Below are 230686 nucleotides of genomic sequence, written 5' to 3' on the forward strand. Positions count from 1 at the left end.
TACTTGCTTTAACTCTAAAGCTTCTACTTTTTGTTTACCGACAGCTAGCATATTTTCGCTAAAGTCTAAACCGTAAACCTTTCCATTTTCTCCTACAGCTCCCGCTAGCGCAATTGTCCAATCTGCCGTCCCGCAGCACACATCGAGTGCTTTACTCCCAGGTTTTACATCCATAATTCGCATTGTCTCTTTGCGCCATGCCTTATGCCTTTGAAAACTAATTACAGAATTCATCACATCGTATTTATCAGAAATTTTTTCAAATACGTCATGTACTCTTTCTTCTTTTGATTGTTGCATGCTCGTACCTTCTTCCAATGTAAAATTGCTTATGTTCTTGATTTATCTCTTAACGTAGAAATTATCTCACTAATTTCTGTATGATTTTCTAAAAAATTATTTTCCTGCTTTCTCATTTCCATAAGCCATTCATTAATAACTGTTTCTACATTTTTATCATCATCCAATGAGATTTCTTGAACTGCTTGAAAAACAGGTGAATTTTGTTCATCAGCATACAATTGACACTCTTTTTGAAGACGATTTTTTCCTAACGCATAAGTTATATATGGTTTCCAATTGGATAAATGAAAATGATCACATGTTTTTTGCAAAAGTGCAGATTCAATCATTACTACACTTTCCATTATGTCTTCAATCGTCACATGTGCTTTTTGATATAACATAATTTTATGTTCATTAATCTCCTTAATTCCTTCAGCAAGTGCACGAATTAAGACAATATCACAATTCATTGACAATAAGTAATAGTATAGACCACTATAATAATCACCCGCAAGAACTGTCAATTGACGACGCTTATGGAAACCACTCGTCTCTTCATTTGCTTTATTTGATACTTTTTCATGTGTATCAAGAGCAATTTGTACAAGCATAATCGTTACTACATAATGATCAATTTGTTCTTTATGTAAATTTGCGCTCTTTAATGCGCCATATAACAGCGCTATTTTTTCTTCATCAATAAATGGTTCTTCAATATAGTTTATAAAATAAGGATGGCGTAATTTCTCCATCAAATTCTCTTTAATATCCGCATACCCTCCGTAGATGTCACACACAAAAAATCACCCTTGTTTTCTAATTCATAAAACTTATTATAACACATACATTCTATTTTCTATAATCAAAACTTGGCTACTTCTGCCAAACTGCCACCGAATTAAGTAACAGCTTTCATTCATACGAGTTATCTTCTTCTCTAACAACTACAAACATTCATTTTCAGAAAAGGAGGATGTAACACGTAACCTTTATATTCTTGCTCTTTCATACTAAAACTATATCATTTATTTACATAAAAAAAAAAGAAAAGCAGTTTCCCGCTTTTCTTTACTTCGTCTTAATAAACGATAAAATTTCATTGCGTGCTGCTGCATCTTTTTCTAACACACCACGTACTGCTGTTGTCACTGTTTTCGCACCAGGTTTTTTCACACCACGCATTGTCATGCACATATGCTCTGCTTCTACGATTACCATCACACCATGCGGCTCTAATACTTCCATAATAGAATTCGCTACTGTTGATGTAATACGTTCCTGTAATTGTGGACGACGTGCAATTGTGTCTACAGTACGAGCTAATTTACTTAGCCCCGTTACTTTTCCACCTTGCGGAATATATGCAACGTGAGCAACTCCATAGAACGGAACAAGATGATGCTCACACATCGAATAAAATGGTATATCTTTTACTAGTACAAGCTCTTCGTGATCTTCTCCGAACACTTTATGTAAATGCTCTTTTGGATCCTCATGCATGCCCGAGAATACTTCTGCGTACATTTTCGCAACACGTTTCGGTGTATCAAGTACTCCTTCACGATTTGGGTCATCTCCGATTGCCTCTAAAATAAGACGTACTGCATGTTCAATTTGCTCTAAATTAACTTTTGCCATCCGCTAGCCCTCCCGAAAAACCTAAAAGTGATACGAACACATTCTAGCATATTTATGTTTTTAAAAGCAAAAAGAAGAGTTTCCAAAAAGGAAACTCTTCTTCCCTGTTAATATGTAAGGATTATTTAACCGCATCTTTTAACGCTTTACCAGGTTTGAATGCAGGTACTTTACTTGCAGCGATTTCAATCTCCTCACCTGTTTGTGGGTTACGACCTTTACGAGCCGCACGCTCACGAACTTCGAAGTTACCGAATCCGATTAGTTGTACTTTATCACCTTGTTTTAAAGCTTCTAAGATAGAATCAAAAACAGCGTCCACTGCTTTTGTTGCGTCCTTTTTAGAAAGGGAACTTGCTTCTGCAACAGCATTGATTAAATCTGTCTTGTTCATGCCATTCACCTCCTCCCAAAGATAAGACTGTATAATGATCATAAAATGAGTCTTACTTTCATTTGTAGGCAATTTTTGCAAATTCTATACTACAAAGATGTAGATAAATCATTATCAACGCCTATATTATACGATTCTCCTTTATAATTCAATATTTTTAAGGAAATTGTTACTCTTAAAATGTGAAAATCTGATGAAACTTGACAAATTACAACAAAGTATTAGATAATGACTGTTTATTTTTCTATTACATAATCAAAAAGAAAGAAAATCCCTCTACAATTAGAGGGATTTTCTTTCTTATAAAATAATCGCAATTAATCCACCAGATCCTTCATTAATAATTCTTTCTAGCGTTTCTTTCAACTTATATCGAGCGTTTTCTGGCATTAGAGATAACTTCGCTTGAATTCCTTCTCTAACAATGGAGCTGAGAGAGCGCCCAAATATATCAGAATTCCAGATTGATAGCGGATCATCTTCAAAGTCCTGCATCAAATAACGAACTAGTTCTTCACTTTGCTTTTCAGTACCAATAATCGGTTCAAATGTTGATTCTACATCCACTTTAATCATATGAATAGACGGGGCAACAGCCTTTAATTTAACACCGAATCTTGAACCGTGACGAATAATTTCCGGTTCATCTAAACTCATATCAGCTAACGCAGGCGCCGCTACTCCATATCCTGTTTGTTTTACCATACGTAAAGCATCTGCCACTTGATCATATTCTGTTTTCGCATGAGATAAATCGAGCATAAGTTTCAATAAATGATCTTTCCCCCGAATCTCCACTCCTACTACTTCTTTTAAAATTTGATCATATAATTCATCTGGTGCATATAAATCAATCTCCGCTACCCCTTGCCCCATATCAATGCCAGCTAAACTTGCTCGATCAATAAATTCATATTGACTAAACTGCCAAACGACACGATCCACATCACGAAGACGTTTTATATCCTTCACAGTCTCTTGAACTGCTTCTTGATAACTTTGGCGTAACCAATGTCCTTCATTTAGCACCATTACCCAGCTTGGAAGGTTTACATTCACTTCTAAAACCGGGAACTCAAATAGTGCTTCTCGAAGTACATTATACACATCTGTTTCTCTTAAACTCTCAACACTCATTGCAATTACTGGGATATCATATTCTTCAGATAAACTTTGACGTAACTGCTCTGTATCTGGATGATATGGCTGCACAGTGTTGATAATCATAATGAAAGGCTTTCCTACTTCTTTTAACTCGTTTACAACGCGTTCTTCTGCCTCTATATAATCTCTCCTTGGAATTTCACCAATCGTTCCATCTGTTGTAATAACTACACCAATTGTTGAGTGCTCTTGAATTACTTTACGCGTTCCAATTTCTGCAGCTTCATGGAATGGAATAGGCTCTTCATACCAAGGAGTATTAATCATGCGCGGGCCGTTCTCATCCTCATAGCCTTTTGCTCCTGGAACTGTATATCCAACACAATCTACTAATCGAATATTCACTTCAAGACCTTCATCTACTTCGATAGAAACCGCTTGGTTTGGAACAAACTTCGGTTCCGTCGTCATAATTGTACGACCAGCAGCACTTTGAGGCAGTTCATCCTGCGCTCTTTGACGGTCTGACTCATTTTCAATATTTGGAATAACAACAAGTTCCATAAATTTTTTAATAAACGTTGATTTCCCTGTTCGAACAGCTCCTACAACTCCAAAATAAATATCACCGCCTGTGCGTTCCGCAATATCTTTAAAAATGTCTACCTTTTCCAAGTGATTCCCTCCCTCGAAATTTTTGGGAATAATTCCACATTTATAGTCAACTAATACCTTCTCTAACGTTGCCTATAATATCTGATATAATATAATGGTATTCTAGAAATCCGGACAATATATCATATAATTTTGTCCAATTTCATATGACTATTTAAAAAATACCTTTTGTTTGCATCGCAAGTTGTATAACATAAAAAACCTTTCTTCTAGAACTTATTCGCTAAAAGAAAGGTTCATGACTTATGATTTAAAAAAAATTGGTTCTCCGTCCTTTACTGTATACGGTAAAGAATATGCAGGAACAAATGGGGAATCTTTCGATAGTATATTCCGAATATCTTCCCCTTCCTTAAATTGCCCTTCATTTTTTTTCAACGCTTCATATAAGTCAATTCTATAATCAACAAACACTTCACCTTTTTCATTGATTACAAGAGGAAGTCCCTTTCCAGAATATGGACTTGTCACTTGTGGTACATCTTTATATCCTAGTTTTTTGAAATCCAATTCATAAACACCATCTGTAATTACTTTTTTAAAAGGTGGATATTGATGTTCATCACGATACATCTTAAGCTTTAATGTCACTTCTTGAATTTGTTCCGCCATCCTAACATCAATTAACTTTACTGTTGGATTTGTTTCAACATCTATTAATACATATTGATATACGCCACCACTTTCATATGCATTCCCTGGTGCCTCTTGTATGTATCGAGGAGCAATTTTTTGAAAGTCAATTGGATACTTCTGATAAATCGGTGTACTCATATCACGTGTCTTAATTGGTAATAAGCCATCAGTTTGCTCCCTATATGTAGTAATGGCTTTTTGTACAACTTGTAACTGATCTTCATAAGGAATAGCATTTTGTTTCATATTTTCTCTTGGATACATACACCCTGTTAAAATGCTTATGCAACAAAATATTAAAATAATATAGATTTTTTTCACTGACAATCACCTTTTCATGCTAGTATGGACTGTTCCTTTTGTAACATTTATCAACTACACATCCTCTATTGCTCAATAGGACCACTAAATACAACAAGAAAAATAACAATTCCAGATACAATCATGAGGGTGTACGCTACTAACGCTGTAATCCCTTTCAAAAATTTATTCTTCATTTTATGCCTACTTAATAAAATAAAACTTACCGCAAGAAACATAAATCCAATTGAACCTAAAGCAAACCACATTTTTATAAGCCCTTCCGACATATATACACCCCTTTACTTTTTAACTATTTTTATACTATTTTAACAAATTAAAATCTTTAAACAAATAGAAATCCGCATTTTACCGTGAATTAACAAAATTTATATAAAATAATAAAACCGAAGCACGTTATTTCGCGCTTCGGTTGACCAAATATGCCCTTAACAGCTCTATTCCCATTCTTTCATGACTATCATATGCATTCTCTAAACTCTTTGTTTCTCATATTTTACTTTTTAAACATTTTACTTAACGAGCTAAAATCCGCTGGCATATTATTGTTAATGATTGCTTTTACAATTTGATCCTCTTGCTCTTTTGGCACTTCACGTCCTGCCATTAGAGCAACTTGATGAATCAATTGGCGAAGCACTTTCTCATCACGTAAGTTCGCATTTTGAACAGACGACGCTAATTTAAAAATATCTTCTTTGTTCACTTTCGCTTCTTTTTCAATGTTACTAAAAATGTTGTTATCCATTCTTTTCACCCTCTCCTCAAGTTACTCTTCATCCTATGCAAAAATGAAAAATTGGTGAAAAGACCCATAAAAAATAAAAAAGCGGTAGAAGTACGAAATGTACTTCTACCGCTTTTTTTATAACAAATCAGGTATCGCTTCAACTTCATGTTTTCGAACACGTCCCATCAATGAGCCTACTGCATATTTTACATTATTCTCATTGAACAACACGTCATATAAAGCCGCTGTAATCGGCATTTCAACTTCCATTTTCTCTGCCAACTCATGGGCAGCTTTCGTTGTTCGTACACCTTCAACAACCATACCCATGCTTTCTAACACTTCTTCTAAAGAGTGTCCTTTTCCAAGCATATTTCCTGCACGCCAATTTCGGCTATGCACACTTGTACAAGTTACAATTAAGTCACCCATACCAGTTAAGCCAGCAAATGTAAGTGGATTTCCGCCCATCTTTCTTCCTAAACGAGCAATTTCCGTTAAACCACGTGTCATTAATGCCGCTTTCGCATTATCACCTAATCCAAGTCCGTCAGTTATTCCGGCAGCTAGTGCAATAATATTTTTTAAAGCACCACCAAGTTCAACTCCAACGATATCTGGATTTGTATATACACGGAAATAGCTATTCATAAACAAATCCTGTACTCCCTCAGCCGCTTCCATACGTTTAGCTGCGGACGTGACAGTTGTCGCTTGACGTAAACCTACCTCTTCAGCATGGCTCGGTCCAGACAGTACAACAACATCTTTGATCAAGTTCTCTGGAATTTCTTCCTCAATCATTTCCGAAATACGTTTTGACGTGCCTGGTTCGATTCCTTTACTTGCATGAATCCAAGTAATTGGTTCTGTAACAATTTCTTTCATCTCTTGCAATACGTCTCGGTACGCTTTCGTCGGTACTACTAGCAGTACTGTGTTTACATTTACTAATGCTTCTTCTAAAGAAGAGTAGGCTACGATTGTGCTTGGCAATGTAATCCCTGGAAGATATCTACTGTTCTCATGCTTCGTATTAATTTCATCCATGAGTTCAGAACGGTTTCCCCAAATACGTACATCATGCCCATTGTCAGCTAATACCATCGCTAACGCTGTTCCCCAGCTACCTGCTCCAATTACTGTGATTTTTGTCATAAAATCACATCCTCTCCATTAGTCTCTTGCTCTAGCGATAATGTGAATCGGCGTTCCTACAAAACCGAACGCTTCACGTAAACGATTCTTTAAGAAGCGCTCATATGAAAAGTGCATTAATTCTGTATCGTTTACAAACACAACAAATGTTGGTGGTTTTACCGCAACCTGTGTCGCATAGAAGATTTTCAGACGGCTACCATTATGAGTCGGCGTTGGATTCATCGCTACCGCATCCATAATTACATCATTTAATACATTCGTTTGTACACGGATACTATGGCTTTCATTTACTTCATTAATAACCGGTAATAATGTTTGTGTACGTTTTTTCGTTTTCGCAGATAAGAATACAATCGGCGCATAATCTAAAAATTGGAAATGAGCACGAATGTTTTCTTCAAATGCTTTCATTGTTTTCTCATCTTTCTTAACTGCATCCCATTTGTTTACGACGATAATAACAGCTCGTCCTGAATCATGAGCATATCCAGCGATTTTTTTATCTTGCTCAATAATTCCTTCTTCTCCGTCTAAAACGACTAAGACAACGTCAGAACGTTCAATCGCTCTAAGTGCACGAAGTACACTATACTTTTCTGTACTTTCGTATACTTTTCCTTTTTTACGCATACCAGCTGTATCGATGATTACATAATCTTGACCATCTTTACTATATGGTGTATCGACAGCATCACGTGTCGTTCCCGCTACATTACTTACAATTACACGTTCTTGACCAAGAAGTGCATTTACAAGTGATGATTTCCCTACGTTTGGACGTCCAATTAAAGAGAAACGGATTGTTTCATCGTCATACGCTTCTTCTTCAATCTTTGGAAAATGATTCGCAGCCTCATCTAACAAATCACCTAGTCCTAAACCGTGCGTACCTGAAATTGGGAATGGCTCGCCAAATCCTAATGCATAAAAATCATAAATATCACTACGCATTTCTGGATTATCAACCTTATTTACCGCAAGTACAACAGGTTTGTTCGAACGATATAAAATTTTAGCAACTTCTTCATCAGCTGCAGTTACACCATCGCGACCATTTGTCATGAAAATGATAACATCCGCTTCATCAATCGCTACTTCCGCTTGTTGACGAATTTGTGTCAAGAACGGCTCGTCTCCAATATCAATTCCACCTGTATCAATAATGTTAAATTCATGATTTAACCATTCTCCCGCACTATAAATACGGTCTCGTGTTACACCCGGGATATCTTCTACAATTGAAACTCTTTCTCCAACAATTCTATTAAAAATAGTAGATTTCCCTACGTTCGGGCGGCCTACTATCGCTATTACTGGTTTCGGCATATACTTTCATCCTTTCAACTTGCTTCTGTTTATTATGTAAAAAACCCTTCTTTGTGCAAGAAGGGATTTGCATTCCAGAATATTTCTCAACGTATCAAAACACCTCACATTATACCACACGTTGCTAATGTTTCACAATAATATATACATTCTCTTGTAAGCGATGCGCAATACCATCTAAAATGGCTTCTAAATTATTTGCAACAAATTCTAGTTCCTCTGTCGACTCACAAACAAATAAAGGGGCACCACCTGCAAATTTTTCCGGCGTTGTTGTAATAACTGCGAGAATAACACTTTCTAACATCATCTCTTATCTCCCCTTCCCTTCGGAGCTTCCGATGACATATGAACAGCACTCTCTAATGTTGGGACATTTCCAATTACCCCTATCGCTTTCTCTGCATCTTGATCTTGCGGAAGAACAAAAATCCCGACTCTCCCATCCTCTAAATCACGCTTCGCTAACGGCACAAGTGCCGGTGTACCAGAATCTTTATATACCCCTAAAGCAACAGAAACATCATGTAAAATAGCTTGACGTTGTCCTAAATTTGCGATTGTAACCATCGCATCGATCGATTTCGGCTTTAAAATAAAGCCCATTCCATATTTCATAATTTCTTCTTGCCTTGCTGGCAATCCAATATTCATAATATAAATATTATCAATATAAAGTCCCGCCCCTTCAAAATGGAGTGGAACATGCTCAATCTCTACAAGATCATGGAGCCTTTTACCAGACATTAATATTTTCGAGATAAAAAATGCTATTATACCAGTTATTATCCCGGCAATCCACGAATGGAATCCTATATACGCAAACGTTGTCACAAACGACGTTAACATCGCCAAATAGTTACGACTTTCAAATACTAATGCAATTCCTTCAATGTATGTATTGCCACGCGGTACGAGCTCATATCCATCTAATTGTTGAAGTGTATTTCTTTCCATGTTGCGCACATCACGAAATTGCGTCGCTGCTAATGTAAGAAATGTAATTGCAGAAAAATCTTTTTTCAAAATAGACGGGATAGCAATCGCTCCTAAAGCCGCTGCAATTAAACCCATCGCAATATGAATAATTTTTCCGTGAAGCCTCGTCGGATATTGCCTCGTATCTGTGCGAAGCATTAACACCCTAGTTACTGTCCCTGCAATTACGCCACATAAAATGGCTGGTGTATATTCAGTCATGTATTACCCTCGTCTTTCTTTTACGTGTTTTCCGCTTAAACTGTTCCATGTATACTGATGCTTTCGCAATCCAAAATAAAATTGCCATAAATAATGTAGAAACGGCGACGATATCAAAAAATGCTAAACTACCGTAATCATAGGGAAAATTTAGTTTCCGAAAAATAAGTGTCACTAGCAATTCCCCTTGTAACATCCCTATATATAAGGAGCATAATCGTAATATGCGATCCCCATGTAATAAAATCGATGCATACACAAGAGCACTACTTAACAAAAACAACCTATCAACCACGATCCAAATCGGATCATATACTTCTAACAAATGAAAACTTGTATATAACATTGCAATAATAAGTGCCGAAAGTAAGGTATATAATTTTTTCCAAATAGAATATTGCGTGATTCCTACAAAAGAAATAAAACAAAGTAAAAGAGCATTTACTGATACCGTGAAAGAAGCAATCGTCATATTTAATGGAGAACAAATAATAAACAGCAATATAACAGCACTTAACTTCCAGCGAATAGATTCCTTTTTCATAAAAAACGTCACGACAATCCAGCCTATCCAAGCCACAAAATAAAAAGAACTCCCATCCATCGTTACACCTCCTATGTTTTCCATTATGGGAACTTTTTATAAAACTTAATCCCTCTCTTCTTTTTGCATAGTTTTTCTTATAACAGCAACACTTAGAATAAGGAGGTGTTACATACAATGGGTAAAGATCGCCAAGAACGAAAACTAAGAGAATCACGCCGCGTTGAATCTGATCGCGACCAATCACTACAATATCCTGGTGCAACAAGCCTTGACACACCGGAGCAAGCTCGAAAGCAAAATCAGCATTAAATTTAGTGAAACTTTAATCAGTGGGTTTTTGTACGCCCCCACTAATTATTAGCCTTCACCAATCGGGCTTTTACGGGCAGTTCGACTCCCACCCAACTTCCTCGCATTCGCCGAATTTTGAGGTGGGGCCTACTGCCCTCAAATAGGCAATACAAAAAGACGGTTTCGATATTGTACGAAACCGTCTTTTTACACAATTATTTTATTAATTTCTATTCATAATATAATTCTTTCGTTTTCGCATTATAAACTCGATTACTTAACGAGGCACCAATCGTAACTATACCTGTTGGTTTTTTAGAATATATAATAACATAATACGTATGAAGAGAAGGATCTTTACTCTTCACTTCTACACGTACATAATCCGTCTCCCCTATTTCATTTATCTTTCGCTCAGCCTCTTTTTTCGCACCTACAATATTTTCTTTTTCTTCCTTGATTTTCCTACTCGCAATGGTATTTCCTTGATCAGAAAGTAATACTACTTCGGCATCACTTAAACTCACTTCATTTGGTATATTGAAATAATAACTTACATACGAATCTTCCGATGGGTTATTTTTGTCTCCTCCTAATTCCCTTGGAAAATTAGTGCTTCCATTCCACTTCCCGCATTCACCATTGGATTCCTATACAATTTATTCCCGACTGCGATTGCAATATTCGCCGTTTTAATTGTCGATTGTTCTGTTGTTGAACTAGAACCCCCCTTCTCTTACATTTGAAGTTAATGAAATTTCAACTTTTTGATTATATCCAGAAATCGCTGTATTTTCTCTTATATTCCGTGCATGGATCTTAACATCTTCACTATTATATGTAATACGTCCTATTGTATTTTTACTATTTGAAGATACATTATCTCCTTTTTTATTAACATCCTCCTCTCCTAAATTATAGAGAGCAATACTTTCTTAATTTTTTCATGTTTCTCCCCACAAACATGAAAAAATTAAGCACCCTCCAATAATTCAGCACCACATTTTCTACATTTCTTCATTTGTATAACCCCTTTTTTCAATTGCAGCTTCTCTAAACAATATTTATTTATATATATTTTAATCACAATATAATTCCCCTCTTTTTTCTATTTATAGAATTATATGGAATAACATCTCCCTACTTCATAAAAAAAAAACAACCGAACGGTTGATTTTTTTATCTCCTGCTATAATGCGCAGTATCAATACCACGCTGCATTAACCAATGATACGTTTCACCTTTTACAACAAGAGGTACAGATTGTAACTCTTCTATCGTCTTCGCACCAAGAGCCGTCATGATAAATTTCAAATCCGTATGCAATAGATCGATTTCATCAATTAACTTCTCGACACCATCTTGCATTAAAATACGTAAAAAGTATCCAGCAAACGCCGTCGTATTCGCCCCTAATGCGATTGCTTTTGCGACATCAAGCGCTGTTTGTATGCCTCCAGATGCAATAAGAGAGAGGTTATTATTTGTAGAGGATGCTTCAATGATCGAGGTAGCTGTTTGTATGCCCCAGTTATTAAAATAAGAAAGCATTCGCTGTCTTCTTTCGTTTTCAACAGCAGCAAAGTTCGTACCACCTTGTCCGCCGATATCAACCGCTGTAACACCTATATTTGCTAACTGTTGCACCGTTTCCTTACTCATCCCAAAACCTACTTCTTTGACAATGACAGGAACTTTACTCTTTAAAACAATTTGCTCAATTCGCTGAAGTACCCCCGTAAAATCACGGTCTCCTTCAGGCATCGTTAACTCTTGTATAACATTTAAATGAATTTGCAGTGCGTTTGCTTCAATCATATCAACGGCACGCTCTGCCTGTTCAACAGTTGCCTCACTACCCAAATTAGCAAAGAAAATACCATTTGGGTTTACCTTTCTGATGATCTTATAAGAGGCCGCCTCACTTTCATCTTTTAACGCTGCCATTTGCGAACCTACAGCCATAGCAAGTTTGTGATGTTTCGCTACATATGCTAATTGCTCATTAATATGTAACGTTTGCTCTCCACCACCACCAGTCATCGCATTGATAAAAATCGGCGAACTTAGTGAAAGTTCGCCGATTTTTGTTTCACATGTTACACTATCAACAGTTGAGTTTGGCAAGCTTTGATGCACAAACTCAATGTCATGAAAGCCATGTGTACGAGACTGTCCAGTAGAAAGAGCGTATTCAATATGATCTAATTTACGTTTTGCCCTTACCACTTGTACCCCTCTTTATTTCTTTAATTTTTTCAGTTGTTCACCGATAATATCACTTAATTGGAACGTTGCAGAATCAGAATTCGGCTCGTATTGGCTATAATCTTCTACTACATTATTTTCTTCAAGCGCTTCTTTTATGCTTAAAGAAATACGTTTTTCTGCCACGTGCACTTCAAGTACTTTAACCGTTACTTCCTGTCCCATTTCCAGTACTTCACTTGGATTTTTCACATGACGATTTGCAATTTGAGATACATGCACAAGTCCTTCAACGCCAGGTAAAATTTCAACGAAAGCACCGAATGTAACAAGACGTTTTACTACTCCCTCGCGAATATCTCCAGCTTTTATTTCACTAGCAACATTTTCCCAAGGTCCTGGCTGAGCCGCCTTAATTGATAAAGAAATACGCTGTGTATCTGCATCAACAGATAACACTTTCACCTTTACCTTTTGACCTTGCTCTAATACTTCAGAAGGTTGTTCCACACGTTCGTGTGAAATTTGTGAAATGTGAACTAAACCGTCCACACCGCCTACATTTACGAATGCACCAAAATCAGTTAATCGTTGTACTGTTCCCTCTACGATATCTCCTTCTTTCAACGAAGAAATCGCTTCTTTTTTCTTAGAATCTAGTTCTTGTTCTACTACCGCTTTATGCGAAAGGATAACACGATTTTTTTCACGGTCTAATTCAACAATTTTCACCGCTAACGCTTTCCCTTTATATTCAGTAAAATCTTCTACATAATGCACTTCTACAAGTGAAGCTGGAATAAAGCCACGAACACCAAGATCCACAACTAAACCACCATTCACGATATCCTTTACAGTAACATCAAATACATGACCTGAAGTAAATTTCTCTTGTAATTCTACCCAAGCTTTTTCTGCATCAACAGCTCTCTTAGATAATACAAGATCATCATCTTCTAATTTAATAATTTTCAATTCAAGAGTTTGATCTAATTCTACAACATCGCTTGCTTTTTCAATATGAACGTTAGCTAATTCACTAATTGGAATCACACCATCTGTTTTGTATCCAATATTTACAAGAACTTGTTTCTCTTCAACTTTCGTTACAGAACCTGTAACAACGTCACCAACTTGTAATTCTTTTGAATTCATAACTTCTTCATTCATTTTTTCTACCATGGAAATACCTCCCTACAGAATTGACAAAGCATTTTTATGTATATACGAAATGAAAACTAATGTTTTCATTTGCATGTTATAAGAATTTATCATCACATACTCATTTTCAATACATTTTACAAGAAAATCTATTAAACCTATATAAATAGTATACAGCAAAATCGTCTTGAATAAAGTATGTTTTGAAATATAATAGCGAATATATTCTGACAGTTTTATTCCTCTCTAACTAACTTCTTATAAATCGACTCATTTGTCAAGACAAGCGACTCATAATTCACTTATCCTTTACAATTCTAAACAAACAAAAAAGAAAGAGGATTATCCTCTTTCTTTATTTTGCAAACACCCCTGAAACAATCCCCATAATTTTTTGGACAACTTCTTCAATTGATAAAGAAGTTGTATCTAATTCCAATGCATCATCGGCTTTTTTTAGAGGAGAAACTTCACGCTCTGAATCTAATTTATCACGCTGAGCAATTTCTTCTTTTAACTGCTCTAAATTAGAATCGAAACCTTTATTCATATTTTCTAAATGTCTTCTTTCCGCTCTTTCTTCTACAGAAGCAAGCATAAAGATTTTCACTTCAGCATCTGGTAGTACATGTGTACCAATGTCACGGCCATCCATTACTACACCGCCTTTTTTAGCTAATTCTTGTTGGCGACGTACCATTTCTTCACGAACAAGACGATGTTTTGCCACTATAGATACTCGATTCGTCACATCAGGCGTACGAATAACCTCAGAAACATCTTGTCCATTTAAAAATACAAGTTGCGTATTTTCTCCTTGCTGAAATTCAATATTCACATTTTTTACAACTTCCATTAACTTTTCTTCATTTTCAATATCCACTTTTTGTTCAAGGGCTGCATATGTAATAGTACGGTACATTGCACCTGTATCAATGTAAACATATGAAAGTTTTTTTGCAACAACTTTTGCAACTGTACTCTTTCCAGCAGCCGCTGGACCATCTATAGCAATCGAAATTCGTTTATCCATTGTAACACCTCATTTTTTACTTATAATACAAAACGAAAAGCAGGTATTCGCCCCCTGCTTCTTCTCGTTTGCTTCACGTCATTAAATCCTCAATTATTGTAGCATAATCCATCATAGAAGAAAATGAAAACTACTTATTCACCTTTAAAATTTCCGCCTTATTTTTCGTGACGACACCTTCGTAATAAACAATTTTTGATAAATATTTCACTGAAGATTTATGTATAAAGAGTAGCTGTACAACAGAAAGACAAATAAATTGAATTAGCAATATACGAATAAATATTTTCTCCACTTTTTTCAAAACACTCGCTCCTTTCCACTCTATACTCACGCATCTAATTTCATAAATTTATATAAACAAAACTCCACCTAATAGCCACTTCGCAAAACGCACATGAAGTAATTAAGTTTATTGTCATTTTCTAAGCGTACTTTTATACATTTTCATTGTCGAATTTACTCAAAACATGTTATGTTCTAAATGTATTTTTTAACTCGAAAGGGGTATAAGCATTGAAAAGAATCCTAGTTTTACACACAGGTGGAACAATTGCAATGGAGGAAGATAAAGAAACTGGGGTCGTACAACCAGGCGAAAAAAATCCTCTTTTAAAATTTATTCCTGATTTAGAAGGCGATGTTGATTTAATTGTTGAAGATGTGTTCCATCTTCCATCTCCTCATATGACTCCTAGCGAAATGCTACAATTACAAGTCATCATTGACGAAAGAGCAAAACAAGACGATATTCATGGCGTAGTCATTACGCATGGTACGGATACATTAGAAGAGACAGCTTATTTTCTTGATTTAACAGTGCAAGCAACTATTCCAATCGTTGTGACAGGGGCAATGCGTTCTAGTAACGAATTAGGTGCTGATGGTCTATACAACTTCTTATCCGCTGTAAAAGTTGCTAGTAGTAATGAAGCTGCTGAAAAGGGCGTTCTAGTTGTATTAAATGATGAAATACATTGCGCTACAAATGTAACAAAAACACATACAAGTAATGTTGCGACATTCCAAAGCCCGCAATACGGACCAATCGGTATGGTAACGAAACGTGGTGTTGTTTTCCATCATGCTTTAGTGTATCACGAAACATATACAATACGACAAATCTCTAAAAACGTTGTCGTTCTAAAAGCATACGCAGGTATGGATGATACATTATTATCAGCAATCGAATCACTACCAGTAGACGGAATTGTTATTGAAGCGCTCGGACAAGGTAATTTACCTCCAAGAACACTTCTTAGTCTAGGACGATTAATAGACAAAGGAATTCCGGTTGTATTAGTTTCTCGTTGCTTCAACGGTATCGTTCAAGACGTATACTCTTATGAAGGTGGCGGAAAACAATTAAAAGATATGGGCATTGTTTTCACATATGGCTTAAACGCTCAAAAAGCACGAATTAAATTACTAGTCGCACTAGAGAATACAAATTCTCACGAAACAATCCAAAACATGTTTATGCACGAATAAAAAGAAGCTGTCGAGGTTTTCGACAGCTTCTTTTTATTGTCTTGATACAATGGTTTGCGCAATCGCATCTCCATGGAATCTTCCGTTTTCGATAAATATTTCATTTGCATTATTTCCCGCAGCAATTACACCTGCAATAAAAATATTTTCAGCGTTAGTTTCCATACTGTCTTCTGTATAAATCGGGCGCCCTGTTTCTTCATCAATCCGAACTCCCATTTTTGTTAAGAAGCTGTGATCCGGATGGTAACCAGTCATAGCAAATACAAAATCGTTTTGAATTGTATGCGCCTTACCCTCTACTGTATATGTTAACGTATGTTCCGCAATTTCTTTTACATGCGCATGAAAATGCATTTGAATTGTTCCATTTCGTACTAATGCCTCAAATTCCGGCAAAATCCATGGCTTAATACTCGGTGAGTATTCCCCACCACGGTATAACACCGTTACACGTGCACCCGATTTAACAAGTTCTAATGCCGCATCTACACTTGAATTTTTACCACCTATTACAACGACATCTCGATCAAAATAAGGATGCCCTTCTTTGAAATAATGCGCTACTTTTTCTAGCTGCTCACCAGGTACATTCATATAATTCGGATTATCATAATATCCAGTCGCTACAACAATGTACTTCGCTACATATATTTTTTTACTTCCGTCACGCTTCGTCGTTTCAACTTTAAAAACATCACCATCTTTTTGGACTTGTTCCACGCGTTCAAATGCATTTACACGCACCGACTTACGTTTTACTACTTCACGATAATATGCAAGTGCTTGATTACGAACTGGTTTACGGTTCTCTGTAATGAAAGCAACTTCACCAATTTCTAATTTTTCACTAGAAGAGAAAAATGTTTGATGGGTTGGATAATTATAAATTGCATTTACAATGTTTCCTTTTTCAATTACTAATGGATTTATCCCTACCTTTTGTAGCGAAATTGCCGCTGCTAATCCACATGGGCCGCCTCCAATAATAATAGCTGTTTCTTTTTGCATACTCGATTCACTCCTAGTCTTCTGCCTCTACTCTATTTATATAAACAAGAAAAAACCTACTTACAGCAGTAGGCACCTATCTTTATTGTATTCATTTTTCTTATATTTGTCATCTAAACGAAACATACATCCGATAGACATCTGCTAAAAACTGCTGAAATTTTATTCCTTGTTGCCCTAATACATTTTCAGGATCAATTTTCCGAGTAGGATCAAGTGTTTTATGTGACACAATATCTTTTTTCGGATTCAAACCGAAATTTTGACATAAATAAGCGTGATACCATGTAAAACGGTTATACGCTTCCCAAAAGTTAACCTCTCCCCCATAACAAAGTTCAACTCCAATAGCAACCTTATTCGCATCATAACCATACAAATCATTATCAGTCGGTGTATTATACCTAACATGATATGCCACTTCATTTATCAGAATAATTTCTAATATTGTTTTGTCATCTATAAATGTATGCGCTGAAGCTTTCGGTTGTATTTCATTAAAGTAATCCCGATTCCCTATCGCATTGCTACCAGGATTCCCGGTATCATGACTAACAATAAATCTTACCTTTGAAAGAGGAATTCCTGGTCGTGAACTTCCGTATCCAATTTAGTTGCGCTCTATAGGGAACATCGTCATCGCTATCAACTCCGCTCTAAAAAATTACCTTTCTTCCTTATATATGTATTCGGTGACAATGTCCATATAGCATATTTCTTACGCGAAGAGAAAATCGAAAATATTTGATGTGAACACCATAAATAATAAAATACTTACAGCTACTCCATAAAAACCGTAAAACCAAACACAATCTTCTTTCGTATCTAAACCGAAAAACTTATTTACTGATTGTAATAATGTACCACGCTTACTATGTTTATTTCGTAAAACTTCCACTCGTTCTACAACATCTGCTGGCATCATAAATCTTTGGTCTACTGTCATTTTCATCATTTATCTCTCCTTAAAATCATTTCCGTTTTGTTTATCTAAGGAAAGTATAGCACGTTTGTTCGTATGGAACAAGTGTTCTTTTTATTTTTATTCTATTTTTCACCAATCTACGTAATAATTCCAAATACTACAGCGATAATCGCCCCTACAACAACCACTCCAAAAACAAAATGTAATAGACCCTCTCCAATAATCCGAATGACACTAGTTCTCTGAGCATTTTTAGTTCTTCCTAGCTCCCTACTCTTTCTTCTAATTAACCTACTTGATCCATTATTTCATTGTTCCTATTCAATACCTTTAACTAGTAACTTCAACAAAAAACGCGATTCCCTCGAAAGGAAATCACGTTTTCTCAAAACATTATATATTATACCCAACCTCTGAAGCGACTAGCCTCAGCCATTTTACGAACACCAACCATATACGCAGCTAAGCGCATGTTAACTTTACGAACTTGTGATGTTTCATAAATTGAATCGAATGATCTTACCATTACTTTTTCTAAACGTTGTTCTACTTCTTCCTCAGTCCAGTAGTAACCTTGGTTATTTTGTACCCACTCAAAGTAAGATACTGTAACGCCACCAGCACTTGCTAATACGTCTGGAACAAGTAAAATACCACGATCTGTTAAGATTTTTGTTGCTTCTAATGTAGTTGGACCATTTGCAGCTTCAACTACAATTTTCGCTTTAATCTTATCAGCATTTTCTTCTGTAATTTGGTTCTCAATTGCAGCTGGCACTAAAATGTCGCAATCAAGTTCTAACAGTTCTTTGTTTGAAATTGTATTATTAAATAGTTTTGTTACGGTACCGAAGCTATCGCGACGATCTAACAAGTAGTCAATATCTAATCCGTTCGGATCATGTAGTGCACCGTAAGCATCTGAAATTGCAATTACTTTCGCGCCTGCATCATGCATAAATTTAGCTAAGAAACTACCCGCATTACCGAATCCTTGAACAACAACGCGTGCACCTTTAATATCAATGTCACGTTTTTTCGCAGCTTCACGAATACAAATTGTTACACCTTTCGCTGTCGCTGTTTCACGTCCGTGTGATCCACCTAATACAAGTGGTTTACCTGTAATAAATCCTGGTGAATTAAATTCATCAATTCGGCTATACTCATCCATCATCCATGCCATAATTTGTGAGTTTGTAAATACGTCTGGAGCTGGAATATCTTTTGTCGGACCAACGATTTGGCTAATTGCTCGTACATAACCACGGCTTAATCTTTCTAACTCACGGAATGACATTTCACGTGGGTCACAGATAATTCCACCTTTACCTCCACCATATGGTAAATCAACAATACCACATTTTAAACTCATCCAGATTGAAAGTGCTTTCACTTCATTTTCTGTTACATTTGGATGGAAGCGAATTCCACCTTTCGTTGGACCAACAGCATCATTATGTTGTGCACGATATCCTGTAAATATTTTAACAGTCCCGTCATCCATACGAACTGGAATCTTCACCGTCATCATACGAACTGGTTCTTTCAATAATTCATATACTTCGTTTGGATAACCCAATTTTTCTAATGCTTCATTAATAACAATTTGTGTTGAATTCAACAATTCAAAATGTTGTTCCCTTTGTTGTTGTGTTTTCGTTTGAGTTCCCTTTTCGGCTACCATAGTAAGTAAACCCCCTGTAATTTCACTTGTTTAGTAAACCTTCATTGCCTAGTATACACCGTTAAATTTGGAATGCAATAGAAAACGCTAACAAATATATACAAACTATTTTATATTGCAAGCGTTTTCACTATTATTATAGTCCTTTTATTGCTTTTAGAAAAGTAAAATACTTAAATATTTAAATATTTTTTAATTTCATCAAAATATAGTGCGATAAAATAAATATTTAACCAAGAAAAATTAATTAAGTATTTGCAAATAGATCAGCTATTCTTCTTGTCCCCTCAGTTTTCAAAACTTTAGATTTCCCTATCCTTTTCAGGATAAAAATAAAACCTCAAGCTACTTTACATTAGCTGAGGTTTTGTTTTTTCACAAAGTAATTGTATATTTGTTCAACTGCTTGAGAATCCATTAACTCCTTACCATATTCCATGATGCGGTAAATGGTTGCTGTAGATGAATTTCCGTATTCCGCTAAAATAGCTATAAAATCCGCTTTCAGTAATTGAAATTGATCTTCTTCTTCTATCCAAAGATAAAAACGCCCATCCCACGTATACAACTTCCCGCTAGTTACACCAAGGTTATATAAGCGATTTGACAAATTGATTACATCATCCAATGTAGCAAACTCGTAAAGTATATGCTCACTTTCATCAAGAGTCACTTGCATTTCAATAAACTCGTCACGGAACTCATCTTCTGTGTCCATTTCGTGATTTTCTTTTGTTACAATTACAACCATCCCTTGCGCTTGTAGAGAAAATACTTCAACAGCAATCGGACCATCCGCTTCAAATCCTAATTCTTTATTCGCTTCTTGCATCATATCACGGAATAGCTGCTGTACTTTCGGTGCGTTTCTCCACAAATCTTCTTTCGTTAATCCTCGTTCAGATAAATCATCAAATGTTAGGAAAATTTTTATCTTATTGTAATTTAAACGTTCCAGCCTCATCTCATACCCTCCCTACGTAACCATTGAATCTAATTTTTATTATATGAAATAGAAAATAGATGGTTCTTTCCGAACAACTATTCTGACAATTTTAACCATCCATCCCATTCTTCTTTTGTATTGCCAATTAGGACATTTTGAAGATTTAATTGACCTTCAACACCTTTTCTCCCTATAAAACCAACAGAAAGGTTTTTATTTTTTCCCTGCAACAAATCAATGAATCTCACTGCCTTCTCAAGTTCTCGTTCATCATCAAAAGATATAAACAAATATTTAGGTCGTAATTGTTCAATGGCTAGTATAATACCTTCTTCATCTAAACTTGTCCCAATATACATCGCTTGATATCCTTTTAAACGTAAATACGTCGCGAAAATAAATCCTTTTAATATATTATTTTCTAAAACGAAAACTTTGTGTGCGGAAGGATGCAGTGACGCATTATGATAAACCATACCTAGACGTGTTTGCAAGAATGATACTACATATTTGAATTGTGACATTGTAATCTCATTATTATTTTTTAAAACTAACAATTTGTTTGTCACTTGAAGGATGATGCTTGTAATGACTTTTTCTGCTGAATATATACTAAAAGCTTCGTTTAATAATGCAGAAGTTGTAATTTCATCAAATTTTAACAAAGCTTGTAGTATATCGTCCACTAAAACAACTTCTTTATCGTAAAGATTTTCTTTTTGAACGTTATTCTGCAACCGATTCCCTTCTAATAACTGAACTGCTTGTCCAATCATCATACCCTCAGAAACTTTGTCCATTAACCATTTCAAAATTTTGATATGCTCTTCTGTATATAGACGATGCCCCGCATGATTCCGCTTTGGAGCAATAATATGATAGCGTCTTTCCCATGCACGAAGTGTACTCGGCTGAATTCCGAGTATATTTGAAACAGCTTTTATATTATATTTTCCATTTAAAGTTGGCATTATTTCCCCCTGCATAGCGTAATGATATGTGTTTGGGAAGGTGCCCGAAAACGAAGAGGGAACAAAGTTGTTCCATACCCATTACTAACAAAGAGAGTCGTATTTGAATGCTTATATACGCCCCCCTTTAAATGCTTTTTAGACGGGAACAATCGAATCTGTCCTCCATGTGTATGCCCACTTAGCACGAGCGAAATTCGTTCTTTCCCAGACATTTTTTTTATTATATCAGGGTTGTGACTAATTAAAATGCGCAAACCCTCTTCTTTGCAATCTGCCAACGCTAAATCTAAACGATCCCGTTCTAATCCAACGTCATCTACACCGAGTAAGCAAATCTTCTCTCCTGATTCAGATTCAAATACAACTCGTGTATTATCTAAAACCTTCACGTTATTTTCTAACAATAAAGCATCTAATTCGTGATATTCAATTTCATAATCATTATTTCCCCACACAAAATATACAGGAGCTATTTCTCTTAGTTTTTGAATATTTAAAGAGATTTGCGATAAAGGTACGCCCTTTTCCGCTAAATCGCCGCCAATAATTACGAAATCTACTTTTCCTTTTACTTGTTCAATTAGCGAGTTAGAAATGATCCTTCTATGAATATCCGAAATAAAAAAAACATTAACTTCTTGAAAACTTTCCGGAAATTCTTCGAATACTAGAGTATGTTCCAACACCGTATTACGCATCGCTTCTTTATACATTCCAAGAAGACATACAAAACCAACGCATATGAGAGTACCTAATAATATAATCCATGACATATATTTTTTACTCCCCCTCCTCGTAAAGTATAGTCCATAATTTTTATATCCAGCTATGAATCACTTATTTTACTAGCTCTCTTGTTTCGTGGACTTATCTTTAATAGGAATTTTTAATTCTTGCCCTACTTTCACTTCATCTTCTTGTAAATTATTATATTTTTTAATCACTTCAATCCCAGTTTCATCTGAAAAATATTGCTTCGCTATACTTTTTAACGTTTCTCCCTCTTTCACAGTATGAGTTGCTACTTTCTCAGACTGCTTCTGAGATTCAGTCTTAGCTGAATCAAAGAAAATCACTTCAAACGCACTTTTTCCAGCATTATTACTATCACTTTTCACCTGTATATATTTATCTGTATACCATAGAATACCAATAGGTAACAATATGAATAGAAATGTTAACACTCGGACGAAAATGTGATTCATTTTAAATTTTGGTTTTTTTTCTTTATTTCTACGAATTTCACTACGCGGCGGTAAACCTTCATCTTCTTCCACTCGCTCGACTTCTAATTCCTCTTCAAAATCAGGAATTCGTTTTCTCATGTTGTTCACCACCACCTTCCATTTATTTTCTTAATTGAAGCCCCATTATAAAATCAACAAGAAAGTGTGCAAAGATTGTTATAAACAAATTTCCTGTCCACTCAAATACATAACCAAAAACAAAACTAATAAAGCAGACAAAACAAAACAAAAAAGGCTTCGTTATATATCGAATATGTAACACAGCAAAAATTAAACTCGCTATTACAATTCCAAAATGAGTCTGCATTACACCTCTAAATAAAAATTCTTCAGCAAAACCAATAATAAACGTAATGACGAGTAAATGCATGACAGAAATCCCTTGAAACATTCTATCGTTAATACCGCCGTCATCAAACCAAGACTCTGGAAACACTCTCATTGCAATATAATCTAATAACACAATACCAATCGCTAACAAACCACCTATTACGAGTATGGAAACAGGTTCCCATTTCCACAAACTATAAACTTCTTTCTTATCTTGAAATAATATATATGCTAGTAAACAACCGATACCAATAATAATTAATTGTGTTATGTAGAGATTCAGTCTTATTTCCCTCGGACTCATATCTTCAACATTATGCCTTTGAATGTTCATCATTCCTCCATCTTTTCTAGGCCGAAAAGCTTTTGTAACTCTGTTTCCCAATTATAGTCGAAAATTGATTGTTGCGCTCGTCTTTTTTTATAATCTGTTTTTGTAATACCACAGTAATCACAACAGTTTTTTAACTCTTGGTCTTTTCTATAACCAAATTGTTGTAATAAATATTCACGTCTACACCCTTGAACTTGTATCCATGACTTCATATTTTCTAGCTGACTATATTTATTACGCAGTCTCACTTCCACTTCCGCTATTAATCTGTACATTATTTCATCTGACAAGCTCTCTAGCATAAGATTTCGCTGTTGTATGATTCCAAGATGTTCAAGATGATAGCGGATGAAACGCCAATATTGTTCACTAAATCCTGCTGCATTATAACAAATTCCTTCTACATCTTCTATTGGTAATGCTTTCATTTGAAACATTCTTTCTTGTAGTAACGAAAATAAAAATTGTATTTTCGACTTACTTGGCAATTCATCTTCAATGATTGAAATTGGCAAATCATGATCCATTGGGCTACATAATAAAATGGCTATACTCGGTTCGCCATCTCTTCCAGCTCTTCCGATTTCTTGTAAATAGGAAGCTACATTGGTCGGATAATGAAAATGAATAATATATCTCGTATTCGACTTATTTACTCCCATCCCAAAAGCACTCGTACATATTACAAGCTGCAATTGATCATTCATAAACTGTTGTTGAATTAACATACGCTCTTCGTGTTCCATACCACCATGATAAAAAGCTACACCTGTAACCCCTTTTCCTCTTAAATACTCAGTTAAACGCTCTGTCCATGCCCTACTTGAACAATAAACAATACCCGGTCCTTGTAAGTACATTACATGCTCAAAAAGCGCCTCTTTTTTTTCTTCTATCGTCTCCACAAATTGTACTTCCATCGCAATATTTGGACGATCAATTGAGTATACATGCTCAGCGACATTTTTTAGACTTAAACTCTCCGCTATATCTCGTAGTACATCCTTTGTCGCGGTCGCCGTTAATGCTAGTACCGCTGGAGATCCGATACTCTCAATTACTTGATCTAACTTTTTATAATCCGGCCGAAAATCATAGCCCCATTGTGAAATACAATGAGCCTCATCTACAACAAACAATGAAATATGAATTCCCTTCAATTCTCTTATTAACAATTCCGACTGCAACATCTCTGGTGATACAAAAACAAATTTATAAAAAGCTAGCTTTTTCATAGCCTCTCTTTTTTCACTTAACGTCCGAAAACTATTAAATGCAATAACTCGATTTTTCACAACATGCTTTAATTGCATAACTTGGTCTTCCATTAAAGATAATAATGGTGATACGACAAGCACCGTTCCCTCTTGCATAAGTCCCGGAAGTTGATAGCACATGGACTTCCCCCTTCCAGTCGGAAGCATTGCTATAACATCTTTTCCTTCCAATAGGTCCGTAATAACTTCCTTTTGTCCCGGACGAAATTCAGAATATCCAAACCACTTATATAAATATTCCTCAAGCTTCATTTATACCCTCCATCCGTGCCAATACAAGACGGACTTCAAAATAAGAGATTCCCTCCCCAACCGCTTGCTTCAACACACGCAATTTACGTGTTTGTAATGCTTCAATTACTTTTGTTACTTTTTCTATTTTGTCTTTTCCCATAAACATCTCAATAGAAAATTCTTTTTCTCGTAAAGCAATTTCTACAAAATGATCTTCTATTGTTGCAACCTTCAAATTCCTAATTGTTGCTATTTCTTCTAAAGAACGCCCTTGTCTCCAAAGATTGTATGTTCTTTTCGTCGACAAGCTAAACAAATCAGCTCTCTCATTTGGATAAGATATAATTTCAGCTAATAATGGAAACTCATCTTCTTTATTGCGAACTTCTTGAATAAAGAAGTGAATTGTACCCCAAAATAAAAAATGCACTCGAAATACATCTTGTTTCGTAATTTCCGCTAATTGTTGTACAGTACAACCAATACGTTCATAGCCAGTTAAACGATATGTTACAATTGTCGCCTCTACTGGATTACTTTTTTCTAAAAGACCATGTATTTCCTTCCACAATCTTTTAGCCAATTCACTCCTCACATATGGTATTCCAGTGAGAAAACGTTTCACCCACATCATTATTTCTGTATCTTGTTGAATTGGAATAAATTTCGTATTCGCCTGTTGTAAATTCGAAATAGTTTGGACAATTAATGATAATCTCTTCCAAAACGTTGCACCTAATTCACCATAGTGTAAACCATGTAAATACGTCGGAAAAGCAAATACATCTTCCCATTTGTTTAATTGTATTTTACCAGTAGTCGTTAACACGTATGTATTTTCATGTATAGCTTGAACCAACTCCGCTTGTAACAACTTTGAAACTTCTCGATCATAATCAGCTCTATCTAATGATTTATATATCCCAAACAAAAAAGAAATTCGGAACATATTACCATCTTGTAATGTTTGTGAAGATCGCTTTCCTTTTAATAAATAATAAATAGAAGAAACGGTTCTTTCACCATTCAATTGTTTTAAACAATATAATAAAGTATATTGTAGCTGCATTACCGCTTCCACCCTTCAATATAACTTAATTTCTTTTTCAGTATGATTACACGTTTACCGTTACTAATTAAACTTATCATATTCGCGCTCTATACTTGTATATATTCTATTGTATCAAACGTAGTAACATTTAAGTATTTTGAAAATCTTATGAAATAATTCAAAAATAAGTTGACACTCTAATTGATAAGGATTATCATTATAATTTTATGTTGAAAAGTTTTAAAAACCGTTTTACAATAAGGTTATAATTTTTATGGCGAACTTTTCACATACATATTATCAGGAGGGAAAAAAGATGGCAAAATATACAATCGTTGATAAAGATACTTGTATTGCATGCGGTGCTTGCGGAGCTGCTGCACCAGACATTTATGACTATGATGATGAAGGTATTGCATTTGTAACATTAGATGATAACCAAGGTATCGTTGAAATTCCAGATGTATTAGTTGAAGATATGATGGATGCATTCGAAGGTTGTCCAACTGACTCAATTAAAGTTGCTGACGAATCATTTGATGGCGACGCTTTAAAATTCGAATAGTCTTTTATTAGCTTCAAAAAATCCCCCTCCTAAATATGAGGGGGATTTTTTGAAGCTCTTTCATTTCCCTTAACAAAAAACCATCAGCAGTACTACTGCCGATGGTTTAATATTTTCAAGCGTTTTTCATCTTTGCAAATACCCATACTTTCAGGCGTGAAAATAACGCTACAAATACAATCGTCACAACAATTCCTTTAATTATATTAAACGGTAATATAGCCGTTATAATAGTTTGCCGCATAACATCACTAGACATAGCTGGTGAATTTAAAAACCAAGTGTACGCTGGTAAAATAATGAAGTAGTTTAACACACTCATAATAACCGTCATAGTAATTGTTCCTAACATTAATCCTGTAGTTAAACTTTTTACTGAACGATATTTTCGGAATAAGAATGCTGCCGGACCTATAAATAAACATCCCGCTATAAAGTTCGCTATTTCTCCAACTGGCACTCCCGTTAAACTCCCTTGAATTCCATAGTATAAAACATTTTTAATAGCTTCTACAATTACTCCTGCAATCGGACCAAAAATAATCGCTGCAATTAAAGCTGGTACATCACTAAAATCAATTTTTAAAAATGGCGGAAGCCCTGGGAATGGGAAGTCCAACATCATCAGTAAATATGCAATACTACTTAGCATCGCCACACTCACCATCTGCACTACACTGTTTTTCTGTTTCATCTTTCTCTCTCCTTTTCCATCGATCTTCTCATGGAAAGTGGAAAGGTTCTGCTATGCCTATTTTTTCATAGAACGAAAAAACCCCTTGTGATTTACACAAAGGGAGAATTTTAAGGCACATCAAACAGACGCTCAAATACTTATCTTTTTTGAACGCTTGAACCTCCATCTTCTCCCATCCAGACTATACTGTCGGCTTTGGAATCACACCAAATCCTGCCTTAACGGCTCGCGGGCTTAGAACGACATCATTAACTGTTCATCACCGCCGGTCGGGATTTTCACCCTGCCCCGAAGATAGACCGATATTCTATTTTCTCCTTCATTATACAACAACATGATCATATTGTGAACTAAAAAAGCGTAACTTATTATAAATAAGTTATTTACTTTAAGTATATATAATGAACTGAAAAATATTTTACAATACAACCCATATTTTTTATAATTCGGTATTTCTCTTATGAATCCCCTAGTCATATATAGTTAAAAGTGATAAGATGTTGAATTGTTAAGATAAGAACATTTTCTGAGTTATGGAGGAAATGTCATGAAGAAAGAGAAAAGACACTCTATTCGAGAAGCAATGAAAAAAAACTTAAGAAAAGAATACTTTTACTTAAAAAAGGAATTACTTTTCTACTGTCCAATTGATTTAGGCACATTCTCAAGTGAGACATACTACGCTACTTTTGATCAAGATGGCATAAGTATTTATCAGTATGATAAAAAAACAGAAAGTAAATTAAAATTGTGTGAGCGTCATCCATGGAAAAGTTGGAATAAAGTGAAAGTTGATCACTATTTGACAACTTCTCAATTTATTTTCCAAGGTGAGCGAAATTGGATTTTATCCCTTTTCCAAAAAGGAAAAGAAGCTCAAAAAATAATTGAGGAACATACATCTTTACAAACAGAAGTTGTTTCCCGTTCTTTTTTCAAAAAACTTCCTGGTTTCCGTTCTAATACACCATTGAATAAATACATCGGCAGCATTTGTTACACTGCACTTATTGCATTTTTATTAAAATGGATGATCCCATTTCAAGCACCACAAATCGCCCTGTATTCTATTTCAATTGGCTTTATGCTTCTTGGCTTACTTTGTCTTACAATCGGTTTAATCGAACCAACTATTGTACTGTTTCGGACAAAAGAAAAAACAAGAACAAAAGTCTTTTACTTATATAGCTACTTAGCTATTTCTGGATTTATATGTGTCTTTATTTTTTGGTAAAAAAAGAGCTAGTTTGACTAGCTCTTTTTTTAATCAACGTATAATTGTTGATTCGGATAGATTCGCTCTTGTTGCAATCCATTTCTCACTTTAATTTCATCAACTGTCATACTAAATTTCCGAGCAATGCTGACTAAAGTATCACCTTTTTGTACGACATATAATGATGATGACACGACTTGATTTTTTTGTTCATTTAAAACAAGCAACGGATTCATCGCATTCCTTTTCTCCATCGTCCATCTTCCTTGATGCACTTCTAAATGTAAATGCGCGCCTCGCGATTCTCCTGTATTACCGACCTCTCCAATTAGCTCTCCTTTTGAAATATTATCCCCTTGAACTACATATCTCTTATTTAAATGCGCATAAACAGCCTCGTATTCTCCATGTTTAATAAACACAACATTCCCATAACTACTTGAAAAATAAGACCTCGTCACCTTACCATTTTGAATAGCCGCAACAGGTGTTCCTATAGGCGCAGCTATATCAATACCATAGTGCTTCCCATGCCTTGTCCCAAAATAATCACTTATCCGCCCCTCAACAGGCCATATCCACTGATTTTCTTCAGCGTAAACATGTAATTGAGATAAAAATAATATACTCAATAGCATCACGCTACATTTTAACGCTTTCATATACATCCTCCGTTTTCTAATAACCATCATACCTTCTCTATTGTGGTATATTACAGAAAAAAGTATACAAAAAAGAAAGTGAATTACTCCACTTCCTTTTCTTCTTTATCACGAAAAACAATTGCACTGCGGTTATATTCCACATCTTTCACTTGTAAACGAGCATTTATTACTCTAGCAATCGCAAAGAAATAGTCAGATAACCTATTTACATACTTAAGGACAATTTCATTTATTTCTCCTTCTTTTTGCAATGACACGATGCAGCGTTCCGCCCTTCTTATAACTGTACGTGCAATATGAATAGTAGCCGACGCCTCGCTACCACCTGGTAAAATAAAACGCTCTAACGTCGGTGCTTCTTCTATATACGAATCAATCCTTCTTTCTAAATACTCGACCATTTCTACCGTTACTTTATAAGGAATTTTTTGCTCAACTACCGCTAAATCTCCTCCACAATCAAATAGTTCATGTTGAATATTTTCAAGTTCATTATAAATGTCACGAAAGCGTTCTTCTTGCAACTTAGTCATCGCATATCCGGTATGAGAATTCGCCTCATCAATTGTGCCATAGGCTTCTACACGTATATGATCTTTATCCACTCGACCACCTATTACACTTGTTTTCCCTTGATCTCCTGTTTTTGTATATAGTTTCATTTCATTACGACACCCCTCTTATTATTTTCCGTTCTAATCAATATAGAAAAAGCTCTACTATTCTTTATTTAATTGAACTTACAAAAAAATAAAAAACAGTAGAACTTTTATTAATCATCATCCTTAAAGAACATATATATCTAAATTAAACGATTCGGTAAATATACAGAGAATGTAGTTCCTTCTCCAACAACACTCGATACAGAAATTTTACCATCATGGCCTTGGACAATATTTTTAGCAATCGCAAGCCCTAATCCAGTTCCAACCTTTTTCCCGCGCGTTCTCGCTTTATCAGCTTTATAGAATCGATCGAACAAGAATGGAATATCTTCTTCTGGAATACCAGCACCTGAATCTTGCACTTCGAAAGTAAGGCCATTATTTTTCGTATCAATTACAAGTGCAACATGCCCACCTGCATTCGTATGACGGATTGCATTATCAATTAAATTCGTCAACACTTGTTCCATACGGTCTGCATCAAACGGGTATTGTTCAATTGGACTTTGGAAATCAACTGTTAATTGGACTTCTTTATCCTTTGCAATCCCTTGGAATTTACGGCCAATTTTTTCGACAAATGGATGAATATCTACTTCACCTATATGTAACTCTACATGACCACTTTCCATACGAGCTAAATCTAATAACTCATTTACAAGTTTACCTAAACGAACAGATTCATCATAAATAATTTGGACAAACTCATTAATTTCTTCTTTCGTTTGCACAATATCATCTAAAATTGCTTCACTATACCCTTGAAGCATTACCATCGGTGTACGAAGTTCATGTGAAACATTCGCAATAAAGTCTTGACGCATCTTCTCCAGACGACGTTCTTCCGTCATATCTCGCAGTACTGCTACAGCTCCACGAATTTTCGTTTGGTTGTAAAGTGGTGTCATAAGAACTACGTAGTTACCTTTTTGCAAATTAATTTCAACAACTTGCTGTTGTTCGCTTTCTACAACAAGATGGAATAATTCAACAAGTTCAGAAGGCAATTTTTTACTCAATTCTAATTCTTTTTCTTCTTGCCAAACTTGTAAGAAATGTTCTGCCGGTGGGTTGATAACAACGACTTCACCTTCTTGATTTAACGTAATAACACCATCAGCCATACTACTCAAAATGCTAGTTAACTGCTCTTTTTCTTGTTGCAATGCATTCATATTAAACTTCAACTGCTTCCCCATTTGATTTAAAGCAGTTGCAAGCTCACCAATTTCATCCTGAGACACCATAGGAGCTTTCGTATCAAATTTCCCGCGCGCCACCTCAAAAGCAACCTCACGCATTTTACGGAGCGGTGCTGTAATTCGAGTAGATAAGAAAAATGCAAAGAAAGTTGTTAAAATAATCGCAATCCCGGCTGATAAGAAAATAAAATCAGTTGTTCTCTCCATACCTTGTATTGGAACTTGTAAAGATTCATATACAAACACAGCACTTTGATTTTTGGACTGCACTGGTTTCCCGACGATCATAATATCATTTTCAGTGTTTTTATTCTTCCTGCTATTAGAAGCTTTTCTAATGTTATTCTTAATTTCCTTTTTATCTGTAAAAACCGCTGCTAATTCTTTATCATTTTTCAAATCATCTATTGTAAGAGTAACTAATCCTTCTTGTTTCGGCGAAGAAGAAATTTCCTTACCATCTTCTACAATAATAATCCTTGAAAGTGGATCAGAAAATTTGTAAGCGATATTTTCAATCGTTTTTACATCGGCACCTTCTTCAATTAACTCTGTGACACTTGTTGCAACTTTCTGAAGCCTAGCTTCACTCATATCAACATAATATGTTCTAAAAAACTGCGAAAGTAAAATAGCAACAAATCCAAGAACAAACGAAACGAGAAGTAATATGGTCATCCATAACTTCCCTACTACACTTCTCCAAAGCATCAGTCGTTCACAACCTCAAACTTGTAACCTACGCCCCAAACCGTAACAATCATTTTCGCTGCATCTGGTGATTTTTTACTTAACTTTTCACGCAAACGCTTTACATGCGTATCAACTGTACGTAAATCTCCGAAGAACTCATATTGCCATACTTCTTTTAGCAATTGCTCACGATCAAACACTTTATCTGGAGCTTTCGCTAAGAATAATAGCAATTCATATTCTTTCGGTGTTAAGTTTACTTCATTACCATCCGCTGTAACGCGATGTGCATCATTATCAATTGTTAAATGTGGGAACACAGTAACATCTTTCGTCGTTGTATCTTGTGTAAAGAATGTTGTTGGTACAGCACGTCGTAATACCGCTTTCACACGAAGTACTACTTCACGCGGGCTAAACGGCTTTACAATATAATCATCTGTTCCAACTTCAAATCCTTGTACCCTATTTACTTCCTCACCTTTTGCTGTCAGCATAATAATTGGCGTTGCTTTCTTCTCGCGAATCCCTTTACACACTTCGATACCATCTTTACCAGGCATCATGATATCTAATAGTATTAGATCATAATCATTTTGTAATGCCATTTCTAAAGCTGTATCACCATTATCTGCTTCTTCAATTGTGTATTGTTCTCTTTCTAAATACATTTTCAATAAACGACGAATACGATCCTCATCGTCTACAATTAAAATTCTTGATTCATTTTCCATTTCTACCCGTCACGTATTTTAACGCAACGGTTTACACCTACCCTTCTACAATATGATGCTGCACCTATTCTCGTTTAACAAAGCATATCTTTAAACGTTCCACTTTCCATATTATACTTCACAAGAATAATAAATTTTGTTCATTTTTTTTCCAAAACTATGTATTTTTTTTGAACAGTGTATTTGGTCCTCGACATCATTTTACAAAATCAACCGCTACTTTGTCATGTTTTTCTCAAAAAAGAAGAAAAGTTGACAAAAATAAAATAGGAAAGTGACATACACTCTCCTATTTTATTTCTCTATGCATATGAATGTAAACCCGCGATAATTAAGTTTACTACAATAAAGTTAAACATAATGATTGCAAAACCAATTACTGCAAGCCAAGCGGATTTCTCTCCATGCCACCCTTTAGATAAACGTAAATGTAATACCGCAGCATAAAAGAGCCAAGTAATAAGCGCCCAAACTTCTTTTGGATCCCAACCCCAAAAGCGCGTCCACGCTATTTGAGCCCAGATCATTGCAAAGATTAACGCCCCTAATGTAAATACAGGGAATCCAATTGCAATAGATCTATACCCAATTTCATCTAATAAATCACTATTCGTATTCTTTACTAACGGCTGAAGTGCTGCTGATACTCGTTTGCGTAAAACAAGTCTTAATACAATATAAAGTAGTGTTCCGACTATTACTGACCAAATAACAGTATTTAATTTTTTCGCATTTACAAACGCTGGAACCTCCACTGTCGGCTCTAACTTATTTTCTGTCATTAACTTCCCTTCATGTGGTCCCACTAAAGCTGGAAGGTTATACTTCATCTCAACTTGTTGTTCATTTTTATCAATCCATTGAAACTTCGCTTCGTATTTCATACTAGAGAATACCGTTGTTACTGCAATAAATCCAACAGTACAAACAAGTGTGAAAACTACCGTTTCTAACCAAAATGTACGTTTACTTCTCGTTGATTGATCTACATTTTTCAATAAATACATAACGCCCGTAATAAAACTAATTGCTAAGATTGCTTGTCCTGCTGCTGCAGTCGTCACGTGAATATGTAACCAATTACTTTTTAAAGATGGAATAAGCGGGGATATCTCCCTCGGGAACATACTTGCATAGGCAATTAATAAAAGCGCAACCGGTAATGCAAATAGTCCGATTATACTTACGCGGTACATAAAATACATCACAATAAATGCCCCGACAAGCATCATACCGAAAAATGTACCAAATTCAAAAAAGTTACTAACTGGCGCATGCCCTGATGCAATCCACCTTGTAACAAAATATACTGTTTGTGCAATAAACCCTAATATTGTTATAGTTATACCTACATTTGCCCACCTATGACCTTTTTCTTTGATTGCTCCGCCAAAAAATAGAGTTGCAATTAAATATAAGATGAAAGCGGCAAACAGAAAATTACTACTTATTTGCACCATATCGTTTCCCCACCTTAACTAATTTTTTTATCGGTTATTTTATCATGTGGTTGCGGAATCGCTGTTCCTTCTAAAACTCTTTCAATATCTTTCTTTAAACCGAACCAATTTTTATTTGTATGACCTGCAACCCACCACTCATCATTGACGCGTTGTATCCAAATACGGCGATGGTTCCAATACATACCTTGAATCACACCAACCATAAATATAAATCCACCAATACCAAGAATCCAAAGCGTTAAATCTTTTCTTACAGTAAGTGCTGTTGCATTTTGCATTTCCACACCTGCAAATGACATTTTATATTTATTGTTTCCATCCGGTTCTATATTTTGCCGAATACCAACAAAGCTCACTTCACCATCTGGTGTTTCCGGGGTAAACATTTTAAAGACGAATGCAGGATTGTTTGGTAATTTTGTCTTCGTATTCGGCTTTCCATTCTCATCAAAATAAAAATCAGGAAAATAGCTTAATAGTTCTAGAGAATACCCGTTTCCTAGATCATATTTTTCTGTAGGATTCGCTAAATTCACTTTAATCGGTCCCCACTTTTGATTATTTGCTTTATTTTGCAAATGGAAGGACATACTTTTAAATTCACTTTCTTTATAATCCACTTGATAAACAGCAAATTGATCAAATTTCAGTGGCTCATTCACCCGAATTTCAGCTTTTTTTACCTTTTCTAATTTTGGTTTTTGACCTGCTATAGTTTCTCCTACCGCTTTATATAATACGGCATTCGTTTGGAAGTTTTTCGCAATCATTTTATCACCAATACGATCAATCGCATCATCAAAAACTTCTTTGTCCTTACTCTTATCATAAACTTCCTTTATAAACTTTTCGTTTTTCAAATAGTATTGACCATCAGTTCCTGGTATTTCTTTCGTTTCACCATCGCGTAACCAAAGTGCTTCGTCTACATACATACTCGGTAAAAAACGTAGCATTGCACCAAATAGAAAAATAATAAGACCGATATGATTTACATATGGACCCCAGCGAGAAAAACGTCCCTTTTCCGCTAAAACGTTCCCGTCTTCCACTTTCACATTATAATTTCTTTTCTTTAAATTAATTTGAACTCGTTCTAAGTCGCCCTCTTGCGGCGAACCAGTCCCGTACACTCTCTGTCTCTTTAAAAAGCTTGGGTGTCTTTTCACCCCTTGTTTTTTTAATGCTTTATAAAGAGGAATTACACGGTCTAAGCTACATATAACGAGTGAAATGCCAATGGAAGCAATTAAAATCATGTACCACCATGATCCATATAAATTATTAAACCCTAATTGATAGTATAATTGCCCTAAAAATCCGTACTCTTTCTCATAATATTCAGCCGGTGCGATTCCTGGAGTTATGTACATTTCTTGCGGAAAAATAGTTCCTATTGCCGATGCAGCTAAAGTTATTACGATTAACCATACCCCTACTTTTACAGAAGAGAAAAAACTCCAAATTTTATCGATTATCGTTTTCGTATGTGTGAGAGATCTCCGGGCACTCCCCTCATATCTCATATCCAATAAATTCACATTTTCATTACTTTCAAATGGTTTCCCACAAGCTTCACAAAAAACGGTTCCTATCGGATTAACATGTCCACATTCACACTTAATTTCTTTCAACACTCTCACCACCCCAGTATCTATATGTACTATTGTATATTCTACCTTCAAGTTACCGCAATACTCAGAATTCTTAAAACGAAGGTGCTATACACCAAGCACCTCTTATGTAAAGGCTTTCTTTATTATGGAGTAATTTTCTTCAAATAGGCTTCCAGTTGTTCCTTCGTTTGCTCACCTATAATTTGCTCAACAACCTTGCCTTCTTTATCAATTAAAAAGGTTGTTGGTAATGGTCCCACTCCATATGTACCTATGATCTTTTGCCCTTTATCAATCGCAACCGGGAATTTCAAACCATATTGGTTCACAAAATTTTTCACTGCGATATCCGTTTCATCTGCATCTAACGCGATAATTTCAACGCCTTTTTCTTTATACTTTGGGTATAACTCATTCATGTACGGCATTTCTTTTTCACAAGGCTTACACCAAGTTCCCCAGAAATTTAAAAATACACCTTTTCCCTTTAAATCTTTCAGTTCAATTTTCTTTCCTTCTAAATCAGTCACGACAAAGTTAGGTGCTTCTTTCCCAATTTGCATTTTCTCTTTATCAGCAAAAAATCCTTGATACAGTGTAAATCCTACAGCACCGCTTAAAATGAGCAGAATGATAACACGAAATAATAGGCGATTTTTTTTCATATTCCCTCTCCTCTCTTCGATGAATATATGTATTCTTTTTTACAAATGTTTTATTGAATAAATCACCAGCGGAGCATTCCACTGGTGAAAGTTTCAATCTATAGCTTATCGTGGTTTTGTAGTCGCCAATGCACGTAATTGCTTCACCTCATGCGGTGTCAATTCTCTTGCATCACCAGGTCGCAAACTACCTACTTCTAAAAAGGCATAACGTTCACGTTTTAATTTCATTACTTTACAATCTAACGCTTCAAACATACGACGTACTTGACGGTTACGTCCTTCATGAATCGTTAATTGTACAATCGCCATCTCTTTACGCTTGTCCCAAGAAATAATTTTCACTTGTGCTGGTGCTGTTTTCCCGTCTTCCAGCGCAACACCTCGTTCTAACATGCGAATTTTCTCACCTGTTAATGGCCCTTTAACTTTCGCAACATACGTTTTTTCAACTTTATATCTCGGATGCATTAATACATTTGCAAAGTCCCCATCGTTTGTCATCAATAATACGCCAGACGTATCATAATCTAAGCGTCCGATTGGGAATAAACGTTGTCTAATTTCAGGGAAAAAGTCTGTTACAACATTTCTTCCTTTATCATCTGATACACTTGAAATTACACCAGTTGGTTTATATAGTAAAAAATAAACAGGTTCTTCTTTTTCAAGAGGGATGTTATTTACTTCTACTTTATCTTGAGGAGTTACTTTTGTTCCTAACTCCTTCACTATTTTTCCGTTAACTTTCACTTTTCCTTGCTGAATTAATTCCTCAGCCTTCCTTCTCGATGCAATACCTGCTTGCGCAATCACTTTTTGTAATCGTTCCATTTCTTTTTTTCACCTCAAATTTATCTTACCTTCATTAGAAAGACTTGGCAACCGCCTAAGCTTTACGCCATTTGCTTCGCCTAGCCTTAACAACATGGCGATGATAATAAACGTATAAAGGCCAATACACGTTTTCACCCTTTATTATTGTTTACACTTTTTCATATTGCTCACAATAAAAGTTCATCATTTTGTCAAAAATACCGCATAAAAAAACCACTATTAAGCTACACCTTAATAGTGGTCGTATACGTATTATAAGCGAAATAGCGTAAAAAATGAATACCATTAATGAAACAATAAAGAAACAAACACAATTGAGCAAATAATCCCGATTAAATCTGCAAACAATCCTACTTTTAGTGCATCTCCCATTTTTCTAATACCAACAGCCCCAAAGTATACCGTTAAAATATAAAAAGTCGTATCTGTGCTACCTTGCATCGTAGAAGCTAATCTCCCAATAAACGAGTCTGGTCCATATGTAGCGATTAAATCGGTCGTTATACTTAAACCTGCAGAGCCCGAAATCGGACGTATAAGTGCCAGTGGAACGATTTCTGCTGGTACATGAATAAAATCTAACATCGGCTTCATTACCGATATCATCGCATCTAGAGCACCTGATGCCCGGAAAATAGAAATAGATACAAGCATTCCAACCATAAACGGCAAAATTGAAACTGCAATTTGAATCCCTTCTTTTCCCCCCTCAACGAACGATTCATATGTTGGAACTTTTTTTATCGTACCATATAAAAGGATAAAACCGATTACACAAGGGATTACCCATAATGAAATTGTATTTACAATGCTCATTTTTTCCGCCCCTTTCTACTCCTTCTCCGGTAAAAATAGCGGTCAATCCAAATTGCCCCGATCATCGATAGCACTTGTGCAATGAATGTTACACCAACGATTTCTGTAGGGTTTGCTGATTCATAAGTCATTCGAATTGAAATTACAGTGGTCGGAATCAATGTAATTGCTGATGTATTTAAGGCTAGGAACGTCACCATAGAACGACTTGCAGAATCCTTCCCACCGTTTAACTCTTTGAGTTGCTCCATTGCTTTAATGCCCAGAGGTGTTGCTGCATTTCCTAATCCAAAAAAGTTTGCCATCATATTTGATAAAATAAATCCCATTGACGGATGATCCTTCGGTATTTCTGGAAACAATCTTTTGACTATCGGCATAAAAAGTGAAACTAACTTTTTTAACAATCCCGCTTCTTCTGCAATTTTCATTAAACCGAGCCAAAATACTAAAACACTAATAAGTCCAATACATATCGTAACCGCATCTTTTGACCCTTCAAAAACAGCTTTATTCACCTCTTCCATCGTTCCATTTATCATGGCATATACAATCCCTATAACTGCCATCGCTACCCAAACGAGATTAACCATCTGTACCAACACCTATCATGTAAGAAAAGATTTCTTTTACATTATTCCAATACATTCCCGTCGTAGCTACTAACTTCCGCTTACTGTAAAACAAATTACGTTCTCCAACTTTCTCATTGCCAACAAAAATTTCCGTTTTCCCAATTTTCACTCCATCCGAAGGTTTTACACTTTTATCAAGTTCAACTTTTAATAACACATTCTTCCTTTCCCCTTCAGTTAAAGGTACGGAAAAACTATTTTTCGTGTAAACATGATTGGCATACTTCTTTTCATTTATTTCAGCAAGTGCTCCTTGCCCTAAAACTTTTGTTTGCTTATAGCGTTCAAAGCCTTTATCAAACAAGTTCATATGATCGTTCCAATCGCTAGAAGCACTCAAAGTTACCACAATTAAATCCATCCCATCTTTTGAAGCTGTCGTGACAAGCGTCCGCCCCGCTTTTTTTGTAAAACCTGTTTTCCCCCCTGTTGCAAATTCATAATAAGATGTCACGAGTTTATGTTTATTTTTCCACGGATAATCCCAAGAATCTGATTTATATGTTTTTGTTCCAAAGATTTTCTTAAAAGTCTCGTTCCCCATGGCATATTTCGTTAATAATGCCATATCATACGCTGACGAATAATGCGATCCATCCCCATCCAAGCCATGTGGGTTTGAGAAGTGAGTATCTTTCATTCCGATTTCTTTCGCCTTTTCATTCATTAAATATACGAACCCGTCTATACTCCCTCCAACATTTTCAGCAATTACTTGCGCTGCATCATTACCAGATCTGAGCATTAATCCGTAAACTAAATCTTCTAACTTTACTTTTTGTCCAGGTTTTAAATAAATGGCCGACCCTTCTACCCGTACCGCTTCATTACTAACCGATACCAATTCTTTCATTTTTCCTGATTCAGCAGCTAACAATGCTGTCATGATTTTTGTTATACTAGCAATTTTTTGTGGCTCATGCTCTAATTTTCCATACAGTACACGGCCAGAATGCTGTTCCATTAATACTGCGTTACGAGCACTGACACTACTGTTCATCTCTGCATATGTAGGAATCGGCATAACGCTTGCGTACATTATAATTAGCGTAATGATTATACAAATTCGTCTCATATTTCCCCCCACGTCCTTTTGGCACTTTTTGTACAAGTGTATGCTTGGCCTTTTAAAATATGAACGAAATCTCCCTTCCAATTCCAATAAAAAAGACGCATGAGATATGCGTCTAATACGGTGTCCATTCAATTTGTTTTGCACTTTCAAATCTCTTTTCTACATCGGACCAATTTACAACATTCCACCAGTTTTTAATATATTCATCTTTTCGATTTTGATATTGTAAATAATACGCATGTTCCCAAACATCAAGTACAAGGAGTGGTATCGTATCCCATTGTGTAAATAATTGATGAAGCGTGCTCTGTAAAATTTCTAACCTTCCTGAGCGGGGTACCCATACAAGAATTGCCCACCCTGAACCTTCCACTTTAGAAGCTGCTTCTGTAAAATGTTTTTGAAAACGTAAAAAGCTTCCAAAGTCTTGCTCAATCTGTTGTGAAAGAGCACCTCTTGGGCTTCCACCACCATCTTTTTTCATATTGCCCCAAAATATTGTGTGTAAATAATGACCTGATCCATGAAAAGCAGCTTCTCTTTCCCAATGCTTTATTAAATCAAATTTATTTGTTTTTCTCGCTTCTTCCATCATCTTCTCCGCTTTATTTAAACCTTCCACATAACTACGATGATGTTTGTCATGGTGTAACATCATAATTTCTCGTGAAATATACGGTTCCAACGCATTATACGGATAAGGTAATGGCGGGAGTGTATGCCCACCAATCGGAACAGCCCGTTCGCTATCCCCTCTTTCATATAATTCATATTCCTCTTCTTCCTGCATAAACACTTCCTGTAAATGGTGCTGAATATGTTCTACATCATCACTTATTTCATACATAAATTCGGCATCTGTATCGTATTCATGCTCTTTCATACGTTCTAATAACGTTTGAATTTTATAAGCAAGCATATGGACATCATACACTTCCATTGCGCGGCTATCTAATACGTGAAGAACACTTTCACACCAGCTTTCTACTTCATGAAAGTAATCTGTGAATACACCTTGCTGACTCATGTCACACCTCCTTGATGCTATCCACTTTAACTATATTCAATTAAAACCCCTTATATAACTGGACAAAAAGAAAAGAAGCTAAGTGACTTTAGCTCCTTTTCCTTCACCTTAATTAGTATTTGTGTAACATCTTCGTTTGGTAATCTGTCTCATAATATTCTAGTTCTTCACGCATCGCCTGAAACTTGCCTTCTAAGTCCTTCATCACTTGTTCTATGGATGCAGGGGGTGTTTGCTGAAAAACAATAGAATTTTTCCCTGTATAAGCAGAACGACTATTTTCATACCAATGATCATTCTTTGGTGAAAAAAACTCTGCAATTACTTGATGATAAATCTTATACAAAACTTTTTCAGCTGCGGTCTTTCGAAATGGCTGGCTATTCAACAAAACAAAACATGCATCAAGCCCTTCTTCACAAAAAACAAGAAGTCTTCTTATTGATGCTAATAATCCTTTATAATATCGTTCGTTTCCCGCTGGTGTCTCCTCCACTAAAGAAGGTAACGTATGATAGTTCACATAATTAGTTATCAAGGAAATTACATCTTCTAAAAATATAGAAACTTGTTCTGTTTGATTTTCAACCATCGAATTAGACATTTCTTCTCTCTCCTTTGCCATTTTACGCTATTTCTACTCTTTTATTTTTATGTAATTCAGCCAATATTTCTTGTACTTTCCCCACTGTTTCCTCGTCAAAATATCTTTGAAAGTCTGTTACCTCATTGAGATACAAACGCTTTTGTACACGAAGCTCTTTATTTTTCACTAAACAAGCGATGGCTACAATATCTCGTAAATATACGTCTTGTTCTTCTACTTTATAAACCGGATTTCCTTCAAACGGAGTAATTTCTTGTAAAACTTCTTCAAAATATCGAACATATAAGACAGAAAAGGTTTTTTCTTGATCATTTAGTATATATGTCACTTCAGATCTATTAAAAAAATCTTCTGATGTATTAGGTTTTGCTTTCTCTAATTCATATCCTGCATAACCTATTATAATCATCTACTTTCCCTCTTTTCCTTCTTTTGCTTTATCCCGCTATTCGAGCAGTAAGACTCCTACCTCAAAATTCGGCTACTACGAGGAAGTTAGGTGGGAGTCCAACTGCCCGTAAAAGCCCGATTGTTGTGGGCTAATAATCAGTAGGGGATGAACAAAACCACCACTGATTAAAGTTTCACTTTATTCTAACTCAATTTTCTGATAAACGGAATATTCTTTTAAATATAACCTATATAAAAAATAGCTTTCATATACAGGAAATTACCTTTTTATTTTTCTTGAAGTTTGTCATAATAATATTATTGTCTCAGTTTTCTTACACAAGGAGAGTTGTATTTATGTCGTTTTCATGGAAACGTTTCTTACAGATTGGGAAAATCGTCTTCCCATTTGTTGTCTTAACAATTGTATTCTTTCAGGCTAAAAAAGAATTAGCAGGTATTTCTTTTTTAGAAGCGATCCAAACAATTAAAAACATTCCAACTGGAGGAGTCTTTTTAGCAATTACACTCGGTGCATTTGCCGTATCAACAATGTTCTTTTATGACTTTGTTATGCTTCGTTACCTAAAAGCAGATATACCTGTACAAAAGATTTTCCGCATCTCATGGATTGCTAACACTTTAAATGGTTTTATCGGTTTTGGCGGTCTTGTTGGAGCTGGTGTACGTACAATGCTATATCGTCCGCATATAAAAGAGAATGGGAAACTTATTAAAAGCATTGCATGGATGACAACTGCATTTATTAACGGATTAGCTATTCTTTCATTCCTCGGTCTCATCGGAATATTAGATACAAGGTTTATTCTGCACGAAAAACCGTGGTTATGGCCTGTTCTTATCTTCTTTGCTCTTTTCGTTCCCATATATATTGGGTTTTCTAAAATTAAAAATAGAAAAACAAAACAGACAGAAGGACAAGAGGATGAAGAAGAAGAGAAAAATCCAACTGTTTTATATTCATTAGTTTCATTAGTCGAGTGGGTATCTGCTGGCATCGTTATGTATGTCATATTAATATTGTTTGGAATTGATATCGACTTTCAAAAGTTTTTAGGTGTTTATGTAATTGCGGCTTTAGCCGGTGTCGTAAGTCTTGTGCCTGGTGGCCTTGGATCGTTCGATCTTGTCTTCTTAACTGGACTAGGACAATATGGCATTGATACAGGCGTATTACTACCTGCTATGTTGTTGTATCGCCTTGTCTATTACATATTACCATTCTGCCTTGGTCTCATTTTTGCAGCCTTTGAAATGACAGGAGCAGCCATTAAAAAGATTGAAGATAAACCATTTATTGCACCTGCTTTAGAAACAACTGGTGTGATTTGGACTTTACAACGTGATTTTTTAGGGAAATTAGGTTCATGGGCATCCGCCGCTTTAACAGCATTTGCTGGCTTAATGGTTATTTTATCAACTATTCTACCAACAAGCATAAATCGAGCTCACGCCTTACATATTTTAGCTCCAAAGCATCTTATTCAATTTTCTTTTAGCTTGTCATTAACATTTGGTATTCTCCTCCTTATTCTTTCGCGAGGAATATATTTTGGAACAAAGCGTTCTTATTATATGACGATTGTTTCTTTAATTGGAGCAGCAATCTTTAATACCCTAAAAGGAATTGATATTGAAGAAACCTTTATTTTATTAATCGTACTTGCTGTATTATATATGCTTCGCAAAAGATTTGTACGCGAGAAAATGGAAGTCTCTCTTTCTGATATCGTAAAAGTTTTTCTATTCTTATTGCTAACGTTATATTTATATAAAAACCTAGGTATTTTATTTGCAGGTGCAAAAGAAGCGTTCAAACCTGATTTTGTCGTTCGGAATATTACACAAGTTCAACGAAGCGCATTAGCAGCTGCATTCTTCGTTCCCACCTTTTTACTTATAGGCTCACTAATTGCCAATCGTTACCGTAGTGAATTTCCCGGGCAACCGGCTAATGATAAAAGGTTACAAAACTTTTTAGATGAACATGGTGGAAATGTACTTAGTCATTTAGGTTTTTTAGGAGATAAGCAGTTCTTCTTTAGTAGTGACGGGAAAGCACTTCTTCTCTTTTCAATCACTGGAAAACGTCTTGTTGTACTAGGCGATCCAATTGGTGATTCATCCTCCTACCGTACTGTGTTGCAAGAGTTTTTAGCTGAAGCAGATCGATTTGGATATATTTGCGTATTCTATCAAATCGAAAGTAAATGGATGAGTTTGTATCACGATTTCGGTTATAACTTCTTTAAACTTGGTGAAGAAGCTGTCGTTGATTTAAATACGTTTACTATAACCGGAAAAAAACGTGCGGGTATGCGAGCTACTTTCAACCGTTTTGAACGAGAAGGTTATACATTCGCTATTCATCAGCCACCATTCTCAGACGAATTATACGAAGAATTAAAGAAAGTGTCTGATGCTTGGCTCGACGGAAAAAAAGAGAAAGGTTTTTCACTTGGGTACTTCGATCGTGAGTATATTAGTCGTGCTCCTATTGCCACATTATCTGACGCAGAAGGAAAAATTGTTGCCTTTACAACCTTTATGCCAGTATATCAAAGCGGAATATTATCTGTTGATTTAATGCGTTATTATCCAGATGCTCCTAGTGGTATTATGGATGCAATCTTCATCCACTTATTCCACTGGGCAAAAGAAAATGAATACCATTCCTTTAATATCGGTATGGCACCACTCTCAAATGTTGGTTTATCAACGCAATCATTCTGGTCTGAACGAGTTGCCGCAGCAATCTTTAATAATGTCCGTTATACGTATAGTTTCAGTGGATTACGACATTTTAAAGAAAAATATAAGCCAGCATGGAGCGGAAAATATTTAGCATTTCGAAAGAATCATTCTTTACCAATTACTATGCTCTCTGTAACAAAATTAATAGGAAAACGAAAAAACAGCTAAATACTTAGCTGTTTTTTCGTTTTTGAACTTGTACAGTAAACTCCTTTTCATACTTCTTACCATTTATATAGAAATTCCCCCACATTTTATATGTTCCTTCTTCTGGAAATGTAATACGATATTGTAATTGCTCATCCGTATCAACAGGAATGGCATATAAAAAATGTTCCCTCGTTTCATCAACGATATATAGAGAGTCGACTTCTCCTCTTCCTGAATTTAATTTCAGCTTTTCTCCTTTTTTTGCTTGAAACTGAAATGTTAATGTTACTGCCTCATTCGGATGCAATGCACCAAATAAGAGAGAAACTTGATATTCTCCTATTTTTTTTGTAAGTACAGTATCGATTGGAAGTTTCTTTTTACTGTTGTCCTTACTCTTATCCTTTTTTCCTTCTCCAAGATCTTGCTTAGAAAATGATTCCATAGACTTATTTTCGTCTTCATACAAAAATATTGTGTACCCTTCACCTTTCGCTACTTCTGAAGATAGCTTATATGATCCATTCCCAGCAAAGGTAGGCTTCATTTGTTGTATATTTTTCAACTGTTCATCCACAATAACTGCTCGAATTTGATCATTCACACCACGAACTTCATTATTTTTTTTATTTAGCAATTGAAACGAAATGTCGACTTTTTCATTTCCCTTTTTATTTTCCACATCCCATTTTACTTCCTGAACATCTCCTGTCGTTTCTACTGTTTCTTGATATTTTTTTATGTAAAATCCTCCTGCCACAATAAGTACTAATGCGATAAGCCCAATGACAAGATTTTTCAAAACATCACCTACCATTTTTAAAGTCTCTTTCCATACAAAACTTCTTATTATATATTCTAGATTATGATTTATGAAATCCTTCTATTTTGTACATATTACAAATAATAAAAAGATTTTAATTGACAGGATTCGTAGTGTATAATGCAAATGATATTGATTTCTATCAATACATAATAAGGAGGACTTTTCATGAGTGTACATATTGAAGCAAAACAAGGCGAAATTGCTGAATCTATTCTATTACCTGGTGATCCATTACGTGCAAAATATATCGCTGAAACATTTTTAGAGGACGTTACTTGCTATAACAACGTGCGTGGCATGTTAGGTTTCACTGGAACTTATAAAGGAAAGCGTGTATCTGTTCAAGGTACAGGTATGGGTGTTCCTTCTATTTCTATTTATGTAAACGAATTAATCCAAAGCTACGGAGTAAAAAATTTAATCCGCGTTGGAACTTGTGGTGCAATTCAAAAAGATGTGAAAGTACGTGACGTTATTATCGCAATGACAGCTTGTACAGATTCTAATATGAACCGCTTAACATTCCCAGGATTTGATTTTGCACCAGCTGCAAACTTCGATCTTTTAAAAAAAGCTTATGATGCTGGAACAGAAAAAGGCTTACACGTTCGTGTTGGTAACGTTTTAACAGCAGACGTATTTTACCGTGAAAGCATGGAGATGGTTAAAAAGTTGGGAGAATACGGTGTATTAGCAGTAGAGATGGAAACGACTGCTCTTTACACATTAGCAGCTAAATATGGTGTAAATGCATTATCTGTATTAACAGTAAGCGACCATATCTTCACTGGTGAAGAAACAACATCTGAAGAGCGTCAAACTACATTTAACGAAATGATTGAAATCGCTTTAGATGCAGCAATCCAGCAATAGTATATTAAAGAACTTGTCATACGTCTGGCGAGTTCTTTTTTATGTTAGGAAAACTTCGACAGTCACTATACCTCCTACTTTATGTGACTTTCTATAAAAAACTACTTTAGAAAGAGACAGATTTCCCCCTCTACTTTTTTGTAACGTTTGTTATAATTAAGAAATCATTTATATTACAGTATTTTCATACGAGGTGAAACAGTGAAAAACAGAAGCATCGTCTTTAAACTATTTTTATTAACATCAACATTATTTACAATCATATTTCTCCTTTTTTTCCTTGGACAATCTCTATTTTTAGAGAAGTTTTATATCAATAAAAAAGTAAAAACGGTTCAAACCGCTTTTGAAAAGTTCGTAGATAATTACGAAAAAAGCGACCAAAGCTTTGAAGAAACTAGAAAATTAAAACAAGAATTTCATGATAAAACAAATGCTGAAATGCAATTTTTAGATTCTAATGGAATTATTAAAAGTGAAAACAATTACTACATTGATGTGGCTAACCCTGACAACAATCAAACCTATTCCATCCCACTTAATAATCTTTTAACACCAGAAGAATATAATAAATTCGAAAACTTAGGTTTAAAAAAAGATGGAATAATTCACGTAGAGGGATTCATACAAGGTAATATAATAACACCAATAGAACTGACAATTAATTACAATCGATGGCGAAATGAAAATCTCAATTCGGATTTTCAATCAATTAGTGGTAATCCATCTAAAAATAGACTTACAAATCGATATAAAACTATGTCTCAGATCAGTTTTACTGGTGTGATATCTAAATTGCATCTCCCTTCCAAAGCTGAGGTTCGTCTTGCAAATGATATTGAAACATTACAAGCTGTTGATTATTTTGCAAACACTATCAGACAAGGTACCTCTAATTCAAATCAACTAAACACGTATATATTAGATAGTGGAGAAAATATAAAAAATAGTATCTTTGTAAAACCTATTATGGAAAACGGTAAAATTAAAGAATACGCTTTTGCAATCGCCTCTTTACAACCTGTTAATGAAGCAATGCTTGTTTTAAAAGATTATTACGTCTATGCCTTAATTATTGTGTTTCTCGTTATTATTTTGTTATCCTTTTACTACTCAAAAATCATTGTTAAACCATTAATTAAGATAAATCGTGTCACAAAAAAAATGGCTAATTTTGATTTTAGCGAGAAATTACCTGTTGCAGCAGACGACGAAATTGGTGGATTATCAAGTAGTATTAATACACTTTCTGTAAACTTAAAAGACCGAATTGATCGATTAAATGTTGCAAATACAAAATTACAACAAGATATTGAACGCGAACGCCAATTGGAAAAAACGAGAAAAGAATTCATTTCTGGTGTGTCTCATGAATTAAAAACACCACTCAGTGTTATTCGTAGCTTCGCTGAAGGTATTAAAGATGGCGTAAGTAAAGATACGACATATTACACAGATGTTATTTTGGAAGAAACAGAAAATATGAATAGGCTTATTGTAGAAATGTTAGAATTAGCAAAACTAGAATCAGGTACGTACAAACTAGACATGTCGACGTTCTCGATCGGCGAATTAATTCAACAAGTCTATGCAAAATTATCATTTAGCATGGAGGAAAAACATTTGCAAGTGGACGTCCATGCCGACGCTTCTCTATTTGTTAAAGCGAATCGTAGTCGTATTGAGCAGGTAGTTGTGAACTTACTTAGTAATGCAATTCGATATACTCCAGATGGAGAAAAAATACACGTCTCTGTTGTAGAAACGGAAGATAAAGTGAAAATTGAAATCGAAAACACAGGTAATCCTATTCCAGAAGAAAGCCTTGAAAAGATTTGGGATCGCTTCTACCGTTTAGACGCTTCTCGTAGCCGTCATACTGGAGGTACCGGCCTTGGGTTATCTATTGTGAAAAACATTTTAGATCTCCATCACGCCGAATACGGTGTGTATAATACTACTAATAGCGTTTTATTTTATTTTAATTTACAAAAAGTAAAAGAAGTCAAATAATTTGTCTTAATTTCACTAGGAGTTCACATGAAATTCACACTCTCCCTTTATAGTAAGAAACAAGTTAATCCTTTCCTTTACACACATAAAAGAGGAGAGTGCGTGAAATGAAACAAGCAGGACAACCTATTCAAAACGAAAAACAATTAGAAACTATCAAAAATATACTTTTACAATCTTCGAAACGTGATGGCTTATTATTCGTATTAGCTGTAAATTCTGGCTTAAAAGTAAGTGAAATCTTACAATTAAAAGTCAGTGATGTAATCGATGAAAATGAAAATGTTCGCCATTCCATTTTATTTTACAATGAAAAAGTAAAAAAACATAAATGGTTTGCTGTAAATGAAGACTTACAGCACGCAATCGAAGACTACATGAAAGAACGTAAAACTTGGAAACGCAATGAACCATTATTAAAGTCTCAAAAAGGAACAAAGTCTATTACGAGACAACATGCATGGTACATTTTAAACAAAGCTGCAAAAGAAGTTGGATTAGAAGGGATTAGCTCACATACACTTCGAAAAACTTGGGGCTATTGTGCATACAAATCAGGTGTTGATATTGCATTTTTACAACACTTCTTTGATCACAGTACTCCATCAAAAACTTTAAAGTATATCGGTATTGCTTAATAACTCTTATACATAAAAAAGGTTACCATTTATAGATTTGGTAACCTTTTTTATGTTTCATACTCTCTTTTCTTGTCTCTCCTATACTGTAGTGGTACTCTAATAGTAAGGGGGAGAAATTATGAACACATTAACAATTGAATTACCGAAAGAAACGGCTGAAAAACTTGATTTATTAAAGAAAGCTTATCAAAAGAAAACAGGTGCTACAATTTCTGAAAGCACTCTTGTTCAAACACTTATCTCAAAGGAATTTATCCAAGCGATAACTCCTTTTGATTTACAACAATTCGTCAATGGAAAAGAACAGCATTAATCGCTGTTCTTTTTTATTTTCAAAAAATAAATATTAAAAGTTTTTTATTTATTTTTCGAAAAACTATTGACTATGATAATGATAACCATTATCATTTATTACGAAGCCAACAATTGATGAATCAACCAAACGCTCAGTAACATTGTTACCCCTCTTTTTCATATAGAAAAGCACTGTACATTCCCCCTGTTTGTACAGTGCTTTTCTTGTTTGAATTTATTCAAATAAATTTAATTGCTCTGGTTTTGGCTCACCATATGTAATACTTACCATTTCCATCAACTGTTTCGCATTGTCTGCCGCATCCCCACCCGAATTATTGTTAAACAATACGTATATGTCCTTAGCCTTTTTTTTCAATTGTTCTAATCGTTCTACCCATTCTTCCAACTCATTATTATTGTAGCGATACAAACAACGAACTGCTCTCCAATTTTCTCCTTTGTCAAGCCAACCATGAACATTCCGGCCATGAAAACGTATTAATGCCATATCTGAGTTCGTTGCTTCTAATATGAGTGGCACTGATCCTATTCCCGCCTGTGGTTCGTCACAAATTGTATGAATCCATTTTTCCCGTTCTAAAAACTGTAACGTCTTATCTCTCATTTCCGGATAAAACCATGTTTGATTTCGAAACTCTATTGCACACGGGAAGCCTTCCATTTTTTCTTTCGTATATCGAAGTAAATCTACATTTTTCTTTTTACAATCAAACCATGGCGGATATTGGAATAAAATCATTTTTAATTTATTTGCATCTTTTAACGGCAAAATCGATTGTTTATAAACATCAAACATCTCTTCAAACGTAGAAAAAGGAATTTCACCTTTCATATGTCCTGTCATCCCTTGATAAGCTTTTACTATAAAAGAAAAATCTTTTGGCGTTTCCATCGCCCATTTTGTATAATTTCGTGCAGGTTGTATCGCATAAAATGAGCTATCCACTTCCACGATTGGAAAATTCCCACTATAAGTTCGCAATTTATTTCTATTTTCATAGGGATTAATATATAAAGAATCGTGATCTCCCCATCCCGTCACTCCAATGTAAAGCAAACAAATTCCTCCCTTCCCAACTTCATCTTAAGCTCATTCTATTTACTTCACCAAAACCCTATCCGACCAATTTCATAAAGTAGCTCTTTCTTTAAGAGTATCCGTATAAAAATATGATATACTAGATGGAAGAATTTTTAAATTGAGGAGTTATTTATTTATGCTTCAAGACGACACTATTTTATCTCATGAAAATCGAATAAAAGAATTAGAAAATAAAGTACGGTTTTATGAAGAGCTTGTGAATCAATTACCACATCATTTCACATATAAAAATCCACATATTGGTTTACAAATAAAAAAAACGAGAACGTCTCATTCTATTCAGCACATACAAAAAGAAGATAAAGAGCCTAAATTTCATCTTACTTGCGATTCATTGTTCTTATTTGAACAACTCGAAAAACATTTTGTTCATATTTTCGATGCTTTTTCGCATCACGTCACTTTTATTGATAGTAAAGGTAACATTACATTATGTAACCAAGCTGCAGCAGATGATTTTGGTGTAGTACGAAATTCTATAATTGGAAAACCAATTCAACAATTATTAAACTTACCTGAGGAAAAAATTAAAGCTATTGAAACGTTAAAAACGGGAACTGAAATATATAATGAAGAAGTTTTAGACAAAAATTATGGTATCGTAAATAACCGCATTATTCGCGATTATAATGGAGATATTTTCAGAGTCATTAGTGTATTCCATTATTTAAATACAGAACGGGATGCCGAAAAGTTTTCCTTAGCTGGACGAATTGCAGCTGGGATTGCACATGAAGTACGAAATCCCCTTACAACGGTACGTGGATACTTGCAATTTTTACAAGAGAGCGTTTCTCCATCCAATAAAGAGTTGTTTAAAAGTCTACTCATCCCTGAATTAGATCGTGCAAATAGCATTATTACAAAATTTTTAGCTATTTCAAAAACGCGTGAATTTACTAGAGAGCCTTTTCCCATCAATACATTTTTACGCGAGTATATTCAACAACTACTCGCTAGTGAAGTTTTTTTACACAACATTTCTATTGATTACAATTTTTCTACCGAATTAGATGATGTACTCGTCAATATTGATCGTCATGAACTCGTACAAGTTTTTTTAAACTTATTTCAAAATGCTGTCGATGCTCAAGGTGAAAAGCCTCTTTCTATTCAAATCACTAGTTATCGCTTAGATAATTTTGTTCGTATTACTTTCAAAGATAACGGAACCGGTATTCCTCCAGCTATTCAAGAATATATATTTGATCCATTCTTCTCTACAAAGGATTCAGGAACCGGACTCGGATTATCAGTAACGAAGAAAATTATTCAAAACCATAATGGCACATTAAAAGTTTCTAGTGATCAAAGTGGTACAACTTTTACTATATCCATTCCATTATTGCCAAAAAGAGATAATTGAAGTTTCGATAAAGTGAACCTTTAATCAATGGGAGGGTTCATCCCCCATTGATTATTAGCCCTCACCAATCGGAGTCTTACTGCCTACAGTAAATACTATTTCTATTCCTAACACAGGGGAAACAACAGCTATACTTTCTGTCTTCCGAATTTACTAACTTTTAGCTTTTAACCTTGTTTTTGAAAAACCAAGCATAGTTGATTTATAGTAATCTGTATTATTTTGATTGTAAGTTAAATCTCTCTTTTAATAAAAAGGAGCACTTATTTTGGAGGATAAGTGCTCTTTCTTTACGTTTCTTTACCTCAAATTTACTCTAGCTTAATCCTCATTTTGTATGATAAATAATGAAGACAAAGATATGAAAGAGGGATGAAAATGAGAGTTATATCACTGACACGTTTTTGGATTGCTCTTATGATATGCATAATTTTATGCATAGGATTTTTTTCAACTCTAAAATATTCAGCTATATCAAAAGCAGATAGCAAAACAGTTCCATACGAACTTCTGTATACAAAACAAAACAACGTTCCTTATTCCTCTTCCACACAGAATGAAAAAAAGGTTATAAAAGGAATGCTTATTACAGAGGCTTCTAGTTATGAACACCTACTTCAAATTGCCGAAACGATTAAAGATCAATATAAAAATAAAGACGTTGATGAAATAACACTTTCTATCCATAATAAAAATACTGGAAGTTACGAAGAAGAATTACCATATGAACCCATTAGTAAAGGAATAATAACTGTCACGTATGATTCTCAATCCTTCGGCAGTACCAATGTTGCGCTCAACAAATAAAGTGGAATTTTAATCAGTAGGGATTTTCCCCATCCCCTACTGATGATTAACCAACCGGGCTTTTACCACAAAAAAGAGGCGAATCTCGTTATTCGCCTCTTTCTTTTACCAAAATGATGGAATCCACTCTTTCACTTTATCAATCCACTCTTGTTTCTGTTCTTTTCTTTGTTGTTCCTCTTCTTTTCTTCGCTTTTCTTCCTCAATCGTTTTTAATTGTTTTGTATAGTCCGCCTCAGATATTAACGATAACTGAAATGCTTTTTGAGCAGGGTTTCCGTTCGCTTTTTTCATAATATCCCGGAACATTGTCGTTGTAATTTGGCTGCCCCCTGGCACATAATGCTCACTATCAGTTTTATCATACCCTACCCAAATCGCGCCTACTAAATCCGGTGTATATCCAACAAACCATGAATCCTTTGCACCAGCACTTGGTCCATTTACAAGCTGAGTAGTTCCTGTTTTTCCGGCTGTATCAATATTATTAACTTTCGCTTTTTCACCTGTTCCTTTTTCGACAACACCTTTTAATAAGTATGTCATCTTTTGAGCAACTTTCTCGCTCGTCACACGTGTTTCTTTCTTATACCATTTCCCAATTGTTTCACCTTCAGCATTTTGTATCTCTCTAATCGCATGGGCTTCTATTTGGACACCATCGTTTGCAAATGTACTATACGCTTGAGCCATGACAAATGGAGAAGTCCCCATATGCATACCTCCTAAAGCGATCGGATACGTACGGTCTTCAGGCTCTAATGGAATACCAAAGCGCTCTAAAGATTTTAATCCTTTATCTAATCCGATTTGCTCTAACAGCCAAACAGCTGAAACGTTATACGATTTTGCTACCGCTTCATACATGGTCACATTACCGTGAAAAGTATGATCACTATTTTGTGGTTTATATTCTTTAATATTAAACGGTTCATCTTTTAATACATCGTATACTTCATATCCTTCCTCTAAGGCTGGTACATACACAGCAAGAGGCTTTAATGTTGATCCTGGTTGCCTTTTTAATTGCGTCGCATGATTAAACTGTAAAAATTGATAAGGACCTCTGCCCCCAACTAAAGCTGGAACACCGCCTGTTTTTGGATTCATAAGGACGACTCCAGTTTGCATAAGCTGGTCTGATCCACTATCTTTAAAATAGTTATCATTATCCACAACATCTTCTACAGCTTGTTGTTTTTTCGGGTCAAGCTCTGTATAAATACGATAACCACCTGCTAAAATTTCATTTTGTGTCAATTCGTACTTGTCCATCGCTTCTCTAACAATATAGTCTACATATTGAGAATATTTCCCCTTATATTTATCATCTACACCACGCTTTAATACTAGACCTGCTTCTTTCTCCTTACTATACTGTTCTTCAGAAATATATCCTTGCTCTTTCATTAAACTTAATACGACATTACGTCTTTCAATTGATTTATTAAAGTTTTTATAAGGTGAATACGCAGACGGCGCTTTAATTAATCCCGCAATCGTTGCAGCTTCTGATATTGTTAAGTCTTTTACCTCTTTATCAAAATAAGATTTAGCTGCTCTTTTTATACCCCAAGCACCTTCGCCAAAATAAATTTGATTCATGTACATTTCAATAATTTCATCTTTCGTATAAGTACGTTCAATTTTTTTAGTTAAAAAATATTCTTTAATTTTACGTGAGAATGTACGGTCTTGCGTTAAAAATACATTTTTCGCAAGTTGTTGCGTAATTGTACTTCCCCCCGCTACAACCTCACCCGCTGTAATATTTTTGAAAACCGCACTAATAATTCCACTATAATAAATGCCATGATGACTAAAAAATTCCTTATCCTCTACTGCAACAATTGCCTGAACCATGATGTCAGGAATATCTTTCCTTTTAACTCCTTCTGTTTTAGAAGAAGCTAATTTGGTTGCAACTTCATTATTGGCATCGTAAATTAAAGTCGGTTGTGGAACAGCTTGTTTTAATTCAGATATGTCTTGAATGGAAATTATTATATTCACAGCAACAAATAGAGTAACGAGTAAACTCCCCAATACAATTAATGAATTGCGCAGTTTCTTCCTCTTGTTGAACCATTCAAGCATTTTTTTAAAGTGAGTGTTCTTCAATTTCATTCGTTCACTTCCTTCATTTGTTTACACTCTTCTTTTTAAAAGGAAGAATATACCTCCTTTTAAATTTATTATAATAACGTAGTCGTTCCTATAGTGTAAAGCTTTTCTTTAACATTCATACTTTTTGCAAGAAAAGGACATTCTACAAGTAAGATATTCATTATTAAGTATTAATATTATTAATACAACAATGTGAGTTATGTTAAGTTTTTGTAAACTTTTCGATAAAATGTTTTAAAAAACGACAGTTTTTTGTTAGAATTGACTAGCCAATATATTTTACATATATTACTTTTGTGGGGGTAACAATAATGGTCTTTAAATCAAAAAAAGATAAATTTTCTGAAATGCTAATGAATGTTTCCGAAAATTTAAAAGAAGGCGCGCAGTTTTTCGTGGAGTATAAAATTAAAAATGCTAGCGATTTAAAAGAATTTTCTATGCGCATGAAAGAGTATGAGTCAAAAGGTGACTCATTTATTCACGAAATCATTATGGAGCTAAACAAAGCGTTTATTACTCCTATTGAACGTGAGGACATCCTACAGCTTGCAATGAGTATGGATGATGTATTAGACGGATTAGATCACAGTGCTGGTCTATTCGAAATGTATTCTATTACAGAAGCTGATGAATACATGATTAAATTCGTTGAAGCAATTAATCAATGTGCGATTGAGATTGCAAACTCTGTTGAACTTCTGTCTAACAAAAAATTAGTCGACATTCGTACAAATGCGATTAAAATTAAGGATTACGAGTCACAATGTGATGATATTCGCCGTCATGCGATTAAGCACTTATTCTCTCGTGAAAAAGATCCGATCAAGATTATTCAATTTAAAGAGATTTACGAAGAGCTTGAAGAAGTGGCTGATAGCTGTCAAAGCGTTGCAAACGTATTAGAAACAATTATTATGAAGAACGCGTAAGGAGTTTGATCATGGATACACTCTTGATACTGACCGTTTTAGTAGTCATTTGCGCTTTAGCTTTTGACTTTATCAATGGATTTCACGATACAGCAAACGCTATTGCAACGGCTGTTTCAACGAAAGCTCTAAAGCCTAGACATGCAATTATTATGGCAGCTATTATGAACTTTTTAGGTGCAATGACATTTACAGGTGTAGCAAAAACTATTACAAAAGATATCGTTGACCCATTTGCCTTGCCAAATGGTTCCCTTGTAATTTTAGCTGCTTTGCTTGCAGCAATAGCTTGGAATTTGATTACTTGGTACTACGGTATTCCAAGTAGTTCTTCGCATGCAATCATTGGAGCAATCGCTGGTGCTGCAATTGCTGCTGCTGGTTTTAGCTCATTAAACTTTAAAGGGTTCATAAAAATTCTTGAAGCTTTAATCATTTCACCGATTATCGCTTTTGTTATTGGTTATATCGTATACAGTATTTTTAAAGTGGTCTTTAAAAACTTTAACTTAACGAAAACGAACAAAAACTTCCGTATATTCCAGATCTTCACTGCAGCATTACAAGCCTATACACACGGTACGAATGATGCACAAAAAGCAATGGGAATCATTACGATGGCTCTTATGGCCAATAACTATCATACTTCTAGCGACATCCCGTTCTGGGTACAATTATGTTGTGCAATTGCAATGGGGCTCGGTACTTCTGTCGGTGGATGGAAAATTATTAAAACTGTCGGTGGACAAATTATGAAAATTCGTCCTGTAAATGGTGTAGCTGCTGATTTATCATCATCACTTGTTATTTTCGGTGCAACATTCATTCACTTACCGGTTAGTACTACGCACGTTATCTCTTCTTCTATTTTAGGGGTTGGTGCTTCTCATCGTGTGAAAGGTGTAAAATGGGGAACTGCAAAACGCATGTTAATTACTTGGGTGATTACACTTCCTATTTCAGCTTCTTTAGCTGCGTTATTTTACTACTTATTACACTTAATCTTTTAATCAAAAGTCGTCTTCCTTATTTTTCTAGGAAGGCGACTTTTTTGTGAACAATCCTATTTCTTATTAAAAAGCGTGTATAATGATTGTTGGATAAGTTATATAGAGGAGTTGGCAATTTTGGAATACATCATGTTACTTTTCATCGGATTAATCGCGGGGACAGTCGGGAGCCTAGTCGGACTTGGGGGCGGAATTATTATCGTTCCGTTATTAATTGGATTGCACAGTTTATCACCACAACTCGCAGTGGGAACTTCTATGGTAACAGTCGTTTTTACAGGGCTGTCTTCTACCCTTACTTATATGAAACATAAACGGGTAGATTATAAAAGTGGACTTATTTTATTTATCGGGAGTGGCCCTGGTGGTATTATCGGATCATGGGCGAACAAATTTTTAAACCAAGATACATTTTCTTTATACTTTGGGATTTTCCTTATATTCGTCTCCATTCTTCTTATGCTACGAGACAGATTGAAACCTCTTTCCCTATCAAATATGACTGTAATTAAGCGATCTTTTACAGATAACGAAGGAAATACTGTACACTATCAATTCCCACCATTTCTCGCTATCTTTATTGCCTTTATAGTTGGATTTATATCAGGTTTATTCGGAATCGGTGGTGGCGCCTTACTTGTTCCAGCGATGATGCTCCTTTTCGCTTTCCCAGCACACATTGCTGTAGCAACTTCAATGTTTATCGTATTTCTATCAGCAATTGTAAGTTCTTTAACTCACATCTCTCTTGGAAATGTCAGCTGGATTTATGCATTAATTCTTATTCCTGGCGCATGGATTGGCGGAAAAATCGGGGCTTATATTAATACAAAATTGAGCGGTAATGCAGTAATTATTTTATTGCGTATCACATTAATGATTCTTGGCACTAGATTAATCATTACTTCACTCTTATAACGCGTTCTTTCTAGAATGCGTTTTTTCTTATACACATGAATATAAAAATGTTCCTAGGAGAACAAATAAAAATAAACAAACACATAATAGCATAAAGTTTGAAATATGTACTTTCTTCAAGTTGACCACTCCTATAACTGTGACTGTTACCTTTATGATAGCGAAAAAATAGCTTTCTTACAGTTACAAAGTGCTAACAATGCAAAATCATTTATTACAAATTTTATCCTTATATTTCATTTCTTTGTATATTCTATCGATTCAATAAAAAAAGATGTCATATTGACACCTTTTTAGTGAAGAAGTGACCATCCCATAAAGTCTTCATGTACTTGGCACGCCCTCTTATCGTTTCGATCATATAATTCAGCATAACTATCTGTTTCTTCATCATAAGCCATCGTATAAATAATTTGGCCGTCTATTTCAACGGATAAAACGACTCCACCTTTCATCTCTTCTACATGAATGATAGCATTCGCCGGAATTTTCATATCCGTCATCTTCATCGCATCTAACAATATACTAAACCCCCTACAGCGTATTCATTGCTAGTACTATTACACACTAAATAGTATACTACTGTAATAGCATACATTTCGTCAATGAAATTGCTGTTTAAAAAGCATATTGTCTTTATACATATACGCTAAAATAGAAGATATAGAAATGTTTAAATGGGGGGCTAACATTGATTTTACACAAAGGAGATGTACTATTCCGTCAAGACGAGGACGGTCCTTTATATTTTATAAAAACAGGTTTATTAAAAGTGGTAAGGTTACAAGAAGACGGAACACCATTTTTGTTCAACATTATCGTTCCGGGTGAAACGATACCTCACCATTCTTTAATTTCACCGAAGGAATATCACGGTACAGCTATCGCTTTAATAAAAACAGAAGTTGAACCTATTATTAGTGGTGAATGGTACGATAAACTTCAGGCGAATCCTGAATCCTATGCTGACATCGCTATGCAATTGCAATCAAAATTAAGAATGATGCAACAACGTATTGATCAATTGACAACCGTCTCTCCGAAAGAACGTCTTCATCGTTTACAAGAGTGGTTCACACTATATTTAGGTGACATTCCTATATATGAAATATTAACGCAAACTGAAATTGGTCAACTAATAGGAATACGCCGTGAAACAGTAAATCGATTATTAAGAGAACAAACAAAAAACGAGGCAAAGTAACGCCTCGTTTTTTGTTTGTTCAAATTTCACCTATTGTAAGCTTGCTGCTGGACCGAAAAATTCATAATGAATGTTCTCTGGTTTAACGCCTAACTCGATTAATACAGCATTAATATGTTTCATGAATGGCACTGGACCACAGAAATAAAATTCTGCTTCTGTTGTTGGAATAATAGTTTGTAACCATTCACCTTCAATGAAGCCTTCTTTATCAAAGTTCTTCATTTCCAAATCTTTTTCAGTTGGTGCAGAATAGCAAGTATATGCTTTAACTTGTTCGTATTCATTGTCTACTGCCTTAACGTGTTCTTTCATTGCATGTGTGTTACTATTTATCGCTGCATGAACAAAACATACTTTACGTTTTGAATCTTGTTCAATTAACGTATTTAACATACTCATCATCGGTGTAATACCTACTCCACCACTAATTAGTACAACAGGTAAAGTTGAATCCATATTTAATACGAAATCTCCCGCTGGTGCACTTACTGGTAAAATATCCCCTTCTCCTACATGATCATGTAAGTAATTAGATACTTTACCGTCTGGTGTATCTACACCTTTTTCTTTCTTTACACTAATACGATAATATTCTTTTCCAGGAGCGTCAGACAAGCTATATTGACGATTATGTGTATATGTTTCACCTTTAATATTTATTTGAATCGTTACATATTGTCCTGGGATGAATGAAGAAACTTTCCCTCCATCTTCAGGTTTTAAATAAAATGACGTAATAACATCGCTTTCCTTCACTTTGTTAACAATCACAAAGTTGCGGAAATCTTTCCATCCACCTTCTTTATGTGCAGCTTCTTCATACATCCCAGCTTCAATGCTAATGAATGCGTCAGCGATGACACCATATGCTTCTCCCCATGCATTTAAAACTTCGTCTGGCGCGCCTGCAACCTCTTTAATCGCTTGTAGTAAGCATGTACCTACAATCGGATAATGCTCCGCTTTAATGCCTAAACTTCTATGTTTATGACCGATTTGTTTTACAACTGGAATAATAGCTTCTAAATTATCAATGTACATCGCAGCTGCATAAACAGCATTTGCCAACGCTTGTTGTTGTCTTCCCTTTTTCTGATTTGTATGGTTGAAAATATTTAATAACTCCGGATGTTCCGAGAATAAAATTTGATAAAATCTCGTTGTAATTTCAACGCCTTTTTCTTGTAATAATGGTACTGTTGACTTTACGATTTCAATTGTTTTTGCACTTAACATTGTATCCCACTCCTCTATTTCCTTAACTGTTTTTAGTTTAACTGAATTGTATAATACATATTGTGATTTTAATCACTATTAACATGGTGTTTTTGTGAAAAATATATGAACAATGCACATTCCTTTATAAATTCTTCCTATCATTTCGACACTATTTTCTACACACTTCTCCTTGGCAAGTGCTCTTGTAAAACAACATACCCTTCATAAGCTGTATAACCAAGTATAGCCATTAATCCGATATAACAAGCAAATACTGTCCATTTCGTTTTCGTATCGACTTTATAATAATTTTCTTGTTGTCTCTTTTCTATTTCCCATTCATTTAATTTTCTTTCCGACACTTCAAATGCTTCTCTTATACGAATTGTATACTCATCTTTTTCATCTTCATATGGGACATAATCAAGTGGCTCAAACTTTGGTAAAAGGTACTCTAACACTTCGATTTTTTGAAATTCTCCCGTTTTTAATTCTTTCTCTCTTTGTCTTAATACATTCATCTCATGGTGAATCATATAAATCGTTCGATGTACCGCACCAGTTTCCTTTAGTTCCTCTTCAAGCCTAGCAACATATTCCTTCATTCCATCTATTTTATATCCTAATTCCTTAATCGGCTCATCTCTCTTTATTACTCTATATAGTTCCATACAGCCGATAATAAAAATAAATCCCCCCAAAATACTTTTGAAGTAAATAGAATAGCCGAGTAGTAAAACAAGCCCTGCTCCCCAAATTTTCGTACTTACAACTGAAATAATTCGTCCGCCATCTAATGGGGAAACTGGAATTAAGTTAAAGAAATTAATCATACTTCCAAGTAAAATAATTAGCGCCCAAAACGGCTCTTTCGTTACCATATAAAGTGGAATGGCCGGTAAAAATGAAAGCAATCCGAAAAGAGGTCCCATATATGCAATATAAGCTTCATCTTTTGCATTTTTCGGCATCTCTTTCATCCCAATAAGAGCTCCCATAAATGGAATGAAGATCGCTGGTGATGTAGGGATTCCTTTTCTTCTCGCTGCCCATAAATGCCCCATCTCATGAACAAACAACAAATAAACGAGCGCTACTCCAAACTTCCAACCATATATAACTGCGTATGCACCAAGTGATAAGAACATACTAAATACGGTTGAAAATTTTGCTAGCTTAAAAATCGCAAATATCCATTTTAACTTTGATAGTAAAAATAACCCTATTGCGACGATAATTCCCCATAATCCTTTTTTATTATTTTTCATATTCCTCTCCTTTACATCACCTTAATGAGTCATACACTCTCATCAAAGTCTATCCTTTTCTCTATTATGACATATTTTTCTCTTTTCTTAGAAATAATGTTTATATCATCCATTTTTAGCCGAAAATATAAGTGAAAGGAGGTAGAAACAAATGAAATTACAATCTCTCATAATAGGTGCCCTTTCTTTCTTAGCTTCAACTCTTATTTTTTATACAGTTAGCTACTTATTATTATTAGATTGGTTGCCAAATCACTTATTTATAGCTCTTATTATTCTTTCCGCTCTTATGATTTCTTTTCTTATTACCCGAAAATCAATGAATGAGCCATCTGCAAAAGCAAAATAATAGAGGGGGCCTTTGCCCCCTCTATTATCATTTCCTAGGAAAGTCCATATTGCTTGTATTATTTACAAACTAATAAAACTTCTAATTTACTCCGCATAAACAGACAGTAAGACTCCCACTGATTACAGTTTCACCTTATCTTTGTAAATTCATTTTTTCACCATAATCTTTTACAATTTGGATGATATTTTGAAACACCCCTAGTTTTTCTTTTTTACTATTTAATATTTGTAAATCATAATTATCATAATATGTTTCTAATGATTTTAATTGTGATAATGAAGCTTCTTTTATTGGAACAGTAATATTCACTTCATACTGCTTATATCCTTCTTTTACTTTTTCAGCTGAAATGATTTTACTCTCTTTTGCTCCAACTAATTTTCGAACTTTTTCCGGGAAGATTAATTGCAAATAATATTCTTGTTCCTTCTCCAGCTTATTGTATAGTGATTGCGAAATTGTATACCGGACCTTATAATTCATTTTCTGCTCATCTGCTTTAATATGGAATGCGGTAATCTGCATATCTTTTTTGGTCACTTCCGTTAAATTATCTATCTTCGTATCATCTTCTTTTTGATCTGAAACATTTGGGAATAAAGATAAAAGCTGTTGCGTTTCTTTTTCGGTAAGCATGTACATATCTTTCTTATATTGAATCCATCCCCGGCGATCTTCTCCTCTTAACCATGCATAATATGTTTCTATTTTCCCATTTCTACTAATTTGTATTTCATATTCCGGTTCGCCAAAGCTACCTGTTATTTCTTGTTTTTCTGCTTTGGTTATAATGTCTACCACTAACTCCGCATCCATTTTCTTTAATTTTTTTTCTTCTTTACCTTTTTGTATAACAATTACCTGTAATGGTTCTTTCACTTCATTCACGGTCTCCTCTACTTGTTTTGTTTCTTTCTTTTGCTCGGCTTGACCACACGATGCGAGTAAAATCACACATAAAACCATTAAATAATTCCCTTTCAAATCGATCCCTCTTTTCTAATAAGAAACCCTTATAACCTTCATATAAGAAACAAAAACGTGACATGATATAAAATGAGCTATACTATACACTGAAGGGAGGATTTTACAATGTCCATTAATTTTCATGATGCAAATAATAAGTACACATATGCAAATCGTAACGCACATATTTCATGGCGGGAAGCGATAAACAATATTGTAGATGTACAAAACAAACGAATAATTGATATAGGGTGTGGCGGTGGTATTTATACAAAAGAACTTGCACTTATGGGGGCTACAAACGTAATTGGACTTGATTTTTCAAAAGAAATATTACAAGCCGCAAAGGAGAATTGTAGCAGCTTCCCAAACATTTCATTTATTCACGGTGATGCACATAATATCCCGTTCCCTGATGAAACATTCGATATTGTCATTTCACGTGCAGTGATCCATCATTTACAGGACATTCCTACATTTTTAAGCGCAGCTTCTCGCATATTAAAAAAAGACGGTATGCTTATTCTACAAGATCGAACCATTGAAGATTGCATAATTCCAGGAAGCCCTGAACACATTCGTGGATATTTTTTCTCCGTCTTCCCAAAACTCATTGATACAGAAGCGAAAAGAAGACCAAAAACCACTACTATTCAGCACTTATTACAAAAGCATTCTCTTCAAGCGTTCCCCATTCAAACACAATGGGAAGTACGAAAAATTCACGATTCAGTAGAAGCATTACTACAAGATTTATCCCCTCGAACAGGTCGATCCATACTGCACGAATTAACGGATAATGAACTTTCTCAACTTCTACATCATATTCAAACAGCATTACAAAACCGCTCTCCTATTATCGAAAGAGATCGTTGGACAATTTGGAGTGCTTTGAAATTGTAAGGAAGGAAGCCTCACAAAAATAATGTGAGGCTTCCTTCTTTCATAATCTAATTTTGCAACACTCTTGATATCCTCCACTTCTGGCCTGTGCACTTCCACACTTCGGACATACTAAATATCTAGACTGATTTGTCAACAAACTACCTTTTTGAAAGAGTAAAACTTCTGCTTGTTTAAACGAACGCGAATAATATAACCATATAAAACCACATATAGCAATAATGCCAAATAATACTCCCATCGCAAACATTTCAGTCACCTCTTTTGGTTTGTTCTTTCCAGCAAGTGGATTGTTGTATTATTCTCTGCAAATTCAAATGATTCCTTCTTTACTCCTATAAATATCGATTTTCTCCATAAACTTTACAATTCTCTATAATGTTTTACACCATTTTTACAAATAACATTAAACCTTATATTATCCGCTATATTTCTACATGAAAATATATTTCCCAAAAAATATGTTGACTTTCTAAAAAAAACATGTGAAAATACTGTCAGAATACTTGAATAAAAATTCATTGACGAGAACGAGTACGTTATAGGGCTGTTCCCCAGAGAGTTGGCATTTTGCTGAAAGCCAATGCTCAGTTCGTAACCGAAAATCATCTCCGAGAAGTAGAACCGAATGCTGAAGTAAGTTCTTACCGGCCGTCCCCCGTTACAAGGAACACGTATCATGTTGTACGTTGCAAAGCCGTATACATATAGATATATTTCTACATGTATAAATTAGGGTGGTATCGCGGGTAAATATAACTCGTCCCTTTCTTCAGGGACGAGTTTTTTGTGTTCTTACAATGAATTTACAAAAAGGAGGAAAAACAATGAACACTGTATCAAAAAAACATATTTTTTTCACAGGTCTTATGCTATTTTCTTTATTTTTTGGGGCAGGAAATTTAATTTTCCCTCCTATGCTTGGACAAAATGCTGGTGAAAACTTTTGGCCAGCAATGATTGGCTTTTTACTAACAGGGGTCGGTTTGCCGTTACTAACTGTTATCGCTATTTCTTTAACAGGAAATGGAATGCAACAACTTGCAAGTCATGTTCACCCATTATTCGGAATTTTCTTTACTGTAGTTGTATACATTGCAATCGGTCCATCTATGGGAATTCCACGTGTCGCTAACGTCGCTTATGAAATGGGAGTTAGTTCTTTCTTACCAGAAACTATTCGCTCTAGCAGCCTAGCACTATTTTTATACACGGTCATCTTCTTTGCTATCGTATTTTGGCTTAGTTTAAATCCTTCTAAGCTCGTCGATCGTATCGGAAATATATTAACACCTATTTTACTATTCTCTATTTTCTTATTATTTGTCAAAAGTGTATTTTCACCACTTGGGCAATCAGGACCAGCAATGCAAGAGTATCAAACTTCTCCAATTTTCAAAGGTTTTATGGAAGGATACTTAACGATGGATACCATTTCAGCACTTGCATTTGGAATTATCGTTGTAAATGCTATTCGCTCAAAAGGTGTGAATGACCGTAAGTCAATTGCCATTGCAACAGCAAAAGCGGGACTTATTGCCGCTACTGGTCTCGTACTTGTATACGGTGCACTTGGCTGGCTCGGTGCTACAAGCATCTCTCTCGGATACGCAAAAAATGGTGGACAGCTACTTACTGTTATCGTACAGCAATTATTCGGTCCATACGGTCTGATCCTACTATCTCTTATCGTTTCACTCGCTTGCTTAACAACATGTGTTGGACTTGTATCTGCATGCAGTCAATATTTCTCAACATTATTAACAAAATTTTCATACAAAACATTAGCAAGTATCATTTGCGCGTTAGGATTATTAGTTGCCAACTTAGGCTTAACAAAAATTATCGCAATCTCCGTTCCTATTTTACTTGTTGTATATCCAATTGCAATTGTACTCGTGTTACTATCGTTACTTCATAAATATTTCGGTGGATATCGATTTGTTTATGTAGGTGCTTTAATTGGAGCCGCAGTTGTGAGCGTATTTGATGGATTAAAACAAGGGAATATTCCTGTTTCATTTATCACATCTTATTTCGAGTTTATTCCATTATATAATGAAGGTATCGGCTGGTTAATACCAGCATTAGTTGGGGCTATTATCGGTCTTGCTATCGCAAAGCTAAGTGGTGCAAAAGCAGTACCATTAACGGATCATTCATCTGAATCGAAAGCATCATAAAAAAACTCCCGTTTTGGGAGTTTTTTACATTTGATAAGAAATATGATTAAAGCTACTTACTTTGCAAGCTTTCGTATAGTAATCAATATTCGTATCCACTGTTTCTACTTTTACAACATCATAGCAATCTTCTTGCTTTACTAGGAATAAATAATATTCTTCCGTCGCCTCGATAATTGCAATACGATCTGTTTCAATATCATATTGTTCACAAAGTGCTTGCAACGCATTCACATAGTTACCTAATTTTTTCGTTTTATCCATTCCAAATATCGTTTGAACTAACATACACTCTCTCCCCTTTGTATGTACTGTTAACACCTTAATGATAACGCTTACATAATTAACCGTCAACAAAAAGCTTTGACCATATATAGTCAAAGCCTCCTTCTTATTTCGTCAATTGATGTCTAAATGCATAAATAACCGCCTGTGTACGGTCACTTACATTTAGCTTATTTAATATATTACTCACATGTGTCTTTACTGTTTTGAGGGCAATAAACAACTCATCTGCAATCTCTTGATTACTTTTCCCCTCTGCAATTAATAACAAAATTTCAAACTCTCTTTCTGTTAACTCTTCATGCAAAGGTTGTTCTTTCTTTTGACGCATACGAGACATCATTTTGCCAGTAACTTTCGGCTCTAATACCGTTTCCCCATCATAAGTAGCTCGTACAGCGTCTGCAATATCACTCGCTCTTGATGTTTTTAATAAATAACTTGTCGCTCCCGCCTCAATAACAGGGTACAACTTTTCATCATCTAAAAAACTCGTTACAACTACAATTTTCGCTTCTGGCCATTCTTGAATAATTGCACGCGTTGCTTCAACCCCGTCCATCTCATCCATGACAAGGTCCATTAAAATAATATCCGGTCTTAATTGCAAAGCTAACTCTGAACCTTTTCTTCCATTTTCAGCTTCTCCAACTACTTCAATATCTGGCTGCGTTGATAAATATGCCGATACACCCATTCGAACCATTTCATGATCATCAACTAGTAATACTTTTATCATGATTCTCCCCCTCTCTCAATCATAATCGGTACTTTCACTTCTATTTGCGTACCTTTATTTGGAAAACTAAGAACCTTTAATGTACCACCAATTTCATGAACTCGTTCTTGCATTGATCTTAAACCGTATGAACCTGCCTTATTAACCCCAACTTTAAAACCAACACCATCATCAATAATTTTCAAAATCGCATATTGATCAATTTTGCGTAGGCGTACTTCGGTTTTCTTTGCCTTTGCATGCCGTAAAGTATTAGACAGAGCCTCTTGTACAATACGGAATAAATGATCTTCTACACCTTTTTTTAATTGAATCGGTTCAATTAACCATTCAATTTTCATATGCTGCTTTCTAGACAGTTCTGTTAATAATTCTTCTATACCCTCTGTTAGTTTCTTACCTTCTAACTGCACTGGGCGTAAATGAAGGAGCAATGCTCTCATTTCTGATTGTGCATTTACAACCATATTCTCAACAAGTTGCAACTGCTTTTTCGTCGTGTCTGGAATTTCAGCTACTTGTTCATTAATAGCTGACATCATCATCGACATTGCAAAAAGCTGCTGACTTACAGAATCATGTAGCTCCCTCGCCAATCGATGCCTTTCTTGGGAAATCGCTTCTTGTCTCATCTCTTCATTCCAATGAGCTCGTTCATTCGTTACTTTTTGAAATAGCCCAGCTTGCTCCTCTAATCGACGAGCAAGACCGATTACTTTTCGTTCCACTTCATGAAATTCATCATCCGCAGTAAACGAAACATCACTCGGAAAATTCCCTCGCTCTACTTCAAATAGAAAAGTATTTAATCCTTGTATACGCTGCTCTATATAATAACCGATTGCATAGCCTATAATTCCTCCGATAAGAAGACTAGTACTCATAATAAACAAGCCAATTGGAACAGAAGCAATGGATTCTTTCCATAGTAAATCATAAACTTGTTGCTCGCTTTTCCATACATATACAATTGTACAGATGAGTGCGATACTCACAGAGGACAACATAGAATAACGAATATACATCCACGAAATATTCTTTTGTTTTTTCATTATACTTTCCTCACTTCCGTATCGCCTACGACAAGCGAAGAAATAATTTTGATACGGCGAGGAGCTTCTTTATACTGTTCCGTTCTAAACGTAACAGTACGGTTAAATCCTGTTTCCTCGTGCCCTGGCAGGAGCACTCGCCCAACAATAACAGAATGATTTAAAGACAATTCAATGTCATACGGAACATATAAACGAATGTTACCAATGACTCCCCGAATAACAATTACCGTTTCTCCCTCTGGAACCATCGCGGTTGTTAAATCAATCTCGACATCACAAGCACCATATTGGACGTTAATATCCTCAAGTTCATAAATATGATCCATCATTCGTACATTACCTACGAACATATTTTTTATATACGATTCTGTACGATATATTTGTTTTTCTTCATCTATATATCCCTTTTCTTTAATTTCAACTTTCATTGCTTTTTGCCGATGTCCTTGTTGAATCAGTTGATAACCAATTAAAGCTAAACAAGCAAATACAACAAGTACGAATGCTGCTGATGAAAATAAGAAGAATAGAAATACAATGCCACCAACAAATAAAAATACATTTCCTCTTACATAACGGTTCTTCTTTCGATAATGTCTCCCAAACATAATCATAATAAATGCAAAAATTAGACCACCTGGTTCAAAATGTCCAAGTATCATATCAAGAAAAAGACCAAATCCAAATATGATGAGGAGCATCCCCATTAATTGTGTTTTTGAAAAATGCTTCTTCATTTCAGCTCCCCCCCTCTTTGTCACATATACATAGAAGAAAAGGCATTGCTTTCCAACACCTTTTCTTCTATCACTATATCATAAGCCTGTTTTATTATATACTACAATTATTTTGTTACTTCTTTCGTTAACGATACTTCACTTTTTTCTTTCATTTCACGCTCAAGTTTTGCAATTTTCATATCAAATGTGTCGCGCTCATGCTCTTCATTTATACGAATCTCTAAGTCACGAATGTGATCTTCAATTTCTTCGAATCGTAAGAACGGATTATTTTCATCCATTTTATGCATAGCAGTATTCATACGACGGTTTGCATGTGCCATATTTTCACGTGCCATGAGTTCCATACGCTTTGCATTCATTTCTTTTAATTTATTTTTCATTTCTGAAAGACGACGCTCTAGCTCATCAATTTGTTCTACAACTCCTGCATACATTTCCTCTAAGCGAGTTACTTGCCCTTCATAATACGCTACTTCCTCTAATGCACGTTCATGTAATTGTAATTCTCCTGCTTCTTGTGCGATGATAGCTTGCTTTGATCTTTTATTAACGAAATAACGTGCTTGCTCAAGCTCACGAGCAAAGTTAGATTTTAATGTTTTATGACGCTGAATTAACTTCTCAATTTTCGTTATTTCACGCTCACTATCGCGTAAATATTGGTTTAACATAGCAATTGGATTTTTTCTTTCTTTCTCATCTAGCACATTATGAAAATCAGCTAAAATTGCATCGCGTACACGTCCGAATAAAGATTGTTTCATTATAATCTTCCTCTCTTCTACTTTATAATTTGATTTATTTTGTATTAGTTTTTCATTAACTTGTTCCACTCATCTTCAAAGTTGCTATATGGTTTAGAACTTTCTGGAGCAGAATCAACAACTACATTTTTTTCTTTTTTCCACTCACGGTATCCATAGTATAAAACTACTAATGCTACGATACCGATTAATGCTGGGGAATGAGAAAGGGCGATGGACAAGCCGATTAAACCAACAATACCCCAAGCTAACTTTCCAAAAAATGATTGTGCTCGCACAAATGATTTATAGCTCCAGTACACAACTCCTGCTCCGATTGCGAATCCTACAATACCAGCAAGACTACCAAGAGCAATTAAAGCCAAAATGCCGGCCGCGATAAACGCTAGAAATTGTTTCATCTTGTGCTTGCCTCCCTTCGATTTGATACTCTTATCTTAACTATTTTTTCATTTTTCCATAACGAGCTTAAGAACTGTTTTCGACTCAGACTTAAGACCGAGTTGAATTCAGCCTTTTGTAAAATAGATATTCCTCTCAACAACATAAGACAAGTTGATAAACACTTTTATCCCGTTAATGCCCGATTGATGAGGACTAATAATCAGTAGGTATAGGTGCTGAATCCCCACCACCAATTAAAACTTCACTTTATTACACATAAAAAGCCGTTCAGAGAATGCTCTCTGAACGGCTTCAGTTGCTACTAATAAAATTCATAGTTGATTACGCTGTTTTATGATACTCTTTTTTCTCCGCATCCTTCGAAAAACGCGGGAAACCAATTAAAATCGAAATGATGCCACATACTCCAACTAATATTGGATAAAATGCATAAGGTAACAATTCAATTGGAGATAATGCAGCAAATCCTGCCGCTGTTAACATTTGAGCACCGTACGGAATTAATCCTTGTACACAGCAGGAGAAAAGATCTAATACACTCGCTGATTTACGTGGATCAATTTCATATTGATCCGCAATATTCTTCGCAAGCGGACCTGTAAAAATGATAGAGATTGTATTATTTGCTGTACACATATTCGTCATACTCACTAAACCAGCAATTCCAAACTCTGCTCCTTTTTTCGAACGAATATTACGCGTTAAAAGATTCATTAAATATTGAATACCACCATTATGCTGGATAAGTTCAACCATACCACCGATTAAAATTGCAAGTAATACTAATTCCATCATACTGCCCATTCCAGTCGTTACACTTTTAAAGAAACTCTCTAACGTATAACTTCCATCTATGAGACCGATAACACCAGATAGTACAGTTCCGCCTGTTAACACGATAAGTACATTCCAACCAAGTAATGCTGTAACAAGTACACCTGCATATGGTAAAATCTTCACCCAATCAAATGTATGAGCTTTAATTTCTGTATCACTTCCTAAAGTAATCATTACTAATAGTACAATTGTAATGATTGCAGCTGGCAATACAATTAAAAAGTTCGTTTTAAACTTATCTTTCATTTCTGTTCCTTGCGACCTTACAGCTGCAATTGTTGTATCAGAAATAAATGATAAATTATCACCAAACATCGCACCACCAACAACAGTCGCCATCGTTAGTGCAATTGAGATATCAGTTTGCCCACTAATACCTACAGCAATTGGCGCTAATGCAGCAATAGTTCCCATTGAAGTTCCCATCGCTAATGAAATAAATGCCCCTATAACAAAAATTCCAGCAACGATAAACCCTTGTGGTAAAATAGATAACGCTAAGTTAACTGTAGAATCAACTCCGCCCATTCCTTTTGCTGTTTCAGAAAACGCCCCTGCAAGTACAAAGATTAATACCATAATCATAATATCCGGATTTCCTGCACCTTTTGCAAATCGTTCCACTTTCACATTAAAGCTTTCTTTACGATTCATCGCTAAAGCAATTCCTACAGCAATTGAAATCGCTACAAGTATCGGCAATTTATAGAAATCACCTGTAATAATTCCAGAACCAATAAATAGCGCCAAAAATATTCCAAGTGGTAATAATGCTAAACCATTTCCTCTCGTTTCTTTCAAAGTATCATCTCTCCCTAGTTTTCAACCTTTTCTAATGAACAACAAAAGACCTCTTCCAACGAGAAGAGGTCTTATACATCTATAAGAAACGCTCTTCTCATCTTTCAAGCACATGCTTGCTGGATTTGGCACAGCACTCTAAAATCGAGTCCGCTGCCGAGGCATCGTAGGGCCAGTCCCTCCGCCTCTCTTTATAAGAAGGTTTCATATTTATTTTTTAATAATAATTTCTTTCCTAACTTTACTCGCTTACAAAACAAAAGTCAATTATTTTTTGTATAGATTTTTTTGGTAATTATACAAAAACGTGAATACATCAATCATTTTAACTTTTCGATCTCTTTATCTATTATTGAAATCCAATAAAATTCTCCCTTTTTTATCGCTGCTACAATCCATTTTGTTATATGCCAAGCTAATTCATATTCTTCCTTAGTAATATCACCCATACTATAGGCATCCTCTAACTCGTCTTCATCCAATACATAAATCTCACCGTTCGGTAACAATACTACATCTAAATATAAATCATCAAAATAAGGTAAACCACGCTCGTCTATTTTATATTCTTTCGTCACGTCGATATAATATTGCACTATTTTTTTTTGATCGTCTAACATAGCTGTAATTGCAAAGTTTTTCCCGTTTATAAAATACTGCATCCATGTATACTCATCACCTGCAATGCAAAGTTCTTTACCTTTGTATTCTTTATAACTAGGCTCTCTCACCTTTTTTATATTCAGTACTCCTAACATGCCTTCTTCAACTTGTTTTACTGTGTATGTCTTCTCTACTAATCGCTTCCACGTAGAACCATCACCGTACTTACGTTTCATAACTTTCTCTCCTCTTCTACATACAGAAAAGCTCTCACATATTATGTGAGAGCTTTATAAATCATAATTAAGCCGCTTGACCCTTTTCAGAAATCTCTTTTAAATAAGCTTGTCCTTTTTCAGCGTCATATTGACCTTCCCACTTAGACATAACTACAGCTGCTAAAGAGTTACCTACAACGTTAACTGCTGTACGAGCCATATCTAGAATACGGTCAATACCTGCAATAAATGCTAAACCTTCAGCTGGAATACCTACTGTACCAAGTGTCGCTAATAATACAACGAATGATACGCCTGGTACACCCGCAATACCTTTTGATGTAACCATTAGTACAAGTAATAATGTAATTTGTTGTGTAATGGATAAATCAATACCGTACATTTGCGCTAAGAAAATTGCCGCAATTGCTTGATATAAAGTTGATCCATCTAAGTTAAATGAATAACCTGTCGGAATAACGAAAGATGTAATTGCTTTCGGACAACCGAATTTCTCCATTTTCTCCATAAGTTTCGGTAAAACCGTTTCTGAGCTCGCAGTAGAATACGCTAAAATAAGCTCATCTTTTAAGATTTTGAAGAATTGGAAAATATTAATTCCAAATAGTTTTGCCGTAAGTCCTAATACAACTACGACGAAGAAAATCATGGATCCATAAACGACGATTACTAATTTCCCTAATGGAATTAATGAAGCTAAACCAAACGTTGAAACTGTAACACCAATTAATGCGAATACACCAAATGGTGCAAATTTCATAACTTGGTTCGTTACGTAAAACATCGCATCTGCTACACCTTGGAAAAATTGAAGAACCGGTCTTCCTCTTTCACCAACCGCCGCAACTCCTAAACCAAATAGTACAGAGAAGAAAATAATGGCAAGCATATCGCCATCAACCAATGATTTCATAATATTCGTCGGAACGATATTTACAAATGTATCTGCAAACGAATGACTTTGCACTTGAGCTGTTGTTTCTGCATATTTAGAAATATCAGTCTTCGTTAATTGATCCATATTCACGCCTTTTCCTGGTTGGAAGATATTCGCTACCAGTAGGCCAACAACAATCGCAATCGTTGTAATAATTTCGAAGTAAATAATTGTCTTTCCGCCTAATCGACCTAGCTTTTTCACATCACCAACGCCTGCAACCCCAACAATGATGCTCGCTACGACAATCGGTACAACAATCATTTTAATTAATCTGATGAAAATATCACCAATTGGTTTTAAGTATCCTACAACTGTGCTATCGCCATAAAAAATTGCCCCAACCGCGATACCAAGCGCAAGTCCTATTAAAATTTGCCATGCAAGTCCTATCCTTTTCATACTTGCTGCAACCCCCTCTTTGATGCATTAACTCTACCCTTCTCTCGTTCTATGAAACTAAGAAATTAAGAGTATTACATATTATTCGACAATTCACTACATTTTGTCCCTGTTAAAAATCATAAATCAAAAATTAAAATCTGACAACAAAATAACTTTGCACGAACACAAATAATTTTCTTGACAAAAACAAACCCCATGTCAGAAAACCTAACATGAGAACGATTCCTCACCATTGATTTATAGGTTTTTAAAGTAATGTTTCACCATCGAAAACTCCATCATTTCCCATGTTTTTTTTTAGAACAAAATAGAAAACGGTACATTTTTGTATGCATTCAAAATTTTAACTTTATGACAAACACTACGAAAAGATACTAAATTCCGACAAAGCTTAGCAATTTTATAAAGTTTTCTTTACATTATGATTACAACGATAGACACCCTTCTTCTTCTTATGATATATACATTCATAGGGAAAGGAGCAAGACAACAATGAAAAAGAGATTTGCAGCATTTAGTGTTTTAGCAGCTGGAACGATTTTCGTTTCCCCGTTACTTTCACCCGTATACGCTGAAACGAATGAAAATAAATTATCTAATATTCAATCTGAATTAGAAGGCAAACAAAATGACTTACAAAATAAATCAGCTGAGAAAGAACAAATAGAAAAAGAAATCCAGGAATTACAAAAGAAAATCGACGAATTAACTACTTCTATTAATAAAAACGAAGCTGAATTAAACGATACAAAAAAAGAAATTAGCAAAACACAGCAAGTTATTATTGAAAAAAAGAAACATATAGAGCAATTACAAACGAACATAGATACACGTCAGGAAGTTATTAAACAACGACTACAATCTATGCAAGAAAAACCTCGCACCAATATCATTACAGAAGTATTAACAAGTTCTGCAAATATTGCTGATTTAGTTGATAATCTGTACTCCGTAAGTTTAATTTTAAACAACGATACAGATATTGTGAAAAAACAAACAACTGATCAAAATACTGTGACGACAGAAAAAGAGGCTGTTGAGAAAAAAGAGCAACAACTGAAAGAAGCTGAACAAAAATTAGAGCATAAGCAACAAGAGTTACAAAATAACCAACAACAGCAACAAACTCTTATTAGCGATCTACATACAAAAGTAGCGAAAGTAGATTCAGAGATTGAAGGATTAGAAGAATCCAAAGGTATTTTAGAAAATCAGCGTCAAGCTGTTCAAAAAGCAATTGAAGAAGAAAAACGCGCAGAAGAAGCTCGTAAAGCTGAAGAGGCACGTAAGGCTGAAGAAGCTCAGAAACAAGCTACTACATCTGCTCAAGCTGCCCCAACACCACACGATACAAATATCGGTGGATTTATTAAACCAGCGGCCGGATCGAAAACCTCTGGATTTGGCGCACGTTCTTTAGATAACCATAAAGGAATTGACATCGCCGCTTCGGGAACGGTTCCAATTATTGCCGCTGCAGATGGCGTCGTTATCCGTTCAGAATTATCATCTAGTTACGGAAACGTTGTGTACTTATCTCACCGTATAAACGGAAAAACATATACGACAGTATATGCACATATGAGTAGCCGTTCCGTATCGAATGGACAAACTGTAAAACAAGGCGATCAACTTGGATTTATGGGGAATACCGGTCAATCATACGGACAGCATTTACACTTCGAACTTCACCTTGGAGAATGGAATGTCGGTAAAACAAACGCAGTTGATCCATCTCCTTATATTGGATTATAAAAAACTCGGTGCATACCGAGTTTTTTTACTACCACTTCACACTTTATAGGCATTTCACATAGACTACAACTAAATGCCTATATTTTGCGGGGGGATAAATATGAATACACAATTACAAGAAGAAATAGAAGAAGCTAGAGAAACATACATCGGCCGACTATTTACATTCGGCGGCTCAGTATTATTTTTAATCGGATCCTTCATTGCAGTTGTTGCCGCTTATAAAGCATATAATCGTTTATTAAATACACCTACAACATAATAAAAAGACGGAGAAATCTCCGTCTTTTTATTATGCAAACATTTTAAATACGCCTATCGCATTTAAAAATACGATAATTATAGTTACTGGAATTATATAACGTAATAAGAAAAACCAAATATTAAACAATGTTTTCCCTTTCGTTTCCGTAACTTCTAATTCTTTCATTAATAACTCTTTACTCATTTTATTTGGTACGAATAGCGAAATGGCTAGTACCCCTAATGGCAGCAACACATTACTTACCGAAAAATCGACGAAATCAAAGAATGTCTTCCCAAATATTTTCACATCACTCATAACTCCAAACGATAATGCCGATGGAATTCCAACTGCAAAAATAAGAATACCAATTAATAGCGATGCTGACGGACGCTTCTTCTCATTATCTTTCGCAACAGATGCTACTACAATTTCAAGCATTGAAATCGCAGATGTTAAAGTCGCAAAGAAGAATAACACTAAAAACATAATAAAGAAAAATTGTCCAAATGGTATTTTTGCAAATACAGCAGGAAGGACGATAAATAGCAGCCCTGGTCCCTCGGTCGGCTTAACTCCTAATGCGAAAATCGCTGGGAAAATCGCTAATCCTGCAAGTACTGTAATAAAAACAGTTAAACTTACAATAGATGTTGCTGACTTAGCTAAGTGCTCTTCTTTCTTTAAATACGAGCTATACGTTACCATTACAGAGGCACCTACCGTTAGTGAGAAGAAAGATTGTCCCATCGCATATAAAATCGTATCTGCTGTAAGCTTTGAAAAATCTGGTTTTAAGAAGAACTCTACCCCAGCAAAAGCACCATCAAGTGTTAACGCACGAATAATGATAGCAATAAATAAAATAAATAATAGCGGCATCATGTATTTACTTGCTTTTTCTATGCCCTTCTCTACACCTTTACTAACAACAAAAATAGTGCAAAGCATAAAGATGAATTGTGCTCCAATAGCACTTACTGGATTTGAAATTGTTTCACCAAACAATTGCCCATAATCGACCACTCCGTTCCAGAAGCTACCTGTGACACTATAGTATAAATAAAGTAAAATCCATCCACCTACAACACTATAGAAAGATAGTACGCTAAAACAAGTAACAACTCCCATACGACCAATCCAAGGATACAACTTACTATTTGGTACTAATAGTTTATAAGCTGTAACCGCCTCTTTTTGAGTACTACGCCCAATAACAAACTCAGCTAAAAGAAGAGGCATACCAATAAATAAAGTTAGTAATAAGAATACAAGGAAGAATGCGCCTCCCCCACCATTACCTGCAACATATGGAAACTTCCATATCGCACCAAGACCTACTGCGGCTCCGGCTGCTGCGAGTACAAAGCCAATTTTCGACGTCCATTGCTGTGTTTCTTTCATCATAATTTCTCCTTTTCTGAATATTTAAACTTTTATTAATTATACACTTTCATTTCATACTCGCACACCTCCTTTAGAAAATAAAAAAGTCCCCTACACGCAAATATGCATGTAGAGGACGATATATGTAATGTAAATACCGTGGTACCACCTCAATTGGATTGATAAATCCCACTTGTTCAAGTACAGGAAAATTCCGATACTCTATCCTTTTAACGGCGGAACCCGGGTTGCCTACTGCAATGTTCAGCATACCTCTCGCAAGCCCATTCTGTATATTTTATCGTACCGGGCTCACACCTTACCCCAGCTCTCTGAACGCATCAAATATACGTACTCTTCTTGCTCATCGATTTCATCTATTGAAGTTACTTGTGATTATAAATTATATTCTTATAGTTGTAAAGTACAATTTACTCATTATCCTATATGAACTTTTCTCTCTAATTCTTGTAAAAACAATTCTCTTTTTTGTTCATTTTGAACATATACCGCCTTTAATACTTCTTGTAATAATATATTTCTCTGTCGCTTCTCTACTTGTAATTCTTTCACTCTTATTCTTACTTCATATAAAAAATCAAGATACGTTTCATACGTCTCATCATATTTATTTGCGATATCGTCACGAATTTTTTTCGCAAGTTTCGGGCTTGCTCCGCCTGTAGAAACAGCTACATTAAGTAGCCCACGATGAAACGCTGCTGGAAAATGAACATTTCCACTTTCCGGATTTGTAATAACATTTACCAATTGATTCACTGCAGCATCTTTAGCAACTTGTTCATTTAGTACCGAATCGCTAGTCGCCGCGACTACTAAAAAAGCATCTTTAATATCACTTTTTTCATATTCCCTTTGATACCAACGAATTTGCTTTTCTTCTACAAATTTTACTAAATTCGTATCTAATTCTGTACTTACCACAACGATATCCGCACCTTGTTTTAGTAAAGGAATAATTTTAAATCCTGCTACTTTTCCCCCGCCAATGACAACAACACGTTTCTTATCAACTCGCACTGTAAGTGGATACATATTGATCTCCCTTCAATATTTCCTCTGTTTTCTGAATTAACATATCTCGAAACGCTACATTCTTCCCTAAATATGGACTTGTTTTTATCTCTTCCGACTCATATTGACGCACTTCTTTCTCAATATGTTTCATGAGCAAGCCTGTAAATAATAAGTAAGGTAACACAACAATGTTCCGTTCTTTTTGTTCTACAATTTCTTTCAACTTCTCATCAAACTTTGGCTCCGCGGCTGCTAAATAACAAACTTCCACCTTTATAATGTTCTTTTCTTTTTGAAATAAAGAAGAAATCCACTTTATATCTTGTAAAGTTTGAGGATCACTACTTCCTCGTGCAACAAGCAAAAGTGTTACTTCTTCTTTAATACCCATTCCGTTATATACCGCCTTTACAAGCACTTCTGATACACCAAATGGATTACCATAAACTATTTTGATATTCGGATATTGCTCGTTTAACTTTCGTAATTCAAGCGGAATATCTTCCTTCACATGTCCTGCCGCTAATAAAAAAACAGGGATCGCGACAATCTCTGTAGCACCACGCTTCACACATGTACGAAATCCTTCATCAATAGATGGACTCGCTAGCTCTAAAAAACAAACTTCTTGAATATTTGCCTCTACACGGCTCATACATGACGTAATGAATTGAATCGCCTCTTCTTTTGCCGCTTTCAAACGGCTTCCGTGACATATATATAAGACAGCTTTCATATTACAACACTCCGCTTACTTGATATGCATTTTCCATTTGCTTCTCAAACCAATGTATCTTTTCTCTAAAACGGACAACTTCTCCAATAACAATCATACTTGGATTTTGAATTTGTTCTTTTTTAGCAACTTCTACTATCGTTCCTAACGTCCCTGTAACCGTACGTTGCATAGATGTCGTCCCCCACTCAATAATAGCAGCAGGTGTACTCTTTTCTTTTCCGTACTTTATAAGTTGTTCACATATGTAGGGTAAATTACTAACCCCCATATAGACAGCTAATGTATCTACACCTTTCGCTAAGTTCTCCCATTTCATTTCTTCCTCAGCACCTTCTTTTCTATGCCCCGTCACAACGGCAAAACTTGCACTTGCATCGCGATGCGTCACTGGAATTCCAGCATAAGCAGGAGCAGCTATGCCTGCTGAAATGCCAGGAATAATTTCAAATGAGATACCTTGCTTTGCCAATGCTTCAGCTTCTTCTCCACCTCTTCCAAATACAAATGGATCCCCGCCCTTTAGTCTCGTTACAACTTTTCCTTTTTTCGCATATTTAACAAGAAATGTGTTAATCGTTTCTTGCTTCATCGTGTGATAATTTGGGAGTTTCCCGCAATAAATTAAATCCGCTTCAGGCTTTGCATAAGAAAGCAATTCTTTATTTACAAGACGGTCGTACAATATAACATCAGCCTTCTCGATGCATCTCAACCCTTTAACAGTAATTAAATCCGGATCACCAGGACCCGCTCCGACGATATAAACCTTCCCCATCATCTCTCCTCATTTCTATTATTAAAGTGAAACTTCCATCCTTATATACGAATGGAAGTTACTACTATTTCGTATTACAATGTTCCCTACCCATGAATAACAAACGCCGCTCCTTTTTGAATCTTCTTTTTTTCATATAAGGAGATTTCTTTCACTTCTGGTAGCGGTAAAAAATACTTTTCCAGCTCTATTTCCGCAAGCTTAAACGCTTGCTCTTCACTTTGAGCAACAACGACTATTGGAACAACACTATTCACTAATACAGCTTCAAATCGATATAAATCCATATTGTCCCTCCTAAGACGCTATTACTTCCTCTAATACGCGATTTAGTACAATTTGTAATTCTTCCACTCCAACACGTCCTACGAAATCATAAAACGTTTCGGCTAGTAATTTATTCTTTTGGAAATAACGTAAAAAGGACACGAGAACATCCGGTAAATCTTCACCATCTATTTTCCCTTTTAATTTTTCGTTATATGCTCCGCCATCCAATAGCGTTCCGCCCACATATATTTCGAATGCCTCAACGATTCCCTTTTCCTTTGTTTTCAGTTTTACTCCTTGCAAACCAATATCAGCAATTTGACGTTGACCACAGGAGTTCGGGCATCCTACCATATGAATTCGAACTGGAACATCAAGTGCAATTTGTGTATCTAAGTATTCTGCGATTTTGCGTAATCTTTCTTTCGTTTCTACTAATGCCAGATTACAATACTCAATACCAGTGCATGAAACCGCATGACCGATAAACGATTTCGGGTTTGCAGAAATTGCTTCAAACAACGGTTCACTTAATAATCCTTCAACATTTTCTGGCGGAACATTCGGAATAATGAAGTTTTGTGAGTTACAAGTACGAATTTGTCCATTTCCATATTGCTTTGCAATTCTTGCAATCTCAAACATCTCTTCTGCATGTAAACGCCCTACCGGCACATTAAAACCGACATATTTTAATCCTTCTTGTTTTTGATCTTGTACGCCATAAAAATATCCGGCATTCCATCCTTTGAGCGCACTTTCTCCTTTACTTTGCAGGGGTCCTGTGTATTCTACTAGTTTCTCTTTAAATTTCTCAGCTCCCCAGTCAGCAACAAGAAATTTCAAACGTGCTAAGTGGCGTTTTTCACGATATCCAAAATCACGGAATATAGTAGCAATTGCAATCGATACTGCCTTCACTTCTTCTGGTAAAACGAATACATCTAATTCTTCCGCTAAGTAAGGGCGCGCAGATAATCCTCCGCCTACTTTTATATGAAAACCAACTTTTTTCTCACCATCTATTTCTTTCGTAGCAGGTGTAAATGCCACACAGTTAATTTCAGCATTTGCTGAATTATAAATGTTAGAACTAATAGACATTTTAAATTTACGAGGTAGATTAGAAAACTCTTCATTATGTTGGAAGTATTCATATATCTCTTTAACAATCAACGTTGTATCAAATAGTTCGTTCGCATCAATTCCAGCAAGTGGATTCCCTGTAATATTACGCGTAATATCACCGCACGCCCCCGCTGAAGATAACCCTACTCTCGCTAATCTTTTAAAAATATCCGGAATTTGCTGAATTTCTAGCCAATGAAACTGAATCGCCTGTCTCGTCGTAATATCTAACACATCACGTCCATAGTCTTCAGCGATTGAAGCAAGTGCTTCTGCCTGTGCATTTGTAATAATCCCAGAAGGAATATTAACACGCATCATAAAATAGCCAGCTTCTTTCGGTCGTTGCAAATACAATCCGGCCCATTTAAAGGAGTCCCACTCTTCTTTCGGAATTGATTCAAATCCATTTTCCGCATAGTAAGGAATATCATTAAAGATTTCCAAACCATCTTTTTTCAATTTGTTTTTCTCAGTCTGATTTATTTTTTCATTATTAGCCCATACTTTTTCATAACTCATTTTAAATCCCCCTATATAAAGCTACGCTCTTGTAAGTACTTCACAACTTGTTCTGCACATTCTTCAATAGAATACTTGTGCGTTTCTACAATTAATTCTGCTTGTTCCGGTTCCTCATACGGTGAATCAATACCAGTAAACTGTTTAATATCACCTTGTCTCGCTTTTTTATAAAGCCCTTTCGGATCACGCTTCTCACATTCTTCAATCGGACACTTGACAAAGACTTCAATAAACTCATCTGCCGCTAATAGATCTCTAACTTGTTTTCGATCTACTCGAAATGGTGAAATGAAAGCTGTAAGGACAACAGTACTTTGATCTACAAATAGCTTCGCCACTTCACCAATGCGTCTTATATTTTCCATACGATCACTTTCAGAAAATCCTAAATCCTTATTTAAACCGTGGCGAATGTTATCCCCATCTAACACATAATTTCCAATATTCTTTTCAAATAGTTTACGAGCAACCGCATTGGCTACTGTAGATTTACCCGAAGCTGATAAACCAGTAAACCAAACTACAAAACTGTGATGCCCATTCTTCACTCTTCTCTCATCTTTTGAAACCGAAGCTGTATGCCAAGTAATATTCGTATCCATCTCGTTCTCTCCCTATTCTGTTACTACTTCTTTTTTCAAACCTTTAATTAGCACTTCCACTACTTCTTTACGACTAAATGTACTTGGCGGAATCTCACCATTTCTTAACATCTCTCTTACTTTCGTACCTGATAAAATAACGTGGTCTTCTTTTCCGTGCGGACATGTTTTCGTTGAAGCCATCGCTTCACATTTGATGCAATAAAAACTATGTTCAAAAAATAACGGCGTAATCCCTAACTCTTCTACTGTAAAATTCTTAAAGATGTCCTGCGCTTCATACGTTCCGTAATAATCTCCTACTCCTGCATGATCACGCCCGACAATAAAGTGAGTACAGCCAAAATTCTTTCGTACTAATGCATGAAATATTGCTTCACGTGGACCTGCATATCGCATCGCTGCAGGAAATACCCCTAAAAAAACGCGATCTTTTGGATAGTAATTCTGTAGTAATACTTCATAACTTTCCATCCTCACATCAGCAGGAATATCATCTGATTTCGTTTCACCAACGAGCGGGTTTAAAAAGAGACCATCGACAATTTCAAGTGCAGATTTTTGAATATATTCATGCGCACGATGTACAGGATTGCGTGTTTGGAACCCAACTACCGTTTTCCATCCACGCTTTTTAAATTCCGCTCTTGTTTCGATTGGATCTAAATGATAAGAAGCAAACTGATCATTTTCAGAGCGTTGTATTAAAATAATAGCGCCTCCAACGTAAACGTTCGGCCGATCATATAATTTTTTCACCCCTGGATGAGCCTCATCCGTCGTTTTATATACGAGTAACGCCTCTTTTTCTTTATCAGGTACAAAAATATCTTCTATTTGAATAACACCATATACAGTTCCACCTTTAACAAGCTTTACTTCTTCTCCAACTTTCAATCTTTCTGCTTCTTCTTCCGTTACTGGTAATGCAATCGGTATACTCCAAACACTACCGTTTACTAAACGAAGCGTTTCTACAACTGAGTCATAATCTCTCTTCCCTAAAAATCCTGTAAGAGGGCTATATCCTCCTGTCGCCAAAAGTTCTAAATCACTAAGTGCAATTTTGTCTAGCTCGATTTCTTTTACAATGTTTGATATGTCATATGTTTCATCAATACGATTTACTAATTCATTTGTTGTACTCATCTTTTTATATCCCCTCTTAGCTTTATTTCAAAATCTATCTTATTGAAAATGAAGTCCGCATTCTGTCTTCATTTTCCCTACCCATCTTCCATCTCTTGAGTCGCCACCATCTCCTACAGGCAATGTACATTTCTCACACCCAATACTCGGATAGCCAACATCATGCAGCGGGTTATACGGCAAACTATGTTTGTATACATATCGCCAAACTTCTTTCCAAGTCCAATGAATGAGCGGACAAACTTTAATAGATTGAAAACGACGATCTTGATTTATAAACTGTGTATACTTACGCGTTTCTGATTGTTCCCTTCTTAAGCCTGATATCCACGCTTTTTCGGCTGCTAATGATTTTTCTAACGGTAAAATTTTTCTAATATTACAACAAAGATTCGGATTACTTTTCCATAATTTTTCTCCATGAAGCTTCGCCTGTTCTTCAAGTGTAAACTCCGGCTGTTTTTCTATAATATTTAATGAAGGAAATCTCTCGCGTACCTTTTTAATTAATTCGTACGTTTCTTGAAAATGAACATTTGTATCTAAAAATACAACTTTAGCAGATGGATTTACTTGGTTTATAAGATGCAATAAAACCATTCCCTCCACCCCAAAGCTACATGCATATACAATTTCATCTTTATACTCTCTATAAGCCCAGCTTAATACCGATAACGCACCCTTCGTTTCATCTCCTTCAGAAAATGAAACACTATTTTCTTCCCACGTTTCGTACGTCAACATGTTTTTTCCCCCTGTAACAGCAAAAAGACGGTTTTAATCTAATAAAATAGATTAAAACCGCCTCTAGTTTTTCTAGTCAGCGCTTTTTACTTTAATCGGACCTTTTCACTTTTCTCCAATTGAATCACTTTTCCATCTTGCACAACAATTGTGATTGAACCATATTTCATATCCGCAAGCATCGTTTGAATTTTTTCGGACACTTCATCAAAATGTTCCCGTACTCCCACGCAAACAGCCCCCTTTTTATTCATAAAAAAAAATCTTTCCCATTTCGAAAAGACTGTTCGGTAATATATTTTACCTTATCTTTCAAAATGGATTCCATTTTGCTGGATTTAGCACCTTGCTTCTATACGCAGGTTGCCGAGCTTCGTAGGGCCAGTTCCCTCCGCTTCTCTTGATAAGCTTTGTATTTGTATTTTATCACAATTCTGATTTTTTTCAATCCTAGTTTTCCGATATATTTTAATTATTTTTATTTTTTTAAAAAGGAATTGCCCACCCTGAACAACTCCTTTTTCACATTTAAACAAGCTCTTTGATACGTATGCGATCGTTCCCAATAATATTTTCATATGTTTCACGTTCTACAACAATTTGTGACGTCCCGCCTTTTGCAAAGACTACAGCTGGTCTACGAATACGATTATAATTATTAGCCATCGAGTAGCCATACGCACCCGTACAAGAAATTGCTAGTAAATCAGAAGAGACAACTTTCGGGAGATTAATATCCCAAATAAGCATATCTCCACTTTCACAGCATTTCCCGGCAATCGAAACGAGTTCCTCATTTTCATCATTCCCTCGATTCGCCAACATCGCCTCATAACGAGCTCCATATAGAGCCGGTCTTAAATTATCCGTCATCCCACCATCGACTGAAACATATTTCCGAATATCAGGAATCTCTTTCACCGCTCCGACTGTATAAATTGTTGTTCCGGCATCACCTACGATACTACGGCCTGGTTCAATCCATATTTCCGGAAGCGGATATTCACATAATGTAAACTGCTCTCTTACCGTACTTGTTACAGCGTGCACATACGTTTCAAGTGTTAACGGTGTATCAGACTCCGTATAACGTATACCGAAACCTCCGCCCACATTCAATACTTTCACTACATAGTTTGTTCGCTCTCTCACTTCTTCTAAAAATTGACGTAGTACTTCAATTGCTCGAACAAAACCAGCCGTTTCAAATATTTGTGATCCAATGTGCGAGTGAATTCCTAATACATTATAATTTGATTTTTGCAAGGCAAGCTCAATTGCCTGCATCGCTTGACCATTTGAAACACCAAATCCAAATTTCGAATCATCTTGCCCTGTTGTTATATATTCGTGTGTATGCGCCTCTACTCCAGGCGTTACACGGATTAATATGTTCACAAATTTCCCATGTTGAATTGCTAAGTCATGTAAGATTTCTAATTCTAAGAAATTATCTACTACAAAACAACCGATATTTGCCTGAAGAGCCATAATAATTTCTTCTTCTGTTTTATTATTTCCATGAAAATGAATACGAGATGCCGGAAAACCCGCTTGGAGCGCAGTATATAATTCCCCTCCAGAAACAACATCTAAAGACATATTCTCTTCACGAGCTACTCGGCACATCTCCATGCACAAGAACGCCTTGCTTGCATATGCTACTTGATAAGAGAAACCACTTCCTTTAAAAGCACGATGAAACGCACGACATTTCTCTCTAATAAACTCTTCATCGTATACATAAAGTGGTGTTCCGTATTGTTTTGCTAGCTGCGTCGTATCGCACCCTCCAATTTCTAAGTGTCCTTGCCCATTGATTCGGCTTGTGCCGTGTAAATACATTTGAATTCCTCCCTTATTTCCTCTAAAACTCATAACCCCAATCTTCTATTCATTGCAGCACGCTTTTAGATAGACAAAAAACGCGCGGAACAATGTTCACACGCGTTTCTTATTAGGAAAAATATATATTGAAAAAATAAACGAGTTGTTATCTTCTCAAATAAGAAACCGCATCAACATCTCCAAATAGCTCTCCATAAAATAAATCTTATGACAGTACTACATTTATTCAATGCAGTCCCAATATATGAATAACGTGGTCATTCTTATATTTCGGCAATAGTCCCTTTCAACCTATGATCACAGATTCCACTAAATCTCCCATAGTTTACTCTTTCCTATCGCGGCCTCTACCTTTGAGAGTAGATGAGGTAAGTCTATTTAATTTTCAAACATCTAATGTTGCTATTAACAATACCAAAGGAACATTTTATTTGTCAAACAATTTTTCAAATTGTTTTTTTACAGTTTAATTTGGTGTCATTTGGTAAACGTTTTACTACAACCTTTGTTACTTCCCATTCGCCTTCCTCATTATTAAACGTAATTGTTACTTTTTCAAATGGCGGAGCAATTTTCCCACCAACTCGTTCATATTTCGTTACTTCGATAACTGCTTGAAATAAATATGTACCACTATACATTTTTTTTAAGCTAATAATTCTCGGACACTCATATGGTTTCAAGCCCCCATACTGTTTTTCAATCGCTCTATTTATTTTTGGAAATAAAACAGAATAAAGCGCATCTTCCATGAGCGGCGCATCATATTGTGCTACTGATACATTCGGTGAAGCAAAAAACATAAAACTACTGCATACTATAACGTATAATAAATTTCGCATTATAACCTCCGCATCATTACGCAATACTTTCTATGTTTAGCAAATGATAATAATCATACATAGAAATTCCATTTTATTGTCTCCCACTTCCCTTTTTCTACTCAATTGTTGCAAAAAAAGCCCACAATCCTCTTTTATTTTCGTATAATGATACTCATAGTATAATAATCATAATAATAAAGGACTGTTCGTATATATAAAGTGAGGATAACTTCAATTAACTTCACAAGAACTGTCATGCTTTCAGGAGAGGAGTATATTATGCTACAACATCTGTTTCCAAAATTACGATTTGCACTCGTTGCAGTCGTTTTATTATGGATTAAAACATATATTGTGTACAAGCTAGCATTTGATATTAAAATTGATAACTTCTTTGAAGAATTTATGCTTTTTATTAATCCACTAGCTTCATTACTTTTATTTTTCGGTTTAGCTTTACTTGCATCTAAGTACCGAAATCGAATTATTATTGGTATTAGTTTTATACTGTCATTTATTTTATTTGGAAATGCAATGTTTTACGGGTTCTATAACGATTTTGTTACATTCCCTGTTTTATTCCAAACAAATAATATGGCTGACTTAGGAACGAGCATTAAAGAGCTCTTTACGTACAAAACATTACTTTTATTTGCAGATGCAATTATTTTAATGTTTATTTCACGTAAATTCCCATCATTTTGTGATACAACGCCACTTTCTCGTTCTGAAAAGCGAACTTTCTTTAGTGGTGTAACAGCGCTATTAGCACTGCAAATTGTTGTTTCAGTTATTTATAAACCACAAATGTTCTCACGCTCATTTGATCGTCAAACTGTCGTGAAAAATTTAGGTTTATACACATATCATCTATTTGATATTACACTTCAATCCAAATCTTCGGCTGAACGTGTATTTGCAAGCGGAGATGGATTTTCAGAAATTAAAAACTATGTAGACGCAAAGGATAAGCAAGTTGATAAAAACTTATTCGGAGCTGCAAAAGGTAAAAATGTAATTTTAATTTCAATGGAATCTACACAAAGTTTTGTTATTAATAAAAAAATAAATGGGAAAGAGATTACTCCATTTTTAAATCAGTTTATAAAAGATAGTTTTTACTTCGATAACTTCTATCATCAAACGGGACAAGGTAAAACTTCTGATGCTGAATTTATCGTGGAAAACTCCCTTTATCCATTAGACCGTGGTTCTGTATTCTTTACTCATGCTAACAATGAATATACCGCGACACCAGAGCAATTAAAAAAATACGGTTATTATTCTGCGGTTTTCCATTCAAACGATAAAACATTTTGGAATCGTGATGTAATGTATCCTGCACTTGGATATGATCGTTATTTTAATTTAAATGATTACGTAGGCACTGAACAAATGTCTGTCGGTTGGGGATTAAAAGATAAAGAGTTCTTTGAACAATCTATTCCAAAGTTAAAATCTTTACCGCAACCGTTCTATACAAAATTTATTACTTTAACAAATCATTTTCCATTTATTCTAAGTCCAGAAGATAAATATGTTGATGAGTTTAATTCGGAAAGCGGTGTTCTAAACCGCTATTTCCCAACGGTCCGCTACACGGATGAAGCTCTTAAATTATTCATTAATCAATTGAAAGAAGAAGGGTTATACGATAATTCCGTTATTGTCATTTATGGTGATCATTATGGTATTTCTGAAAACCATAATGCAGCTATGGCTCAGTTCCTTGGGAAAGATGCTATTACACCGTTTGATTCTATGCAATTACAACGCGTCCCTCTCATCATTCATGTACCTGGTCAAGAAGGAAAAGTCATTTCTAAAGTATCAGGACAAATTGATATTAAACCAACGCTTCTTCATTTACTTGGTATTAAAACAAATCAATCAATTGAATTTGGAACTGACTTATTTATAAAAGAAAAGGATCCACTTATGGTAATGCGCGATGGTAGCTTTGTAACAGAAGATTATGTTTATACAAAAAATATGTGCTACAAAAGAAGCTCAGGTGAAGAGGCTGACATAGCACTATGCCAGCCATATATCGAAAAAGCCAAAACAGAATTAAAATTCTCCGACAAACTGATTTATGGAGATTTATTACGATTTGATCCTAACAATCGATATAAAACTGGAACGATGACAACGAAATTCGAATAAGGTGAGAAGCAACTTTATGAAAAGTTGCTTCTTTTTTTCTTACGCTTCAAATCTTTCACAAATTGGGAATTTCTTTCGTACGGGGAAGAAATTTATGGTATGATAAAATAAGTAAACTTTCATACACTAATTAAGAATTTATAACAGAAAGCAAGGGATCAGATTTTGTATAGAGCAGCTATTCCAAACTTATTTACGCTCGGAAATTTATATAGCGGATTTTTATCAATCGGCTATGCATCTTTAGGATATTATAAATCAGCTGCTATTTTAGTACTTATCGGGATGATGTTAGATAGTCTTGATGGTCGTGTTGCTCGTTTATTACGCGTTGATTCACAAATGGGAAAAGAGCTTGATTCACTCGCGGATGTTGTAACATTTGGTGCAGCACCTGCTGTTTTAATGTATTACACGTCTTTTTCCAACTACGGAATCATTGGACTATACATAGCGGGATTATTCCCTCTGTTCGGAGCATATCGCTTAGCACGATTTAATGTAACACCATCTTCTACTTCTATGAAATATTTCACTGGAGTTCCGATTACTGCAGCAGGAGGGCTTGTCGCCTTCTTAACATTATTTTCACATACCATTCCAAAAATCGTTCTTATTACAGTATTTGTAACGTTCGCATTTTTAATGGTGAGCCGCATTCGTATCCCAAGTTTAAAAGATGTACCAATTCCACGATATAGCATAATTATTACACTATTTTTAGTCGGAATCATTATCACAATGTACCAAACAGGTTTTGGTAATTTTTCTGTTTTCTTATTCATTGCCATTCCACTATATATTTTGTATATGCTATCTCAATTTATTAGACAAAGACCATCTAAAAAAGCAAATAAAGAAAAATAAGAAAAACCTTCCGAATTCGGAAGGTTTCTTTTTATTTTTCAACTAAAACTTTTTGATTTACAGGTGTTACAGGTTCTTCACCTTTTAATACAGCTAAAATATTTCTAACTGCCATTTCAGCCATCGCATCACGCGTTTCAAATGTTGCATTTCCTACATGAGGTGTGAGTACAACATTCTTCAATCCTTTTAGCTCTTCTGTAATCTTCGGTTCAAATTCAAACACATCAAGAGCTGCACCCTCAATTTCATTCGTTTTTAATGCATACGCAAGTGCAGATTCATTCATAATTGGACCACGTGCAGCATTTACGATATACGCTGTTTTCTTCATCATTTTAAATTGCTCTTCATCAATCATATGATGCAGCTTTGGATCATACGCACAGTTAATTGTAATAAAATCTGCTGTTTGTAATAACTCTTCTAACGTTACATATGTCGCTTCCAGTTCATTCTCAGCTTCAGGCTTACGATTTGGCCCCGTATATAAAACATTCATTCCAAATGCTTTCGCACGTTTTGCTACCGCTTTCCCAATTTCTCCAAGACCAATAATTCCAATTGTTTTACCATATACTTCTCGGCCTAAGAAAAATAGTGGTGCCCAGCCATTAAATCCAGTTGTACGACATAACGTATCTCCTTCAGGAATTCGTCTTGCTGCAGCTAACAGAATTGCAAACGTTAATTCCGCTGTTGCCTCTGTAGATATTTTCGGTGTATTTGTAACAGCAATACCCTTTTCTCCAGCATATGTGTAATCAATATTATCGTAACCCGCGCCATAGTTCGCAATAATTTTCAAATTTGGTGCTGCATCAATAACCTCTTTCGTTACCTTCGTAGAAAGTAAGCTTAAAAGTGCATCTTTATCTTTTACACGTTCTGCTAACTCTTCTACACTAATTAATTCTTCTTTATTATACATTTCTACATCATGATTTTTTAATAACCCTAATCCGATTTCTGGAATATTTCCTGCTACTAATATTTTCGCCACTACTAACACCTCTTCTATACAAAATGTGATATCTCTTATATTTCATTGTAAGAAATCCGTATATAAAAACCAAGGAATTTGATTATAGTTTTGAAAATCGACACTTTTTCCCATAAGAAAAGAGGAGATCCATCTCTCCTCTCTTCTTACGCTTTTTCTTGCGATTCTTTCCCAAGCTTCGCATCGATTGTTCCTTCTGCAACTGTATCGCTAATTTGTTCCTCAATAACAGAGTTAGCTGTATTATTCATTTCAGAAGTATAAGCTTGTTCTGCCACTTGAGCATTTTGTTTATTTTGTTGTTTCGCCATTTTTCACCCTCCTTTTCATTCTTTCTTATTTTGAACCAAAAGGGTGGTTTTCATCAAAAAATCATGGTTCATTTCGAAATTGTTACTTCTTCTTCAAGCAATCTCATCGTTCTTACTCGTTTCGTAAATGTAGCTATGTGAGAAATATCATGATTGCGTAATGTCTTTATATTCTCTTCCACATACTTTCCTAAATCATTCGGATAATGGGCATCTGAGGATAGAGTAATTGGAACTCCATGCTTAGCTAATACTTGTAAATAAAGCGGACTTGGACACATTTCACGCACAGGATAGCGATAGTACAATCCCGCATTTATTTCTGTTGCTGTATTTGTTTCCACTAACGCACGAGCAATGTCCTTATAATAAGAAAGCTGTTCATTCTCATCCAATCGATAATTAAATACTTTTATGTTATCGAGGTGAGCTATAATATCAAAAAGCTCGGAACGAACGGCACTTTCAACTGTAGCGAAAAACGTATGATATAAAGTATGTAACTCATGCGTATCAAAATACTCTTTCGTATCTGGATTATCAAATCCCCATCCATCTATAAAATGGACCGAGCCGATTACATAATCCCAATCTGCTAATGCTAGTAAGCCTTTTAACTCTTGTTCACCACCGATAAAATAATCTGCTTCAATTCCAAGTTTGAGCGTTATCCCTCGTTCTCTCCATCGCTCTTTTGCCTCTTCAATCGCCTTTGTAAAATCATAAATAGACGTTACTCTTACTTGATCTAACCATTCTTTTTGTAAACGACCAAGCTTAGAATCACTAATATCTACATACTTTTCATAATATCCTTTCGCTTCATGAAAACGGTATAAGTGATCGACAATCCCAATTTCTTTTATACCTTTTCGCAAAGCTTCTTCTAAATATAAGTCAATCCATTTCGTTGTAAATGGACCTTCCTTCACACGTCTTTGCAGGCGTTCTTGTGTTTTCACAAGCCAGCCTATTGAATGCTTTTCTTCTTTAAGCGGTTCATAATATTGTAGTGCTTCATTTATTTTAGCAAGCCAACCTATTGAATACGGCCCTTCTTCTAAATGAAGGTGATAGTCCACTTTCATCCATATTCCCCCTTATAATGTATCTATTTCTCTTCGGTCCCCTACTCTTGAAAGCTTTCCATTTCTTTCTGTCACTTCTTGCATGACATCTTCTAATGAAATATTTTTTTCAGCTAATAGAACAAAACAGTGATAAAACACATCAACCATTTCTTTTATTAGTTCTTCTTTATCATTATTTTTAGAAGCAATGATTACTTCGGCACATTCCTCACCAATTTTCTTTAAAATTTTATCTTCTCCTTTCGAAAATAAATAATTAGTATATGATTCAGGAAGTGGATTTTTCTTTCGTTCTTCAATTGTTTCAAATAATAACTTAAAGATATCTTCCATATGTATCCCCCTATATAATTTTGTAGTGAAAACACGTTTTCTCTCCTGTATGACAAGCTGGTCCTACTTGCTTTACAACAACAACAATTGAATCTTGATCACAATCTAAATAAAGGGATTGAACATATTGGACATTTCCCGATGTTCCTCCTTTATTCCATAACGATTGTCTCGAACGGGAATAAAACCATGTTCTTTTCGTTTCTAGCGTCTTTTCATACGCTTCTTCATTCATATAAGCTAGCATTAAAACTTCGTTCGTATCTTCCTCGATAACAACTACCGGTATTAAACCTTTTGAAAAGTTAGGTTTCATAACCGCACCTCAACGTTTGCTTCTCTTAATTTTTTCTTTACATCCTGTACAGTCGCTTCACCATAATGGAAGATTGATGCCGCTAATGCTGCATCAACTGTTGTTTTTTGAAATACTTCTAAAATGTGAGCCGCATGACCACATCCCCCTGATGCGATTACTGGGACGGAAACGCTGTTTGAAATTGCTTCTGTTAATCGAAGGTCATATCCATTTTTCGTTCCATCTGCATCCATACTCGTCAGCAAAATTTCTCCTGCTCCGAGCTTAACGACACGCTTCGCCCATTCTATTGCATCCATTCCCGTATCAATTCTTCCGCCATTTACGTATACATTCCATTTATCTTCCGCTACTTTTCTAGCATCGATTGCTACGACAATACATTGCGATCCAAAATGTTCTGCACCTGCCTGGATTAACTTTGGATTTCGCACTGCAGCTGAGTTAATTGAAACTTTATCCGCTCCAGCTCTTAGGAGATTATACATATCTTGAACATTTGCAATCCCCCCGCCAACTGTAAGAGGAATAAATACTTTTGAAGCAGTTTTTTCTACAACATCTATAATCGTTTTTCGCCCTTCATGCGTCGCAGTAATATCTAAAAATACGATTTCATCTGCCCCCGCATCATTATATAAAGCTGCTATTTCAACAGGATCACCGACGTCTTGTAATCCTATAAAATTCACTCCCTTTACTACTCGACCTTCTTTTACATCTAGACATGGAATAATTCGTTTCGCTAACATAACTTTGTAACCTCTAACACTTCTTCTAAATCAATCGTTTTCTCGTAAAGTGCCTTCCCAATGATGACGCCATATATATTCATATCATTTAATCTTTTCACATCTTGAATAGATGCTACACCTCCAGATGCAATTACACGAATGCCCACACTTTTTTGCAGTAACTCTAATTGTTCAAAATTTGGTCCTGCAAGTGTCCCGTCTTTCGATATGTCTGTAAACACAATCGTTTGAACACCTAAGCTTGCCATTTGCTTCGCTAAATCAATGTAAGAAATTTCAGACAAATCTAACCAACCCCTCGTTGCTACGAAACCATTTTTCGCATCAATTCCAACAATAATTTTCTCTTTATATAGACGAACCGCTTCTTCTAAAAATGATTGATCATACAGTGCAGCAGTCCCTAAAATCACTTTTTCTACACCTACCGATAATAGCTTCTCCACCACCGCAAGTGACCGAACTCCCCCCCCAACTTGCACCGGAATACGCACTGCCCTGCATATTTTTTCAATAACAGGCAAATTTACTGTTTCCCCAGCAATTGCTCCATCTAAATCAACGATGTGCAATATTTTCGCTCCAAGTTTTTCAAATACAATCGCTTGCGCAACCGGATCTTCATTCATCACCGTTTCTTTACTAAATTCTCCTTGATACAGCCTGACGCATCGTCCTTCTTTTAAATCGATAGCTGGGAAGATTTCCATGCTTCTACCACTCCTTTAAAGTTTTTCAACATTTGCATCCCAATTTCACCACTTTTTTCAGGATGAAACTGTGCACCGAATATATTTCCTTTTGCTACAAAACCAGGTACTTTCACTCCATACTCACTTGCGCCATACACAATCTCATTTGGACAATCTGCATAATAAGAGTGAACATAATATACGAAAGAACCGTCCTCTACTCCATTCCAAAGCGATATTTCTCCTTCTTTTTTTAATTCATTCCACCCCATATGTGGAATTTTATAAGGAACTTTTAACTTTCGGATGACACCTGGCAATAAATTTAATCCGTTACAGTTTTGTAGTTCCTCACTTTTTTCAAATAAAAGCTGCATTCCTAAACAAATGCCCAGAAGCGGTTTCCCTGAATTTCCAACTTCTTTTAGCACACATACTAAATCTTTTTTTTCTAAAACGTCCATCGCTTTCGGAAATGCACCTACTCCTGGTAAAATAACTCCATCACTTCTCAATATTTCTTCTATATCATCCGTTACGATATACTCTGCTCCAATATATTTTAATGCCTGTTCCACACTACGAATATTTCCCATTCCATAATCTATAATTGCAATCAATTACAACATTCCTTTCGTTGAATTTACGCCAGTAATCTTGTCATTTTTATCGACTGCCTCTCTAAGCGCTCGACCGAATGCTTTAAATAAAGCTTCAATTTTGTGATGTGTATTGCTTCCATATAGTATGCGAGCATGTAATGTAATATTTGCAGCATGAGCAACTGCTCTAAAAAATTCTTCCGTTAGTTCTGTGTCAAAATCTCCAAGCTTCGGATTTGTTAATTCACCTTGAAACACAATATATGAGCGCCCGCTTATGTCAATTGCGACAAATCCTAAAGACTCATCCATTGGCACATATGCCGATCCGTACCTGTTAATTCCCTCTTTATTTTGCAATGCTTCTTTCAAGCAAGTTCCGAGTACAATTCCAACATCTTCAATCGTATGATGAGCATCAACGAATACATCACCTTCAGCTTCAACTTGCAAACCAAATCTTCCGTGCCTTGCAAATAAAGTTAGCATATGATCAAAAAATCCAACTCCCGTTTGCACAGAAACATTCGTACTTTCATCAAGTTGCAAACTTAATTTAATTTTCGTTTCCGTCGTCTCACGTACTTGACTAGATTGGCGCATTATTCTTCCTCCTTAAACCTAATTTGAATCGCTCTCGCGTGTGCATGTAAGCCTTCTTTATTTGCGAGTTCTACAATATGATGTTGTACACTTTTTAACGCTTCTTCCGTATAAGAAATAAAGCTTGATTTTTTCACAAAATCATCGACAGATAACGGAGAGAAGAACCTTGCCGTTCCACTTGTCGGTAATACGTGATTCGGTCCTGCCAAATAATCCCCGAGCGGTTCAGGTGCATATGGGCCAAGAAAAATTGATCCTGCATGCTTTACATAAGCTAGAGCATTCATTGGCTCTTTTATATGTAACTCTAAATGTTCTGGAGCAATTTCATTTGATAATTGAAACGCCTCTTCTAAAGAAGGAACAATAAAAATTGCTCCATTTCTTTTTATTGATTCACGAGCGATTTCACTTCTTGGCAACGTCTCTAACTGTCTTTCTATTTCTCTTTCTACTTCTTTAGCAAGCTGTATATTCGTTGTAATACAAATAGCTGTCGCCCTTTCGTCATGTTCTGCTTGTGATAATAAATCCGCAGCAATATAATTGGCATTTCCTGTTTCATCTGCTATAACTACAATTTCTGACGGTCCAGCAATCATATCTATATTTACTATCCCGTATACTTCTCGCTTCGCTAGAGCGACATACAAATTCCCTGGCCCAACTATTTTATCTACTTTAGGAATCGATTCCGTTCCGTATGCTAGAGCAGCAATTGCTTGAGCACCACCGGCCATATAAATTTCATCTACACCTGCAAGGCTTGCAGCAGCTAATATATGCGGATCAATTCCTCCTTGTCTCGGCGGTGTTACCATTACAATTTTTTTCACACCCGCGAGTTTTGCTGGCAATACATTCATTAATACTGATGAAGGATACGAAGCTGTTCCACCTGGCACATACACACCTACATTTTCTAACGGCCGAATGAGCTGCCCTCTAATTACCCCTTCACTTTCACAATCGAACATAGATTGTCTTTTTTGCTTTTCGTGATACGAGACAATGTTTTTCTTCGCTTCTTTTAACGCTTCTAAAAAAGAATGTTCTACAAACTTACTTGCTTGTTTTATTTCTTGCTCACTTACACGAAAATCTTTTATCTCTACACCATCAAACTTTTTTGTATAGAACGATACACCCTCATCTTTACTCTCCCTTACGTTTTGAACAATTTCTCTTACACTTCTTTGAACAGTTTCTTCTATTATATTAGCGCTTTCTCGTAGCAATTTTATTTTCGATAACGCCTCTCGGAAATCTTCATACACTATCTCCATTTCAAGTCCCCCTATTTCCCTGACAAAATTTCTTGCTCCATCTTATTTATAATGCTGAATATTTCGTCTTTTTTAGTTTTCAACGCAGCCTTATTCACAATCATCCGAGCTGATATAGAGCACATTTCTTCAAATACAATTAATCCGTTTTCTTGTAATGTTTTTCCTGTTTCAACTATATCAACAATCGCATCTGCCAATCCCAGAAGCGGAGCAATCTCTACGGATCCTTCTATTTTAATAATTTCTACATCCTCCCCTTTATCATGAAAATAAGTGGAAGTAATGTGCGGATATTTCGTAGCAATTCGTTTCTTTCGGTAACTCTTCGGATTATACGTAGGAATAGAAGCGACACAAAATTTACAGACACCTACTCCTAAATCCACCATCTCATATATATCTTTCTCACATTCCATTAAAATATCTTTTCCAACGACTCCAATATCAGCTACGCCATGTTCCACATAAGTAGCAACATCTACCGCTTTCACTAAAATAAATGAAATATTTGTGTTTTTACTTTTAAACACCAGTTTCCTTCCTTTATCTTTGAGCTCTGAACAATCAATTCCAATTTTCTCAAACAGTGGAATAACATGCTTTTCTAATCTACCTTTCGTTAACGCAATTTGAATGTTACGCATGAAGCCTCCCCTTCTTTCTGGATGATCCATTTCTCTCTCCATACATATTCCACCAATGACTCACTCTTCGTCTCAACGACCGTCATTATTTTATTCTTTTTTGCAAATTGAAAACTGTCGTTTAAATTAGAGAATAGAGATAACTCCACTTTCTTCCCGTCCTTTTGAAGTAAATTTCGTAATCTTTCTGCTTCTGCTAAACTATTTAACTCATAATGAATCATAATATCTATTTGCTTTCGTTTATATGGTTCTTGCTGCTCTTGAAGTGCCTTAACAATTTGATTTACTTGCACCGCGAGTCCAACCGCTGGCATCATTTCTCCAAAATTGCTAATTAACTCATCGTATCTTCCGCCACTAATGATTTCTTCTCCAATTTCATATATATACCCTTTGAAAATAACACCCGTATAATAATCCAAATGTTGAATCATACCTAAATCAATTGATATGTAAGAGCCATATCCTAACTTTTCAATTGTTTCATACATTTCTTTCACCCTTGCAATTGCCTTTTTCATTTCATTACTTGAAGCAAGTTTTTCCGCTTCCTCAATGACTTCTAAATTCCCAAATAATCTTGGTAATTTCTCAAGTAATCTTACTGTTTCATCACACCGATTTAATTTCTTTTCTCCAATAAAACGTGAGAGTGCGGCATAATTTTTACTTTCAATATACGTCCTAAGTGACTTTTCTTCTTCATCATTAATGGAGAGCTTTTTTACAATACATTTATATAACTGCACTTGCCCAATCTCAATTGTGAAAGATTGCACCTTCAATTTTTGAAGTGCTTGAATTACGCTTATCACACATTCAATTTCAGCCCTTACATTATCAATTCCGATAATTTCAATACCACTTTGCACTATTTCATTATATTTCCCAGTAAGAGACTCATTCGCCCGAAATACATTCCCGCTATACGTTACTTTAAGAGGAATATCCCCTCTCTGTGTTCCAATTACTCTTGCTAAAGGAATTGTCATATCTGGGCGTAAAACGATAATCCGTCCTTTTTCATCAAAAAACTTATACATCTTTTCTTCATCTATCGGCCTGTTTTGAAATGCAAAAACATCGTAAAACTCAATTGTAGGTGTCCTTATTTCTTCATAACCTCTCTCTAAAAATGTACGTCTTAATTTTTGTTCCACTTCTTCAATTAACGTACATTCTTCGAATAAGTAATCTCTCGTTCCATTCGGATTTGCCCGCTTCCACTTTGTCATCTGAATTCACACACCCTTCCCTCTTTAATATATGCCCATTCCATTCCATTCACCCAAACCGAAAATAAAAAGAGCCTTGTAGACAAAATACCTACAAGGCTCTTTAGTAGAGTGTAGGTACAACGGGAATAACCCTTGTACCTACACGTTTTCACGTTAGGTTCAAGGGTTTCATGTATGATGATGTAGTTGTGTAAGCATTTTAATAGATTGCATTGTATTCATAATACTTACTCCCTTTCTCCTCTGATTTTTACATATTATATAACGGATAATTCTGAATGTAAATACATTTTTAATATTCCGTTATTTCTTAATATGAAGCTACTTTTCTTTCATACTCTCCAATTTCTTGTTCATATTGCATCGTAATGGCAATTTCATCTAGACCATTTAATAATTTTTCTTTCCACATTTTCTCGATTGTAAAATGAAGCCTGTGCGTATTCGTTGTAATTACTTCATTCTCTAAATCAACTTCTATTTGATCTCTCGCATTCGTTTTGGCAAGTTGTTCACGCATCTCTTTATCCATTACAATCGGTAACATACCATTCTTCATACAATTCATATAAAAAATATCTGCAAATCCTCCAGCGATAATAACGCGGAAACCGTAATCAGCAAGCGCCCAAGGAGCATGTTCTCTTGAGGAACCACATCCAAAATTATCACCTGTAATTAATATACTTGCTCCTTTTCTGTCTAGATCATTAAGGGGGAAATTAGGATTTTCATGACGCTCATTATCGTAACGCCACTCATCAAATAAATACTTGCCAAATCCCGTCCTTTCAATTCTCTTTAAGTATTGCTTCGGAATAATTTGATCTGTATCAATATTATCATTCATAAGTACAGCGACCGTACCTTTATGAATACGAAATGGCTCCATCATAACTCTCCTTTCTAATATCAACAAAATGCCCATATAATGCAGCCGCTGCTGCCATAGCTGGGCTTACTAAATGTGTTCTCGCTCCCTTTCCTTGTCTTCCTTCAAAGTTACGATTTGAAGTAGAAGCACAATGTTCTCCTTCAGGTACTTGATCTGGATTCATCCCAAGACACATTGAACATCCAGGCTCTCTCCATTCAAATCCAGCTTCTTCAAATATGTGATGTAATCCTTTTTGCATCGCCGCTTCCCTTATCCTTTTAGACCCAGGCACAACGAGTGCTCGCACACCTTCTTTTACTTTTCTCCCTTTTACAACAGCTGCGGCAATTTCTAAATCAGATAAACGTGAATTTGTACAAGAACCAATAAAGACATGCTTAACAGGAATTTCAAAAGTACTTTGTCCAGGGCTCAATCCCATATAAGAAAATGCTCTTTCATCATTTCCATCCTGCTTTTCTGGTAATTTTTCATCAATACGAACACCCATACTTGGATTTGTTCCCCAAGTGACGTACGGCGCTAAATCCGTAACATCTATTGAAATATGTAAATCATAAATCGCATCTGAATCTGTATAAAGCTCCGACCATTTTTTCTTAAAAGATTCATAGTCTTTTGGTGCATACTTACGCCCTTTTACATAAGAAAATGTTTTTTCATCCGGTGCGATAATGCCTGCTTTCGCTCCCCCTTCAATTGCCATATTGCAAAGTGTCATTCGCTCTTCCATATCCATATCATGGATCGTCTCTCCATAGAATTCCATTACATACCCTGTTCCAACCGCTACACCGTACTTTGAGAGAAGATGCAAAATAATATCCTTTGCATAAACGCCTTTCGGTAACTTTCCTTTTAATTCAATCCCCATCGCTTTCGGTTTTCGTTGCCACAACGTTTGCGTTGCTAATACATGCTCTACTTCACTCGTACCAATACCAAACGCTAAAGCACCGAAAGCACCGTGGGTTGCTGTATGGCTATCACCACAAACAATCGTTTTCCCTGGCTGTGTGAGTCCAAGCTCCGGTCCGATAACATGAACGATTCCTTGCTCTTCATCACCAATATCAGCTAATCGCACCTGAAATTGTTTACAATTGTCACGAAGTGTATCCAATTGCTGCTTCGCAATGCGATCGGTAATATTCCAAACATCTTTCGTTGGAATATTATGATCCATCGTTGCAAACGTTAATTCCGGTCTCCGAACAGTTCGATTTGCAAGCCGCAAGCCTTCAAAGGCTTGCGGTGAAGTTACTTCGTGAACGAGATGAAGATCGATATATAATAAATCCAATCCATTTTCATTTGTTGCAACTACATGTCTTTCCCAAAGCTTATCTAGTAATCTTTTTCCCATTATCGTCCTCTCCCTACTAGCGCCTGCTCTTCCATTTCTTGAATAACCGCCTTCGTAAATGAAGTTGTCGTCTCATCTCCGCCAATATCCGCTGTACATTTTCCAGTTTGAAGAACTGCAGAAATGGCCTCTTCAATCGCATTTCCTTCTCTTGTTAATCCAAACGACTGTCCAAGCATCATTGCAACCGAACGCATCATTGCAATTGGATTTGCTTTATTTTTTCCAGCAATATCTGGTGCTGATCCGTGAATAGGTTCATATAAAGACGGTCCGTTTTCCGCATGACTCGCTGATGGAAGCATTCCTAGCGATCCTGCTAATACAGACGCTTCATCACTTAAAATATCACCAAACAAGTTTTCTGTTACGATAACATCAAATCTCCTCGGGTTCCGAATTAACTCCATAGCAGCTGCATCTACTAAAATGTGCTCTAATTCAACATGAGGATAACGAAGAGCTACTTCTTCCGTAACAGTTCTCCATAATTTACTAGATTCTAAAACATTCGCCTTATCAATAGACGTTACTTTTTTCTCTCTCTTACTCGCTAATTGAAAAGCATAAGAAACGATACGTTCAATTTCATGGCGATGATACGTAAGTGTATCTGTTGCTACTTCTTCCGTGCGCTCTTTCGGATAAGAAAAATAAATACCACCTGTTAATTCACGAACGACAACGAAGTCAATTTCATCAGCGTTTTTTAATGGTGATAAATGCGAAGTTGAGCTTTCTACTGTTACAGGGCGAACATTTGCAAATACACCAAGTCCTTTCCTTAAAGCTAATAGTCCTTTCTCCGGCCTTTCTTTCGCACTATCCCATCGCGGTCCACCAACTGCCCCAAGTAAAACCGCATCACTCGCTAAACAAGCGGCAAGTGTTCGTTGTGGTAATGGTTGCCCAGTTAAATCAATGGCATCTCCGCCAAAGTGCTCATCCTGTAAATAAAAACGATGACCGTATAACCTCTCTACCATATACAATACTTCTTTCACGCTTTCCATAATTTCTGGACCAACACCATCACCCGCTAAACAAACGATACGTTTTTCCAATTTGAGCACCCCTTTGACAGAATTTTCAGAACTTTATTTTGATAGGTGGGGAAAGAATTCCTCACCTATCAAACACTTATTTCACAACAGTTATAAAAGATTTCAATTTTCCAGCCGCATGGACATACGCTCTCGCCGATGCTTCTAATACGTCTTGCGCAACACCAAAACCTGATACTTGATGAGTTCCTTCTTTTAATTCAACATGAACATGTGCAAGTGCATCTTGACCTTGCGTAATAGATTGTATGCGATAATCCGCTAATTCACATTCTAACCCTAAAATTCTTTGAATTGCATTATAGATCGCTTCAATACTTCCAGAACCAGTTGCTGCATCTTCGTATATATTTCCTTCCTCATCTTTCAGTACAACTGTTGCGCACTGGGTACTATTTGATACGAAATGTACTTGCAATTGCGTAATGCTATATTGTTGCGCCGAAAATGCTGCTTCACCAAGCATAAGCGCACGCAAATCTTCTTCTGTAATTTCCTTTTTTCGATCAGCTAATTTTTTAAATGCTTCAAACACCGCATCTCGTTCTTCGTTTGTAAATTCATAGCCTAGTTCTTTCATTTTTTCCGTAAATGCGTGACGTCCAGAATGTTTTCCAAGTACAAATAGATTTTGAGATTCACCTATAAGCGCCGGTTCAATAATTTCATATGTCGTCACTTCTTTTAAAACACCATCTTGATGAATACCTGACTCATGGGCGAATGCATTTGCTCCAACAATCGCTTTATTTTTTGGTACAACCATACCTGTTAAACGACTTACTAATGTACTTGTCGCTTTAATCTCTTTTAACGTCATAGAGGACTCTGCTTCATAGAAATCTTTTCTAATATGGAGAGCGACCGCGACTTCTTCTAGAGCTGCATTCCCCGCTCTTTCTCCAATTCCATTAATGGTTCCTTCTACTTGTAACGCTCCGCCTTCAACCGCAGCTAATGAATTCGCTACTGCCATCCCAAGATCATCGTGACAATGACAAGAGAAAATTGCTTTCTCATAAGAAGGAACGGATTCTTGTAAATATTTAAAGAGAGAATAATATTCTTCTGGATTCGTATATCCAACTGTATCAGGAATATTGATTACATTCGCTCCTGCTCTAATCGCAACTTCTACTGCTTCAGCTAGAAAGTGCCTCGATGTTCTTGTCGCATCTTCTGCTGAAAATTGTACTGTCGGAAATAATGATTTCCCGAGCATAACCGAGCGATGAATACCATCTAATACATCTGCTTTTGACATACAAAGCTTATATTTCATATGAATGTCACTTGTAGCTAAAAATACGTGTAAACGAGGAGATACAGCACCTTTCACTGCTTCATATGCTCTTCGAATATCGCTTTCCTTCGCTCTAGCTAAACTCATAACCGTAGCATTTTGAATTGTATTTGCGATACGCTTTACCGATTGAAAATCCCCTTCAGAAGCCGCTGCAAATCCAGCTTCCATTACATTAATTCCAAGCTTCTCTAGTTGCCTTGCAATTTGCAATTTCTCTTGTTCATTTAAATTAACTCCAGGTGATTGTTCGCCATCACGAAGCGTCGTATCCATGAACAAAATTTGCTTCATATTATTTAATCCCTACCTTTACTCGCGGCTGTACAAATGGCATCATCTCACGTAATTTACGCCCAACTACTTCGATTTGATGTTCGTTTTCTTTCTCATTTGTCGCCTGGAAATGAGGTCTTCCTGCTTTATGCTCGGCAATCCACCCTCTTGCAAATGTACCATCTTGAATTTCTGCTAACACTTCCCCCATCGCTTTCTTCGTATGCTCTGTCACGACACGTGGTCCCGATACGAAGTCACCCCACTGCGCTGTATCTGAAACTGAATACCTCATATTTTCAAGTCCGCCTTCATACATAAGGTCAACAATTAGTTTTAGTTCATGTAAACATTCAAAATATGCAAGTTCAGGTTGATATCCTGCATCAACTAGCGTTTCAAACCCTGCTTTTACAAGCGCAGTCACTCCGCCGCAAAGTACAGCTTGCTCTCCAAATAGATCTGTTTCTGTTTCTTCTTTAAACGTTGTTTCTAATACACCTGCTCTCGTTGCCCCAATTCCATCTGCATAAGAAAGTGCCTTTTCAGTCGCAACTCCTGTTGCATCTTGATATACTGCAAATAATGCAGGAACAGCTCCCCCTTCAACAAACGTACGACGTACTAGATGTCCCGGACCTTTCGGTGCTACTAGAAATACATCTACATTAGCTGGCGGTTTTACTTGATCAAAGTGAACATTAAAGCCATGTGCGAATACGAGGGAATTTCCAGCCTGTAAATTTGATGCAATTTCGGCTTCATATACTTCTGGCTGTAATTCATCAGGTAGTAGAACCATTACTACATCCGCTTTTTCTGCTGCTTCCGCTACTGTATATACAGAAAATCCATCTTCTTTCGCCTTATCCCATGACTTTCCTTTTCTCAGTCCAACTACTACATCAAATCCGTTATCACGTAAGTTTTGCGCGTGCGCATGACCTTGTGATCCGTATCCGATGATTGCTACTTTCTTTTCCTTTAATACATTTACCGTTACATCTTTTTCATAATAAACTTTCGCCATTTTCTTTTCCCCCTATATTTAAATGATTATTGAATTAACATAACTTGTTTATCTTGCTTTTTCATACTGCGCGTAAAAGCCGTTACACCTGTTCTTGCAATTTCTTTCAAACCGTATGGACGAAGTAATTCAATTAACGCTTCTACTTTCTCCTGAGTACCTGTTACTTGCACCACTATGGAATCCTTCCCAACATCTATTACAGTGGCTCGAAATGGTTCAATTAAACTATATAATTCTGCTCTTGCGACAGAAGTTGCTACTTTAATAAGTGCAAGTTCCCTAGCAATCATCGCTTCTTCTGTAATATCTGATACTTTCAGTACATCGATTTGCTTATGAAGTTGTTTAATTAACTGCTCAACTTGCTGTTCATTTTCAACGTGTACAACAATCGTCATTCTCGAAATATCCGATGATTCCGTATGGCCTACCGAAATACTTTCAATATTAAAATGTCTTCGTGTCATAACACCTGTAATTCGATTTAACACACCGCTTTGATTTCGAACTGTCGCTGTAACAATTCTCTTCACCTTTTTTCCACTCCCTCCATTTGATGAACGCCTTTTCCTGGGGCAACCATCGGCATTACCTTTTCGGATTGAAGTACGCGGCAATCAATTACAACAGGCTCTCTTAATTCTATTGCTTCCTCTAATTGTTGCTTTGCAAGAAGTGGGTCTTCAATACGAACACCTTTTATGCCATAAGCATTGGCAAGCGCAACGAAATCTGGTTGACACGAAAGTAAAGAGTGCGAATATCGCCCATTATAAAATTCATCTTGCCATTGTCTTACCATCCCTAAAGCTTCATTATTTAAAATAAAAACTTTAACTGGTAAAGAATGCTCTTTTAATACACTAAGTTCTTGTAGCGTCATTTGAAATCCAGCATCACCGACGATTGCAATAACTAATTCTTCAGGCTTTGCGATTTGTGCACCAATTGCTGCCGGAAACCCGAAGCCCATCGTTCCTAATCCTCCCGAGGTTACCCATTTATCTGGATCTTTCAGCGGATAGTATTGGGCTGCCCACATTTGATGTTGCCCAACATCTGTTGTTACAATCGCTTTCCCTTCCGTAATTTCATATAGCATATCAATTGCATATTGAGGCTTAATACGTTCTGCATGTTCTTTGTAAGAAAAAGGGTATTTTTCTTTTCTACTATTTAATAGCGTGAGCCAATCATTGTGGTTTACTTCCCCTTCCTTAAATTTGAGTAGAGCTTCTAATGCTCGCTTCGCACTCGCAACGATTGGAATTTCAGTCGGAACATTTTTCCCGATTTCCGCTGGATCAATATCTATATGCGCGACAATCGCTTCTTTAGCAAAATAAGCTAAATTCCCAGTAAGACGATCATCAAATCTTGCACCTATATTAATAAGTAAGTCACATTCATATAACGCCATGTTTGCGGTGTATGTACCGTGCATTCCTCCCATCCCTAGAAATAGTTCATCATCTGGCGGAAACCCACCAAGACCAAGTAATGTATGAACAACTGGAATATGATATTTACGGGCAAAATTTGTTAATTCTTTCGATGCTTTCGCATGCAATACACCTGCTCCAGCTAAAATTAACGGCCTTTTTGAAGTCTCAATCGCTTGTAATAATTTGTTTATTTGTAGTAGATTCGGTTCGTAATTAGGCTGGTAGCCTGGTAAATCCATTTGTACGTCGCTACATCGCTCGCCTTGCTCTACTACCATATCTTTCGGAAGGTCAATTACGACTGGCCCCGGTCTTCCTGTTCTAGCGATATGAAATGCTTCTTTAATAATTCGAGGTAAATCCGATGCTTTTCGCACTTGATAATTATGTTTTGTCACCGGCATCGTAAGCCCCATAATATCCGCTTCTTGGAAAGCATCACTTCCGATTAACGTTGTTGCTACTTGTCCTGTAAATACAACAAGTGGCAATGAATCAATCATCGCGTCAGCTAGACCCGTAATAACATTTGTAGCGCCCGGTCCACTTGTTGCAATTACAACTCCTGGATTTCCTGTAATTCTTGCATATCCTTCAGCAGCGTGAATCGCACCTTGTTCATGCCTCGTTAAAATATGCGGAATCTCACAATCATAAAGTGCATCATATAGAGGTAAAACAGCACCACCCGGATAACCGAAAATTACTTCTACTCCTTCCTTTTCTAGCGCTTCTAACAATAGCTGTGCACCAGTTGCCAGTTTCTCTTCCGTTTTTGAAGACATTTTTCTTATAAGCCCCCTTTTTTAAACTATTTATAAAATAAAAAAATCCTACGTCCACACTCCAGCTATGTGCTGAAGGGACGAAAGATTTCGCGGTACCACCCTTCTTTGCAAGAATACTCTTGCCTCAGTGACTCGGGATGAGTCGAGCTAATAACGGAGCTACCGTCTAAGCCTAAACAAACGCTTCAGCTTAGCACTCAAGGGTGATGTTCGTCGACGTGAACCATCGGTTTCCAGCAACCACCGACTCTCTGTGAGGCTTCACAGTCAACTACTCCTCCCTTTCAACGCTTTATCATGTCGTAAAGAGCTATTATCCAACTTTATTTTCTTCGTAAATTTTCTCTCCATCTTCTACAACTAATTTACGGAATTCTTCTAATAAACGATTCGTATGTGGCCCTGTTCTACCTAAACCAATTGTTCTTCCATCTACTGTCGTAACAGCAATTACTTCAGCAGCTGTTCCTGTTAAAAATACTTCATCAGCTACATATACATCGTGCCTTGTAAATAATTCTTCTCTTACGTCATACCCAAGTTTTTCGCCGATTTCTAAAATTGCGTTTCGTGTAATACCTTCTAACGCTCCAGCAGAACTTGGTGGTGTAATTAATTTGTTTCCTTTTACAATAAATACGTTATCTCCAGAGCCTTCAGCTACGTATCCTTGATCATTTAACATAAGTGCTTCTTGTACTCCAGCTAGTTTCGCCTCAATGCGAACTAAAATATTATTTAAGTAATTTAAAGATTTTACTTGAGGTGATAAAACATCCGGGCGATTGCGACGCGTTGCAACTGTTACAATCGGAATCCCTTTTTCATAATATTCTTGTGGAAATAAAGATAATTGTTCTGCAATTACTACTACATTTGGTTTCGTACAAGAATCGGGATCTAATCCAAGATTCCCTGGTCCTCTTGATACAACGAGGCGAATATATCCATTAGATAGTTTGTTTTGTTGAATCGTTTCAACAACGATCTTCGTTGCTTCTTCTAACGTATATGGAATTTCTAACATAATGGATTTCGCTGATTCATATAACCGGACAAGATGCTCTCTCAAACGGAAAACATTACCGCTATATACTCTAATTCCTTCGAACACTCCATCGCCATATAAATAGCCATGATCATATACTGAAACTTTTGCTTCGTCTTTTGGAACAAATTCTCCATTTAAGAAAATCCACTGCTCGTTCACTTGAAAGCGCCCCCTATGTTCTATGAATTTTTTATTGTTTCCTAGTTTACTCTCCTTTTCAAATAAATCAAGTGAATTTTTAGAAAATTTATAATTTTTAATCGTACGGACGTCTTTGATTATATTGATTTAACAACATTGTTAACGTTTACAAAAAGTCAAAAAATTTTTTTCGCTAATTTCCACTAAAAAAAATATTTGTTTAAGAGAAGGATTTTCGGTAAATGGTGCGAATCTATTGTATTCAATAAACGGACGTCCGATTTTATATATTCGGGAATAAACAACGACTTTTGGTGAAAAAGGGGGAAAATAACAAAAATAACGCTGTCTAAAAATAACAATCATATTTTTCATTTCGCAATCATAATCCTATTTTTAAAAAACAATTTGTCAAAATGAAGGAGGAAATAAAAATGGCGTGTGTACAAATTAAAGGAACGAGACAAGAGGTAGTAGAAATGCTGCAACTATTTGATCTAATGGATACGAAAGGACTTTGTAAATTCAACAATTACGTAGAGGTAGAGCCTAGTAACAGAGAATATAATAACTTTACTGCTTCAATCGATATTCAGTCTAATAACGCTTCAGCACAAGATACATTAAATGATCAATTCGTTAGCCAAATGCTTACTGGTGTATATAACGACTAAATGCATATACTCTTCTACCATCTTTTTATAATATATGCTAAAAACTTGAGCATACTAGTAAATAGATGGTAGGAGGTGAGAATTATGGCTAGAATTGGCGTTGAAAACTCATTAACAGATGTTCAACAAGCTCTTCAGCAACATGGACATGAAGTCGTTACACTTAACTCAGAACACGATGCACAAGGGTGCGATTGTTGTGTTGTAACTGGGCAAGATTCTAATATGATGGGTATTGCAGATACATCAATAAAAGGATCGGTAATTACAGCTCACGGTTTAACAACAGATGAAATTTGTCAGCAGGTTGAAAGTCGCATTTGAATTTTTACAAATCACAATATACAAAAGAAAGAGGGCTCCTTTTCACAAGGAGCCCTCTTTTTTATATTCACCTAACGGGAAAGTAACATATACTGGATGAAAGCCCTACCTCTCTCTCATCATTACGGTTCCACTGACCGCTCCTTGATTCACTAGTATACATATAAAGCTTACAAATACAATTTATAGGGTTTGTTCACAAAAGTTGTTGATAAGATTACCCGATCTTTCGCAAACTTTTCATATTATATTCATAAGAGATATTCACTTTACACTAGCTGTAACCGAGACACGAATTAAAATTTTAACACCAATAAGATAAACTGTCAACTATTTTCGTAAATAAAAAACAGACATTAACGGTTTGTCTGTTTTAAAATGGAGCTTTTTCTTTTATTACATATACAACAAATCCGCTTACTAGCATAAATAAGCCGACTACCAAATTTTTGATATTAATCATAAATTCCTCTCCCTTATTTCGCACATCATATATATTTACATTTCAATTATTTCAATCGTCCTTAAGCACACTTTTTCTAATATATCACAATTCCTAAAAAATGCAAGTTCACCTTTAGCGACCGTTCACAAATTTATCTACAGTGCTTGGTACAGCATTTAAAGCTTTTTCGATTAAATGCGTACTACTATTTAAATGTAATACTTGCACCCCATTAGAACCTACAACTAAAAAAGCCACCGGACTAATGGAAACACCAGCACCACTTCCACCTCCAAAAGGATGCCCTTGTTTTATCTCTTTTTGTTGCCCATGTCCACCACTATTTTTCTCATGAGAAAAATCCCCCTTAAAGTCACTTCCCCCAGCTCCAAACCCGAAAGCAACTTGGGATACTGTTAATACTACATTTCCATCGGCTGTTGAAACCGGACTTCCAACAATCGTATTTACATCTACCATCTCTTTTAAATTTGTCATTGCTGTTTTCATTAAATTTTCAATTGGATGTTCCATTATGTACAGCACCCTTTCCTCATTATTCTTTTTTATACTTTCCAAAATAGAGGAAGTCATACTAAGTTTTCCTATTTCGAAAAAACAATTTTCATCTTCTAATTGGATATCACTCCCTGTCCACACCCGGATAAAAACGGTAAAGAGATACATACTATTATCGAACCTTGTTATGAAAGGAGTCATTACTTTGACTGAGAAATTTGATGAATATAAAAAAAGAGATCGAATAGATAGTGATTATAGTGACTATAAAGAAGAATACGCAGCTGAAGTTGCACCACAGCGCATTGATTATGATGATAAAGATAGTAAAGATGATGTAAGATCGTCCGCCGCTGGATCAACTGCTGGCTTTATCGCTCTTGCCTTATCTATATTATCACTCTTCACCTTCCCAACACTATTTGGTCTTGTTTCTGTACTACTAGGCATTTACGCTTATAATCGTGGAGCTACAGTAACTGGTGGTACCGCAGCGATTATTGGTGGTATCGCTGCACTCATTGCAATTTTATTCCGAGCGGCGATTATTGGCTTATTGTTCTCTCTTTTTTAAAATGAAAAAGGTATCTCGCATTATCCGAGATACCTTATCCTGTAAATACATCTTCTGATGGATATTTAATTTTTTGTTTCGCTGGTCGTGCCAAAGAGAACACAAGTGTTAACGGGCCAATTAATCCACAAAACATAACAAACATAATAATACATTTTCCAACTGCCGTTAGCTTTGCAGTAATCCCCATTGTTAATCCAACTGTTCCAAACGCTGAAATCGTCTCAAATAACAATTGAATAAAACTGAAATTTTCTGTAAGCATTAATAAAAATACTGCTGTAAAAATAAGGATTTGACTAGCAACGACAATTGCTAACGCTCTTGTTACTGTCGACATTTTGACAGTACGATGAAATAATACAAAATCCTCCTTCTTTTTAAAGAAGGAAATGACTGATGTAATTAAAATAACGAATGTCGTTAACTTAATTCCACCACCTGTCGATACACTTCCTGCACCAATAAACATTAATACCATCGTAAATAGTATCGATGACTCTTCCATACCGCCATAATCAATCGTGTTAAAGCCAGCTGTACGAGGTGTAATTCCTTGGAAGAAAGAAGCCCATAACTTTTCATTTAAAGGTAAGTTCCCTAATGTTTTCACATTATTATATTCCAATACAAAAATCACAATCATCGCAATAATGTTAAGGGCTATCGTTCCAACAATCATGATTTTTGAGTGAAGCGATAGTTTTCGGAAACTACGGCTATACCATATATCGATTAATACGGTAAACCCTAATCCTCCTATTACAATTAAAGAGCAAATCCCAATATTAATAATAGGATCTCCTACATATCTTGTTAAATTATCTGACCAAAGAGCAAAGCCAGCATTATTATATGACGCAATAACGTGAAAAACACTATAGTACAAACCTTTTCCAAATCCAAACTCTGGAATAAAGCGAATCGATAAAAAGATGACTCCCATCAGCTCAATACAAATAGAAAAAATAAAAACTCGTTTCACTAATTTCACAAGACCACCAATACTTGTTTGATTAAATGCTTCTCCAATTAATAATCGATGGCGCAAACCAATTTTTTTACCTAATACCCAAACAATTAAAATGGCTATCGTCATAAGACCGAGACCACCTGTTTGAATTAAAAACATAATAACAATTTCACCAAACATCGTAAACGTACTTGCAGTATCTACAACACCTAATCCTGTTACAGTCGCTGCTGACGTTGCCGTAAAGAAAGCATCTACCCAACTAATATGTACTTTCGTTGCAAACGGTAACTTTAATAACAAACCCCCGACCACAATTAAACAAAAAAAGCCTAATGCTAAAATTTGCGGTGGATTTAATCGTATAAAACGATTATACAACCCTTGTTTTTTTGCTACTTCCATGTCACTAACTCCCTTAATTAAGTGAAGCCTTTATCCGACTAACTTAGAAAGAAACTATGAATAGCAGGATAAATCCCTATACTCTCATAATATAGTTGAGCATAATCCTTTTTTTCATAGATTTCAACTTTTATTTATATTCTAACTTCATAGCATTCATAACTCGATAACTACTATAAGTAACAACTAATTCATTTATATTTTCTTTTAAATTCCTTTCCCTTTCACGCTATGTTCACATCAAAGTCACATCCGTCTTTTATAGTATACGTATCGGAGCTGTTCCTCCCTAATTTATAAGACATTCCCCAGTGTCTTGAACAGCTTTCCATCCCTAATTAAATTGACATAAATTGTCCCCTTCCTTTGACCATCCGATATGTGATGGTCTTATTTTTTGTTCTCCCTTTCTTCTCACTAAAAATATCCCTTTCTCTTTCACTATATGTTCACACCAAGGTCACATCTATCTTTTATAGTATACGTATCGGAGCTGTTCCTCCCTAATTTATAAGACATTCCCCAGTGTCTTGAACAGCTTTCCATCCCTAATTAAATTGTCCCCTTCCTTTGACCATCCGATATGTGATGGTCTTATTTTTTTGCTCTCTCTATTTTCTTACTTAAAACTCCCTTTCTCTTTCACCCTATGTTCACATTCAGGTCACATCTATCTTTTATAGTATATGTATCGAAGCTGTTCCTCCCTAATTTATAAGACATTCCCCAGTGTCTTGAATAGCTTCCATCCCTAATTAAATTGACATAAATTGTCCCCTCCCTTTGACCATCCGATATGTGATGGTCTTATTTTTTTGTCCAAATACAAAATACTATTCACACCGCTTTATCAAACATTTTGAGCCAGTCATGACTATTTGGTTCAGTACTTCTAGCTCTATGGCATCCTAAATCAAAAAAGGGGTGACTTGAGTCACTCCTTTTTTGATTTACTTCCTTTTTTTGAACGATATTCTTTTCCTTTGTTATCATTACCCGTTTCAAATTCAGTACTAAACTCCTGTTGAAATTGCCCTGATTTCGGTGAACCTTGATTTCCGCTTCCTTTACTACCATTACGATTCGTCATATTTTTCCCTCCTTCCTTTATTAGTAGTATGGCGCTCTATCTTTTTTCATACACATTTTATTTTTTATTGGTTATTACATATGAAAAAAGATCTTCCTGCGTATGAGGAAGATCTTTTTTTATCATTAGTAAGCGTTCTCTTATGAGAAACCTATTTAAATAAGTTTTTTAGAAATAGATATCATTACATTCATTTCTTCTTCTGAAAGTGCGGAGAATCTTTCTTGTAAATATTTCTTTTTCTCACCTTCCATTTTCGCAACTAAATCTTTTCCCTGTTCTGTAATCTCTAAATATACAACTCGACGATCTGATGTAGAACGTGAACGGGTTACAAAACCTTTATTGATTAATTTTTCTGTAACAGCTGTAATATGGCTATTCGATACATTTAACTCATTAGCTACACGTGATACCATTTCTTTATTCGTACGGTTCAATATTCTAAGGACAATGAACTCATTCCATGGTATGTAACCACCAAAAATTTTTCCCATATCATTACGCAACGTGCGGAACATAGCAAAAACATTTGTCGATAGTTCTTCCATTAATTGTTCTCGATTTTGAGACAACTTTGACAGCCCCTTTTATTTAATTTAGTTAAATAAAAACCTTATTAATAATTTTACATGAAATCTTACTTTTTGTCATCTTATTTTCCCATAATTCGCAGTTTTTTAGAATATATTTCATGATACAATGAAATTGATTTTCCAGAAAAAGGAGTGAGCTTAATGGAGGAGGAGGAGAAGTTCTCTAATTTCAGCCTAAAAGATAAAACAATTATCATTAGTATTATTGCTCTTTTTCTCATTATATTTTTTGCATTTATATTTTTTGTATATGTAGGAATCTTTCAAATTACAGGTATAGAATACTCATCACGAACTGCTTTACTACTCTTTTTTTTATTTATCCTTCTCTTAAATGGCATTACATACTTTATCTTAATCTTCTTTAAAGTACTGTTATATCCAATGACGACAAATATGCCAAATTGGCTCTCACTTTCTCTTTTCTCAATCATCGAAATTACGCTAGATTGGTTCGTCATTCATACTGCCGATGATTGGATAGAAAGCGTACAAATGTCCAACATAGCTGAATTATGTGTCGTACTATTCTTGTTCGTCTTAAATAAATTATTAAGCGATAAGACAGAGTAAGAATACAAGCTTTTCTATATAAAAATTGGTACAATGAAAGCAAATCATACTAAAGAGGTGTTAATTATGAATTTACAACAATGGGCCGATAAAGGCATGTCCTTTGATACATATGTAAATGAAATGAAAGTAAACCAATATGAACTATTACACATCTACAATAACTTTTTAATTCCAAATGAATTACTTCCCGTTCTAGAAGAACGTCAAAATGATGGCTGGCGTGTTATCGTATTAACAGCTGACTGGTGTGGCGATGCTCTTTTATGTGTACCCGTTATGAAACGAATTTCTGAGGTTGCAAATATTGATATGAGACTATTAATTCGCGATGAAAATTTAGAATTAATGGATCAATACTTAACAAACGGAACTGCACGTGCAATTCCAATCTTTATTTTCATTGATAAAGATGGAAATGAACAAGCTGTTTGGGGACCACGTGCTCCAAAAGTACAAGAATTAGTAACTTCTATGCGTGCTACATTGCCAGAAAAAGAAGATCCAACATTCGAGGAAAAACAAAAAGAAATGTATGCTAATTTCCGTGCTACATTAGCTGATGATACTTCTCTTTGGGAACACGTAATGGAAAGCATGATTGAAAAAGTAATAAAATAAAAAAACTGCCGAGTTCGGCAGTTTTTTTATTACATAAGGAAGAAATAGAATACCGCTGCTAAAATGAAACGATAATAAGCAAACGGTGTTAGTTTTACACGAGCTAATAATTTTAAGAATGAAACAATTGCAAGCATCGCAACAACGAATGCTGTAATAAATCCAGTTGCAAATAACGGTATATCAGCCGCGCTTAATACATCCCAGCTTTTAATTAAATCTAAAGCACTTGCAGCTACCATCATTGGTACTGCTAAAATAAACGTATATTCCGCTGCCGCTGTATGCGAAACGCGAGCTAATAAACCACCACTTATTGTCGATCCAGAACGAGAAAATCCTGGCCAAAGTGCTAAACATTGGAACATCCCGATTGTAAATGCTTGCTTATATGTGATTTCATCTAACGTTCTTGCTGTACTTGGTTTTGAAAACTTCTCAGCAACAATCATTAAAATACCACCAGCTACTAAGCTAATAACAACCGGTCCTGGACCGAATAGAACTTCTTTAATTGCACTATGGAATAATACACCAAGAATTCCGGCAGGAATCATCCCGATAATAATATGTAATAAATTTAACGATGGCCCATCTGTTACTTTCCCTATTCCAACTAATGACCATAAACGTTTCCAAAATATAACAACAACTGCTAAAATCGATCCCAATTGGATAACAACTTCAAAAACTTTCGCTCTCTCGTCGTCAAATCCAAGTAAATGACCTGTTAAAATCATATGTCCTGTTGATGAAACTGGTAAAAACTCTGTTAAACCTTCAACAGCACCCATGATTAATCCAATTAACCAATCAGCCACGAGTAGTGCCTCCTTAATAACGAATATGTAATTTTTTCACACCTTATCATAATACCTTATCCCTTTTCAAAGTGCATCCTTTTTTTATTGATTGCATATATTTCATGCGCGTATTTCTTTTCTATTTTTTGATTAAATTGTATGATAGTAAGAGTTTGTTTTTTATGCGGAAAGGGGATTTTATGAAAGAAACTACTTCATTCTCACAAAAGTTAAAACAATTTGTATTACTATTTTTCCCGATTTTTGTAACGCAAATGTCATTATTTGCGATGAGCTTTTTTGATACGACAATGTCAGGACATGCAAGTCCTATTGATTTAGCAGGTGTTGCTATCGGAACGAGTATATGGATTCCAGTTAGTACGGGATTAACAGGAATTTTAATGGCTACTACTCCTATTGTCGCTCAACTTATTGGATCAAAGAAAAAAGAGGACGTTCCCCACGTTGTCATACAAGCAGTATATTTAGCAATTTGTGCTAGTTTCGTTGTCATCCTTATCGGTTTCTTCGCTGTTTCACCTATTTTAAACGGCATGCGTTTAGAAGAACCTGTAGAACGTATTGCAGCACAATTTTTAAGTATTATCGCAATTGGAATTATCCCTTTATTTACTTACACAGTCTTACGTGGATTTATTGATGCATTAGGAAAAACTCGAACAACGATGATTATTACATTACTATCATTACCAATTAACGTAGTATTAAATTATGTATTAATTTTCGGTCACTTCGGCTTTCCAAAACTCGGTGGTGTTGGTGCAGCAATCGCTTCTGCGGCAACCTATTGGTGCATTTTAATTATTACCGTCATTATTATTCGTACGAAAGAGCCTTTCGCATCTTTCAATATTTTTAAGCAGTTATATCGTCCTTCTCTTTCGAGTTGGAAAGAATTTTTAAAACTTGGCGTCCCTATCGGATTTGCTATCTTTTTTGAAACGAGTATTTTTGCTGCTGTAACACTTATGATGAGTAATTTTAGTACGACAACAATTGCAGCACATCAAGCAGCTATGAACTTTGCTTCCTTGTTATATATGACCCCTTTAAGCTTAGCAATGGCAATGACGATAGCCGTCGGATTTGAAGTCGGAGCAAAACGATACAATAATGCGAAACAATATGGATTTATCGGAATTGGGTTAGCTCTTGCTTTCGCTCTTTTATATTCAATCCTTCTCTATTTCCTTGATGATGAAATTGCTTCTATTTATACGACTGATGCAAATGTCCACCATTTAGCAAAAGAATTTCTTATATTCGCGATTTTATTTCAAATTTCAGATGCGATTGCAACTCCAGTACAAGGGGCATTGCGTGGTTATAAAGACGTAAATGTTACCTTAATTATGACATTAATCGCTTATTGGGTAATAGGCCTACCTCTTGGCTACCTATTAGCAACTTATACTGACTGGGCCGCAAAAGGTTATTGGATCGGTCTTATTATCGGTCTGGCATTTGGTGCAAGCTTCCTACTTATCCGTCTCTTTCAAGTACAAAGAAAATATACAACGCAAAACAGCCGCTAATGTTATAGCGGCTGTTTTCCTCATGCATATTTTTTCTTGTAACGTGTAACATAATGAAAAAGAAAGGTGGATACATATGGACGAAAAACAAAAGAAACAATCATTCGATGAAGAATTCGCCCCTGAAATTTCACCTGGATACAGGCAAGATGTACATAAGCCACCTAAATATAAAAACACCTCTTTTTTAATGGGCATTACAATTTTCGCAGCCGTATTACTCGTACTCATCATTTTCGTTTATTTTTAATGGAAGGTGGTCTATTATATGAAGAAACAAGAGTCCAATCGTTCAAAAAGAACTGTTAAAACACAAAAAGGATATGCAGGAGATTCTGTTAATACACTTAAGCAAGTCGAACAAGGAAACTTATACATTGCTCAAAAAGAAATTGGTCAACAAAATGAAAATCTTTAAAATCCCTCTTCTTCTTGAGGGATTTTTCATTGTACGTACTGCTTTTGTTCTAACACCATGAAGAAATTATTAACCTTTACAATTTTCATTTCATAATTCAATTTCATTTCGCTTCTCTTACTATTTTCAGTACCAGCAACGTATGCTACAGCATGATAGCAAAAACTCTCATCCGTCACTTCACGTATCTCCTCGTTTGTAAATTTATACTCTAAATCCCGAAAACGATTTGGATAATAGTTTCTCATTAATTGTTCATACCCTTTATTTACAAATAGCTCTTCGCTTTTTGTCTTCACATCTTCTTTATTATCAAACTCAAACACTGATAGTTGTGCTGTCACAAAGTGTTCTCCTACCTTTTTCATTTCTTTATGAGTTAAAGTTTCTATACTCTTGTTCTTTATTGCCTGATTTAACTCGTACTGATCTATCGGTTTAAAGGCAGCAAAAGCTGTCTCTTTATATGACCAAAACAAACCAAAAGCGATACATATAGAAATGATTAATATTCTTTTCTTCGTAATACACCCCACCCTCCTTCATAATGATAGTTACATCTTAACATATAGAAAGAAAATTCTGATATCATAATGTGGAATACCCTAACTTTAACTTAGAAACGAGGAACGACTATGGACTCTTACAAACAATATATAAAAGAAGCTCTGCCCGATTTTTCTATACATTCATATACGCAAAATGAAGAAGGTTGGGATAATATAGCGGTTATTATAAATGACGAGCTACTATTTCGTTTCCCGCGAAAACTTGAATATGCAAAGCGAATTCCGTTAGAACAAGAACTGTGCACAATTCTTACTCATTCATTACAAGAAATCGAAGTCCCTAATTATCACCTATTGTATAAAAATAATTGTGATACTGTTCCATTTTGTAGCTATTACCCTCTCATTCATGGTAAGCCGTTAACAGCTGAAATAGTTGCAAAGCTAGAGAAAAAAGAACTTGAAACAATTATTACACAACTCGCTACTTTCCTTGCGGCTTTACATAGCATTCCTTTAAAACGTGTTGAAACGTTAGGATTCCCTATCGAAAAAACAATTACCTACTGAAAAGACCTACAAACGAAATTAAATCAGTATCTTACTAATAGCCTTACATCTTTACAGAAAATGGCCTTACATAGTTTATTTGAAATTTTTTTTGAATGTATAGCTAAATCCACTTTTCAAAATACAATCATTCATGCTGACTTTACACATCACCACATTTTATTTAATACACAGAACAAAACAATTTCAGGCGTTATTGATTTTGGTGATGCTCAAATTGGCGATCCTGCTTTTGATTTTACTGGACTATATTATGATTTCGGTCATGAGTTTACTGCATCTGTATATGAACAATACAGTAAACTTGTTTCTCAACATGATCCGTTACTCATTCATCGTATCACAACCTTTTATCAACATAGTCCTTTGCTACATAATATTATTTATAACTTTGAAACAAAGAATAATCTTGTATTAAAACAGCATGAAGAAAAGCTTAAAACAATATTACAAGGGTGAGATTAAATTCTCTCCCTATATTCTTTCTCCTCATACATCATTAACTTTTTATCCATCTCAACAATGACTTTATACAATTGAAACGCCTGTAAAATTTGCAATTGAATCCCAAAAGGAGCATTTTGTTCTTTTAACCATTGAAATACCGTCGCTTCATCTTTCATTGATTATTCCTCCTCTTATAAAATCTGCTACAAATTTACCGTAAATGATGAAAAGCTTTTCATGTCAATAGCAAAAAAAGGTGCAAAATTGCACCCTTTAATGTACGATATTTTTCTTCTGCAACGATACCTCTTTTACTTCTTCAGCTTGACATTCACTACGAAAGGCACAGCTCATACACTCAGAACGAAAGTTACGCTCTGTGTAATGTTCTGGTTGTTGCAGCATTTCTTTCATTCTAGATAAATCATCCATTCCAGTTATAATATCTTCCTGTTTCGGAATGTACTCATACTTATTTCCTTCTATTAAATTGATAACTTCGATTTTCCCTGGAAGAATGCCGAAAGCTTTATAACTGAAAACAGTCATTAGCTTCTGACAAAGAGCAAGCATTTCCTCATTTGCATCAACAACATACTTTTTAATTACAAATGATTCCGTACCCCACTCACCAACTTCAAACGTCAATGAAATATGAACACCTAACTCTTCCATATATGTTTGAAACTTCTCATATAAAAATAATGGTGGTGCCTGCCTCTCATCTCTTTCAACAAACTGTAATAAGTGATCCGTTAGCTTCGCTAAGACAATATAGTACTCCGCCTTAGAAACGAACATATTAACCCTTACTTTTTTCCAATACTTTTCTAATAATATTAAAAGAAAAATTTTCGTCTGTTGCCCCGCAGGTACTGTGTAATATTCATTAATAATTTGATTTACAATCATTTGTACTATTTGTTGCCATTCAAATGAAGATGGTTCTCTTCTTTTTATATGACGGAAATAAAATTTATGTGGACAACGCATAAAATCATATAAATGATAATCGGCCATCATTTTGATTGAGATTTTCTCATGCAATTGCTCTACATCTCCCTTCCGCCATTAAGAAAGATGTTTTACAAATTCAGCTCCAAACTGTAAACATTTTTCTACATCTTCGTCTTCTGGCGTTAATTCTACTTTTAGCCCCTCTAACACAACCACTGCCCCGCGTTCTTGTAGCGTTTCTATTAAAATATCAACTGCTGCCCCATATTTCGGATAAGCAGAATCACAAGAACCGAATACTGCCGCCTTTTTACCAGATAAATTAATTGATTCCATTTCATCATAAAATTCTAAGAAATCATCAGGAAGGTCTCCGTCTCCCCAAGTATACGCGCCTAAAATAATACCGTCATATTGTTCTAAGATAGAAGCTTCTGGTGTATCCATAATATCAATTACTTCAATCTCATTTTCCGTTTCACGAATTACACCCGCAATATGATCGGCCATTTCCTCTGTATTTCCACTCATACTTGCATAAATCATTACTAACTTACTCAACTGAATCTCTCCCTTTACTATGTATCGCTTTTTCTGTTTTATTTATGCCATTCTCCTCTACATTTTCAAAACGAATTACATTTTGTTGCCATTCAATATGCTTATCTACATTTTTACCTTTATCTTTTAATCCCCTCCGTAGAAGGTGAAATGTTTTTATCAATAAGATTCCTCATTCATTTTATTGATAATAATAATCAATTTCAATTATGTGTTTAGATTAATTGAAATTGATTATCAAAGTCAATAACTATTTTTAAAAAAATAGTTAAAATGTACAAGCTTGACCGTGAGCTATTCATATACTATAAATGAGCATAGTTCTTTCTAAGCCCTCTCTGACGGAAGAAATAAAAGCAACTGCGATAGAGCGCAGTTGCCTTTTTTTATTCTTTATACGTTTCTAGTAACCTTATAGTCGTCTCTAGAAATAGTTCAACCCCATAAATTAGGGCTGATTCATCCACATCAAATTTCGGATGGTGATGTGGATAACAAGTATCGATATTTTTATTTCCTGTCCCTATTTTAATGAAACAACCAGGTGCTTTTCTTAAATACGCTGAAAAATCTTCTCCTCCCATAGAAGGTTCAAGCTTCACAACACGGTGATTTCCAAACAGTTTTATCGCGCTTTCTTCCACTATTTTCGTAATATATTCATTATTAATAACTGGATCATATCCGTAGCGATACGTATATGTATAACCCCCTCCATGTGCTTCTGTAATTCCTTTCACGATTTGCTCAATTTTCTCTTCTGCTTCCTCTCTTAATGTTTGATTAAAAGATCGAACCGTTCCCATTAAAGTTGCTGCACTTGGAATGATGTTATCCGCTATTCCTCCATGAAATTGAGTAACTGAAACTACCCTTTGCATAAAGGCACTTGTATTTCTTGATACAATATGTTGCAAATTTGTAATGATTTGCGCTCCGATAGCAATTGGATCTATCGTTTCCTCTGGTCGTGCCGCATGACCACCCCTTCCTAAAATTTCAATTGTAAACACATCTGGCGCTGCCATCATTGGACCATATACAATTCCTATCTTCCCGCTTTCTAATCCAGACATAACATGCAAACCTATTACATAATCGACGCCGTCCATAACGCCGACCTCCACCAATTCTTGTCCGCCACCAGGATACACTTCCTCTGCATGCTGAAAAAACAGACGAATTTCTCCTGCAAAATCTTCCTTCATATTTGCTATCGTCTCTGCTGTACTTAATAAAATGGCTGCATGTGCATCGTGTCCACATGCATGCATTACACCTTTATTAACCGATGTATAAGACTTACTTGTTTCCTCGTGAATTGGTAAGGCATCTATATCGGCTCGAATAGCAACTACTTTTCCTTTTTTCGCGCCCCTTTTAATTGCTAGTACACTATACTTAGTGGGTCTTGTTACTTCAAAATAAGAAAATGAACATAATGTATCATATACAAATTGCGAAGTTTCTTTCTCATGAAACGATAGTTCTGGATATTTATGAAAATTACGTCTCCACTTAATGATATTTTCCTCTGAAATAAGACTCTTCCACTCTCTCTTCATGATACTTTCCTCCTTTTAATAGGCTCTTTAACTCGAAACTTTACTCGGTATCCACTAATTATTAGCCCACACCAGTTAAGGAATGAAAAAACAAATATTATATTTTGACGTATTCTTACAATCCACTTTCTTTTTACATCACAAATTCATTACAAATTCATGCTGAATGTAATATAATTACTAAGTTAGGGATTTTCTTTTTTAGTATTTAGTGCTACTATCAAAAAAGAGCCTTTTGTCTTATTTTTACCTAAAATGTGGAATTTTGTTTTTTTCACAATAATGTAGGACATGATACCTACAAAGAGCTATTATTTCATTAAGAGAGGGAAAGACATGGAAAGATTAAAAGAGATATGGTCTCGACCACTCACACAATGGGTTGCAAAGACGGTTTATTACCTTGCAATTTTATTTGCATTACTTTGGTTGTATGGCTTCCATGATACAAACACAAGTACGTTTATTTACAATGAATTTTAGGGTGGGAACGTTATGAAGTTATTAGAACAAATTGAAAAGTGGGCTGCAGAAACGCCTGATCAAACCGCTTTTGTTTGGCGAGATGCGAAAATTACGTACAAACAATTAAAGGAAGATTCTGATGCGTTAGCACATTGGATTTCTTCTGAGTATCCAGATGATCGTTCACCAATTATGGTTTATGGCCATATGCAACCTGAAATGATCATTAACTTTTTAGGATGTGTGAAAGCTGGGCATGCATACATTCCAGTAGATTTATCTATCCCAGCTGATCGTGTACAACGTATTGCTGAAAGTTCTGGTGCGAATTTACTGTTATCAGGGGTAGAAGTAACTGTAACTGATTTACCCGTTCGCATCGTATCTGAAGACAACTTAAAAGATATTTTCTTTACTCATAAAGGGAACACTCCAAATCCTGAACATGCGGTAAAAGATGATGAGAACTTCTACATTATTTACACATCAGGTAGCACAGGTAATCCAAAAGGGGTTCAGATTACTTATAATTGCCTTGTTAGCTTTACGAAGTGGGCTGTTGAAGATTTCAACTTACAAACAGGACAAGTATTCTTAAATCAAGCACCTTTCTCATTCGATTTATCTGTAATGGATATTTACCCATCGTTAGTAACAGGTGGTACACTATGGGCAATCGATAAAGATATGATTGCACGTCCAAAAGACTTGTTTGCTTCTTTAGAGCAATCGGATATACAAGTATGGACTTCTACACCATCTTTCGCAGAAATGTGTTTAATGGAAGCATCTTTCTCTGAGGGTATGCTACCAAACATGAAAACATTCTTATTCTGCGGTGAAGTGTTACCAAATGAAGTGGCTAGAAAATTAATTGAGCGTTTCCCGAAAGCAGCAATTATGAATACGTACGGTCCTACAGAAGCTACTGTTGCTGTAACAGGCATTCACGTTACAGAAGAAGTTATAAATAAATACAAATCTCTTCCAGTTGGTTACTGTAAATCGGACTGTCGCCTTCTTATTATGAAAGAAGATGGCACGATTGCACCAGATGGTGAAAAAGGTGAAATCGTAATCGTCGGACCGAGTGTAAGCGTTGGTTATTTAGGAAGCCCTGAATTAACAGAAAAAGTATTTACCATGATTGACGGTGAGCGTGCCTACAAAACAGGTGATGCTGGCTATGTAGAAAATGGTCTTCTATTCTATAATGGTCGTCTTGATTTCCAAATTAAGCTTCATGGTTATCGAATGGAATTAGAAGAAATCGAACATCATCTTCGCGCGTGTTCTTACGTAGAAGGAGCAGTTGTTGTTCCAATTAAAAAAGGTGAAAAATACGATTACTTATTAGCGGTTGTTGTTCCTGGAGAGCATTCGTTTGAAAAAGAATTCAAATTGACATCTGCAATCAAAAAAGAACTCAATGAGCGATTACCAAATTACATGATTCCACGTAAATTCATGTATCAATCTTCTATTCCAATGACACCAAATGGAAAGGTAGATCGCAAAAAATTATTGAGTGAGGTTACAGCATGACCGCATATGGATCATTTTATTTTTTCGCTATAGTGGGCATTTTATTAATACCTACTATCATAGCTGGATTAAAGGGTAAAATGTTGCGTAAATATAATGCTGTTCTAACATTAGTAATGCTTGCTATTATCTTCTCGGATAAACCGAAGCAAGCAATGATGTTAGCTGCATTTATTATTTGGCAATATCTCCTTATTAAAGGCTATTTAATGTTAAGAAAACAAAATAATAATACGTTCATGTTTTGCATGGCCGTTATTTTATCAATTTTGCCGCTTATTTTGGCAAAAATCGCACCGTTTGTACCTGAATTGCATTTTATTGTTTTCGCAGGTATCTCTTACGTAACATTTAGGGCTGTACAAATGGTATTTGAAGTTCGCGATGGTTTAATTAAAGAACTTTCCTTCTTTAATTTTTGGGAATTCGTTTTATTCTTCCCTGCTATCTCAACTGGACCTATCGATCGTTACCGAAGATTCCAAAAAGATATTCAAAAGCCACCTAGCGCTGAAGAATATCAAAATTTACTATATACAGGGCTAAACCGTATTTTCCAAGGTTTCTTGTATAAATTTATTATTGCTTATTTAATAAAGCAACATATTATGGATGCGTCATTCGCTCAACACGATACTGTGCTTTCAAATATGATTTACATGTATAGCTATAGCTTATATTTATTCTTTGACTTTGCAGGTTATAGCGCATTCGTAATCGGTGTAAGTTATATGATGGGAATTAAAACGCCAGAAAACTTTAATAAGCCGTTTATTAGTCGTAACATTAAAGACTTCTGGAACCGCTGGCACATGACCTTATCTTTCTGGTTCCGTGACTTTATTTACATGCGTTTCGTCTTTTTCGCAACGAAGAAAAAGTTAATTAAAAACCGTTACACAATTTCATATATCGGCGCATTTTTAAACTTTTTCATCATGGGAGTTTGGCATATTCAAGGAAATGCTGTCACTCAATATATTATTTATGGGCTATATCATGTCGTTCTGTTTATTTCGTTTGATATTTTCGAGCGAAAAAACAAGAAGCTTAAATTTTGGCCAAATAATAAGTTTACGCATATCCTTGCGATTGTAATTACGTTCCACTTTGTATGTTTCGGTTTCTTAATCTTCTCTGGACACCTTAACAGATACTTTTAATGCATCACTTCTTATCTCATTAAGAAGTTGCACATATAATATATTTCGGATATAAAGGAGATTTTAAAAATGGCAGAATTTAAAGAGCAAGTATTAGATATTTTAGAAGAAGTATGTGAAAACGATATTGTGAAAGAAAATCTTGATGTTCAATTGTTTGAAGAAGGTATTCTTGATTCTTTCGCTACAGTATCTTTATTAGTAGAATTCCAAGAGCGCTTAGATATCGAAGTTTCTATTTCTGATTTTGATCGCGACGAATGGGCAACACCAAACATGATCATTAAGAAGTTGGAAGAAATCCGATGAAAAAAGCAAAATTTGGTCCGATGCTTTTAGCATTGGCCCTTTTTGCTGTATTCTTACTTATTCCAACGCGCTTCCTACTTCCACTTGTAAGTGATAAAAAAGTAGAACAAGCTGCAACTTCTTTAAAAGAAGAAAAGATTCAAAGTATGATTTTACAGCAAAAGATGTTAGCAGACCCAAAATATCTTCCGATGTACGGTTCATCGGAATTCGCACGTATGGATGCTTTCCATCCATCGAATTATTTCAAAGTAAAACCTGAAGGATTCACACCATTCCTACTTGGACGCGGCGGAACACAAGACCTTGTACATGTATTAAACTTCGCATCTACAATGGATCAATTGAAAGATAAGAAAATGGTATTCGTTCTTTCTCCGCAATGGTTTGTACCACAAGGTATTGATGAGACACACTTTGCACCTAACTTTTCAAAACAACAAGGTTACCACTTCATTTTCAACGATGATTTAAAACCTGAAATGAAAAAGCAAATTGCAAAACGCTTATTAAACTTTGAGATCGTTAAGAAAGAAACTTTATTAAAAATTTCGCTTGAAGGTATCGCTTATGATGATACGAAATATAAAGTAAAAGCACTTGCTGCTAAACCTTTCGCTTATATTTATCGTAACATTTTAGATCGTAAAGATTTATTTACAGCAATGTTTGATATTAAGCCGCATAAAGAACAGCTTGATCCATCATTAAAACAAATGAACTGGGAAGAAGCTCGTAAGCATGCTGATCAAACAGGTGCAGTAGAATCAGGATCTAACCAATATGGTATCGAAGATGATTACTTCAATAGCAAAATTAAGAAGAAATTAAAGCAGCGTGAAGGTTACTTAAAAAATGATGCTTATGACCAATCACCAGAATATGAAGACTTACAAATTGTACTTGATTTATTAAAACAATCTGGTGCAAAACCACTCTTCATTTCTGTTCCTGTAAAAGGTCCTTGGTACGATTACGCTGGATTCCCGAAAGAACGACGTGAATTGTACTATAAGAAAGTTCATGAGCAAATTGAGAAAGCTGGTTATCCAATTGCCGACTTCTCAAACCATGAGTATGATAAATACTTCTTAAAAGATCATATGCACTTAGGTTGGAAAGGCTGGGTTTACATCGACGAAGCTATCCAGCAATTTTATAAAGCAAACTAATGAAAAGACCACTTGAATTACTCAAGTGGTCTTTTTCTATATACATTTTGTAATTGTTCAATTACATTCTTCGCTTCTTTCATGACTCGCTCCACTACATGCCGGGCTGATTCTATTCGCGCCAATGATGATGCTTGTCCAGCCCAAAGAGACATATATTCTCCCTTATTTTGCTTCGCTGATTCTTGACGTATTTTTGAAGTTAATACGTTTTGCACTGGATACATTGGTAAGTTTTCTTCTTTCCCTTCGTGCTTTTCTATAAATGTATTACGAATACCTCTTGCATATTTTCCAGAAAATGCTCTCGTTACCGTCGTGCTCGTATCTGTACTTTGTAATACTGCCTCTTTATATGCATCATGTGTAATACTTTCTTCACTTGTTAAAAAAGCTGATCCCATTTGAACAGCTTCTGCCCCTAATGCAAATGCCGCAACAATACCTTGTCCGTTCATCACGCCACCAGCTGCTACAATTGGGATATTTGGTATTGCTGCTACTAATTGCGGAATTAACGCAAACGTGCCAATCATTGCATCTTGTTCTTTACCAATAAACGTTCCTCTATGCCCACCAGCTTCACTGCCTTGTCCGACAATAATATCTACTTCTAATTCTGCAAGTGCTTTCGCCTCTGCTACATGAGTAGCTGTTCCGATGACCCTTATTCCTTCCCTTTTTAAAGCATCTACTTCTTCTTTTTCTAACATTTGAAATGCAAAACTAACGACTGGTACTTTTTCTTCTAGTAATACTTGTAATTGCGCTTTATAGCTTTTCGGCAGCTTTAGCGCCTGTTCTTCCTCTATACCCAATTCTTTATTCACCGCCGCAAGTAATGCTTTCGCCTCTTTTATCTTTTCTTCTTCTATCTTCAACTCTTTTGTTAAAAGTAAATTAACACCAAATGGTTTATCCGTTAACTCCCTTATCTTATAAATAGCTTCACGAATTTGTTCTGGGCTCATATATCCAGCTCCAAGCGTACCTAATCCTCCACTATTACTTACAGCTGCAACGAGTTCTGGCGTCGTAATGGCACCGGCCATCCCCGCTTGAATGATAGGATACTTCACTTGTAATATCTCTGTAACTCGGCTTGTAAACATCATTTTCCCTCCTACTCTCCTTATACCTTCTTTATATCACATGAATTCCCCTTCTTTTACAAGGATTGAACCATCACTACGCGAATATATTGAAAGAGAAGGAGGGAAGACAATGATCTATCCAAATGCATTAAAACAAGGTGACACAGTAATGATTATTGCTCCATCAGGACCACCAACAATCGAAAATATTTTAAAAGGAGTGCAAGTATTAAAGGAACTGGGGTTATCTGTCCTAATTGGTAAGAGCGTATACGAGAAGTATGGCTATTTAGCTGGAAGTGATCAAGTTCGTCTTGATGATATACATGAGGCATTTTCACGTCCTGACGTAAAGGGAATTTTTTGTGCACGAGGTGGTTATGGAAGCGCTCGTCTCCTCCCCCATATTCAATACGAACTTATTCGAATGAATCCGAAAGTCTTTTGGGGATATAGTGATATTACTGCTTTACATATTGCTTTTTCACGTCGCGCGGGGCTTGTAACTTTTCATGGGCCGATGATTGAAGAACTAGGAAAAGGTGTCGACTCCCTTTCTCTTTCTTCTTTTCATCAACTGTTTTCTCCGTATTCATCTATTTTATCTGCCTCAGAATGCATTGTAGCATCTGATTGTATAGTGACAGGTCCATTAGTTGGAGGGAATTTAACAGTTCTAACTAGTACAATTGGATCACCATATGAAATAAACATAGACAATAACATTTTATTAATCGAAGATATTGGAGAAGAGCCATACCGAATCGATCGTATGCTAAATCAGTTGCGTTTATCAGGAAAATTCAATGCATGCACTGGTGTTATTTTTACTAGCTGTCATGATTGTATGCCCTCAAAGCCTTCTCAATCCCTTCAATCAATCTTGTATGAATATTTCGCACCGTATAACATTCCTGCACTATTCGGTTTGCCAATTGGACATATAAACCCAAATATCGGCATCCCTCTTGGTGTTCCGGCGACAATTAATACAAACAATAATACCGTTTCTATTTCTTCTGGCATAGCAATATCTTGCACAAATTAAAAAGGAAAAGCTATTCAGCTTTTCCTTTTACTTATAATAGTTAAAAATGCGTCCTGATGATATATCCACAATCTCTTCTGGAATAAATGTTTTACTAATATCAGTACCGACATTTAGTACAGCTGTTGCATCTTTATCAATGCTTCCAAACAGTTCTTTTCCACGTATCGTAATAAGGGGCGTCCCTTCTGGCAACACATCTTTTACAAATTCCAATTGTGTAAAGAATGGAACGATCCATCTACCCTCTCCTTGGAAATGGCGTAAACGAAGTGTCCCTTCTGTCGCCGCATCCTCTGCCTCTACCGATCCAGCAACATAAAATTGAGTTGTTAAGAGCAGTTCATAAAATTCCTTTTGCTTTTGTTTATCATCCTCTGCTAAAACGAGTACTTCTTCGATCTTCTTTACTGGAATTTGCTCCATATGATGCCACCCCTATTTTCAAAATAATTATACTTTAATTATACGAAATATTCTTATTTTTTTCTACACAATTCTATAATTATTTTATCAAAATAGTTTTTAATACTTCTTTCGTCGTAACGATGGTAGCAAATTCATCATGTAGGTTTACAAGCGTCATATTATGAATATCCTCTGCACTATATTCTTTACCATCTGGTCCTTTACGGTTAAAAGTAGCCGTCGCATCACTCACTAAATATGTTGAAAAACCTAAATTACTTGCCATCCGTGTTGTCGTCTCTACACAATGATTTGTCGTTAATCCTACAATCACTACAGATTTGCAGCCTTTCTCTCGTAATTGCTCTTCTAAATTTGTCCCAATGAACGCGCTATTAACAGACTTTTGTATAATGATTTCACCTATAGTATTGGCCTCACTTCTTCTTTAAAACGGACTGTTTCTGCATGAGGGTAAAACATTGACTCCATATTTTCTTTATTCACATGCTAAATATGAATAACTGGTAATTTCCTTCTTCTCCATTCTTCTAACAAACTTCTCATATTATCTTCTGCAAAAAGGTTATTTCTCACACCCCAGTACGGCAAGTTAAAAGCGTATTGCACATCAATAATTATAAGTGCTGCTTGATTAAACATAACACCCCCCCTTCTTAATTTGACTGTAATTGTGCCAAAAAGCCAAGTTGTTGTGAAGCAGTAATAAAACAAATATAAGCACAGAGCTCTACAATTTCTTTTTCCGTCCAATATTGTTTTAATACATGAAACATATGATCATCTATTGCGTTACGATTATGAACAAATGTATGGGCAAAAGTAACTGCTACACTTATCTCTTCAACTTTTTGCACGTCATCTGGTCTGCCCTTTGCCATACAGTACGGACATTCATTCCCATATGCCAATGTTCTTCGCACCTGTTCTTTTAATTCTTTTGAAAGAGTACCTGTTTCATTTAATGTATCCTCTAGCATACTCCATGAATGTAATATATCCGGATTATGCCCTAATAATCTTTGAAACTTTGTTTCTCCAACAGTTGATAATGAAATTCTCTCCATCATTTTCCCCTCCTATTTCCTTCCTTTTTATTGTAAAATAAATAAATGATATTTTACATTTCATATGAATCTTAATTTATAACTTTTCTTTACAAAAATCATCATTTTACTGGAGGTATACTTACAAATGCAACTAGATCGTGTCGATCGTAAAATTTTAAATGAATTATATAATGATAGTCGCCTTTCCATGCGTGAATTAGCGAAACGAGTAAGCTTATCCGCTCCTTCTACTACAGAACGTGTTCGCAAGCTGGAAAATGAAGGTGTCATTCAAAAATATACAATTGATATTGATTATAAAAAAGCAGGCCTTGTATTAGACTGTATTTTAGAAATCACTTTAAAAAATGGTGATACAACACGTATGCAACAATTTATTCAGTCTTATCCATCTGCAAGTTTTTGTTACCGGGTAACAGGGAGCTTATGTTACATCGTTAAAATTTCTGTCCCTTCACTCGTTGAACTTGAAGAATTTATCAATGATGTTTCTTCATATGCAACAACAGTTTCTCATATCGTATTATCAGAAGTATCTCTTACTCCTGATATTGAACATATTTTCCCAGAAGATTAATTCATCTTTATTCATAAAAAAGATAAAAAACCCCTTACAAAAAGAATAAAAATGATTTATTATGTATTAAAATACATAAAGATCGAGAAAGGGGCCTTACATTGAAAATCTGGTTTTATGAAAAAACAACACAATTAGATGATTTGCTTGGTATTTGGGACAATGTTCCGACCATCCCTCGAATTGGTGAAAAAGTTGAACTTCTAAAAACGGTTCGGATCGTTACAGATATTAAATATGTGAAAAACGGAAATAATTTCCGCGTAGAAATTATTACAAATTAAAAAGTAGCTCTCCTTTTTTACCGGAGAGCTACTTTTTTTATGGCCTATAATCTGCTTTTTTTATAATAATCTTATCTTCTTCTACAGCTACTGTTACATACTCATTTTCTTCTAACTTGAGTTGGTTTACAGCTTCATCTGGCAGTTCCACCGCCATCAATCTATCTGTTAGTATAACTTGGCTATACATTTCATTTCCTTGCGATGAAGTCATCACTTTTTCCTCATTTATTAAACGAATCGGTGGCACCCCTACTTCTTTTACGGCACGCCAATTTTTCCAAATAAAAGGAATTAACCATAATAAACCGATAATAGCTAAAATAATACCCATCCATAAATTGCTTTGTGCCTGTAATTCCTTAATCGAAATTGCATTACTTCCATCTCCGCCTATAAATTGCATACTAGTTGCTATAAGATTGTTTACAGCGTGTACCGCAATATTTGTCCATATGTTCTTTGTCTTTATGTAAAGAAGGCACATAATAACCCCAAACATAAAAGCACCAATAACATCAAAATGTCCCAAACCGAAAATAAGTGACGATATAATAACAGCTCGTTTAATCCCCCATTTGTAAGCCATTCGTTGCAAGAAAAAACCTCTAAAAATAACTTCTTCCATAATAGGTGCTAAAATGCACGCTGAAATGAAACTGAATATCACCATATATATGTTACTCGTATTAATTACATTTCCATCTTCTAACATACTAACTAAGAAATTAGGTAAAGTATGTGCTAATATGTAAAATTGAATATGGGATATGCCAACTGAAAAAATCATTCCCATTATCGTTGCTAATAAAATTAACCCCCAATGTAAACGTCCTGGCTTATCAAAAAAACTTTTAAAAACAACATTATTGTTATTTGTTTTTACGTATAACCAAAATAGTGGAAATACAAAAAATATAGATATTTGTGATATGAATTCTATTGTACTGTCAGAAGCTCCTGACAAACTTAATGGAATCATCGTAAGGAACATTCCTATAATCATCCATCCAAAAAAACTTCGTAGTCTTATACGTGAAAATGCATAGTGCATATGGAACACCTCCAAAGATAGTAAAAAGTAAAACTTTAATCATTGTTTTATGCGCAACTCATCTCCTACAAATGGCGGGATAACTAAATTATAATATGAATATAGTTGAAAATCTTCCTATTTTTCTCAAATACTCTTTTCAAACAACATGTCTATTAAATTATATAATACCGATCTTATTTGATATACCATATCGCTGTTCTTCACCTTAGTTACAATTATATTCCGAAATAAATATGTAATCACTACACTTAAAAGCCATATACATCAAAAAAGCTGGAAAAGAGCTGGTTAATAAAAATCCCCGTTTACACGGGGATTTCTTTTATTATAATACGTCACGTTTTTGGAATAATACACTTGAGGCAATAAGTAAAGCAATAACGTATGCTAAAACAAGTAACAATGAAGTAGCAAACGTGAATTCTGGGAAAGCCGGCTCCATACCATGACTAATTAATTTATTACTATCATATACAGCTAGATTTAAGTGGAAGAACACTACAAATTTAGCAATACCTTTTGCAAACATCATAAGTACCATCGTAATTGCCGATTGTAAGAAGTATAAAAATAACGTAATAATTAATGGTAAAACGGATTTTCTAAATACATTTGCTAAGAAAAAGGCAAGTGTCGCAAAGAAAAATGGGGATAAAAGTTGATATAACATTGTTTTTAATACAATTCCTAACGTTAATTCCGTTTTACTACCATCCATTACAATACCACCAATAATCATTGCAGTTAGCACACCAGCAAATACGATAAATAATATTGCTAATAACACTGTAATATATTTAGAAAATAAAACTGTAAGTCGTTTTCTTGGACGAATTAACAATTGTTTAATTGTACCTTTTTGGAACTCATCAGTAAGAGTACGGGCTGCAAGTGTAATCCCGAAAATCGTTGCGAATAAAACTATTAAACCAATCTCTGAGTTTGCATAATCTAAATACGATCCCTTAAACTCATCACCTTTTCCCCACTTCATCATTGCTAAAGTCCCTAAAATTTCGAGTGCTGCAATGACACCTATTAAAATATACATACCTTTTTTCGCATGTAACTTTAAAAACTCATTTTGAATTAATTTAAACATTACGCTTTCACTCCCCCAGTAATCGCTAAGAATTCATCCTCTAACGTTTTATTTTGTACAGTAACACCATATACAAGTACATCAGCATTCACTAACTGTTTTACAATTTGCGGAATCTCTTCTTTCATTACAGATGTCACAGCTACATTTCCTTGTACTTTACCTTTAATAATTTCGTTTGCTTTCTGAACTTGATCTATTTCAAATGCGACTACAACTGTTTCATCATGCTTCGTTTGTTCATGCAAGTTATACTCTTGTACGAACTCACCTTGCTTTATAATAACAACACGATCACACATTAATTCAATTTCACTTAATAAGTGACTTGATACAATGACTGCGATATTTTCTTCTTTCGCTAATCGTTGTAAATAATCACGAATTTGACGAATACCAGCTGGGTCTAATCCATTTGTCGGTTCATCTAAAATTAAAATCTTCGGCTGATGAAGTAACGCCTGTGCGATTCCTAAACGTTGTTTCATACCAAGTGAATATGTTTTCACCTTTTTATGAATCGCATGCTCTAATTCAACAAGCTTTACAATTTCGGCGATGCGCTCTTTACTAATAGGTGTAATTGCCATGTTTGCAAAATGCTTCAAGTTTTGCATACCAGTCATATAATCATATAGTTCAGGATTCTCTACAATCGCTCCAATTTGTTCTAACGCCTTTTCACGTTCTGTGCGAATACTATGGCCACAAATTGTAATATCACCTTCTGTCATCGAAATAAGACCTGTCATCATACGAATTGTCGTCGTCTTACCGCTACCGTTCGGTCCAAGGAACCCGTACACTTCCCCTTCACGAACCTCAAATGATAAACCACGAATAATTTCTGTTCCACCGATCTTTTTTCGGACATTTTCTAATTTCACTACTACATTTCCCAATGATGATTCCTCCTTTAAACTTCTAGTTTTTTGTCGATTATGCGACCTGTAACTACTATTAATACAAATATTAATAAGCTATTAAAACATAGGCTAAAAACCGTTAACCCATCTCCAGGATAAAATGATGTATCAAAAAAACCATTCTTATCTATGAATCCAACATTTTTCATGATGAGCCCACTTTTTTCTATTCGTTCCAAAACATACAATACAAACCCATTTAACGCGCCATACATAAGAAATAAGATAAAGAATACTACCTTGTTCAAAGATGACTTCACATTTAAAAGTTTCGTAAGTACTATAATGAAATAAATAGAAACTAATAGATTAACAAAATCTATTCCCCATAAAAAAACGGATAACACATGATGAAACATCCCATAATTATACAAATCATGAAAAAATTCTCGAACCCCTAAATCCGTTTTTCTTTCATAAATATTCAAAGAAAAATAGTGCAGAAAAATAATCCCTATTGCAAACAAAATAGTAAATAGTAATGCGAAAAATAAAATATTTGCACATATATATTTTTGAGACGAAATAGCTGTGTAGCGAAGCATAGAGTTCTTGAGCATTTTTCGAAAAGATGATACGCCTGTTAGCAGTAGTGAAAATCCAGATATACTAAGTACGATTAAGAATATTATTATGATAATATCCTGCCTATCTGAAATTCTCACTCCAGAAATCCCCTTCATATTAAAGAAAAGAATTAGCGAAATAGTTATAAAGCCAAAGTAAATAATTGCTATCTTCTTCTTATTACAATTAAACAAATATCGAAAAAGCTGACTCATTTCTCATAGACCTCCTTAAACAGCTCATGTACCGCCTTACCCCTTTGAAATCGTAGTTCTTCTACATTTTCATACAAGATCATTTCTCCATCTTTCAAAAATATCACTTCATCAAATATATTCTCGATTTCTTCTATTAAATGAGTTGAGATAAGCATCGTGCAATCTTCTCTGTAAAATTTAAGGATAAGTTCTAATACATGTTCCCTAGAAACAAGATCTATACCACCGAGTGGTTCGTCTAAAACATACAACTTAGCTTTTCGTGAAAATGTTAATATAATTTGCAGCTTCTCAATCATTCCTTTTGATAATGCTGTAATTCTTTCTTCTAGCGGTATTTTAAATTCAACTATCGTATCTACCGCTTTTTGAATATCAAATTCTTTATAAAAATCCCGATAGAAAAATAAAGCATCTTTTACAGTCATCCAATCTTCAAATATTGGCTTATCTGGCATAAATGAAACGATTTCTTTCGTCTCTAATCCAACCTTTTTACCATTAATGGTAATGCTACCTTCAGAAGGATGCTGCAAGCCTGCAATCATTTTCAATAACGTCGTTTTCCCGCTTCCGTTATCTCCAACGATCCCAACGATTTTTCCTTCTGTAATCTCTATGTTTAATTCACGGATTACTGCTTTCAATCCATATCGCTTCCATAAATTCTCTATTTTTAATAGCTCTGTCATTCGCTCTCCTCCCTTTTCTCACTTAATGAAGAACGAAGAATCGAAAGAATTTCTTCTTCTGAAAAACCTAAATTGTCCATTCCATCTATAAAAGAATGAAGTAATTCTTTCGCCATATCTTTGCGTAGCTCCATAATTTTCTCCCCTTCATTCGTTACATATCGGCCCATTCCTCTACGTGTTACAACAACTCCATCTCGTTCTAGCTCTTGAAATGTACGCTGAATCGTATTCGGATTCACTTGTAATTCACTCGCTAATTCACGTACGGAGGGAATTTTATCACCAGGCAATAAATGTCCTGTTACAATTTCTTTTTTTACGTATTCCATTACTTGAATGTAAATTGGTGTATTTGGAGAAAACTCTATTTTCATTTCTTCCCTCCTGTCTCAGTGTGTTAGTTAAATAGTACACTAAGACATTTTATTTGTAAATACTTACAAATAAAATGTAATAAAAAGGCAGTGTAACTTTTCGTTACACTGCCTTCCTGTAATAAAATATAAGTAAATCTGTTACTCGTTTGACTTTAGATTTATTTTACTTTCACTTGCGTTAGCACCGATTTAAACGTATTAATAACTGTATCTACTTCCTCATAACTAATTGTAAGAGATGGTTCAATACGAATTGTTTTTGAGTTAATTAATGTTCCAGCAACAAGAATACCTTGATCAAACATCGCTTTTGACACTTCATAACCAATTTCGTCTTTATGGAATTCAATACCAATCATTAAACCTTGACCACGAATTTCAAAGATTTTATCTTCGTGCCCTTCTGCTGCCTGTTTCAATCCTTTTAAGAAATACTCCCCAACTTCCGCAGCTCGTTCTGGTAATTTCTCTTCTAATAATACATGGATTGTTGCAATTGCAGCAGCACATGCAAGAGGATTTCCTCCAAATGTCGTTGTATGCATAAATGGATTTTCAAACCAACTTTGGAATACTTTTTCTTTCGCAACGATAGCTCCTGCAGGCATTACACCCCCACCAAACGCCTTCGCAAGACAAATAATATCCGGCACAACATCATATAATTCTGCAGCAAACATTTTTCCTGTACGTCCCATTCCAGTTTGCACTTCATCAAAAATAAGGAGTGATCCAAACTCATCACAAAGCTCTCGCACTTGTTTCAAATAATTTTCTGGAGGTAAAATAATACCGCCCTCTCCTTGAATTGGTTCTAAAATAACTGCTGCAACATCTTCTCCCACTAATGCACATGTCTCAAATGTTTTTCTCATCATATCAATATCGCCAAATGGAACGTGGCGGAAACCAGGAATTAATGGTAAGAATGGCTTACGGAACATTCCTTTTGCCGTTCCAGATAGGGCACCAAGACTCTTACCATGGAAGGCACGAGTTGTAGAAATGAAAGTTGTTCTTTCACTATACATTTTTGCTAGTTTTAACGCTGCCTCCACACTTTCTGTACCACTGTTTGTAAAGAAGGCGTATTTCAAATCACCAGGTGTAATGTCCGCTAAAATCTTTGCAAGAATTGCTCGAAGTGGATCTAATAAATCCTGACTGTGCAATGCTTGGCGTTTTAATTGATCTGTCACAGCTTTTACTACTTTCGGATTACGATGACCAACATTGTAAATTCCGAATCCACCTAAACAGTCGATATATTTTTTACCATTAATATCCATAAAACAAGATCCTTCATCAGACCATTCTACTGCTGCAAATTGTCCATCTTTTGTTACTGTTTTTCTATAAGCAAGAAAACCAGGATTTACATGCTCTCTAAATCCATCTACTGTTTCTTTTTGAATCCAATTCGCCTCTTCTTCCGAGACTTTTTCTTTTTCAATTAACTGTAGTACTTTCGTAATATACTCATTTACATTTGAATCTTTTACATCTTGCTCATTCAATTTATTTTTCACGTTCGTTTCCATCTAATTCACCCCTACATTTTTTTTATTTGCAAACCAGCCAATAGGTTCTACTTCTAGATTTATATTAATCTGTTTAACTTCTTGGAATTCTTCTAAACCAAACGTTCCTAAGCTACGCCCAATACCACTTTGCTTATATCCACCCCAAGGTGCCTCATTGTATGTTGGATGATAACTATTAATCCACGTAATTCCTGCGCGAAGTTTACGAATCACGCGCATCGCTTTTGCACCATCAACTGTAAATACTCCTCCAGCCAAGCCATAATCTGTACCATTTGCCAACTCAATTGCTTCCTGTTCACCTTTAAACTTTTGAATTACTACAACAGGACCGAAAATTTCTTCTTGTACAATGCGCATCTCCGGTTTTACATTGACAAAGACCGTTGGTTCAATAAAGAAACCATCGCCTTTTCCATCCTCTGTTATCCGTCTACCACCGCAAGCAATGTCTGCGCCTTCGTCTTTCCCAATTTCAATGTAGCTTAATACTTTTTCCATATGTTCTTGACTTACAAGTGGACCCATTTCTGATTCTGGATTATCACCAGGTCCAACGTTAATTTGCTGTGCTCGCTCTACAAAACTATTAACAAATTTATCGTAAATATTTTCTTCTACGAGGATTCTTGATCCTGCTGAACATACTTGTCCGCTACCTGCATAAATACCAAACAAAGCATAATCAATAGCAGTCCCAAAATCTGCATCTGCAAAAATAATATTGGGGGATTTCCCTCCAAGTTCTAACGAAATCTTTTTCATATTATCTGCCGCTGTTCTCATAATGTGTTTACCTGTTTTTGTTCCACCCGTAAAGGAAATCATATCCACTTTATGACTCGCTGCAATTTCATTTCCTACTATCGGACCTGCCCCCATTACCATATTGGCAACACCTTTTGGTAGCCCTACTTTTTCAAGAATTTCGAATAGCTTTGTTGCAGTAATTGGTGTCACTTCAGAAGGTTTAAACACAATTGTATTTCCAGCTGCTAAAGCAGGTGCAATTTTCCATACACTCATCAATAGCGGATAATTCCATGGAACAATTAATCCACAAACACCAACTGGTTCTCTTACAACCATCGCTTGTATCGGATCGGCTACATGATATGTTTGCCCATCTGGTTTTGTAATCAAGCCTGCGTAATAGCGAAAACAAGCCGCTGCATCTCCAATATCTCCTTCTGCCTCACGGTATGTTTTTCCATTATCCATTGTTTCAAGATACGCTAATTCTTCCATATTTTTATCAATTTCATCTGCTATTTTAAATAAATATGATGCCCTTTCAGCAGCGGATGTTTCTGACCAAATTCCGCTATCAAAAGTCGCTCTTGCCACTTCGATCGCGTATTTTGCATCCTCAATTGTTCCCTCAGGTGCATATGCTATACCCTTGCCATTCGCAGGGTTAATAATCGTTCTTTTTTCTTGATTACTAGACTCTCTCCATTCACCGTTTACATACATTTTTAAATCTAGCACTGTATTGAATCCCCCTTTATCGATCGTTTATATATTTATAAGCAATTTTCATGCCAATATTTAAAGTGCACCAAAATCATACACAGACTGACTATTTTCTTAAAATCAACAAAAAATTTATGCATTTTCGCATACGTTATTCTATTTTGCATAAAACAGAACATTAATCACTTCTACTACCCACAAATATCAAAATTACTCTACAAATTAACAAAAAGGAGAAGTCTATGTGACTTTCTCCTTTTTTAGGAATAAGAGATTATATCAGCCTCTATCCCTTTTTCGCTAACAATTTTTTGATATTTACGACTCACTGAAGATTGGCTGATTCCAAGAGCTTTTGCAGCCTTAGTCGTTGTTTTATACTGCTTCATTGCAAGTAAAATCAATTGTTCTTCTACAGAATGTAGTGCTTCTTGTAATGGTAATACTCTTGTAATAACTGGTTTTGATTTTTTAAAATCATAACCAGGTGTTAAAAACTTACTAACAAACTCCGCTTCAATTACTGGATCGTCTGCTGATACTACTAAACGTTCAATCATATTTTGTAATTCACGTACATTTCCTGGCCATGAGTAAAACTCTAGTAAGTTAAGCGCATCCGGAGTTAAATGATAATTTTTATTATATTTTTCATTTAACTGTTGCAAGAAATGAAAGGCAAGTACCGGAACATCTTCCATTCGCTCTCGTAGAGGAGGAACTTGCAATGGAATTACATTTAAGCGATAAAATAAATCTTCACGGAACGTTCCTGCCTCTACCATTTTTTCAAGACTCTTATTTGTAGCGGCAATAATTTGTACATTTATTTTCGTAGGTATTGTACTTCCAATAGGAATTACTTCTTGTTCCTGCAGAACTCTAAGCAATTTCACTTGCAAATGTAGGGGCATTTCTCCAATTTCATCTAAAAATAAAATACCTTGATCAGCTCGCTTAAAATATCCTTCTTTTCCATTTTTATCTGCTCCTGTAAAAGCACCTTTCGTATAACCAAATAGTTCACTTTCTAACAAAGTTTCTGGAATTGCACCACAATTTAATTTTAAAAATGGCTTTGCAGATCGATTTCCAAGTTGATGAATTGCTTGGGCAATTACTTCCTTTCCGACGCCCGATTCTCCAGAAATAAGAACATTGGAAGAAAAATCTGCTATTTTTTTAGCTTGGTTAATAATTTGTTCCATTTTCGGACTACAGTAAATAAGCTTCTTAAGAAAACGATCTTTATTTTTAAAGTCATCTAACTCCTTCTTATATTGCTCTGATATCTTCTTTATTTCATGTAATTCCGTCTTCAACCTCGTTGCTTCGGTAATATCCCTTGAGGCAATAATAATTCTATGAAGCTCTCCGCTTTCATTAAATACAGGATTTCCAACCGCCAATATTTTCCTTCCGATTTTTGTTTCTTGTACAACTGATACCTTTTTTTGTTGTTCCAATACTAATCGCGTAACAGATGGACTAAATAACCCTTTCTTCTCTAAGTCTAAAAGATTTTTTCCTAAAAGATCTTTCAAATTACTCCCCCAAAAATCATTGATAACGGTTTCACTGTAACGAATTAATTCTCCTTTATGATTAACAACTAATATTTCATCATAAATACTAGACAAGATTGCATGTAAATCTTTATTTAAATCCTTTATATATTCAATTTCCATCGCCATGTCCTCAACCATCGGCAAATCTTGTACAATAATAACCATTCCTTCGATACTTTGATCAAAGTTTGGAATAGGACTATAGTCAACTAATACGCCCATCTCATTTGTGATTTGTAATTGATTCAAAATCGTTTTTCCCGTTGCAAATACGCTATTAATATGTTCTTCATTAAAAATCTGTTCTGCTGATACATTCATAACTTTTTCAGGAGTCGATTTAATCATTTTCAAACCAGATTCATTGCAATTTACAATTTTTCTTTCACGGTCTACTACAAAAATCCCCATTGGAATAGACGTTAAAATAATTTTCAGTATATCAACACTCTGATTTTCTTGTTTAAATAGTTCTGCAAAAACATCCTCTCTTCTTATATATCCTGTTAACTCATCCATTTCATTTTTCACTATGGCAATCGGCGCTCCAATAATTTGAAAAAGAGCTGTTAAAGAAATATCTTTACTAAGATGACATATTGTATCTAGCGAAACAGCATTTGAAAGCAGTGCCTTGGAAGTTAATCCTTTACTGTTTGATAGCAGATCCTTAACGTGAACGTATGCAAATAATTTCTCTCCTCTTTTTAAAAATAGAAAAGGTTCTTTTATATTTTCAACATCTATATTCCATTCCTTTTCAGATTGATCGATAGGTAGAGAAACAATAGGTCTAATTTTTTTATGAGCAATGGAAAACATTCTGCTATTCCTCCTTTGAACTACTTAACTTGTATTGTATCATTAAATACAGATTTTTTTAATTAATCTGAAAATAAAACGTTTCTTCCTTTGTTTAATAAAAAAAGGAAGATGAACGCCTCCATCTTCCTCATTGTTCTATCATTAATCACTACCACTAACGAAAAGGTCTTCTTGAATATAAGCTAATACCATACCTGGAATTACTTTATCTCCTGCCTCTACTTCTAAAGATTGAACTTCTCCACTACATCCCATCTTAATTACTTCCAGTTTACCATTCATATCTTTAATAGAAAATAATGGCTCCCATTCATAAACTCGAGAATCCTTATCGATAGACACTTTTTCAATTGTTCCATAGCATGGACTCGTAATAATATCATAGTACATAATCAATCATCCCCTTCTTTTATTCTATTAATATTGTTCTTCTAAACTTTGTGATTGAAGAATCATATGAAAAAAGCTTTGAAACTCTTCTATATCTTCTACCTCAATTCCTAGCCGTGGTGCCCAATATTGTTCCTCTCCAATATCTTCTTGACTTAATAAAATCATTCTCCCATTTTGAATAGAGGTAACCATTGCTTTCCCAAGAAACTGTTGTGAATACGTAACAGCTATATCATAACGATGACTATTCGACAAAATACAATAATAACCGATTTGTTGTCTCTCCACTTCTTCTAATAAAATATCTAGTTTCATTTGAGCCCTCCTTTAGGTTAAAAATGTAACCAACCTCTTAGGCGCGATGCTTCTACAATCTTGCTAACTCCTTCAATATAAGCAGCAATTTTCATATTTACTCCATAGCGTTTAGAAGTGTCAAGTACGCTAGAAAAACTAGAGGTAATTTTCTCCTTTAAACATTGATCAACATATTGCTCTGTCCAGTAATATCCTTGGTTATTTTGACACCATTCGAAATAAGAAACAATAACGCCACCAGAGTTTGCTAAAATATCTGGAACAACCAAAATTCCCTTTTCTTCTAACATGGTTATCGCTTCTTTTGTTGTTGGACCATTTGCAGCCTCAATGATAATCTTACATCCAAGCCTTCCTGCATTATGTTTCGTAATCACTCCCCCAATTGCCGCTGGAATGAGTACGTCACATTCTTTTTCTAACAACTCCTGATTAGAAATTGTTTTACTAAAGAGATTCGATACTACACCAAAAGAATCTCTGTTTTCTAGTAAATAAGGAACATCGAGACCGTCTGGATTATAAATTCCTCCTATAGCATCTGATACCCCAACTACTTTCACACCAATATCATATAAGTATTTCGCCAAATACCCTCCAACATTCCCAAAGCCTTGAATAATAACCCGCATATTTTGCAGCGGAATTTGTTTTAACTCACTTACTAACTGAAGTGTATACAATACACCTTTAGAAGTTGCTGTTTCCCGGCCCTGTGATCCTCCTAACATTAACGGTTTCCCAGTAATAAAGCCCGGCGAGTCAAACTCCCTTATATGATCATATTCATCTAGCATCCAAGCCATAATTTGTGCATTTGTGTACATATCAGGGGCTGGAATATCTTTCGTCGGTCCTACAATTTGACTTACTGCTCTTACATACCCACGACTCAGTAACTCTAGCTCTCTAAAACTCAGCTCCTGCGGATTACAAATAATCCCGCCCTTTGCACCTCCATATGGCAGTCCTGTCACTCCACATTTTAGGCTCATCCAGCCGGCAAGTGCTTTTACTTCTTCTGCCGTAACATCTGGATGGAATCTAATACCGCCTTTTGTTGGCCCTGCTGCGTCGTTATGCTGAGCGCGATACCCTTGAAATACCTTTGTTGTTCCATCATCCATTCGAACAGGAATGCTTACTTCTAAAAAGCGCATCGGTTTTTTCAGAAATTCGAATACTTCGTCTGGATAACGTAAAAAATGAAGCGCCTCTTTTAATATAGCTTGAAATTCCTCTAAAGGATTTTCAAGCTCAACTGTATTTGTTTGTTTTTCTGATTGAATTGGCACAATAACACCCCGCTTTATATTTTTACTAATTGTACAAAGCAATAATCGTGCCAAGTGAAAATACTATGTTAATCATATCGTGTCATCCCCCTACTTATGAATTTTCGAATGACTTATGCAATATTGCATGATTATCAAATATAAAAAAACAAAAGACACCGGAATTTATCCGATGTCTTTTGCTTTTTACATTTCCTGTACTTCTTCAAAATGCATTTGCGGAGGAGCTGAACGGAACATATTTGTAATATATAGAAGGTACCCAATTCCAATAGCAGCCCAGCAAAGTCCCAGAATAAGTGAATGAATATTGAGGTTAAACCATAATACTGCTACAGTACCAGCACCTAAAATAGGCATAACTAAGAAATTTAAACAGTCTTTTATCGTTTTATATCTTTTTTTCTTAATGATATAGTAAGAAATTACAGATAAATTAACAAATGTAAATGCAATAAGCGCCCCAAAGTTAATAAGAGATGCTGCCGTTTCTAAATCAATGAATATAGCGGAGAGCGAAATAACTCCTACCAAAATAATATTATATACTGGAGTTCGCCAGCGAGGATGAATGTATCCGAATATTTTCTTCGGAATTACATTATCTCGCCCCATTACGTACAATAATCTGGATACACTTGTATGAGAAGCTAAACCGGATGCAAGTGTACCCATAAGCGTTCCTACTAAAAAGAAAGCTTGAAATAGTTTTCCACCAACATATAACGCAATTTCTGGAGATGCTGATTCTTGATCTTTAAATACAGATGTATCCGGAAAAAAAGATTGTGTAAAATACGTAGTAGTAATGAATAAAATCCCACCGATTAAAGCAGTAAGAAAAATAGCTCGAGGAATTGTCTTCTTCGCGTTTGGTGTCTCTTCTGCAAATGTAGTTACTGCATCAAAACCTAAAAATGAAAAACAAAGAATTGTCGCACCTGCAACTAATGGTGATATTTGTATATCTGATTGAAAAAACGGCTGAATGGAAAAAACTTCTCCTGTTCCCTCTCCCGCTAGTAAACCTTTTATAACTAGAAAAACAAACACGGCCATTACTAGCACTTGAAATATTACTAAGAACGTATTGAAGTTAGCAGTAACATTTACGCTAATCATATTTATTAATGTAATCAGTAGAACAAAGCCAATGACCCATATCCAATTAGGAACACTCGGGAAAAATGCTGACATATAAATTCTCGTTAATAGTGCGTTCACCATCGGTAGAAATAAATAATCCAATAATGCTGACCATCCAACAAGAAATCCAAGCTTTGCACTAATTGTCTTCTGTGTATACGTATAAGCAGATCCTGCGGTAGGAAAAACCTTTACCATTTTGCCGTAGCTTGCAGCGGTAAACAACATCCCTGCTAATGCAATCAGATAAGCTCCTGGAACATGCCCACCCGTTTTTTCAGAAACGATCCCAAATGTATCAAATCCAACCATCGGTGTCATATACCCGACCCCTAGCATAACAATTGACCAAAGCCCTAATGAACGTTTTAGACCAACCACTTTTCCCACCTATCATTCCCCCTACTTTCTCTATCTAATTTCCATTTAAAGATTGACAGCCGAAAGGAAACGCTTTCAAATCACTATATATATCACACCGAGTATTCCCCCTTTTTATCGTTTTTTAAATATTCATGCAATTTCCGAGCCAAAATTTCTAGAATTTAAAAATTCAATACGAAAAAGAACGTATAGGTGGAATCGGGCCTCATTTCTTCTCATTTTTTATTCATTTTGACATAAGTTATTCAATCTCTCATACCACTAAATATAAAAAACATAACTTTAATCCGTGTTTTTTCTTTATTCCCACTGATTATAATTCCTCACAAATTGGACTTTTAGGGGATAAAAACATTTTTACGAAATAATAACATTATGTAAACTACTTATACAAAAAAGCTGCCTTTTTTATAAAGACAGCTTTTTCTATAACACTATATTAAAAATTGAATACGAAGTCATCATCCGATAACTTTTCAACGTTTGTTGCTTTTACGTAACCATTTCCTTTTACAGAGAAGAAATCATGGTTTTTCGTATCTGTACGTAAACCATTTAAAACGATTGGGTTAATTTCTTCTTCCTCAAACTTTGGCTCAAGTCCTAAGTTCATAAGTCCTTTATTCGCATTGTAACGAACGAAACGATTTACATCTTCCACAAGACCGATAGAAGTATAAATTTCTTCTGTATATGCCATTTCAATTTCATACAATTCCATTAATAACTCTTGTGTTTCTTTTTGCACTTCTTGTTGTTCTTCTGCAGAAAGTTCCGCGAAGATTTGTTGTGCTAAAATACCAACGAATACGCCGTGAATTGACTCGTCACGAATTATTAAGTTAATAATCTCACCACTTGCAGTCAATTTTCCTTGCCCTGCTAAGTAAAGTGGATAGAAGAATCCACTATAGAATAAGTAACTTTCTAAGAACACACTTGCTACCATTGCCATGTATAACTCTTTTTTCGTTACTTCAGGCTTTAATAAACGACGATAGTAACTAGTAATAATACCAGCCTTTTTCTCAAGTAATGGATGATTATCTACCCATTCAAAAATATCATCAATTTCTTCTTCCGTAGCTAACGTTGTGAAAATATGACTGTAACTCTTCGCATGTACCTCTTCCATAGCTCCCATGAAAGCTAATACACTTTTCGCTTGTAAATTTTCAAGATGAACAAGTACAAGAGGCATCCCTTCGCCGCCTTGTTTCGTATCTAAAAGTGTTAAACCACCTAATACACGCTTATAAGCAATTTGCTCTTCTTTTGATAATTGCACCCAAGTATTTTTGTCAGAAGACACTGCGATTTCTTCTTCTGTCCAAAACTGAGCGATGTTTTGCTTCCAAAACATTAAACTAAAATCATCTTCTTTTTTGTTCCAGTTTACCGCACGCATTAAATCGCCCCTTCTCTCTAAATAAACATGAAAAATTGATAACTAAGCATGAGCAGGGTTCAGAAAAACCCTGCTCACAATGTCCCACTTTTTCTTATTAAACAGTACAAGCTACGCACTCTTCCACGCTTAATTTACGTGTTCTCGTATAATACAGACTCTTCAAGCCTTTTTTATGTGCATAAATGTAGTAACGTGCTAACTCACGTGTTGAAATATCACTATTAACATAAAGAATTGTACTAATTCCTTGGTCAATGTGTTCTTGAACTTCAGCGATTAAATCAATTAGTTTAAATTGATTCATATCATAAGAAGATTTATAGTACCAGAACGTATCTTTTGATAAATATGGCATTGGATAATATGTTGTCGCATTAGCATACGTTCTTGATTCGATTTGACTTACGATCGGCATTACACTTGAAGTTGCATTTTGAACGTAACTGATAGATTGTGTTGGAGCGATAGCAAGACGATATGAGTTATATAATCCATTCTTCTGCACTTGCTCTTTTAAACTTGTCCAATCTTCTTTTGTTGGAATATGAATTCCTTCAAATAGTTGCTGAACTTTCTCAGTTACTGGGCTATAATCTGTCGTTTCATATTTTTCAAAGTATGTGCCTTTTGCATAATCCGATTTATCAAAGTCTTTAAATGTTTCGCCTTTTTCTTTAGCGATCTCCATACTTTTCTCAATAGAATAGTAATTTAACATCATAAAGAATGTACGAGCGAACTCTTTCGCTTCTGCACTTTCATAAGCAATTTTGTTTTTCGCTAAATATCCGTGTAAGTTCATTGCACCAAGTCCAACTGAATGCAGCTCGTCATTTGCTTTTTTCACAGTTGGTGCATTCGGAATGATCGTCATATCAGAAACAGCTGTTAAAGCTTCCATTCCCGCATGAACCGCTTCACGAATTTCTTTATTTTCCATTACGTTTACGATATTTAATGAACCTAAGTTACAGTTAATATCGCGGCGGATAATGTCATCCGTACCGTAATCATTTATTTCAGAAGTTTCTTGAAGCTGGAAGATTTCTGTACACAAGTTCGACATCTTCACAGTTCCAATATCCTTCAGTGGATGCTGGTTATTTGCATTAGATTTAAACATTAAGTATGGGTAACCAGACTCAAGCTGAATCATCGCAATTTTAATAAGCATATCACGCGCACTAATATCTAGTGGCTTCTTCTTCACTTTCGGATTGCTCATTAATTCATCGTACATTTCATCGATATCAATATCATCTAAATGCTTTCCGTATTCTTTAAACACCGTATAAGGCGCGAAAACATGGAAAGGTTCGTTTTTCTCAGCAAGCTCAAAGAACTTACTTGGAACGATAATCCCGATTGATAGAGACTGAATACGGCTCTTCTCATCGGCATTTATTTTTTTTGTATCAAGGAATTCAATAATATCCCAATGGAAAATGTTTAAGTATACAGCGCCGGCACCTTTTCGTTGGCCAAGTTGATTCGCATATGAAAACGAATCTTCAAGCAATTTCATAACAGGTACTACACCACTTGCGGCGTTATCAATGCCTTTAATTTGCTCACCACGTGCGCGTAGCTTAGATAAGTTTAAAGCTACTCCCCCACCGATTTTCGATAGCTGCATCGCAGTATTAATGTTAAAGCCGATTGAATTTAAGCTATCGTCCATCTCTAACAAGAAACAAGACACCATTTCTCCTCTTCTGCTTCTTCCCGCATTTAAAAAGGTTGGTGTCGCTGGTTGATAGTTTTGTTTTACAATCATGCTTGCGAATTGTTTTGCCTTCGCAACATCACCGCGTCCTAAGTATAATGACACAATTGCTACACGATCTTCATAGCTTTCTAAGTATTGTTTTTGATCATTCGTTTTTAACGCATAATCTTTGTAGAACTTAGATGCTGCCATATAAGATTGGAATTCGAAGTTTTCACCATAAGCGATGTTATATACTTCTTCTACTTCCTCCAAGCTATACTCGTCCAGAACGTTGTAATAGTAATCGTGTTCTTTCATATACTCCATTCGCTCTGCCACGCTATTAAAATGAACGGTATTCTCTCTAGCTTCTTCCATAAAGACTTCTAATGCCTCTTTATCTTTATGAAGCTGATAAAAACCGTCCTGCATTTGCGTGATTTCATTATTCAGTTCAATGTGTCGCAATCTCCCGCACCCTTTCTTTAAAATATTCTACATCATTATTTGTTCCAGATAACTCAAATTTTGATACAATAGGCACTTCATATTTAGCAGAAATTTTGTCAGCACTTGCACCGAACATGTCTCCCCAGTTACGATTGCCGCTTGCAGATACGCCTTTTAATTTGTCATTATTGCGTTCTAAAAAGTCTAAAACACGTTCTGGTACATTGCCAAAACCTGTTGTATACGTAATAAGAATAAATTCTTCATCTAGTACTAGATCTTCATCAATTTGAACGGCCGGCATATTTAATTTGTGGATGAAACGCTTCACGTTTCCTGTCATAGAATCATATGCAACTAACATTTCCGACCCTCCCTCTCCAATCTATATTCTCTGTATGTCGTTTCTCGATTTCTCTATATATTGTATTACGTTTCAAAACAAGACACAAGATATATGTATAAATTCTTTCTTTTTTTAACTTTTACTTTTCGACATGACCGTCGATTTTTTTCAATACAATGACTATGAAACAACATTCTAAAACTCATGTCAATAAAGTGCTTTTCGAAAAAGTTGTCAACGGATTTAACCTTATTTTAAAAAAAGTTAACAATATTTTTTGTCATAAAACGGTAAATGCTGGAGGAATATATTTCTCCAGCATCACGCAAAAAAGAACAGACTTTAAACGATAATCTGTTCCAAAAAACGATTACATTTATCCAATTTACTTTATTAAATATTATACATATACTCTTATTCCTCGTTACATACTAAAAGATAACTATTATAAAAAAGGATTATTATTATGGAACTTCAATTTATTTATGAAAAAAATTTATATGTTTATTCACAATGCTCAATGCGCAAAATATCTTTCACAAATATATGATGGGGATTCTCATCTTTATCAAGTAACGTACATACAGGAGCTTCTTCATCAAAGTATACGATCATTCCTTCTACGTACTGGTATGTACGCTGAACTTGTACAGTTACTTTAATCTCTGCCGCTTGCTCATATGCCCGTTTTATTTTTTGAAGCATTTTCGCTGAACACTTTCGTTTCTCTGGATACATAACCATTCCCATAAATCTATTCCCAGCTCTATCTTTCCACATATAATCCCAATGTGGTAATATGCCTTGTTTAAAATCGCCCATAATTCTCCTCTCCCTTATCTTCTATTTACGAACGTGGCATTTCTGAATATGTATAAATTACCTGTCCACCACGCTGTGCGTTCCCAATAATATGTTTAAAATCTTCTCGATTTACAACAACTTCTCTGAACGTATAAAATACATCTTTCGTTGCAATATACTCCTTTATTTCACCATTTTTCAGCTGATCCAAAATTGTATTTGCTAATTGTTCATCCATGTATTTCACCTCTCTGCAATATTTTATTTTATCGCATCTTCTATAGGTCGACAACGGTAAAATTATCCCGTTACTATTATGTAATGCACTTTCATTATTTTTATAGCTATATCACTTTATTATATTCGCACTAAATATCATATACTAACATAGCTACTTCTCTATATCAAACTTTTTGACACCCTGTATAACAAAGTTCCAAATCACTGTTTGATATTTTTTTTTATGCTACAATATATACGTAGAACTAGGAGGGATACTATGATTCGGAAAGCAAAAAAGACAGATGCGGTAGAAGTAGCACCTTTACTGTATAACGCTCTGCACGAAATTGCTGAAAAAATCACAGGTAGCACAGTTGAAGCAAAAGTAATACTAGGACTTGAAACATGGTTCGCAAAAGAAAATAATCGATTGAGCTATGAAAACTGTTTAGTGGCTGAACAAGGCGGAAAGGTAGTTGGGGTTATTGTCGTTTATCACGGTAGTGACGCTGAACAACTTGATGCACCAATTGTACGCTACTTAAGAGAGTTACATGGAGATGAATCCATTACGTTAGAAAAAGAAGCTGAACTTGATGAGTATTATATTGACACGTTGTCAGTTTCAAGTATGTACAGTGGACGTGGTATTGGCTCTAAATTAATCGAGGCAGCTGAACTTCATGCATCTGAAAAAGGTCATGAAAAAATTGCCTTACTTGTTAACTTAGAAAACAAACGCGCTTTTTCACTATATGAAAAACTCGGTTACAAAGAAGATAAAACCGTTATGCTCGTTGGCGAACCATATGCCCATCTAATAAAGCCATTACGTATATTAGTTTCCATGTTTTAAAAAGAAAGAGGCTGCCAAAAGTAGCTATTCAGCTACTTTTGGACAGCCTCTTTTAAGTTAATTTTGTATTTAATACATTTCCATTCATCGCCTCATGAAATGTATACTCTGTACATCCCCACGGCTTACGATGAAAAATAGGAGGCCCAGACCACCCCATTGCCCTCAGTTCTGTACCAATCATCGTATTAAAATAACTATGGCTTACTAGCGCTATACGCCCGTGTACAAGCGCATAGCGATGTAACATGTTAGCAGCTTCTCTTGCTCGTTCTCTCGCTTCTTTATAAGACTCAACTTCTTTATGATATCCAACCATCCATAAAGCACGTCCAATGAAAAACCACGTCCCAGTTTTACATTTAAACCATGATGGTGCAAAAAAAGTCGATGGCACTTCTACTTCTCTAAAAAGTGAGCTTTGTATAAAAGACAAGGAATCCATTAATTCCGCTGCTGACTGCACAACACGTCTTTGATCGCTCGATACAATCAACTTTGCTGATTCAATTGCCTCAATCGTTTCTATTGGTATGTTACATTCTCTGCTCCCATTATCTCCATCATACCTCTTCAGCCATTCATGAAATGAAGTAATTGTCATCGGTTCTATAGCACTATTCAAGCGACCATGACGAATAAAAGAAATCCGCATTCTTTCCACTCTCCATTCATCACTTACGAACTATATTATGTACAATTTCTTACATTCATCATAACATGCTGAAAATGAAAGTTACACCTTGTTACATATCACCACCACTATCATGTGTTACCGAAGCATGTATCCCATCCAGACCATCAAAATATGTAGTTGTTTCCTGATGACGAATTTTTTTCAACTGTATATAAGAAAATAAAAATAAAAATAACGCTATAAAACTCCCCACAACTTCAAACATCATTTTACCGCCCCTAGTTTCTCCCACTTTAATAGGTCATTGTACATCTTTATTATACTCCTATATAAAGATGTATGCATTTTTATCATTCCTCTTCTAACAACATGTTTTGTGCATATTCCTTACAAAAGTGAATATTTTTCGAATTTTTACTTTGGAAACATTTACAAATCAGAAAATATAGTTCAAAATAAGAGGAAATAAAAATCCCAAATTATTCTTTTTTGGGGAAAACTGTAACAAGGAGAGTTGCTTATGCAGATCGCAGAAACTGGAGATATCATTGAATTTAAAGGTGGAATGCAAGGCCGTGTTCAAAAAGTAAATACAAACTCCGTGATTGTTGATATAACTATTATGGAGAATTTTAGAGAACTAGATATGGAACCTCTTACAGTTGTAAGCCATAAAAACTATACTGTTATTAATCAACATGCATAATATAATAGAAAGAAAGGATCTGTATATCATACAGATCCTTTCTTTCTATATATATTAACGATTATCAATTGTTTCTGGATATAGATCGTGATTCATCATGCGGTAGTCTGCCATTTCCTCATACTTAGTTCCTGGGCGACCGTAGTTACAGTAAGGATCGATTGAAATCCCACCACGTGGTGTAAATTTCCCCCATACCTCAATATAACGTGGATCCATTAATTTAATTAAATCATTCATAATAACGTTCATGCAATCCTCATGAAAGTCACCATGATTTCGGAAGCTAAATAAATATAGCTTTAATGATTTACTCTCTACCATTTTTTGTTCTGGGATATAGCTAATATAAATTGTCGCAAAATCTGGTTGTCCTGTTTTTGGACATAAACTTGTAAATTCAGGACAATTGAATTTTACAAAGTAATCACGGTTTGGATGGTTATTATCAAATACCTCTAAAATTTCCGGGCTATATTCAAATAAATATTTTGTATTTTGATTTCCTAATAATGTTACATCTTTTAAATCTTCATCTAATCTTCCTACCATTTTAAACATCCCTTCTCGTTATACCCCTCGTTTATTTCCCCATACTAACGCATGAAGCTGAGGCAGTACTTTCGCATCATTCATTTCTTTACAGTGCACAGCTTTTTCAATAAGCCACTCATATTTTTCTAATAAGTTTTTAATAAGCATTGCATCATCCACTGTTTTCGTATCATCATTCCCTACTTGTAAGAAAAATGGTACATTCGGATAACGCTCGTGCATCTTGACTGCATATTCAAAATCTTGATCATCGAATACTACTACTTTTAAACTGAAATCTTTCCCTGCTAGTTTATGAATAATAGAATCTAACATCTGAAAATCTGTTTTCATCGTTGAACTTGGTGGTTTTGGAGAAATCGTTACCTCATCAATTTGAAGTAACCAATCTTGCCATTTACTCCCTTGCGTTTCTATCGCTGTTCGCATACCATTCTCTTTTAATATAGAAAGAAGAAATTGCATATTTTTCAGTAAAACAGGATTTCCACCTGAAATCGTAACATGAGAAAAGTTCTCTCCACCAATTGCTACAAGCTCACTCCAAATGTCTTCCGGTGTCATTTGTCTAATTTGCTCTTTTGCTGACCCATCCCATGTAAAAGCAGAATCACACCAAGCGCAGCTATAATCACAGCCCGCTGTACGGATAAACATTGTCTTTTGTCCTACAACCATCCCTTCTCCTTGAATGGTCGGGCCAAATATTTCTAAGACAGGGATTTTACTCATCGAGCATCCACTCCCGTCTTACTTCCGCATAACTAGTCGGCGTTTCAAAAAGACGAACAAATTCAACACGAGCTCCCTTGTATTCGTTCACACGATTATCTTTTGTTAATGCTTCTGCCATCTTTTCATAAATCCATACAACCATATTTTCAGCAGTCGTATTCATTGCTGGCAATGTTTCGTTTAAATAACGATGATCTAAATAAATTTCTATTTCATTTTTCCAAATTTCTTTTATATCTCCAAAGTCAATTGCAAGGCCTATTTCATTTACATATCCACTAATTCCAAACACGACTTTATATGTGTGTCCATGTAAATTTTTACATTTCCCTTCATAACAGTGTAAATGGTGCGCTGCATCAAATGTAAATTCCTTGCTGACCATTACTCTTTTATTATGATATTTGAGTTGTTCACGCTGAATATCCTTGTCCATTTTTTGCAAATTTTCTACGATGCGAAATCCAAAAAAGTTATCCATTAGTTGTTTGCTCCTTCGCGTTCTTGTAGATACTTATCTAATCCTGCTTTACGAAGTTGACATGCTGGACATTCACCGCAACCATCACCAATGATTCCGTTATAACACGTTAATGTTTTTTCTCTAACAAACTCGAATGCTCCAAGTTCATCTGATAATTTCCATGTCTCTGCTTTATCAATCCACATAAGTGGTGTATGAATAACAAACGGATAATCCATAGATAAATTTAATGTAACGTTTAATGATTTCACAAACACGTCACGGCAATCTGGATAACCACTAAAATCAGTTTCACATACACCCGTTACAATATGACGTGCTCCCACTTGTTTTGCTAATACCGCAGCAAATGATAAGAATAGTAAATTTCGTCCATCTACAAATGTCGATGGCAATTCACCTTCTTCATGTGTAATCTCCATATCCGTTCTCGTTAACGCATTTGGAGCAAGTTGATTTAATAGGCTCATATCTAGTACCGTATGTTTAATACCTAGCTCTTTCGCGATTTCTACTGCACAATCAATTTCTAACTTATGACGTTGATTGTAGTTAAACGTTACAGCTTCCACTTCTGCGAACTGTTGCATTGCCCAAAATAAACATGTTGTACTATCTTGTCCACCACTAAAAACAACAACTGCTTTTTCTTTTTTCATTTCACTCATTCTCCTTCTCTACTACGAATAAGAAGAAAGAACGTTCTTGAACTGTCACAATAAAAAAACAAAACAATACCTAAGGATATTGTTGTTTCCATAGTTTTTTATAGAGGGAGTTCGCGAACCTCTCCCATGCAGTGCACGGAATTTCTTCTTTCATTGACAAAGATTATTGTAACATATTGTATACTACCAGAAAAAATTTCTGATTTTTCCGCTATTTCTCATTTCATTTCTTTCATTTTATAGTATGATTAATTTGATGTTAGAAGAGAGGAGGCACCCCACTGAAGCTCTTTATTATTTACCTCTTTTTAAATATATTATCCATTCTCGTTACAATGCTTGTATATCATTTATTTTGGAATCAGAAAGGGAGACGATCTCCTAAATTAAATTCAGCTATATTTATTGTATTGTGTTGCCTCGCTACCATACTATGTATCACTTTTGCAGCAAAAACAAATAATGGTTTTCAATTTGATATGCGTCATATCGTATTAATTGTCGGCACATTAACAGGAGGACCTATTGCTGGGGGTTCTATTTTAGTTGTATTAAACATATATCGCTTTTTATTAGGAGGAATAGGTGTTTTTCCATCCTTTATCGCTTCTATCCTCCTATTTATTGTTCTACTATTGACATACAAACTTTTTAATCGAAGTTCTAATCATGTAAAAATAACACTTGCTATTTTTTACAGTCTCACATACGGGTTTGGTTGGATACCTTTCTTCCTTTCAGAGGTTACAAATAGGGCAGATTATATACCACATATCATTGTATACGAACTATGTACGATGATTGGCACGATCCTTATTTTATATTTACTACACATATTACAGACGCAAGTTCGTCTCCAAAATGAACTTATGAACGCCGAAAAATTTCATTTAATCGGTGAAATGGCAGCTTCCATCTCTCATGAAATTCGCAATCCTTTAACTTCAACGAAAGGATTTTTGCAACTTTTACAGTCGGATACATGTTCTGAGGAAGAGCGAAAATTATATATCGACATAGCCATCAATGGTATCGAACAAGCAAATCATGTTCTTACCGACTACTTAACTTTTGCGAAACCGAGTATTGAAAAAGAACAACGATTACAAGTAGAAGAAGAATTACTTCATGCGTTGTCTTTGATCACACCTCTCGCCAATTTAACAAATGTTCGTATACATTATATAAAACAAAGTACCTCTTTCTTTATCGCTGGCGAAAAACAAAAACTGAACCAATGCTTATTAAATATTTTTAAAAACTGTATTGAGGCTATGCCTACAGGTGGTGACCTTATTCTTACATTAGTTCCAGACCATAAACATATACAATTATATATAAAAGATACAGGAGTTGGTATGGATCAAGAACAAGTAAAACGCCTTGGGTCACCTTTCTACTCAACGAAAGAGAAAGGGACCGGACTTGGAATGATGGTCGTCTTCAGTGTCATTCAAGCAATGGATGGAAAAGTTGATATTATAAGCGAAAAAGGTACAGGTACAACCTTCTTATTAACTTTCCCGCTCATACAAAAAACGTGATGGAGTTCATCACGTTTTTTCTGTTCCTTCAACTAATTCTGCAAAAGCTTTCACTTTCCCATGTGGCTTTTGATTTTCTTTTCGAGCTTTCCAGGCGCGCTCTTCTTCTCTCTTTTTCCTTGACATGTTTTTCAACTCCTTCTTTTCTTTTCTCCATGTAGTATTCCAAAATGTGAAAGAAAACTATGCATAAGTAAAAAAGAAAAGAAGCGGTTCCCCACTTCTTTCACTTTATCCCGCTATTTGTGGGCAGTAAGACTCCCACCTCAAAATTTGGATGTAAAGCTAAGAAGTTAGGGTGAAGTCGGGCTGCCCGTAAATGCCCGATTGGTGCGGGATGCCCCTCCCCACTGATTAAAGTTTCACTTTAACGCTGTAAAATTGCATGTTTCGCTTCTTTTAGTTGTGTAAGATGTCTTTGCTCATGCAAATCAAGAAATTGAACCCATTGGTATAAATTCAAATCATTAAAAACAGGATGCTTTAATCCGTTTTCAAATAATTCTTTTTCATCTATTACGCTATGCAGCGCGTGTAATAATTCTTGTCGTGAATGTTCTAGTAATTGAATGCCTTGTAGTTTTTTCATTAATGTTTCTGTTGGTTTCATTTGTTGAGGAGCTTCTCGTTTATGTGTGCGATCAAGCGTAAGCTGGAGGTCTTTAAATGGAGCAAGTTTTCTTTCTTTTTTTTGCAAAGCATATACAAGGGCAGATGTGACAGACTGTTCAACTAAATGTAAGTGATGCAAAATTTGAATAATACTCCATTTATCACGGCGTGGCTTTACATTCACCTCCGTATCATTTAACATTTCAATTTCTGATAACAGTGTGCTTCGTGTAGACTGTAATGAGTGCACTAAAGTTTCTAAACTAACATCCATATTAGATTGAAGCATAATTCTTTCCCCCCTTTTGTTGGTGAAAAGAGGTGCTCCTTATTAGAAACACCCCGTTGATAATTCTGAATTTTCTTTTATTATCTCATCATTTTTCCATTATGTCGATGTTAAACATGTGAAAAAAACGCATGTTTTTTTACAATTTTGTGTCGTCTACTGCGCGTAACCATGCTTCAATTTCTGTAATTACACTTTTTACACAACCTTCAGCAAATGGCGATGTTAAATTTGCAACTTCTACTAATTCTAAGAATGACTTACTTCCACCTTGTTGACAAAGATTCACATAATCTTCCCATGCCTCTTGTCTATTATCTCTCGCACGTTTCCAAAATTGTAGTGCACAAATTTGAGCTAGCGTGTAGTCAATATAGTAGAACGGTGAACTATAAATATGTCCCTGACGTTGCCAGAAACCACCGCGCTCTAAATAATCATTATCTTCATAATCACGATGTGGTAAATACTTCTTCTCTATGTTACGCCATGCTGACTTACGCTCTGCTGGTGATGCTTCTGGATTTTCATATACATAATGCTGATACTCATCAACAGATACACCGTACGGTAAAAATAGAAGAGCTGAACTTAAGTGTGAGAAATAATATTTATCTGCATCTTCTTCAAAGAATAACTTCATCCATGGCCATGTAAAGAATTCCATACTCATAGAATGAATTTCACACGCTTCATATGTTGGCCAATTATACTCTGGAATTTCATATTTACGACTTTCATATACTTGGAAAGCATGGCCCGCTTCATGTGTTAGTACATCAATGTCACCAGACGTTCCATTAAAGTTTGAGAAAATGAACGGCGCTTTATAATTCTCGATATATGTACAATATCCGCCACCAGCTTTTCCTTTTTTCGCAACTAAATCTAATAAATCGTTATCTAGCATAAAATTGAAAAATTCATCTGTTTCAGCTGATAACTCTTTATACATCGTTTTCCCATGATTAATAATCCAATCCGCATCTCCTTTTGGCGTTGGGTTACCTGTAGCAAACTCAAAGTTTTCATCATAATAAGCGAGCTTTTCTACACCGATGCGTGCTTTTTGTCTATTTCTTAACTCTGTTGCAACCGGAACTATGTAATCCAATACTTGCTGACGATAGTTCGCAACCATTTCAGCATTATAATCTGTACGATACATTCTTGCATATCCTAATTCAACAAAGTTCTTGAAACCAAGTGATTTCGCGATTTTCGTTCTCACTTTAACAAGCTCATCATAAATACGATCTAATTCTCCCTCATTCTCAGCTAAAAATCCGTAGTATGCTTCACTTGCTGCCTTACGTTCGCCTCTTTCTTTTCCTTGCATAAAAGGAATAAGTTGCGATAACGTTCTTTCTTCTCCTGCAAAGTCAATTTTTGCAGATGCTAATAATTGTGTATATTGTGAAGACAATTTATTCTCTAATTGTAAATCTTTCACTACTTCATCTGAATATGTTTTTAAATCACATTCAGCTAAAGCAAATAATTGCTTCCCATAATATGCTTCTAATTCTTCACGGAATGGAGAATTAATTAACGCTTTATAATACTTCGTTCCATAACCTTGTACAACTGGAGAGTATTCATCAAAGAAATCTTGTTCTTCCTTATAAAAGGCATCTGTCGTATCCACAGAATGACGAATGTAACAAAGATTCCCCATTGTACCAAAATCATTGCGAATTTCATTAATTGAATTGATTACTTGTTTTTGTTCTTCAATCGTTTTTGTATTATCGAATTTTTCTAAAGCAACAGTAAATTTCTCTTTTATTTCTTCAATATTTGGCCGTTTATATTCATAGTCTTTAAATGACATGAACGAGCCCCCTCTCCGTTATATGTATCTTTACTATAATTCAATGCCTACTTACGAATCTCCTCTTATTCTTCACCAAAATTCGGCAGTTACTATCTTGATTATATGCAAACAAAAAAGCTTTGGATTTCTTTATCCAAAGCCCCTTTGGAACATAACATCATTTTTCATACTTTCCGATTTTTTTCAATAGATCAAGTAATTCATCCTTCTCATCCTTCGTTAACATTTCAAAAGACTGATGTATAACCTGCTTATGACCTGGAAAGATAGAAGCAATAAAGTTCTCTCCAGACTCCGTTAATTGTGCATAAATTACACGTCTATCATTTGGACATGGAATTCGCTTTACAAGCCCTTTTTTCTCTAGCTTATCTACAACGTATGTAATGCTACCACTAGCTATTAAAATACGCTCACCAATTTGCTGAAGTGGTTGGCCTCCTTTATGATATAGGAGTTCTAATACAGCAAACTCAGTTGGATTTAATCCGTTACTTTGAATGGATTTATTTGTAATATCCATAACAGAACGATGTACACGGGATAATGCAATAAATACTTTTAAAGATTGAGAAATATCTTCTCGCTCATTATTTGATGTCATACCATTTCAACCCTTCACTTAAATTCTCCGCAACAAAAAGAAAAGCAATGTAGTACTTCATTACAATTTCCGAATGAACATTCACTCATCCCTTTTCCTTTCCCTAATATAATGCAAATGATTCTTAAATAAAAACATGACAATTTTAACATAGTTTATATATAATGATAATAAAAAAGAAGGAGTACCAATTTTGAAAGTCAAATTACAAAGCATAGTTTGTTACATACTGCTTGTTATACTGCCTACGATAGGGATCGGTGCCACATTTTTTTCGTATCACACTTATCAAATGAAACAGGAAAACAAACTATCTGCTCATACTGTTCTCTTTTTATATAGAGACTATTTGGACCATCACCTTGGTGAAGCTATTTCTGCCTTAGAAATGCTCGCAAAAGTTGTAGGAACCGAAACAGGAAACATAAATGGAATTAAACAGATTGTACACGATACAGATGGAAATGATGAACGTTTTTCTGGTCTATATTACGCTACGACAGATGGGATAATTACACTCGCATCCGAAGGTGAATCAACGCACGTTGATGTCTCTGACCGCCAGTACATTCAAGATGCATTACAATCTAAGAAAACAACTGTATCATCAGTTATAACAGATCGCGTCCTTGGGCATCAGGCTATTATGATTGCCTCTCCAATATTTAATAAACAAAAGGAACTCTCTGGATTATTGTTAGCTAGTTTACGCTTTGACTACATTTCATCCTCTTTAAATGCTATTAAACCACAATATCATTTCGAAGTGACTGATAAACATGATGTAGTTTTTCTAACCGATGATAATAATGAAACAAGCGATGAGCATTCTAATATGCTTACTACCCCACTCCAAAGATTAAACTGGAAGGTCTCTGTTTCTCCGTTACCTATTCATCAACAAACCTTATACCGGTTAGTTTCAATAGAATGTACAGCTACTTTATTTTTAATGTCTATTTTATTTTTACTTGCTCAATATATGTTATTAAAACGGCAAACAAAACTAGAAAGACAACAAAATGAACTACAAAAAATTGAATTGGTTGGAACTTTTGCGGCTAGTACAGCTCACGAAATCCGTAATCCTCTTACTGGAATTAAAGGACTCGTTGCCCTATTAAAAGAGAAACATAGAGATGAACAGGATCAGTTCTACTTTTCAGTGATTGAACAAGAAATAGAACGTATTAATGAGATTGTAAGCGAATTTCTTATTCTTGGAAAGCCAACTGCCATCATTGAACAAACATATGATGTAAGAACGATTCTTACTGAGGTAGCCGTAATTATTCAATCTGAGGCGAATTTGCATAATATTATATTCCATTTACATTTGCCAGACCATCCTGTTCATATACGTTGCTCAAAAGACCATATGAAACAAGTGGTTTTAAATATTACCAAAAATGCAATTGAAGCTATGACTTCTGGGGATACATTAACCATTGTAGTAACAAACAATGAAAAACACGCACAATTGCAAATTATTGATACCGGAAAAGGAATTCCAAAACATATTCAAAAACACCTCTTTCATCCGTTCTTTACTAATAAAGATACTGGAACAGGTCTTGGACTTGTCATATGTAAACGAATTGTAGAGATGTACAATGGGCACATTTTTATTGATAGTAAAGAAAGCAAAGGAACGACAGTTCATATTGAGATTCCATTACACAGAGTATAATTATCCTTATCCCAAAAGGATAATTATACTTATTTCATAAAACCAGCCACAAGCATTCGCCAAAAATTACTCGATTTTCCTTCATACCCTATTTGAAAAATAGGTACCTTTATAATCGAAAACCATTTCGGTGTTTGTTTTTCTTTATAACGCTGATACTGTAAAATAAGCTTGTCCAATTCTTGACTAACTTGAATTGTCTCCATACTATTTAATCCACTCGTCAATCCTGATTGAATCATTTCTTCACGTTTCATATGAATATCATGCGAAAGCTTTTCTAATGTGTACTTCCTTTTTACAGTAAACATCCATATCCCCCTTAGTATTCTCCCATGCTCTCAACGTCACTTCTACATTGATCTTTCAACTTCTTAATCACATTCAAATTTGAAGAATCAGAAATTTTAACATTTTCTCCCTGTAATTTACAAATCTTTACCCTCACTTTGAGAATTATTACAAATTATTCTATCTTTGTAAATACATTCGCAATAATAGACATTTTTTTCATCTTCTTTTTTTATAAATACCAAGTAAACAGTGGGTTCTCCATTTTCCATATACTTTTCTTCGACATTTTTTGTTTAATTTATATAAAAACGCAAAACATAATGATGATTTATAAAATAGAAAGGAAATATTTATATGCGCAAATATACTATTACATTGCTCGTTTTTACCCTGTTCGTACCCTTTTTCTTATTTCCTATTCAAGCAAACGCCCATACGAATAAAGTTGCTATTGTCATCGATGATTTCGGCAATAATATGAAAGGAACGGATAAAATGTTATCACTTCCTATTCCACTCACTATTGCTGTTATGCCATTTCTGCCTTCCACTAAAGAAGATGCGATAGCAGCCCATAAAAAAGGTCATGAAGTTATTATACATATGCCAATGGAGCCAATTAAAGGAAAGAAAGAATGGCTTGGACCAAAAGCGATTACAACAGATTTAAGTGATGAAGAAATAAACAATCGACTCGAACAAGCAATTCAAGAAGTGCCGCATGCAATTGGAATGAACAATCATATGGGATCAAAAGTAACCGCTGATGAAAGAATTGTACGTCTTATACTTTCTGCCTGTAAAAAACACGGTTTATTTTATTTAGATAGTAAAACAAACCCTAATAGTGTTGTCCCAAAAGTCGGTAAACAATTAGGGGTACCTATTATTGAAAACCAACTATTTTTTGATGATGTATATACGGCAGATCATGTTTCAAGACAAGCCCAATTACTCATAAAAACAATTCAAGAAAAACCCATTATGGTAGCTATCGGACACGTTGGCCCTCCAGGGGAAATTACATCACGTGTTATCGAAACTTCTATTCCTAAAATTCGCGAGCATGCAGACTTCATCTTTTTATCTGATTTAGCATTATCTCCACCACCCGTTTCGAAATAAAATTCATATACCCTACTAAAAAAGGTACTCATCTACACATAGTAGATGAGTACCTTTTTCAATTTAAATATAATCTACGTGACTCACCCGAAATCCCTTTTTCTCTATTCTTCCAATTAATTGTTTTAATGTTTTTTCATTTAACTCATCTGATATATTTACGATAACACGGCGAATATATTGATCACCGTTATCTAAAGTAAACATTCCACCGATATTGTATGCCTTTAACAATGTCCCAATTTCTTTAATCGTTCCCTTACAATCTTGTGTTGCAATCGTTAATATATACCCACCCGTTCGCATACCGAACGAATCTTCAATAACATCAAATACATTAGAATGTGTTAAAATACCAACAAATTCATTATAATCATTTAAAACCGCTAAAAATGGAAGACGACGAATAACATAAAAAGCTCTGAAAAAAGAATCCTTTTCAAAAATAAACGCATATGAATCCTCTAGCACATCTCCCGTACTTACATGTTCTAATCCGCTATTACACTTCTTTTCTAAAAGGTCTACTTTATAAATAATCCCTGTGAATTTCTTCTCATCTTCTGCTAATACAGGGATTGCTCGAAATCCCGTTTCATTCATAATTTGCAATGCCCGTTCACCGGAATCATTCATTTTGCAAAAGGTAACCTGCTGTTTCGGCAGAAAATGATATTTAACTCGCAAAATATGTTCCTCCTTACATGTCAACATGTAATCTATATATAATAAGGAGACCTATATTTTATGAGTAAAATTATTTTTAAAACGCTTTCATTTATTTGGAATGATAACCATTGTTAATAATTTTTTATATCACAGAACTCTTTGCCCCTTTTATCATCAAAAGCTTTACGTGATAGTTCATTAAATACTCTATACCTTCCAACCATTTTTTCGTTTCTTCTGGAGTTTTCCCCCACACAATCATTCCGTAATTATGAACAAGAACTACCCCACCGCCTTCAACAAAATTCGGAACATTACTTTCTAATAAATTAGCGAATTTTTTTTCATCTTCTACAATTGGAATTGTCATTTCTGTAATACCTTCTTTTCCAAAAACACGTTCCACGCTACGTTTCTCGAATGTTACTTCTCCTTCTTTCCCATATAACTCTGACATTAAATGGCTATCTACAGTTTGCACTTGTAAAATACATTCCGCACTGCTTTTTTTATAAATATCCGCGTGCATAAAAGATTCTGAAGCTGGCTTTTCTTCGTTCTCAAATACTGGCTCACACATGCAATTTACAACGATAAAATCCTCTTCCGAAAATAACCCTTTATCTCTTCCTTCTACATTCACTAAAAATGTTAATGGCTCTTTTGACGTACACATCGATAAACTAATTTTTGTGCCATAAAACCAATCGCGAAGTGCCAACTCTGCTTTCACATCTTTTAATTCATTCCATTTCTTCAGAAAAAATAACATTTCGTCACCCCCGGCGTAATATTAATATAATGTTCAAATCCTTTCTATGTAAAAGGAGTATTTTTTGATTATTCTAAAAATTTAATTGAATTATCACATGAGAAAGCCTTTTTGTCAATACGGTTTCACCACTCCTCGTAAAAATAGGCGACTCACATGTAAACACTCCTGTCTATTACCTACTTAATCTTGTACATATAAAAAATACGTTATTCTTCTTATTAAAGAATAACGTATTTTTCTCATTTATCATTTAGTTATTGCATTATATAAAAAATGCGCATATTGTTCACGCGTTACGAAATCATCACCTAAAAAGACTTTTTGATTTTGAACATTAATGTAAGCTTTCTTACTTAGTTCTATAACTGGCCTAACATCACGAATTTCATTCGCAACAAAACTTACCAATACTAACTTTTTCAACTGACTAATTGGCAATAAGTCCGAAATATAATTTGCTTCTAAATCAAGTTTTTGTAAGTTTACTAAATTTGATAATGGCGTAATATCCTTTAACTCATTACTAGGTAAATCTAATACTTTAAGATGATTCATTTTAGCAAGTGATGTCACATCTTCAATTTGATTACCTGCTAAAGTTAAATATGTTACATTTTTTAATTACATTAAATTTATATTTCCGGCTATAAAAAATAAAAAGCCCTTTATTCAAAGGGCCTTCTTACCTATCGTATGAAGAATTTCACTTTTTTCTTTTTCATTAATAACACCGATTTTTTGCAAAATATTCGTGTACAATACAAGTTTATTATATATCCGTTCCGACATTCCCGTCCCCTCTTTCCTCCAGCCAACTTTTTTTCTATTGGTAAATTATATGAAGGAAATGAGAAAATGTGTCCACTTTTTGCACGAATACAAATCTTTTCTCCCACTATTCAAAATCATATCAAAATTTATGTTAAGTGATTCCAACTATCCATGAAAGCTGGATTGCTAGCAAACAGTCCATTGAATATTATGCTTTTTAGCTTCTTCTTCAAAACTATATGGCATTTTCTTATCACAAATGACATGTTGAATACGAGAAAATCCCGCTATTCTATAATTCCCTTTTACGCCTACCTTTGTATGATCACATAAAATATATGTTTTCTCAGCTAGTTTAATCATCGCTTCTGACAGTTTCGCTTTTTCTAATTCAAAGCTGGAAACCCCAAAACTTGGTAACAATCCATCAATCGAAACGAACGCTTTATGAAAATGAAATTGATGGATAACTTGCTGGGAAATAGATCCTGACACACGTGAATGCTTTGGAGATACTTTTCCGCCAATAAATAGAACTTCACCATGAAACATCTTTTTATTAATAGAAGAAATTAATTGTGTTGCTACTGGAAATGAACTTGTTACAATTGTTAAGTTTTTGCGATGAACAAGGTATGGAACCATTTGAAGTGGTGTGCTCCCATCATCAATGGCAATGACATCACCATCTTCCACAAATGTCGCTGCTTTATAACCAATTCTTTTCTTCTCTTCTATATGCAGCATCTCTCTTTCTAACATCGGTGCCTCTACCCCAGCTCCTGGAAGTTGAACAGCTCCTCCATACACTTTCTTCAGCTTTTTTTCACGATCTAATTCTTCTAAATAACGGCGAATTGTTTCTGTTGATACTGCAAACTCTCTCGCTAACTCCGAAACTTTCACTTTCCCTTTAAACTCTACCTTTTCAAGAATGTTTCGCTTTCTTTCTTCTCCTACTACAGACATAGCTTCACCCCATTTATATCTACCTCATGAAATTCTTTGCTTATACAAAGTTATAATTCTCTTTTTCAGTAAAAACTTCTTCATGAATATGAATACCGCGCTTTTCTAGTTCATCGAAAATTATTTGTGGATTTTCGAAAGCTTCTTCAGGCGTAACAACACCAACTTTATTTACATTTCCATTTGCAATTAGCTCTGTAGCAATCCCAAATGGAATACCGACGTTCCTCGTATAGGCTCTTAATTCTTCCCATCCTTTGATTGATCCATCAGATAGCGGGTGTGTATGATATAAAACATGTCGCTGTTTCTCATTATTTTTCATACCTATTACTTCTACATGAAGTGCATAACCATAAATTTCTGTTTCTTGTCCTTCTTTCGATTGTAGTAAATATTTCGAAATACAATCCATAATACCAATTTCTTTACCGTCTATTTCAATCTGATCATTACGTAAAATACCGTAATCATATAAGGCACGTACGAGCTGCATATTTTGCTTTGGCCAAGTTCCTCTTGTTTCAATCAGTTTAACACCTTTATTTTCTAGTGCTTTTGCTAACGTAATCGTTTCAGAATGCGGGATTATATACTGTGTTGTTTTACCGTAAGGCGCTGGCAATTCAATTTCTCTTGGGCGCGCAAACGGAGGCACTTGCTTAAACTCACCGTCTTCATACACTGTACGCGATGGTAAATGCGGATCATATTCATATGTCGTTGTCTCTGTAATTGATGCTGAAAAAGCAATTGGACGATACGAACCGTGACTTACACGAACTGATTCTACACTATCTAGCTGATTTGCTGCATGCATTGCCATCATTTGCGTTACACCTGGCGTCATACCAAAACCAGGTAAACACGTTTTTTCATTTTGAACAAATATCGAATGCGATTCATTTTCTTCACCAAATCCATTCAAGTTCACACCGTGACACCCTGCTTCCGCAATACAGCGCGTAGACAGTCCATTTAACTTTATCGTCGTGCCATCCATTACAATGTCATAGCCTTTCATTTTTGCGACCGTATCCTCATGATTTGTCACATCGACTTTTACAAAATCAACACGAGGATCATTTAACCACTCTACTACTTTACGACCCTCTTCTTCATTAAAATCGGCTACTGTAATCGTCTCAAATGATGAAAATTGAACTAAATCCAAAATTGCTTCACGACATATTTTACCTGCTCCACCTAAGCAAAATACTTTCAACCTATAACAACTCCTTTAGCAATACTATCAACTAAACGATTAATATCTTCTTCATGTACATCACCGATATTTCCAATGCGGAACGTATCTACTTTCGAAATTTTCCCAGGGTAAATAACAAAGCCATCACGCTTTAATTCGTTATATAATCGTTGAAACTCGAATTCCCCTTCTGGATAAATGAAAGATGTAATAATAGGAGATTGATATTTTTCATCTACTAATGGCTTAAAGCCGATTTCTTTCATTCTGTTCACTAATAGTTTTTGATTATTATAATATCGATTGTAACGTGCTCTTACTCCGCCTTCTTCTTCTAATTCAAGCAACGCCTGATAAAAAGCACGTACAATATGAGTTGGTGAAGTAAAACGCCATTTCCCATTTTGTTCTTCCATCGTTTCCCACTGATCATATAAATCCAATGATAAAGAACGGGCTTGCCCTTTACATTTCAATAGTTCATCACGTTTTGCGATGACAAAGCCGAATCCAGGAACACCTTGAATACATTTATTCGCACTACTAATTAGAAAATCAATTTGCAAATCAGCAATATCTATTTCAATACCACCGAAACTACTCATTGCATCAACCAGTGTAACTTTTCCGTATTGCTTCCCTAATTTGCATACATCTACAATTGGATTAATAATACCTGTTGTTGTTTCACAATGAACAACTGCAATATGAGTAATCTCTTTATCTTGTTGCAATAACTTTTCTACTTCTATAATATTAGTTGGCTCCCACTCTTCTGTTTGATTGACCACCACATCTATATGTAACATCTCTGCCATTTGCACAATTCGCTTACCGTACGCACCATTTGTACAAACGAGAAGCTTTCCGTTTTTAGGAACAACAGAACCAATTACAGATTCAACTGAAAACGTACCGCTTCCTTGCATTAAAACAGTTGTATATTTCTCTTCTTCCTTTGTTGCCAATGATACAAGTCTATTTCTTACATCTTGCACCATCGTATTATATTCAACATCCCACGTACACCAATCATATAACATAACTTCTTTTACAGTTTTTGTTGTCGTTAATGGTCCTGGCGTTAGTAATAAATAGTGATTTTCATTCATGATCCCGTGCCCCTTTTATGAAATAATAAGTTCTTGTTTCTCGATATGTTCAATTACGTTTTCGAGTTCCTGCATCGTTTCAATCGTAAAGTGTGCCCCGTTTTCAATGAAACGATTACGAACCACTTCCATTTTTTCGCGAAGCTCTACCGGATTCATATTTTCAACTTCCTCTTCCGTTAAACCGAGCTCACTACTGCCAAGAATTACACCAACTGTCCACATTCCAGCATTTCTTCCCTCTTTCATATCTGATACCGTGTCTCCAACTTTCATCATATGATTCATTGGATATACACCAAGTTCCATCGCATTTTTATAGCACATCCACGGGTATGGACGACCTGCTGGAACATCATCTGGCGTAACGAGAAAATCAGGTTTATATCCTTGTAATGCTGCTCCCTTTGCTACAATGTCCATCATTCCTCTTGTATAACCAGTTGTTGAACCAATTTTAATGCCTTTTTCTCGTAATGAAGCAATCACTTCTTTTACTCCATTAATCGGCAACGCATAGCGCGGTAAAATGGCGAAGAGAATTTCTTCAAATTCTTCATACATCTCATGAATGTCTGCTTCTGTTGGTAATTGTCCGAAGACACGATTCCACTCACTCGCAATACGAGGCATCTCTGTTAGTGCCCTTACATGATCTATTTTTAATAATCCCATTGGCTTACGAGCTTCTTCAGCTGTAATTTCAACACCACGTTTATAAAAAATCTCCATAAATACTTCCAGTGGTGCAAAACATCCGTAATCAACTGTCGTACCTGCCCAATCAAAAATAACTGCTTCCATTTTCATTTTATCCATCACCTTTCTTACTTATCTTTTTTGCCATTGCGACGTTCGGTTACGAAGAGCTTTCGTTCCCCATTCATATAAAACTCTCACTACAATATTTGTAACAACAATGAGTACGCTCATCGCAGCCGCTGGTGCCACATTTCCTGCATCATCCATATTTACAATTGATACAGCAGCTAGTTTAAAATCAGCTGCGTACAAGAAAACAACTGCCGATACGGTTACCATTGAATTTACGAAGTAGTACATAACCATTTCTAAAATTGCTGGTAAACACATCGGGACTGTTACTCGAAGGAATGTTTTATAAAACGGAATGCCCATAGACTGCGAAACAAGTTCAAACTCTCGATCTAGTTTCTTTAAAGCGGTCGTTGCCGTAACGAATGTTACAGAGTAAAAATGAATGATATTTACTAATACTAAAACGGCAATTGTGCCATATAAGGAATGAAACGGATTCGTTACTGAAAGTCCAAGGATTTGAATCGTTGGTTGACTAAAGAAAAAGACGTATCCTAACCCAAGCACTAAACCTGGAATCGCCAAAGGTACGATAGAGAAAAAGTAACCTGTTTTCCGGAAAAATTGTAGCTGATCTATTTTCTCAATTGCATATGCGAATACAAATGTTAAAATCGCCCCAATAACCGCTGTAATTGCTGAAACAATTACGCTATTTTTAAACGCTTCAAGTCCATCTCCTGTTAAACTTGAAAAATTAAAATGCTCAAATGTAAAGCTCATATTATATGGCCATACTTTCACACTTGCAGCAATACCGACTGCAACAAACAAAAGAATAATCATAAGAGTAATTACACTACAATATATGAATGAGATTACATCTCTTTTCTTATTAGCTGTTATTCTATATGGTACTGCTTTTGAAGATAAGAAATTCGCCTGCTTTCTTTGCGTAATACGATCAACTGCAAAAGCAAAAATAGCTGGGATTAATAAAATCATTCCGACAGTTGCACCCATCGGCATATTTTGCTGCCCAATTACTTGCTTGTATACGTCAGTAGCAAGTACATTATATTGCCCACCAACAATTTTTGGTGCTCCAAAATCAGTGAAACTAAGTGTAAACACAACGAACATTGCACTAATTAATCCGTACTTTACACTAGGTAAAGTAACAGTGAAAAACTGCTTTGTTTTACTCGCTCCTAACATATTAGAAGCTTCATATAAACGATAATCGGAGCCTTGAAAAGCAATTAATAATATAAGAAATGCTTGTGGAAATGTATACATGACTTCAGCCATTACAATTCCTACTGGGCCATATAAAGGGATTTGTATACCTTCAAATAAACCAAACATCCCTTTCGTTACTAACCCTTGATTACCAAATAAATAGGTAAGCGCAATACCATGCATCATCGTTGGCGCGAACAATGGTAATAATGCTACGTATTGAAATACACGCTTTCCAAAAACATTTGTACGAGCAATTGCATATGCATAAGCGAAAGCTAATGCAACTGAAATGATTGTTGTAGCGCCCGAAATCCATACGGTATTTTGTAATGACTGAACTAAAGTTGGTGTTGTGAAATATTTACTGAAATTCGCTAAACCAACGAAAGCTCCATCTTTATCATAAAAAGCTTGTGTAAATAGTTGTAATAGCGGTAATACAAGTATGATAAGAAAGGAAAGAATCATACCAATAATTACGAGCCTTTGGATCCATTCCTCTTTTCCTATACTTCTCTTAATCTTTTTTTTCGTACTTTCTACCTTATAGTTTTCTAACATCTCCATCTATACAATGACCTTCTTTCCATATGACAACATATGATTTTCTGAGAAAGAGATTTGAATGGGCTTTCCTTTTCTAATAGCCTTTGCCTCTACTTCCGATGCCAATATATCCACTACAATTTTCTCATTATAAAGATGTGTTTTCTCTTCTATAACCCGCACTTCCGTCCGGTATACAGATCCACGAAACTCCATACTTTCCACAACTGTCTTAATTCCATCCTTTTGTACAACTGTTACATGTTCAGGACGAATTGCATGTTCTTCGTTATTTTTCGAAAAGAAATTAATAGAGCCAATAAAATCTGCCACAAACGGATTGGCTGGTCTTTGATAAATCTCCTCTGGTGTTCCAATCTGCATAATTTCCGCATGATTCATTACAACAATTTTATCAGCCATCGTTAATGCCTCTTCTTGATCATGCGTTACCATAATAGTTGTTACTCCTACTTTTTCTTGCAAATCACGCATTTCTCTACGCAATTTTTCACGTACTTTTGCATCTAAAGCAGATAACGGCTCATCGAGTAACAAAATATCCGGAGACAGAGCGAGCGCACGTGCAAGTGCTACCCGCTGCTGTTGTCCACCAGACATTTGAGCAGGATATTTATCTTTTACATTCAGCAAATCAACAAGTTCTAACGCAGCTAGCGCTTTCTCTTTTACTTCTGCTTTTCCATATTTTTTTGTCTTTAAGCCGTATTCAATATTTTCAAGTGCTGTTAAATTCGGAAATAATGCATATGATTGAAAAACCATTCCGAAGTTCCTCTTTCCAGGCGGCAATGCTGTAATATCTGTTCCATTCACAGCTATACTACCTGTTGTGGCCTCTTCTAGCCCCGCTAAAATTCGAAGCAACGTCGTTTTCCCACAACCACTCGGGCCTAATAAACAAACAAACTCATTTTTTTTCACTGTAAAAGAAATATCTTTTAACGCTGTAAACGCATCAAATTGCTTTTGAATGTGTTGAATTGATAAATATTCGCTCATTTTTCTCTCTCCCACTTACTTACTTTTTAGGTTCTGCTTTTTGGCCAAACTCTTTTTCCCAACGTTCTAAAATTTTGTCACGATTTTCTGCTGCCCATTTGAAGTCATTCTTTTTGTATAACTTTTCTGTTACATCTTTAGGGAATCCATCTGGAAGTTTATAATCATTTTTAATTGTCGCAAATCCGTTTTTCTCGAAGTATAACTTCATTACATCATCTGTAATTGCCCAGTCTAAAAATGCTTGAGCTAATTTATCATTTTTTGCATTATCTTTCTTAATAAGTGCGTTCGCTTCTACTTCCCATCCTAATCCTTCTTTCGGTAAAACAACTTCAACAGGTGCACCTTTTTGTTTCTCTTTCAAAGCACTATAAACCATCGATACGCCAACTGGATATTCACCTGCACCTGCTAATTTCGCTGGTTTTGAACCTGAATGAGTATAAGTTGCCATATTATCATGAAGTTTCTTCATGTAATCCCAGCCCTTATCTTCTCCCATAATTTGTAGCCATGCAGAAACCGTTAAAAATCCTGTTCCAGAAGAAGCTGGATGTGGCATAACAAGCGTTCCTTTATATTCTGGTTTCGTTAAATCTTCATATGATTCTGGCATCGGTAAATTTTTCTTCTTTAACTCTTCTTTATTCACTGCAATTCCCGTCATAAATGCAGTATTACCTACCCATTTTTCTGGTTTCTTATCATCTTTAAATTGCGGAAGAACACGATCCGCTCCTTTAGGAGAGTACTCTTTTAACATATCTTTTTTCTCTAAAGCTAATAGACTAGACGCCGCAGTTCCCCATACAACATCTGCTTGTGTATTTTTTCCTTCAGCTAGCAATTTCGCTGTAATAACTCCTGTTGAATCACGAACAATGTTCAACTTCACATCTGGGTATTTCTTTTTGAAGGAATCAAGATAAATTGGTACAAGCTCTTCTTCAATCGCTGTGTAAACAGTTAATGATCCAGATAATTTATCATCTTTCACTTTTGCTCCAGCACTTTCTTCTTTCTTTGCACCACACCCCATTAATAACGAAAATACCATTCCAGTTGCTACAGCTTTAAAGATTGTTTTTTTCACTGTTTCTCTCTCCTTTTACAAATCTTATGTACAACTCAAATATATACAACTAGTGTAAAAGCAGTATTAAACCAACATTAATCTTTTGTTTGTTGTTTGTTTTTGTGTAATACGTTGCTACTTCTATGTTTTTTCGCATTTTTCTGCCATTAATAAATGCGAAATTTACAAATAATTAAAAAAACCTTTATAATCCCACAAAAAAATGAGGCGTTTGTAAAAAACGCCTCATTTTTGTTTACCTTTTTTTGAATTACGATTAGCATACTTTGCACTATTTTCTCCTTCATACTCTAATGCAAATTCTGCATCTGGTAAGCTTTCTTTCGGAGTTTTATTATTATTAATTGCTGCATTTTGTTTTACTTTTCTTTTTACCAACGCACTCACCTGCTCTCACTAAATAACTTTCTATTCTAGTTTGATACAACTTAAAATAATTATTACTGGGAAGTGTTAACAAGTACATAAGAGCTTATAGATGGAAATACTACATACGAACAAATCATTACAAAAAGGAGCGATTATTTTGAAGGAGAAAGAAACGATTCAATCGCCAATTTTAGACGAAACGCTCCCGCATCAAATGAATTTCCCATCATTTAAAGGAACGGGAAAACAAATGCAACAACCTTTTGTAAATCAATACGACGTTGTTATTGGTGATAGTAAATATAATTCTGAAAACAGCCCTCTTACTAATTGGAGTGATGAGGTAGATCCTGCCATTATGGCTGGGGAAGAATGGATACACCCTACAAATGATATTGGGTGGATTTCAGAAGAAAATCAAGAACTACTAAAAAACGAGGTTGATAACAAAAATGATGCTTTTATGCATCCTCAATTTGGAATTAACGACTAAAAAACCATTCTACCTAACATAGGTAGAATGGTTTCATACTATCCAATAATAATTCGCTCTTTCGGATACTTATAGCGAGGTGGTTGTTCTCTTCCACCACTAGCTAAAATAAATGTCAAAATACCGACGCGTCCGATAAACATAAGTACGATTAATACAAGTTTACCAGCAGTTGTTAAATCTGGAGTAATACCTGTTGATAGCCCAGTCGTCCCGAAAGCAGAACAAACTTCAACTATTAAGCTCATAAGTGGTACATTTTCCGTAATGGATAAAATAAATAGCGCTGAAGCACATAATAAAATCCCCATCGTCATAACAACTGATGCTTTCAACACATCTTCTTCATGTAGCTGACGTTTGAAAACTCGGACTGTTCTCCCGCCCCTTGCAAATGTATATAACGATAATATACTAACAGCAAATGTCGTTGTACGTATCCCGCCCCCAACTGAACTTGGAGATGCTCCTATGAACATTAATATACTCATAAATAAAAGTGTTGGTTGTGACAATTCACGTATATCCATTGTAGCAAGCCCACCACTTCGCGTCGTCACAGATTGGAATAATGTATAAAATACAGTTTCATGCCATGACTTTCCTACTAAGAAATGATTTCGTTCTAATAGAAAAATCATAATTGTTCCAACAATAACAAGTGCAAAAAATGTTGTTGTCGTCAATTTTGTAAATAACGAAAAGCGAAAGAGTTGCTGTCTCCTCTTACTCAGGAATTGCTTTACTTCCATTAACACTGGGAAACCAATAGCACCTAAAATAATAAGTAACATATGAATCATCTGAACAATATAATCTTTTTTGTATGGAATCAGTGATTGTCCAGTTAAATCAAATCCTCCGTTCGTTGTTGCACTAACAGCGGCAAAAAAACCGTGAAAATACGCTTCTTGCCAAGTCGGAAAATACATTAGAAATCTTGTACCTAACAGTAACGCTCCAATAAGTTCTATTGAAATAATTACAATTAAAATAGAACGCATCAATTCCACAAGACCTGCCAAATTTCCTTGGTTATGGTCTGCCATAATTAATCTTCTTCTTTGCAAACCAATCTTTTTACCCGTTATAATCCAAACGAATGTACCAAGTGCCATAATTCCTAATCCGCCTAATTGTAAAATAAGGGCTAAAACAATAATTCCTGCCGTTGTAAACGTATCTGGAATAGTAACAACAGAAAGCCCTGTCACACTTACAGCACTAACAGATGTAAACAGCGCATCTATAAATGTCCATTTCACACCAGGCTTCGTAACAAATGGTAAACTAAGCAAAATTACCGATACAACTACCGCTAGTAAATAAAATAAAACGATAAGCTGCACGGGACGTAATTTTTGTAAAAACTTTTTTATCTTTCTCATTCCATCACTTCGCTACCTTTTTTTCTATCGATTAAATAAAGAAAAATCATCACTTTCTCTATTTGTAAATAACTGCTGAAATAGTTTCGCAAATACCATTCCGTATACAGTTCCATTTCCCCCATACGGCAGTGCGTAATATAAATTATGTATCTTTTTATCTTCTTTTAAAATAGGAAGACCGTCATGACTACCACCAAATGCCGCTGCCCAATAGTATTCTGCCTGTATATTATTAAACTGTGGGAACATTTCTTTTACAATGTTAATAAGGATATCACGCTTATGCAATAATTTCGTATCGCCGATATTTTGAATTTTCAACGCCTCATCTAATCCGCCTACAATAATGCGATTTTGATACGTTCGAAAATACAAGTATGGACGTGCAGTTTCCCAAATTAATGATTGCCCATGCCAACCTTCAAATTGATCTATCTTATTTGTCACAACTGCATAAGATGTTTCTACTGTTGTGTTTTTTTCTTTCTTGCCAAAAAGCGGTTCATAACCTGTCGCCATAATAATATTCTTTGCTACGATTTTATTTCCTGTTTTCATGTAACAAATTAAATCATTTTGGATTTGTTTAATATGTAATGCCTCTGTATGTTCATATATAGTAGCGCCCATTTGTTTCGCTTTATGCAAAAGACTATGCGCTAATAAATATGGATTCACTTCTGCATCACCGCTTGTATATAACGCTGCTTGTTTTGCAAATGAATAACGTTTTTTAATATCAGACTCTGTAAAATATTCAACCGGAAATCCATAATGGCGTAACGTATTATATTCTTCTTGTAAAAATGAAACATCCTCATCTCTACTAGCATAATACAAACTCTTTCGCGGAATAAAATGGGGATCAATATCGAGAGTTGGCACAACCTTCTCCATTGTTTGCAGCGCTTCATAACAAATTCTATATGCTCGTACCCCTTTCTCTTCACCAAATGTATGAATAAGAGAGGTCAACGATTTATCATGAACAAATTGTAATAATCCTGTATTTGCAGCTGTGCTTCCACATGCAATTGCTCTTTTTTCAATGAGCATAACACGCATTCCAATTTTCGCTAACGAATATGCTATTTGAGCACCTGCTTCTCCACTTCCAATTACAAGCACATCACATATCATATCATTTTCTAACATTGGATAACAAGGTACAGAAACTCCATCACTCCAAAACAACTTACCAGTCATAAGCTTCATAATTATACTCCTACAATGTAATTTTCACCTTCCTATGTTTCGTCATTTTTCATAAAAAAATCCAACTAACATACGCTAGTTGGATTTCTTTTCTTTAATTAGAACGCTCTTCAAGCCAATTTCCAACCGTCGGATATGTTTGCTTTACAGCCGTTCCACCATACACAATAGACATATGTCCTGTCGGTAAACATACATACTGTTTATCTGTGCTAGAAATATGATCAAGTAAAGCCTCTACTTGACATGGCAGAGCAATATGATCACGTTTCGCGGAAATATTTAAGACATTCGCCTTAATATTTGCAAGGTCTACCTTTTGTCCGCGAATAACGAGTTCACCCTTCACTAATTTATTATTTTGATAAAAATCACGAATCCATTGTCTATATGATTCACCTGGGAATGGAATGCCGTCACCAACCCACTTTTGAACTAACTTCCAGCTTTCGACGAAGCGCTCATTTTCTGAACGATCGACTAAAGCAACATATGGACCAACAAAGTTTGTAATTGGTTTTAACATCTTATTTCCGAAATCAATCATTTCTGGTGGAATATTTCCGAATGTATCAACCGCTTTATCTAAATTGAAATACTTCTCATCTAATAAAGGACCGTATAATCCTGTTTCAGAGAAATCAAAAGGACTTGTCATAAAAATCAAGTTACGAATTGGCATGTCCGGATGAAGCGCTGCATAAATAGATGTTAACGTTCCACCCATACAATAACCAAGTAAAGAAATCTCGTCCGATTTTGCAGTTCTCATTACTTTTTTCACTGCTTTTGCAATATAATCGAACACGAAATCATCAAATTTCAAATGACTATCTTCTAAACCAAATGTGCCCCAATCAAGCATATACACATCAAAACCACGATCTACTAAATATTCCACTAAACTATTTCCTGGAGTTAAATCCATAATATACGGTTTATTAATAAGAGCATATATTAATAAGATTGGAACCCTCTGTGTTTTTTCTTGTTTTGGAATGTAACGATAAAGCTTCGTTTTATTCTTCGTCCAAATAACCTCTTTCGGTGTTAAACCAACTTGTGGTTCTGGTTCGCGTAATAAAATTTCGCTCGCTCTTTTCACACGGCGATATGCTTTGCGATATTCTTCTGGGTACAACTCCAATTGCTTTTCCCATTCTGTTACGAATGTAGTCATTTTTTTATCTCCTTTTCGGTCGATTTCTTTCTAAAAAAAGAAGTGCATTCCTGCTATGGATATGCACTTTTTCCTTACCTTATTACATGTATAATCCACCGTTAATGTTTAATTGCTGACCAGTGATATACGCACCGTCACGGCATAGATATACTACACCTTTTGCAATTTCATCAGCTTGGCCAAAGCGTTTTTTCGGGATTTTCGCAACGATTTTTTGACGCACTTCTTCTGGTACTTCTGCTACCATTTCAGTATCAATAAACCCTGGGCAAATTGCGTTTACAGTTACATTTGTTTTTGCAAGTTCTAACGCTAATGATTTTGTAAATCCTAACATACCTGCTTTTGCTGCTGAGTAGTTTGTTTGTCCAAATCCACCAGCTTGACCAATAATAGAAGAAATACTAATGATTCTTCCTTCTTCTGCTTCCGTTATGTATGGAAGTACAGCACTTGTCGTATTAAATACGCTGCTTAAGTTCACGTCAATTACGCGCTCCCAATCTTCACGATTTAACTTTTTGAATGTACGATCTCTTGTAATACCAGCATTATTAACAAGAATATCAACTTTACCAAAATGATTCACAGCTTCTTCTACAAGTCGGTTTGCGTCTTCTACTTTAGAAACATCCGCTTGAACTGCATAAACGTCATGCCCTTCTTTTCCTAGTTCATTTACTAAGTTTTCAGCTGCTTCTTTACTGCTGTTATAGTTAATAACAACTTTTGCTCCCTCTTGTGCTAATGCTACTGTAATTGCTTTTCCAATTCCTTTTGCCCCACCTGTTACGATTGCTACTTTGCCATTTAATTGAACCATTTCTTTTCCCCCTTAAATGAATTTGTGAGCGATTGTTATAAATCATTTTGGTACTCATACTAATAGAGTCCATATATTAATTATGTTTCGTTGTTTATACATGAAAAAGAGATTCTCCCTCTCTCTTTTACACGTTATAAACAAACGCTATTATCATTTTTTATTTTCTGGCTTATTCGCAGGCTTTACCTCTTCTTTTACAGGTACTTGTAGTTTAGCTAGTACTGCATTTTGCTTTTCTAGCAATTCTAAAATTTGATCAACTTTCGTTTCTAACGTGCGAATATCTTGTTTCACTTTCGTAACATCACGCTTTAATGTAGGAGCTTGTCCTAATGAATCCACTTTCTCTTCTAGAACTTCCTCGATGTTATCAACTTTATTTTCTAAGTTAATAACAAGCGTAGCTACTCTAGCGATATCCTCTTTCGTTGGCACGTTCACTTGTTCTAAATAACTTTTTGTTGTATCATTTAATGCTTTTTGATAAAACAAATTCAAGTCTAGAACGCTGCCCATCCAAGCAGAATATTCTTCTGTTTTAATTGTTTCATTGAGCGCTTTTCCCCAAAATGTTTCGGTTTGTTCATAAGCATTTTTCCATGCTTGCAATGGATCGAATTTTTGATCAATCACTTCGCCTACACTCCCTTTTTCGTTTTTGAAACAATTCAACCTATTCACTATTTTCTAATATTCTGAATAAAACTTCAAGTCTATATTTTATTTTTCTTTATTTTCCAACAAATGTATTGACATTAAAAACAGATAGGTGTAAATTGCACTTATAAGCAAAAAATTCCATCTAACTGATTCATGAGGTGATGCACAATCATGCTACATAATGAACCAGAACAACGCGAAAGTTTGGAAAACAACCAAACGAAACAACCAAACTCCATGCCAAAAAACTTCTTAGTTCCCTTCTTACTTCTCTGTCTAAAAGACTGGAGTCTTCATGGTTACAAACTTATTCAAATGCTAATGGATATCGGCTTTTCTTCTGTGGACCAAGGTAATGTATATAGGACACTACGCAAATTAGAAAAAGAAAACCTTATTTCTTCTACTTGGGATACAAGCGAAGAAGGGCCAGCAAAAAGAATTTATTCTTTAACTGAATATGGAGAGAAATATTTAGCAACATGTGCAACTTCTTTTGAGCATTACCAAAATATGCTGCGGACGTTTTTCACGTTATATACGAACGCTTTCTTTCCATTTGCCACTACTTCTCCAGAAAAGGATGAAAAGGATTCTTCATCTTCACCTGGTGGTACAGCAGAGTAATCTGCGTTCACAATATGCAAAAAAACATTTGGAGGTCAAACAATGGAAACTAAACCATACGAATTGGTCGATGCATTTTGGAAAAACTGGTCTCAATCTCTTTCCCTCTTCTCTTCAGCTGGGAAACAATTAGAGCAACTTACTTTAGAAACGTTAAAACAACAACAAGACGCTTTGCATAAATTAACATCAGGAGTAAATGAACTAGAAAAAGAATTACAACAATTCACCGCTCAGTTCAATAACCAATATACAGATTACGTGAAGCAATTAACTGGAAACTCCTTAAATGATCAAATTAACGAGTGGCAAGAAAAATGGAATGAACTTTCTACTCAAATGCACCAACTTACTGTTTCTCCTACGAAAACATCTTTGTCTATTCTTACTCAAACTAGCGGTCAATTTGAAGAAACAACAAAGCACTTTATCGAGCAACAACAGTCACAACGTGAAGAGGTTCAAAAACAGTTAGAAGTTTTTTTGGGAGAGTTCAAGTCCAAACAACTAGAACTCGCAAAGCAGTTCGAGGAAAACTCAAAAAATCTATTTACTTCCATCAAGTAAGAAAAATGTGGCAACTAACTACAGCACAAACAAAACTCTTTCTTCCTCCTACTACATCAAGATGGCTTACATTTTTCGATATGGAAAAGAAGGAGGACAAAATGAATCCATTTCAAGAAGCACAAACTGTTCCGGAGCTTCGTTACGATGAGATTCAAGTCGGTGATCAAGCATCACTAACAAAAAAAATTACGGATGAGGATGTTATCAATTTTGCAAAATTGACTGGAGATGTAAATCCTATTCATATTTTAGATTCTTTTGCAAAAACGACAATGTTCAAAGAACGTATTGCCCATGGCATGCTCGTTTCAAGTTTTATTTCTACCATTCTTGGCACGAAACTCCCAGGCAAAAATACGATTTATTTATCACAAAACGTTTCATTCCGTGCTCCTGTCAAAATCGGTGATACACTTCGCGTTGTGGCAGAAGTTATTAAAAAACGTGATGATAAAAAAATCATTACATTGCAAACAAACATATATAATCAATCCGATGATATTGTCGTGGAAGGTACAGCGACAATACTGAAAAAAGAGTAGCAAATTTGCTACTCTTTTTTCTATCCAAGAACTTCTAATCACACCGATTACTTCCGTGTATGAGTGCGTCGTTTCCACATAAAATAACGTTACCAGTTTATATAGCACTTAAATAAAGTGAAGCTTTAATCCGTGTAATTTGTTTATCACCACTGATTATTAGCCTTCACCAATCGAGCTTTTATAGGCAGCCCGCCAATAGTGGGATAAACTGGACTACTAAGAAGGATGTGTATCAACATGGTAAAAACAAACAAATTACTAGTTCCAGGTGCAGAACAAGCGCTTGAACAATTTAAATATGAAATCGCTCAAGAATTCGGTGTAAGCTTAGGATCAAATACAGCATCTCGTTCTAACGGCTCAGTTGGCGGTGAAGTAACGAAACGTCTTGTTGCTTTAGCTCAGCAACAATTACGTGGATAATCATATAACATATGGCTTAGAGGCAGATATTCTCTGCCTCTTTCTTTTTTAACATACATAATAATGCTTTTTCACATACTAGTAAGAACAAATTGAAAGGAACGATATGTAACATGAAACGGATTAACATTAGCATGAGTCCTCCCCGTGTTCTTACTCTATCTTTTATTATGTTGTCAATTATCGGTACATGCCTATTAAAATTACCAATTGCTACAACAACGTCTATTTCATGGCTCGATGCCTTATTTACAACAGTTTCTGCTTGTACTGTTACAGGACTTGGTGTTGTGGACACTGGAAAAGTATTTACCTTGTTTGGACAATGCGTCATTTTAACACTTATACAAGTTGGCGGACTTGGTATTATGAGCTTCGCCGTTTTAATCGCAATTATGCTCGGTAGAAAAATCGGTCTTCAAAATCGGATTTTATTACAACAAGCATTAAACCAAACAAATGTCGGCGGAATCATTCGCCTTGCAAAGGCATTATTTATATTTTCTTTTACTGTAGAATGTATTGCCACTTTACTTCTCTCCTTTGAATGGGTACCAAAGTACGGGATTGCCAAAGGAATATATTACAGCTTTTTTCATTCTATCTCAGCTTTTAACAATGCTGGTTTTTCCGTGTGGAGCGACAATTTAACGTCCCACTCCCATAGCATTCTCGTCAATCTCGTTATTTCTTCCCTCATTATTTTAGGAGGGATCGGTTTTACAGTTATCGTAGATATAAAAAGAAAGAAAAACTTTAAAAACCTTACTTTACATTCAAAACTTATGCTCACTTCTACTCTTATCGTAAATATTATTGCTACAGCTTTTATTTTTATATTCGAGTTCCATAATTCACTTTCTATGAGAGGTTTTACCCCATTTGAAGAAGGTATGGCTGCTTATTTTCAAGCGATTTCGACGCGCACTGCCGGATTTAATACTGTGGATATCTCTGCATTATCAAAGCCTTCTCTTTTATTAATGATGCTTCTTATGTTTATTGGTGCTGGCAGTGCTTCAACTGGTGGCGGAATTAAGTTAACAACTTTTTTAATTATGTTTTTAGGCGTATTTAAATTTTTGCAAGAACAAGATGATATTGTCGTGTTTAAAAAATCCATTAAAGATACGCTCATTGTCAAATCATTAACCATTACCATTATTTCAATTTCGTTTATTTTCCTTTCCATTTTAATTCTAAGTATTACTGAGCGAGTTCCTTTATTAATGAGTGCTTTTGAAGTATTTTCAGCATTTGGAACCGTCGGCCTTAGCATGAATTTGACGCCACACTTAACAATTATCGGTAAAGCAATTATTATCTTTATGATGTTTTTTGGAAAAATGGGGCCTTTAACATTAGCTTTTTCATTTGCACGTAAAAAGCAAAGAAAAATAAAATATCCAAACGAAGATATTTTAACAGGTTGACAACCGTATAAATTATCCATATAATGAAAATACAATAACATATCTCCAAAGGGGAGTAGCGTCCAAGAATATTTCTTGGAAACAAAGTCGTCATTACGTAGAACATAGTTCTTCCGGCTTTGTTGGCATTTTCATTACATATGTCTAGCAAGACCTTTGCCTATCAACGGCAGAGGTCTTTTTTGTTTTTACTAATTCCTTCCACCGTTGATGCGTAGGAGTATGGGGAATCTAAACAGTGGGGAAATTCTTCACTTGTTTAGAATTTAGAGAAATGAGAGGAGAATGTACATGGATGTATCATTATTATTGGAGTACGGTTGGGTATTACTCATCCTAATTGCACTAGAGGGGATTTTAGCGGCTGATAACGCTCTTGTTCTTGCAATTATGGTAAAACATTTACCAGAAGACAAACGAAAGAAAGCACTATTTTACGGATTAGCAGGAGCGTTTGTTTTCCGCTTCGGATCGCTATTTATGATTTCATTCTTAGTCGATGTATGGCAAGTACAAGCGATTGGTGCAATTTACCTTATGTTTATCGCTGGTAATCACTTATTTAAAACGTATGTTAAAAAGAATACACATGAAGAAACAGAAGAAAAAGAAACAGAGAAAAAACAAGAGAACTTTTGGTGGACTGTATTTAAAGTCGAAGTTGCTGATATCGCCTTCGCAGTCGATTCAATTTTAGCGGCTGTTGCATTAGCAATGACATTACCGAAAACAGGATTAGGTACTATTGGTAGTCTTGATACTGGGCAATTCGTCGTTATCTTTGTAGGTGGACTTATTGGATTAATCATTATGCGATTTGCAGCATCTGCTTTCGTACAAATATTAAAACGTAAACCAGGACTTGAAACGGCAGCATTCTTAATTGTAGGTTGGGTTGGTGTGAAATTAGCAGTTTATACGCTAGCACACCCTGCTTTAGGTGTCCTTCCGCACTCATTCCCAGAATCTACTCCGTGGAAACTTACATTCTGGAGCGTATTAGTCGGAATCGCAGTTTGCGGTTGGTTCTTCTCAAAAGAGGTAGAAGTAAAAGTCGAAAAGAATTTAGACGAAAAAGCGCTGTAATTATAGCGCTTTTTCTTTTTCTCTCATTTCAAGCTCCTCACTATTTTTAGAAAAAATTCCATTATACTGCCTTTTGTAAGCGCTTCCTCCGTATATGTATGTCCTTTTTGTGAAACATTGAACAAACTTATTGAAACTGAGAACAAATCCATGTACTTTATTCATATAAAGAGTATTTATAGACGATGTATTAAAGGAGCGTATTACTCATGCTAGAACAAGGATTAGACTACGTTGTAAAACTGGCTAAGAGCAAAAAGCAAATGCTAGATACAAATCCAATGCAATATTTCATTCGCGCTGCACTTGCTGGTATTTATATCGGTTTTATTATTGTACTATGTTTTAAATTAGGTAACTTTTTTCACATTGCAAATTCACCAGCAACTTATTTAGCTGAATCCATGTTTTTCGGAATTGCTCTCGTACTTATTATATATGGCGGTGCTGAGTTATTTACTGGCAATACAATGTACTTTACAGTGGCAACTTTAAGAAAAGAAACAACTATTTCTGATACACTTCGCAACTGGGTTGCTTGTTATGCAGGTAACTTAGCTGGCGCTTTATTCTTTGCCTTACTATTTTACGCAACTGGAATTTTCCAAGCAATTGATCATGGTCACTTAATGAATAAAGTAGTTGAAGGAAAGATGAATACACCTACAATGCAATTATTCTTTAAAGCGATTTTATGTAACTGGCTCGTATGTCTTGCTTGCTTCTTACCTTCTCAAGTAAAAGGTGATACAGCAAAAATAATGATGATGATGATGCTCGTTTTCACATTCTTCTTATCTGGTTACGAGCATAGCATTGCAAACTTATCACTGTTTGCTTTATCTTTAGTATCACCACATCCTGATACAATTTCTTTTGCGGGTGCTATTCATAACTTAATTCCAGTTACACTTGGTAACATTATTGGCGGATCGGTATTTGTCGGTATGGTATATCATTACTTAACAAAGAAAGCACCTGATGTTAAGCAAGAAGAAACTGAATTAGTAGCCGCTCAAACAGAGGAAATCATTCCTTTACAAGCTCATGTGAAACATTAAAAACTCCAAAGTTTTACTTTGGAGTTTTTAACTCCCTACATATTTAACGACAATATGAGGATGAATTTCCCCTTTTTCTTTCGCTTTCTCAATTCTCTTCTTCATCTGGTGCATACCGATGACATCATTTGTATGAAGGTGAATCTCATTAACATATAAACCTTCCGTACAAAAGGCTTCTACAAAATCTAATCCGCTCTTTTGCCTCCATCCCATGTTAAAGTCAAGAGAAAGGATGTTTATCTTATTACTCCGAACAAATTGTAACGCAGATTCTACTGTAGTTGCCAAAACATATCCGAACGGACAACTTCTTTGATCATCCATATATACATTCATTTTCTAGCTCCTTTCTATTTTGCATATACAACCAACACATAACATATTGCTCCAAGGCTAATAAAAGGACCAAATGGAATTGGGGTTCTTACTTTTATGCGCTTTAATGCTATACCAATTCCAAAAATACAAAGACTAAAAAAAGATGCTAAAAATAAAGTCATAAAAATACCTTTCACTCCTATTATAAATCCGAGTAACGAAAGTAATTTCACATCACCTCCGCCAAGACCATCTGGATAAATCCTTTGCATGCAATATAATAAAATGAATATAGTTCCACTACCAGCTATACTATCTATCCAAGTAACTAATGGTACAAAAATACATTCTAAAATAAGCAAAAATGCAAACCAAATTAAAATACGATTAGGTATTAACATATACACAAAATCTGTAACTGAAATAATAAGTAGTAAAGAAAGAAGCGATAAAATGATGATGAGCTCTCGTTCAATCCCAATTACATATACAGTAAGAAAAAATAAACTCCCTGTAACAAGTTCAAATGTTATGTACAAACTTGGGATTTTTCTTTTACAATTCGTACAACGCCCTTTCTGCATACAAAATGAAATGATTGGAATAAGTTCTTTTGGCTTTAACGTATATTTGCAGTAATGACAATATGAACGCGGTGTAATAATAGATTCACCTACTGGAACTCTCATCGCAATCACCATAAAGAAAGAACCAAACACCATCCCTGCTAACAATGCATATAAATAAGTGAACATCCCTTCCTCTCCTTTCCAAAAGAACATAGCAAAAAAAGGAGAGAACTTCTACTTCATATTATCTTTATTCTATTAAAAAAGCAGGCCGTTTTCCGGCCTGCTTTCCCCTATTTTATACGATGAAATATACTGCTTTTAATGGTCCGTGTACCCCGACAACAAGATTCATTTCAATATCTGCAGAGTTACTTGGTCCTGTTATAAAGTTGATACAAGATGCCACTGCTTCACCTTTTTCCACACGAGAGTTCATATGTTGAACTGCTTGCGTAATACGAGGTACAAGTGTTTCACGTGGAATAATAGCAAAGTATACAGTTGGTAAAAAATGCAAAGAACGCCCTTGTCCTTTATGACTTTGTACAACAATCGTACCAGATTCAGCTAAAGTATAATCACTAAATGCGATACCGATATTCGCTTTTTCCGCTAAACGCATATTCTCTTCTTTTTTCTCAGGATCCCATACATTTACTTCAACATTTTGTTTCGGAAGCTCTTCTTTAAATAAAGAAGTCAATCCATATGAATCAAAACGTTCGTCTGCTGATAATATAATAGGTCCCCCGCCGTTTTCAACGATTACTTTTTGAATATCTTCACGTAAACGGTCGTTTGTCGTTTCCACAACAGTTGTATGAATGTTTGTACATTGATTTTTAAATACTTCTAACAATTCTTCTTGTGAATAATCTTTTAACGTTTCTTCATTCACATTATTTTTCCATACTGGACGTTCTACACCTTCTGTCTTCCGCCCACGTCCGAGTTCTTTTGCGATATTATCTAGAAAGGACTCACGGTTTTGAATTAATCCTGTCATTATTTATCCCCGCCTTTCTTATGATCTTTATACCAATCACGGAATCGTTCTTTACTTGGCGCCGGGAATTCACGAATATCTGTCCAGTTTTTAAGTGGTCCAACACCTTTTGATACGCGGTTACCAGATGTAAATGGACTCATTGCTGCCGGTGCCATTTTCGATCCCATTTTATATAAAGCTGCTGAAGAAGCACCCATGCTAAACATTTTCATTGCTAATTTTTCTGCAAGTGGGGCACGGCCTTCTTGTTCAACGATAACTTGACGATGTTTTAACAATAAATCATGCAATGGAATTTTTACTGGACAAGCTTCTGTACATGCTCCGCATAAACTAGATGCATATGGAAGTTCTTTGTAATCATCATATCCACCTAGAAGTGGTGTTAATACTGCACCAATTGGTCCTGAATAAATAGATCCGTATGAATGTCCACCAACGTGACGATATACAGGACATACATTAACACAAGCAGCACAACGAATACATTGCAGCACTTGACGGAATTCAGATCCAAGAATTTGAGATCGGCCATTATCAACAACGACTAAATGAAACTCTTCTGGCCCATCTACCTCTTCCTCTTGAATTGGTCCTGCTACCGTTACATAACTTGTTAACTTTTGACCTACTGCACTACGACATAGTAAACCAACTAAAACATCTAATTCTTCCATTGTCGGAACCATACGTTCCATACCCATTACTGCAATTTGTGTTTTCGGAATCGACATAACAAGATCGGCATTACCTTCATTTGTTACTAAACAAAGAGAGCCAGTATTTGCAACAGCGAAGTTACAACCTGTCACTCCAATTTCTGCATCCATAAATTTCTCACGAAGTTGTTTACGAACAAACTTTGTCATTTCGTATGGATCATCAGAATTTTCATATCCAAGTTTTTCTTTAAACACATCACGAATTTGCGTTCTGTTTTTATGGAGTGCAGGCGCAATAATATGTGAAGGCGGATCGTTATCTACTTGCAAGATATACTCTCCTAAGTCACTCTCTAACACTTCACAACCGATTTCTTCAAGCGCATGATTCATACTAATTTCTTCAGTTACCATTGATTTTGATTTTACAACTTTCTTCGCTTGTTTCTTTTTCGCAACGTCTTGAATATACTTTGCTGCTTCCTCTTTCGTTTTCGCAAAGTAAACATGACCGCCTCTTTTCGAAACATTTTCACTTAACTGCATTAAGTAATAATCAAGATTTTCTAGCGTATGCTGGCGAATTTGTTCACCAAGTTCACGCCACTCTTCCCAGTTTCCTAATTCTTCCGCTGCTTTTAATCGATTTGTATATAAACGCGTTTGTGCAGATGATACAGCCCCGCGCATAAACGAATCTTGAATTCCATCGCCTACGCGATCATTAAATTTTTTCTCACTGATTTTCATAGACATAGCTTATGTTCCCCCTTCATGAGCGGCTATTCAATACCTCAGCAATATGCATTACTTTTACTTCTTTACCTAAACGCTCAATACGTCCGCCAATGTTTAACAAACACCCACAATCTGCACCGATTAAATAATCAGCACCTGTTTCCATAACACTATCAACTTTCTCATCTACCATTTGCTCAGAAATAGGTGTCATCTTAACTGAAAACGTTCCCCCAAAACCACAACAATTTTGTACGTTTGGTAGTTCTCTTACAGTTAATCCTTTTACATTTGATAATAAAATTCCTGGAGCCTCTTTTACTCCAAGCAGACGTGTCATATGACAAGATTTATGAACAGTTGCTATCCCAGGTAAACTTGCGCCAACATCTGTAACTTTTAAAACATCTACAATAAATTGTGTAAATTCATATGTTTTATCAGCTATCTTTTGTGCACGTTTTGCCCATTTCGGATCATCTTTAAAAACATGTGGATACTCGTGAAACATTGTCGCACAAGAACCGGATGGCGTAACGATATATTCTGCATCTTCGAAAGTTTCAATCATATGTTTCATCGCTTCTTTTGCTGCTTCTACATGGCCGCTATTATAAGCAGGCTGACCACAACAAACTTGTGCTTCTGGAAATTCAATTTCACAACCTAAACGCTCCAATACTTCTACTGTTGCCTTACCGACATTTGTTTCAAACATATCGACTAGACAAGTAACAAATAAAGTAACTTTCATAATTATTATTCCCCCTCATTACAACTTCGCCAACAATCATATGGTCATCAGATGACTTACAAAGAAGAAATAGGCTCAACCATAGCCTAACTCTCCCTCTTCTAAAGAAAACGCTTACTCAATCTTTCTCTATTTTATCAGAAAAATGGAATTTTAAAAGATTAAATTACGAATTTATATCGCTTTTACCTATGACAATATGTTCTACATTTGTTAAATGATCTAGCATTGCTTGCTGTGCTAATTCCACATCTTGCTTTAACACCGCATCATATATAACTTGATGCTCTTCTAAAAGTCGTTCTGCTGTTGTTTGTTCACCATATAAAATAATGCGTCTTGATTCACCAATCGTTTCAGCAATCATTTCTGAAACATGATTCATGAGTTCAAGTAGGATGTTATTATGTGAAGATTGTGCAATTCCCATGTGGAACTGAAAGTCTGCTTTTTCACCAGCTTTCTCATCTCCAACGCTCTTTGCCATTTCATCTAACCAATGCTTCATATTTTGTAAATTATCTTCTGTACGTTTTGCCGCAGCTGCTCGAACTGCCCCCACTTCAAGCACCTTTCGTACTTCTAATAAGTTCAAAATATCCTCTTTCTTCATTAACAACCTATTATTTAATGATTTCGTTAATGAAGAAGAATCGAAATTCTTCACATATGTACCTTCTCCTTGCTTCATTTCAATTAAGCCCATTGCCCTTAGCGCACTTAGCGCTTCACGAACAGCAGATCTACCAACTTGAAACTGCTCGGCTAATTGATGAACAGGAAGTAGTTTGTCACCAGGTTTTAGTGTGCCATTTTTAATCATTGTTAAAATAGCTTCAGATACTTCTTCGTAAATTTTTTTCGGTTTAATAGATTTGTACTCCAGTTAAATCACCTCAGTATCTTCCAAACAACAATTGAAACGATTTATAAGAATTTAGCATCCATAACTATTTTAGAACGAATTAATAAGAAGTACAAATGTTTTGTTCATAAAATAGTCAAATTCTTAATATTTATTGGATATTAATTAATATCTTTCCGTGCAATTATTAACTCTCAATATAGAGAGCATGTCCCCAAAGTTAGAACATGCTCTCCTCATCTTGTACTTTTAGTTTAATAATAACTGTCGTTCCCTTACCTTTTTCACTTTCTATTCTCCACTGTCCATCATGTATATGAACAATTTGCCTTACAATAGCAAGACCTAAACCTGTTCCACCATGCTGACGACTTCTAGCTTTATCTACTCGGTAAAAACGCTCACCAAGATTTTCTAAATGCTCTATATCAATACCTATTCCCGTATCTTTTATTTTCAGCTCACAATAATCATCTTTCTTATCTAAGCTTATTATGATATCCCCGTTTTGATTTGTGTACCGTATCGCATTGTCTAACACGTTGTGAAGTACTTGTTGCATACGATCCTCATCAATCATTACGATAATTTCAGGATTTAAATCCGTTGAAATACGAATCTTTTTTTCTATAAATTGTAACTCATAAGTATCTAGTACATCTTCAATAAGCTGTGAAAAAACGATAGGTTGCTTCTTTAGAGGAAAATGTTCACCTTCTAATTGTGCTAAATCTAATAAATCATGAACGAGTCGCTGCATGCGATCTGCTTCTTTATGGATGAGCTGCGTTACTTTTTCCTGCTGCGGCCCTTTTGCTACACCGTCTAAAATGGCTTCACTATATCCTTTAATATAACTAAGTGGTGTTCTAAGTTCATGCGAAACATTAGCTAAAAACTCCTTACGCTTTACGTCTTCTGCCTCTAAAGAATTTGCCATTTTATTAAATGCTTTTCCCAATCGTCCAATCTCATCTTCTGAAGAAATCGTAATCCGCTCTGAGAAATCTCCGGTAGCAAGATGATTCGCGACCCGTTCCATTTGTGAGAGCGGCTTCGTAATCGCAATAATAATTTTTCTACCAACCCATATCGTAATTAAAATCATTGTAATTGCTAACGGCGCTAAAATAAGACCCATATCAAATATCAAGTCTTTTATACTTTTTAAAGGAATATAAGAGTATACAATTCCAACTAATTTTTTATTATCTAAAACAGGGATGACAACACCCATAATATTACGATCAAAATGCTCTTCATATCCTATCTTTGTCACAGTTTTCCCATCTAGTAGCGCTTGTCTATCTCCTTCACTTATAAGAGAATGATGGTGCACATCAAAAGGCAAACAAGCACTTAAATCACGTGGATTATACACAAAAAGGACGTCTGAACTAGATATTTGATCATATGCCCTTACTTTCTCTTCAAAAGTGGATATTCCTTCACGTTTATCATATTGCGTGGCGAGACGCTTTCCTTCCATTACTAATGAATCTTTTAAATTATCGACGTATAACTTTTCATACGAGTATAAAGATACAAAATAAAGAAAGGAGACTGTTACACATACTGCACATACTACTGTAAGCCAAAGCTTTTGTACCATCGTAAACATACGTTACACCTCAAATTTATAGCCTACACCCCAAACTGTTTGAATGTAGTTTCCACTTTCTCCGAGCTTCAAACGCATCGTTTTCACATGCGTATCTACTGTTCTTGTACTTCCTGCATAATCATATCCCCACACCTTTTCAAGTAATTGCTCACGACTAAATACTTGTCCATTATGTTGGCAAAGAAAATATAGTAAATCAAACTCTTTTACCGTAAGAGAAATCGACTCTCCATTCGTCTCGATTCTCCTACTTTTTTCATTTATAAGAATCGGTCCAAATTGAACCTCTTCTTGCTGCTCTTGCTTTGTATACCTTCTTAAAACAGCTTCCATACGAGCAATTAGTTCACCGGGACTAAATGGCTTTACAATATAATCATCTGCCCCCATCCGTAAGCCGTTCACCCTATTCCACTCTTCACCTTTTGCAGTTAAAAATATAATAGGTACATCTGACGTTTTTCGAATCTCTTTACAAACTGAAAGCCCATCCATCTCTGGCATCATAATATCCAATACAACGAAATCATAATGATCCGTCTCTAAATTTTGGAGAGCCTCTTTCCCATTTTCAGCTTCTCCCCACTCGTATCCGAAGTTATCTAAGTACATACCGACAAGTTGCCTCATATCACTTTCGTCATCTACAACTAGCACTCTATATTTACTCATTGTCCTTTCCTTTCCCTTCTCTCTCTATGAGCTGAAACGGCCCTTTTCCGACTTTAATTGTTTGTTTTATTTTCATATTCTTTATATCCATTACGCATACTTCATCGCTATCATAACTAGCTACATATCCTTCTGCACCGCTTTTCAAAAATGCAAATGGATTAGATCCTACTTCTGTAGATCCTACCTCTTGATACGTACTTGCATCAAACTTTCTAAGCGTATTAGAACCATGACTTAATGCATATACGTACTTATCATCCCTCGTTATATTCACAGGCATAAACGGAGCGTGTAAAGATCGTACCATCTCTCCACTCTGCAAAGAATACACTAATACTTTCTCATTCACTTGATTTCCATCACCATGTCCGCCAATCCATATTTCTTTCCCATTAGCACTAACCGTTGCTCCTGTTGATGCCGGCGGAATCATAAAGGATTGTATAACTTCTTTTTTCTTCGTATCAATTGTCGTTAGTTTCGTATCATAAAAGTTTAATACAGATAACTGCTTATTATGCTCTACCATCGTTAACGGTCCTTTTCCTGTTGAAACACTATCCATCTCTTTCCCTTTTGCCGTAAAGAACCTTACCTTTTGTTCATTTTGATCGGCAGCAAATAATTGTTTTCCATCTTCTGATGCGATAACATTAGCAATTCCTTTTCCCGTCTTGTATTTGTCTACTTGTCTTCCTTCTGCCAGTGAGTATACATACATATATTCTAACTGCTTGCCATAAACAAGTATGTCCTCACCATCTCGAAGTAGTGTAACCCCCGTAATCGGTTCATTCAATTCCCATGTTGTTATTAGCTTCTTTGTTTTTTTATTAATAAAACTAATACTACCTTCTTTTATATTAGTTGTTATAATAACACTTTTATCTTTAGCAATTGGTGTATACGAACTTCCTTGGCACCCTACTAATAGAAATAAAAAACAGAGAAGAAAAAAATACTTTCTCAAAAGATTCCCTCCATCTTCGGATGATTTCGTTATAATTGTAAAATAACAAATAAATGTGTGGAAAATGTGAAATCTTCCATTATTAATAAACTTACATATATAATGTACAACAAATAGAATTTGAGGTGTGCAAATTATGCTTTTTCCTGATTTAGCAAATAAAATTGTACGTGAAGTACGCAGACTAATTACTGAAAACATTATTATCATTAATATACAAGGATTTATTATCGCAAGTACAGATGCGGAAAGAATCGGTCAATTTCACGAAGGGGCGCTCCGCTGTGCGAAACAAAAGAAAACTGTCATTATTACAAAAGATGATGAACGACGTTTGCAAGGCGTGAAGGCTGGGATGAATCTCCCGTTACTATTCCATGACGAAGTAATCGGTGTCATTGGAATTACAGGGGAACCTGAAAATATTTCCCAATACGGAGAAATATTGCGCAAAATGACCGAATTGTTAATTCACGAAAATTATTTCTTAGAGCAACTAGAACTTGAGCAACGTTCTTATGAAGCATTTGTTTTTGATTGGCTTCAAAGCACAGACTGGTCTCCAAGTTTTCTTGATCGTGCAAAAACGCTTGGCATTGATTTATATAAAAAGAAACAACTTATTTTATTATCAATCGCCCAAGATAATACGATGCTCCAGCGTAAAATTTGGCAACATATGCGCAACATTTTAGCAAAAGAAGATTTATTTGTTCGCTGGGGAAATGATCGGTTTATTTTATTTACAACAATGCAATCCAAAGAGCAAACCTTGCAATTTTTAAAACGGTTAAAACAAGACTGTGAAACTTTATTTTCTATCACACTATATATCGGAATTGGACAAACAGTTATCCCGAGCGATATGAATGTATCATATGAACAAGCATTACGCGCTCTTTCTGTTTCCCTTGAAACAAAAGGAATTGTATTTAATGAAGATTTACGTTTAGAGATGTGCTTACAAGATATTTCTACTGGAACTCGGAAAGAATTTCTCCAGCGTACAATTGAAAACTTATTATCATCTAATGAGCTTATGCACACTTTGCACTTATTTATTGATTACAACCAATCTTATAAACAAACAGCAGAAAAATTACATATACATATTAATACGCTGCATTATAGATTAAAAAAAATCGAGGAACATACAGGACTTGACCCTAAACAATTTAAAGATTTAAACGTTTTGTACTTTGCACTTCTATTATTAGATAATCATACAAAAAAGAATGAGAAAACAGACTAATCTTTAGATAATTAACCATAGAAAGAATCCCCCTACTTTTTTATCATTATAATGAAAGCACTGTTACAACGTTTTTTATTATTACTAAATACGTTAACAGTTTGAGGGGGATTTCTAATGTTAGAACAGCAAATTATTGATTCATTCGTATCCATTGTTGGCAAAAATAATGTAGATACATCCAATATGGGGCGTTTAACTTATAGTTATGATGCCACTCCAAACTTCCAAGCGATGCCTGATGCAGTCATTGCTCCTCGCAATACAAATGAAATAGCCGAAGTGTTAAAAGTGTGTAACACTCATAAGATCCCTGTATATATTCGTGGCTCTGGAACCAACCTTTGTGCAGGAACGTGTCCATTAGAAGGCGGTATCGTCCTTATTTTCCGCCATATGAACAAAATTTTGGAAATTGACGAAGAGAATTTAACAATTACTGTACAAGCTGGTGTTATTACACTTGATATTATTAAAGCAGTAGAAGAAAAAGGATTATTTTACCCACCAGATCCAAGCTCTATGAAAATTTCTACAATTGGCGGTAATATTAATGAAAACTCGGGCGGATTGCGTGGTTTAAAATATGGCGTAACACGTGATTATGTAATGGGGCTTGAAATTGTCTTACCGAATGGCGACATCATTCGCACTGGTGGTAAATTAGCAAAAGATGTAGCTGGTTATGATTTAACTCGTTTATTTATTGGTTCTGAAGGTACACTTGGTGTTGTAACAGAAGCGATATTAAAACTTGTTCCTATGCCTGAAACGAAGAAAACTATGCTCGCACTATATGAGGATATTAACGAAGCTGCACGTGCTGTCTCTTCCATTATTGCAAATAAAATCATTCCAGCGACACTTGAGTTTTTAGATCAACCGACAATTGAAGTTGTAGAAGAGTTTGCACAAATCGGTTTACCAACTGACGTAAAAGCAATTTTATTAATTGAACAAGACGGTCCACCTGAAGTCGTCAATCGTGATATTGAAAAAATGGCTAACGTTTGCCGCACCATGAATGCGGTTGATGTTCGCGTTGCAAAAGATGAAGCAGAAGCAGATGCGCTTCGTACAGCACGCCGTAGTGCATTGTCTGCACTTGCAAGACTAAAACCTACAACAATATTAGAAGATGCAACTGTACCACGTTCACAAATCGCTCCAATGGTTGAAGCAATTAATACGATTGCAAAAAAATATAATATTCCTATTTGTACTTTTGGGCATGCTGGTGATGGCAACCTACATCCAACTTGTATGACAGATGCCCGTAACGAAGAAGAAATGCACCGAGCTGAGCAAGCTTTCGCTGAAATATTTGCGAAAGCGATTGAGCTTGGTGGCACGATTACTGGTGAACATGGTGTTGGTGCGATGAAAGCTCCATATTTAGAAATGAAATTAGGTAAAGAAGGTATTGCTGCAATGCAAGGTATTAAACAAGCCTTTGATCCAAATAACATTATGAATCCTGGAAAAATGTTCGCGAAAGACTCTCGTAAAAGAGTGGTGGTTGAGCGATGACAACATTAAATAAGGAGAAAATTCAAAAGGAATTTAAAGAACGATTAAATGAAGATGAACTATTAAATTGTATGCGATGCGGTTTTTGTTTACCTACTTGTCCTACTTACATTCAATCTGGATATAAAGAATCACACTCACCACGCGGACGTATCGCCTTAATGAAAGCAGTCGTTGATGGCTTAATTGAACCAGACGAAGATGTTGAAAATACATTAAACGTCTGCCTTGGTTGCCGCGCTTGCGAACCTGTTTGTCCATCTGGTGTGAATTACGGACATTTATTAGAAGAAGCTCGCGACATTATTAATCAAAATAAAAAATTCTCAATGCCAGTGAAAGCCGTTCGTAAAGTAGTATTTGAAGGGTTATTCCCTCATCAAAACCGTATGAGAACATTAACTGGGCTCATCGGATTTTATCAACGCTCTGGTTTGCAGACGCTCTCACATAAAACGGGGATTATGAAGCTATTCCCTGAAACACTGGCAACAATGGATCTTGTCTTACCGAAAGCTCCTAAAATGAAAGAAATGAAAAATCGTCCTGAATTTTTACATGCTGAAATTACAAAGAAAAAACAAGTTGCTTTCTTCACTGGTTGTTTAATGGATACGATGTTTTTAGAAACAAATAACGCAACGATGAAACTTCTTCAGCTTGCCGGTTGTGATGTCGTTATTCCGAAAACACAAAGTTGCTGCGGGGCATTACACGGGCATGCTGGTGAAAAAAGTGGTGCAAAAGAATTAGCAAAACGAAATATACAAGCATTCGAAGATTTACAAATCGATTATATCATTACGAATGCAGGTGGCTGCGGAGCTTATCTCGTAGATTATGATTATTTATTAAAAGATGATCCTAAATGGGCAGAGCGCGCAAAGCAGTTTGTTTCTAAAATTAAAGATATTACTGCTATACTAGTAGAACTAGATTTCCATAAGCGAACTGATTTACGACTTTCGCCGCAAATTATTACGTACCAAGACTCTTGTCATTTACGTAATGTTATGCGAACATCTTCTGAACCTCGTATGTTGCTTGAGGCCATCCAAGGTGCAACATATCGTGAAATGAAAGATGCGGACCGTTGCTGTGGTTCTGCTGGTATTTATAATATTGTTCATTCAGAGTTATCAATGGAATTTCTAGATTACAAAATGGACTGTGTGAATGAAACAGATGCAGCGACAATTGTTACTGCAAATCCTGGGTGTCTATTACAAATGAAACTAGGTATTGAACGTGAAAAACTCTCTCATAAAATGCGCGGCATTCATATTGTAGACTTATTATTAGAAGCAATTGAAACCAACTCGTAATAACTCGTAACATACGTAACAATAGGAAAACGGCTATCTCTTTCGTCTATGTAAAGAGATAGCCGCTTTTTTGTCCGCTACAAAATTAAGAATATGTTACTTTATAATAAAAAAGAACAACAAAAACATTACAGTTTTGTAAAAAACAATCCAGTATATTCCTCAAAAAAACACATGAACCGTTGATACAATAGGATTCTCATTCTTTCATATAGGAAACTTCATCCAAAAAATCTCCATTTTTAGCAAGGCTGAAAATGCGGAAAATTCCTTTTATACTCTAGCTTTCTCCTCTCTCCTCTTCTCTACCACTCTAGGATAAATTAGGTAAATTTTAAGTCTATGAATTTTTTTCCATCTTTTTTCTTGCAAATTATATGCTACGATAAATTTGTCAGTCGGACAGGCTGTCAAAAACAAATCGTGTGAAAACAATTTAAAACTTTACATAGGGGGACACACACATCATGAAAAAGCGTGTTTTATTATCTGTAGCTGCTGCAACAGCTCTTACTCTAGGAGTATCGTCTTTAGATGCACAAGCTGCAACAGTACAACCATCTAACATAAAGGTTCAAAATATTCAGCATTCTAGAGTTGTTATGAAGCAAATGAGCCAACAAGAATTACAAGCATTCTTACAATCTATGGGAATCGAATCTTTAGCACAATGGAATCAAGGACAGTTCCAACAAGGTTGCTTCATTCCTGGTCAACAGCCTACTGAAAATGTTGTTACTGAACAACCAACAGCTAAACCAGAAACTCAAAAACCTGTAGAACAAAAACCTGTAGAACAAAAGCCTGCTGAAGAAACAGCTAAACCAGAAGCTCAAAAACCTACTGAAAATAACGGTACACAAAACAATCAAAACGAAACACAAAAACCTGCTGAGCAAAAGCCTGCTGAAGAAGCAAAATCTTTAAGCGAATTCGAACAACGCGTTGTTGAATTAACAAACGCAGAGCGTACAAAACAAGGCTTACCAGCATTACAAATCGATACTGAATTAAGCAAAGTGGCACGTATTAAGTCTGAAGATATGCAAAAGAATAACTACTTTGATCATAACAGTCCTACATACGGGTCTCCGTTTGACATGATGAAGAAATTTGGTATTTCTTATAAATCTGCGGGCGAAAACATCGCCCAAGGTCAACGTACACCAGAAGAAGTTGTACAAGCTTGGATGAACAGTGCTGGACACCGTGCAAATATCTTAAATAGCGGCTTCACTCACATCGGTGTTGGCTATGTAGAAAGCGGAAACTACTGGACACAACAATTTATTACGAAGTAAATAGAAAAAAAGAGTCTTCTCCTAGAAGACTCTTTTCTATGTTTCATAGCTTTCTAATATGTATGCGTATAAAATGTAGAACATAAACAAAATAGACCCACAGCTTATTACACTAATTAACAGATAAAATCCCCACTTCAAGTTCAAAAATAACGACAACAATATGCTGCATGCCATCACTTGAAAGATTCGTCTACTAACTAAACGAATTTTTTGTAATTTAATCGGTTCTTTCTCAGTACCTTTCGCCTTTTTAAACTCTTTGCTAAGCATAAAAAGAAACATACTAATTCCAATTGTTAGTCCTGTTTGAAAGGATATAATACTTCCTAAATTAATCAAGAGAATGAGCATATGGATAAACAACATAAATAAAGTAATACTCTTTATAAATCCACTTATAATGAACTGCTCTCCTTTATTAAACTTATATATATTATGTGAAATAATATACACTAATCCATGTAAGAAAATAATAAGACAAGGAATAAATAATATAACAACTTGTTTACTCATAAACTCGTTTGGCACACCACTCTCGTTCCAATGTACTGCCATGCGACTTGATAAATATGGATAGAGGCATAGAGTAAATAAAAGACAAGCGAAAAATATTCCTAGTATATATTTATATTTGACCAAGTGATTCTCACCTCTCTTTTCTCTTTACGGCTTCGCCTCTTTTAGAGAAATCCCTGCAAAAATCTACCTTTCTCAATGTAAAACTTACATTTTACGCATTTGTTCTTTGAAATTCTTTCATTTTATTGTTTAAACTTGTAGGGAACGGTACTTCAACTTCGATCTCTTCTTTCGTAATTGGATGCAAAAAATTAATTTTCATCGCATGCAACGCTTGACGGGGCATATATTTTGTTTGTCCACCGTATAATACATCCCCAACTAATGGATTTCCATTATAGCTCATATGAACGCGGATTTGATGAGTTCTACCGGTTTCTAATTGTAACGTTACAAGGGTAGTATCTTGCTTCTTAAAATATTTCTCTACTTTATAATATGTTATAGCTTGGTCACCCTTTTCAGATACGCGGCGCCTTGTAGCGTGATGTCGATCTCTTCCGATGGCCACGTCAATTGTGCCCTGCCTTTTTTTTACTTTCCCTTCAACAAGTGCCGTATACGTTCTTTTAATCTTTCGTTCCATTAATAGACGATCCATAATCGCACCAGCTATTCTATGCTTCGCGAATACAACTCCGCCTGTCGTATCTTTATCTAGCCGATGAATATGACGAACCTTCGTCTCTAAACCTTGCATTTGAAAATGAAAAGCAACAAGATTTGCAAGTGTTCCCGTCCCATTTTTTTCAGAAGGATGCGTATCCATTTGCTCCGGCTTATTTACAATGATTACGTGATCATCTTCAAACACTACATCTAATTCACCGTATTCCGGCTCTACGCCGTACTCCTCCTCCATAAACATATGAACTTGCAACTTATCTCCTTCTTTTAAAAGTTCACTCCATCTCCTCTGTTCGCCGTTAATTGTAACGCCTTTTTCCATACGAAGCTGATGTAATAACTTTTTTGGTACTTCCCATTCTACTTTTAACAACGACTCAATGCTTATACCATTCCATATCGCTGGAACCGTAATTTCGCACCATTCGCCCTTTTTCTTCGTTTCCATACTATATCACCTTATTTCTATTGATTCCCCTATTGTAACGGAAAACACTATATGATGCACCGTCAAAAATAAAGGGCAGCCTACAAATAGACTGTCCTTTACGCTCTAATCCTTTTCATTTCCTGCAACACTTCTTCAGCTTTTTGTTCATACGATAAATCTTTAAAGAAATCCGCCAATCGTTTATAGTCGTTGTACGTATCTAATAAGTCGTCTATCTTCTCTACTTTCATAACTTGCTGTTTTTGCTTCATTTTTACTGGATAACGATACCCCGATACTTCTTGTATTTTGTAATATTCTTCCTCTACTTGAATAACCTTTACAAGTTCCTCCTCTTCCGCATCCATCGTATACCCGTCAAATTCTCTAAGCAACTCATATATAATATGAGTCCATTCATCTTTTGGATAAAACCCTTTTTCTAACCGATAACCGACAATGCGATACATATGCCCATCGTTTTCAGCAAACTGTACCGTATCATTTAGCTTAAACTTAAAATAACGAAACATTGCCTTCACCTACTTGTATGTATTGTTCTTATCACATACTATTTGCAAAATATAGGCCTTGCTATTCATAAAAAAATACTCATCTTATAGATGAGTATTTTTTACGATGATTTTTCTCTTTTCTTTCGAAATGGTAACCACCAGTTCCAATCTCCAAACAATTTCATTAAACTTGGTACAAGCATAAGTCGAATAATTGTTGCATCAAGAAATATCGCTAACGCAACACCAATACCCATCTGCTTTACTGGTAAAATATCAGTAAAGGCGAACGCACCAGTAACAACAATCATAATTAAAGCAGCGGACGTAATGATGCGGCTTGTCGAGACAAGCCCTTCTAGCGTTGCTTGATCGTTATCTCCTGTTTCCTCATATAACTCATGGATTCGTGAAATAAGAAATACTTCATAATCCATGCTTAGTCCAAATACGAGACCGAAAATGAAGATTGGCAAAACAAATAGAACTGAACTCTCATCTAATCCGAAATGACCACCTTCAAATAACCAAATAACAATTCCAATTGTTGCACTTAAACTAAGTACATTCATAATAATCGCCTTTATTGGAATGAGTATAGAACGGAATGCGAATAATAAAATAACAAAGGTTGATCCAAATATAACAGACATACCAATTGCAACTTTATCTTTAATTTCATCTTCTAACTCTTGTTGGAACGTTGTCATTCCGCCTAAATAATAAGTAACATCGTTTTCTTTATAATTCTTTTTGAAATCACGAACCCATTGTTTAGCCGTTTCCGTACGTGGTTTTGTATCTAGGAAAACTTGAATAGTCGTCTTATTCCCTTTCGTATACGCTTCAAATACAGGAGCTATTTTCGCCGCTTCCGGTGATTGTAACATTCCCGCAACTTGATCTGCTTTCATTCCATTTAGCTCGTTATATACACTTGTCACCTTATATACTTGCTTATCATCTTTTAACTTTTGAACAACATTTTCTACCTTTTGTAAGCTTTCTTTTTCTGTTATATCATTCTTCGTCTCTACTACTAAAGTAACATCGGCGTGTGTTTTGACAGTCTTATTAAAGGCTTCTTCATACTTCTCAAATGCAACTCTCGTATCACTCTTTTCTGGTAATGCTTCGACACCAGGAAACTGCAAATTAGCTGTACGTAGTGGTAATAAGCAAATAACAATAAATGTTGTAACAGCAACAATCATTACGATTGGATGTTTCATTACAAACTGCGCAAATTTACGCCATACATTCGATGGAGTAGGTGCTACCTGATTCTTTTTTAATATTCTTTTTCCGATTAAAGATAACAGTGCAGGAAGGAGTGTGAGTGAAAATAAAATACTCATAATGACAACAATCATCCCGCTAATGGCAACAGATTGAATATAGTCTATCTTAAAGAAAAATAAACCGGATAAACCGACGAATACACATAACCCTGAAAATACGATAGCTCGTCCCGCGGTTTGATACGTAATCGCGATTGCCTCTTTCACTGTTCTCTTCGCAACTTCCTCTCGAAAGCGATTGACAAATAACAGTGCAAAATCAATTGATAATGCGAGCCCAATCATCGGTGCAACATTTAACACGAAAATGGATAACTCTTTATCAACGCCAATAAAATATAAAATCCCCATCGTACTAATTACACTTAGTAGCCCATTTAAAATCGGTAAAATAGACGCAAGCAGACTACCAAATGAGAATAATAGTACGAGAAAAGCAATAGGTAAACCGATCATCTCTGCTACTTTTAAATCATTTTGTGTTCTTTCATTAATCTCTTGATTAATTTTCGGATACCCTGTCGGTGTTACTTTTAATACTGCACTACTTTCTTTCTTGATTTCATCAGCGAATTGCAATGTCTTTTCCATTCGATCTTTATTTGTTTTCCCGGAAAATAAAATCGTCGCATAACCGATATCATCTTGTAGCATCTCTTTATTTTCTATTGGATGATGGAAAGACTCATATGTTTCTTTCTCTTGAATATGTTTTATAATTCCCTCTATACCTTTTTGAAACTGCTCATGTGAAGCATCCTTGTTCTTCTCAAAAACGAGTAAAAGTGTATCCTGAGACTGCTTAAAATCTTTATCTAAAATTTCTTTCGTCTTTTGATAATCTCCTTCTGTTTGGAAACCATCACCACCTAATACTCCTGGAAGTTTCGGAGCAAAAATACCGAGCGCTATCGCTAATACTATTAATGCTACGATTACTGTATAACGAAATTTATACAAAAAAGCCCCTAACTTCCCCCACTTATCAATTTTATGTACATTTGTCTTCACACATTTTCACCTACTTTATATAATTCCATTGTCACTTATACTGTATCACATCTCCATATAAACAAAAAACGTCTAGAAAAACTATAATGATAGTTTTTCTAGACGTTTTTCTATCTCTCGTTATTTAGCCCCAACCTCTCGGTAAGTAAACGATGGCAATAAATCGCTATAATTAACAAAATCCCACCTACGCAATAACCAGCTAAAATATCAGTTGGATAATGTACATTTAAAATAACTCTACTTAATCCAATCAATATAATTAATATGCCCAGCAAAATTGTAATACCACATTTCCCAGCTACACTCTTCAAATTGGCAGCAATGATATAGGCAAGAAAACCAAATGTCATAATAGATAGCATTGCATGCCCACTTGGGAAGCTATATCCAAGTGCGTCAAGTGCCTCATTTAATGACGGACGGTCTCTTTTTACAATTTCTTTTATCCCTTTATTAACAAGATGTGTCGTTAGTATAGCCATTGGATACACAATCATAGCAGCATAATAACGTTTTTTCCAAAAAACGAGCAAACTTATAATTAGTGTCGTAATAACTCCAATTGCAGATCCTAACTTTGTAACGTATGTGAAGAATGTAAGTGAGCTTTCTGTTTGCAATCCTTTTACCATCCCACGGACATATGTATCCACTGCTGTAACTCCGCTTGCTTGTACTCTCCAGGCGATAATGCTGAATAAAGCAAGTAATAAAATCATACATATGAACTCATATCGATGTAATTTTTTCTTCAAACGATTTCCTCCTACTTATGAAAAAATGCGATTTCTATTTAGAAACCGCATTTTCTTACTTATTTACCTTTTGTTTTTAACTCTGTCCAGTAGCGATCGTAGTCTTTTAACTTATCGTCTACATCAACAAGCCATTCTGTACGATTTAATTCTTCTGGTGATAAGAAGATCATGTGATTATCACGATATTCTTTACTATGAAGAGAACGAGCTTTTTCATTTGGATTACTGTAACCAATTGACTCGTAGTTTTTCACACTTACTTTTTCATCTAATAAGTAGTTCATAAACTTCTCTGCAAGTTCTTTATGCTTTGCACCTTTTGGAATCGCTAACGTATCAGCCCAAATTGTACCGCCTTCTTTTGGTACAACATATTCTACATCTTTATTATCTTTTGCAATAAATGCTGCATCCCCAGACCATACAGTCCCGATCCACGCATCTTCTGTAATGAATTTTTGTTTAATGTTATCTGTATCAAATGCTAGTAAGTTTGGAAGTAGCTTCTGTAAATCAGTAGCTGCCGTCTTTAACTGTGCATCCTCTTTTGTACTATTAGAGAAACCATTTTTCTTAAGTCCCATTCCTAATACTTCACGAGAATCATTTAATAAAGTAACATGTCCTTTATATTTATCGTTCCATAAATCAGCCCAGCTTGTAGGTGCTTCTTTTACATACTTTTTATTGTATGCGATTCCTGTTACACCCCAAGTATATACTAGAGAATATTTATTCTCTGGGTCAAATGGAGGTGTTTTAAAGTTAGAAACTAAATTTTCGATATTTGGAATATTCTTCTTATCTAACGGCTCTAATAAGTCCATTTTCGCCATTGTTTTAACCATGTAATCAGACGGCTGAATTAAATCGTATTTCGCACCGCCAGCTTGTAATTTTGCAAGCATTTCTTCGTTACTTGCGTATTTATCATAGTTAATTTTCACGTTATATTTCTTTTCAAAATCCTTTAGAACTTGCTCATCAAAATTATCAGCCCAGCTATAAATATTTAATTCTTCTTTCTTCTCGCCGCAACCAGCAAGTACACCTGCAACAAGACTGAAGCTAATTGCTACACCAGCTAATCTCTTCATTAATTTCATCGGTTTATTACCCCCTCGTACTTTCTATATCATTCGTATTATAAAGGAAGGTGTCCTCCAGAGTTTTCTTCACCATCTGCACCTTTGTTACGGAAGATTTCAGATAGAACCATTAATCCTACGATAACAACAATTAAAATTGTAGAAAGAGCATTAATTTCAGGCGATACTCCGCGCTTAACCATACTGTAAATGTATAATGGCAATGTTGTTGATCCTGGTCCTGATACGAAGAAACTAATTACAAAATCATCAATTGATAATGTGAATGTTAATAGTGCTGCTGAAACAACTCCCGGCGCAATCGCTGGAAATGTTACATAGCGAAACGTTTGCCAAGGCGTTGCTCCTAAATCATTTGCAGCCTCTTCTAAATCACGTCCCATACTAGAAAGACGGGCCGCTAAAATAACAACAACAAATGAAATACTAAATGTAATGTGCGCAATAATAATCGTTACTTGTCCAAGTTCCATACCTAATTGGCTAAATAAGATTAGTAAAGATAATCCCATTAAAATATCAGGAATTAAAATTGGTAAGTATACAAGTCCATTAATAGCCCCTTCAAAACGATATTTATAACGATGTAATGCAATCGCAAAAATCACACCAAAAATGGTCGTTACAACCGTCGTTATAATGGCGATCGTCATACTGTTTATAAACGCATCAATAACATCTTGTTTTTGAAATAAATCTGTATACCAATGGAATGTAAAGCCTTCCCATTCCGCATTAATACGGGAATCGTTGAAGGAATATACCATTAAAACCATCATTGGAAAATACAAGAATAATAAAATTAACCAAGAATAAGAAACTAAAAACTTCTTCATCGTTGCCTATTCCCCTCCGTTCTCATCATATTTATATACCTTCGTTGCACGATAATATAAGTAAATTAACAGAACAGAGAATAGAACAACGATAATTGATAACGCAGAACCAAACGGCCAGTCACGCGCACCTAAGAATTGGTTTTGAATTACGTTTCCGATTAATGCTACTTTCGATCCGCCCATTACATCTGATACAACAAACATTCCAATAGAAGAAACGAATACTAAAATAGAACCAGTAGCAACTCCTGACATTGTCATCGGTAATGTTACATTCCAAAATGCCTTTACTGGTGTTGCACCTAAATCATAAGCTGCTTCTAGCTTACGCTTATCAAGCTGCTCAATAGCCGCATACACTGGTAAAATCATAAATGGTAATAAAGAATAAACCATCCCTAGTACTACAGAAGGTGTATTATATAGTAAATTTAAAGGCTCACTAATAATACCTAGTTTCAATAGCAATGTGTTTACAAGACCTTGTGAACGTAAAATAACAATCCATGCGTATGAACGAACAAGGAAGTTAATCCAGAATGGAATCGTTGCTAATAATAATAGAATGGAACGATATTTACGATCAACAATTGTAATTGTATACGCAAATGGATAACCGATTAATAAACATAGTACTGTTGTAATAACAGCTATCTTTACTGTTTCCCATAACGTACCCATATACAGCGGATCAAACACACGCACTATATTATCTAGCGTAAACTGCATTTCCACTGTCCCGTATGCTCCGCGCTGTAAAAAGGCGAATGCTAATACGAATAGAAGCGGAAATAAGAAAAAGATTAACAGCCACGTGACTGTAGGTAATGCGAGTAATTTCCCTTTTTTCAATTTAAGGTCACCTCGTCCTCTTGCTCCCAGCCTACGTATACATTATCTCCAATGCTCCACTGCGCTGCTTCTTCAGCAGTTTGGTATGCCATTAGTAATTCCGATGTTTTCTCATCACGTACATAAAGCTTTTCCATATTTCCAACAAACTCAATATCTTCAATATGCCCCAGATGGTATTCTTTTAAAATTGGTTGCTCAACCGAACGAACTTTTACATTTTCAGGGCGAACTGCTACGTAGTTTTCCCCATTTTTCACGATATTATTTTCACCGATGAACGTTGCAACGAACAACGTTTTCGGTTGATTATAAATTTCTTTAGGCGTGCCGACTTGTTCGATATGCCCTTTATTCATAACAACAATACGATCACTCATGCTCATCGCTTCTTCTTGATCGTGCGTTACATATATGAACGTAATTCCTAAATTACGTTGTAAGTTTTTCAATTCACGTTGCAAATCTTTTCTTAACTTAAAGTCAAGCGCTCCAAGTGGCTCATCTAATAGTAATACACGTGGGTTGTTTACAATTGCCCTAGCAATTGCTACACGTTGCTGCTGTCCACCAGAAAGCTTCGAAGGTTTACGATTACGGAACTCAAGTAACTGCGTTAAACGCATTGCCTCTTCAGCACGTTCTTTCTGTTCTGCTGCTGGTACTTTTTGCATTTTCATACCGAAACAAATATTTTTTTCGACATTCATATGTGGGAATAGTGCGTAATGTTGGAACACTAAATTCATATGACGCTTGTACGGCGGCAAATCATTAATTTTTTCATCGTCTAACAAAAGATTCCCTTTAGTTGGAGTTTCAAAACCCGCGATCATACGAAGCAAAGTCGTTTTCCCGCAACCACTCGGTCCTAAAATCGTTAAAAATTCTCCTTCTTTAATGTCTAAAGAAAGAGGTGGGATAATCACTTGATTTCCAAAATGTTTTTCTACTGCTTCAACTTTAATAATCTTTTTCATTTTCCCGTCCTATCTACCTTAAATTTAAATTTTTATATTCATGAATAAATATTTATGTTCTATAGACTATTTTTTGTTTCGATCCAAACAAAAATGGTTATTTAGCAAGCGTTCTCTTCTATTCTTTATGTAGTATGTTTGATTCATTTTCGCACGATACATATGTCGAACAGAAAAACCCCTTCCATTGCGAAGGGGCTTTTATCATACGGCTACGCCTACTGATAAACACCATCATCATTTTAACAACTTTCGTATAAATTTTAAAGCACTTTTTGTAGAAGAATAACGAATTTTCATATCGAACGCTGTAGATTGGGACAAAATGCTTTTATAATGGGAAAAAGTTCGAAAACTTTCTTTACCATGATATCCTCCTAATCCACTGCTTCCAACGCCCCCAAAAGGTAAATATGGCGTTGCAAGATGATATACAACATCATTTATACATCCTCCGCCATATGAAATATTTCTAGTAACCTTATCTTGTACACCTTTATCCTCAGAAAATACATATAGTGCTAACGGCTTTGGATGTTGCTGAATCGTTTCAATTACATCTTCTATTTTGTCATATTCTAGTATTGGTAAAATCGGGCCAAAAATTTCATCTTCCATCACAGAGTCTTGCCATGTAACATTTGTTAATACTGTCGGCTCAATATGTAACGTTTCTTTCTTATAATTCCCACCAATCACTGGATTACCGTCTTGTAAAAATGTACATAAACGTTCAAAATGACGCTCACTCACAATTCGTACGTAACTGTCATTTTGTAAAGCATCTTTTCCATACTGCTCTGCAATTTCATGTCGCAATGCCTTGATTAACTGTTCTTTCACTGACGAATGAACGTACATATAATCAGGCGCTACACATGTCTGCCCAGCATTCAAAAACTTGCCCCAAACAATACGTCTTGCCGTTACATCTAGCTTTGCATCTTTATGTACAATACATGGACTTTTCCCACCAAGTTCTAGCGTAAGAGGCGTTAAATTTTTCGCCGCTGCTTCCATGACAACTTTCCCCACACCAACACTACCTGTAAAGAAAATATAGTCAAATGGTTCCTTTAACAAAGCCGTACTTTCTTCAACACCACCTTCTACTACCGCCACAAGTTCTTCTGTAAATAACTCTTCTAACATTTTCACAAGAACCTTTGAAACATTTGGCGTTAACTCAGAAGGCTTTAAAATAACTGTGTTTCCCGCTGCTAGGGCTCCAACAAGAGGCGCGATTGCTAATTGAAACGGATAATTCCATGGTGCGATAATAAGCGTTACACCGTACGGTTCTGGTACTATTTTCCCCTTTGATCCAAAATGCGTAAGAGCTGTTCGAACACGTCTTGGTTTACTCCATGATGAAATATGTTGCATTTGGAAAGAAATTTCTTTTAGCACATATCCGATTTCAGTTGTAAACGATTCGTGAATTGACTTATTTAAATCTACTTTCAGTGCTTGAAAAATTTCATCCTCAAAACGCTGAATCCCATCATAAAGCTTCTGTAAATTACTCTTTCTTATTTCTACACTTCTCGTATGCCCTTTATAAAAATATTCCTTTTGCTTATTTACAATAGAAGAAATACTCATTCATTCACCTTCTCCCACTATTTTTATCCAGTTCTTTCATTATTTATATAGAAATAACATATAAAACTTTTTTATTCGTAAAGTTACATTATATATAACTTTTTCTTTTATATAAAATTCATTGCTCAAAAAAACTACCGAAAGAAAATCCCTCGGTAGTTTTACTGTATTAACGATATAAACGAACAGCACCTGCAGAATTATCATCAGCTTGTCCTACTACTTCAAACTTCAGACCAAGATTCGGTAAAATACGTCCTGCATCTGGAATCTGCTGATTAATATACGTTTTAGAATCATCAAACTTCGGCACGCCCGCTAAACCATTGTACGTGAACGTTCCACGCGTTGGAGATACAACTTTCCAAGCTGGTGTTTTATCGAATGAGAACGCCGCATCAGCGATTTGGAATCGTGTACTACTCTTAACTGTTGGTTTGCCATTTAAAGTTCCTACAATTGCTTCTGGGTGAGAATCAACTACACCAAGGAAACCGTGTCCTGGATGTACACCCACCCAGTTATCTGTGTAAGCTGAATCCGCATACCATACCACCATACCAGTGTTATATTCTGGACCACGAGCAAATTTCAATGCGTTATCTGCTCCAGCATAGTTTCTCCACTCTACATAGTAGTTATGTTTTTTCTTCTCTGTTCCGTTAGATACAACGAAACCATTTAATTTAAATTGTGGTGTACCTTCTGCATCATCAGAGAATACAACTTTACCATCTACTGTTAATGACGCATTATCAAGAGCGAATCCATTTAATGCTAGACCACCATCAGTAATGTAATCAAATGTTAATTTCACTTTCTTACCTTTGAACTGACTTAAATCGTATGATTTGTCAATCCATTTTCCATTTGTCGTATCTGCATTTCCACTATTTGCTTTCTCACCAAGACGTTCAATTAACGTTTGTTTACCGTCTTCTGTTACAGCGTGTACTTCAAGGAAATCGTAACCTGCTTCAATTTCATATAATGACTTGAAATCGAATTTCGCAGTCGTTGCATTCGTTAAATCGAACAGCGGTGTCTCCATTTTTGTGTGAAGGTCATCACCTTTTGTGCTGTAATAATATTGTTTACCGAATGCTGGTGCAATCGTTTTTACATCTTTATCTGGTAAGTTAACACGAATCAGACCTGGACGATCCGACTTCGTAACACTTTGATCTAAATACGTTGCAAAACCGATACCTTTGTTTAACTTATCGTAATCTACCTCTGCGATATTCGCCCAGCTACCACCGATTGTTTTTTGGAAAAACTCTTTATTTTGCGGTGAAAAACTTGTTGGCGTTGTTCCTGCGATTTTACCAGCCCAGCTTCCGCCACTCATAATAGACCAAGCTTCAACCGGCTCACCATTACCGCTATATTGTGTATCATACTCATCCGGAAGACCTAAGTCATGACCATATTCATGTGCGAATACACCAACTGCGCCATCTTCTGGCTCAATTGTGTAATCATATGCAGCCATCTTCCCGCCCCAATACGGAACTTTCGCTTTTGTTCCTTCAATTGCGAATGGCTTTGGTCCAACTGTCCAGCGATGTGACCAAATTGCGTCGTCGCCTAATTTACCGCCACCAGCTTCTTGTCCAACACCCGCATGAATAATCATTAAATGATCGATTAAACCGTCTGGTTGATTTTTATTTCCATCTCCATTTACATCATATTGATCAAATTGATCAAACTCTGATAAATCAATACCGCTATCTACAGCTGCTTTTAGTGCATCTTTTACTAAATCACGTGGTCCTTTTGGTCCTTTATTATCATGGCCGCCATTTGGAGAATCTGCACCATAATCAGCTGCTTTACCTGGAACTGTTAACCATTTTGTAACTGTTCCATCCACTGTGTAGCTACCACCAGATTGTTCTTCATAATATTGTTTAAACGTTTCAATTTTACTTCCATCATCTAACGTAAACGGCTCGTTACCGAATAACATTTTTTCATAATGTTCTTTATTAAAATCGTTCGAATACATATAGCCAGGTTCTTTATCAATATTGTTATGTTTGAAATCAGCGTACTCTACAAGTAAAACGAGTACTTTATCTTTACGAACTTCACCGTTATACTCTTTTTGTTTTGCTGGTGAAGTTGGTACTTTACCATTTAAGCCCCCTTTAACTGGACCTGTTCCTGCTGCAGTCCCGTTTGCTGGCTGCTCTAATTTTTCTTTCGTCTCTGCCTTTGCATCTTTTACTTTCTTTAAAAAGTCAGATGCTTCTTTTGTAAGCTGGTCCCCATTTGGCTGTTCTTTACCAGGATCTTCACCCTTCTTGTTCTCTACATACTTTTCGACAGCTTTCTTTGTCTCTTCACTTGAAGCAGACTGATCAATTACCCCACGTTTTTTTAGCGCATCTGCTAATCTTTCTTCTGGGATTAAGTGGTCATCAACTGGGCTCGTAGCTGCCTTATTCACAGGCGTTTCAGCATACGCAGATTGGCTGCCAGCGCTGAATGAAAGACCTAAAACAGCTGTCAAAGCGATTGATGATAACACTTTAAACGGTTTCTTTTTCATCCCTTATTTCCTCCCCTAATATAAAATATGTATTACATATTGAATTTTATTAAAAATTCAATATTTTTTCAATATTTAGTTATATTATGTAATTTTTTTAATATATTTGTAAAAATTTCTTAGTTAGCATACGAATATATCACAATTCATCAATGTTTTCTGAAAATATTGAAAAATTTTGGCGAACACTTTATAATTTTTACTGAGGGAATTTAATGGGGATTTTATCTACACAATATTCGATAATTTGACACATAAAATATAAAATTCAGTTCAATTATCGTCTACTATGTAGCTGCAATTATGACCAATAATTAGGGAGGAATCACACTTGTACAAAGATAAGGCGGACTCACTAGATCCAGAATGGATTGATTTAATACTTGAAGCCCTAGATTCTGGTATTGCCCTGCAAGAGATTGAATACTTTTTTCAACGTATGAAGCAAACGAGCCAAGCACAATAGCCTCGTTCTTTTTAACGAAGTTTATGTTATAATAATGACATCATAAGACGACTACACATTGATAGAAAGGTGCGCAAATATGATTGGAGAACGTATAAAACGCCTTCGTTTACAAAAAGGGATTTCATTAACAGAACTCGCCGAAAAAGCTGGTGTCGCTAAATCTTACATTAGTTCCATAGAACGGAATTTACAAAAAAACCCTTCCATTCAGTTTCTTGAAAAAATTGCAGCAGTTCTACAAATTCCAGTTGATACTTTACTTCATGATGAAACAACAACGGAAAGCCACCTGGACTCCGAATGGACACAACTTGTTAAAGATGCAATGAGCTCCGGTGTCTCAAAAGAACAATTCCGTGAATTTCTAGAATTTACACAGTGGAAGCAAAATCAAAAATAATATATATGAAGGAGCATATAAGACTAGCGCTCCTTTTTTCTTTATAAAAAAAAAGCGGGAGATACCCGCTTTTTGATTTATTATTTTTCTTCGCCATCTGTTTGGCTCGCGTTGAATGTCCATTCTAAGTTTAATGAATCGCCTTGGAATTTATTTTGATCTTTACCATCATCTTCGAATACAAATTGTACCCATAGATAGTCTTCTGATCCAGCTTCTAAACCACCTTTTTCACTCCATTCAGGAGCAAAAACATCTTTAGCAACAACGTCTGGATCTAACGTTTGTAATTCTGCTAATGTTGTTTCATAAACAGGTTCACTTTGTTTATCCCAGTTCCAAATGAATTTCACTTTAATATGCTTACCAAAGTCTTCTCCAGCATTATCGCCTTTTGCATCTTTCACAGAATACTTTGTCGCTAATTTAACGTCTTTAATCGCTAAAGTACCGCTATTCTTTAATAAGAACTCTTTCTTAACAGAATCCCCTGGTTTTAAATTATCAATATTTACAAGCGTTTTAGGGTTTAATGTAAGATCTAACGTCCCAGCTGCAAATGTATTGTTTGATACTTCTTTATCGCTAAAGTAAGCGAATGTTCCTCCACCAATTAAAGATAACCCCAATGCTGCTGATGCAACTCCCATACCTAATTTCTTTTTCAGACTCACAATCAATTCCCCCTAGCTGTTTTTTGTATTTTTACATTGCTATCTCTTATTTGAAATAAGAGATGTAACTAAAACTATATTAGCTAAGCTAATATTCGTTCTTTTTTAAAAACCTTATGTTCATTATAACGAACGAATCTATGTAAATACAATATATATTTTCAATTATTTTTATTTCTCAATATTGTTTTGATTTTTCAGAAAACATACGATTAATACTTTACTAATTTAGCACTTGTTCCACACTCAAATACATTTTATAAAAAAAGAGAGTAAGACAAAGAGGTGAGGGCTGACGTTCCCTCACACTCATATAAACATTAATATTTTTTATAGCTATTTACAGCTTATTCATTCGTTTTCTCTTGCACCACATTATTATTTTTCAATTGTTTCACTGGATCAGTTGAAGTAGCCTTTTCATACTCCATTTGATCAGACTGTTTATCTGTTTCTATTTTTTCTGTTCTTCTAGCTTTTTCTGCTCTTCTACTTTCTTCTGTTCTTCTGCTTTCTTCTGTTCTTCTGCTTTCTTCTGTTCTTCTACCTTCTTTTGTTCTTCTGCTTTCTTCTGTTCTTCTGCTTTCTTCTGTTCTTCTACCTTCTTCTGTTCTTCTGCTTTCTTCTGTTCTTCTATTTCATTCTGTTTCTTTACCGTTTCATCTTTTAATAGTTGTTGTAAAGCCTGAATTTGTTCATCAATTGCTGGCAAACTAGCCTCTTTATCAACATAATCACACTTCTCTTTAATACTATGACAACCTTCGTTCACATACGAGGATACTTGCTGAATTGATTCACTTTTATTCACTTTTAATTCTTCTTGTATTTGATTGTAAGGAGTTTCTATTAAAGTATATACTTTTTGTAAAGCCTCCTTCTCAGAAGCAATTTTCTCACGTCCTTGCTGCCATACAACAATTGCCTGTTCTATTTCTTCAATAGAAGTAACTTTCAATTTCGCTTTCATTTCTCCATACTCATGTCCAATATACTGCTTATGTTGCTCAGCTTGCTCCTTTAACGTATCAACTGTTTTCGGAAATATAATCGCTGTAGAAAGAGTGGCTTCTACTTTCGTTTCATGAATAAATGCAGCTTCTGTATACGTCATCATTTGAGAGCCTAAATAAAACGTAATAGAGCACATACACGGCAATATAAGCATCTTTTTTAATTTGCGAGGTGTTTTCAGCATCTGAATCTCTCCCATCGAACAATGTGTTCTTTATACAGAACGTTACTTTCATTATAATAAAGACTTGTACAAAATGATAGCCATATCCTAGAAAATACATTCCAATCCACACTATTTAACTGTAAAAGGGGCTATCAAGGTGATAGCCCCTTTTATATTATATTATCTTTCTGTACCATCTGTTTGTTGTGCATCAAACGTCCAAATTAAATTTAGTTTATCGCCTTGGAATTCATTTTGGTCTTTTTTATTATCAACAAACTCGAATTTCACTGTAAATTTATCCGACTTACCTGCAGAAATACCTTTTTCATCCCAGAACCAAGCAGATAAATCATTATCAACCGCTGTAAGTGTGTCACCCTTCAATTTATCTAGTGTTGTTTCTTTTACAATTGTTTCATGCTTATCTACATTTTTTAAGAATGTTACTTTAATATGTTTACCAAAATCATCTTTATTGTCGCCCTTCGCATCGATTACTTTGTAATCTGTTTTTAGTAAAACTTTTTTAATGTCTAAAGAGCCTTTATTTTCTAGTTTAAAATCTCTTTTAATTGTATCACCAGGCTTTAAATTCGATACATCAACAACTGTCGATGGGTTTGCCGCTAAATCAAGTGTACCAGCCGCAAATGTATTGTTTGACACTTCTTTGTCGCTAAAGAATGCAAATGTTCCTCCACCAACTAATGCTGCTCCTAGTACTGCTGATGCGATACCCATTCCTAATTTTTTCTTTAAAGTCATGTCCAAATCCCCCATAATATATATTTGTTAACTTCCTAATAGGAAGATATAACCAAAATAACTATACGGATTGTTCTACTTTTTTATCTTTCTTTTCCCCATCGATACTACGAATAGCACCAAAAATAGAAATTGCGGAATAGCCAAGTAAAAAGACTCCAGGAATAATAAGAAGTAATGCAGCTCCCGCTTTTGAATTCGCATAATTCAGTAAATAACCAACATACGGTACTGTAATGTCTCCGTACTTTCCAATTACGTTCTCTGCAAGTACTGGCTCTAAATCTGCTCCGTTGTTGTTATCCCCTTTTGTTTCATACATTACTTTTCCATTTGTATCTTTCACACCGATAATACGGTGAGTGATAATTTTGTTATCTTTCTCTTTAAACGTAATAACATCGCCTTTTTTATATTTAGAACCATCTTTAGTTGGCTCTACCGCAATAATTGATCCTGTTAAAAATGTCGGTTCCATCGATCCTGATAACACTGTTTTAAATTGATATCCCATCACAGTCGGATCCCCGCCACTCGCTTTTGACGAAATAACTACAAAAGCTAAAAAAACCATCAATGCAAATAAAACAAATGAGATAACGTTGCTAATAATCTTCCAAACTAATTTCATCGTATCTCTCCCTCTCCGCTGTTTTATATTATTTTGAAATTAATAACATCCATACCGTTCTTCAAAAAGAACATATACAAATAATATAACGAACAAATAAGAAATGCAAGGTCAAAATTTACAATTATTTGTAAACTCCGAATTTTTAATCAACATCTCTTTTTAAATATATGTTAATACAACAAAAAACTGCGAACAAATTTCTTCGCAGTTTTCATAACAACTTACTTTTCCTCTGATTTAACCCCTTGTTTATTACGACGCAAAATTACATATAGTAGTGCGCCAAATAATACAATACTTCCTATTCCAATACTTATCATTTTTACATTCGAGTCCTTTACTTCAGGCTCCACTGTATCTTTTTTTGGCATCGCAAAAGTAACATCTTCTTTTGAAAGAACGTTAATAGTCGCGATCGTTTGATTGTTTTTCGTAATATCAACTGCACCAACTATCTCACCACGATGAATTCCTTTATGATACAAAGATTCTTTATCTAATGACGCCGCTCGGAAAGTAGTTTTCACATTTTTCCCTTCATCTTTCTTAAGCATAAGATCTACACTTTTTTCAAGTTCACTATCAACATCTTTATTTAAATACGTTGTCTTTTGATGCCAATTATTTTTATCTAGTACAGTTTGTTTCGCAAATTGGCCAAAAGAATATTCAGCCATCTGCTTTAAATCTTCATAAATTTCAGGTCTTTGAGAAGCCATCACTACATTTATTATGCGATTTCCATCTTTCTCATTTAATAAAACGAGCGTATTACGCGCTTCATTCGTAAAACCCGTCTTCCCACCAATACTATATGGATTTTCAAAATAAGTAGACTTATTAAAAATAGATACTGTCTGCCTAGATGTCGTAACCGTCGTTCTTTTCGTATTCATCGCTTGCAAAATTTCAGGATACTTTTGCACACCTCTCGTAATCATTGCCATATCATATGGCGTCGTATAATGATTCGGATCATGCAACCCATTTGGTGTTACAAAATGACTATCTTTAGCTCCTAATTGCTTCGCCTTTTCGTTCATCATATTGGCGAAATTTTCAACACTTCCTCCAATATGCTCCGCAATCGCATACGATACATCATTCGCACTTAACACCATTAAAATCATAAGTGCAGTATCTCTATTAATAGTCTCACCAGCTTGAAACTCAATTTGATAATTACTCTTCTCTTGATCTAATGCTAATTGCGAAAACGTAAATTGATCCTCTGGCTTCGTATGCTCCATCAGCAAAATCGCCGTTAACACTTTCGTCATACTAGCAGGAAACGCACGATGATGTGCATTTTTGTCATATAGGACATCTCCTGTTTTCGCATCAATCGTAGTCGCAAACTGACTAAATACATTTGGCCCTTCCGCAGGTGGCGGTGCCACTTGCTCTGGATTCACTCCAACATTCGTCTCAGCATATAACGTCATAGGTGTCAAAAAAAATAAACAAATAACTATAACAAAAGCCGAAATTTTCTTAAAATTAACCATATGACTCTCCCTTTTCACTTTACTTTCACACTCTATCAAATGACTCTACCAATCTATATGTAATTTGTATTAAATTGGAAGAATATTCACTGTTTTTTACTATATCATATTTTTACGATAAAGAACATAAATATACAATAAAAAATAAGAAGGAATTACTCTTTCTTATCCTTCTCATCGATCAACGAGTCTATTAACTTTTGTCCAGCTTCCTCGGCCGTAATCTCATCCGTCATCCCCATAAATGACCAACCTTTAGAATCGACCCACTCAACAAACTCTTGCAAAAACTCATCATGTGTAACATCCACATCAAGAATCGAACCATTAATCGAAATCGTTCTATTTCTAGACACACGCATCTTAAACGTTTTTCTTACCATTACAACTATTCTCCCTCTACTCCTGTATATTTATAAAATAATCTTGTACTTCTGTTATACATGATTTCTTGAAAATTGTAAAAAGGATATATTGGCCAATTTAAATATTAAAAATAAAAATCTCTTATCCTACATAACCTTCATCCGATATATAATTGGTCATAAATTACTGAATACATCCATATAAAAACAAAACAACTTACATTTTATCACACCAAATACAATTGACTTTAGTACAATGAAATGGAATATATTAAAAAACATTAAAAATAAGGAGGAACTCCATGGCGCGTTGTACATATTGTAAAACGAAGTGGAAAATAAAAGATGTATGGTCGATACTCGTGACTTTTGAAAAAGATTGTCCGTATTGTTTCGGAAGACAATATCTATCAAAGAAAACATTGAACGCTATGCCAGAACTTATAAGCTTACCTTTACGCTTCTTATTCCCTTTTCTTGTTGATTTAAGTGATGAAAGTCCTCTGGATTGGTATCGGAAATCATAACACTTCAGCATCTTCTACTTATTAAAAATAAAAACATACATATAACCTCTAAAATTAAACTCTATCTTTAAAAACTTACTTTAAAAATATTGTAAAATTTCAGTTAATTATATATAATTGCTTTAGCATAAATTATTAAAGATGTTAATACATAAGCATTTTTGAAGATCCCGTAGCTCAGTAGGGAGAGCGCCACCTTGACAGGGTGGAGGTCGTGAGTTCGAGCCTCTCCGGGGTCATAGTTGTAGAAACCGTGTCAAATAAACGTTTGATGCGGTTTTTTATTTTATAAACTTATATTCAAAAGGGGCGTGGTCACAAGTTTGGTCACATTACCTACAAAATCTCTTCTATTTTATTCACTGCATCTTCTTGCATCGTTGGAAGTACGTGTGAATAAGTATCTAATGTAATCTTGATGTTACTATGTCCTAAACGTTCAGAAATCACTTTCACATTTACACCTTTAGCCAATAGCAAAGTTGCATGTGTATGACGTAAATCATGAAAGCGAATCTTTGGCACAGCTGCTTTCTTAATTAAAGCGTTTAGACTTCATCTAACATTAGCAGGATTAATTGGTGTTCCAGAAGGAGTACACATCACTAAGCCATTTTCTTGGTATTCTTCACCTTGACTCAGCTTCTCTTTTAATACGACTGCTCTATGCTTCTTTAGCTTTGCTACAGTCGATGCAGGTAGTAGTATTTTTCTTAAACTTGATTTTGTTTTTCCTCCAAGCAAGAACGTCTTCCCGTCATGACTTAACGTTTGACTAATGGTCAAATGTCCCTTTTCTAAATCCACATCTTTCCACCGTAATCCTAGCAATTCACCTTGTCTCATTCCAGTTACAAGCGCTAAATGAAAGATAGTAGAATATCTGCTGTCCTCCGCAACTTTTAAGAACAACTGTACTTCCTGTTCGTTCCACACAGTCAACTCTTCTTTATCACCTTTAGGCAACTTGGTTTTCACTGCAACGTTTTTAGTAATTAACTCTAAATCAATTGCATGTTCAAGAGAGTTCCGAATGATTTTGATTATCTTCTCAATTGTTCCCCTCTTTAAACTTTCGTCTCGCAGTGAATTAACGTAGTTTTGCATATGCAATGATGTTAACTTGGCTAGTTTGATATTGCCTAGAGAAGGAATGATACGGCTATTTAAGTATCCTTTCAGTACTCTTGCTGTTTGAATACCGACACTGTGCTTCTTTGTATTAAACCAACTCTCAAGATACTCACCATAAAGTAACTTACTAGGTTCTACATATGCCCCAGTATGAACTTCTGATAGCAGCTTTGTTAAAGCATTTTCTGCTTCTTTTTTAGTAATGAATCCCCTTTTCTTTTTTTGTTTTCTTTTGCCTGTTAAAGGGTCAATACCAATATCTACAATATAAAAATACTTTCCTGTTTTCTTATCTATTTTGACGCTTCCATTCATCGTTAAGAGCCTCCTTGGAGTCCTTAACTGTGCTGTATATGGTAATTTTATTATAGCGTGTAATCTTGGCATTATGGACTTCAATTTTGCCTCCTACCAGTATCAAGAATCAATAAGCGTTATCCGCACATGCTCTCTAACAAATCTCAACACAATAACAAAAATCCCCACCATTATACCTTTAAATACCAAATATTAAATAACAAAGACAGAGAGCTTATAAGTTGCCCCTGTCTTTATTTATAAACTCATTATTTAGTTATAATTATCTACAAACATGGTAAATATCATTAGCACCTTCGATATAATACAACTATTTGTACCCTAACATGTTTTGAATTTCCTTATTCTCATCTAATAACTCTTCCAAAATCCCATTAATTTGCTTAGCACTAAAATCGGTTATTAATTTTACTTTCAAACAATTTTCGTATTGTTTAAGTTGCTCTTTAAAACTTCTTAAAATTTGTATTTCTTCTTTTTCATCTAGAATATCATCCTCAATAAAAATAAGTATACTTAGCGTTACATGATTAGTATCTATTGAATGTTGTTCCAGGATTTTATCGACATCCCTTAAGGAATTTTTTAACATCAATCGAGCAGTTTTCTTATTTCTTGCCAATTTAATTTCAAATAAATATGTACTTTCACTACTGCTTGCAATAATATCCGAATTATTAACTGAAGTATAAGCTGAATTCTTTTTAAAATAATGGTTACCAAAATTAACTTTGAATTCATTCGAAAAAGATTTTCCAACTAAATAAAATACATACTCTTCTAATAAAGTAGATTTATATTGATTCAATCGTCCTAAATTATTTTTTAGTCCTTGATTAATATCAGATTCAAGTTTTCCATCTATTAAACTTAACATATCTTGGATTAGACTATCATTTCCCAAAATATTCACATCATAATTTTGATTTAATAATACATCTTCATTATTTAGATAAATTATTCTAATTAACTTATATTCAATACTAATATTCTCATCTACAGAACTAATATTTCCATCTAAATAACTTCCCTCAAATAAGTTAGTATATATCTTGTTTATCATCTCTATAAATGAATAAACTTTATTTAGATAATTAATATTATGCTCGTTTTCAAGAGAAGTAGATTTCCCTTTCATTCCTTTTAATAATTCTCTATTATATTTAATTTGATACTTTATTTCTTCTTCACTTGATTCAACTTTTATGATTTTATTTGATTCTAGCATTTTATTAAGTAAACTATCTAGATAGTCTTCCAGTGCTTTAAATTCCTTCAATGGATGACTATCTTCAACACTATTCATCAATATTGTTTCTTTAGTAAATCCTGTACCAGAAGATATAATCTTTTTCACCCAATTATAGAGTTGATTAAGTAGAAAATCTACTATTCCTTGTGAATACTCATACTCATCTTTTAGTTCATCTTCTATATTAGTGATAATATCAAAAACTTCAGAGTTCCACTTAAGATAGTATGACTGCTCTGGATTTATATTTATATACGCCTTATTATTATCCCATTCTATATCTTGTTGAATTAAACTAAAAAACCTTCTCGGAATTCTATTCGCCTCAAAAATCTTATTTTTAAGATAATATTTAGTTAAATCTCGATTTTTCTTTTCTACATTTTCGAAAATTCCATCAATCATTTTTTCAAATATATTTATATCGAGAATAGGTACATGAACAACCTTCGAAAATAAACTTGATATTACAGCATTATCTTTACTATTAGCTAAATGATACTGATAAAATAAATTTTGTCCCGTTACCAATACAGTGTAAACATACTCTGATAACATTAATGGCTTAAGTTCATTAACTAAAGTACTAACCTCGTCATCTTTTTCAATTTTATCTATTTCATCAAGTACTAACACTACACTTATGTCATTACTGATTTCCTTTAATACTTCAATTAATTCGACTTCTGCAATTTCATTATCATATAACCTTTTAATAACATCTTCTTTTTCTTTTTGCCTACTATTAGAATACTTATAACTAGTTTTAGCTTCCAACACTAACCAAATTGCCGAAATTACTGAAGAAACCATCCCAAAATTCATAGAAATATTAAGACTAGACAAAGAAACTAGAAATACTACAACTGGAGGAATAATAGAATTTAAAAATTTTTTCAAATTCAATTCACTTGAAAGAGTAACTTGATTTTCTAATTTATTAATTATTTTATATGAATCTGTTATTTCATAAAATGTTTTCATATATAACATTTCTACTTTTGATTTAATCTTTTCATCGAATTGAAAATTGGTATGTTTCTCTTCATATTCTAAAATTGCTTTATACAAAGCTCTGCTTATTTTCCGAAGAATAAGAGTAATATCTTGATATTTCGGAATGCTAACATATACAAAAATTCTAGTTTTATTTTCATTCACAGATAGGTTCTTTAATTCTTTTTCAACTTTTTTTATTAAAGTTGTTTTCCCTACTCCCCTATATCCAGATAATAAGTAAGGGGCTGGATTACTGTTATGTATATCTTGAGATAATTGAGAAACAATTGAACCAGAATAATCTGTATTAGTGTTATTTTGATTAGAGAAAACTTTCAACCTTTTAAACTCCTCAAAATTAACACTCACTTTTATACATCGCTCTTTATTATTATCACTCATATTAACCAACTCCTGTTTTATATGAAACGGTTTATGCTCAGTTTTCTTTTTCAACTAATTATAACAAAAATTATTCTTTTTCTTTATAAAATCAACATTTTATTACGATTGTATATAAAAAAGGATAGCATTGTAATAGCTATCCCTTTCAACTGAATATCAATTTTAATTACTCCCTCATCCTGTTTTTCTTAATCCTGCTACAGTTTGGACACCACTTGCCTTGTTGAACATTATTAGGCTTTGCCCACCATTGATGTTTTTCTTTACACTCCCACAAAAGTTTTTCATGAGCATTAATGTAAACATCAGATAAACACTTTCCATTATGCTTACTAGCCAATACAAGCATATCTTCTATAGATTTACGTTGTCGATTAGCATTTAATTCCCTCTGACATTTTGGACACCATGAACCGTTTTGGATGTTATTCTGTGCAGCTTCCCATTCATGTCCCTCTCGACATCTCCATAATAACTTCGTGTGATTATTAATGTACTCCTTCGATAAACACTCTCCTCCTCTTTTTACAGCCAACTCTTTCACATCTTTTATAGTAAGCCTTTTGGATTTGCCGATTCTTTCCTTTGAACACTTCGGACACCATGACCCATTTTGGATACCATAAGGGACCGCTTCCCACTCATGTCCATATTTACATCTCCAAGTTAGTTTAGCATCTGAATGAATATACTCATGGGATAAACATTCCCCCCCATTCCTAGCTGCAATCAAATGCAAATTCTTCAAAATCTTACCCCTCCGATTCTGCTCTGGGCAACTTAAGCACCAACGTCCTCTTCTAATATCACTTGATGTAGCTTTCCATCGATGCCCTTTTTCACATTCCCACTCTAATTTCTCTGATGAGGATATGTATTCATGGGACATGCACTTCCCATTCCTCAATTCTGCTAGATTCTGCATATCTTCGATAGATTTAACTCTCCCAGAACAGATTGGACACCATGTTCCATTTTGTATACTCCTTGGGACTGTCTCCCATTCATGCCCTCGCTCACATTGCCATTTCAGTTTGGTATCAATATTAATGTATTCTTCCGATAAACACCTTCCTCTTCTCTTTATCGCTAAGTCCTGCATATCCTCAATTGTTTTTTCTAATCTTCCAGAACATCTTGGACACCAGCTTCCTCTAATGATAACTTGAGGTGCAGCAATCCAGATGTGACCGCATTTACATTTCCAATTCAATTTCCCCCTATTATTAATGTATTCGCTTGATAGACATTCTCCTCCTCGCTGTTTTGCAAACAGATTCATATCCTCAATAGTCTTATTTCTACCTAGACATTTTGGACACCATGCACCTTTCTTAATGGAATATGCACTTGCCTCCCACTCATGTCCATATTCGCATACCCATTTCAACTTAGAATCAACATTAATGTATTCCTCTGATAGACATTTTCCTCCATGCTCCTTAGCAATACTCTTTAATTCATCTAAACGATTAAAACCCTTATAAAACTTATTCCATTTAACTCCTTTTCTTTTTAATGGAACATTAAGTTTTTCTAGTTCTTCCTTTATGAAATGTACCTTCTCATCATCAGATGTGATGTAGTACGGTATGACTACTAGTCTAATATCCTTATCCTTACATTGATTTCCCTTTGCAATGTCCCTTTGTTTTTGTGCTTCAAAGTTTGCCAAGTCTTCATGAAAGAATGAATTAAAGCGATAATGCTGAGTACCGTTATATTCAAAGGCTAAGCTTAAATCTTCATTGTATCCATCTAATTCTAGACCATTATCCAAAGCATTTCTTGTCTTGACGAAATCTTTGCCTAGCAAAGACTCCATAATAAAGCGACATTTCTCTTCATTGATGTAGAAATTAGAGTTGTTACAGATTGGACACCAACTACCTTTAGAAACTGAATATGGACTAGATTCCCACTCATGTCCTTCTGAACATTCCCAAACTAAATTAGTATCAATGTTTACATATACTTTGGATAAACAGCTTCCATTCCTAAGTTGAGCCATCCTTTTCATTTCAAGGATATCTTTCTTAACATTTCCTATACACATAGGACACCATGAGTTGCTATTAAAAATATGATTGGGAGCAGCTTCCCACTCATGTCCATTTGCACACTCCCAGAGAAGTTTTGACTTCATGTCTACATATATATTTGATAAACACTTCCCACCTTTGCTAGCTGCCAATTGTTTCATGTCCCTTAAAGTCTTTCGCTTCTTATCAGCATTTTTAATTGCTGCACATTTTGGACACCATTTTCCTGCCTTGATGTTGCTAGGAGTAGCTTCCCACTCATGTCCACTCTTACATCTCCACTTCAGTTTTACGTTGTTATTTATATATGTATCAGACAAACAAATTCCCCCTCGATTTAGGGCAATCTGTTTCATATCATCTATTGAACCTCTTCTTTTTTCGACTCTAGCCTTAATTCCACATGTGGGACACCATTTCCCACTCTTAATATTATTGGGTCTTGCTTCCCATGTATGTCCTAAATTACACTTCCATTTAAGACTTGTTTGACCGTTCTTATATTCACTAGATAGACATTCTCCTCCCCTGCTCCTTGCTAACTCTTTCATATCATCTATCGTTATCTTAGCCACTCCATCACCCTCTTAATTATTCCCTAGCTGTTCCCAAACTCCATCCTAAGACTTTTGTCGCTCTAAACTTTAATTTTTCCTGCCTGCTCATTTTTCCTGCGAATAAGTGTCCTTTTTGTAATACCCGTCATGGCTTCAACTTCCCTGTATGTGTGATTCTCCAGTAACTTCAAGGCATGTTCCACCTGTTGCTTAGAATGCTTTCTTGGTCTTCCCTCTCTGAAATCCCTACGCTGCTTTGCAAGTGCCTTACCTTCCTGCGTACGCTCTACAATTAGGTTTCTTTCCATTTCAGCAACTGCCAGTAAAGTTTGCAGGAAGAACCTTCCCATTGTAGTGTCTTCTAACAAACCTACATTCAGCACATGAACCTTTACACCCTTCTGAAAAAGGCTTTCTATGATTTCAATACCTTCTTTCGTATTACGAGCGAGTCGGTCTAGTTTTGTCACCACCAAACTATCACCCTCTTGCAACTCCTTGAGCAGTTGCTTAAATTGTGGTCTATCTGTTTTCGTACCAGTGAACTTCTCCTCGAAGATGATTTCGCACCCTTCTCTTTTCAGTTCTTCATTTTGTACAGTGAGGTCTTGAGCAATTGTTGAGACCCTCGCATAGCCATATTTCACTATTTTTCCTCCCCTTTTATGTCACTAAGTTACGTCACCTACTAATACCTTGATTTTACTGGATTAACAAACGAGTGACAATACTATTAAGTTTTGTCACTCTTATAATATAGACTTTATATAATAGATGCACTTTCTCTATCGAAAAAGTACGACTATAAAAAGAAAATATTATAAAATAGAATCATGATAATCATAACAGGAGTGAAAAAGTGGAGATGCAAGAAGAGTGCAGAGGAATAAAAGAATATGAGGACTTATATGGAATTACAAATACAGGTAAAATTATTACTCTAAGACAGCAAAGACCATTGACTAGATGTGGTGACGAATATGGATTCCATATCGTTAAATTAAACAAAAATGGTATGTCTACAAACCATAATGTTTTTGATTTATGGAAACAAGCATTTCCAGAGTTGAAACACAGTGAATTTAAAGGAGCATTAAAAATTAAGTATGGTACTGGCTGCAAACTGATTAAAGGAAGCGGTATTCATTTTTAATTATAAGGAGGGATTAATTTGGCAAAGCAACAATTTGTTAGAGAAGAAGTCTATAAGTCTGATAAAGAGGATTCTAGGACGATATCTTTCGTAGTAAACATCTATCAAGATAAAAATGATAAAGAAAAGATTTGGGTTGTATCAAAAGAAATTTTGAATCCTACAGAAATAAACAACCATGAGAATTCAGTTAATTACCATCCTATGATGTTTAGAAGATTAAAGGAATTATTAATTAAAGAAGGTCGTTGGACTGAATAATGGAAGCTTAAATTCAATAACAATTATACGGTAACAAAATAAACATGTCGAAATCCTTGTCATTGCTGTATTGGTAGAAAAATTGCAAATGTTACCGTATAATTACACTCTATCGATAACTATAAATTAAAAAAGACATGAAGCTTGTTGTTCACTGTCTTTTTTGGTATAAACTAATTATTTTATTTGATGATATATCTAAAATCTCACGAAAATCCTTTCTGAACATCTTCTGCTACTTCTTCAAGTGCTTTTGCAAGCATAATTTCAAACTCCAACTCTTCTTGTTCTAAATATTCTATTTCCTTTTCTACTAACTCTTGCTCTAATTCATTCTGTAATTCTATTTGCCTTTCAAGCTCTTCCTCAAATTCAATCATTTCTTCATTCATTTCTGTTATTGTAACAGCAGTATCAATAACTTCTTCTAATCTTTTATTTATATCAGAAAACTCAGTTAGCTTGTTTTTAATGATGTTTAAGTCCTGCTTAGTGACGAAATAAACTGGACTACTTTTTAAATCTGAACCAACTAAACCCTGAAGTTGTTTTATATTCTCCTCTAAAAGCCAAGCAAAGCGTTGAGCCTCGATAGCCATAGAACTTTCAGCGTTTCCTTGTAGTAAAAACTTTGAAATATTTTGTAATATAATAATAGTCCCTTCCTTTTTATACTGAGGATTATTAATTAAATTACTTTTAACATTCTCATCTAAATTGTTAAATTTTTCATCGACTGTAAAACCTTCACCCTCGTTAATTATTCTGTCCGCCAAATCATTTATATAACTAGCAATCTCTTTTATATCATGATTTTGACTTAAGATAAGGTTATCAATATATTTGCCTTTGAATTTATTTATATCTAGCCTAACACAGACAACATTTTCTTTTTCATAACTTCCTTTTGGATTAATTCTGTCAACAGATAAAGTAAATTCACTGTTCGTCCTATTAGGCTTCATTTCTTTTCCGCTGTATTGACATATCCATTCTTTTTTCTTTACTACTTCACTTATTAAATATTTAGCTAATCCAGGTTCATAACCACAAAACCGTCCATTCTCTATTCTTTTTTTCGCACTTTTCTTCATATTTTGTGTCATCGCAGCTATATGAGCACAGTCCTCACAATACTGCCTATAATTTTTTATATTATGTTCAAATTTATCACTTTTTAAAATTTCTCCAGTTCCATCTAGTTTAAAGTGTATTTGCCCTCTACATTCATATTGATTTCTTCTCTTTGAACCTTCTTTTGTTCCCCTCTTAAGAGCTGGTTGTTTCCAAAATAAAAGCATAAAATATGTTCACTCCTCTTTTTGTATAGAGACATGCACGAATTGCTATTATTAAATTTCTCTCTTTTTTACTGTTTCTAAAAAGCTATTTTACTATTTCGCATTACCAAAAACCACCAAAACACAATGTCTTATATTAAGAAAATACTAAACATACTTTTCCTAATAGAATCAAAATATTATTAATAATTTCTATAACATCATTTTAGCATCAAGTATCCTTCTTAACTTCAATTCCATTTCTTCATCTGTTGTCTCGGGGTCTTCGTAGTTGGCCAGTTTAGCACGTGCCTCATTATGAGCAGTATCATCTAATTTAAAAATTTCAATTGATTTTTTACCTTTCGGTGTTCTATCAGAGATTAATATTTTTTTACCTTCCGGTATCCAGTCAAAATGGTCCTTAGGGTCATCAAAATAAGGATGAACTATAGAAAACTCGCATAATCTATAATTAATATCTAATGTAATAATTGTGTCCTTCTTCCCCTTTTTTACTGGACCATTACAAAGGTGACAGGATAAAGATAGATTATAAGGAGTAAAGGTAAACTGTGGATGTATTGGCTGCTTATCCCCTCCTTTAGGGACTATATGTTCAATCTCACTTCCACTTGTTTCATTTAAGGTTAAACCACAGCTAGCACATTTATTATCTTGAAAATGTGCTAGCTGTGTTCTGATATGCTTTTTTAACATATTTATTTCTTTATTGACTATGCCCCATTTTCCTTTCCAAGGTCTTAATTTCCTTAAATATTTCTTATGTTTTTTAGCAAATCTAATTTTCCCTTCAATTTTCTTTAGCATTTTCCAAGTACCTCTCAGCCTCTTCTATAATTTCAATCATTGGGTCTGATTCATCAAAAAGATATCTTTTCAATTTATTTATTAATCTCTCTAACCTCTCTAAATCTTTCGTTTTTTCTTTAATCATCCCAACTAATTTCCTTAAATCCATTTCAAAGTAATAGTTTCTAGTTGTTCTTACTTGAAAAATATTATATAGAATATTTTCAGCTGACCATGCAAAAGTACTATATTGAACTAATTCCGCTTTTCTAGTTTGTTCATTATCATCATTATTTAATATAACAATTGAAGATGAACCCTCTTCTAAATCTGAAACAATATAATGAGAATGTGTTGCCAAAATAAAATGGCAAGTTGGATAATCATTAAATATTTTTTTTAAATAATTAATATAGAGCATTTGCCAATTTGGGTGGAAACTCAGTTCTGGTTCATCTATTAATACCAACGAGTTCTGTTCTAGTTTTGAAGCAATATTAAGCATGGTAAATAAAAACTGCTTTTCACCCGAACTAGCATTTTCAAATTCAAATTCATCATTTTTGCTTAATAATAAAATAGGTGCCTTTAATAATCTCATGTCAACTAAATATTGTATTATTTTATAATCCTGCAGTAGTTCAAAATTACCTCCTTCCTCCGTAAAATCGATTGTATACTGAATTCCCATTTTATTATTAACGTTAATTTTTTCTCTTTCCATAACGGTTTCATTTATGTATCTCATTAAAACTTGAAATTCCTTATCTCGGAATTTATTAATAGAAAACGCCCTATATTCTTCTGTATTAGTTATATTATCTATTTTAGTTTGTAGTTGTTCATATGATATCCCTTTTTTAAAAAAGTTCTTAGTCACTGGCTCAAATATTAATTTAATTTTAGGTTGATATTTCAAAAAATCCAAAATATCCCTTACTTTATCATAAAATCCTTCCACACTAGCATGCGATATTAAAGCATCACTTATTTTTCTAACAATAGAATTTGTCCATGTTGCATTTGATGTTCTTCTTACCCCTAAATACTTATAATTAGTATCTGGGTTTCTATCATCCGATTGAAAGGTAAACTTATCATTAATCATAAAAGATACCGCTAAAATTCTCCATGGTATATCAACTTCATCAATACTTACTTGAGTATATTCTTTAGATATTCCTTTTTTTGATAATTCTTTTTTTAGTATTTTGAACCTCTTCTTGAATATTTCAACTGAATAAATAGTGTGATTTAAATAATATTTAATAGAATAATATTCATATCGTAACGTAAAATCCCTGTTTAACTTCTTACTTTCTAATGCTCTAAAAACTTCTGTTATTAAAGAGAGTAGGTAACTTTTCCCTGAACCATTTGCTCCAATAATTACAGTTGAAAATAACTTATTATCAATATTCTGCTTATTGTCAATATCTTGCTTTTCATCAAGAAACTTAATGTCAAAAATTGTTTTTTTCTATTTAATATTTCTAGTTCCAATAAATAAAAACCATTCCTCAAATTTCTTCCCCCTTATAAATTAACCGATAATTACTCCAATCAAAATGTTATTAATATTCAACAAAACCTATTTTATTGAACTCTATTTGCTTACTCCTTGAATTAAAAAAGGATTTTTACACCTCATTAATAATTCTTTTTTAATCTCACCGATTATTCCTCTTTGTATTTTTCACAGACATGGGTTTAGTTATTAATATTGTAATTAGTACCTTAGAATGCTATTTACCTTTGACTTCTTTAACAATCAACAAAGCTATCTTTAACTTTACATTTACACCTTAAAATTTTTAAACATAGGCAAATTGTACCATATTAGAAGTTAAATTAGGCATTATCATAGTCTCAAATGTAGAATAATTAGGAAATCCTAAAATTGATTCTAAAATACTCACCATAAACAAATTACTACTCTTTCTAAATAACCTCTATAATTGCTGTAACATCTCATTCTGGACAGTTTGCCTTCGAATTATCAATCCAAGCCTTTTCAAATTTATTTTTGTATTTTATAAAAAGTTCGTCATCTGGGAGTTCAAAAGCATCCTGTTTTATTCCAACCTTTTTGAACACAAAAGCAAAGATATAGAGAAGTCAGTGGTAGAAAAACATCTTTAATACTCCTAGTTAAATACTGTAAATGTAGAAATTTTATATTATCAACTAATAAAAGACGGGTTTTATTAATTGTTATGTAACCAATGTGGTGAACTCCAACACCATGTCCAATCAACTTCTCCAATATATGAAAAAGAAGAGCTTCAATTAAGAGACCCTCATTCTTCTGATACTCCGATTCCTCCTCCTTTAAATTTGTTTCTATCAGTCTTGTAATGAAATTCGGCAAGCGGAACAGCCCATTTAGCAGTGTTCTCTTTATGAATCCATCTTGTACAATAATTCT

General features: G+C 35.1%; 247 protein-coding genes, 1 tRNA gene, 4 pseudogenes, 6 riboswitches and 3 other annotated features (2 of these 261 running past the window's edge). Of the genes and pseudogenes, 62 read left to right on the plus strand and 190 right to left on the minus strand.

Translation table 11 applies throughout. The features are described 5' to 3' along the window. From menG to ACTFQM_RS07915, 13 genes are all read right to left on the minus strand, one after another. Positions 1 to 300, minus strand: the beginning of a protein-coding gene (gene menG / locus ACTFQM_RS07855; protein ID WP_025147233.1) for a 2-heptaprenyl-1,4-naphthoquinone methyltransferase. It extends 414 nt beyond the left edge of the window; the window shows 300 of its 714 coding nt (coding positions 1-300); it begins with the start codon at positions 298 to 300; its stop codon lies off the left edge, out of view. A 29-nt stretch (positions 301 to 329) separates the two neighbouring features. Beyond that, complete coding sequence (locus ACTFQM_RS07860; protein WP_440033981.1) at positions 330 to 1082, minus strand: heptaprenyl diphosphate synthase component 1; 753 nt, start codon at positions 1080 to 1082, stop codon at positions 330 to 332. Positions 1083 to 1353: 271 nt separating this feature from the next. Then, entirely contained in the window at positions 1354 to 1923 is a 570-nt protein-coding gene (gene folE / locus ACTFQM_RS07865) for a GTP cyclohydrolase I FolE (protein ID WP_002171157.1), read from the minus strand. Positions 1924 to 2044: 121 nt separating this feature from the next. Next, positions 2045 to 2317 (minus strand): HU family DNA-binding protein, encoded by a 273-nt coding sequence (locus tag ACTFQM_RS07870; protein ID WP_001043860.1) that lies wholly within the window; start codon positions 2315 to 2317, stop codon positions 2045 to 2047. A gap of 300 nt (positions 2318 to 2617) precedes the next feature. Continuing rightward, on the minus strand, positions 2618 to 4096 hold the full coding sequence (gene spoIVA, locus ACTFQM_RS07875) for a stage IV sporulation protein A (protein ID WP_000416521.1): 1479 nt from the start codon (positions 4094 to 4096) through the stop codon (positions 2618 to 2620). Positions 4097 to 4339: 243 nt separating this feature from the next. After that, a complete protein-coding gene (locus ACTFQM_RS07880; protein ID WP_440033982.1) occupies positions 4340 to 5053 on the minus strand; it encodes a hypothetical protein in 714 nt (237 codons plus the stop codon). Between the two features lie 65 nt (positions 5054 to 5118). Further along, positions 5119 to 5322 (minus strand): DUF2768 domain-containing protein, encoded by a 204-nt coding sequence (locus ACTFQM_RS07885; protein ID WP_002171155.1) that lies wholly within the window; start codon positions 5320 to 5322, stop codon positions 5119 to 5121. 227 nt (positions 5323 to 5549) lie between these two features. Beyond that, complete coding sequence (locus ACTFQM_RS07890) at positions 5550 to 5801, minus strand: stage VI sporulation protein F (RefSeq protein ID WP_002171154.1); 252 nt, start codon at positions 5799 to 5801, stop codon at positions 5550 to 5552. Positions 5802 to 5918: 117 nt separating this feature from the next. Further along, positions 5919 to 6941, minus strand: a complete 1023-nt coding sequence (locus ACTFQM_RS07895) for an NAD(P)H-dependent glycerol-3-phosphate dehydrogenase (RefSeq protein WP_440033983.1) — start codon at positions 6939 to 6941, stop codon at positions 5919 to 5921. An 18-nt stretch (positions 6942 to 6959) separates the two neighbouring features. After that, on the minus strand, positions 6960 to 8270 hold the full coding sequence (gene der / locus ACTFQM_RS07900; protein ID WP_025147238.1) for a ribosome biogenesis GTPase Der: 1311 nt from the start codon (positions 8268 to 8270) through the stop codon (positions 6960 to 6962). A 124-nt stretch (positions 8271 to 8394) separates the two neighbouring features. Continuing rightward, a complete protein-coding gene (locus ACTFQM_RS07905) occupies positions 8395 to 8580 on the minus strand; it encodes a capping complex subunit for YIEGIA (protein ID WP_000979059.1) in 186 nt (61 codons plus the stop codon). After that, positions 8577 to 9470 carry a YIEGIA family protein gene (locus ACTFQM_RS07910; protein ID WP_025147239.1) on the minus strand — a complete coding sequence of 298 codons (894 nt, stop codon included), beginning with the start codon at positions 9468 to 9470 and terminating at the stop codon, positions 8577 to 8579. Before ACTFQM_RS07910 ends, ACTFQM_RS07905 begins: the two co-directional genes overlap by 4 nt. Beyond that, on the minus strand, positions 9463 to 10074 hold the full coding sequence (locus ACTFQM_RS07915; RefSeq protein WP_440033984.1) for a YphA family membrane protein: 612 nt from the start codon (positions 10072 to 10074) through the stop codon (positions 9463 to 9465). Before ACTFQM_RS07915 ends, ACTFQM_RS07910 begins: the two co-directional genes overlap by 8 nt. 117 nt (positions 10075 to 10191) lie before the next feature. Here ACTFQM_RS07915 and ACTFQM_RS07920 point away from each other — a divergent pair, with 117 nt between their 5' ends. Further along, complete coding sequence (locus tag ACTFQM_RS07920) at positions 10192 to 10326, plus strand: YpzI family protein (protein WP_000513901.1); 135 nt, start codon at positions 10192 to 10194, stop codon at positions 10324 to 10326. Positions 10327 to 10538: 212 nt separating this feature from the next. Here ACTFQM_RS07920 and ACTFQM_RS07925 read toward each other — a convergent pair whose 3' ends face one another. The 5 genes from ACTFQM_RS07925 to ACTFQM_RS07945 all read right to left on the minus strand — a co-directional run bounded on the left by ACTFQM_RS07925 (position 10539) and on the right by ACTFQM_RS07945 (position 15014). After that, a complete protein-coding gene (locus tag ACTFQM_RS07925) occupies positions 10539 to 10835 on the minus strand; it encodes a hypothetical protein (protein WP_440033985.1) in 297 nt (98 codons plus the stop codon). A 652-nt stretch (positions 10836 to 11487) separates the two neighbouring features. Next, positions 11488 to 12537: a type 2 isopentenyl-diphosphate Delta-isomerase gene (fni, locus tag ACTFQM_RS07930; protein ID WP_265621209.1), complete on the minus strand. Its 1050-nt coding sequence runs from the start codon at positions 12535 to 12537 to the stop codon at positions 11488 to 11490. A gap of 12 nt (positions 12538 to 12549) precedes the next feature. Beyond that, positions 12550 to 13698, minus strand: coding sequence for a 30S ribosomal protein S1 (rpsA, locus tag ACTFQM_RS07935; protein WP_440033986.1), 1149 nt, complete (start codon positions 13696 to 13698; stop codon positions 12550 to 12552). 334 nt (positions 13699 to 14032) lie between these two features. After that, positions 14033 to 14710, minus strand: coding sequence for a (d)CMP kinase (gene cmk, locus ACTFQM_RS07940; protein ID WP_002171142.1), 678 nt, complete (start codon positions 14708 to 14710; stop codon positions 14033 to 14035). Between the two features lie 130 nt (positions 14711 to 14840). Then, complete coding sequence (locus ACTFQM_RS07945) at positions 14841 to 15014, minus strand: DUF5359 family protein (RefSeq protein WP_088030389.1); 174 nt, start codon at positions 15012 to 15014, stop codon at positions 14841 to 14843. A 212-nt stretch (positions 15015 to 15226) separates the two neighbouring features. Here ACTFQM_RS07945 and ansA point away from each other — a divergent pair, with 212 nt between their 5' ends. Continuing rightward, entirely contained in the window at positions 15227 to 16201 is a 975-nt protein-coding gene (gene ansA / locus ACTFQM_RS07950; RefSeq protein ID WP_440033987.1) for an asparaginase, read from the plus strand. A 33-nt stretch (positions 16202 to 16234) separates the two neighbouring features. Here ansA and ACTFQM_RS07955 read toward each other — a convergent pair whose 3' ends face one another. From ACTFQM_RS07955 to ACTFQM_RS08005, 11 genes are all read right to left on the minus strand, one after another. Next, positions 16235 to 17212, minus strand: a complete 978-nt coding sequence (locus ACTFQM_RS07955) for a YpdA family putative bacillithiol disulfide reductase (RefSeq protein ID WP_440033988.1) — start codon at positions 17210 to 17212, stop codon at positions 16235 to 16237. A 109-nt stretch (positions 17213 to 17321) separates the two neighbouring features. Then, positions 17322 to 17822 (minus strand): peptidoglycan recognition protein family protein, encoded by a 501-nt coding sequence (locus ACTFQM_RS07960; protein WP_440034403.1) that lies wholly within the window; start codon positions 17820 to 17822, stop codon positions 17322 to 17324. 108 nt (positions 17823 to 17930) lie between these two features. Further along, on the minus strand, positions 17931 to 18167 hold the full coding sequence (locus ACTFQM_RS07965; RefSeq protein WP_025147246.1) for a DUF3961 domain-containing protein: 237 nt from the start codon (positions 18165 to 18167) through the stop codon (positions 17931 to 17933). 370 nt (positions 18168 to 18537) lie between these two features. Further along, on the minus strand, positions 18538 to 19824 hold the full coding sequence (gene gudB, locus ACTFQM_RS07970) for an NAD-specific glutamate dehydrogenase (protein ID WP_002171137.1): 1287 nt from the start codon (positions 19822 to 19824) through the stop codon (positions 18538 to 18540). A 355-nt stretch (positions 19825 to 20179) separates the two neighbouring features. Further along, positions 20180 to 20788 (minus strand): genetic competence negative regulator, encoded by a 609-nt coding sequence (locus ACTFQM_RS07975; protein ID WP_002171136.1) that lies wholly within the window; start codon positions 20786 to 20788, stop codon positions 20180 to 20182. Between the two features lie 77 nt (positions 20789 to 20865). Then, positions 20866 to 21741, minus strand: a complete 876-nt coding sequence (locus ACTFQM_RS07980) for a MerR family transcriptional regulator (protein ID WP_440033989.1) — start codon at positions 21739 to 21741, stop codon at positions 20866 to 20868. Beyond that, the gene (locus ACTFQM_RS07985) at positions 21741 to 22517 is read right to left on the minus strand and encodes a metallophosphoesterase (RefSeq protein WP_440033991.1); all 777 of its coding nucleotides are present in this window, start codon (positions 22515 to 22517) and stop codon (positions 21741 to 21743) included. The genes ACTFQM_RS07980 and ACTFQM_RS07985 overlap by 1 nt, the downstream gene beginning before the upstream one ends. Before the next feature lie 72 nt (positions 22518 to 22589). After that, positions 22590 to 23069, minus strand: coding sequence for a LysM peptidoglycan-binding domain-containing protein (locus tag ACTFQM_RS07990; protein ID WP_440033992.1), 480 nt, complete (start codon positions 23067 to 23069; stop codon positions 22590 to 22592). 22 nt (positions 23070 to 23091) lie between these two features. Next, entirely contained in the window at positions 23092 to 23655 is a 564-nt protein-coding gene (locus tag ACTFQM_RS07995; RefSeq protein ID WP_002171132.1) for a CPBP family intramembrane glutamic endopeptidase, read from the minus strand. Further along, positions 23655 to 25184, minus strand: coding sequence for a RecQ family ATP-dependent DNA helicase (locus ACTFQM_RS08000; protein WP_440033993.1), 1530 nt, complete (start codon positions 25182 to 25184; stop codon positions 23655 to 23657). The genes ACTFQM_RS07995 and ACTFQM_RS08000 overlap by 1 nt, the downstream gene beginning before the upstream one ends. Then, a complete protein-coding gene (locus ACTFQM_RS08005; protein WP_440033994.1) occupies positions 25174 to 26235 on the minus strand; it encodes a helix-turn-helix domain-containing protein in 1062 nt (353 codons plus the stop codon). Before ACTFQM_RS08005 ends, ACTFQM_RS08000 begins: the two co-directional genes overlap by 11 nt. Positions 26236 to 26533: 298 nt before the next feature. Between ACTFQM_RS08005 and ACTFQM_RS08010 the strand changes: the two genes are divergently transcribed. After that, positions 26534 to 26782 (plus strand): ferredoxin, encoded by a 249-nt coding sequence (locus tag ACTFQM_RS08010; protein WP_002171129.1) that lies wholly within the window; start codon positions 26534 to 26536, stop codon positions 26780 to 26782. Between the two features lie 115 nt (positions 26783 to 26897). On the opposite strand, the gene ACTFQM_RS08015 is transcribed toward ACTFQM_RS08010, so the two are convergent. Further along, complete coding sequence (locus ACTFQM_RS08015; protein ID WP_002171128.1) at positions 26898 to 27476, minus strand: ECF transporter S component; 579 nt, start codon at positions 27474 to 27476, stop codon at positions 26898 to 26900. Between the two features lie 163 nt (positions 27477 to 27639). Next, positions 27640 to 27779, minus strand: a riboswitch (FMN riboswitch). A 247-nt stretch (positions 27780 to 28026) separates the two neighbouring features. On the opposite strand from ACTFQM_RS08015, the gene ACTFQM_RS08020 reads away from it, so the two are divergent. Beyond that, positions 28027 to 28713, plus strand: coding sequence for a hypothetical protein (locus tag ACTFQM_RS08020; RefSeq protein ID WP_002171127.1), 687 nt, complete (start codon positions 28027 to 28029; stop codon positions 28711 to 28713). 29 nt (positions 28714 to 28742) lie between these two features. Here the strand turns inward: ACTFQM_RS08020 and ACTFQM_RS08025 are convergent, their stop codons facing one another. The 14 genes from ACTFQM_RS08025 to ACTFQM_RS08090 form a co-directional block, all read right to left on the minus strand. Then, on the minus strand, positions 28743 to 29357 hold the full coding sequence (locus tag ACTFQM_RS08025) for a peptidoglycan DD-metalloendopeptidase family protein (protein ID WP_025147253.1): 615 nt from the start codon (positions 29355 to 29357) through the stop codon (positions 28743 to 28745). 83 nt (positions 29358 to 29440) lie between these two features. Then, positions 29441 to 30022 (minus strand): cob(I)yrinic acid a,c-diamide adenosyltransferase, encoded by a 582-nt coding sequence (locus ACTFQM_RS08030; RefSeq protein WP_440033995.1) that lies wholly within the window; start codon positions 30020 to 30022, stop codon positions 29441 to 29443. Between the two features lie 140 nt (positions 30023 to 30162). Then, positions 30163 to 31938, minus strand: coding sequence for a sensor histidine kinase ResE (gene resE / locus ACTFQM_RS08035; RefSeq protein ID WP_440033996.1), 1776 nt, complete (start codon positions 31936 to 31938; stop codon positions 30163 to 30165). Further along, complete coding sequence (gene resD / locus ACTFQM_RS08040) at positions 31938 to 32654, minus strand: DNA-binding response regulator ResD (RefSeq protein WP_002171123.1); 717 nt, start codon at positions 32652 to 32654, stop codon at positions 31938 to 31940. Before resD ends, resE begins: the two co-directional genes overlap by 1 nt. Positions 32655 to 32956: 302 nt before the next feature. Then, positions 32957 to 34114, minus strand: coding sequence for a cytochrome c biogenesis protein ResC (gene resC, locus ACTFQM_RS08045; protein ID WP_071721179.1), 1158 nt, complete (start codon positions 34112 to 34114; stop codon positions 32957 to 32959). Between the two features lie 14 nt (positions 34115 to 34128). Next, positions 34129 to 35754, minus strand: a complete 1626-nt coding sequence (gene resB / locus ACTFQM_RS08050) for a cytochrome c biogenesis protein ResB (protein ID WP_440033998.1) — start codon at positions 35752 to 35754, stop codon at positions 34129 to 34131. A gap of 122 nt (positions 35755 to 35876) precedes the next feature. Continuing rightward, on the minus strand, positions 35877 to 36398 hold the full coding sequence (gene resA, locus ACTFQM_RS08055) for a thiol-disulfide oxidoreductase ResA (RefSeq protein WP_002171120.1): 522 nt from the start codon (positions 36396 to 36398) through the stop codon (positions 35877 to 35879). Positions 36399 to 36503: 105 nt separating this feature from the next. Then, positions 36504 to 37232, minus strand: a complete 729-nt coding sequence (gene rluB / locus ACTFQM_RS08060) for a 23S rRNA pseudouridine(2605) synthase RluB (protein ID WP_002171119.1) — start codon at positions 37230 to 37232, stop codon at positions 36504 to 36506. Between the two features lie 288 nt (positions 37233 to 37520). Further along, positions 37521 to 38051, minus strand: a complete 531-nt coding sequence (gene spmB / locus ACTFQM_RS08065; protein ID WP_002171118.1) for a spore maturation protein SpmB — start codon at positions 38049 to 38051, stop codon at positions 37521 to 37523. Continuing rightward, entirely contained in the window at positions 38048 to 38644 is a 597-nt protein-coding gene (gene spmA, locus ACTFQM_RS08070) for a spore maturation protein SpmA (RefSeq protein ID WP_002117584.1), read from the minus strand. The genes spmB and spmA overlap by 4 nt, the downstream gene beginning before the upstream one ends. Continuing rightward, positions 38637 to 39761 carry a serine hydrolase gene (locus ACTFQM_RS08075; protein WP_440034000.1) on the minus strand — a complete coding sequence of 375 codons (1125 nt, stop codon included), beginning with the start codon at positions 39759 to 39761 and terminating at the stop codon, positions 38637 to 38639. The genes spmA and ACTFQM_RS08075 overlap by 8 nt, the downstream gene beginning before the upstream one ends. A 112-nt stretch (positions 39762 to 39873) precedes the next feature. Further along, positions 39874 to 40788: a superoxide dismutase gene (locus tag ACTFQM_RS08080; protein WP_002171116.1), complete on the minus strand. Its 915-nt coding sequence runs from the start codon at positions 40786 to 40788 to the stop codon at positions 39874 to 39876. A 112-nt stretch (positions 40789 to 40900) separates the two neighbouring features. Continuing rightward, positions 40901 to 41392 (minus strand): YpuI family protein, encoded by a 492-nt coding sequence (locus ACTFQM_RS08085; RefSeq protein ID WP_002171115.1) that lies wholly within the window; start codon positions 41390 to 41392, stop codon positions 40901 to 40903. A 22-nt stretch (positions 41393 to 41414) separates the two neighbouring features. Next, positions 41415 to 41804 carry a hypothetical protein gene (locus ACTFQM_RS08090; protein WP_025147261.1) on the minus strand — a complete coding sequence of 130 codons (390 nt, stop codon included), beginning with the start codon at positions 41802 to 41804 and terminating at the stop codon, positions 41415 to 41417. A gap of 338 nt (positions 41805 to 42142) precedes the next feature. On the opposite strand from ACTFQM_RS08090, the gene mprF reads away from it, so the two are divergent. After that, on the plus strand, positions 42143 to 44728 hold the full coding sequence (gene mprF / locus ACTFQM_RS08095) for a bifunctional lysylphosphatidylglycerol flippase/synthetase MprF (protein ID WP_440034001.1): 2586 nt from the start codon (positions 42143 to 42145) through the stop codon (positions 44726 to 44728). A 4-nt stretch (positions 44729 to 44732) separates the two neighbouring features. On the opposite strand, the gene ACTFQM_RS08100 is transcribed toward mprF, so the two are convergent. After that, positions 44733 to 45527 carry a hypothetical protein gene (locus ACTFQM_RS08100; protein ID WP_440034002.1) on the minus strand — a complete coding sequence of 265 codons (795 nt, stop codon included), beginning with the start codon at positions 45525 to 45527 and terminating at the stop codon, positions 44733 to 44735. 174 nt (positions 45528 to 45701) lie between these two features. Here ACTFQM_RS08100 and deoD point away from each other — a divergent pair, with 174 nt between their 5' ends. The 4 genes from deoD (at position 45702) to ACTFQM_RS08120 (ending at position 49376) form a co-directional block, all read left to right on the plus strand. Next, entirely contained in the window at positions 45702 to 46409 is a 708-nt protein-coding gene (gene deoD / locus ACTFQM_RS08105) for a purine-nucleoside phosphorylase (protein WP_002171111.1), read from the plus strand. Positions 46410 to 46610: 201 nt separating this feature from the next. After that, on the plus strand, positions 46611 to 48422 hold the full coding sequence (locus tag ACTFQM_RS08110) for an ATP-binding protein (protein ID WP_440034003.1): 1812 nt from the start codon (positions 46611 to 46613) through the stop codon (positions 48420 to 48422). A gap of 107 nt (positions 48423 to 48529) precedes the next feature. Next, a complete protein-coding gene (locus ACTFQM_RS08115) occupies positions 48530 to 49060 on the plus strand; it encodes a tyrosine-type recombinase/integrase (RefSeq protein WP_000806236.1) in 531 nt (176 codons plus the stop codon). 121 nt (positions 49061 to 49181) lie between these two features. After that, a complete protein-coding gene (locus ACTFQM_RS08120; protein ID WP_002171109.1) occupies positions 49182 to 49376 on the plus strand; it encodes a DUF3924 domain-containing protein in 195 nt (64 codons plus the stop codon). 216 nt (positions 49377 to 49592) lie between these two features. Here ACTFQM_RS08120 and ACTFQM_RS08125 read toward each other — a convergent pair whose 3' ends face one another. Further along, complete coding sequence (locus tag ACTFQM_RS08125; RefSeq protein ID WP_002171107.1) at positions 49593 to 50438, minus strand: DUF72 domain-containing protein; 846 nt, start codon at positions 50436 to 50438, stop codon at positions 49593 to 49595. Positions 50439 to 50598: 160 nt separating this feature from the next. Between ACTFQM_RS08125 and ACTFQM_RS08130 the strand changes: the two genes are divergently transcribed. Both ACTFQM_RS08130 and ACTFQM_RS08135 read left to right on the plus strand, forming a co-directional pair. Continuing rightward, positions 50599 to 51849 (plus strand): ATP-binding protein, encoded by a 1251-nt coding sequence (locus ACTFQM_RS08130; protein WP_440034004.1) that lies wholly within the window; start codon positions 50599 to 50601, stop codon positions 51847 to 51849. 378 nt (positions 51850 to 52227) lie between these two features. Further along, positions 52228 to 52656, plus strand: coding sequence for a hypothetical protein (locus ACTFQM_RS08135; RefSeq protein ID WP_025147267.1), 429 nt, complete (start codon positions 52228 to 52230; stop codon positions 52654 to 52656). A gap of 105 nt (positions 52657 to 52761) precedes the next feature. On the opposite strand, the gene ACTFQM_RS08140 is transcribed toward ACTFQM_RS08135, so the two are convergent. After that, complete coding sequence (locus ACTFQM_RS08140; protein WP_440034005.1) at positions 52762 to 54783, minus strand: transglycosylase domain-containing protein; 2022 nt, start codon at positions 54781 to 54783, stop codon at positions 52762 to 52764. Between the two features lie 311 nt (positions 54784 to 55094). Here ACTFQM_RS08140 and ACTFQM_RS08145 point away from each other — a divergent pair, with 311 nt between their 5' ends. The 3 genes from ACTFQM_RS08145 (at position 55095) to ACTFQM_RS08155 (ending at position 57643) form a co-directional block, all read left to right on the plus strand. Further along, positions 55095 to 55715, plus strand: a complete 621-nt coding sequence (locus tag ACTFQM_RS08145; RefSeq protein WP_025147269.1) for a DUF47 domain-containing protein — start codon at positions 55095 to 55097, stop codon at positions 55713 to 55715. An 11-nt stretch (positions 55716 to 55726) separates the two neighbouring features. Beyond that, positions 55727 to 56725, plus strand: coding sequence for an inorganic phosphate transporter (locus ACTFQM_RS08150; protein ID WP_048370490.1), 999 nt, complete (start codon positions 55727 to 55729; stop codon positions 56723 to 56725). 117 nt (positions 56726 to 56842) lie between these two features. After that, positions 56843 to 57643 (plus strand): sulfite exporter TauE/SafE family protein, encoded by an 801-nt coding sequence (locus ACTFQM_RS08155; RefSeq protein ID WP_440034007.1) that lies wholly within the window; start codon positions 56843 to 56845, stop codon positions 57641 to 57643. 293 nt (positions 57644 to 57936) lie between these two features. Here ACTFQM_RS08155 and ACTFQM_RS08160 read toward each other — a convergent pair whose 3' ends face one another. Beyond that, positions 57937 to 58164: a hypothetical protein gene (locus ACTFQM_RS08160; RefSeq protein ID WP_002171100.1), complete on the minus strand. Its 228-nt coding sequence runs from the start codon at positions 58162 to 58164 to the stop codon at positions 57937 to 57939. A 170-nt stretch (positions 58165 to 58334) separates the two neighbouring features. On the opposite strand from ACTFQM_RS08160, the gene ACTFQM_RS08165 reads away from it, so the two are divergent. Then, positions 58335 to 58847: a Crp/Fnr family transcriptional regulator gene (locus tag ACTFQM_RS08165; RefSeq protein WP_440034008.1), complete on the plus strand. Its 513-nt coding sequence runs from the start codon at positions 58335 to 58337 to the stop codon at positions 58845 to 58847. Positions 58848 to 58877: 30 nt separating this feature from the next. Here the strand turns inward: ACTFQM_RS08165 and hmpA are convergent, their stop codons facing one another. Both hmpA and ACTFQM_RS08175 read right to left on the minus strand, forming a co-directional pair. Next, positions 58878 to 60086 (minus strand): NO-inducible flavohemoprotein, encoded by a 1209-nt coding sequence (hmpA, locus tag ACTFQM_RS08170; RefSeq protein WP_440034009.1) that lies wholly within the window; start codon positions 60084 to 60086, stop codon positions 58878 to 58880. A gap of 158 nt (positions 60087 to 60244) precedes the next feature. Then, the gene (locus ACTFQM_RS08175) at positions 60245 to 61336 is read right to left on the minus strand and encodes a site-2 protease family protein (RefSeq protein WP_048370496.1); all 1092 of its coding nucleotides are present in this window, start codon (positions 61334 to 61336) and stop codon (positions 60245 to 60247) included. A 151-nt stretch (positions 61337 to 61487) separates the two neighbouring features. Between ACTFQM_RS08175 and ACTFQM_RS08180 the strand changes: the two genes are divergently transcribed. After that, on the plus strand, positions 61488 to 61685 hold the full coding sequence (locus ACTFQM_RS08180; RefSeq protein WP_002171096.1) for a hypothetical protein: 198 nt from the start codon (positions 61488 to 61490) through the stop codon (positions 61683 to 61685). Between the two features lie 135 nt (positions 61686 to 61820). On the opposite strand, the gene ACTFQM_RS08185 is transcribed toward ACTFQM_RS08180, so the two are convergent. Further along, the gene (locus ACTFQM_RS08185) at positions 61821 to 62672 is read right to left on the minus strand and encodes a hypothetical protein (RefSeq protein WP_440034011.1); all 852 of its coding nucleotides are present in this window, start codon (positions 62670 to 62672) and stop codon (positions 61821 to 61823) included. A 108-nt stretch (positions 62673 to 62780) separates the two neighbouring features. Between ACTFQM_RS08185 and ACTFQM_RS08190 the strand changes: the two genes are divergently transcribed. Beyond that, complete coding sequence (locus ACTFQM_RS08190) at positions 62781 to 63557, plus strand: class I SAM-dependent methyltransferase (RefSeq protein WP_440034012.1); 777 nt, start codon at positions 62781 to 62783, stop codon at positions 63555 to 63557. 40 nt (positions 63558 to 63597) lie between these two features. On the opposite strand, the gene ACTFQM_RS08195 is transcribed toward ACTFQM_RS08190, so the two are convergent. Further along, positions 63598 to 63807, minus strand: a complete 210-nt coding sequence (locus ACTFQM_RS08195; protein ID WP_002171093.1) for a hypothetical protein — start codon at positions 63805 to 63807, stop codon at positions 63598 to 63600. Between the two features lie 262 nt (positions 63808 to 64069). Then, positions 64070 to 64328, plus strand: a binding site (T-box leader). 56 nt (positions 64329 to 64384) lie between these two features. Between ACTFQM_RS08195 and brnQ3 the strand changes: the two genes are divergently transcribed. Beyond that, complete coding sequence (gene brnQ3 / locus ACTFQM_RS08200; protein WP_440034013.1) at positions 64385 to 65740, plus strand: branched-chain amino acid transport system II carrier protein BrnQ3; 1356 nt, start codon at positions 64385 to 64387, stop codon at positions 65738 to 65740. 24 nt (positions 65741 to 65764) lie between these two features. On the opposite strand, the gene ACTFQM_RS08205 is transcribed toward brnQ3, so the two are convergent. The 9 genes from ACTFQM_RS08205 to gltP all read right to left on the minus strand — a co-directional run bounded on the left by ACTFQM_RS08205 (position 65765) and on the right by gltP (position 73550). Then, positions 65765 to 66121 carry a DUF3992 domain-containing protein gene (locus ACTFQM_RS08205; RefSeq protein ID WP_116500498.1) on the minus strand — a complete coding sequence of 119 codons (357 nt, stop codon included), beginning with the start codon at positions 66119 to 66121 and terminating at the stop codon, positions 65765 to 65767. Between the two features lie 10 nt (positions 66122 to 66131). After that, a complete protein-coding gene (locus tag ACTFQM_RS08210) occupies positions 66132 to 66764 on the minus strand; it encodes a response regulator (protein WP_025147280.1) in 633 nt (210 codons plus the stop codon). Then, positions 66761 to 67816, minus strand: coding sequence for a sensor histidine kinase (locus tag ACTFQM_RS08215; protein ID WP_071721204.1), 1056 nt, complete (start codon positions 67814 to 67816; stop codon positions 66761 to 66763). The genes ACTFQM_RS08210 and ACTFQM_RS08215 overlap by 4 nt, the downstream gene beginning before the upstream one ends. Next, the gene (liaF, locus tag ACTFQM_RS08220) at positions 67816 to 68556 is read right to left on the minus strand and encodes a cell wall-active antibiotics response protein LiaF (RefSeq protein WP_440034014.1); all 741 of its coding nucleotides are present in this window, start codon (positions 68554 to 68556) and stop codon (positions 67816 to 67818) included. Before liaF ends, ACTFQM_RS08215 begins: the two co-directional genes overlap by 1 nt. Positions 68557 to 68663: 107 nt before the next feature. Further along, positions 68664 to 69326, minus strand: a complete 663-nt coding sequence (locus ACTFQM_RS08225) for a PspA/IM30 family protein (protein WP_098304335.1) — start codon at positions 69324 to 69326, stop codon at positions 68664 to 68666. Between the two features lie 44 nt (positions 69327 to 69370). Beyond that, complete coding sequence (locus ACTFQM_RS08230; protein ID WP_071721211.1) at positions 69371 to 69727, minus strand: lmo0954 family membrane protein; 357 nt, start codon at positions 69725 to 69727, stop codon at positions 69371 to 69373. 325 nt (positions 69728 to 70052) lie between these two features. Beyond that, positions 70053 to 71369, minus strand: a complete 1317-nt coding sequence (locus ACTFQM_RS08235; protein ID WP_440034015.1) for a Na+/H+ antiporter NhaC family protein — start codon at positions 71367 to 71369, stop codon at positions 70053 to 70055. A gap of 94 nt (positions 71370 to 71463) precedes the next feature. Next, positions 71464 to 71569: riboswitch (SAM riboswitch) on the minus strand. Positions 71570 to 71689: 120 nt separating this feature from the next. After that, on the minus strand, positions 71690 to 72208 hold the full coding sequence (locus ACTFQM_RS08240; RefSeq protein WP_440034016.1) for a DUF402 domain-containing protein: 519 nt from the start codon (positions 72206 to 72208) through the stop codon (positions 71690 to 71692). A 67-nt stretch (positions 72209 to 72275) separates the two neighbouring features. Next, positions 72276 to 73550, minus strand: coding sequence for a glutamate/aspartate:proton symporter GltP (gltP, locus tag ACTFQM_RS08245; RefSeq protein WP_440034017.1), 1275 nt, complete (start codon positions 73548 to 73550; stop codon positions 72276 to 72278). A 495-nt stretch (positions 73551 to 74045) separates the two neighbouring features. On the opposite strand from gltP, the gene ACTFQM_RS08250 reads away from it, so the two are divergent. Together ACTFQM_RS08250 and ACTFQM_RS08255 are read left to right on the plus strand one after the other, a co-directional pair. After that, the gene (locus ACTFQM_RS08250) at positions 74046 to 75308 is read left to right on the plus strand and encodes a murein hydrolase activator EnvC family protein (RefSeq protein ID WP_440034018.1); all 1263 of its coding nucleotides are present in this window, start codon (positions 74046 to 74048) and stop codon (positions 75306 to 75308) included. 100 nt (positions 75309 to 75408) lie between these two features. Further along, positions 75409 to 75570 carry a hypothetical protein gene (locus tag ACTFQM_RS08255; protein WP_440034019.1) on the plus strand — a complete coding sequence of 54 codons (162 nt, stop codon included), beginning with the start codon at positions 75409 to 75411 and terminating at the stop codon, positions 75568 to 75570. A 30-nt stretch (positions 75571 to 75600) separates the two neighbouring features. On the opposite strand, the gene ACTFQM_RS08260 is transcribed toward ACTFQM_RS08255, so the two are convergent. From ACTFQM_RS08260 to ACTFQM_RS08315, 12 genes are all read right to left on the minus strand, one after another. Then, positions 75601 to 76956, minus strand: coding sequence for a sodium-dependent transporter (locus ACTFQM_RS08260; RefSeq protein WP_440034404.1), 1356 nt, complete (start codon positions 76954 to 76956; stop codon positions 75601 to 75603). A 111-nt stretch (positions 76957 to 77067) separates the two neighbouring features. Continuing rightward, positions 77068 to 77315, minus strand: a binding site (T-box leader). A 61-nt stretch (positions 77316 to 77376) separates the two neighbouring features. Then, positions 77377 to 77994, minus strand: a complete 618-nt coding sequence (locus tag ACTFQM_RS08265) for an NAD(P)-binding protein (RefSeq protein WP_440034020.1) — start codon at positions 77992 to 77994, stop codon at positions 77377 to 77379. Further along, entirely contained in the window at positions 77969 to 78712 is a 744-nt protein-coding gene (locus ACTFQM_RS08270) for a sirohydrochlorin chelatase (protein WP_048370523.1), read from the minus strand. The genes ACTFQM_RS08265 and ACTFQM_RS08270 overlap by 26 nt, the downstream gene beginning before the upstream one ends. Before the next feature lies 1 nt (position 78713). Further along, entirely contained in the window at positions 78714 to 79490 is a 777-nt protein-coding gene (gene cobA, locus ACTFQM_RS08275; protein ID WP_440034021.1) for a uroporphyrinogen-III C-methyltransferase, read from the minus strand. Between the two features lie 86 nt (positions 79491 to 79576). Next, positions 79577 to 79777, minus strand: a complete 201-nt coding sequence (locus tag ACTFQM_RS08280) for a DUF3906 family protein (protein ID WP_440034022.1) — start codon at positions 79775 to 79777, stop codon at positions 79577 to 79579. A gap of 10 nt (positions 79778 to 79787) precedes the next feature. Then, positions 79788 to 81410, minus strand: coding sequence for a nitrite/sulfite reductase (locus tag ACTFQM_RS08285; RefSeq protein WP_098472942.1), 1623 nt, complete (start codon positions 81408 to 81410; stop codon positions 79788 to 79790). Positions 81411 to 81421: 11 nt separating this feature from the next. Beyond that, entirely contained in the window at positions 81422 to 82015 is a 594-nt protein-coding gene (gene cysC, locus ACTFQM_RS08290) for an adenylyl-sulfate kinase (RefSeq protein WP_400487274.1), read from the minus strand. Between the two features lie 12 nt (positions 82016 to 82027). Beyond that, positions 82028 to 83164 carry a sulfate adenylyltransferase gene (gene sat / locus ACTFQM_RS08295; RefSeq protein WP_440034023.1) on the minus strand — a complete coding sequence of 379 codons (1137 nt, stop codon included), beginning with the start codon at positions 83162 to 83164 and terminating at the stop codon, positions 82028 to 82030. Between the two features lie 39 nt (positions 83165 to 83203). After that, a complete protein-coding gene (locus ACTFQM_RS08300; protein ID WP_440034024.1) occupies positions 83204 to 83908 on the minus strand; it encodes a phosphoadenylyl-sulfate reductase in 705 nt (234 codons plus the stop codon). An 86-nt stretch (positions 83909 to 83994) separates the two neighbouring features. Next, positions 83995 to 84138, minus strand: coding sequence for a YezD family protein (locus ACTFQM_RS08305; protein WP_002171072.1), 144 nt, complete (start codon positions 84136 to 84138; stop codon positions 83995 to 83997). Positions 84139 to 84210: 72 nt separating this feature from the next. Continuing rightward, positions 84211 to 84318: riboswitch (SAM riboswitch) on the minus strand. Positions 84319 to 84436: 118 nt separating this feature from the next. Next, entirely contained in the window at positions 84437 to 85753 is a 1317-nt protein-coding gene (gene lysA / locus ACTFQM_RS08310) for a diaminopimelate decarboxylase (RefSeq protein WP_440034025.1), read from the minus strand. Positions 85754 to 85932: 179 nt separating this feature from the next. Then, a riboswitch (Lysine riboswitch) is annotated at positions 85933 to 86114 on the minus strand. Positions 86115 to 86202: 88 nt separating this feature from the next. Beyond that, the gene (locus ACTFQM_RS08315) at positions 86203 to 86598 is read right to left on the minus strand and encodes a DUF3888 domain-containing protein (RefSeq protein WP_048370530.1); all 396 of its coding nucleotides are present in this window, start codon (positions 86596 to 86598) and stop codon (positions 86203 to 86205) included. Positions 86599 to 86859: 261 nt separating this feature from the next. Here ACTFQM_RS08315 and ACTFQM_RS08320 point away from each other — a divergent pair, with 261 nt between their 5' ends. Together ACTFQM_RS08320 and pssA are read left to right on the plus strand one after the other, a co-directional pair. Next, positions 86860 to 88746 carry an LTA synthase family protein gene (locus ACTFQM_RS08320; RefSeq protein ID WP_098789157.1) on the plus strand — a complete coding sequence of 629 codons (1887 nt, stop codon included), beginning with the start codon at positions 86860 to 86862 and terminating at the stop codon, positions 88744 to 88746. A 165-nt stretch (positions 88747 to 88911) separates the two neighbouring features. Next, positions 88912 to 89613 carry a CDP-diacylglycerol--serine O-phosphatidyltransferase gene (gene pssA, locus ACTFQM_RS08325; protein WP_000285417.1) on the plus strand — a complete coding sequence of 234 codons (702 nt, stop codon included), beginning with the start codon at positions 88912 to 88914 and terminating at the stop codon, positions 89611 to 89613. 31 nt (positions 89614 to 89644) lie between these two features. On the opposite strand, the gene ACTFQM_RS08330 is transcribed toward pssA, so the two are convergent. The 21 genes from ACTFQM_RS08330 to ACTFQM_RS08430 form a co-directional block, all read right to left on the minus strand. Next, positions 89645 to 90616, minus strand: coding sequence for a 2-hydroxyacid dehydrogenase family protein (locus ACTFQM_RS08330; RefSeq protein ID WP_440034026.1), 972 nt, complete (start codon positions 90614 to 90616; stop codon positions 89645 to 89647). Positions 90617 to 90762: 146 nt separating this feature from the next. Then, positions 90763 to 90927 (minus strand): YozQ family protein, encoded by a 165-nt coding sequence (locus ACTFQM_RS08335; protein WP_400527222.1) that lies wholly within the window; start codon positions 90925 to 90927, stop codon positions 90763 to 90765. A gap of 68 nt (positions 90928 to 90995) precedes the next feature. Further along, complete coding sequence (locus ACTFQM_RS08340; RefSeq protein ID WP_427287993.1) at positions 90996 to 92015, minus strand: histidinol phosphate phosphatase domain-containing protein; 1020 nt, start codon at positions 92013 to 92015, stop codon at positions 90996 to 90998. 12 nt (positions 92016 to 92027) lie between these two features. Continuing rightward, complete coding sequence (gene hisE, locus ACTFQM_RS08345) at positions 92028 to 92351, minus strand: phosphoribosyl-ATP diphosphatase (protein WP_002171065.1); 324 nt, start codon at positions 92349 to 92351, stop codon at positions 92028 to 92030. Between the two features lie 10 nt (positions 92352 to 92361). Then, a complete protein-coding gene (gene hisI / locus ACTFQM_RS08350; RefSeq protein WP_002171064.1) occupies positions 92362 to 92667 on the minus strand; it encodes a phosphoribosyl-AMP cyclohydrolase in 306 nt (101 codons plus the stop codon). After that, positions 92664 to 93422 carry an imidazole glycerol phosphate synthase subunit HisF gene (gene hisF / locus ACTFQM_RS08355; RefSeq protein WP_002171063.1) on the minus strand — a complete coding sequence of 253 codons (759 nt, stop codon included), beginning with the start codon at positions 93420 to 93422 and terminating at the stop codon, positions 92664 to 92666. Before hisF ends, hisI begins: the two co-directional genes overlap by 4 nt. After that, positions 93416 to 94135, minus strand: coding sequence for a 1-(5-phosphoribosyl)-5-[(5-phosphoribosylamino)methylideneamino]imidazole-4-carboxamide isomerase (gene hisA / locus ACTFQM_RS08360; RefSeq protein WP_440034027.1), 720 nt, complete (start codon positions 94133 to 94135; stop codon positions 93416 to 93418). Before hisA ends, hisF begins: the two co-directional genes overlap by 7 nt. Further along, complete coding sequence (hisH, locus tag ACTFQM_RS08365; RefSeq protein WP_440034028.1) at positions 94108 to 94737, minus strand: imidazole glycerol phosphate synthase subunit HisH; 630 nt, start codon at positions 94735 to 94737, stop codon at positions 94108 to 94110. Before hisH ends, hisA begins: the two co-directional genes overlap by 28 nt. Continuing rightward, entirely contained in the window at positions 94738 to 95322 is a 585-nt protein-coding gene (hisB, locus tag ACTFQM_RS08370; RefSeq protein WP_002171060.1) for an imidazoleglycerol-phosphate dehydratase HisB, read from the minus strand. It lies immediately after the preceding gene. Next, the gene (hisD, locus tag ACTFQM_RS08375) at positions 95322 to 96611 is read right to left on the minus strand and encodes a histidinol dehydrogenase (protein ID WP_098789153.1); all 1290 of its coding nucleotides are present in this window, start codon (positions 96609 to 96611) and stop codon (positions 95322 to 95324) included. Before hisD ends, hisB begins: the two co-directional genes overlap by 1 nt. 11 nt (positions 96612 to 96622) lie before the next feature. Further along, the gene (gene hisG, locus ACTFQM_RS08380) at positions 96623 to 97258 is read right to left on the minus strand and encodes an ATP phosphoribosyltransferase (RefSeq protein WP_033719325.1); all 636 of its coding nucleotides are present in this window, start codon (positions 97256 to 97258) and stop codon (positions 96623 to 96625) included. After that, entirely contained in the window at positions 97234 to 98496 is a 1263-nt protein-coding gene (locus ACTFQM_RS08385; RefSeq protein ID WP_002171057.1) for an ATP phosphoribosyltransferase regulatory subunit, read from the minus strand. Before ACTFQM_RS08385 ends, hisG begins: the two co-directional genes overlap by 25 nt. Positions 98497 to 98809: 313 nt before the next feature. Continuing rightward, the gene (gene leuD / locus ACTFQM_RS08390) at positions 98810 to 99391 is read right to left on the minus strand and encodes a 3-isopropylmalate dehydratase small subunit (RefSeq protein ID WP_002171056.1); all 582 of its coding nucleotides are present in this window, start codon (positions 99389 to 99391) and stop codon (positions 98810 to 98812) included. Then, positions 99369 to 100763, minus strand: a complete 1395-nt coding sequence (gene leuC, locus ACTFQM_RS08395; RefSeq protein WP_098304319.1) for a 3-isopropylmalate dehydratase large subunit — start codon at positions 100761 to 100763, stop codon at positions 99369 to 99371. The genes leuD and leuC overlap by 23 nt, the downstream gene beginning before the upstream one ends. Next, positions 100763 to 101827, minus strand: coding sequence for a 3-isopropylmalate dehydrogenase (gene leuB, locus ACTFQM_RS08400; RefSeq protein WP_440034029.1), 1065 nt, complete (start codon positions 101825 to 101827; stop codon positions 100763 to 100765). Before leuB ends, leuC begins: the two co-directional genes overlap by 1 nt. 76 nt (positions 101828 to 101903) lie before the next feature. After that, positions 101904 to 103424 (minus strand): 2-isopropylmalate synthase, encoded by a 1521-nt coding sequence (gene leuA, locus ACTFQM_RS08405; protein WP_440034030.1) that lies wholly within the window; start codon positions 103422 to 103424, stop codon positions 101904 to 101906. 1 nt (position 103425) lies between these two features. Next, positions 103426 to 104436, minus strand: a complete 1011-nt coding sequence (ilvC, locus tag ACTFQM_RS08410) for a ketol-acid reductoisomerase (protein ID WP_025147312.1) — start codon at positions 104434 to 104436, stop codon at positions 103426 to 103428. Between the two features lie 26 nt (positions 104437 to 104462). Next, entirely contained in the window at positions 104463 to 104972 is a 510-nt protein-coding gene (gene ilvN / locus ACTFQM_RS08415) for an acetolactate synthase small subunit (protein WP_000822949.1), read from the minus strand. After that, the gene (gene ilvB, locus ACTFQM_RS08420; RefSeq protein WP_440034031.1) at positions 104969 to 106669 is read right to left on the minus strand and encodes an acetolactate synthase large subunit; all 1701 of its coding nucleotides are present in this window, start codon (positions 106667 to 106669) and stop codon (positions 104969 to 104971) included. Before ilvB ends, ilvN begins: the two co-directional genes overlap by 4 nt. A gap of 73 nt (positions 106670 to 106742) precedes the next feature. Continuing rightward, positions 106743 to 106969 (minus strand) — a binding site (T-box leader). A 16-nt stretch (positions 106970 to 106985) separates the two neighbouring features. Then, positions 106986 to 107882, minus strand: a complete 897-nt coding sequence (ilvE, locus tag ACTFQM_RS08425; protein WP_025147314.1) for a branched-chain-amino-acid transaminase — start codon at positions 107880 to 107882, stop codon at positions 106986 to 106988. Between the two features lie 141 nt (positions 107883 to 108023). Continuing rightward, complete coding sequence (locus ACTFQM_RS08430; protein WP_082182959.1) at positions 108024 to 108239, minus strand: hypothetical protein; 216 nt, start codon at positions 108237 to 108239, stop codon at positions 108024 to 108026. A 59-nt stretch (positions 108240 to 108298) separates the two neighbouring features. Here ACTFQM_RS08430 and ACTFQM_RS08435 point away from each other — a divergent pair, with 59 nt between their 5' ends. Together ACTFQM_RS08435 and ACTFQM_RS08440 are read left to right on the plus strand one after the other, a co-directional pair. Next, positions 108299 to 108538 carry a DUF3911 family protein gene (locus tag ACTFQM_RS08435; protein ID WP_002171048.1) on the plus strand — a complete coding sequence of 80 codons (240 nt, stop codon included), beginning with the start codon at positions 108299 to 108301 and terminating at the stop codon, positions 108536 to 108538. A gap of 84 nt (positions 108539 to 108622) precedes the next feature. Further along, the gene (locus ACTFQM_RS08440; protein ID WP_002149532.1) at positions 108623 to 108862 is read left to right on the plus strand and encodes a YkuS family protein; all 240 of its coding nucleotides are present in this window, start codon (positions 108623 to 108625) and stop codon (positions 108860 to 108862) included. A gap of 373 nt (positions 108863 to 109235) precedes the next feature. Here ACTFQM_RS08440 and ACTFQM_RS08445 read toward each other — a convergent pair whose 3' ends face one another. Further along, positions 109236 to 109325 carry a hypothetical protein gene (locus tag ACTFQM_RS08445; RefSeq protein ID WP_000608227.1) on the minus strand — a complete coding sequence of 30 codons (90 nt, stop codon included), beginning with the start codon at positions 109323 to 109325 and terminating at the stop codon, positions 109236 to 109238. 114 nt (positions 109326 to 109439) lie between these two features. Next, positions 109440 to 109901, minus strand: coding sequence for a GerW family sporulation protein (gene ytfJ / locus ACTFQM_RS08450; RefSeq protein ID WP_025147316.1), 462 nt, complete (start codon positions 109899 to 109901; stop codon positions 109440 to 109442). A 130-nt stretch (positions 109902 to 110031) separates the two neighbouring features. On the opposite strand from ytfJ, the gene ACTFQM_RS08455 reads away from it, so the two are divergent. Next, positions 110032 to 110400: a hypothetical protein gene (locus tag ACTFQM_RS08455; RefSeq protein ID WP_002171046.1), complete on the plus strand. Its 369-nt coding sequence runs from the start codon at positions 110032 to 110034 to the stop codon at positions 110398 to 110400. A gap of 34 nt (positions 110401 to 110434) precedes the next feature. Here the strand turns inward: ACTFQM_RS08455 and ACTFQM_RS08460 are convergent, their stop codons facing one another. The 3 genes from ACTFQM_RS08460 to ACTFQM_RS08470 form a co-directional block, all read right to left on the minus strand. After that, complete coding sequence (locus tag ACTFQM_RS08460) at positions 110435 to 111778, minus strand: TrkH family potassium uptake protein (protein WP_440034032.1); 1344 nt, start codon at positions 111776 to 111778, stop codon at positions 110435 to 110437. A 934-nt stretch (positions 111779 to 112712) separates the two neighbouring features. Then, the gene (locus ACTFQM_RS08465) at positions 112713 to 112868 is read right to left on the minus strand and encodes a hypothetical protein (protein ID WP_000184933.1); all 156 of its coding nucleotides are present in this window, start codon (positions 112866 to 112868) and stop codon (positions 112713 to 112715) included. Positions 112869 to 113023: 155 nt separating this feature from the next. After that, positions 113024 to 113443 (minus strand): MarR family winged helix-turn-helix transcriptional regulator, encoded by a 420-nt coding sequence (locus ACTFQM_RS08470; protein ID WP_002171044.1) that lies wholly within the window; start codon positions 113441 to 113443, stop codon positions 113024 to 113026. A 162-nt stretch (positions 113444 to 113605) separates the two neighbouring features. Between ACTFQM_RS08470 and ACTFQM_RS08475 the strand changes: the two genes are divergently transcribed. Beyond that, positions 113606 to 114037 (plus strand): regulatory YrvL family protein, encoded by a 432-nt coding sequence (locus tag ACTFQM_RS08475; RefSeq protein WP_440034033.1) that lies wholly within the window; start codon positions 113606 to 113608, stop codon positions 114035 to 114037. A gap of 33 nt (positions 114038 to 114070) precedes the next feature. Next, a complete protein-coding gene (locus ACTFQM_RS08480) occupies positions 114071 to 114658 on the plus strand; it encodes a thioredoxin family protein (protein ID WP_440034034.1) in 588 nt (195 codons plus the stop codon). Positions 114659 to 114687: 29 nt separating this feature from the next. Here the strand turns inward: ACTFQM_RS08480 and uppP are convergent, their stop codons facing one another. Beyond that, positions 114688 to 115479, minus strand: coding sequence for a bacitracin resistance undecaprenyl-diphosphatase (uppP, locus tag ACTFQM_RS08485; protein WP_440034035.1), 792 nt, complete (start codon positions 115477 to 115479; stop codon positions 114688 to 114690). A gap of 182 nt (positions 115480 to 115661) precedes the next feature. On the opposite strand from uppP, the gene ACTFQM_RS08490 reads away from it, so the two are divergent. The 3 genes from ACTFQM_RS08490 (at position 115662) to ACTFQM_RS08500 (ending at position 117438) form a co-directional block, all read left to right on the plus strand. After that, on the plus strand, positions 115662 to 117020 hold the full coding sequence (locus ACTFQM_RS08490; protein ID WP_440034036.1) for an MATE family efflux transporter: 1359 nt from the start codon (positions 115662 to 115664) through the stop codon (positions 117018 to 117020). A 76-nt stretch (positions 117021 to 117096) separates the two neighbouring features. Next, a complete protein-coding gene (locus tag ACTFQM_RS08495) occupies positions 117097 to 117270 on the plus strand; it encodes a hypothetical protein (protein WP_000343684.1) in 174 nt (57 codons plus the stop codon). 18 nt (positions 117271 to 117288) lie between these two features. Then, positions 117289 to 117438, plus strand: coding sequence for a hypothetical protein (locus ACTFQM_RS08500; protein ID WP_002171039.1), 150 nt, complete (start codon positions 117289 to 117291; stop codon positions 117436 to 117438). 26 nt (positions 117439 to 117464) lie between these two features. Here the strand turns inward: ACTFQM_RS08500 and ACTFQM_RS08505 are convergent, their stop codons facing one another. Further along, positions 117465 to 117974, minus strand: a complete 510-nt coding sequence (locus tag ACTFQM_RS08505) for a biotin transporter BioY (protein WP_440034037.1) — start codon at positions 117972 to 117974, stop codon at positions 117465 to 117467. 99 nt (positions 117975 to 118073) lie between these two features. Between ACTFQM_RS08505 and ACTFQM_RS08510 the strand changes: the two are divergent. Continuing rightward, a pseudogene (locus ACTFQM_RS08510) lies at positions 118074 to 118976 on the plus strand (aminoglycoside phosphotransferase family protein). A gap of 2 nt (positions 118977 to 118978) precedes the next feature. Here ACTFQM_RS08510 and ACTFQM_RS08515 read toward each other — a convergent pair. The 5 genes from ACTFQM_RS08515 to ACTFQM_RS08535 form a co-directional block, all read right to left on the minus strand. Further along, complete coding sequence (locus ACTFQM_RS08515) at positions 118979 to 119140, minus strand: hypothetical protein (protein WP_440034038.1); 162 nt, start codon at positions 119138 to 119140, stop codon at positions 118979 to 118981. A 97-nt stretch (positions 119141 to 119237) separates the two neighbouring features. Then, positions 119238 to 120011 (minus strand): hypothetical protein, encoded by a 774-nt coding sequence (locus ACTFQM_RS08520; protein WP_440034039.1) that lies wholly within the window; start codon positions 120009 to 120011, stop codon positions 119238 to 119240. A 24-nt stretch (positions 120012 to 120035) separates the two neighbouring features. Further along, entirely contained in the window at positions 120036 to 120482 is a 447-nt protein-coding gene (locus ACTFQM_RS08525; RefSeq protein ID WP_440034040.1) for a flavodoxin, read from the minus strand. Next, complete coding sequence (locus ACTFQM_RS08530) at positions 120475 to 120645, minus strand: hypothetical protein (protein ID WP_440034041.1); 171 nt, start codon at positions 120643 to 120645, stop codon at positions 120475 to 120477. Before ACTFQM_RS08530 ends, ACTFQM_RS08525 begins: the two co-directional genes overlap by 8 nt. A gap of 223 nt (positions 120646 to 120868) precedes the next feature. Further along, a complete protein-coding gene (locus ACTFQM_RS08535; RefSeq protein ID WP_002171032.1) occupies positions 120869 to 122047 on the minus strand; it encodes an amidohydrolase in 1179 nt (392 codons plus the stop codon). 336 nt (positions 122048 to 122383) lie between these two features. Here ACTFQM_RS08535 and ACTFQM_RS08540 point away from each other — a divergent pair, with 336 nt between their 5' ends. The 5 genes from ACTFQM_RS08540 (at position 122384) to dltD (ending at position 126701) form a co-directional block, all read left to right on the plus strand. Continuing rightward, on the plus strand, positions 122384 to 122530 hold the full coding sequence (locus tag ACTFQM_RS08540) for a teichoic acid D-Ala incorporation-associated protein DltX (RefSeq protein ID WP_000440293.1): 147 nt from the start codon (positions 122384 to 122386) through the stop codon (positions 122528 to 122530). 12 nt (positions 122531 to 122542) lie between these two features. Continuing rightward, entirely contained in the window at positions 122543 to 124057 is a 1515-nt protein-coding gene (gene dltA / locus ACTFQM_RS08545) for a D-alanine--poly(phosphoribitol) ligase subunit DltA (RefSeq protein WP_440034042.1), read from the plus strand. Beyond that, positions 124054 to 125220, plus strand: coding sequence for a D-alanyl-lipoteichoic acid biosynthesis protein DltB (dltB, locus tag ACTFQM_RS08550; RefSeq protein WP_440034043.1), 1167 nt, complete (start codon positions 124054 to 124056; stop codon positions 125218 to 125220). The genes dltA and dltB overlap by 4 nt, the downstream gene beginning before the upstream one ends. Before the next feature lie 69 nt (positions 125221 to 125289). Next, a complete protein-coding gene (gene dltC, locus ACTFQM_RS08555; RefSeq protein WP_002171029.1) occupies positions 125290 to 125529 on the plus strand; it encodes a D-alanine--poly(phosphoribitol) ligase subunit DltC in 240 nt (79 codons plus the stop codon). Next, positions 125526 to 126701, plus strand: a complete 1176-nt coding sequence (dltD, locus tag ACTFQM_RS08560; RefSeq protein WP_440034044.1) for a D-alanyl-lipoteichoic acid biosynthesis protein DltD — start codon at positions 125526 to 125528, stop codon at positions 126699 to 126701. The genes dltC and dltD overlap by 4 nt, the downstream gene beginning before the upstream one ends. A gap of 17 nt (positions 126702 to 126718) precedes the next feature. Here the strand turns inward: dltD and ACTFQM_RS08565 are convergent, their stop codons facing one another. Then, positions 126719 to 127813 carry an NAD(P)H-dependent flavin oxidoreductase gene (locus ACTFQM_RS08565; RefSeq protein ID WP_440034405.1) on the minus strand — a complete coding sequence of 365 codons (1095 nt, stop codon included), beginning with the start codon at positions 127811 to 127813 and terminating at the stop codon, positions 126719 to 126721. 112 nt (positions 127814 to 127925) lie between these two features. On the opposite strand from ACTFQM_RS08565, the gene ACTFQM_RS08570 reads away from it, so the two are divergent. Beyond that, positions 127926 to 128843 carry a S66 peptidase family protein gene (locus ACTFQM_RS08570; RefSeq protein WP_440034045.1) on the plus strand — a complete coding sequence of 306 codons (918 nt, stop codon included), beginning with the start codon at positions 127926 to 127928 and terminating at the stop codon, positions 128841 to 128843. A 27-nt stretch (positions 128844 to 128870) separates the two neighbouring features. Here ACTFQM_RS08570 and ACTFQM_RS08575 read toward each other — a convergent pair whose 3' ends face one another. The 4 genes and pseudogenes from ACTFQM_RS08575 to ACTFQM_RS08590 form a co-directional block, all read right to left on the minus strand. Then, a complete protein-coding gene (locus tag ACTFQM_RS08575; RefSeq protein WP_440034046.1) occupies positions 128871 to 129269 on the minus strand; it encodes an SseB family protein in 399 nt (132 codons plus the stop codon). A 79-nt stretch (positions 129270 to 129348) separates the two neighbouring features. After that, positions 129349 to 129758, minus strand: a pseudogene (locus ACTFQM_RS08580) (isochorismatase family protein). 3 nt (positions 129759 to 129761) lie between these two features. Continuing rightward, positions 129762 to 129914 (minus strand): hypothetical protein, encoded by a 153-nt coding sequence (locus ACTFQM_RS08585; protein ID WP_440034047.1) that lies wholly within the window; start codon positions 129912 to 129914, stop codon positions 129762 to 129764. 14 nt (positions 129915 to 129928) lie between these two features. Then, on the minus strand, positions 129929 to 130342 hold the full coding sequence (locus tag ACTFQM_RS08590; RefSeq protein ID WP_116500451.1) for a carboxymuconolactone decarboxylase family protein: 414 nt from the start codon (positions 130340 to 130342) through the stop codon (positions 129929 to 129931). Positions 130343 to 130466: 124 nt separating this feature from the next. Between ACTFQM_RS08590 and ACTFQM_RS08595 the strand changes: the two genes are divergently transcribed. Both ACTFQM_RS08595 and ACTFQM_RS08600 read left to right on the plus strand, forming a co-directional pair. After that, positions 130467 to 130919, plus strand: a complete 453-nt coding sequence (locus ACTFQM_RS08595; protein WP_440034048.1) for an Lrp/AsnC family transcriptional regulator — start codon at positions 130467 to 130469, stop codon at positions 130917 to 130919. A 101-nt stretch (positions 130920 to 131020) separates the two neighbouring features. Beyond that, positions 131021 to 131203: a DUF3913 family protein gene (locus ACTFQM_RS08600; protein ID WP_025150950.1), complete on the plus strand. Its 183-nt coding sequence runs from the start codon at positions 131021 to 131023 to the stop codon at positions 131201 to 131203. A 37-nt stretch (positions 131204 to 131240) separates the two neighbouring features. On the opposite strand, the gene ACTFQM_RS08605 is transcribed toward ACTFQM_RS08600, so the two are convergent. The 18 genes from ACTFQM_RS08605 to ACTFQM_RS08690 form a co-directional block, all read right to left on the minus strand. Continuing rightward, a complete protein-coding gene (locus ACTFQM_RS08605; RefSeq protein WP_440034049.1) occupies positions 131241 to 132257 on the minus strand; it encodes a CPBP family glutamic-type intramembrane protease in 1017 nt (338 codons plus the stop codon). A 328-nt stretch (positions 132258 to 132585) separates the two neighbouring features. Beyond that, on the minus strand, positions 132586 to 133362 hold the full coding sequence (locus ACTFQM_RS08610) for an ABC transporter permease (RefSeq protein WP_440034050.1): 777 nt from the start codon (positions 133360 to 133362) through the stop codon (positions 132586 to 132588). Then, positions 133362 to 134264 carry an ABC transporter ATP-binding protein gene (locus tag ACTFQM_RS08615; protein WP_440034051.1) on the minus strand — a complete coding sequence of 301 codons (903 nt, stop codon included), beginning with the start codon at positions 134262 to 134264 and terminating at the stop codon, positions 133362 to 133364. Before ACTFQM_RS08615 ends, ACTFQM_RS08610 begins: the two co-directional genes overlap by 1 nt. Positions 134265 to 134278: 14 nt before the next feature. Beyond that, a complete protein-coding gene (locus ACTFQM_RS08620; RefSeq protein WP_440034052.1) occupies positions 134279 to 135070 on the minus strand; it encodes an ABC transporter permease in 792 nt (263 codons plus the stop codon). Continuing rightward, positions 135067 to 135765 (minus strand): ABC transporter ATP-binding protein, encoded by a 699-nt coding sequence (locus ACTFQM_RS08625; RefSeq protein WP_440034053.1) that lies wholly within the window; start codon positions 135763 to 135765, stop codon positions 135067 to 135069. Before ACTFQM_RS08625 ends, ACTFQM_RS08620 begins: the two co-directional genes overlap by 4 nt. Next, the gene (locus ACTFQM_RS08630) at positions 135762 to 136142 is read right to left on the minus strand and encodes a GntR family transcriptional regulator (RefSeq protein ID WP_440034054.1); all 381 of its coding nucleotides are present in this window, start codon (positions 136140 to 136142) and stop codon (positions 135762 to 135764) included. Before ACTFQM_RS08630 ends, ACTFQM_RS08625 begins: the two co-directional genes overlap by 4 nt. Positions 136143 to 136303: 161 nt before the next feature. Continuing rightward, on the minus strand, positions 136304 to 137686 hold the full coding sequence (locus ACTFQM_RS08635; protein WP_002171004.1) for a putrescine aminotransferase: 1383 nt from the start codon (positions 137684 to 137686) through the stop codon (positions 136304 to 136306). After that, positions 137687 to 139180: an aldehyde dehydrogenase family protein gene (locus ACTFQM_RS08640; RefSeq protein WP_440034055.1), complete on the minus strand. Its 1494-nt coding sequence runs from the start codon at positions 139178 to 139180 to the stop codon at positions 137687 to 137689. It abuts the gene before it with no gap. Between the two features lie 245 nt (positions 139181 to 139425). Next, entirely contained in the window at positions 139426 to 141555 is a 2130-nt protein-coding gene (locus ACTFQM_RS08645) for a sigma 54-interacting transcriptional regulator (protein WP_440034056.1), read from the minus strand. Positions 141556 to 141699: 144 nt separating this feature from the next. Further along, a complete protein-coding gene (locus ACTFQM_RS08650; RefSeq protein ID WP_025150960.1) occupies positions 141700 to 141948 on the minus strand; it encodes a hypothetical protein in 249 nt (82 codons plus the stop codon). Positions 141949 to 141975: 27 nt separating this feature from the next. After that, positions 141976 to 142266 (minus strand): SAV0927 family protein, encoded by a 291-nt coding sequence (locus ACTFQM_RS08655; RefSeq protein WP_002171000.1) that lies wholly within the window; start codon positions 142264 to 142266, stop codon positions 141976 to 141978. 17 nt (positions 142267 to 142283) lie between these two features. Then, complete coding sequence (locus ACTFQM_RS08660; protein ID WP_440034057.1) at positions 142284 to 143564, minus strand: Glu/Leu/Phe/Val family dehydrogenase; 1281 nt, start codon at positions 143562 to 143564, stop codon at positions 142284 to 142286. Between the two features lie 186 nt (positions 143565 to 143750). After that, a complete protein-coding gene (locus tag ACTFQM_RS08665; RefSeq protein ID WP_002170998.1) occupies positions 143751 to 145100 on the minus strand; it encodes an APC family permease in 1350 nt (449 codons plus the stop codon). Positions 145101 to 145533: 433 nt separating this feature from the next. Then, a complete protein-coding gene (nrdF, locus tag ACTFQM_RS08670) occupies positions 145534 to 146502 on the minus strand; it encodes a class 1b ribonucleoside-diphosphate reductase subunit beta (protein ID WP_025150964.1) in 969 nt (322 codons plus the stop codon). Positions 146503 to 146599: 97 nt separating this feature from the next. Beyond that, positions 146600 to 148684, minus strand: coding sequence for a class 1b ribonucleoside-diphosphate reductase subunit alpha (nrdE, locus tag ACTFQM_RS08675; protein WP_440034058.1), 2085 nt, complete (start codon positions 148682 to 148684; stop codon positions 146600 to 146602). Further along, on the minus strand, positions 148671 to 149030 hold the full coding sequence (nrdI, locus tag ACTFQM_RS08680) for a class Ib ribonucleoside-diphosphate reductase assembly flavoprotein NrdI (RefSeq protein ID WP_002170995.1): 360 nt from the start codon (positions 149028 to 149030) through the stop codon (positions 148671 to 148673). Before nrdI ends, nrdE begins: the two co-directional genes overlap by 14 nt. 486 nt (positions 149031 to 149516) lie before the next feature. Continuing rightward, positions 149517 to 149834 carry a hypothetical protein gene (locus ACTFQM_RS08685; protein WP_002170994.1) on the minus strand — a complete coding sequence of 106 codons (318 nt, stop codon included), beginning with the start codon at positions 149832 to 149834 and terminating at the stop codon, positions 149517 to 149519. Between the two features lie 25 nt (positions 149835 to 149859). Then, positions 149860 to 150054, minus strand: a complete 195-nt coding sequence (locus ACTFQM_RS08690; RefSeq protein ID WP_002170993.1) for a hypothetical protein — start codon at positions 150052 to 150054, stop codon at positions 149860 to 149862. 261 nt (positions 150055 to 150315) lie between these two features. On the opposite strand from ACTFQM_RS08690, the gene ACTFQM_RS08695 reads away from it, so the two are divergent. Next, complete coding sequence (locus tag ACTFQM_RS08695) at positions 150316 to 150894, plus strand: GNAT family N-acetyltransferase (RefSeq protein ID WP_071720169.1); 579 nt, start codon at positions 150316 to 150318, stop codon at positions 150892 to 150894. Between the two features lie 52 nt (positions 150895 to 150946). On the opposite strand, the gene ACTFQM_RS08700 is transcribed toward ACTFQM_RS08695, so the two are convergent. Both ACTFQM_RS08700 and ACTFQM_RS08705 read right to left on the minus strand, forming a co-directional pair. After that, positions 150947 to 151549, minus strand: coding sequence for a histidine phosphatase family protein (locus tag ACTFQM_RS08700; RefSeq protein WP_440034059.1), 603 nt, complete (start codon positions 151547 to 151549; stop codon positions 150947 to 150949). 91 nt (positions 151550 to 151640) lie between these two features. Then, a complete protein-coding gene (locus tag ACTFQM_RS08705) occupies positions 151641 to 151823 on the minus strand; it encodes a hypothetical protein (protein ID WP_081806944.1) in 183 nt (60 codons plus the stop codon). Positions 151824 to 152051: 228 nt separating this feature from the next. Between ACTFQM_RS08705 and ACTFQM_RS08710 the strand changes: the two genes are divergently transcribed. Further along, positions 152052 to 152237 (plus strand): YkvS family protein, encoded by a 186-nt coding sequence (locus tag ACTFQM_RS08710; protein ID WP_025150969.1) that lies wholly within the window; start codon positions 152052 to 152054, stop codon positions 152235 to 152237. Positions 152238 to 152291: 54 nt separating this feature from the next. On the opposite strand, the gene queF is transcribed toward ACTFQM_RS08710, so the two are convergent. Genes queF through queC form a run of 4 tightly spaced genes read right to left on the minus strand, consistent with a single transcriptional unit; the run spans position 152292 to position 154670 of the window. Next, positions 152292 to 152789, minus strand: coding sequence for a preQ(1) synthase (gene queF / locus ACTFQM_RS08715; protein WP_440034060.1), 498 nt, complete (start codon positions 152787 to 152789; stop codon positions 152292 to 152294). A gap of 18 nt (positions 152790 to 152807) precedes the next feature. After that, positions 152808 to 153524, minus strand: a complete 717-nt coding sequence (gene queE, locus ACTFQM_RS08720) for a 7-carboxy-7-deazaguanine synthase QueE (RefSeq protein ID WP_002170987.1) — start codon at positions 153522 to 153524, stop codon at positions 152808 to 152810. Then, the gene (gene queD, locus ACTFQM_RS08725; protein ID WP_002170986.1) at positions 153517 to 154008 is read right to left on the minus strand and encodes a 6-carboxytetrahydropterin synthase QueD; all 492 of its coding nucleotides are present in this window, start codon (positions 154006 to 154008) and stop codon (positions 153517 to 153519) included. Before queD ends, queE begins: the two co-directional genes overlap by 8 nt. After that, a complete protein-coding gene (gene queC, locus ACTFQM_RS08730) occupies positions 154008 to 154670 on the minus strand; it encodes a 7-cyano-7-deazaguanine synthase QueC (RefSeq protein WP_440034061.1) in 663 nt (220 codons plus the stop codon). Before queC ends, queD begins: the two co-directional genes overlap by 1 nt. 93 nt (positions 154671 to 154763) lie before the next feature. Next, positions 154764 to 154807, minus strand: a riboswitch (PreQ1 riboswitch). A 207-nt stretch (positions 154808 to 155014) separates the two neighbouring features. Here queC and ACTFQM_RS08735 point away from each other — a divergent pair. Further along, positions 155015 to 156223, plus strand: a complete 1209-nt coding sequence (locus ACTFQM_RS08735; RefSeq protein WP_440034062.1) for an ATP-binding protein — start codon at positions 155015 to 155017, stop codon at positions 156221 to 156223. Positions 156224 to 156232: 9 nt separating this feature from the next. On the opposite strand, the gene ACTFQM_RS08740 is transcribed toward ACTFQM_RS08735, so the two are convergent. The 4 genes from ACTFQM_RS08740 to ACTFQM_RS08755 form a co-directional block, all read right to left on the minus strand. Further along, positions 156233 to 156349 (minus strand): DUF6254 family protein, encoded by a 117-nt coding sequence (locus tag ACTFQM_RS08740; RefSeq protein ID WP_002170983.1) that lies wholly within the window; start codon positions 156347 to 156349, stop codon positions 156233 to 156235. A gap of 241 nt (positions 156350 to 156590) precedes the next feature. Next, positions 156591 to 157124 carry a DinB family protein gene (locus tag ACTFQM_RS08745; protein ID WP_002170982.1) on the minus strand — a complete coding sequence of 178 codons (534 nt, stop codon included), beginning with the start codon at positions 157122 to 157124 and terminating at the stop codon, positions 156591 to 156593. 139 nt (positions 157125 to 157263) lie between these two features. Then, a complete protein-coding gene (locus tag ACTFQM_RS08750) occupies positions 157264 to 158958 on the minus strand; it encodes a M3 family oligoendopeptidase (protein ID WP_440034063.1) in 1695 nt (564 codons plus the stop codon). Positions 158959 to 159118: 160 nt separating this feature from the next. Beyond that, positions 159119 to 159565 (minus strand): MarR family winged helix-turn-helix transcriptional regulator, encoded by a 447-nt coding sequence (locus tag ACTFQM_RS08755; RefSeq protein ID WP_002170980.1) that lies wholly within the window; start codon positions 159563 to 159565, stop codon positions 159119 to 159121. 193 nt (positions 159566 to 159758) lie between these two features. Between ACTFQM_RS08755 and ACTFQM_RS08760 the strand changes: the two genes are divergently transcribed. Continuing rightward, complete coding sequence (locus tag ACTFQM_RS08760; protein ID WP_440034064.1) at positions 159759 to 161255, plus strand: DUF3149 domain-containing protein; 1497 nt, start codon at positions 159759 to 159761, stop codon at positions 161253 to 161255. A gap of 29 nt (positions 161256 to 161284) precedes the next feature. On the opposite strand, the gene ACTFQM_RS08765 is transcribed toward ACTFQM_RS08760, so the two are convergent. Continuing rightward, positions 161285 to 161566 (minus strand): aspartyl-phosphate phosphatase Spo0E family protein, encoded by a 282-nt coding sequence (locus ACTFQM_RS08765; protein WP_098304897.1) that lies wholly within the window; start codon positions 161564 to 161566, stop codon positions 161285 to 161287. A gap of 337 nt (positions 161567 to 161903) precedes the next feature. On the opposite strand from ACTFQM_RS08765, the gene ACTFQM_RS08770 reads away from it, so the two are divergent. Next, the gene (locus ACTFQM_RS08770) at positions 161904 to 162674 is read left to right on the plus strand and encodes a divergent polysaccharide deacetylase family protein (RefSeq protein WP_440034065.1); all 771 of its coding nucleotides are present in this window, start codon (positions 161904 to 161906) and stop codon (positions 162672 to 162674) included. 63 nt (positions 162675 to 162737) lie between these two features. Here ACTFQM_RS08770 and cbpA read toward each other — a convergent pair whose 3' ends face one another. The 11 genes and pseudogenes from cbpA to ACTFQM_RS08825 form a co-directional block, all read right to left on the minus strand. Continuing rightward, positions 162738 to 163361, minus strand: a complete 624-nt coding sequence (cbpA, locus tag ACTFQM_RS08775; RefSeq protein ID WP_025150980.1) for a cyclic di-AMP binding protein CbpA — start codon at positions 163359 to 163361, stop codon at positions 162738 to 162740. Between the two features lie 124 nt (positions 163362 to 163485). Beyond that, positions 163486 to 164115 (minus strand): class II aldolase/adducin family protein, encoded by a 630-nt coding sequence (locus tag ACTFQM_RS08780; RefSeq protein WP_025150981.1) that lies wholly within the window; start codon positions 164113 to 164115, stop codon positions 163486 to 163488. Positions 164116 to 164403: 288 nt separating this feature from the next. Then, positions 164404 to 164724, minus strand: a pseudogene (locus tag ACTFQM_RS08785) (leucine-rich repeat domain-containing protein); the annotation flags it as partial. A 351-nt stretch (positions 164725 to 165075) separates the two neighbouring features. Then, positions 165076 to 165858: a DeoR/GlpR family DNA-binding transcription regulator gene (locus ACTFQM_RS08790; protein WP_002170972.1), complete on the minus strand. Its 783-nt coding sequence runs from the start codon at positions 165856 to 165858 to the stop codon at positions 165076 to 165078. 40 nt (positions 165859 to 165898) lie between these two features. After that, complete coding sequence (locus tag ACTFQM_RS08795) at positions 165899 to 167083, minus strand: saccharopine dehydrogenase family protein (RefSeq protein WP_440034066.1); 1185 nt, start codon at positions 167081 to 167083, stop codon at positions 165899 to 165901. Then, complete coding sequence (gene phnW / locus ACTFQM_RS08800; RefSeq protein WP_440034067.1) at positions 167080 to 168177, minus strand: 2-aminoethylphosphonate--pyruvate transaminase; 1098 nt, start codon at positions 168175 to 168177, stop codon at positions 167080 to 167082. Before phnW ends, ACTFQM_RS08795 begins: the two co-directional genes overlap by 4 nt. 15 nt (positions 168178 to 168192) lie before the next feature. Beyond that, positions 168193 to 168987, minus strand: a complete 795-nt coding sequence (gene phnX, locus ACTFQM_RS08805; protein ID WP_440034068.1) for a phosphonoacetaldehyde hydrolase — start codon at positions 168985 to 168987, stop codon at positions 168193 to 168195. A gap of 21 nt (positions 168988 to 169008) precedes the next feature. Further along, positions 169009 to 170766 (minus strand): putative 2-aminoethylphosphonate ABC transporter permease subunit, encoded by a 1758-nt coding sequence (locus ACTFQM_RS08810; RefSeq protein ID WP_178940501.1) that lies wholly within the window; start codon positions 170764 to 170766, stop codon positions 169009 to 169011. Next, the gene (locus ACTFQM_RS08815) at positions 170767 to 171768 is read right to left on the minus strand and encodes a putative 2-aminoethylphosphonate ABC transporter ATP-binding protein (protein ID WP_002170967.1); all 1002 of its coding nucleotides are present in this window, start codon (positions 171766 to 171768) and stop codon (positions 170767 to 170769) included. A gap of 19 nt (positions 171769 to 171787) precedes the next feature. Continuing rightward, positions 171788 to 172864, minus strand: coding sequence for a putative 2-aminoethylphosphonate ABC transporter substrate-binding protein (locus tag ACTFQM_RS08820; RefSeq protein WP_025150987.1), 1077 nt, complete (start codon positions 172862 to 172864; stop codon positions 171788 to 171790). Between the two features lie 228 nt (positions 172865 to 173092). Further along, positions 173093 to 173245: a hypothetical protein gene (locus tag ACTFQM_RS08825; RefSeq protein ID WP_000240799.1), complete on the minus strand. Its 153-nt coding sequence runs from the start codon at positions 173243 to 173245 to the stop codon at positions 173093 to 173095. Positions 173246 to 173345: 100 nt separating this feature from the next. Here ACTFQM_RS08825 and ACTFQM_RS08830 point away from each other — a divergent pair, with 100 nt between their 5' ends. Next, complete coding sequence (locus ACTFQM_RS08830; RefSeq protein WP_440034069.1) at positions 173346 to 173729, plus strand: DUF3905 domain-containing protein; 384 nt, start codon at positions 173346 to 173348, stop codon at positions 173727 to 173729. 38 nt (positions 173730 to 173767) lie between these two features. Here the strand turns inward: ACTFQM_RS08830 and ACTFQM_RS08835 are convergent, their stop codons facing one another. The 5 genes from ACTFQM_RS08835 to phaR all read right to left on the minus strand — a co-directional run bounded on the left by ACTFQM_RS08835 (position 173768) and on the right by phaR (position 178977). Beyond that, positions 173768 to 175117, minus strand: a complete 1350-nt coding sequence (locus ACTFQM_RS08835) for a TrkH family potassium uptake protein (protein ID WP_002170964.1) — start codon at positions 175115 to 175117, stop codon at positions 173768 to 173770. Between the two features lie 24 nt (positions 175118 to 175141). After that, a complete protein-coding gene (locus tag ACTFQM_RS08840; protein ID WP_440034070.1) occupies positions 175142 to 176335 on the minus strand; it encodes an NAD(P)/FAD-dependent oxidoreductase in 1194 nt (397 codons plus the stop codon). 94 nt (positions 176336 to 176429) lie between these two features. Further along, a complete protein-coding gene (phaC, locus tag ACTFQM_RS08845) occupies positions 176430 to 177515 on the minus strand; it encodes a class III poly(R)-hydroxyalkanoic acid synthase subunit PhaC (protein ID WP_002170962.1) in 1086 nt (361 codons plus the stop codon). Positions 177516 to 177597: 82 nt separating this feature from the next. Next, the gene (locus tag ACTFQM_RS08850; RefSeq protein ID WP_000250412.1) at positions 177598 to 178341 is read right to left on the minus strand and encodes an acetoacetyl-CoA reductase; all 744 of its coding nucleotides are present in this window, start codon (positions 178339 to 178341) and stop codon (positions 177598 to 177600) included. 153 nt (positions 178342 to 178494) lie between these two features. After that, positions 178495 to 178977, minus strand: coding sequence for a polyhydroxyalkanoic acid synthase subunit PhaR (gene phaR, locus ACTFQM_RS08855; RefSeq protein ID WP_000566960.1), 483 nt, complete (start codon positions 178975 to 178977; stop codon positions 178495 to 178497). Between the two features lie 198 nt (positions 178978 to 179175). Between phaR and phaQ the strand changes: the two genes are divergently transcribed. The 7 genes from phaQ to ACTFQM_RS08890 all read left to right on the plus strand — a co-directional run bounded on the left by phaQ (position 179176) and on the right by ACTFQM_RS08890 (position 184749). Further along, positions 179176 to 179631 (plus strand): poly-beta-hydroxybutyrate-responsive repressor, encoded by a 456-nt coding sequence (phaQ, locus tag ACTFQM_RS08860; RefSeq protein ID WP_440034071.1) that lies wholly within the window; start codon positions 179176 to 179178, stop codon positions 179629 to 179631. A 42-nt stretch (positions 179632 to 179673) separates the two neighbouring features. Continuing rightward, entirely contained in the window at positions 179674 to 180198 is a 525-nt protein-coding gene (gene phaP, locus ACTFQM_RS08865; RefSeq protein WP_025150993.1) for a polyhydroxyalkanoic acid inclusion protein PhaP, read from the plus strand. A 101-nt stretch (positions 180199 to 180299) separates the two neighbouring features. Beyond that, complete coding sequence (locus tag ACTFQM_RS08870) at positions 180300 to 180743, plus strand: MaoC family dehydratase (protein ID WP_001067911.1); 444 nt, start codon at positions 180300 to 180302, stop codon at positions 180741 to 180743. A gap of 240 nt (positions 180744 to 180983) precedes the next feature. Further along, on the plus strand, positions 180984 to 181169 hold the full coding sequence (locus ACTFQM_RS08875; RefSeq protein WP_000241212.1) for an alpha/beta-type small acid-soluble spore protein: 186 nt from the start codon (positions 180984 to 180986) through the stop codon (positions 181167 to 181169). Positions 181170 to 181282: 113 nt separating this feature from the next. Further along, positions 181283 to 182602 carry a TrkH family potassium uptake protein gene (locus tag ACTFQM_RS08880; protein WP_048369507.1) on the plus strand — a complete coding sequence of 440 codons (1320 nt, stop codon included), beginning with the start codon at positions 181283 to 181285 and terminating at the stop codon, positions 182600 to 182602. A 38-nt stretch (positions 182603 to 182640) separates the two neighbouring features. After that, a riboswitch (yybP-ykoY riboswitch) is annotated at positions 182641 to 182814 on the plus strand. Between the two features lie 79 nt (positions 182815 to 182893). Further along, complete coding sequence (locus ACTFQM_RS08885) at positions 182894 to 183688, plus strand: TerC family protein (protein WP_025150995.1); 795 nt, start codon at positions 182894 to 182896, stop codon at positions 183686 to 183688. A gap of 209 nt (positions 183689 to 183897) precedes the next feature. Next, entirely contained in the window at positions 183898 to 184749 is an 852-nt protein-coding gene (locus tag ACTFQM_RS08890) for a formate/nitrite transporter family protein (protein WP_440034072.1), read from the plus strand. Between the two features lie 27 nt (positions 184750 to 184776). On the opposite strand, the gene ACTFQM_RS08895 is transcribed toward ACTFQM_RS08890, so the two are convergent. The 9 genes from ACTFQM_RS08895 to ACTFQM_RS08935 form a co-directional block, all read right to left on the minus strand. After that, complete coding sequence (locus tag ACTFQM_RS08895; RefSeq protein ID WP_025150997.1) at positions 184777 to 185088, minus strand: cyclic-phosphate processing receiver domain-containing protein; 312 nt, start codon at positions 185086 to 185088, stop codon at positions 184777 to 184779. Positions 185089 to 185102: 14 nt separating this feature from the next. Continuing rightward, positions 185103 to 185825: a prepilin peptidase gene (locus tag ACTFQM_RS08900; protein WP_440034073.1), complete on the minus strand. Its 723-nt coding sequence runs from the start codon at positions 185823 to 185825 to the stop codon at positions 185103 to 185105. Between the two features lie 112 nt (positions 185826 to 185937). Next, complete coding sequence (locus ACTFQM_RS08905) at positions 185938 to 186648, minus strand: LutC/YkgG family protein (RefSeq protein ID WP_025150999.1); 711 nt, start codon at positions 186646 to 186648, stop codon at positions 185938 to 185940. Next, a complete protein-coding gene (locus ACTFQM_RS08910; protein WP_002170953.1) occupies positions 186648 to 188069 on the minus strand; it encodes a LutB/LldF family L-lactate oxidation iron-sulfur protein in 1422 nt (473 codons plus the stop codon). Before ACTFQM_RS08910 ends, ACTFQM_RS08905 begins: the two co-directional genes overlap by 1 nt. 16 nt (positions 188070 to 188085) lie before the next feature. Continuing rightward, complete coding sequence (locus ACTFQM_RS08915; RefSeq protein WP_002170952.1) at positions 188086 to 188805, minus strand: (Fe-S)-binding protein; 720 nt, start codon at positions 188803 to 188805, stop codon at positions 188086 to 188088. Positions 188806 to 188971: 166 nt separating this feature from the next. Further along, on the minus strand, positions 188972 to 189661 hold the full coding sequence (locus tag ACTFQM_RS08920; protein ID WP_255300125.1) for a FadR/GntR family transcriptional regulator: 690 nt from the start codon (positions 189659 to 189661) through the stop codon (positions 188972 to 188974). Positions 189662 to 189890: 229 nt separating this feature from the next. Then, positions 189891 to 191291: a sensor histidine kinase gene (locus ACTFQM_RS08925; RefSeq protein ID WP_440034074.1), complete on the minus strand. Its 1401-nt coding sequence runs from the start codon at positions 191289 to 191291 to the stop codon at positions 189891 to 189893. 3 nt (positions 191292 to 191294) lie between these two features. Next, positions 191295 to 191966 (minus strand): response regulator transcription factor, encoded by a 672-nt coding sequence (locus ACTFQM_RS08930; protein ID WP_440034075.1) that lies wholly within the window; start codon positions 191964 to 191966, stop codon positions 191295 to 191297. Further along, positions 191959 to 192939, minus strand: coding sequence for a YncE family protein (locus tag ACTFQM_RS08935; RefSeq protein ID WP_440034076.1), 981 nt, complete (start codon positions 192937 to 192939; stop codon positions 191959 to 191961). The genes ACTFQM_RS08930 and ACTFQM_RS08935 overlap by 8 nt, the downstream gene beginning before the upstream one ends. Positions 192940 to 193075: 136 nt before the next feature. On the opposite strand from ACTFQM_RS08935, the gene ACTFQM_RS08940 reads away from it, so the two are divergent. From ACTFQM_RS08940 to ACTFQM_RS08955, 4 genes are all read left to right on the plus strand, one after another. Next, entirely contained in the window at positions 193076 to 194191 is a 1116-nt protein-coding gene (locus ACTFQM_RS08940) for a CdaR family transcriptional regulator (protein WP_440034077.1), read from the plus strand. A 117-nt stretch (positions 194192 to 194308) separates the two neighbouring features. Then, the gene (gene glcD / locus ACTFQM_RS08945) at positions 194309 to 195721 is read left to right on the plus strand and encodes a glycolate oxidase subunit GlcD (protein ID WP_440034078.1); all 1413 of its coding nucleotides are present in this window, start codon (positions 194309 to 194311) and stop codon (positions 195719 to 195721) included. Further along, positions 195718 to 197046 (plus strand): (Fe-S)-binding protein, encoded by a 1329-nt coding sequence (locus ACTFQM_RS08950; RefSeq protein ID WP_440034079.1) that lies wholly within the window; start codon positions 195718 to 195720, stop codon positions 197044 to 197046. Before glcD ends, ACTFQM_RS08950 begins: the two co-directional genes overlap by 4 nt. 467 nt (positions 197047 to 197513) lie before the next feature. Further along, on the plus strand, positions 197514 to 198347 hold the full coding sequence (locus ACTFQM_RS08955; RefSeq protein ID WP_440034080.1) for a CAP domain-containing protein: 834 nt from the start codon (positions 197514 to 197516) through the stop codon (positions 198345 to 198347). Positions 198348 to 198383: 36 nt separating this feature from the next. Here ACTFQM_RS08955 and ACTFQM_RS08960 read toward each other — a convergent pair whose 3' ends face one another. From ACTFQM_RS08960 to inhA1, 11 genes are all read right to left on the minus strand, one after another. Beyond that, the gene (locus ACTFQM_RS08960) at positions 198384 to 198989 is read right to left on the minus strand and encodes a DUF1648 domain-containing protein (protein ID WP_440034081.1); all 606 of its coding nucleotides are present in this window, start codon (positions 198987 to 198989) and stop codon (positions 198384 to 198386) included. A gap of 91 nt (positions 198990 to 199080) precedes the next feature. Beyond that, the gene (locus ACTFQM_RS08965; RefSeq protein WP_440034082.1) at positions 199081 to 200004 is read right to left on the minus strand and encodes an RluA family pseudouridine synthase; all 924 of its coding nucleotides are present in this window, start codon (positions 200002 to 200004) and stop codon (positions 199081 to 199083) included. Positions 200005 to 200102: 98 nt separating this feature from the next. Next, the gene (locus tag ACTFQM_RS08970) at positions 200103 to 200519 is read right to left on the minus strand and encodes a hypothetical protein (RefSeq protein WP_002170941.1); all 417 of its coding nucleotides are present in this window, start codon (positions 200517 to 200519) and stop codon (positions 200103 to 200105) included. Positions 200520 to 200620: 101 nt separating this feature from the next. Further along, on the minus strand, positions 200621 to 202813 hold the full coding sequence (locus ACTFQM_RS08975; protein WP_440034083.1) for an MMPL family transporter: 2193 nt from the start codon (positions 202811 to 202813) through the stop codon (positions 200621 to 200623). Between the two features lie 110 nt (positions 202814 to 202923). Then, a complete protein-coding gene (locus ACTFQM_RS08980; protein WP_440034084.1) occupies positions 202924 to 203571 on the minus strand; it encodes a phosphatase PAP2 family protein in 648 nt (215 codons plus the stop codon). 59 nt (positions 203572 to 203630) lie between these two features. Then, positions 203631 to 204680, minus strand: coding sequence for a spermidine/putrescine ABC transporter substrate-binding protein PotD (gene potD / locus ACTFQM_RS08985; RefSeq protein ID WP_440034085.1), 1050 nt, complete (start codon positions 204678 to 204680; stop codon positions 203631 to 203633). Positions 204681 to 204718: 38 nt separating this feature from the next. Further along, entirely contained in the window at positions 204719 to 205519 is an 801-nt protein-coding gene (gene potC / locus ACTFQM_RS08990; protein WP_440034086.1) for a spermidine/putrescine ABC transporter permease PotC, read from the minus strand. A 6-nt stretch (positions 205520 to 205525) separates the two neighbouring features. Beyond that, positions 205526 to 206374 (minus strand): spermidine/putrescine ABC transporter permease PotB, encoded by an 849-nt coding sequence (potB, locus tag ACTFQM_RS08995; RefSeq protein ID WP_025151014.1) that lies wholly within the window; start codon positions 206372 to 206374, stop codon positions 205526 to 205528. Next, the gene (potA, locus tag ACTFQM_RS09000; RefSeq protein ID WP_025151015.1) at positions 206371 to 207354 is read right to left on the minus strand and encodes a spermidine/putrescine ABC transporter ATP-binding protein PotA; all 984 of its coding nucleotides are present in this window, start codon (positions 207352 to 207354) and stop codon (positions 206371 to 206373) included. Before potA ends, potB begins: the two co-directional genes overlap by 4 nt. Positions 207355 to 207591: 237 nt before the next feature. Then, positions 207592 to 208959 (minus strand): aldehyde dehydrogenase, encoded by a 1368-nt coding sequence (locus ACTFQM_RS09005; protein WP_440034087.1) that lies wholly within the window; start codon positions 208957 to 208959, stop codon positions 207592 to 207594. 169 nt (positions 208960 to 209128) lie between these two features. Further along, a complete protein-coding gene (gene inhA1, locus ACTFQM_RS09010; RefSeq protein WP_440034088.1) occupies positions 209129 to 211519 on the minus strand; it encodes a M6 family metalloprotease immune inhibitor InhA1 in 2391 nt (796 codons plus the stop codon). Positions 211520 to 211850: 331 nt separating this feature from the next. Between inhA1 and ACTFQM_RS09015 the strand changes: the two genes are divergently transcribed. Continuing rightward, on the plus strand, positions 211851 to 211985 hold the full coding sequence (locus ACTFQM_RS09015) for an anti-repressor SinI family protein (protein WP_002170932.1): 135 nt from the start codon (positions 211851 to 211853) through the stop codon (positions 211983 to 211985). A 79-nt stretch (positions 211986 to 212064) separates the two neighbouring features. Continuing rightward, complete coding sequence (locus ACTFQM_RS09020) at positions 212065 to 212388, plus strand: helix-turn-helix domain-containing protein (RefSeq protein WP_002170931.1); 324 nt, start codon at positions 212065 to 212067, stop codon at positions 212386 to 212388. 80 nt (positions 212389 to 212468) lie between these two features. Here ACTFQM_RS09020 and calY read toward each other — a convergent pair whose 3' ends face one another. The 6 genes from calY to ACTFQM_RS09050 form a co-directional block, all read right to left on the minus strand. Then, positions 212469 to 213062, minus strand: a complete 594-nt coding sequence (gene calY / locus ACTFQM_RS09025; protein ID WP_002170930.1) for a biofilm matrix protein CalY — start codon at positions 213060 to 213062, stop codon at positions 212469 to 212471. A 454-nt stretch (positions 213063 to 213516) separates the two neighbouring features. Further along, positions 213517 to 214260 (minus strand): DUF4047 domain-containing protein, encoded by a 744-nt coding sequence (locus ACTFQM_RS09030; protein WP_440034089.1) that lies wholly within the window; start codon positions 214258 to 214260, stop codon positions 213517 to 213519. Between the two features lie 162 nt (positions 214261 to 214422). Then, positions 214423 to 215010, minus strand: coding sequence for a TasA family protein (locus ACTFQM_RS09035; protein ID WP_440034090.1), 588 nt, complete (start codon positions 215008 to 215010; stop codon positions 214423 to 214425). 61 nt (positions 215011 to 215071) lie between these two features. After that, positions 215072 to 215641 carry a signal peptidase I SipW gene (sipW, locus tag ACTFQM_RS09040; protein WP_071720128.1) on the minus strand — a complete coding sequence of 190 codons (570 nt, stop codon included), beginning with the start codon at positions 215639 to 215641 and terminating at the stop codon, positions 215072 to 215074. A gap of 224 nt (positions 215642 to 215865) precedes the next feature. Beyond that, positions 215866 to 217152, minus strand: coding sequence for a D-alanyl-D-alanine carboxypeptidase family protein (locus ACTFQM_RS09045; protein WP_098304640.1), 1287 nt, complete (start codon positions 217150 to 217152; stop codon positions 215866 to 215868). A 155-nt stretch (positions 217153 to 217307) separates the two neighbouring features. Further along, positions 217308 to 217535 carry a hypothetical protein gene (locus tag ACTFQM_RS09050; protein WP_000251863.1) on the minus strand — a complete coding sequence of 76 codons (228 nt, stop codon included), beginning with the start codon at positions 217533 to 217535 and terminating at the stop codon, positions 217308 to 217310. 284 nt (positions 217536 to 217819) lie between these two features. Between ACTFQM_RS09050 and ACTFQM_RS09055 the strand changes: the two genes are divergently transcribed. Beyond that, on the plus strand, positions 217820 to 218044 hold the full coding sequence (locus ACTFQM_RS09055) for a hypothetical protein (protein ID WP_098474865.1): 225 nt from the start codon (positions 217820 to 217822) through the stop codon (positions 218042 to 218044). A 166-nt stretch (positions 218045 to 218210) separates the two neighbouring features. Further along, positions 218211 to 218283: transfer RNA gene (locus ACTFQM_RS09060), tRNA-Val, on the plus strand. Between the two features lie 97 nt (positions 218284 to 218380). Here the strand turns inward: ACTFQM_RS09060 and ACTFQM_RS09065 are convergent. The 4 genes and pseudogenes from ACTFQM_RS09065 to ACTFQM_RS09080 all read right to left on the minus strand — a co-directional run bounded on the left by ACTFQM_RS09065 (position 218381) and on the right by ACTFQM_RS09080 (position 225398). Then, positions 218381 to 219493: pseudogene (locus ACTFQM_RS09065) on the minus strand (tyrosine-type recombinase/integrase). A gap of 313 nt (positions 219494 to 219806) precedes the next feature. After that, positions 219807 to 222149 (minus strand): AAA family ATPase, encoded by a 2343-nt coding sequence (locus ACTFQM_RS09070; protein WP_440034091.1) that lies wholly within the window; start codon positions 222147 to 222149, stop codon positions 219807 to 219809. Positions 222150 to 222318: 169 nt separating this feature from the next. Then, complete coding sequence (locus ACTFQM_RS09075; protein ID WP_440034092.1) at positions 222319 to 224769, minus strand: zinc-ribbon domain-containing protein; 2451 nt, start codon at positions 224767 to 224769, stop codon at positions 222319 to 222321. Positions 224770 to 224831: 62 nt separating this feature from the next. Beyond that, positions 224832 to 225398 carry a recombinase family protein gene (locus ACTFQM_RS09080; protein ID WP_440034093.1) on the minus strand — a complete coding sequence of 189 codons (567 nt, stop codon included), beginning with the start codon at positions 225396 to 225398 and terminating at the stop codon, positions 224832 to 224834. Between the two features lie 218 nt (positions 225399 to 225616). Here ACTFQM_RS09080 and ACTFQM_RS09085 point away from each other — a divergent pair, with 218 nt between their 5' ends. Both ACTFQM_RS09085 and ACTFQM_RS09090 read left to right on the plus strand, forming a co-directional pair. After that, on the plus strand, positions 225617 to 225904 hold the full coding sequence (locus ACTFQM_RS09085) for a hypothetical protein (protein ID WP_033719315.1): 288 nt from the start codon (positions 225617 to 225619) through the stop codon (positions 225902 to 225904). A gap of 18 nt (positions 225905 to 225922) precedes the next feature. Continuing rightward, complete coding sequence (locus ACTFQM_RS09090) at positions 225923 to 226165, plus strand: hypothetical protein (RefSeq protein ID WP_440034094.1); 243 nt, start codon at positions 225923 to 225925, stop codon at positions 226163 to 226165. A 206-nt stretch (positions 226166 to 226371) separates the two neighbouring features. On the opposite strand, the gene ACTFQM_RS09095 is transcribed toward ACTFQM_RS09090, so the two are convergent. The 4 genes from ACTFQM_RS09095 to ACTFQM_RS09110 all read right to left on the minus strand — a co-directional run. After that, on the minus strand, positions 226372 to 227466 hold the full coding sequence (locus tag ACTFQM_RS09095) for a hypothetical protein (RefSeq protein WP_002170918.1): 1095 nt from the start codon (positions 227464 to 227466) through the stop codon (positions 226372 to 226374). 192 nt (positions 227467 to 227658) lie between these two features. Further along, positions 227659 to 228276, minus strand: coding sequence for a hypothetical protein (locus tag ACTFQM_RS09100; protein ID WP_440034095.1), 618 nt, complete (start codon positions 228274 to 228276; stop codon positions 227659 to 227661). Next, a complete protein-coding gene (locus ACTFQM_RS09105) occupies positions 228260 to 229729 on the minus strand; it encodes an AAA family ATPase (protein ID WP_440034406.1) in 1470 nt (489 codons plus the stop codon). The genes ACTFQM_RS09100 and ACTFQM_RS09105 overlap by 17 nt, the downstream gene beginning before the upstream one ends. A gap of 829 nt (positions 229730 to 230558) precedes the next feature. Next, a protein-coding gene (locus ACTFQM_RS09110) for a hypothetical protein (protein WP_098130649.1) crosses the window boundary here: on the minus strand, positions 230559 to 230686 show its 3' end. The gene runs 649 nt beyond the window's last position; the window shows 128 of its 777 coding nt (coding positions 650-777); the start codon falls outside the window, past its right edge; the stop codon is at positions 230559 to 230561.

The organism is Bacillus cereus group sp. MYBK30-2 (genome assembly GCF_051915945.1).
GTDB lineage: Bacteria > Bacillota > Bacilli > Bacillales > Bacillaceae_G > Bacillus_A > Bacillus_A paramycoides.

Coding starts and splice junctions, on each gene's coding strand:
- folE (WP_002171157.1), bottom strand. CDS start 1,923: ATGGCAAAAGTTAATTTAGAGCAAATTGAACATGCAGTACGTCTTATT.
- ACTFQM_RS07870 (WP_001043860.1), bottom strand. CDS start 2,317: ATGAACAAGACAGATTTAATCAATGCTGTTGCAGAAGCAAGTTCCCTT.
- ACTFQM_RS07885 (WP_002171155.1), bottom strand. CDS start 5,322: ATGTCGGAAGGGCTTATAAAAATGTGGTTTGCTTTAGGTTCAATTGGA.
- ACTFQM_RS07890 (WP_002171154.1), bottom strand. CDS start 5,801: ATGGATAACAACATTTTTAGTAACATTGAAAAAGAAGCGAAAGTGAAC.
- ACTFQM_RS07895 (WP_440033983.1), bottom strand. CDS start 6,941: ATGACAAAAATCACAGTAATTGGAGCAGGTAGCTGGGGAACAGCGTTA.
- der (WP_025147238.1), bottom strand. CDS start 8,270: ATGCCGAAACCAGTAATAGCGATAGTAGGCCGCCCGAACGTAGGGAAA.
- ACTFQM_RS07905 (WP_000979059.1), bottom strand. CDS start 8,580: ATGATGTTAGAAAGTGTTATTCTCGCAGTTATTACAACAACGCCGGAA.
- ACTFQM_RS07910 (WP_025147239.1), bottom strand. CDS start 9,470: ATGACTGAATATACACCAGCCATTTTATGTGGCGTAATTGCAGGGACA.
- ACTFQM_RS07915 (WP_440033984.1), bottom strand. CDS start 10,074: ATGGATGGGAGTTCTTTTTATTTTGTGGCTTGGATAGGCTGGATTGTC.
- ACTFQM_RS07920 (WP_000513901.1), top strand. CDS start 10,192: ATGGGTAAAGATCGCCAAGAACGAAAACTAAGAGAATCACGCCGCGTT.
- rpsA (WP_440033986.1), bottom strand. CDS start 13,698: ATGGTAGAAAAAATGAATGAAGAAGTTATGAATTCAAAAGAATTACAA.
- cmk (WP_002171142.1), bottom strand. CDS start 14,710: ATGGATAAACGAATTTCGATTGCTATAGATGGTCCAGCGGCTGCTGGA.
- ACTFQM_RS07955 (WP_440033988.1), bottom strand. CDS start 17,212: ATGCAAAAAGAAACAGCTATTATTATTGGAGGCGGCCCATGTGGATTA.
- ACTFQM_RS07965 (WP_025147246.1), bottom strand. CDS start 18,167: ATGATGAAAATGACAGTAGACCAAAGATTTATGATGCCAGCAGATGTT.
- gudB (WP_002171137.1), bottom strand. CDS start 19,824: ATGGTAGCCGAAAAGGGAACTCAAACGAAAACACAACAACAAAGGGAA.
- ACTFQM_RS07975 (WP_002171136.1), bottom strand. CDS start 20,788: ATGAGGCTGGAACGTTTAAATTACAATAAGATAAAAATTTTCCTAACA.
- ACTFQM_RS07980 (WP_440033989.1), bottom strand. CDS start 21,741: ATGCCAACTTTAAATGGAAAATATAATATAAAAGCTGTTTCAAATATA.
- ACTFQM_RS07985 (WP_440033991.1), bottom strand. CDS start 22,517: ATGTCATGGATTATATTATTAGGTACTCTCATATGCGTTGGTTTTGTA.
- ACTFQM_RS07990 (WP_440033992.1), bottom strand. CDS start 23,069: ATGAGAAAACGAATTCCTGATTTTGAAGAGGAATTAGAAGTCGAGCGA.
- ACTFQM_RS07995 (WP_002171132.1), bottom strand. CDS start 23,655: ATGAACATTCAAAGGCATAATGTTGAAGATATGAGTCCGAGGGAAATA.
- ACTFQM_RS08000 (WP_440033993.1), bottom strand. CDS start 25,184: ATGAAGCTTGAGGAATATTTATATAAGTGGTTTGGATATTCTGAATTT.
- ACTFQM_RS08005 (WP_440033994.1), bottom strand. CDS start 26,235: ATGCAGCTACAATATACTTTATTATATTGTTTAAAACAATTGAATGGT.
- ACTFQM_RS08010 (WP_002171129.1), top strand. CDS start 26,534: ATGGCAAAATATACAATCGTTGATAAAGATACTTGTATTGCATGCGGT.
- ACTFQM_RS08015 (WP_002171128.1), bottom strand. CDS start 27,476: ATGAAACAGAAAAACAGTGTAGTGCAGATGGTGAGTGTGGCGATGCTA.
- ACTFQM_RS08020 (WP_002171127.1), top strand. CDS start 28,027: ATGAAGAAAGAGAAAAGACACTCTATTCGAGAAGCAATGAAAAAAAAC.
- ACTFQM_RS08025 (WP_025147253.1), bottom strand. CDS start 29,357: ATGAAAGCGTTAAAATGTAGCGTGATGCTATTGAGTATATTATTTTTA.
- ACTFQM_RS08030 (WP_440033995.1), bottom strand. CDS start 30,022: ATGAAACTATATACAAAAACAGGAGATCAAGGGAAAACAAGTGTAATA.
- resE (WP_440033996.1), bottom strand. CDS start 31,938: ATGCTTTGGAGAAGTGTAGTAGGGAAGTTATGGATGACCATATTACTT.
- resD (WP_002171123.1), bottom strand. CDS start 32,654: ATGGAAAATGAATCAAGAATTTTAATTGTAGACGATGAGGATCGTATT.
- resC (WP_071721179.1), bottom strand. CDS start 34,114: ATGGTGCAAATAAGTAGTAATTTTCTGTTTGCCGCTTTCATCTTATAT.
- resA (WP_002171120.1), bottom strand. CDS start 36,398: ATGAAAAAAAATCGCCTATTATTTCGTGTTATCATTCTGCTCATTTTA.
- rluB (WP_002171119.1), bottom strand. CDS start 37,232: ATGGAACGATTACAAAAAGTGATTGCGCAAGCAGGTATTGCATCGAGA.
- spmB (WP_002171118.1), bottom strand. CDS start 38,051: ATGAGCATTGTAAATACAATTTCATTATGGGTAATCCCTTGTGTAATC.
- spmA (WP_002117584.1), bottom strand. CDS start 38,644: ATGGTTAATCTCGTTTGGGTAGCGATGGCAGTTATAGGGATTGTATAT.
- ACTFQM_RS08075 (WP_440034000.1), bottom strand. CDS start 39,761: ATGAGACGAATTTGTATAATCATTACGCTAATTATAATGTACGCAAGC.
- ACTFQM_RS08080 (WP_002171116.1), bottom strand. CDS start 40,788: ATGAGTCAGCAAGGTGTATTCACAGATTACTTTCATGAAGTAGAAAGC.
- ACTFQM_RS08085 (WP_002171115.1), bottom strand. CDS start 41,392: ATGTCTAATTCGATGGTTGAAAATCAAACAGAACAAGTTTCTATATTT.
- ACTFQM_RS08090 (WP_025147261.1), bottom strand. CDS start 41,804: ATGATTATAATAGGTTATGCAGGATATGAATTAGAGAAAGCAAAACCT.
- mprF (WP_440034001.1), top strand. CDS start 42,143: ATGTCGTTTTCATGGAAACGTTTCTTACAGATTGGGAAAATCGTCTTC.
- ACTFQM_RS08100 (WP_440034002.1), bottom strand. CDS start 45,527: ATGGTAGGTGATGTTTTGAAAAATCTTGTCATTGGGCTTATCGCATTA.
- deoD (WP_002171111.1), top strand. CDS start 45,702: ATGAGTGTACATATTGAAGCAAAACAAGGCGAAATTGCTGAATCTATT.
- ACTFQM_RS08115 (WP_000806236.1), top strand. CDS start 48,530: ATGAAACAAGCAGGACAACCTATTCAAAACGAAAAACAATTAGAAACT.
- ACTFQM_RS08120 (WP_002171109.1), top strand. CDS start 49,182: ATGAACACATTAACAATTGAATTACCGAAAGAAACGGCTGAAAAACTT.
- ACTFQM_RS08130 (WP_440034004.1), top strand. CDS start 50,599: ATGCTTCAAGACGACACTATTTTATCTCATGAAAATCGAATAAAAGAA.
- ACTFQM_RS08135 (WP_025147267.1), top strand. CDS start 52,228: ATGAGAGTTATATCACTGACACGTTTTTGGATTGCTCTTATGATATGC.
- ACTFQM_RS08140 (WP_440034005.1), bottom strand. CDS start 54,783: ATGAAATTGAAGAACACTCACTTTAAAAAAATGCTTGAATGGTTCAAC.
- ACTFQM_RS08145 (WP_025147269.1), top strand. CDS start 55,095: ATGGTCTTTAAATCAAAAAAAGATAAATTTTCTGAAATGCTAATGAAT.
- ACTFQM_RS08150 (WP_048370490.1), top strand. CDS start 55,727: ATGGATACACTCTTGATACTGACCGTTTTAGTAGTCATTTGCGCTTTA.
- hmpA (WP_440034009.1), bottom strand. CDS start 60,086: ATGTTAAGTGCAAAAACAATTGAAATCGTAAAGTCAACAGTACCATTA.
- ACTFQM_RS08175 (WP_048370496.1), bottom strand. CDS start 61,336: ATGAAAAATAATAAAAAAGGATTATGGGGAATTATCGTCGCAATAGGG.
- ACTFQM_RS08180 (WP_002171096.1), top strand. CDS start 61,488: ATGAAATTACAATCTCTCATAATAGGTGCCCTTTCTTTCTTAGCTTCA.
- ACTFQM_RS08190 (WP_440034012.1), top strand. CDS start 62,781: ATGTCCATTAATTTTCATGATGCAAATAATAAGTACACATATGCAAAT.
- ACTFQM_RS08195 (WP_002171093.1), bottom strand. CDS start 63,807: ATGTTTGCGATGGGAGTATTATTTGGCATTATTGCTATATGTGGTTTT.
- brnQ3 (WP_440034013.1), top strand. CDS start 64,385: ATGAACACTGTATCAAAAAAACATATTTTTTTCACAGGTCTTATGCTA.
- ACTFQM_RS08210 (WP_025147280.1), bottom strand. CDS start 66,764: ATGATAAAAGTATTACTAGTTGATGATCATGAAATGGTTCGAATGGGT.
- ACTFQM_RS08215 (WP_071721204.1), bottom strand. CDS start 67,816: ATGAAAAAACAAAAGAATATTTCGTGGATGTATATTCGTTATTCTATG.
- liaF (WP_440034014.1), bottom strand. CDS start 68,556: ATGAAGAAGCATTTTTCAAAAACACAATTAATGGGGATGCTCCTCATC.
- ACTFQM_RS08225 (WP_098304335.1), bottom strand. CDS start 69,326: ATGAAACAATCTTTATTCGGACGTGTACGCGATGCAATTTTAGCTGAT.
- ACTFQM_RS08230 (WP_071721211.1), bottom strand. CDS start 69,727: ATGAAACAATTTCTAGCGTTTATCGCGGCCGGCATTTTGGCTTTAATT.
- ACTFQM_RS08240 (WP_440034016.1), bottom strand. CDS start 72,208: ATGAAACGTAAGTACGGTGATGGTTCTACGTGGAAGCGATTAGTAGAG.
- gltP (WP_440034017.1), bottom strand. CDS start 73,550: ATGAAAAGGATAGGACTTGCATGGCAAATTTTAATAGGACTTGCGCTT.
- ACTFQM_RS08250 (WP_440034018.1), top strand. CDS start 74,046: ATGAAAAAGAGATTTGCAGCATTTAGTGTTTTAGCAGCTGGAACGATT.
- ACTFQM_RS08255 (WP_440034019.1), top strand. CDS start 75,409: ATGAATACACAATTACAAGAAGAAATAGAAGAAGCTAGAGAAACATAC.
- ACTFQM_RS08260 (WP_440034404.1), bottom strand. CDS start 76,956: ATGAAAGAAACACAGCAATGGACGTCGAAAATTGGCTTTGTACTCGCA.
- ACTFQM_RS08265 (WP_440034020.1), bottom strand. CDS start 77,994: ATGTATCCACTTACAGTGCGAGTTGATAAGAAACGTGTTGTTGTCATT.
- ACTFQM_RS08270 (WP_048370523.1), bottom strand. CDS start 78,712: ATGAAAGCTGTCTTATATATATGTCACGGAAGCCGTTTGAAAGCGGCA.
- cobA (WP_440034021.1), bottom strand. CDS start 79,490: ATGGGGAAGGTTTATATCGTCGGAGCGGGTCCTGGTGATCCGGATTTA.
- ACTFQM_RS08280 (WP_440034022.1), bottom strand. CDS start 79,777: ATGGATTTATATCGATTTGAAGCTGTATTAGTGAATAGTGTTGTTCCA.
- ACTFQM_RS08285 (WP_098472942.1), bottom strand. CDS start 81,410: ATGAGTTATGAAAAAGTATGGGCTAATAATGAAAAAATAAATCAGACT.
- cysC (WP_400487274.1), bottom strand. CDS start 82,015: ATGGATACGAATATTACTTGGCATACAGCTTCGGTTTCAAAAGATGAG.
- sat (WP_440034023.1), bottom strand. CDS start 83,164: ATGAGTACAACAAATGAATTAGTAAATCGTATTGATGAAACATATGAC.
- ACTFQM_RS08300 (WP_440034024.1), bottom strand. CDS start 83,908: ATGTTGACGTACGAAACGTGGGAAGAAAATAGTGTTTCATTTTCTGAA.
- lysA (WP_440034025.1), bottom strand. CDS start 85,753: ATGTATTTACACGGCACAAGCCGAATCAATGGGCAAGGACACTTAGAA.
- ACTFQM_RS08315 (WP_048370530.1), bottom strand. CDS start 86,598: ATGCGAAATTTATTATACGTTATAGTATGCAGTAGTTTTATGTTTTTT.
- ACTFQM_RS08320 (WP_098789157.1), top strand. CDS start 86,860: ATGCTACAACATCTGTTTCCAAAATTACGATTTGCACTCGTTGCAGTC.
- ACTFQM_RS08335 (WP_400527222.1), bottom strand. CDS start 90,927: ATGGCGAAACAACAAAATAAACAAAATGCTCAAGTGGCAGAACAAGCT.
- ACTFQM_RS08340 (WP_427287993.1), bottom strand. CDS start 92,015: ATGAAAGTGGACTATCACCTTCATTTAGAAGAAGGGCCGTATTCAATA.
- hisE (WP_002171065.1), bottom strand. CDS start 92,351: ATGGAAGATATCTTTAAGTTATTATTTGAAACAATTGAAGAACGAAAG.
- hisI (WP_002171064.1), bottom strand. CDS start 92,667: ATGAAACCTAACTTTTCAAAAGGTTTAATACCGGTAGTTGTTATCGAG.
- hisF (WP_002171063.1), bottom strand. CDS start 93,422: ATGTTAGCGAAACGAATTATTCCATGTCTAGATGTAAAAGAAGGTCGA.
- hisA (WP_440034027.1), bottom strand. CDS start 94,135: ATGGAAATCTTCCCAGCTATCGATTTAAAAGAAGGACGATGCGTCAGG.
- hisB (WP_002171060.1), bottom strand. CDS start 95,322: ATGCGCCAATCTAGTCAAGTACGTGAGACGACGGAAACGAAAATTAAA.
- hisD (WP_098789153.1), bottom strand. CDS start 96,611: ATGGAGATAGTGTATGAAGATTTCCGAGAGGCGTTATCGAAAATAAAA.
- hisG (WP_033719325.1), bottom strand. CDS start 97,258: ATGCGTAACATTCAAATTGCGTTAACGAAAGGTAGATTAGAAAAGCAT.
- ACTFQM_RS08385 (WP_002171057.1), bottom strand. CDS start 98,496: ATGACAAAGTGGAAGCGGGCAAATCCGAATGGAACGAGAGATTACTTA.
- leuD (WP_002171056.1), bottom strand. CDS start 99,391: ATGGAGCCATTTCGTATTCATAAAGGTACGGTCGCTGTACTTATGAAT.
- leuC (WP_098304319.1), bottom strand. CDS start 100,763: ATGGGAAAAAGATTACTAGATAAGCTTTGGGAAAGACATGTAGTTGCA.
- leuA (WP_440034030.1), bottom strand. CDS start 103,424: ATGAAGCAAATTTTGTTCATGGATACGACGCTTCGTGATGGCGAACAA.
- ilvC (WP_025147312.1), bottom strand. CDS start 104,436: ATGGCGAAAGTTTATTATGAAAAAGATGTAACGGTAAATGTATTAAAG.
- ilvB (WP_440034031.1), bottom strand. CDS start 106,669: ATGTCTTCAAAAACGGAAGAGAAACTGGCAACTGGTGCACAGCTATTG.
- ACTFQM_RS08430 (WP_082182959.1), bottom strand. CDS start 108,239: ATGAAAAATATGATTGTTATTTTTAGACAGCGTTATTTTTGTTATTTT.
- ACTFQM_RS08435 (WP_002171048.1), top strand. CDS start 108,299: ATGGCGTGTGTACAAATTAAAGGAACGAGACAAGAGGTAGTAGAAATG.
- ACTFQM_RS08440 (WP_002149532.1), top strand. CDS start 108,623: ATGGCTAGAATTGGCGTTGAAAACTCATTAACAGATGTTCAACAAGCT.
- ACTFQM_RS08445 (WP_000608227.1), bottom strand. CDS start 109,325: ATGATTAATATCAAAAATTTGGTAGTCGGCTTATTTATGCTAGTAAGC.
- ytfJ (WP_025147316.1), bottom strand. CDS start 109,901: ATGACTTCCTCTATTTTGGAAAGTATAAAAAAGAATAATGAGGAAAGG.
- ACTFQM_RS08460 (WP_440034032.1), bottom strand. CDS start 111,778: ATGGAAGTAGCAAAAAAACAAGGGTTGTATAATCGTTTTATACGATTA.
- ACTFQM_RS08465 (WP_000184933.1), bottom strand. CDS start 112,868: ATGACGAATCGTAATGGTAGTAAAGGAAGCGGAAATCAAGGTTCACCG.
- ACTFQM_RS08475 (WP_440034033.1), top strand. CDS start 113,606: ATGGAGGAGGAGGAGAAGTTCTCTAATTTCAGCCTAAAAGATAAAACA.
- ACTFQM_RS08480 (WP_440034034.1), top strand. CDS start 114,071: ATGAAAGCAAATCATACTAAAGAGGTGTTAATTATGAATTTACAACAA.
- ACTFQM_RS08490 (WP_440034036.1), top strand. CDS start 115,662: ATGAAAGAAACTACTTCATTCTCACAAAAGTTAAAACAATTTGTATTA.
- ACTFQM_RS08495 (WP_000343684.1), top strand. CDS start 117,097: ATGGACGAAAAACAAAAGAAACAATCATTCGATGAAGAATTCGCCCCT.
- ACTFQM_RS08500 (WP_002171039.1), top strand. CDS start 117,289: ATGAAGAAACAAGAGTCCAATCGTTCAAAAAGAACTGTTAAAACACAA.
- ACTFQM_RS08515 (WP_440034038.1), bottom strand. CDS start 119,140: ATGAAAGATGAAGCGACGGTATTTCAATGGTTAAAAGAACAAAATGCT.
- ACTFQM_RS08535 (WP_002171032.1), bottom strand. CDS start 122,047: ATGAAGAGAGAGTGGAAGAGTCTTATTTCAGAGGAAAATATCATTAAG.
- ACTFQM_RS08540 (WP_000440293.1), top strand. CDS start 122,384: ATGGAAAGATTAAAAGAGATATGGTCTCGACCACTCACACAATGGGTT.
- dltA (WP_440034042.1), top strand. CDS start 122,543: ATGAAGTTATTAGAACAAATTGAAAAGTGGGCTGCAGAAACGCCTGAT.
- dltB (WP_440034043.1), top strand. CDS start 124,054: ATGACCGCATATGGATCATTTTATTTTTTCGCTATAGTGGGCATTTTA.
- dltC (WP_002171029.1), top strand. CDS start 125,290: ATGGCAGAATTTAAAGAGCAAGTATTAGATATTTTAGAAGAAGTATGT.
- dltD (WP_440034044.1), top strand. CDS start 125,526: ATGAAAAAAGCAAAATTTGGTCCGATGCTTTTAGCATTGGCCCTTTTT.
- ACTFQM_RS08565 (WP_440034405.1), bottom strand. CDS start 127,813: ATGTTTACAAGCCGAGTTACAGAGATATTACAAGTGAAGTATCCTATC.
- ACTFQM_RS08570 (WP_440034045.1), top strand. CDS start 127,926: ATGATCTATCCAAATGCATTAAAACAAGGTGACACAGTAATGATTATT.
- ACTFQM_RS08575 (WP_440034046.1), bottom strand. CDS start 129,269: ATGGAGCAAATTCCAGTAAAGAAGATCGAAGAAGTACTCGTTTTAGCA.
- ACTFQM_RS08585 (WP_440034047.1), bottom strand. CDS start 129,914: ATGTTTAATCAAGCAGCACTTATAATTATTGATGTGCAATACGCTTTT.
- ACTFQM_RS08590 (WP_116500451.1), bottom strand. CDS start 130,342: ATGATGGAGAGAATTTCATTATCAACTGTTGGAGAAACAAAGTTTCAA.
- ACTFQM_RS08595 (WP_440034048.1), top strand. CDS start 130,467: ATGCAACTAGATCGTGTCGATCGTAAAATTTTAAATGAATTATATAAT.
- ACTFQM_RS08605 (WP_440034049.1), bottom strand. CDS start 132,257: ATGCACTATGCATTTTCACGTATAAGACTACGAAGTTTTTTTGGATGG.
- ACTFQM_RS08610 (WP_440034050.1), bottom strand. CDS start 133,362: ATGTTTAAATTAATTCAAAATGAGTTTTTAAAGTTACATGCGAAAAAA.
- ACTFQM_RS08620 (WP_440034052.1), bottom strand. CDS start 135,070: ATGAGTCAGCTTTTTCGATATTTGTTTAATTGTAATAAGAAGAAGATA.
- ACTFQM_RS08625 (WP_440034053.1), bottom strand. CDS start 135,765: ATGACAGAGCTATTAAAAATAGAGAATTTATGGAAGCGATATGGATTG.
- ACTFQM_RS08630 (WP_440034054.1), bottom strand. CDS start 136,142: ATGAAAATAGAGTTTTCTCCAAATACACCAATTTACATTCAAGTAATG.
- ACTFQM_RS08635 (WP_002171004.1), bottom strand. CDS start 137,686: ATGGAAACGAACGTGAAAAATAAATTGAATGAGCAAGATGTAAAAGAT.
- ACTFQM_RS08645 (WP_440034056.1), bottom strand. CDS start 141,555: ATGTTTTCCATTGCTCATAAAAAAATTAGACCTATTGTTTCTCTACCT.
- ACTFQM_RS08650 (WP_025150960.1), bottom strand. CDS start 141,948: ATGTACTATGATATTATTACGAGTCCATGCTATGGAACAATTGAAAAA.
- ACTFQM_RS08655 (WP_002171000.1), bottom strand. CDS start 142,266: ATGAAACTAGATATTTTATTAGAAGAAGTGGAGAGACAACAAATCGGT.
- nrdF (WP_025150964.1), bottom strand. CDS start 146,502: ATGCGTGCGGTAAACTGGAACAAAAAAGAAGATGATTTTAGTTTAATG.
- nrdI (WP_002170995.1), bottom strand. CDS start 149,030: ATGTTAGTTGCATATGATTCTATGACAGGAAACGTGAAGCGTTTCATC.
- ACTFQM_RS08685 (WP_002170994.1), bottom strand. CDS start 149,834: ATGGGCGATTTTAAACAAGGCATATTACCACATTGGGATTATATGTGG.
- ACTFQM_RS08690 (WP_002170993.1), bottom strand. CDS start 150,054: ATGGATGAACAATTAGCAAATACAATTTTGGATCAGCTGAAAAATGGT.
- ACTFQM_RS08695 (WP_071720169.1), top strand. CDS start 150,316: ATGATTCGGAAAGCAAAAAAGACAGATGCGGTAGAAGTAGCACCTTTA.
- ACTFQM_RS08700 (WP_440034059.1), bottom strand. CDS start 151,549: ATGCGGATTTCTTTTATTCGTCATGGTCGCTTGAATAGTGCTATAGAA.
- ACTFQM_RS08710 (WP_025150969.1), top strand. CDS start 152,052: ATGCAGATCGCAGAAACTGGAGATATCATTGAATTTAAAGGTGGAATG.
- queF (WP_440034060.1), bottom strand. CDS start 152,789: ATGGTAGGAAGATTAGATGAAGATTTAAAAGATGTAACATTATTAGGA.
- queE (WP_002170987.1), bottom strand. CDS start 153,524: ATGAGTAAAATCCCTGTCTTAGAAATATTTGGCCCGACCATTCAAGGA.
- queD (WP_002170986.1), bottom strand. CDS start 154,008: ATGGATAACTTTTTTGGATTTCGCATCGTAGAAAATTTGCAAAAAATG.
- queC (WP_440034061.1), bottom strand. CDS start 154,670: ATGAAAAAAGAAAAAGCAGTTGTTGTTTTTAGTGGTGGACAAGATAGT.
- ACTFQM_RS08735 (WP_440034062.1), top strand. CDS start 155,015: ATGCTTGTATATCATTTATTTTGGAATCAGAAAGGGAGACGATCTCCT.
- ACTFQM_RS08740 (WP_002170983.1), bottom strand. CDS start 156,349: ATGTCAAGGAAAAAGAGAGAAGAAGAGCGCGCCTGGAAAGCTCGAAAA.
- ACTFQM_RS08745 (WP_002170982.1), bottom strand. CDS start 157,124: ATGCTTCAATCTAATATGGATGTTAGTTTAGAAACTTTAGTGCACTCA.
- ACTFQM_RS08750 (WP_440034063.1), bottom strand. CDS start 158,958: ATGTCATTTAAAGACTATGAATATAAACGGCCAAATATTGAAGAAATA.
- ACTFQM_RS08755 (WP_002170980.1), bottom strand. CDS start 159,565: ATGACATCAAATAATGAGCGAGAAGATATTTCTCAATCTTTAAAAGTA.
- ACTFQM_RS08765 (WP_098304897.1), bottom strand. CDS start 161,566: ATGTTTACTGTAAAAAGGAAGTACACATTAGAAAAGCTTTCGCATGAT.
- ACTFQM_RS08770 (WP_440034065.1), top strand. CDS start 161,904: ATGCGCAAATATACTATTACATTGCTCGTTTTTACCCTGTTCGTACCC.
- ACTFQM_RS08780 (WP_025150981.1), bottom strand. CDS start 164,115: ATGTTATTTTTTCTGAAGAAATGGAATGAATTAAAAGATGTGAAAGCA.
- ACTFQM_RS08790 (WP_002170972.1), bottom strand. CDS start 165,858: ATGTCTGTAGTAGGAGAAGAAAGAAAGCGAAACATTCTTGAAAAGGTA.
- phnW (WP_440034067.1), bottom strand. CDS start 168,177: ATGAATGAAAATCACTATTTATTACTAACGCCAGGACCATTAACGACA.
- phnX (WP_440034068.1), bottom strand. CDS start 168,987: ATGAAAATGGAAGCAGTTATTTTTGATTGGGCAGGTACGACAGTTGAT.
- ACTFQM_RS08810 (WP_178940501.1), bottom strand. CDS start 170,766: ATGGAGATGTTAGAAAACTATAAGGTAGAAAGTACGAAAAAAAAGATT.
- ACTFQM_RS08815 (WP_002170967.1), bottom strand. CDS start 171,768: ATGAGCGAATATTTATCAATTCAACACATTCAAAAGCAATTTGATGCG.
- ACTFQM_RS08830 (WP_440034069.1), top strand. CDS start 173,346: ATGGAAATACTACATACGAACAAATCATTACAAAAAGGAGCGATTATT.
- ACTFQM_RS08835 (WP_002170964.1), bottom strand. CDS start 175,117: ATGAGAAAGATAAAAAAGTTTTTACAAAAATTACGTCCCGTGCAGCTT.
- ACTFQM_RS08840 (WP_440034070.1), bottom strand. CDS start 176,335: ATGAAGCTTATGACTGGTAAGTTGTTTTGGAGTGATGGAGTTTCTGTA.
- phaC (WP_002170962.1), bottom strand. CDS start 177,515: ATGACTACATTCGTAACAGAATGGGAAAAGCAATTGGAGTTGTACCCA.
- ACTFQM_RS08850 (WP_000250412.1), bottom strand. CDS start 178,341: ATGGTTCAATTAAATGGCAAAGTAGCAATCGTAACAGGTGGGGCAAAA.
- phaQ (WP_440034071.1), top strand. CDS start 179,176: ATGCTACATAATGAACCAGAACAACGCGAAAGTTTGGAAAACAACCAA.
- phaP (WP_025150993.1), top strand. CDS start 179,674: ATGGAAACTAAACCATACGAATTGGTCGATGCATTTTGGAAAAACTGG.
- ACTFQM_RS08870 (WP_001067911.1), top strand. CDS start 180,300: ATGAATCCATTTCAAGAAGCACAAACTGTTCCGGAGCTTCGTTACGAT.
- ACTFQM_RS08875 (WP_000241212.1), top strand. CDS start 180,984: ATGGTAAAAACAAACAAATTACTAGTTCCAGGTGCAGAACAAGCGCTT.
- ACTFQM_RS08880 (WP_048369507.1), top strand. CDS start 181,283: ATGAAACGGATTAACATTAGCATGAGTCCTCCCCGTGTTCTTACTCTA.
- ACTFQM_RS08885 (WP_025150995.1), top strand. CDS start 182,894: ATGGATGTATCATTATTATTGGAGTACGGTTGGGTATTACTCATCCTA.
- ACTFQM_RS08890 (WP_440034072.1), top strand. CDS start 183,898: ATGCTAGAACAAGGATTAGACTACGTTGTAAAACTGGCTAAGAGCAAA.
- ACTFQM_RS08895 (WP_025150997.1), bottom strand. CDS start 185,088: ATGAATGTATATATGGATGATCAAAGAAGTTGTCCGTTCGGATATGTT.
- ACTFQM_RS08900 (WP_440034073.1), bottom strand. CDS start 185,825: ATGTTCACTTATTTATATGCATTGTTAGCAGGGATGGTGTTTGGTTCT.
- ACTFQM_RS08905 (WP_025150999.1), bottom strand. CDS start 186,648: ATGACAGGATTAATTCAAAACCGTGAGTCCTTTCTAGATAATATCGCA.
- ACTFQM_RS08910 (WP_002170953.1), bottom strand. CDS start 188,069: ATGTCTATGAAAATCAGTGAGAAAAAATTTAATGATCGCGTAGGCGAT.
- ACTFQM_RS08915 (WP_002170952.1), bottom strand. CDS start 188,805: ATGAAAGTTACTTTATTTGTTACTTGTCTAGTCGATATGTTTGAAACA.
- ACTFQM_RS08925 (WP_440034074.1), bottom strand. CDS start 191,291: ATGTTTACGATGGTACAAAAGCTTTGGCTTACAGTAGTATGTGCAGTA.
- ACTFQM_RS08930 (WP_440034075.1), bottom strand. CDS start 191,966: ATGAGTAAATATAGAGTGCTAGTTGTAGATGACGAAAGTGATATGAGG.
- ACTFQM_RS08940 (WP_440034077.1), top strand. CDS start 193,076: ATGCTTTTTCCTGATTTAGCAAATAAAATTGTACGTGAAGTACGCAGA.
- glcD (WP_440034078.1), top strand. CDS start 194,309: ATGTTAGAACAGCAAATTATTGATTCATTCGTATCCATTGTTGGCAAA.
- ACTFQM_RS08950 (WP_440034079.1), top strand. CDS start 195,718: ATGACAACATTAAATAAGGAGAAAATTCAAAAGGAATTTAAAGAACGA.
- ACTFQM_RS08955 (WP_440034080.1), top strand. CDS start 197,514: ATGAAAAAGCGTGTTTTATTATCTGTAGCTGCTGCAACAGCTCTTACT.
- ACTFQM_RS08965 (WP_440034082.1), bottom strand. CDS start 200,004: ATGGAAACGAAGAAAAAGGGCGAATGGTGCGAAATTACGGTTCCAGCG.
- ACTFQM_RS08970 (WP_002170941.1), bottom strand. CDS start 200,519: ATGTTTCGTTATTTTAAGTTTAAGCTAAATGATACGGTACAGTTTGCT.
- potD (WP_440034085.1), bottom strand. CDS start 204,680: ATGAAATTAATGAAGAGATTAGCTGGTGTAGCAATTAGCTTCAGTCTT.
- potC (WP_440034086.1), bottom strand. CDS start 205,519: ATGAAGAAGTTTTTAGTTTCTTATTCTTGGTTAATTTTATTATTCTTG.
- potA (WP_025151015.1), bottom strand. CDS start 207,354: ATGAAAAAGATTATTAAAGTTGAAGCAGTAGAAAAACATTTTGGAAAT.
- ACTFQM_RS09005 (WP_440034087.1), bottom strand. CDS start 208,959: ATGAGTATTTCTTCTATTGTAAATAAGCAAAAGGAATATTTTTATAAA.
- inhA1 (WP_440034088.1), bottom strand. CDS start 211,519: ATGAAAAAGAAACCGTTTAAAGTGTTATCATCAATCGCTTTGACAGCT.
- ACTFQM_RS09020 (WP_002170931.1), top strand. CDS start 212,065: ATGATTGGAGAACGTATAAAACGCCTTCGTTTACAAAAAGGGATTTCA.
- ACTFQM_RS09030 (WP_440034089.1), bottom strand. CDS start 214,260: ATGCTGAAAACACCTCGCAAATTAAAAAAGATGCTTATATTGCCGTGT.
- ACTFQM_RS09035 (WP_440034090.1), bottom strand. CDS start 215,010: ATGACTTTAAAGAAAAAATTAGGAATGGGTATCGCATCAGCAGTACTA.
- sipW (WP_071720128.1), bottom strand. CDS start 215,641: ATGAAATTAGTTTGGAAGATTATTAGCAACGTTATCTCATTTGTTTTA.
- ACTFQM_RS09045 (WP_098304640.1), bottom strand. CDS start 217,152: ATGGTTAATTTTAAGAAAATTTCGGCTTTTGTTATAGTTATTTGTTTA.
- ACTFQM_RS09050 (WP_000251863.1), bottom strand. CDS start 217,535: ATGGTAAGAAAAACGTTTAAGATGCGTGTGTCTAGAAATAGAACGATT.
- ACTFQM_RS09055 (WP_098474865.1), top strand. CDS start 217,820: ATGGCGCGTTGTACATATTGTAAAACGAAGTGGAAAATAAAAGATGTA.
- ACTFQM_RS09070 (WP_440034091.1), bottom strand. CDS start 222,149: ATGAGTGATAATAATAAAGAGCGATGTATAAAAGTGAGTGTTAATTTT.
- ACTFQM_RS09085 (WP_033719315.1), top strand. CDS start 225,617: ATGCAAGAAGAGTGCAGAGGAATAAAAGAATATGAGGACTTATATGGA.
- ACTFQM_RS09095 (WP_002170918.1), bottom strand. CDS start 227,466: ATGCTTTTATTTTGGAAACAACCAGCTCTTAAGAGGGGAACAAAAGAA.
- ACTFQM_RS09100 (WP_440034095.1), bottom strand. CDS start 228,276: ATGCTAAAGAAAATTGAAGGGAAAATTAGATTTGCTAAAAAACATAAG.